We start from the raw sequence: 224,065 nt of genomic DNA, 5'->3' as shown, positions 1-224,065 counted from the left end.
GGCGAACTCGGACGTGTCGTCCCCGCTCCGCGGCTCGGTGCCGGTGGCGGTGGGGAAGCGCCGAAGGGCGTATCCGAAGGCGAACCCGGCGACCCAGGCCGCGATGAAGCCGCTGCCGTGGGTGATCACGGCCAGTTCGTAGGAGACCGCGGCGACGGCGAGGACCAGGATCTGCCGCCACTCCCGGGAGACCCAACCGCGGGCCCCGGCCGCCTGCAGCAGCCGGCCGCCACAGCCGCCGACCAGCAGGCCCAGCGCGGTGCTGAGCAGCAGGGCCCGCCAGAAGGTGCCCGCCACGCCCTCGTGCGCATAGGAGGTACCGGGGATGGCCGCGAGGAAGACGACGAAGAACGGCAGCACCATCCCGTCGTTGAGGCCACTCTCCACATTGAGACCTTCGCGGACCAGCGCCGGCACCCGGGGATCGGACATGGCGCTCTTGCCCAGAGCGGCGTCGGTGGGGGCGAGGATCGCGCCCACCAGGGCCAGCTCCCACGCGGTCAGCCCCGGCAACAGCGGCCAGGCCAGCAGCCAGCCCGCGGCGATGCTCAGCGGGAGGCCGATGCCCAGCAGCCGACCGGGCAGGAAGCCGCCCGTGGCCAGGTCGCGGCGCCGTACGGTCATGGCGTCGGTGAACAGCACCAGGGTCAGGGCGGCTTCCAGCAGGGCCGTCAGGGGCGCGGCGTCGTGTTCGATGCCGACGATGTCGAGGACGGCGGGACCGATGAGGATGCCGCATCCGGTGAACACGATCGCCGAGGAGACGGGCGTGGTCGACAGCCGGCGCGATCCGAGGGTGTAGGCGGCGGTGACGCCCGCCACCGCCACCACGGTCCAGGCGCCGCTGCTCATCGTGCCGTCCTCCTTCCGGCAGTCGCCCCGCGCCCGGCCGCTAGTCGCGCATGAAGGCGCCCGTGGCCTCCTTCTCCAGGTCGGCGAAGGGCTGACCGCTGACGTCGACCAGCACGCGGCGGATGGTGCCGCCCAGGAAGTGGAAGGGCGGGTCGTAGTCGGCGGAGACGGCCTGGCCGCTGTCGCGGCCCACGCACAGCCCCTCGCCGTCGCAGGCGAACATGCCGGGCTGGGTCCTGATCCGGATCGCCCCCACCTCACGGTCGTCGACGCGCAGGGTCAGGGTCCCGACCGTGAGGCCGTTGTCCTTGCGGTCGTCGGCGCGGAAGACGGCGGACAGGATGTGCTCGCCCACCGGCACCCGGCCGGGCGAGGCGACCTTCTGCTCCATCCGGCCCAGCCAGTTGTAGACGTAGTGCAGCCGTCCGTCGAGGAGGTAGAGGCTGTGTCCGCCGAACCGGCCGCCCTGCGCGAACAGCACACCGCGGGCCTCCGGGGTGTCGAGGCGGACGTCGGCGGCGAGAGCGTAGGACCGGCCGCGAATGTTGACCGCCACCGACTCGGGCACATCCGCGCAGTCGGGGTAGTACACGTACTGGTCGCGGGGCTTGGAGAGCTGGGGCCGCGGCGTGCTGAAGATCTCGATCGCCGTCCGGTCGTCGAGCGGCAGCCCGCCCAGGCGCTCGGCCTCCTCGGCCCACAGCCGCTTGAGTTCCTCCAGCCGCTGCGGGTGTTCGGCCGCCAGATCGCGGGCCTCGGCGCGGTCCTCCCGCAGGTGGTACAGCTCCCAGGTGTCGTCGTCGAAGCTGCTCCAGCCGGACGGCGCCGGCGGATGCAGCGCCGAGGCGTGCCAACCGTCGTGCCAGATGCCGCGGGTGCCCAGCATGACGTAGAACTGCGTGTCCCGGGGGTCGGGTGCCTCGGGGTTCTCCAGGACGTCGCGCAGACTCGCGCCCTGCAGCGGGGTCTGCCGGTAGCCCTTGACCGTCTCGGGCGGTTCGACACCGAGCAGGTCGTACAGGGTCGGCACGATGTCGACGGCATGCGTGTACTGATGCCTTATGCCGCCCGCGGCCCGGATACCGGCCGGCCAGGACAGGACCATCGGGTCCGCGACGCCGCCCTCGTAGGAGGCCCACCGCTTCCAGTACTTGAAGGGCGTGTCGAAGGCCCAGGCCCACCCGGTGGGGTAGTGGTTGTACGTCTTGGGGCTGCCCAGGTCGTCCAGGTGGCGCAGGTTGTCCGCCATGTCGTCGGGCACGCCGTTGAAGAAGTTGTTCTCGTTCAGGGAGCCGTTCGGGCCGCCCTCACCGCTTGCTCCGTTGTCGGACACCACCACCGTGATGGTGTTGTCGAGCTGCCCCGACTCCGCCAAGTAGTCCAGAACCCGGCCGAGTTGGTCGTCGGTGTAGGAGACGAACCCGGCGAAGACCTCCGCCATGCGGGCGAACAGGCGCTGCTCGTCCTCGTTCAGGGTCTGCCAGGGGCGGACGAACTCGCCGGCCGGCCACGGCGCCCCGCCGGGCCCGAGGGCATACGGCTCGCCGTGCGGATTGATCGGGGTGAGCTCGGTGCCCTCGGGCATGACTCCCAGCTCGATCTCCCGCCGCAGGGTCAGCTCGCGGTAGACCTCGTAGCCGTCGTCGAACACACCCCGGTACTTGTCGGCCCACTCGCGCGGGACGTGGTGCGGGGCGTGCCCGGCGCCGGGGCACAGGTAGGTGAACCACGGTTTGTCCGGCGCGATGACCTTGGCGTCGCGGATGAACTCGATCGCCCGGTCGGCCAGGTCCTTCGACAGGTGGTAGCCCTGGTCAGGGGTCTGATGCACCTCGTGGGGGTGGCTGTCGTAGACGAGGTCCGGGTAGTACTGGTCGGTCTCGCCGCCGAGGAAGCCGTAGAACCTCTCGAAGCCGCGGGAGAGCGGCCAGTGGCGCTTGGCGGAGGCCATGTTCGCCTCCTCCGAGGGGCACAGGTGCCACTTGCCGACGCAGTAGGTGTTCCAGCCGCGCTCGACCAGCACCTCGGCGATGTTGGCGTTCTCCATCGGGATGCGCCCGTTGCTGTTGGGGAACCCGTTGGTGATCTCGGTGACGCAGGCCATGCCGTTGCTGGTGGCGTTCCGGCCGGTCATCAGGCAGGACCGGGTGGGTGAGCACAGGGCTGTGGTGTGGAAGTTCGTGAAGCGCACCCCCGCGTCCGCGATACGGCGCATCGCCGGGGCCCTGACCAGGCCGCCGAAGAAGTCGAAGGTGCCGAAGCCGATGTCGTCCCAGACGATGTACAGGACGTTGGGCGCGCCGTCCGGTGCCTGCGGCTCCCGGTACGGCTCCCAGTCGGGCACCGAGTCGCGGATGTCCTGCGCGATCCTCCCTCGGAACTCAGCAGCCATCTCGGCCTCCTCGGGCTGGTGGGAGTGCACTCCCAGCACAGCAGGCGGGAGACCGGCGCGACCTCACCCTCTCCGGGTGATCACGGCGCGGCGCGCCGGGTGGAGGCTCGATGGTGAACGGCTGCGCGCAGCAGCCCCCGTGAGGAATGGAGGCCGGCCATGGCCAGCACCGTTACTCCTCGTCGCCATTCGGCGGGCACCATGGCCGCCGCTTCCGGCCTTACCGTGTTCGCCGCGGTGTTGCTGATGATCGCCGGTGTCCTCGACATCTTCCGCGGCATCATGGCGATCGCCAATGACGACGTCTTCGTCAACACCCCCAACTACGTCTTCAAGTTCGACCTGACCAGCTGGGGCTGGATCCACCTGGCCCTCGGTGTGGTCGGGGTGATCGTGAGCCTCGGCCTGTTCACGGCGGCCACCTGGGCCAGGGTCGGGGGTGTGGCCATAGCCTCGCTGCTGATCATCGCCAACTTCCTGTCCGTCCCGTACTACCCGATGTGGTCGCTGACGCTGATCGCGATGTACGGGTTCATCATCTGGGGGCTGTGCGTGGTGCGGCGCGACGACGTCACCGATCAGCGGATGTGAGAGGCCCTCACCCGGCGCGGGTGATCACGGGCCCGGCGGCCGTCCCACACTCGACGGCGGAGGCGACACCATGACCTCGACACCAACGCCCGCCCCCGCGGACGCCCAGGACGTCCTGGCGGACCTCGGTGACACATGGCTGTGGGCGCTCGGTTGGGCCCTGGCGACCCTGGTCCCGGGCGTCATCGTGCTCGTCTGGCCGCAGGAGACGCTGCATGTGCTGGCCGTCGTGATCGGCCTGCACTTCCTGCTCGGGGGCGTCTTCTCGTTCGTGTCCGCCTTCTCGCGTTCGTACCGCGACGGCGGCAGCCGGCTGATGCGGATCCTGCTGGCCTTCGGTTCCGTGCTGGTCGGAGTGGTGTGCCTGCGCCACCCGCTGCAGACCATCGCCGCACTGTCCCTCGTCGTAGGGGTGTTCTGGCTGCTGTCGGGGCTGGTGACGGTGTACATCGCGATCGCGGACCGGGGCCGGGCACACCGTGGCCTCACGTTCGGCGTCGGAACCCTCGGTGTCGTCGCCGGCATCGTCGTGCTCGGCTACCCGGCCGAGTCGGCCGTGGCTCTCGCCCGGCTGCTCGGCCTCTGGCTCGTGCTGCTCGGCGTCGCGGAGGTCGCCGTGGCGCTGGCGTTGCGCTCGGCCGGCCGACGCGCCCCGCACGCTCCGGACACGCCACCACCGTGAACGGTGCCACCGGCCCGCACACCACCGCCGTGAACGGCGCCACCGGCCCGCACACCACCCGCACGGCCCCGCCCGGAGTGCGGGATGCAGGCTGCGCAGCGGCAATGGAGAGGAGGGATAAGAACCCCGCTGGAGAGCTGGAGTCTGCATGAGCCCGCCGCCCGGGAGGATCGTCCGCGCGACGGCCTCTGCCGTACTGATCGTGCTGACCTGCATCCTCGTCCCCGTCGCGCTGCTCACCGTGTGGATCCGCGACATCGCCCTCGACACCGACCGGTACGTGGCCACGGTCGCCCCGCTGGCCACCGACCCGGCGATCCAGGACGCGGCCGTCAACCGGATCTCCAAGGCGGCGGACGTGCGTGTCGACGGTGCCCGGGCCGCCGCGGAACTCGCCGGCTGGCTGCACTCCCAGGGCCTGCCGCCACGGGCCACAGCCGCCGTACGTGGCCTTGGGCCGCAGATCGAATCCGCCACCGACAACGCGGTGAACAAGGTCGTGACCCGGGTGGTGCACGGCGACGCCTTCCCCACGGTGTGGAAGAACGCCAACCGGAGAGCCCACAACGCCGTGGTGCACGCGCTCACCGGGGAGGGCCGAGGCGCCGTGGGCGTCAGCGACGGCACGGTCACCCTGGATGTGGGCACCGTCGTCGACCAGGTCAAGGGGGAGTTGGTCGCCGCGGGTCTGTCCCCGGCCGAGAAGATCCCCGATGTGAACAAGCAGTTGGTGCTGTTCCAGTCCGACCAGCTCGGCAAGATCCGCAAGGGGGCCCATGCGCTGGACGTGATCGGCAACTGGTTCCCCGTCCTGGTCGTCCTCATCGGCGCCGGCGGGGTGCTGCTCGCCCGCCGCAAGCGGCGCGCACTCGCCCGTACCGCCCTGGGCGCGGCCTTCGCCTGCCTGGTGGTGGCCATCGGCCTGGTCGTCGCACGCCATTACTACCTGGACCACCTCCCGGCCCAGGTGCAGTCGGAGGCCGCAGCGGCAGCAGTCTTCGACACCTTGCTGCACTTCCTGCGCGTCAGCCTGCGTACGGCGATCGTGCTCGGCGTCGTGATCGCGCTCGGCGCCTACCTCATCGGCCCGGGACGGCTGCCGGTGGCGATCCGCGGCGCCTCCGAGCGCACCGCGGACTCTGCCGCCACCTGGGCCTACGCACATCAGGTCAGCGCCGGGAGGGCGGGCGTCTGGGCGCAGACCTATCGCCGCTGGATCGCCCTGACCGCCCTGCTGATCGTGGCCCTCGTCTTCGCACTGTGGAACCACCCCACCGCGCTGACGATCCTGCTGCTCTGTCTCGTCCTGCTCGGCGTCCTGGCACTCCTCGCCCTCCTCGCGGCCGGAGGACGGGCCACACTGGACGCTCAGCGGGCCACGGCGCGACAGCAGCCGCCCGACGCGTCGTGACCGTGTGCCGCCGCGCGCCGAGGCCGGGCCCACCCGTGCGGGGTGATGCCGTGCGGTGCGGCCCGGCGCAGCGTGGAGGGACCGGCCCCGGCAAGCGGAGGCGATCATGGACTACCCGCTGCTCGACGCGTTCCTGACCATGCTGTGGTTCTTCGTCTGGATCCTGTGGCTCATGCTGCTGTTCCGCGTGATCGGGGACGTCTTCAGCGACGACACGCTCAGCGGCTGGGGCAAGGCAGGCTGGACGCTGATGGTCTGCGCGCTGCCCTACCTGGGCGTCCTCGTCTACCTGATCGCCCGCGGGCGCGGGATGGGCGAGCGCGCGATGCGCCGGGCCCGTGGTCAGGAGCAGGCGTTCAGGACGTACGTCCAGCAGACCGCCGCCGTCGGGCCGAAGCCAGGCGCAAAGGCGGACGAGCTGGGCAAGCTGGCGGCACTGCACGACCAGGGAGCCATCACCGACGCCGAGTACGAACGGGCCAAGAGCAAGGTTCTCGCCGCCTGAGCCGACCCCGGCTGAGGAGGGCGTCGGCGCGGGCACGGTGACGGTGAGCCGCGAGCTGTGAACGGTGTCAATGTGCCGCCGTCGGCCGTGACGACGATGGCCGGGCCGCAGATCATGTCGGCGATCGCCCTCGTCACGACACGGCGGGCCGTCCGGGTGCCGCTCGCCTTCCTCGCCGGGTGCCGCCGTCACCGCGAGCGCCGGCGTCGCGATCACCTGGAGCCTGGCGGGCCTGTTCGACCTCGACTGCTCCTCATCCTGCTCGTGCCGTCGGACATCGCCGTCATGCCGGCCGATGTCCGCCACGTCACCCGCCGTGGGTGATGCCGCCGCCGGAGCCCGGTTCCAGCCTGGCGGCATGAGCACCGTGTGGTTGCCCGCTCCCACCGTGCGGCGCCCGGACCGGGCGGTGCGACGCCGGCCGTTCCATCTGCTGGCCAAGCCGGAGGGAGCCATCTGCAACCTGGACTGCACCTACTGCTTCTTCCTCTCCAAGGAACTGCTCTACGAGGGCAGCAGGTTCCGGATGGCCGACGAGCTACTGGCCGAGTACATACGCCAGTTGATCGAGGCGCACGGCCCGGCACCGGAGGTCACCGTGGCCTGGCAGGGCGGCGAACCCACGCTGATGGGCCTGGACTTCTTCCGCCGCTCACTGGCGTACGAACGCCGCTACGCCCGCCCGGGACAGCGAGTCGTCAACACCATCCAGACCAACGGCACACTGATCGACGCCGCATGGGCGCGCTTCTTCCGCGACAACGGCTTCCTCGTCGGCCTGTCCATAGACGGCCCCCGCGCGATGCACGACGCGTACCGGGTCGACAAGGGCGGCAAACCCACCTTCGACCGGGTCATGCGCGGCCTGGCCCGGCTGCGCGAGGCGGGCGTGGAGTGGAACGCGCTCACCACCCTCCACGACGCCAACGCGGCCCACGGCCGCGAGGTCTACGCCTTCCTGCGCGACGACTGCGGCGCCCGGCACCTGCAGTTCATCCCGATCGTGGAGCGCACCACCGCGCAGCACCTCCCGGCCGCCGACGCGGGCTGGGGCGCCCGGGCCAAGGACCGGCCGCTGTACCGGCAGGAGGGCGACCAGGTCACCCGGCGCTCGATCACCGGGGAGCAGTACGGCCGCTTCCTCGTCGATGTCTTCGAGGACTGGGTGCGACGCGACGTCGGCACCGTCTACGTCCAGATGTTCGACGTGGCTCTGGCCAACTGGTACGGCGCGCCCCCCTCGTTGTGCGTGCACTCCGAGACCTGCGGCCGCGCGCTCGCCCTGGAGCACAACGGCGACGTCTACTCCTGTGACCACTTCGTCGAACCGCGGTACCTGCTGGGCAACATCGGGCAGCGGCACCTGCTGGAGCTGGTGGACTCGCCCGAGCAGCAGGAGTTCGGGCAGCACAAGCGGGACGGCCTGCCGCGCTTCTGCCGCGAGTGCGACGTACGGTTCGCCTGTCACGGCGGCTGCCCCAAGGACCGCTTCGACGTGACGCCGGACGGCGAGCCGGGCCTCAACCATCTGTGCCCCGGCTTCAAGGAGTTCTTCCACCACGTCGACCTGCCGATGCGCACCATGGCAGCGCTCCTGCGCCAGAACCTGCCGCCCGCCCTGATCATGCGGGAGTACGCGGCCGCCGACGCCCGGCGGCCCCACAACGCCCCCTGCCCCTGCGGAGGCGGGCGCAAGTGGGCGCGCTGCCACGGGCGCCGGCCGCACCCCACCCGCACCGGGTGATGTGGCCCGCGTCCGGCGGGCGCAGCGTGGACCTGGTAAGGCCCTGGCGCCGCCGCGGCAGCACGGCGGCCGACACGTGGAGGCAAGCGTGGACTACACCCTGGCAAGCACGGACTACCCCCTCCTCAGTGCGTTCATGACCATGCTCTGGTTCTTCCTGTGGATCATGTGGTTCGTCCTGCTCTTCCGGGTCATCGGGGACATCTTCCGGGACGACCGCATGAGTGGGTGGGGCAAGGCGGGCTGGACGCTGTTCGTCTGCGTGCTGCCGTACTTGGGCGTCTTCGTCTATCTGATCGCCCGCGGGCGCGGCATGGGCGAACGCGACCGGCGCCAGATGCAGCAGCAGGAGCAGGCCTTCCGCTCCTACGTCCAGGAAGCCGCAGCCGAGGCCCCCGTCCCCGAGCGGACCAGTGCGGACGAACTGGCCAAGCTCGCCGGGCTGCACGACCACGGCGACATCACCGACACCGAGTACGCGCAGGCCAAGGCGAAGATCCTCGCCTCGCACTGACTGTGCACGGCACCGACCCGAGGAAGAACGGAGCCCGGCATGAGCATTCTCGGACCGATCGACCTGATCATTCTTTCGTTCCCGGCCGGTCAGCCTCCCGACTCCTTCCTGGCGGCGGTGCAGGAAGTCGAACGCCGCAATGACGTCCGCATCCTCGACGCGCTGGTGGTGACGAAGGGCCCGGACGGGCGCATCGGCAGGACCGAGCTGTCGGACATCGCGAACCTGGGCGACGTGGCTGCCGACATCGCCGCGCGCCGGACGCTCGGGATGGTCGGCCTCGACGACGTCAACGAGATCGCCATGGTGATGGACCCCGACACCACCGTGCTCGCCCTGCTGGTGGAGAACGTATGGGCCCGCGAGGCCGCCGAGGAGGTCCGTCGGCACAACGGCCGTCTGCTGGCCACGGTGCGCATCCCCCACGAGCAGATCGCCGAGGTGGAGGCCGAACTGAGCGGCACGGCCACGCCGCAGACACTGACGTGACGGATCCCTGCAGGCCGCAGTACAACCGCGGAACGGAAAGGACAGGATGATGCCTCTCGGACGACGCCGCCCCTTGCTGCGCGGCGCTCTGGTCGGCGGCACCGCATACGCCGCCGGCCGCCGGGCCGCCCAGGCCCAGCAGCACGAAGCGGACCAGCAGGCGGCCATCGACCAGCTCCAGGCCCAGCAGGCCGCCGCACCCGCACCGGCCGCGCCCGCTGCAGCCGCCCAGCCGTCCGCAGGCAGCGCCCTGCTCGACGAACTGAAGCGGCTCGGCGAACTGCGCGACCAAGGAGTGCTGACGGATGCGGAGTTCAGCGCCGCCAAGTCGCGGCTGCTGGGCACGTGACAGCCGACAGGGCCGGGCCCGCTGCACCTCCTCCGGAACGAGGACGTGCAGCGGGCCCGGCCCAGTCATGCGTACGGGACCTTGCATCTCACGCCGGGAGCCGACGCATCTCCACCACATGCAGACCGAGCGACTGCAGCCGCGCCAACAGGCCGTACAGATGGGCCTCGTCGATGACGTCGCCGCACAGCACGGTCTGGCGAGGTGCCAGGGTGCTGTCCAACTCGGGGAACGCCGCAGTCAGCGTGTCCGACATCTGCCCCTCGACGCGGATCTCATAGCGCATGAGCAGGCTTCTCTCGACGTCGTCGGTCCTTCGTGTCTCTGTGCTCCCATGCTGCGGCGGCGGGGGACCGGGTACATCACCCCGGGCAGGTGAACGGGCCGTATCCGTCCGTCCGTGCGGCTCAGGGTCACAGCAGACCCAGTTCCCGGGCCCGGCGGACGGCCTCGCCGCGCCGGCTCACGGCCAGTTTGCGGTAGATGCTCTTCAGATGCGTCTTGACGGTGTTGACCGACAGATGAAGATCGTCAGCGATCTCGTCGGTGGACATCAGCTGCGCCACCCGCCCCAGCACGTCCCGCTCCCGCTCGCTGAGGGCCTCACCGGAAGGGACCACGGACCCCTGCTTCGGGCGCGGGGCAGCAGAGCGCCCCTCCGGTGCGATGGCCAGCCAGTCATGTCCCTGTGTGAGCGCGGGCCGGCGGCTCAGCAGCGGCCCCAGCCACGGCCCGGCTTCGAGGAAGGGTCGCCGCAGCTGATGCGGCCGGGAGACCGCGAGGGCCCGTGCGACCAGGCTCTCCGCGGTGGCGGCATCGCCCAGTGCGTCGACGGCCTGGGCCCGGGCCAGCAGAGCCCACGCCGTGACGGCCGGTCCGCGGCGGGGGTCGTCGGAGAGTGCGTCGAGGATGTCCAGCGCCCGCTCGCCCGCACCGGCGGCCAGGTGCGCCCGGGCCTCGGCCACCAGGCCCTCCGGAGTGTGCGGCGGCTGGTCCTCGAAGACCTGCACCGCGGCCCGGGGGTCGTCCTCGGCCAGCTGAACGGCGGCCCGCGCCATCGCGATCCGGTCGTTCACCCACGGGGAAGGGTCCGCGGAAGCCAGCGGCTTCTTGGCCATGGCGTCGAGGTCTTGGAGCGCTCCCTGGGGGTCTCCCTTCGCAAGCCGCATCCGGGAGCGCAGCAGCGCCAGTTCGACGGCCACGATGGGATCGCGGGACGCGGCGGACGATGCGGCGGCCTGCTCGAGGTGGTCGCCCGCGGCCAAGAGGTCGCCCCGGTCGATGGCGACGGCGGCCAGGACGAGCTGGGCCACCCCCGTTCGCACGGAAACCGGCAGACCGGAGTGCTCGGCCTCGGAGATCGCCGCTCTGGCGTGCGACTCGGCCTGGCCGGGCCAGCCGTGCAGATAGTCGATCAGCGCCAGTCGGCCGAGGGCTTCATGCCGGGGGAAGGCCGTCGACGGCCCCTCGGCGGCCTGGACGGCGGCGGACAGCGTCGACCGAGCGGCATCGAAGCGGCCGGCCCACAGCTGGGCCGATCCGAGGTCGGTGAGCATGAGGGCCGTCAGCTCCGGGCGCTGCTCCAGTCGGTCGGCGGGCAGCGCACGCGCGGCCTCCGCCGCCGTCTCGGCCGCCGTCTCGGCCTCGTCCGCGGAGCCCGCCACCCGGGCGGCGAGCACCCGCAGCACGGCACAGCTGAATTGTGCGGCCGCGGCCTCGCGCGGGTCATCGGGCAGCTTCTTCTCCGCATCGTGCAGGTAGGCGACGCCCCGCTCCACGTCGTGACGGGTCAGTTCGCGCGCCGCCCTCACCAGATCGGTCGCGGGCCCGGATGCCTCCGTGGTCATCGGGGCGAAGAGACCGTCCAGGCGCTCGGCGTCAAGGCCGGTGAGCATCCGGCCGATCGCCAGATCGTCGATGAACTCGGCGGCGGCCAGATCCCAGTCGCCCGCGTCCGCCGCATGCGGCAGGGCCTCGCTGAGCAGGCCCGCCCCGCTCAGCCACTGGGCAGCCACCCGGTGCAACTCCGGCTCGAGGCCGGGGTGGCGGACGCGCAGATGGGCCCGCAGGATCTCGGCGAACAGCGGGTGCAGCCGGTACCAGGAATGCCCGATGGGCTCGACGAAGGCGTTCGCGCGTTGCAGCTCCGCCAGGATGGGCTCTGCGTCGTTCCGTCCGGTGAGGGCATTGGCCAGATCCGGATGGGTTTCCTCGACGATGCTGGTGCGCAGCAGCAGGTCCTGGGTCTCCTCCGGGTGGGTGCGGAGCACTTCGGCCAGCAGGAAGTCCGCGAGGGTGCTCTGACCGGCCTCGAAGTGCTTCAGGAAGCCCTCCGGGTCATCGGTGTGCTCGGCCGCCAGGGCGCACAGCCGCAGTCCGGCCGCCCAGCCACCCGTGCGCTCGGTCAGCGCATGGGCCGTCTCCGCCGACAGCGGCAGCCCGTGGCGATCGGCCAGGGCCGCCGTCTCCTCGGAACGGAACGCCAGGTCGGCGCTGCGGATGTCGACGAGTTCGTCGGCGGCCCGATAGCGGTGCAGGGGCAGCAGCGGCTCCGTACGGCAGATGATCACCAGGCGCAGGCCCTCGCCCGCGTGGCGGAGCACGAACTGCAGCTCATCGGCGACCTCTGCGGAATCGGGCGCCCCGTCGAAGTCGTCCAGGACGAGGATCACCGGCGTGTCACGGGCGTCCATCCAGGCCGCGAGACGGGTCAGCAGCGAGTGGTCCACCTTGCCGGACCGGGCCGGGCTGCCGATGCGGTCGGGCAGGGCGATCCCATGGTGCAGGAAGGCCTGCAGCACATACGTCCAGAAGACGCCGGGACCGCTGTCCTCGGGCTCCACCGTCAGCCAGGCCGCCGGCCCCGGCAGGCCCCCCGCCGTGACCCAGTCCGCGACCAGCAGGGTCTTGCCCGCGCCGGCAGGCCCGTCGACCAGGGTCAGGGGCCCCTGCACTCCTGCATCCAGCTGTTCTGTGAGCCGGGGCCTGCGCACGAACGTCTTCGGGACCACCGGCACGCTGAACCGTGCGGCAAGCACCGGGTCGCCGTCGGGGGTCAGCGCCCCCACGGTGGGATCCGGGCGACCGCCTTCACCAGAGTGTGATGCAGCACCCATCACATTCCTCAGTGGCAACGGAACGGCAAAACACCCGCTCTCCGATCGTCGTCCCGGGCGAGTGCCGCTGCAAGCGAGGACTCGGCCGCACAAGCCGATGACCTCAGCCCGCCACGGCGGAGACGGTGCCCTGTTCGGGAGCATCGAAGTGGTCCGTGTGCAGGTCGGGGAGGATGTCGAAGACGTCCCCCAGCAGGGCGATCCGCAGGATCCGCAGGAGGCGACCGCTGTCGGCCACCAGCCGTAGCCTGCCCTGCCGGGCCAGCACCCGGTTCCTTGCGCGGCACAGCAGGCGCAGGCCGCTGCCGTCGATGAAGGTCACGGGGCGCAGGTCGAGCACCAGGTCGGGGCACGGTCCGGCGGTCAGGCTGTCGAGGCGTGCCGACAGCGGCGTCGCCGTGAGTATGTCGACCTCGCCGTGCACCTCCACCACGGTCGTGCCGCCGACGACGCGTTCCGTGTGGCAGGGCGCGCGTCCGGCGTGGGTTTCGGCCATGGACAAAGCAAAGCCGGATGTCAGGTCCGGCGGTAGGGCCGAACGACCCTCGGGGAGGCACGGCGACGACCGGTCGGCCTCGTGCGACCACGGACAGCGGGTCAGGGGCCACTCTCCGGCACGGGCAGGACCGACGGCCCCACTTCCTGCCCGACCGACCGGCCGAGCATGAGAGGCGGGCTTCGCCATGCCCACCCGTATGGCGCCGGCCCCACGCAGGCTCAGAACGGGAGCACTGAAGGGAACAACGACATGACTGCCCTGTACGTCGTCGTCGGAGTCGACGGCACACTGACCGCCGTGCGGGCGCTGGACTGGGCGGCGCAGGAGGCCGTACGCCGCCGCGCCGCCCTGCGCATCGTCCATGCCGCCCGCGACCGGGACGAGGCCGGACCGGTCCTCGCGTCGGCGGCCGCACGCATCCGCGCACACCATCCCGGCCTGCAGGTCGAGACCGCGTCACCCGTGGGCGGCGCGGTGGAGGTCCTGATACGGGAGAGCGACGGCGCGGCCCTCACCGTCGTGGGCAACCGCGGGCTGGGTGGATTCACCGGACTGCTCTTCGGCTCGGTGAGCCTGCGCCTGGCCGCGCACATCAAGAGTCCGCTGCTGGTCGTACGTGGTGACCACCGGTGCGACGACGGCCGAGAGGTGCTGCTGGGCCTGGCGAGCGACGCCGACGCGGACGTGGCGGCCTACGCCTTCCAGGAGGCGGAGCGGCGAGGCACTCGGCTGCGCGTCCTGCACTCCTGGTCCCACCGGCACGTCACCCCCGAAATGCCGTCGCCGGTGCCCGCAACCAGCCCCGGACAGCGGGAACTTGGCCGGCGCGACGCCATCGAGGAGGCAGTGCCCCGCTTCACCCTCGCCGAACTGCGGGAGCAACACCCCGAGGTCGGCGTCCAGGCGCACACCGTCCCCACCGGGCCGGCGCACGCGCTGCTGGAAGCCACCCGCGAAGCAGGTGTCGTCGTCATCGGCGTCCACCACCACGCAGACCGGCCCGGGCCGCACCTCCGCCCCGTCGTACACACCCTGCTGCATCGTTCGCACTGCCCGGTGGCCCTCGTGCCCACCGGATGACCAGGGCTGCGGCGGGCAGCTGAACAGGCCCTCACAGCAAGGACGTTCGGCCCTGCAGCACGGGCCGCGCAGACCCTGCGGCGCCGGCTGCCGGAGCGGGACATTCAAAGCGCAACGAGAGTCGTCAACCCGCGCGTCACCCCCAGAGAGGGATGAGCACCATGGCAGTCCACGACCAACCGCACCGGCATGTGCGGTTCCACCTACCGTCCGTGCGCAGGCCGGCGACGGCTCAGCGGCCCGTCGACGAGACCGGCGCCGTCGCGCTCACGGCGACCAGCGCACACGTCCTCGCCGGGCTTCGCCTGCTGACCGGGTTCGTCTTCCTGTGGGCCTTCCTCGACAAGACGTTCGGCTTCGGCTACGCCACCCCGTCCGGCAAGGGCTGGATCGACGGCGGCTCGCCGACCAAGGGATTCCTCAGCTCCGTCGCCGCCGGCCCGATGAAATCCACCTTCCACGACTGGGCCGGCGCCGGCTGGGCGGACTGGCTGTTCATGCTCGGCCTCCTCGGTATCGGCCTCGCCCTGATCGCGGGCATCGGCCTGCGGCTCGCGGCGGTGGCCGGCACCGCGATGATGGCGCTGATGTGGATCGCGGAATGGCCGCCCGCCAAGCACCTGTCCGACGGGTCGCTGAGCATGTCGACCAACCCGTTCGCCGACTACCACGTGATCTACGCCGTCGTCATCATCGCCCTCGCGGCGGCCGGCGCCGGTGCCACCTGGGGCCTGGGCAGGGTCTGGGCACGACTGCCCTTCGTCAGCCGCAACCGCTGGCTGCTGTGACCCGCAGCATCCCCGAGGGGCACCGCCGCAACGATGCGGTGGTGCCCCTTCTCGCGTATACCCCTGTGGGTACCCGGGCGGGACCAACGACCCCTCACTGCGCCTCATCTCCCGTACGAGAGCGGGGGTATGGGCAAACACATCGTGATTCTCGGCAGCGGCACCGCCGGCACCCTGACGGCGAACCGGCGGCGCCGGACCTATGGCGAAGCCGAGTGCCGGATCACGGTCGTCGACCAGGACGACGACCACGTCTACCAGCCGGGGCTGCTGTTCGTCCCCTCCGGGCCGGCTCAGCCGCACGCACGCGTGCGGTCCCGGCCTTGCCGGCTGCACGACTGAGCACGCGGTCGGCGGCCGGATCATCCACACCTGACCGGCGCCGGCTCGCAAGCGGTCCCGTCCGGCCTGGCAGTGAGGGCCAACCGGCCCAAGTCCGCCCCACCGGATCCGGACATGCTGGATCTACAGGTCAATCCGGGCGCCGGGTGCGGCCCGGCCGGGCGAGAGGGAGTGAGAGGCCATGGCGGACAAGGCACCGTCTCGGGCGGCCGAGGAACACGCTCCGGGCGATCTCGGCCGTCGTCTCACCGCACGGCGCGTGGAACTCGGACTGAGCCGGACGGAGGTGGCCATCCGTGCCGGCATGGCGCCGGGCTACCTCCAATACCTCGAGGAGCACCCCGGCGCCGCACCGGGCCCCGGCGTCCTGCTCCGGCTGTCCCAGGTCGTCGAGACCACCGTGCGGGACCTCACCGGCGGCGACACAGAACTGCCGAGAGGCCGGGGGCACGCCTCCCGCAGTCCCGACTTCACGAAGCTGAGCGTCCCGGAGTGCCGGGCTCTCCTCTCCACGCACGGGGTGGGGCGGATCGCGGTGCCCACGGTCTCCGGGCCCGTCGTCGTGCCCGTGAACTACAGCGTCGTCGAGGGCGCGATCGTCTTCCGCACCGAACCCGGCAGCACACCGTCGCAGGCGTCCGGCTGCCAGGTCGCCTTCGAGGTCGACCGCATCGACGACGCGTTCAGCAGCGGCTGGAGCGTGCTGGCGCGGGGCCACGCCCGGACCGTGACGGACCCCGACGAGGTGCGCCGGATCGCCGAGGGCGCCCGCAGCGAGCCCTGGGCCGGCGGCCACCGCGACCAGTGGGTGCGGATCGATCCCCTCGCCATCACCGGGCGACGCATCACGGTGTGACGCGGGACGTTCTGCGGCCGGGCCGGGACCGATGGACCCTCACCCGCCGCCCCGACCCGACGGACGATGGACCGGACGCTCCAGCGTCGCATCCAGGTGAGAGACGGGCTGGCTCATGTATCCGAACGACGGTTTCCGCGAACTCGAACGGCAGGAGTGCCTGCGTCTCCTGGCGAAGGTGCCCGTCGGCCGCATCGTCCACACCCGGCAGGCGCTGCCCGCGGTGCTGCCCGTCAACTTCTCCCTCGACGGTGACGGCGCGGTGCTGCTGTGCACCTCGGCAGCCTCCGAACTGGCCCGCGCCGTCGACGGCACGGTGGTGGCCTTCGAGGTCGACGAGGTCGATGCGGTGACACACTCCGGCTGGAGCGTCGTCGTCACCGGGGCGGCCACGGTGGTGCGCGACCCCGACGAGCACGAGCGCCTGACCCGGACCGGCCCCCGCTCCTGGGCGCCCTCGCCCGAGGAGGTCTTCGTCCGCATCGAGCCCGAACTGGTCACCGGCCGCGAACTCGTGGGCGGACGCAGCCTGTACGGGTTCCATCTGTCGCCCTGAACGGCGCCGCGCATGACAGCGGGCCACCGGCACACCTCGTGCGGTCAGAGGGCCTGCGGCCCCGAGATGATCATCGGGGCCGCACCACCGCGAACGGAAGGAAAGGGCGGCCTGCTGCAGCCGTCGAGGAAGCACAACGACGCACCGCCGAAGGACGCGGCCGTCACCTGCCGGGCGTGGTTGGTGCCGGCGCTCGCCACCACGGGCTTCGCCGTCAACTTCTGGGCATGGGCGCTGCTCAGCCCGCTCGGCCCCCGGCTCAAGGACAGCCTGGCCCTGACCTCCTTCCAGCAGTCTCTGCTGGTGGCGGTGCCGTCGTCGCGGGCTCGTCACGGCTCGGCGTCCACGACGCGGAGGGCCAGGCGGGGGCAGGCGCCGACGGCACGGCGGGCGTGCGCGTGCAGCCGTTCGGGGACAGCCCGGTCCCTGACCACGGGGTAGCCCCACTCGTCGAGATCGATCAGTTCGGGCAGCAGTTCCGCGCACAGGCCCTGGCCCGTACACGAGATGCGGTCGATACGCAGGCTCCGGGTGCGGGTCATCGCCATCCCTCCGGGGCGGTGGCAGGCGGTACGGGTATCCGGGGCGGTCGACGGGCTGCATCGCAGGCGCCGTGGGTGAGGTGCCGCTCGACGTCCTCGGTGAAGGTGCGCAGCGCGGAGGCCGCGAGGCGGGCGGCGCCGTCCGGGTGTCGGCAGGCGCCCCGGTCCGGCAGCAGAGCGGTCCGGCGGTGCAGGCGGGCCAGCAGTTCCGCGTCGGCCCGTCCGGCGGCCAGGGCGGTGAAGTCCTCGGCCACGGCGGGCAGGCCGAAATGGCAGGGACCGCACTGTCGGGCGCCGTGGGCGGCCAGATAGGCGAGCATCCCTGCCGTTTCGCTCAGCCCGCAGGCCGAGTGCGCCAGCGCCACGAGCACGCCCGCACCGGGCGCGGCACCCAGCGGGGCCAGATCGCGGCGGGTGAGGGGCGTGTGCAGATGCTCCGCCGGGACCCAAGTGCCGGCGAAGCCCCCCAGCAGGACCGCCCGCACAGGTTCCGTCGGCCCTCCGGCACGGTCCAGGAGCACAGCGAGGGGCGTGCCGAGCGGGACTTCAAGGACGGCGGGGGCGGCGACGGCGCCGGAGACGGTGACGAGCGTGGTGCCGGGCTCGTCCGGGGCGCCGGTCTGCCGGAACCAGTGGGGCCCGCGGCGGGCGATGAGGGCGAGATGGGCGAGGGTCTCGGCGTTGTGCACGAGCGTGGGGCGACGGGCGACGCCCCGTTCGTGGGTGCGCGGGCCGCCCCGAGGACGGGCCGGCCCCCCGTTCAGCCAGCTGACCAGCGAGGTCGACTCGCTGGAGACGTAGGTGTGCGGAAGGGCGTGCAGGCGCAGCCGCACCCGGTCGAGGCGGGCGTGCCTGCGCTCGGCAAGCGCCGCCGCGAGCTGCCCGTACTGGGCCGTGCGGTCGCGGGGCAGGCACAGGTGGACGGTGTCGGCGTCGACCGCGGCGGCGGCCAGGACGGCACCGTCCAGGACAAGATGGGGTGCGACGGCGAGCAGGAACTGGTCCTTGCGGCTGGCCGGTTCGCTCTCCATGGCGTTGACGACGACCACCGAGCGGCCACGGTGCTCCGCGACGGCACGCAGTTTCCGGGCGGCGGGAAACCCGGCGCCACCGCGTCCGGTGAGTCCCGCCGCCTCGACGGCCTCCACCAGGGGCATCGACCTGCGGATCCCGGGAGGCGGGCCGTAGCGCCCCAGATGATCGGTGAGGGTGGCCGGTCGCCCGGTGGAGTACCACCCCGCGAGCAGACGGGCCCCGGCGGGATCGGCGGGCCCGGCCCAGGAGTGGTGCGGCGCGCAGGACGTCGCGGCTGTGGAGTTCATCGTCCACCTCCGAGCAGGACCGTCGCCGTGGCGGCACGCTGGGCCCAGCCGGCCTGCAGCGGCCCTGCGGCGAGGAACGCCGCCAGCACCACCGGTACGGCGGTCGCGGCCAGAGCGGCCACCAGACGCCCGGCGACCCGTCCGGGCCCCGCCTTCGCCAGGCGCCACCACACGGCACCGACCACCGAGGCCAGACACCCGGCGTACAGCCACAGCTGGAGGGGAAGCCGGGTGTCGGTGCCGGTGCCCACCCCGTGGAAGAGAGCGAACGGCCACGCCGCGTACGCCAGCCAGTGCACCGCCTTCCAGCGCCGCACACCCAGCCGCAGCCGCAGCGCGCTGGTCACCAGCACCGCCAGCAGCAGATCGAGTGCGGCCGTGCCCAGCCCGAGCCAGAGCGGACGGTAGGACGCCCCGAACGGCACCACGGCCACCGCCCACCCCAGGTGCACGAACGGATCGAGCACCGCGGTCACCACGTGCACGGCGAGGAACACCAGGGTGAGCAGGGACAGGTTGCGGTGCAGCAGCCCGATCTCGAACCGGCCGATCCGGCGCGGTGCGGAGCGTCCGCCGGAGGCGATCCCGAGCACCAGGGTGGCGGTGAGCAGGATCAGGGCGAGGGTGCCGCTCGCACGGCTGGCGTACCAGAGGGGGCTGCCGGTCAGAGCCAGGGTCGTCATCGCGAGCCTCCCTGAGCGGGAACGCGGGAGTCGGCCGGCCAGCCCCCGAGGCGTACGACATCGCCGTCGACGCCGACCAGCCGCACGGGCAGGGCGGTGCCGCGCAGCCAGTCCAGGGCCCGGTCGCCCAGCACGATCGCGGCGGTGCTGGCGGTGTTGGCGTCCACGCAGGTGGCGGCCGCGACGGTGACGGTCCGCCAGACGGGTGCGGCGGGCTCGCCGGTGGCCGGGTCGACGATGTGGTGCAGGGTGCGTCCGTCGCGCCGCCAGGTGCGCACCCGGATGCCGGAGGTCGCCAGCGCTCCCCCCGTCACGGCGACGGCGGGACCCGGCTCCGTGACGGGCCGTGCGTGGTCGTCGGCGAGCGCGATCCGCCAGCCGCCCTCCGGCGCGGGCCCGGCAGTGGCCAGATCGCCGCCGAGGCTGACGAGGACCCCGCTGCCGGTGACGGCAGCGGCTCTGCGGGCGGCGCGGTCCGCGGCGAGGGCCTTCGCGGTGGCGCCCAGGTCCAGGCGGGTGTGCGGAGGCAGCCGCAGCCGGCGGGTGCGCGGGTCGAAGACGATCCGCTGCCAACCCGCCGCGGGACGGGACACGGCCAGCGGACGGGCGTCGTCGGGCCGCAAGGAGGCGAAGGTGCGGTCGTAGCCGAGCGCGATCACCGCCCTGCCCACGGTCGGGTCCACGGCGCCGTCGGTGATCCGGGCGGCACGCAGCGCGACCCGGAGCGCATCGGCGAAGTATGCGCTGACCGTCATGGAGGTGCCCGCACCGAGGTTCACGCGGGTGAGTTCGGAGTCGGGCCGGAAGCGGCTGGACGTGAGGTCGACGGTGGCCAGCTCGGCGCGCAGGGCGGCTGTCGCGGCGGACAGGGCGCTCGGGTCGGTCACGAGCAGGGCGGCCGTGGTGCCCAGAGCAGGGAAGACGGTCTGGGCCGGTGCGGGGGCTCGCGTGGTCATGACGCCCCCGTCGTGGTGTGCGGCTGTGCCTGGGAGGCGGCCGGCGGCTGGGCGGGGGGCTGCGGTGTCGGCTGTGTGACCGGGCTCGCGCCCTCGTCGTCGTTCTCGCCCTGCTCGTGGTCGTCCCCTCTCGCCGTGGTGGTGACGGTGGAAGGGGCGGAGTGCTGCACGGGTGGGCCCGGCGGCGCGGGGGAGGACGAGGTGCCCGGCAGCAGATGGGTGTAGAGGCTGCCCAGGGCCGCGGCGCCGGCCACGGCGGTGACGGCGATCCAGCGGGTGATGCGGCGGCTGCGCCGTAGGCCGTGGTCGCGCGCGTGCGGGGAACCGGCCGGGGAGGGAGTCCGGTGGAAGTCGTCGGGTGAGGGTGCCATGGCAGCGCTCCTGGTGAATCGGCGGCCCGCGTCGGGTGCGTGCTTCTCCAGGCTGTGCCGACGGCACTCAGGAACTCGCTCACCTCTTCTTCAGAACCCGTAAAGATCTACCGGTTCCGATCCGCCGTCCGGCCCACCGGTGAGGATCTCGACGCGACCCCCCGCTCGTACCCACGCTCCGGCCACAGCGGCAGCTCCAGTACGACGGTCAGCCCGCCCCCCGGGGTGTCTTCGAGGTGTGCGGTACCGCCGTTGGCGGTTACCAGCCGGTGGACGATGGCCAGCCCCAGGCCGCTGCCCCTGGCCTCCGGGTTTCCGAACCGGCGGAATGCGACCGCCTTCGCCTCGTCCGTCATCCCCGGGCCGTCGTCCCGTACGAGCACCCGGGCCCGTTCGCCCGCCGCGCGGTGGTCGAGCGTGATGCTCCCGCCGGCGGGCACGGCCTCCACCGCGTTGGCGATCAGGTTGTCGAGGATCTGCTCCAGATGGCCCGCGCCCACCGCGACGGTCACCGCGGGTCCTGCGGACACTGCGCTGAGCCCCACCTCGCGCTCCTCCGCCACGGGAGACCAGGCGGCCACCCGCTCGGCCACCACCTCGTCGACGCGCACGGCGGTCGGGCGGGGTGTCGCCTGTTCGGCGCGTGCGACCGCCAGCAGCCCGTCGACCAGCCGGGACAGCCGGGCGATCTCCTCCTGGGCGGCGGCCAGTTCCGTCGCGGTGCCTTCTTCGGCGCCGGCGGCGAGAACATCGAGCCGCAGCCGCAGCGCGGTCAGCGGAGTGCGCAGTTGGTGGGACACATCGGCGAGCACGGCTCGGTGGCCGTGCACCAGGGCTTCCGTGCGGGCCGCCATGGTGTTGAAGGTGGCGGCCAGCCGGCGCACTTCCGGCGGTCCGCCGCCGAGGTCGGTCCGCTCGTCGAGGGCCCCCTCGCCCAGCCGCCGGGCGCTGGCGTCCAACGCCGAGAGGGGACGGCCGACCCAGCGGGCGAGGCGGACGGACAACAGCACGGAGGCGGCCAGTCCCGCGACGCCGATCGCGGCGGACCAGCCCCAGATCGTGGCGACACGGGCGTCGAGCGGGGCCGCGGAGCGGGCGAGCACTACGGCTCCGGCGGGCCGACGCACCTCACCGGCCGGTTCCGCCGTCAGCAGCCGGCCCTCGTTCTCCGGCGGCTCCGGCTCGTGCCCGGACAGTACCTTCCCCACCAGTTCCGCCGCCTCCTCGCCCTGCGCCGCCGTACAGGGCGTACTGGCCACCAGTTGCGCGGAGGCGTCGTACACCGCGGCGCAGTCCCCGGCCCGGGCCGCGTTGCCGAGTTCCTTGCGCATGGCGGTGGCCGGCTTGTGGTCCGAGAGATGTTCCTCGGCGGCCGCGGCGATCACGCGGGTGGCCGCCCGTTGGTTGTCGCGGTAGGAGACCCGCTCGCGCGCCGTCATCGACACCGCCAGCGGTACGACCGCCAGCACCAGCAGCACGGAGGTCAGAGCCAGCAACGTCCAGGCGATCCGGCGGGTCACGGCTGCTCCCGGGACTCCTGGACCACTCCGAGCCGGAAGCCGTGCCCGTACACCGTCTCGATCAGCCCCGGCACGCCGAGCTTGCGGCGCAGCGCCGCGACATGCACGTCGAGCACCTTGGTGGGCCCGTACCAATGCGCGTCCCACGCCCGTTCCAGGATCTGACGCCGGCTCACCACCCGGCCCGGGTCGGCGGCCAGGCACTCCAGTATGGAGAACTCCTTCGGCGTCAGGGCGACCGCACGGCCGTCGACAGAGACCTGCCGGGTGCGCAGGTCGAGCGCCAGCGGCCCGTGCCGCAGGATCTCCGGCTGCGCCGGGCGGCGACGGCGCAGCACCGCCCGTATCCGCGCGAGCAGTTCGGCCAGCCCGAACGGCTTGACCAGATAGTCGTCGGCTCCTTCGTCCAGGGCGACCACCCGGTCCGCCTCCTCACCCCGGGCGGTCACGGCGATGATCGCCGCGGTGGACCGGGCCCTCAGCCGCCGGCACACCTCGACCCCGTCGATGTCCGGCAGGCCCAGATCGAGCAGCACCACATCGGGGGAGGGCGCGGCCAGCGCGGCCCGCCCGGTCCGCACGTCCTCAACCGCATAACCGGCCTGCCGCAGACCACGCACCAGGGACTCCGCGATGCCACGGTCGTCTTCCACGACCAGGACCCGCGTCTCCTCGGTTGCGCCCGTGACCTGGGCGTTCATGCCGGCCGTCCGTCTCCCTGACGAGGGGATCGACTACGTCGTCTCGCCCACCAGCCTGCGTCCTTGCCCGGCCCCGGGGGCAGGGCCGTTCGTCCCGCATTTCGACACAATCGCCGGGACGGACCGGTCGTCAGGGCCCGCAACAAATACCCGGCAGGGTATATCGCTGCAACGGTCCGGACGAGGGCCGAACGGCCCCCGCCGCACCCCCTCGGCCCCTCGATCCACCGCGCCGTCCGAGGTCGACTGGAAGGTGGCAACCGTGTGGACCAGCGAGAAGGGCCAGGCCATGACCGGCAGCGCACCGCGGACCCTGAGCACGAACCAGCCGCACTGCGAGAACGCGGACGTGCACCGTGTCGAGGTCACCCACACCGACCACGACGTCTACAGCGTGGACGTCCGCGGGCACCGGCTTCAGGTCGACCAGCCCGTCGAGGCGGGCGGCACGGACACCGCACCCACCCCCACCGAACTCTTCGCGGCCTCCCTGGCCACCTGCGTCGCGTTCTACGCGGGCCGCTATCTCCACCGGCACGGCCTGCCCCGCACCGGACTGCGCGTCCGCACGGAGTTCACCATGGCCACCGACCGCCCGGCCCGGGTCGCGTCCCTGCACTTCGTGGTCGTGCCGCCGCCCGAGCTCTCCGATCACCGCAGGGCTGCTCTCCTGGCCGTGGCCTCGCACTGCACGGTGCACAACACCCTCCACGGGCCGCCCGAGATCGACATCGAGCCAGACATGACATCGGCCCCGAACGGGCCGACGGCCGACTTCGAGCGGATGTGCCTGTTCCCGCTGCCGTCCGTCTGCGTGGAACACGCCCGGCCCGTAAGCTCCCTCAACCACGAGTCAGCTCGTCGGCGATGCCGGACCCCCAGCCGTCGATGGCGTCCCAGTCGCGGTAGTCGCCGAACCGGCCGCCTACCAGGCGGAACCCGATGCGGCCGCTGAGCGGGAGCTGCTCTCGAGTGATGACGCCGGAGAAGAGCCGGTGATCCCGGTATGCCAGGTCGCGGGGCAGAGTCTCGAGGATCACCGGGATCTCCCTGGGCGCCAGGCGCCTCCAGGGCCCGCGCAGCGCGCCGGGCATCCCGACACTGAAGATCCACAGGGGGCGGGGCGCCAGCACGTCGAGGTTGTCCCGCACGAACTCCTTGGCCGCATCGAGCCAGGTCTGCCCGTGCACGGCGCTGCCCAGGACGAACGCCCGGTACGCGTCGGCGTCGTCCACCGTCTCCATCGCTCTGGCCTCGGCCTTCAGCCCCGCATCGGTCAATCGCGCGGCCAGCCGCTCGGCGATTCCTCGAGTCGAGCCGTGAGCGGTGGCGTAGCCCAGCAGAACGTCCATGACGTCACCTCGACGTTCCTCGGTCTCTTCGGCGGGCCTCGCGAGGCCATCGCCGCGGCGGTCCTCCCGGTCCCACGGTGCCCCGGACCTGGTGGACAAGGCGTGGGCCGAGTGGCTCCGAGCGGGTGCCGAACGGGCCCCTGTCGCGCTGAACGAGAGAGGCGTACGGCAATTGCTCGACGCTCACGCTGCGGCCGAGAGGGCCGCAGCCCGGTCACATCGTCCAGCCGGCCGCAGGACGCGTGCCGCGCCCGGCCGCGGAGGTGCCCATGCCCTCGATGTCGCGGCCGGCGGCATCCACCAACTGCCGGGCGAGGTCATGCAGGGCCCTGCCCGCAGCCAGTTCGTCGCCGATCTCCGGCACATCCATGTCCGCGGGGTTGCGATGCGCGACCCCGTGGCCGGTCAGGGACGCGGTCCCGGTGTCCAGCACCACGCGTGCCTTCGTCGTTCCTGCGTCCTCGAAGAGGTGGAGGGCGACCTTCCATTGCGCGGTGTGCGGCATCGCTTCCTCCTCGTCCGGGGTCGTTGTGTCCGGCTGGTGAACCCCAGGCCGAGCAGCGGCGCCGGAGCGCTCACCGCCCTCCCAGCTTCATACGAGAAGGTCGAGGCCGCCACGGGGCCGACATCACTCCGCCGTGAGGACGGCGCCGGCCGGTCGCCGCGGGATCGGGCGGCCGCGTGTGGCATGGCCGAGGCGCAGGATCATCTGCGGGAACTCGCCGCCGGCGAGCGTCGTGCGCACCTGGGCCCGCAGCCAGGGGATCTCGAGGGGCTGGGTGTGGAAGTCGGCCACGGCCCAGCGGGTGGTGGCGTGCAGCAGGACGCGCTGCAGGGCCTGTCCGGCATGCAGCCAGGCCTCCGGGGTGTCGTGCCGGGTCGTGAGGAGGACGAGTCCCGTCTCGGACGGCCAGACCGCGGGTGCGGTGGGCAAACCGGGGGCGAGCCCGAGGAAGTCCCGTCCGGCGAGGCCCGTGCGGTCCGGGTGGCGGGCGCAGGCCTCCAAGGGGACGCCGTCCGGGCGTCGGTCCCCGGCGGCCCGGGTCCAGCGGATGCGTTCGGCGATGTACGCGGGGTCGTTGCGGTGGACGGCTTCCGCGGTGCGGACCAGCTCGGCGAGGTGACGCCGTGCGAAACGGGGCCGCACCGTGTACAGCTCGGCACCCTCAGGCGTGAGCCTGCTCACGCAACTCCCCGATCAGCGGTTGCGGAAGCGGGGAGTACTGGAAGGAGCCGCGGTGCGTGTGCCGTTGCTGCAGGGCGCGGTACATCAGGTTCTCGTCGGTGCCGGGCCTGGCGTGGGCGCCCCAGCCGACGCGGGCGAGATGCGCCGGTGTGTACGCGTCGGGGAGCAGCTGCACGACGGGCCTGAAGCCCAGGTGCCGCATGGCGACACGGATGTTGAACAGGGCCGCGCCGCAGCTGAGGAGCTGCTCCCGCCCGTCCGGATCGGTGAGCGGGAGCCTGCGCGTGGGGTCCGCGTACAGGTCGAGTCCGCTGTCCGAGCTGACGAACAGCCAGGGCTGCGTGTTGTGCACCGAGGGCGCGGTGACGGCCGTACGGACCAGGTGGTTGGCCGCGTGGTCGACCTGAGTGGGCGCTGCGTCCAGGTCGGACATGGGAACCGCCGTTCGTCGCTGCCGTTGCTTCGCCGGGGGTCAGGCGTGCGCCACGACGGCGACGGGGCAGCGCGCGTGATGGATCACGGTGTGGGTGACCGGGCCGGTGTGCGGGCCGAGTCGGCTGTCGCGCACTCGGCGGCCGACGACGAGGAGGCCCGCGCCCGAGGCGGCGCGGACGAGATGGGTTGCGGCCCTGCCCTTGACGACCGTCTCGGCGACTTCGACGCCGGGGTATTTGTCGCGCCAGTTCTGCAGCACCGCGCTGAGGAATCCGCGCCACTCCTCCTCGTGCCGGGGCGCTTCGCCGATGCCGGGCTCGCCGGGACCGAGGCCGACGGCCGACGAGTTGTCCCAGGCGTGGACCGCATGGAGCGTCGCACCACGCAGCCGGGCCGCCTCGAAGGCGAACTCGATCACCTCGTCGCACGCGTTGCCCACATCGATGCCGAGGACGACGTCACGGTATGGCGTCCGCAGCGACGAGTTGCCGTCCTCGTCCGGCAGATGCTCGTCCTCGGACCGCTCTCCGGCCTCGACCAGGACGACCGGCCGCGTCGCCAGGGCCACCACGGCCTGGGCCACCGACCCGACGAGGAACCCGGTGAAACCGCTCAGCCCGCGCGAGCCCAGCACCAGCAACTCGGCGTTCTGCGCGGCATCCGACAGGGCTGCAGCCGCCGGTCCCTCGACGTGCTCTTCGGTGAGCCGCACCTCGGGGCAGGCCCGCCGGACGCGTTCCTCCGCCTTGTGCAGCACGCCCCGGCCGACGTGGCGGCGCACGGCGCTCGCCGCGGCGGAGGGCGGCTGCTCCGTGCTCCACTCGGAGGCGTGCACCAGGTGGAGGGGCAGTTCCCGGCGCACCGCCTCACGGGCCGCCCACTCGGCGGCAGCCAGGCTCTCGGGGGATCCGTCGACTCCGGCGACGACCGGTCGTGTCATGGCGGTGCACCTCCGTGGTTCACGCGTGGTCGGACCCTTTCCGGTCCTGTTCTCATCGTCCTGGCGGTCCGCTGCGCGCCCGAGAGGCCACTGGTCCCGCTGTTGGGCCTGTACGACCCCTGCGCGCGGCGCCCCGCCGCGGCTGACCGTGCGCCACGAAGACACCGGCTGCCGTGTTGACGCGTGAGGTGAACCGGCTTGAGGCGCACGGTCGTTGGCGCAGCCGACGGCTGCGCGCGGAGCAGGGGGCGTCGGACTTGGGGCGCTAAGGTCCTGGCGCGCGGGCTGCCTTGCGCACGTGGTGCATGCGACGGGACTGCCGGAGACGGACCTGTCGGCGCGCCGCCGAGCGAGGGGTCACTCCCGCTCATGAGCCCCCGTCGGCGAAGCCGAGAGTTGGGGGGCGCGGGACAGGTCCGCGGCGCTGAGCCGGTCCGCCGAACGGGCTCTACGGCTGTCCTATGCCCCGACGCCGGAAGCCGGCCAGGCCGGCTTCCGGCAGCGAGGCTGCGACCGTTGTGAGGGCCGGTGGAGTGGCGGCGGTCATGTGATGGGGCGGGCGCTGGGGGAGATGCTGGAACGGGGAGACGCCGAGGAGCCGGTTCGGGAGATCGAGCACGTCGTCCAGGACACCGATGACGAGGCACAGGCCGAACACCGCCCAGGCCGCGGTGGCGGCGCGCGGGGCGAGTCCGAACGGGGCGGTCGCAAGGTCCACCAGTACCCACAGGGCGGGGGCATAGAGGAGGGAGGCGCCGAGCAGGCGGGGATCTGGCCGGGGTCGTGGCTGACCAGGGCGTAGGTGAGGCCGGCCGTGGCGAGGAACTCCGCTGCGGTCTGCCTGATCGTGAGCATGGCTGTCCCTCCTCCACGCCGGGCGGGGCCGGACGGTGCGCACCCCTCGTCCGTACAAACTCCGCCCGTTCGTACGGCGTATGCGCTCTTGCCGGCCGCGGCTGACGAACCCGGCGCCGCCCCATGGGTGCCGAACGGCTCTCTTACAGGGCCCGTCCGGCCCCGCGCCCGCGAGGCCCGACGCGATGGATCCTCGACGGATGAACGCTGTGCATGCGTCGCCGCGGGCACCGCACGCGATCCCCGATTCCGCGATTGCGGCCCGGAATGACGGACTCCACGATGAGGACATGGCTGCTCGCCACGCCGACCACCGCGACGCCGTCCGGGCACGCCCCGCCGCAGCGTACGGGGCCATCACCCGGCACGTGGTCACGCCGTGACGGCGAGCGGTCCCGCGGTGCAGACCCTGGCCACCCGGGACGTCTTCGCCGCCCTGGACAGCTCACCCCGGGGGCTGGCACCGACCGACGTGACCTCACGGCGGGAGCGCCACGGCCCCAACGAGCTGCCCAGGGCCCGGCGCAGAGGCTGGTGGCGGGACCTCGCCGGCCAGTTCACGGACCTGTTCGCGGTCGTACTCCTCGTCGCGTCCGCGATCACCTTCCTGGCCTACGGTCTTCAGGACCCCCGGGACGTGGGGACCCTGCAGCTCGCCGTCGCGATCCTCTGCGTGGTGCTGCTGAACGCGGCCATCGGCTTCATCCAGGAGTACTCCGCCGAACGGACCGCCGAGTCGCTCCAGGCGATGGTGCCCCACACCTGCCGGGTGCTGCGCGGCGGGGAGCGGCAGGAACTGCCCGCGCGTGACCTGGTCCCCGGGGATGTCGTGGTCCTGGAGGCCGGCGATGCGGTCTCGGCGGACTGCCGTCTCGTGGAGGCGCACGAACTCGCGGTGAACAACGCGGCGCTGACGGGCGAGAGCGACCCCGTCGGCCGCACCCGCCAGCCGGTGGTGGCCGGGCCGGTGCTCGAGGCCCGCAACTGTGTGTTCATGGGGACCGACGTCGTGGCGGGGTCCGCGAAGGCCGTGGTGTTCGCGACGGGCGCGGCGACCGAGTTCGGGCGCATCTTCCGGCTCGCGTCCGCCGCACCGCGCCAGAAGACCCCCCTGCAGCGCCAAGTGGCCTCCATGGCCCGCAGGGTGGCGGGCGCGGCCCTGGCGATCGGAGCCCTCCTGTTCGCGGTGCGGCTGCCCGCCGGGCGGCCCCTCGTCGAGACCTTCGTCTTCGCCCTCGGCGTGATGGTCGCCCTGGTGCCCGAGGGCCTGCCCGCGACGCTGTCGGTGTCGCTGGCCATCGGCGTACGGCGCATGGCCCGCCGGCACGCCCTGGTCAAGAAGCTGCTGGCGGTCGAGGCGCTGGGCTCCACCACCGTCGTGTGCACGGACAAGACCGGCACCCTCACCCAGGCCGAGATGACCGTCGTCCAGGTGTGGGCGGGCGGTGTCCGCCACCCCGTCTCCGGCGTGGGATACGCGCCCGTCGGTGAGGTGACCGACCCCCAGCCGGTGCGCGAGCTGCTGCGTGCGGCGGCACTGTGCTGCGACGCCCGGATGGTCCCGCCCGCGGATCACGACGGCTGGCGCGTCCTCGGCGACACCACGGAGGGAGCCATCCTCGTCGCCGCTGCCAAGGCCGGCGTCGACCTGGCGGCCGAGGAGGCCGCGACGCCCCGCGTGACGGAGTTCCCCTTCGACTCGACCCGCAAGCTGATGAGCACTGTGCACCGCGAGCCGCACGGCGATCTCCGCGCCTGCGTCAAGGGCGCGCCGCAGGAACTGCTCGCCCGCTGCAGCGCCGTCCAATGGAAGGGCGAGCGGCAGCCGTTGACCGAGGACCTACGGGCGGCGGTGATCGGTGCCAATGACGAACTGGCCGCCCAGGGACTGCGGGTACTGGCGGTGGCGTCGCGGTCCCTGCCCGACGGCCGTCCCACCCAGGACGAGACCGAGTCGGACCTCGCCCTGCTGGGCCTGGTCGGCATGCAGGATCCGCCCCGGCCGGAGGTCAGTGACGCCGTCGACGCCTGCCGGCACGCAGGCATCCGCATCGTCATGGTCACGGGCGACCACCCGCTGACCGCGGAAGCAGTCGCCCGCCGCGTCGGCATCGTCCGCCGGCCCGATCCCACCGTCGTCACCGGCACCCGGCTGGACGCGCTCGACGACGAGGCTCTGGACACCCTGCTCGCCGACTCTGGCGAACTGCTGCTGTGCCGGGTCAGCCCCGAGCACAAGATGCGCGTGGTCGCCGCCCTGCAGCAGCGCGGCGAGACCGTCGCCGTCACCGGCGACGGCGCCAACGACGCACCGGCCCTCAAGCACGCGGACATCGGCATCGCCATGGGAGCCTCCGGCACCGACGTCGCCCGGGAGGCCGCCGTCATGGTGCTGCTGGACGACTCCTTCGCCTCCATCACCGCCGCGGTACGCCTGGGCCGTTCCGTCTACCAGAACATCCGCAAGTTCCTGATCTATCTCTTCAGCCACAACATCGCCGAGCTCACACCGATCCTCGCCGCCACCTTCGCGGGATTCCCCCTGGTGCCGATCACCGCCGTGCAGATCCTCGCGATCGACCTCGGCTCCGACGTCCTTCCCGCCCTGGCCCTGGGCGCCGAGCCGCCGGAGTCCGACGTCATGGACCGCCCGCCGCGCTCCCGGCGCGAACGGTTGTTCTCCACCGCCGTGATGGGGCGGATCCTGTTCCTCGGCGGCATCCAGTCCCTCGGCGTGTGTGCCGTGTTCTTCTGGCACATCCACGCCTCCGGCATCCCGTACGCCGACTTCACCAAGGACAACCCCGTCTACCGGGAGGCGATCACCATGGTCCAGGCGGGGATCGTGGTCAGCCAGTTCTTCAACGCACTCGCTGTGCGCACCGACCGGCAGAGTGTGTTCCGGATCGGTCTGCTGTCCAATCCCTGGCTGCTCGCGGCGGGCTGCTTCGGTATCGCGCTGATGGCGGCCATCAGCTACGCGCCGCCCCTGCAGGCCCTGTTCCACACCGCCCCGCTCGCCGCCGTCGACTGGGCCGTTCTCACCGGCTTCGGGGTGCTGCTGCTGGCAGCAGAGGAGGCCCGCAAGTGGTGGCTGCGACACCGTCGGCCCGCGGGCCGGAAGGAGGGAGTGCAATGAGGGTGATCATCGCGGGCTGCGGCCGGGTGGGGTCCGCACTCGCCGTCCAGCTCGTGGCAGAAGGCCACGACGTGGAGCTCATCGACCGCAGTGCCAGGACCCGCAGACTGCTGCCGGCCGGTTTCCCGGCCCGGTTCCACGAAGGCAACGCCTACAGCCGGTCCGTGCTCGAGGCCGCCGGGATCGAGCACGCCGACGCGTTCGTGGCCGCCACCTCGGGCGACAACAGCAACATCGTCAGCGCGCGCACCGCCAAGGAGACCTACCGGGTGCCCGTCGTCCTGGCCCGTATCTACGACCCACGGCGCGCCGACATCTACCGCGACCTCGGCATCCCCACCATCGCCAGCGTGCGCTGGACGGTGCACCAGATCCACCAGATGCTCCTGCACCGCCACCTCACACCGGAACTCACCTTCGGCAACGGGGAGACCCTGCTGCTCCGCTCCGAGCTGCCCTCCTACGTCAGCGGGCGCCGGCTGGCCGAGTTCGACGTGGACGGCGAGATCCGCGTCGTCGAGGTCACCCGTGGGGGCCGTTCGCTGGTGCCCGCCCACAGCACCCGCGCCGAACCCGGCGACCTGGTCACCTTCGCCGTCGCGGCGACCGCGCTCGGCCGCCTGCGCGGCTTTCTGGACAAGGAGCTGGGGACATGAAGGCTCTGATCGCCGGTGCGGGACGCCTGGGCACCCAGATCGCCCAGGTGCTCGCCGCGGCCCGCAGCGACGTCACACTCGTCGACATCGACGAGGACCGCGTCGCCGAACTCAAGGGCCACCTGCCCGTACGTCTCGTGGCCGGGGACGCCTGCGAACCCGCGATCCTGGAGCACTCGGGAGTGCTGACCGCAGACCTCGTCATCGCGGCCACCGGCGACGACGAGGACAACCTCGTCATCAGCCTGCTCGCCAAGCGGCAGTTCGAGGTGCCCCGGGTCGCGGCACGCGTCAACGACACCGAGAACGCCTGGCTGTTCGACCGGACCTGGGGTGTCGACACCGCAGTCCCCGCGGCCACTCCGCTGATCTCCCTCATCGAGGAGGCCACCGGCGCCACGGACACCGTCGCCTTGCTGCGCCTGAGCAAGGCGGGTGTCGACGTCATCGAAACCGCCATCACACCGCAGTCCCGCGCGGCGGGACGCACGCTCGCCGAGATCACCCTTCCGCCGGGCACCGTCGTCGCCACGGTCATCCGCGACGGACAACCCACCGTCCCCACACCCGGGATGCGGCTCCAGCCCGGCGACGAAATCCTGGTCGTCTCGCACGCCGCCACCGAACAGGAGATCCACGCCGCCTTCCAGTGACGGCAGTATCAGCGCGACGGATCGTCGGCCTGCCGCACCACGACGACCGGGCAGGCCGCGTGCTGGGCGCAGCGCTGGCTGACCGACCCCAGCATCGCCCGGGCGAACCCGCCGCGCCCCCGGCGGCCCACGACCAGCAGTTCCGCCTCCTCCGAGGCCCGGATCAGAACCTCGGAGGGATCACCCTCGACCAGACGTTCCTGCAGCCCGGGCGGGCGCTCGTCCGGGAAGACGGCGCGCAGCTCCGCCGCGAAGCGCTCCCGCGCCTGCGCGAGGTCGAAGTCGGGGTCGATCGCAGGGCCGCTCCAGCCCACCTCCGACGGTGTCTCCCACGCATGGACAGCCTCCACCACACCGCCGACGCTCTGTGCGTACCGTGCCGCCCAGCGCAGTGCCGCGTACGAGGAGGGAGAGCCGTCCACGCCGACGACGACCCGGTGCATCGGCTCGGCAGATTGCATGGTCACCTCACTCAGAGCCGCTCTCCTACGTACACGCTGCCCGGCCCGGCGCCACCACGCCAGCCGGGAGGCACCTCGCGGGTCGGGCGCCATGACGCGGGCCGGTCGGCCCAGCGGGCCTGCCTGATCGGCCCCTGCCGGCCACCCGCCATGACGTGGGACGTTTCAAGTGGAGGACGTCAGTGAGGACGTCGGCACACACAAAAAGAGGGGTGTCGACCGATGACGAAGACACACCGTGCGGGAGCGAAGAGGGTCTGGTTCTGGCGGTGGCGGCGCAATCCCCTGCGCCGCCGCAGCAACCGGCTGGAAGCGTGGATCCTGCTCGCCGCCTGCACACTCGCCCTGCTCGGCGGCCTGCTCGCCGCGCTGGCGACGTACGGGGCGGTGCAGGACGACCTCGCTGCACGACGCGCGGACGTGCACTCCGTCTCGGCGGTACTGACCCAGGACGCGCCACGGATCCCGGCGGTCTCCACGTCCGGGTACAGCGACGACAAGGTCTGGGCGAAGGTGCGCTGGGTCGCTGCCGACGGTTCGACGCACACCGGCACCACGAGGGTCGAGCCCGGCACCGCCGTCGGCACCCGGATCACCGCCTGGACCGATCACACGGGCAGGCTGGTCCTCGAACCCGCGAGCGCGACCGAGGCATGGCTGCAGACGGCGCTGTTCAGCGCCGCGGCCGCCATGGGAGCCGGGGCCGTGGTCCTGGCCGGCGAACGGCTCGCGCGCGGACGGCTGGACCGGTGGCGCCTTGCGGAGTGGGACGCGCAGTGGGCGCGGGTCGGCCCCCAGTGGAGGAAGCGGATGCTCGGCTGACGAAGGCCGCGCGGCCGGGCGCCCGGCGACGATGCTGGTAGCGGTAGCGGTACGACGGTCACGGTCCCGGTGCCGCCGACGAAGACAGGCACCTTGACCATCCCGGGGCGGCGCATCCGGGTGCCCCGGCGCGCCGCGCCGCACCACGTGTGCGCGACCGACCCGTCAGTCCCGGCCGCGCACACGCCCTCCACCGGCCGGGTCGCGCCTGGTCACCTGCGGTGCATCGTCTCCAGAGCCGCGGCCAGGACACGGGGATCGTGGTGCCCCTTGTAGACCGCGGGCGGCTGCCGGTCGAGATTCAGGAGCCGGGCCACCGCGGTCCACGCGGTGCGCACCGAGTACTCGACGGTGAAGACGACATCGTCCGGCACCTCCGCGAACTGCCCGATGAAGGCGAGGTTGACCGATCCCTCGGGCACGACATGGGGCCGGTCCTCGCGGCGGCGGACCAGGAACTGGCTGGTGATGTACGGCATCAGGCAGGGCACGACGGTGGAGGTCTCCAGGACCCGGGCCGCCTGCGGCTCGTCGAAGCGCAGATGGTGCAGCACCTCCTCGAGGATCTCCCGGCCGGAGCACATCGTCATCGGCTTGTGCGTGTGGTTGCCCGCGCGGCCGGGGAACAGCCCGTAGCCCCACCACACGGACACACCCTCGGGCTGGTCGCGGTAGACCGGCTGGCGGTTGGCGACGATCGTCAGCAGCCAGTTGGAGTCGGTGAAGGTCATCAGCCCGCCCCTGCCGGTCTCGCGGCCCGCGAACTCGGCCAGTGCGTCGAGGAAGACGGGATCCTTGGCGGTGACCGTGAACGACTCCCAGCGGGACTCCTTGACGTGCTTGTCGAAGACCGCCGGGTTGCCGAAGTCCTCGCGCCCGCGGGCGATGCGGTGCCACAGCAGCCACGCCTGCGAGCGGTGGCCGGGCGGGGGCGGCGCCGTGGTGTGCGAGCCGAGGCTGGAGGCGTCGGTCATGGAGCCGTTGGTGACCAGGACCAGGTCCTCGGGAGCCACGGCGATCTTCTCGTCGAGGCCACCCCGGGAGACGTAGAGGGTCTCGACCGTGGTGGCGTCGTGCCCCGGTGCGAAGCCGAGGTCGGTGACCCGGCTTGCGGTGTGCACGGTGACTCCGTGCTCCCGTAGCCAGGCCGCCAGGGGACGCACGATCGAGTCGTACTGGTTGTAGCGGGTCCGGTGGATGCCCGACATCGACGCGAACTCCGGGAAGAGATGGATGAACCGCCTCAGGTAGCGGCGGAACTCGATCGCGCTGTGCCAGGGCTGGAAGGCGAACGTAGTGCACCACATGAACCAGAACTTCGTGGTGAAGAAGTGCTCGCCGAAGCAGTCCGTGATGCGTTTGCCGTCCAGGTGTCCCTCGGGGCTCGCCAGGCACCGGACCAGATCCAGCCGGTCGCGCTCGGAGAACCCCATGGAGGCGGTGTCGACGATCTTTCCGTCCCCGTCGACGAGACGTGCCACGTCGTCCCAGGCGAACTCCTCGTGCCCCGCCAGGATCTCCTCTGTCACGGACACCGCGGGATCGTCGAGGGTGGGGATGGCGGACAGCAGGTCGTACGTGCAGCGGAACTCGGCCTCGAACATCCGCCCCCCGCGCATGCTGTAGCCGGCGTCCACGCTGCCGCCCGCGTCCAGGCTGCCCCCGAGGGTGTGTTGTTCCTCGAAGAGGTGGATGTCCGCCCCGTCGAATCCGCCGTCACGGATCAGGAACGTGGCCGCGGCGAGCGCCGCGATCCCGCTGCCCACCAGATACGCCTTCGCCATCACACAACTCCTCGTGCTCGCCTGCCGATCGGGAACCACGACGCCCACGTTTTCGTGCGCGCGTGGGCCAGGTCAGTGGGCCGTTGGTCACCTGTGCGGGCCGGTCGGCCCGCGTCCCGGCGGGGCAGCACAGGACAGCGGCCCGACCGGTGGACCGTCACCGATCGGGCCGTTCCCACGGAGGCCTTACGCCGACTGCTGACCGCCGCCGCGCCACGGCGGCGCCTCGGTCCGGTGGCCGGCGTGCCCGGCGTGGGCGGCCTTGTCGGTCTGGCGGCGGAGCCGGTCCTGGAGCAGGTCCACGACCTCCCGGCCGCTGGACTCCTCGGCGATTACCACCACCCGCCGACCGCCGACGTGCAAATCGGCCGTGGCCAGCCAGGGGCGGTCGGCATGGCGGATGGCTGCCCGCACGATCCTCACCTCACCGCTGATGGCGGGCAGGCCGGAGCGGCCGACGACGGCGTCGATCTTCGTACGGGCGTAGGCGAGGGTCTCCTGGTCCACCGGGCCGTCGAAACGCAGCCGCACCGCGGGTGCGGCCTGGGAGTTGTCGCTGGTCATCGTGGATCCTTTCCTTGAAGGTTGCAGTGCGGTTCAGGCCGCGCTGCCGGGCAGCCACAGGTCGGGGCCGAAGACCTCGTACCGGATGCGTCGTGCCGGAACCCCGGCGCGGAGCAGTTGGGCGCGGACGTCGCGCATGAAGGGCAGCGGGCCGCACAGGAACACCGTGGCGGCGTCGGGGAGTTCGAATCCGGAGAGGTCCATCAGGCCCTCGCGGGCGTCGGGCTCCTCGGCCCCGGGACGCTCGTACCAGAAGAGCGCACGGGCGTGCGGCAGTTGCCCGACGAGCTCGCGGGTCTCGGCGCGCAGGGCGTGGTCGGCGGGGGAGAGGTCGGCGTGCAGGACCAGCACGGGGCGGGTGGAGCCGCTCGCTTCGAGATGCGCCAGGATGCCCGTCATGGGGGTGCAGCCGATGCCCGCCGAGACCAGCACCAGCGGGTCGGTTCCGGCGGCCGGGCCGTCGAGGAACACATCCCCGAAGGGTGCGGAGAGGGTCAGTTCGGCTCCCTCACGGACCTGGTCGTGCAGCAGGTTGGAGACCTCGCCGTGTGGGTCGCCGGTGACCCGTTTGACGGTGATGCGCCGCAGCTCCCTTTCCGGGTCCGAGGACAGGCTGTATTGACGCAGCTGATGGACCCCGTCCGGCATGAGCACGCGCACGCTCACGTACTGGCCCGCCCGCGCCCGCGGCGCCGGCCGGCCGTCCGCCGGGCGGAGCAGGAAGGACACCACGTCGGGTGTTTCGGTGCGGCGCCCGATGACCGTCCACTGCCGCCAGATCCGGCCGGGCTCGACGCCCGCGTCCTGGTACAGGCGCGCCTCCCGGCCGATCAGGGCACCGGCCATCAGCCAGTACACCTCGTCCCAGGCGGCCGCCACCTCCGGGGTGACGGCGTCGCCAAGGGCCTCAGCCATGGCACCGAACAGGTACTTGTGCACGATCGTGTACTGGTCGTCGGTGACCCCGACAGCCGCGTGCTTGTGGGCGATCCGGGCCAGCAGGGCGTCGGGCCGGGCGTCCGGGTCGGCCAGCAGCGCGGTCGCGAACCCGGCTATGGAGCCGGCCAGTGCGCGCCGCTGGTCTCCACTGGCCTGGTTGCCGCGGTTGAACATCCCGTCGAGCAGTTCCGGCCGGTCCCGGAACATCGCCCCGTAGAAACGCGTCGTGATCTCGTCGAGCGCTCCGGCCACGGCGGGCAGGGTGGCACGCACCACGGCGGCGGATTCTGCGGACAGCATGGAGCCTCCCGGGCGGGGGAACGGGGTGCGAAGACCGCCGCGTCGAATGCGCGGCGACCTTCTGTTTAGCAGTCGTCCTGCCGTGTTTCGGTGCCGTTTCGGGGCGCTGGGCGGAAGAGGGGCCACCTGGCCCCAGGGGTTCGGGAATTCCGGCCCCAATGGCCCGCCCGGACCGTGGGGCCGTGCGGCGCCATGGACCTGTCTTCCGGCCCTGCCCACCGCCGGGCCGTGGGACGTGCCTGCGCGGCTGCGAATCGCGCGGGCACGCGGCCGACGACCCACGCGCGGCCACGACCCCTCGCAGGGCCGTCCCCTGGCGCGGACGCCGTTTCCGGCGGGGACGGGGGAACCCCTCGGATGCCGTGCCCGGCGTCCGCGCCCAACTCAATGATCACTCCGTGGCCATGCAGGGAAGAGAGGCGACCGGACCTGTCCGAGGGACGGTCGGGTCCTTGCCGCGCAGGGGTCTCCCTCCTCCGGAGTCAGCCGTGGCGACGTGCCCGGGGGTGTCGCCCGTCCGCGATCGCCCGCATCCTCTCCCGGTACACGGCCGCGTCGAGCCGGCCGCGCAGCCGCTGCCGCACCAGATGCCGCTCGGCCGCCTCGAGCGCGGCGCGACGGCGCCGAAGCCGGACGCACACCGGACGGCGGCCTCGGGGGCGACGCCTGCAGACGTGCAGTGTCGTACAACGCGCCCGCGAGAATGAGCAGTTGGAGCACAGCGGCTGCGGTGATCACGACATGGGCCCCGAGGAGACGGTTGCCGCCGGTACCGGCGGTCTCCGCCAGCGTTGCCCACACAGCCGGCGGGGGAGAGGGGCCGCTCGGGGCACCGTGGGGGCCGTGCGGCCGTGCCCGCTTCGATTCGCCGGCCGTTGGAACATGCCGTCGCTGCTCAGAGGCCGCCGGCGGACGGCAGTACCCCCTCATGGACGGGCAGATGCGGTGTCGTGCCAGCGGTTGGGTTCGCTGCTCGCCGGCAGCCAGAAGCACGGGCGACGGGCGGTCGGCTACTCGACCAGATGCCGGTGCGCCTTGCTCCAGTTGATTCTGTTGTCGAGTTCATTCAAGAGCCCATCGGCAGCCCACGTGGCCTGCGGCTCGTGGCCCTGCTCGGCCAGCCGGCGCACGAGGGCGGCATTGGCTTGCTGTCTGGCGATGACGGCGTCGACGATCCCCGCGGTGACGTCGATGCCGTACGCGCCGCAGAAGTCCTCGAGTCGCGAACGGCGGTCGGGTGGCGCCGGGTAGTGCAGCCTGCGCAGACACTCGGCGTCGTCGCGGAATGGAGCGACGTACTCCAGGGCGTAGGCCACGTCGTGCAGGCGTGGTGCCGGGCGGGCGAAATCCCAGTCGATGATGCCCACCCACCTTGGCTCAGCCCGACGGGCCGGATTCCCCCTCGATGTAGATCTTGGGGGGCCTTCTGATCACCGCGTTACGCCCACACGCTGTTGGTGACCGTGTACTGGCGCACGAACTTGACGCTGCGCCAGTTGGTCCGTGGTTCGGCACCTCGAAAACCATGGCTGCCCGCATCGTCGATCATCTCGGGCCGTGGCTCGCGCTCCGACCCCGCGGGCGGTTGTGCAAGGACACGGAGTGACACTCGTTCAGCCACGCTCGGCGCGACGGTGATCACAAGGGTATGCATCGTGATTCGCATGAACAGCACACAGACGGTTCACCTCAAGAGGGTCGTTTCACGAGTCGCGGTCGGCGCTGCCCTGGGTCTTGCTCTTGCGGCAGGGACGGCGACCGGCGCATTCGCCCTGGCCATGACGCCCGCCGCGCACGTCACCACAAAGGCCACGAGCGCCCAGCCGAGCCCTGACGGCGACACCGCCAACTGCGTGGCCATCTGGTTTCAAGTCTGCCTCACCCAAGGCTGAGGCCGTGAAGCCCACCGGTCCGCTCTCCAAACAGTGCCCGCGTCCGCCGTGACATCTGGAGACAGCATGCGCTGAAGAGCCAAGCCCCCTGGGCGTACTTGTGGCTGACACCGTAGGTCTGCGCCCATGCGGCAGCCTCCTCATGGCAGTTGGTCGGAGATCGCTACGTGGTGGTGTGGCGCTCACCTCCTCAGCAGCGGCACGCTGGTGATCTGATCGACAAGGACCTGACGGCCGCCCTGCTCGCCGAGGACCTCAAGGCCGACTTCCCGCTCATCCTGACCGACGTGCACGATGTCTACGCCGACTTCGGCACCCCGAAGCAGTGGCCCGTGCCCGATGCCACCCCCGCCGAGTTGCGCCGGGCCGGCTTCCCTGCCCGCTCGATGGGACCCGAGGCCGAGGCGGCCGCCCGGTTCGTCGAACGCACCGGGGGCCTGGCCGCGATCGGCGCGCTGGATGCGGCCTACGAGATCGTGCTCGGCCGCTCCGGCACGCCGGTCCGGCCCGCCCTGCCCGCAGCCTGAGAAGCGGCAGGACCTGAGCGGACGTCAGGCAACCCGCAGCGCGTGGGCCGACCGGTCCCCGGCAGGGACTTGAGGCCCCTGCTGCCGCACCCGCGCCGTACGGAGACTGGCAGAGCAACCCCGAAGGAGGTCCGCACATGCCCACCATCACCGTCGGCCTCGACGGCTCACCGCAGAGTCTCGCCGCCGCCGACTGGGCCGCCCGCGAAGCAGAGCAACGCGGGGCAGCGTTGTGCCTGCTGCACGCCTGGGAACAGCAGTCCCACCTGATCCCGGCCCTCGCCTCAGTTCCCGCCCCGGGCGCGATCGACACGCAGCACGCGTGGGGCAAGACCCTGCTGCACGACGCGCAGTCCCGGCTCGCACGCCGCCACCCCGGTCTGGACATCGGCACACAGCAGACCGGGGGCCGGCCGGTCGCTGCCCTCCTGGCCGCCGCGGAGGAGGCCGACCTGCTGGTCCTCGGATCCCGGGGGCTCGGCACGGTCGCCGGGTTCCTGGTCGGGTCCGTCTCCCTCGCCGTCGTGGCCCGTGCCGCGCGGCCCGTCGTTCTCGTCAGGGCCGGTGAGCGCGCCCAGGACGAGCACCTGCCGGACGCCTCGGGCGGCACGTCCACCACCACGCCGTACCGCGATGTACTGCTCGGGCTGGACCTGGACAACCCCGGCGACGCGCTGATCGGCTTCGCGTTCGACGCGGCCTTGCGCCGTGCAAGCGGCCTGCGGGTGATCCACGGCTGGAGCCTGCCGGCCTCCTACGGCTACGGCAGCGCCATGGACGTCGGGCTGAACGAGGAACTGGCCGAGCAGGTGCGGCACGCGTTGACCGATGTGCTGCGGCCGTGGCGGGACAAGTTCCCCGGAGTCGAGGTGCATGCACAGGCCGTGATCGGCAGCGCCGGCCGTCACCTCGTACAGGCCGCACGCGATGCGGCCCTGGTCGTCGTCGGCCGCAGCGAACGCCACACACCCGTCGGCGGCCACATCGGCTCTGTCGCCCACGCGGTGCTGCAGCATGCCGCCGCACCGGTCGCGGTGGTGCCGCACGACTGATCTCCCGCAGCGCTCGCCGGCGACGTCAGTACAGGGAGGGCCACATCAGTACACGGAGGCGGGCCACGAACAGGCCACAGCGGTGATCACGCCCACGTCCAGCAGCACACCGACGCTCAGCCACGGGTCGAACCAGACCGCCTTGAGCACCAGGCCGCTCGACGCGGCGACCAGGGCGGCCGTGGGCCACCAGCCGGCGCCCGCCAGCACTCCGGCGCCGGCGACGGCGTACACCACCGCCGTGTACCAGGCCAGCACGAGCGCCGCGGCCCAGGCCGGGGCCGGGCGGACGCCCACGGCCGCCAGCACCCACGAGTGCCCGGGAGTGAACGGAGCCGCCGTGCCGGGCTGTTGCGGCGCCGTCCACACGCCGGGGTGCAACAGCCCGTGCACGATCAGGAACGCCCCCACCAGCAGGGTGGTCACGACAGGTCCTCGTGCGCGATGGGTTCGTGGGGCTCGGTGCCGCCCATGTCGAGCCGGAAGGGCGGGTACGTGTCCGTCATCAGGGCGGCGTAGGCGGCCACCCGCAGCACCCACCGGTTGAGCCCGAGGATCAGGTCGAACAGGGCCCGCGGGTACTTCTCGGTGAAGGCCAGGGTCACGGCGGCGATCACCGCCAGCACGGCGACCAGTCCGCCGTCCCACCAGCCGAGGTGGTAGCCGCCGAGGAAGAACCCGATGACGATGTAGTGCGGGATGGCCAGCAGCCACCACTTCACCAGCACCAGTCCCCGGGAGAGCCGCTCGGGGTAGGCGATGTCCAGCCGCGCGGGGTAGTCGGGCTCCTCGCCCAGGCTGAACGGCGGGTACCGGTCGGTGCCCAGGGCGGCGTACGAGTAGTACGCCACCCGCCAGCTCCAGCGCAGCACACCCAGGTTGAAGTCGAACAGGGACCGTGGATAGCGCTCGGTGAACAGGATGCTGAAGAACGCGATCACGCTCACCAGGGTGAAGGCGATCCAGAGGAAGAACAGCACCACGTAGTGCGGAATGACCAGGATCCACTTCACCAGCCACAGCCACCGGGACAGCGGCGCGTCGAGCACGGCGTTCACCTGCACAGGACGGTCAGGTGTTCCCGCCAGGGTCGTCATGGCGATCAGCTCCTTCGGCCCGTGGCGCCGCCGCGGCGACCTGGGCCCAATTCCAGCGTGCACGCCGAAGCTCGGCCCGGGCGAGGGCCGTTGGGGTCGACCAGGGGGCCGTCGGTCCCGGTCACGGGGCCTGCCTCAGCCGCCGTCCGACCGGCCGGCCCAGGTGTCCGTGAGACGGATGCCGGTGACCAGGTCGGGCCGGATGCGGACCGCGTAGTCCATGGTCTGCTGCACCCATGGATGCAGCAGACGCTGATAGCGGGCCAGCTCCTCGGGGTCGGTCACCAGCTGGGCGTAGCCGGTGGCGACCACGCTCCAGCCGAGGTGCGTGGCCGGGTCGATGGTGTCGGCCTCGTAGGCCACGACCACGCCTGAGGGCGCGGACTCGCGCGCGCGGGAGGTCAGGGCCGCACCCTCATGGGTGCGGATGACGATGTCACCGTGGTCCAGGATGTGGTTGACCGGCCGGATGGTCGGCAGCGCATGCCGGGTGAAGACGATCCTCCCCACGGAGAGGCTGCCCAGCAGCTGCAGCGCTTCGCCGCTGTCGAGCTCGATGCTCAGGCGCGGCCCCACGGGAACCGGGTGGGAGTTGTCGAGGCGCATGGCGGGTTTCCGTACGGGTCGGCGGCTCATTCCTGACCGTCCATGGAACCGTCCTGCCGCACCAGGGGTAAGGGCCGTTCGGCCCTCTTCCGCGTCCGGTCGGCCCGGGGGCCTCGCGAGCGGGTCCGACGGTGGGCCGAACGGATACCGGGGGAAGGAGACCGGCACCGGGATCGGGGCCGACCGGCCCTGGTCCTTGGGGCGGTCAGGGGCGAACATCTCGGAAACCGGCGCAGTCATGCGACGCGAAGCGCAGGACAAGGAGCATTCGATGGCGGACGGCGAGCGGCCGGGCCCCGACAGCCCGATCCGGGTCTTCCTGCTGGACGACCACGAAGTGGTACGCCGTGGGGTGCGTGACCTCCTCGACGACGAGCCGGACATCACCGTGGTCGGTGAGGGCTCCACCGCGGAGCAGGCCATGGTCCGTGTTCCGGCGCTCGGCCCGCAGGTGGCGGTGCTGGACGTACGCCTGCCCGACGGCGACGGCGTGACCGTCTGCCGGGAGCTGCGCTCACGCCTGCCCGAGCTGGCCTGCCTCATGCTGACCTCGTTCGACGACGAGGAGGCCCTGCTCGACTCGATCATGGCGGGTGCGTCCGGGTACGTCCTCAAGCAGATCCAGGGCTCCGACCTGGTGTCCGCCGTGCGTACGGTCGCCGCCGGCCAGTCCCTGCTCGATCCGAGCGCCACCACCAGGCTGATGGCCCGACTGCGCGGCGGGCAGCAGCAGGAGGAGGAACCCGACCCGCTGCCGGGTCTGACCGACCGGGAGCGGGAGATCCTCTCCCTCATCGGCGAAGGCCTGACCAACCGGCAGATCGGCCGGCGGCTGTTCCTCGCCGAGAAGACGGTGAAGAACCACATCTCCCGCCTGCTGGCCAAGCTCGGCGTGGAACGGCGCATCCAGGCCGCCGTCATCGCCACCCAGGCTCAGGCCCAGGACCGGCTCCGGCAGCAAGGCCACTGACACCCAGGGCCGAACGTCCCCTGCTCGCCCCCGTCCGGCCCAAGCCCCGCCCGGCCCGCCGTCAGCAGGCTGACGGCAGACCCGGACACAGCCGGGCAACCATCGGGAGGGCGAAGGACATGAGCGTACGCGTGGGCATCAACGGCTTCGGCCGCATCGGACGCAACTACCTGCGGCTGGTGCTGGAGCGGACCGAGAGCGGCACCGGTACACCCGTCGAGGTCGTGGCGGTCAACGACATCACCTCGCCGGCGGCGCTGGCCCATCTGCTGGAGTACGACTCCACGTACGGCAGGCTGCACCGCACGGTCGAGCACGACGACAGCTCCCTGACGGTCGACGGGCACCGCATCGCCGTGACCGCCGAACGCGACCCGGCCGCCCTCGCCTGGGGCGAGCACGGCGTGGACGTCGTCATCGAGTCCACCGGCCGCTTCCGCACCCGCGAGCAGGCCGGAGCGCACCTGAGGGCGGGCGCCCGCAAGGTGCTGCTGTCCGTGCCGGGCAAGGACGTCGACGCCACCCTCGTGATGGGCGTCAACGAAGGCACCTACGACCCCGACAGCGACCACGTCGTCTCCAACGCCTCCTGCACCACCAACTGCGTGGCCCCCATGGTGAAGGTGCTCGACGAGCACTTCGGCATCGTCAAGGGCCTGATGACCACCATCCACGGCTACACCAACGACCAGGTGGTCCTGGACGGCCCGCACAAGGACCCGCGCCGCGGCCGCAGCGCCGCCGTCAACATCATCCCCACCAGCACCGGGGCCGCACGGGCCGTCGGCCTCGTCCTGCCGGAGCTGGCCGGCACCCTCGACGGCATCGCCGTACGCGTGCCCGTGGAGGACGGCTCCCTGACCGACCTGAGCGTGGTCCTCGAACGGCCGGTGACCGCGGACGAGATCAACGCCGCATACCGGGAGGCCGCGGACGGTCCGCTGAAGGGCGTCCTGCGGGTCTCCGACGCCCCGATCGTCTCCCGCGACGTCGTCGGCGACCCCGCCTCGTGCGTCCTGGACGCCCCGCTGACCCAGGCGAACGGCGAGCTGGTCAAGGTCTTCGGCTGGTACGACAACGAGTGGGGCTACACCAACCGGCTCCTCGACCTGACCGAGTACGTCGCCGCCCGCCTGCCGCGCTCCTGACCGGCGGCGGGGCCCCGCGAACCTCGACGGTTCCGTACCGTGTCCTGCCCTGGACCGTTACCGTGGCACATGACCGGGCGGTCGGCCCCCGGCGTGGCAAGGGGAGCTGGAGGATCTGCGGTGGGAAGCCCTGAGGAGTCCCAGGCGGCGCGGGTGCGGCTGCCGCAGCTGAGGCTGGACGAGCTCCTGGAGGAGTTGCAGGCCCGCCTGGACGCGGCGCGCGGGACCCGCGACCGGGTGCACAGCCTTCTGGAGGCCGTGCTCTCGGTGGGCCGGGAGCTCGACCTGGAGCAGGCACTGCGCAGCATCGTGGAGGCCGCGGCGACGCTGGTCGACGCGGAGTACGCCGCCCTCGGCGTGATCGGTCCGGACGGCAAGCGGCTGTCGGCCTTCCACACGGTCGGGGTCACCGAGGAGCAGATCGCCAGGATCGGGCCGTTCCCCGAGGGGCACGGCATCCTCGGGGAGCTCATCCGCCACCCCGAGCCGCTCAGGCTGGCCAAGATCTCCCAGCATCCCGAGTCCTACGGCTTCCCGGCCCACCACCCGCCGATGAACACCTTCGTCGGGGTTCCCATCCGGGTGCGCGAGCAGGTCTTCGGCAACCTGTACCTGACCGAGAAGCGCGGTGGGGTGCAGTTCGACGAGGAGGACGAGTCGGTCCTGGCGACGCTGGCCGTGGCGGCCGGTGTCGCCATCGACAACGCCCGCCTGTACGAGGAGTCCCGGCTGCGCGAGCGGTGGCTGCAGGCGAACGCGGAGATCACCCACGACCTGATGTCCGGCCGGGCGCGCACCGAGGTCCTGCGCCTCATCGCAGAGCGGGCCGGGGAGATCACCGGATCGGCCCTCGCGGCGGTCGCGCTGCCCATGGAGGACACCGCCTCGCTCGCCGTGGAGATCGCCGTCGGGATGGACGCCGAGGCGCACCGCGGCCTCGTGCTGCCCCTGGACCGGAGCCTCATGGGTCTGGCGTTCTCCGAGGCCGCCCCGGTGACCAGCGAGGATGCCGCTCACGACGAACGGATCTCGCGGGAGCCCGTGCGGTTCGAGGGACTGGGCCCCGCCGTGGCCGTGCCCATCGGCACAGGTGAGCCCGGCCCGCGCGGTGTGGTCCTGCTGGCGCGCAAGGCAGGCCGGCCGATGTACACGGAGACGGAGACCGTGCCCCTGCAGGCCTTCGCCGCGCAGGCCGCCATCGCGATGGAACTGGCCGAACGCCGTCAGGACGCCGAGCAGATCGCGGTGCTCAAGGACCGTGACCGGATCGCCCGGGACCTGCACGACCTGGCGATCCAGCGGTTGTTCGCCACCGGAATGACGCTGCAGAGCGCGGGCCGTTTCATCGAGCACCAGGAGGCCGCCGAACGCGTGGTGCGGGCTGTCGACGACCTGGACGAGACCATCAAGATCATCAGGTCGACCATCTTCGGGCTGCGGGCCCGTGAGGGCGGTGCCGGAACCGGGCTGCGGGCGCGGGTGGTGCGCGTGGTCGGCGAGGCGGCCCCGGTGCTGGGCTTCGCGCCCAGCCTACGGATGGAAGGCCTGCTGGACACCGACGTGCCGCAGGACGTCGCCGCCCATGTGGAGGCCGTCCTCTCCGAGGCCCTGACCAACATCGCCCGGCACGCCGGCGCCGACCGTGCCGACGTCGTCCTGGAGACCGACGGCCGCGAGGCCCGGCTGACGGTCACCGACAACGGCGTGGGCATCCCGCCCGGGGGCCGCCGCAGCGGCCTGCGGAACATGGCCGAACGCGCCGAGCAACTGGGCGGAGCGCTGGACCTCGGCACCGGGCCCGCGAGCGGCACCGTACTGGCCTGGCATGTACCGCTGCCCCGGGAATAGCGGGCCCGCGTCTCCTCGTGACGACAGCCTCCTGACGTGAGCCCAGCAGGCCCTGTCGCAGGGGCCTTTCGGCCTCTGCACCCCTGCCCGCCGCGCGGGTGAGGCTGGTGGGGCCGGACCGGGAGGACGGCATACAGGAGGTGGCATGGACGCTTCCACCGCGGCCTCGGCCCCCGCGCTGCGCGCCGCGCACGAGCGATTCGTCACCGCGCCCCAGGCGCCGCCGGGCGTGCGCGGTCTGGTGGCCGAGTCATGGCGGCGCTGCGCCGCCACCGACGTACGGGCCGACGGCGGCCGGCTGCCGTCCCTGCGCACCACATCCGAGGAACTGGCCGCCTACCGCCGCACCCACCCGCTGGCCGGCGTGCTGCCCCTGTTCCGGGAGCTGCTGGGGACCGGGGCCGCGGACGACGGGCACATCTTCGCGGTCGGGGACGCGGACGGGACCCTGCTGTGGGTCGAGGGCGACCGCGCGACGATCGGACGCGCCGAGACCATGCACTTCGCCGAGGGCGCCCTGTGGTCCGAGCGCCAGGCGGGGACGAACGCCCCGGGCACCGCGCTGGAGTTGGCGCGCCCCGTGCAGATCGTCACCGGCGAGCACTACAGCGCCGCCGCGCACGCCTGGTCGTGCGCCGCAGCGCCCGTCCGGGACCCCGCCACCGGTCGTGTCCTCGGCGTCGTCGACCTCACCGGCGGCGCGAGCATCGCCACTCCGCCCGCGTTCGCCGCAGTACGCGCGGCCGCGCTGGCGGCACAGGCGGAACTCGCGCACCGGCCGTCGGCGCTGCTCGGCACCGACGCACGGATGCCCGGGGCCCGCCTGAGAGCTCTCGGCCGGGACAGCGCCGTACTGGAAACCGACGGACGCGTGCTCCAGCTCAGCCCGCGACACAGCGAGATCGTTGTCGCGCTCGCCCTGGCGGGTCACGGCGTGAGCGGAGAACGGCTCGCCGTCGACCTGTCCGAGCACGAGGTGCCCGCCTCCACGCTGCGCGCCGAGATGACCCGGCTGCGCGCGGTCCTCGGCCCCGACCTGCTCGGCTCACGCCCGTACGCGCTCCTGTGCACCGCTCACACCGACTTCGGCGACGTCGCCGAGCTGCTCGCCGGGGGACAGGTGGCCGAGGCCCTGGCCCGCTACACCGGTCCGCTCCTGCCGCGTTCCGACGCACCCGTCGTGGTGGAGCAACGGCGGTGCCTGGAACAGCAGTTGCGTGGCGCCGTGCTGGCCGCGGGCGACACGGCGCTGCTGCGCCGCTGGGTGGGCGCCGAGTGGGGAGCCGCCGACGCCCGCGCATGGCTGACCCTCGCCCACCGGCTGCCGGGCGGCTCGGCGCAGCGGGCGGCCGCCGCGGCCCGCGCCCGTGCGCTGGACTCCCGCCTGGCCGTCCCGCCGCAGGTCGCGCCGCATGCAGCGTGGTTGCAGCGTTCCCGCTCCTAGCGTTCGAGCATGACCCGATCGTCGTGTCCGGAAAGGGGACGATCATGAAGTACGAGCCTCCCGGCAGGCCCGGCAGTCCCGTGGACGTCGCGCCCCGGTACGAGAACTTCATCGGCGGCAAGTGGCAGGCGCCCAGCACCGGCCAGTACTCCGTCAACCTGTGCCCCGCGACCGCGAAGCCGGTCTGCGAGGTCCCGAAGTCGGGCGCCGAGGACATCGAACTCGCCCTGGACGCGGCCCACGCCGCCAAGGACGCCTGGGGGGAGGCCTCCACGGCCCAGCGCGCGGCCGTCCTGAACAAGGTGGCCGACGCCATCGACGCCCACCGCGAGGAACTCGCCGTCGCCGAGAGCTGGGACAACGGCAAGCCGGTCCGCGAGACCCTGGCCGCCGACATCCCCCTCGCCGCCGACCACTTCCGCTACTTCGCGTCCGCTATCCGGGCCGAGGAGAGCGAGATCACCGAGATCGACAAGGACCTGATCGCCTACCACTTCCACGAGCCACTGGGCGTGGTCGGCCAGATCATCCCCTTCAACTTCCCGCTGCTGATGGCCGCGTGGAAGCTGGCCCCGGCGCTCGCCGCGGGCAACACCTCGGTGCTCAAGCCCGCCTCCCCGACGCCGTGGTCGATCCTGAAGCTGATGGAGGTCGTCGGCGACCTCCTGCCGCCCGGCGCGGTCAACGTCGTCAACGGGCCCGGCGCCGAGATCGGCAAGGCGCTCGCCACCAACAAGCGCATCGCCAAGGTCGCCTTCACCGGCGAGACCACCACGGGCCGGCTGATCATGCAGTACGCGGCCCAGAACATCATCCCGGTCACCCTGGAGCTGGGCGGCAAGTCGCCGAACATCTTCTTCAACGACGTGGCCGCGAAGGACGACGACTTCCTCAACAAGGCCGTCGAGGGACTCGTCCTGTACGCGTTCAACAAGGGCGAGGTGTGCACCTGCCCCTCCCGCGCACTCATCCAGGAGGACATCTACGAGGAGTTCATGGGCCGCTGCCTGGAGCGCATCCGCGCCATCAAGCAGGGCGACCCCCTCGACACCGCGACCATGATCGGCCCCCAGGTGTCGAAGCAGCAGATCGAGAAGATCGCCTCGTACGTCGAGATCGGGCTGAAGGAGGGGGCCGAACTGCTGGCCGGCGGCCACCGGCCCCACCTCGACGGCGAGTTCGCGGACGGCTACTTCTACGAGCCGACCGTCCTCAAGGGCCACAACAAGATGCGGGTCTTCCAGGAAGAGATCTTCGGACCCGTCCTCGCCGTCACCACCTTCAAGGACGAGGCCGAGGCACTGGAGATCGCCAACGACACGCTCTACGGCCTCGGAGCCGGCGTGTGGAGCCGCGACGGCGCCCTCGCCTACCGCATGGGCCGCGCGATCAAGGCGGGCCGGGTCTGGACGAACTGCTACCACCAGTACCCGGCGGGCGCGGCGTTCGGCGGCTACAAGGTCTCCGGCATCGGCCGCGAGACGCACAAGATGATGCTCGAGCACTACAGCCAGACCAAGAACCTCCTGGTCAGCTACGGCACCAAGCCGCTCGGGCTGTTCTAGGGGAGTGCGGCGACATGTCCGAGAAGGTCGAGTACGGCACCGTCGGGCGCGTCACCGCCACGCGGGCGGCACGCAGGGCCATCGCGGCCCTGTGCGCCGCCCAGGGCGGGCCGGTGATGTTCGTCCAGTCGGGCGGCTGCTGCGACGGCAGCGACCCGATGTGCTTCCAGAACGGCGAATTCGCCCTGGGAGACGGCGACATGCTCGTCGGCGTGGTGGACGGCTGCACCTTCCACATGGACGCCGACCAGTACGAGGCGTTCGGCCGCCCCTTCTATGTCCTGGACGTCGCAGAGGGCGCACCGGGCGGATTCTCCCTCGCAGCCGGGGACGGGCTGCACTTCGTGACCCGGGTCAAGGCGCCCCGGAACAAGACGAGTTGAGGAGCAGATCGATGAAGGCAGCAGTGGTCACCGACTTCGGGAAGCCCCTGGAGATCCAGGACCTGCCCGTCCCCGAGCCCGGCCCCGGCCAGGTGCTCGTCAAGATGGAGGCCTCCGGCCTCTGCCACACCGACATCCACGCCGCCCACGGCGACTGGCCCGTCAAGCCGCAGCCGCCGTTCGTCCCCGGCCACGAGGGCATCGGCCCCGTACAGGCCGTCGGCGCCGGCGTCCCGGCCGACCTTGTCGGCAAGCGGGTCGCCATACCGTGGCTCGGCTCGTCCTGCGGCACCTGCCGCTACTGCGTCTCGGGCTGGGAGACCCTGTGCGAGAGCCAGGTCAACTCCGGCTACTCCGTGGACGGTTGCTACGCCGAGTACGCCCTCGCGAACGCGGGCGCGGTCGTCCAGGTGCCCGAGGGTGTCAGCTCCTTCGATGCGGCACCGCTGACCTGCGCGGGCGTCACCACGTACAAGGCGATCAAGGTCGCGAAGGTGGTCCCGGCCGAACGGGTCGCGGTCTTCGGCATCGGCGGCCTCGGGCACCTGGCCCTGCAGTACGCGCGCCTCGTCGGCGGCCTGGTCACCGCCGTCGACGTGGAACCCGAGAAGCTGGGCCTGGCCCACCGGCTCGGCGCCGACCAGACCGTCAACGCCCGCACACACGACCCGGTCGAGGAGATCAAGAAGGCCGGCGGAGCGGACGTCGCGGTCGTACTCGCCGCCGCCCCCAAGGCGTTCGAGCAGGCCTACAAGTCACTCAACCGCGGCGGACGCCTGGTCATGGTCGCCCTGCCCGCCGACGACGCCGCGATCAACGTGCCGATCTTCGAGACCGTACTCGGCGGCATCTCCGTCATCGGCTCCATCGTCGGCACCCGCCAGGACCTCGCCGAGGTGTTCGCGCTGCACGCGGCCGGACGCACCCAGGTCATCGCCGAAACGCGCCGCCTGGACGAGGTCAACGACTCCTTCGACGAGGTCCTCGGCGGACGGGCCGAAGCCCGGCTCGTCTTCGAATTCTGAGGTCCGCGACCCAGCGGACCACAGGGAGAGGCAGCAGATCATGCCCACCGTCACCGTAGGCGCCGTACGGGAGCGGGCGCCCGGCGAACGCCGTGTCGCCCTCGTCCCCGAGGCGGTAACTCTCCTGATCCGGGCCGGACTTGACGTCCTGATCGAAACCGGGGCAGGCTCCGGGGCCTGGTTCACCGACGCCGACTACACCGCCGTCGGCGCGACCGTCGTGCTCCCGGAAGAGCTGTACGCACGCGCGGACGCCGTCCTGTGCGTCGGCCCGCCGGACCCGGAGACCGCCGAGTCGCTGCGTGCCGGGCAGACCCTCATCGGCCTGCTCGAACCGCTGCGCCACCCCGCCCTGGCCGAGGAACTGGCCGAGCGCGGAGTACGGACGGTGAGCCTCGACCTGCTGCCCCGCACTCTCAGTCGCGCCCAGTCCATGGACGCGCTGACCTCCCAGGCCAATGTCGCCGGCTACAAGGCTGCCGTGCTCGCGGCCGACTCCTACGACCGGTTCTTCCCGATGCTGACCACCGCGGCGGGCACCATGCGCCCCGCGCAGGTCCTCGTCCTCGGCGCCGGAGTGGCCGGACTGCAGGCGATCGCCACCGCCCGCCGCCTCGGCGCCGTGGTCACGGCCTACGACGTACGCCCCGCAGCACGAGAGGAGGTGGAGTCGCTCGGCGCCCGATTCCTCGACATCCAGCACCCGCCAGGCACCGGATCGGGCGCCGGACAGGGCGGCTACGCACGGGAGTTGACCGAGGCGGAGCAGCAGGCCCAGCGAGCGGCGCTGGACGCGCACATCGCCCGTACCGACATCGTGATCACCACGGCCCAGGTGCCGGGCCGCAAGCCGCCGTTGCTGGTCACCGCCGACGCCGTCGAGGCCATGAGGCCCGGTTCGGTGGTCGTCGACCTCGCCGCGAGCGAACTCGGCGGAAACGTCGAGGTCTCCGAACCCGACAAGACGCAGGTCCTGGCGGGCGGCGTCACCGTCATCGGCGCCGGACGCCTGCCGTCCGCGATGGCGACCGCCGCGTCCACGGCCTACGCCCGCAACCTGGTCGCGCTGCTGCGCCACCTCGTGCACGACGGCGAACTGCTCTTCGACCCGGCCGACGAGATCACGGCCGCGCTCACGGGAGGAGCCCTCTCATGAACAACCTCGATCTCCTCACCGCGATCACCGTCTTCGTGCTGAGCGTCCTGGTCGGCGTCGAGGTCATCAGCAAGGTCCCCGCGACCCTGCACACCCCCCTGATGTCCGGTTCCAACTCGGTGCACGGCATCGTCGTCATCGGCGCCATGCTGATCGCGGCCGAGTCGCACACCTGGCTCGGCTACGTCCTCGCCTTCGCGGCGATGGTGTTCGGAGCGATGAACGTCGTCGGCGGATATGTCGTCACCGACCGGATGCTGGAGATGTTCAAGGCCAAGCCCGCCCCTTCCGGCACTCGTGACAAGGCGGAGGTGTGAGCACCATGGACACCGTCTCCAACGCCGTCCATTACGTCTTCCTGGCCACGGCCGCCTGCTTCGTCCTCGGCCTGCACCTGATGAACCACCCGCGCACGGCCCGCCGCGGCAACGCCCTGTCCGCCGGGGCCATGGCCGTCGCGATCGCCGCCACGGTGTGGCTGGTGGCCCACGAAGGCGCCATCAGCACGACCGGCTGGCTGGTGCTGGCCTCCGGTGGACTCGTCGGCGCCGCGCTCGGTCTGTACGCGGCACGCGAGGTCAAGATGACCGCCATGCCCCAACTGGTCAGCCTCTTCAACGCGGTCGGCGGAGGGGCGGCCGCGCTCATCGCGGTCAACGACCTCCTCCAGGCCGACCACCCGGCCGCGCTCGGGGCACGGGTCTCCCTGCCGGGCGCGTTGGACATCGTCATCGGCGCGGTCACCTTCTCCGGATCGCTGATCGCAGCGGGCAAGCTCCAGGGCGTCGTCTCCGGGGCGCCGGTGGTCTTCCCGGGAGCACGGCTGCTGAACGTGGTGCTGCCGGCCTCCTTCGTCGTCGGCACGGTCTGGCTGGTGCTCTCACCGGACTCCCGAACCGCCCTTTACGGGCTGGTGGCTGTCGCCCTGCTGTTCGGCGTGACGATGGTGCTGCCCATCGGCGGCGCGGACATGCCCGTCGTCATCGCCCTGCTGAACGCCTTCACCGGATCCGCGGTCGCCATGGCGGGCTTCGTCCTGAACGAGACCGCGCTGATCATCGCGGGCATGCTGGTCAGCTCCTCGGGCGGCATCCTGACCAAGCTGATGGCCGACGCCATGAACCGGTCGATCGCGGGCATCATGGTCGGCGGCTTCGGGACCGGCGACAGCGCCCCGGTCGCTGTCGGTGGAGCCCCCGCCCAGGTGCGGTCGGTCTCCGCGGACGACGTGGCCATCCAGCTGGCGTACGCGACCAAGGTCATCTTCGTCCCCGGCTACGGCCTCGCCGCGGCCCAGGCCCAGCACGAACTCGGCGACCTGGCCAAGATGCTCACCGACCACGGCGTCGACGTCAGTTACGCCGTCCACCCGGTCGCGGGCCGCATGCCCGGACACATGAACGTGCTCCTGGCCGAGGCCAACGTCCCCTACACCCAGCTGAAGGAGATGGACGAGGTCAACCCCGAGTTCCCGCAGGCGGACGTCGCTCTTGTCATCGGCGCCAACGACGTGACCAACCCGATCGCCCGCCGTCCCGGCAACGCGATCTCGGGCATGCCGATCCTCGACGTCGACAGGGCCAAGAGCGTCGTCGTCATCAAACGCTCGATGGGCCACGGCTACGCCGGCATCGACAACGAGCTCTACACCGACCCGAAGACCGGGATGTTCTTCACCGACGCGAAGAAGGGACTGAACGAACTGAAGACGGCCGTGGGTGAGTTCGTCGGCTGATTGATGGTCTGCGCGCCGGGGCCGCTCTCCGGGCGGCCCCGGCGGCATGCCCGGTCACGGTGCCTGCAGCAGCGGGATCAGGTCGGCGATCCGCTCCATCTGGTCGCCCAGGGCGCGCAGGCCGACGGCGGCCGGACGGCACACCAAGTGCCGGGCACCCGCGGCCACGTAGCGTGCCAACCCCTCGCGCACCTGAGCGCCGGAGCCGGCGACGACGGCCTGGATCTGCTCCAGCTCCTCAAGTGGCAGGCCGTAGTTGGCCCGTGCGTAGGCATCCAGCGCCCGCCGGCCGCGCTCGGCGTCCTCGTCGACGCGCACCGTGACGAACAGTGCCGCGGTGACGTCCTCGGGCGCACGGCCCACGTCGGCCGCAGCCTTGCGGACGTCCAGGAGCCCGGCCGTGTAGTCGGCGGGGTCGGGTGGGTAGGGCAGCCAGCCGTCGTACATCCGGCCGGTGCGGGCCAGCGCCGCGGGGGTCGCGCCGCCCAGCCAGACGGGTGGGCCGCCGGGGCGGTACGGCCTGGTCGTCGGCGGGATGTCGACGTACCGGAGGATCTCGCCCTGGAAGGAGCGGGCGCCGGCCCAGAGGTCCCGCCACAGGGAGACCGTCTCGTCCAGCCGGTCGAAGCGCCGCTGCCACGGCACCTCGGACAGGATGTAGAAGGGCCGCCCGAACCGGCCGGGAAAGCCGGCGCCCACGGTCACGACGAGCCGGCCGCCGGAGAGCAGGTCGAGCGAGGCCAGCGACTGCGCGGCCTGGATCGGCCGACGCAGGAACGGCAGCAGCGCCGCGGTGCCCAAGGTCACGGCGCCGGTCACCGGGGCGAGGACAGCCAACATCGTCAGGGCCTCGATACGCGGGCTGATCAGGGAGTCGTTGACGAAGAGCGAGGAGAACCCCGAGCGTTCCGCGCGACGCGCGAAGTCGATCAGTTCGCGGGGGTCGTCGGACGCGTCCCACTGGGCGTTGCCGGTCGGAAGAAGGATGCCGATGTCCATGTCGGCGATCCTGGCCACGGGCCCGGGGAGCGACAATTCCCCGCAGGGAATGGCAGCGACGTCCCGCGGCCGTTACAACAGGCCCGTGGACTTCCCCAGCGCGCTGCGCGAACGCCGTACCCGCCGCCGTGTCAGCCAGCTCGAGCTGGCTCTGCGGGCGGGTACCACCCAACGGCACCTGAGCTTCATCGAATCCGGCCGGTCCGCCCCCGGCCGCGCCATGGTCGTGCGGCTGGCCGAGTCGCTCGAACTGTCCCTGCGCGAGCGCAACGAGCTGTTGCTGGCCGCAGGCTACGCGCCCGTCTACCCCGAGAGCTCCCTCGACGCCCCGGAACTGGCCCCCGTCCGCACGGCGATCGACCACATCCTGCATGGGCACCTGCCCTATCCGGCGGTGGTCGTGGACCGAGTGGGTGACCTGGTCGCTGCGAACAGCGCCTTCGGCCTGATCACCGAAGGCGCGTCGCCCGACCTGGTCGGTCCGGGCAAGAACGTCTACCGTCTCGCGCTGCACCCCGACGGTCTGGCGCCACGCATCCGCAACCTCGCCGAATGGGCACGGCACATCCTGGCCGCCCTCGGCCCCCTGCCCGAACTGCGCGCCGAACTCGCCTGCCACGTCCCCGACCTGCAACCCTCGGACGCACAGCTGGGCTTCGCGGTCCCGCTGCGCCTCGCGTCCTCGTACGGTGAGCTGCACCTGATGACGACCGTGACGACCTTCGCCACCGCCGTCGACGTCACACTCGCCGAGCTGAGACTGGAGGCGTTCCTGCCGGCCGATCCGGCGACCGCAGAGGCGCTCTCGGCGGCCGCCGGTGCTCAGACGGTGCCGTGACCGTCGCTCACGAGCCGGGGAACATGCAGTCCGCGGGCCTCCGGCACCCGACCCTGGAGGCCCGGGGGCACGACGCCATCGAGATCCGCGTGCCGCGCAGCTACGAGGAGTTCGGACACCGGCTCCGAGCCGAACGTGACCAGGTCGTCGAGGCGCACGGCGTCGGGCCGCGCGCGGAAGGTGATGCCCTGCTTCGCCACGATCTCCCGGATCTCCAGGGGTGGCTGGAGGACATGGGCGCCGTCCTCGGCCCACAGCCGCTCGATGGCCGTACGGCGTGCTGCGGCGTCCGCTTCCGTCCACTGGGCCGCGTAGCGGTGGGCCAGGTCGGGGTCGCTCCGGCCCCGATCCTCCGGCCCACGGACAAGGCCGACAATTCCCTCCGGGGAATGGGGGGTCGGGCGGGCCGGTTCACTCCTCCGGCACCATGTCGATCGCCCCGCACGGGCACTCGGCCGCGCACAGCCCGCACCCCTTGCAGTAGTCGAGGTCGATGGCGAACCCCTTGCCGGGACCCAGCTTGATGATCGCGTTGTCCGGGCAGACGCCGTAGCAGTTGTCGCACTCGAAGCAGTTGCCGCAGGACATGCAGCGCCGGGCCTCGAACAGGGCGGTGGACTCGTCGAGCCCCTGCACCACCTCGTCGAACGTCGAGACGCGGCGGGCGAGTTCGAGCGTCGGCCGTACGGAGGCCGGGGCGTCGGAGTAGTACCAGGTGTTGAGCCGGTCGGCCGACGCGAGGCCGTGCTTGGGGCCGGGGTCGTACGCCGTGCCGCGCAGATACGCGTCGATGTGGCGGGCCGCCTTCTTGCCGTGCCCCACGGCCACCGTGACCGTGCGCTCGGCGGGCACCATGTCGCCGCCCGCGAAGATGCCCTCCCGCCCGGTCATCAGCCCGTCGGCGACCTGCACCATGCCGTGGTCCACGGCCAGTTCCGGCACGTCCCGCAGCAGGGAGAGGTCCGAGTCCTGGCCGAGCGCCAGCACCACGCTGTCCGCCTCAAGCTCCTCGAACTCGCCGGTGGGCTGCGGGAATCCGGTCTCGTCGAGCTCCATCCGCTCGATGGTCAGCCGGCCCTCGTCGGCGTGCTTGATGGTGGAGAGCCACTTCATCCGCACGCCCTCCTCCAGTGCCTCCTCGACCTCGATGTCGTGCGCGGGCATGCGGTCCCGGGTGCGCCGGTAGACGACCACGGCCTCGGTTGCGCCGAGCCTGCGGGCGGTGCGGGCCGCGTCCATGGCCGTGTTGCCGCCGCCGTAGACCGCGACCCTGCGGCCCAGCAGCGGCCGGTCCTCGCCCTCCATGCTGCCCAGCAGCGTGACCGCGTCGAGGATGCGGGCGCTGTCACCGGCCGGGATGTAGGCACGCTTGCCGATGCCCGCGCCCACCGCCAGGAACACGGCGTCGAAGCCGCCGTCCCGTTGCGCGGCGAGCACGTCGTCGACCTTCGTGCCGAGCTCCAGCCCGACGCCCAGCGCCGTGATCCGGTCGATCTCGGCGTCCAGTACCTCGCGCGGCAGCCGGTAGCGCGGGATGCCGTAGCGCATCATCCCGCCGGGCTGCTCCTGTGCCTCGCGGATCGTCACCTCGTGGCCGAGCAGCCGCAGGTGGTACGCGGCCGACAGTCCGGCGGGGCCGGAGCCGACGACCAGGACGCGCTTGCCGGAGGTCGTCTCCGGCATGGGTACGGTCCAGCCCCGCCTGATCGCCTCGTCGCCCAAAAACCGCTCGATCGAGTTGATGCCGACCGCGTTGTCGACCTGGACCCGGTTGCAGGCGGTCTCGCACGGGTGATAGCAGACGCGGCCCATGACAGCGGGCAGGGGATTGTCCCGCATCAGCTGCCGCCACGCCGACTCGTAGTCTCCGCCCTCCGCGTGGAACAGCCACTGCTGGATGTTCTCCCCGGCCGGGCACGCCTGGTTGCACGGCGGCATCCGGTCGACGTAGACGGGACGTTCGGTGCGCCAGGCGCCGGTGTGGTTCGCCAGGCTGGAGCCGACGTTCAGAGTGATCGCGAACGGTTTGTCCTTCACGACGCCGCCTCCTCATGGGCGAGCAGCCCGAAGCGGGCGATGTTGCGTTCGGCGGTCCCCTGCAGACGGGCGATGACGTCCGTGCGCAGCGTCGGTTGGAAGAGGTGCGCGTACCGCTTCTGGGGGCGCAGGTACTCCTCGACCGGCAGGCGCCGCCGGATCGGTGTGACATCGGTGACCTCGCCGTCGAGGGCCTCGAACACCGGGAACAGCCCGGTCTGTTCGGCCAGCCGGGCGATGCGCACCGTGTCGTGGGACGCCGTGCCCCAGCCCAGCGGGCAGGGCACCAGCACATGCAGATAACGGGCGCCGCGCATCCCCATCGCCCGGTGCACCTTGGCCTCCAGGTCGCGCAGACCCGCGACGGTGGCCGTGGCGACGTACGGGATCTCGTGCGCCATCGCGATCAGCGGCAGGTTCTTGCCCTGCCCGAAGGGGGCGCCGGGCTCCTCGCCCACCGCCTGGGTGGTGGCGGTGCGGGCGGTCGGGGGAGTGGCACCGGAGCGCTGTACGCCGGTGTTCATGTAGGCCTCGTTGTCGTAACAGACGTACAGCACGTCGTCGTTGCGCTCGAACATGCCGGACAGACAGCCGAGGCCGATGTCGACGGTGCCGCCGTCGCCGCCCTGCCCGACCACGCGGACGTCGGTTCGGCCCTTGGCGCGCAGTGCGGCGGCGACGCCCGCGGCGACCGCGGGCGCGTTGCCGAACAGCGAGTGCAGCCAGGGCAGTTGCCACGAAGTCTCCGGATACGGCGTCGAGAACACCTCCAGGCAGCCCGTCGCGTTCACCGCGATCACCTTGCCGCCGGCCGCCCGCTGGGCCGCGTCCAGGATGTAACGGGCGCCGAGCGCCTCGCCGCAGCCCTGGCAGGCGCGGTGGCCGCAGGTCAGCGCGTTGGCGCGACCCGGATCGGCCTGGTCGGACTGCTGCTCGGGCCCCAGCAGCCGGTTCCCGGCCGCGAAGCTGCCCACCTGGTAGAACTTGACCTGCGGCGCGGCACTCATCGGTTGCTCCCCACATCGCGCAGGATGTTCTCCGCGGACGGACCGGACCGCCTGGTCTCAGCCATCCGCGCCAACTCCCGCTCCACCAGCTCTGTGTCGAGGTCCAGAAAAGTCAGCTCTCCGAGCCGGCCCGCGATCGCGTCGTCGAAGAGCCGGTGCAGGGACTCCTTGGTGATGGCCCGCCCGCCGAGCCCGGCGACCACCGTGTGCCCGTCGAGCAGGATCCCGGACAGCGCGGTGCGCACGTTCGCCGACACGATCCCGCCGACGCCGACCGCCAACGCCCGCTCCAGCACGAGCACTTGACGTGCCCTGCCGAGCACGGTCCGCACCGCGTTCAGGGGGAAGGGCCGGAACGACGTGATGGCCAGTGCCCCGATGCGGACCCCTTGCTCACGCATCTCGTCGACCACGTCGCACACCGTTCCGAACACCGAGCCCAGGGCCACGACGATCGTGTCGGCGTCCTCACAGGCGTACGGGTGGACCAGGCCACCGCTGGCTCGCCCGAAGACCGCCCGGAACTCGTCGGCCACCCGCGGAATCGTGTCCAGCGCCTGCATCTGTTTGGCGTGCGCCAGATAGCGCACCTCGGTGAAGGCGTCCGGGCCGACCATCGCACCGATCGACACCGGCTCGTCCGGGTCCAGGACCTGCCGGGGTTCGTACGGCGGCAGAAACGCGTCGACCTGCCCCTGCTCCGGTACCTCGATCCGTTCCCAGGCGTGGGTGAGCACGAAGCCGTCCATGCACACCATCACCGGCAGCGACAGCTCCTCGGCCAGCCGGAACGCCTGCGGATGCAGGTCGGCGGCCTCCTGGTTGTCGCGCGCGTACAGCTGGATCCAGCCGGAGTCGCGCTGCGACATGGTGTCGCTGTGGTCGTTCCAGATGTTGATGGGTGCGCCGATGGCCCGGTTGGCGACCGTCATCACGATCGGCAGACCCAGCCCGGAGGCGTTGTAGAGCGCCTCCACCATGTACAGCAGGCCCTGGCTCGCGGTCGCCGTGTAGGTACGGGCGCCCGCGGCCGAGGCCCCGATGCACATCGACATCGCGGCGAACTCCGACTCGACGTTGACGTACTCGCACGGCTTCAGCGCACCGGACTTCACCAGGCGGCTGAGCTCCTCGACGATGTGCGTCTGCGGCGAGATCGGATACGCGGCGATCACCTCGGGCCGGCAGCAGGCGACGGTTTCGGCGACCGCACGCGACCCCTCAGTCTGCTTGAGCATGCGCCCGCTCCTCCCGCTGGGCCTTGTGGACGTGGTCGTACGCTTCCCGGGCCGCGGCAGCGTTGGCCTGCCCCAGCTCCCCGGGGAAACGCTCCCGGACGGCGGCGGTGAGCGAGTCGATGCTCACGCAACCGGTGAGCGCGGCGAGTCCGCCGAGCAGGACCGCGTTCGGCACCGGCCGGCCGAAGTGGCGCACGGCGAGTGCGGTGGCCGGGACGGTGAGGGCATGGCCGGAAAGCTCGGCGAGGCCCAACTCGTGTACGGACAGCGGCGAGTTGATCAGCACGGCGCCGCCGGCCCGCAGCCCTTCGAAGACGTTCACCTGGTGCAGCAGCGTGGGGTCCTGGACCACCAGCGCATCGGGCCGCATGACGGGCTCGCGCACCCGGATCGGCCGGTCGTCGATCCGGCAGAACGCCACGACCGGCGCCCCCGTCCGCTCCGATCCGAAGCTCGGGAACGCCTGCGCATGGCGGTCCTCCATGAACGCCGCCACCGACAACAGCTCGGCGGCCGTGACGGCTCCCTGGCCGCCACGGCCGTGGATGCGAACCTGGAACACGGCACCTTCCCTTCCACGAGCCTTCTTGTCCTGGTGTCTTCGGGCGGGTCAGTCGTGCGGGACGATCACGACCGGGCACCGCACGTGGTGCATCACCGCGTGCGCGACCGGCCCGGTGTGCGCGCCCAGCCTGGCCGGACGGTTCCTGCGGCCCACGACCAGCAGCCCGGCGTCCTGTGCGGCGTGCAGCAACTGCTGGGCCGGGCGGCCGTTCTCCACCAGCGTCCGGACCTTCACCGTCGGGTACTTCTCCCGCCACGGCTGGAGCGCGGCGTCCAGTGCGGTTTCGGCGGTCTGCTGTGCGGCGGCACTCATCGTGGCCGCCGTGGAGGGCGGGGCGTACGGCACATGCCAGGTGTGCAGCACCTGCAGCTGTGCGGAACGCAGGGCCGCGCTCTCGAAGGCGAACGCGAGCAGTTCCTCGCACGGGTGCGCGATGTCCACACCGACCACGACGTCGCGATACGGCGTGCGCAGCGACGGCCGGCCCTCCGCGTCCGGCAGGTGGTCGTCCTCCGCGCTCCGGTCGGCCCGCACGAGCACCACGGGCCGCGCCACGCGGGCCACCGTCGCGAGAGCCACCGAACCGGCCATGAAGCCGCCGAACCCGCTGAACGCCCGGCTGCCCAGGACCAGCAGCTCGGCCTCGGCACCCGCCTCGACCAGTGCGTCCGCCGCGGGACGGGCGATCTGCTCGGCACTGAGATACACCTGCGGGTGACGCTCGCCCAGCTGATCCATGGCTCCGCGCAGAATCCGCCGAGCCCAGTAGCGCGGCGCATCGAGCTCGGGCAGCTGCGACGTGTCGGATTCCAGCCCCTCCCACGCGTGCACCAGACGCAGCGGCACGCCGCGCCGAAATGCCTCCCCGGCCGCCCACTCGGCGGCGGCAAGGCTCTCACGTGAACCGTCCAGACCTACGACAACGGGGCGAAGCACGGTCACCACCTCCCCGGCTCGTCGGCCGCCCGGCTCCGGGCGGCCCTCTGCACCACCAGCGTCCCGGCGGAGCCGCCCGCCCGGGCAGGGGCTGCGTGGCCTGTGGAACGGGCCGAACGGCCCTGGGATGTGCCGCAGGGGCCCGCAGCACAAGGAGAGCCCACCGGAACCCGGTACGGGGCCACTCGGCCCATGCCGAGGGCGGGCGGGTGCCCGACGCTGAAGGTGTCGTGCGACACGAGCACGTCGCGCGCCGCGAGCACAAGGGAGGACGTCATGCACGGCACTCCGCACATCGTCAGCGATGTGATGACCCGCACTGTCGTCGCCCTCGGACGCGGAGCGACGTTCAAGGAGATCGTGAAGACCATGCAGCAGTGGAAGGTCAGCGCCATGCCCGTGGTGGAGGGCGAGGGCCGGGTGGTCGGTGTCGTCTCCGAGGCCGATCTGCTGCCCAAGGAGGAGTTCCGCGACGGCGACCCGGACCGCTACACCCAACTGCGCAGGCTGTCCGACCTGGTCAAGGCCGGCGCCGTGACCGCCGAGGAACTGATGAGCGCACCGGCCGTCACCGTCCAGGCACACGCCTCGCTCGCACAGGCCGCCCGGATCATGGCGCTCCACAAGGTGAAACGGCTGCCGGTGGTCGACGACGAAGACGTGCTGCGGGGCATCGTCAGCAGGGCCGACCTGCTGAAGGTCTTCCTGCGCAGCGACCAGGACATCGCCGGGGAGGTGCGTCGCGACGTCGTCGACCACCTGTTCCCCGCCGAGGCCGAATCGATCCGGGTCGAGGTGCGCGAAGGCGTCGTGAAGCTCACCGGAAGGACCAGCGACACCGCCCTGGTGCCCATCGCCGCACGGCTGGTGCGGGCCGTCGAGGGCGTGGTGGACGTGGACTGCGCCCTCCTTGGCCCGCGCCGGCGTCCGGACCTCGACCCGGACCTGCCGGACACCGGGACGACCGCGCCGCCATCTGGAGTCGGTGGCGCGTCATGAGACGGCGCCCCAAGCGGCAGGTGCCGGGGGGACGTTGGGGCGCCAGGGCCGACCGGGCCCGGTCCGGGCCCGGTCGGCCCACGCGCGTCGAACCCCGGCGCGGGACGCTGGAAGTGGCGAAGAAATGGAGGAGGGAGACATGACTGGCATGATCGAACGGCTGCCGGGCTGGCCGACCCTGCCCGACCTGTTCGGCTGGGTCGAGACCGGTTTCCCCGGGGCGCACACGGTCCCCGGACTGCACGGCATCCGCATCGAAGAACACCTGGCGGACGAGAAGTACGTGCTGCGGGCCGAGCTCCCGGGCATCGACCCCGCGAAGGATGTCGAAATCACCGTCGCGGAAGGCGTTCTGACCCTGCGGGCCGAGCGCAGTGAGGAGACGACACAGAAGCACCGCACGGAGTTCCGCTACGGCACCTTCGCCCGCTCCGTCCGGCTGCCGGCCGGAGCCAAGGGCGACGAGGCCACTGCCGAGTACAAGGACGGCGTCCTGACCGTCACGATCCCGGTGCCCGAGACCAAGACGGGCACGAAGACCATCCCGGTACGGCAAGGCTGAGTGCCGTTGGCGCTCGACCACCCCGCGGTGCGCGGCCGGTACGCCGGCCGCGCACACGTCTGCCCGGGGCGGGACGGACGGCCGGGCCACGCGGCCGTTCCCGAGGCCTTTCGGCCCCTGACCGGAACATCTGGTTCCGGTCAGGCTGAAGGCACACGCAGTGGAGGGAGAGGAACCATGACTGTCTCCACCCGTATCGCGATCATCGCCATCGGCGATCCGGACCGGCACGACGACGGTGTGCCCCGAGCGGTGCTCTCCCGGCTGCGGGAGCGAGCCGGCGAAAGGCCACTGCCCCCGGGCACCCTGCTCGCCGCCTGCGACCTGGACCCGGCACGGCTGATCCGGCTGTGGGAGAACACGGAGCTGACCGTCGTGCTGGAGCCCGCCCATGCCCACCCGCGCCACCCCGGCCGCATCTACCGCCTCGAACTGGACACCGCGGCGCTGTGGCGGGCCGGCACGATGCGCCCCCACGGCCTGGGCGAAGCCGTCAACGTGGGCAGGGCGCTCGGGCGACTGCCCGGCCACCTGGTGGCGTACGCCGTTGACGGGGCGGACACCTCCCTCGGCCAGGGGCTTTCCGAACCCGTCGCCGCGACGGTCGGGCACCTCGCCACCTGCGTCGAGGCGGAGATCGCCCGCCATCGGGCCGGGGTCGCACAGGACCTGGTCGACCGGGCCCGGCCATGAAGGACGGGAAGGGCCCCATCCGCTTCTCGCGGATCCTGATTGCGCGGTGCGCGGCCGCCGGCCGCTTCCCCGCGTCTTCTCGGGGGCTCTTCCCGTCACCTCCACCACACCACGTGCACACCGGACACACCAGGGCCGATCGGCCCCGAATCCCGGCCCAGGCCGGTGAGGAGAAGGACGCCATGACCGCTGATGACCCGCGCCCGGCCGGCACCGCACCGGCCCACCCCCGGCCCGCACTGCTGACCTTCCTGGGCGGCGTGGGAACCGTCACCGGCAGCAAGTTCCTCATCGAGAGCGACCATGCCCGCGTCCTCGTCGACTGCGGGCTCTTCCAGGGCCTGGCCGACCTGCGTCGGCTCAACTGGCGCGGCCTTCCCTGCGACGCCGCCGACATCGAGGCGGTGGTCGTCACCCATGCGCACCTGGATCACTGCGGGTACCTGCCGCGGCTGTTGCGCCACGGGTTCCGGGGACGGATCGTGACGACCGAGTTCACCGCACGGCTCATGGAGATCGTGCTGCGGGACAGCGCAAAGCTCCAGATCGAGGCGGCACAGCACGCCAACGAGCACGGCTGGTCCAAACACCGGCCCGCGCAACCGCTGTACGACGACGCGGACGTCGACCGCACGCTCAAGCTCGTCGACACCGTGCCCGTGGGCACACCGGCCGACATCGCCACCGGTACCACCCTGACGCTGCACCCGGCCGGCCACATCCTGGGCTCGGCCTGGGCCCGGCTCACCCTGGAGGACGGGCACACCCTCGCCGTCAGCGGAGACCTGGGCCGGCCGGGACACCCGCTGCTTCGCTCCGCGGAGCCGTTCTCCGGGGCGGACGTCCTGCTGATGGAATCGACATACGGCAATCGGCGCCACGAGGAACAAGCGGGCCGGACCCACTTCGCGGACGTGCTGACCCGTACCCTCGCCCGCGGCGGCACCGTCGTCATCCCCGCGTTCGCCCTCGACCGCACCGAGGTCGTCCTGCACGAACTCGCGGAACTCCGCCGCCAGGGCCGCCTGCCCGCCGCGGTGCCGGTGTACGTCGACAGCCCGATGGCGCTGGCGGCCCTCGACGTCTACCGGGACGCCGTGCGCACCGGAGCTCCGGAGCTGCGCCCCGAGGTCACGGCCACGGGCACGGCCGCCCTGAGCCCCGAGCCGTTCCTGACGGCACGCTCCATCCAGGAGTCCGTCGAGATCGGCGCGTCCGGCGGCCCGGCCGTCATCGTCTCCGCCTCCGGCATGGCCACCGGCGGCCGCGTCCTGCACCACCTCAGGCGCCTGCTGCCCGATCCGCGCAACGCCGTGATCGTGGTCGGCTTCGCCGCCCGGGGCACGCGTGCCCGGGACCTCGTCGACGGCGCCAAGGCCCTGAAGATGTTCGGCGAATACGTCCCGGTGCGCGCCCAGGTCGCCGACGTGCCCCACTTCTCGGCACACGCCGATGCCGCCCAGATCATCGACTGGCTGCACGGTGCTCCCGCACCGCACACCACCTACCTGGTGCACGGCGAACCCGACGCGGCGGACGCTCTGCGCGACCGCATCGACCGCACCCTGGGCTGGACCGCCGTCGTGCCCCGCTCCGGGGAGCGCGTACTCGTCCGGTGACAGGCCGCAGAGACGTGTCGCACTGCCGCCGGCCCGGCCGGCTCGCGGGGCCGACCGGCCCATGCGGATCCCCTGGGTTTTGGCCAAGCTGGACCTACGGGGGTGTGCATCCGGCAATTCCGGGATTCCGTCCGTCAAGAGGGTGAGGTCGGACATGAAGGGCTACGTGTTCCACGGCCCAGGACAGTCGGCCTGGGAAGAGGTCGCAGACCCGGGTCTGGAGGAGGCCACCGACGCGATCGTGCGGGTCGACGCCGTCACCATCTGCGGCACGGACCTGCACATCCTCAACGGCGATGTGCCCGAGGTGCCCCCGGGCACGGTGCTGGGGCACGAGGCGGTCGGTGAGATCGTCGAGGTCGGCAGCGACGTGCGGACCGTACGGCCCGGCGACCGGGTCCTGATCTCCTGCATCAGCGCCTGCGGACGCTGCCGCTACTGCCGCGAGGCCGTGTACGGCCAGTGCCGGGGCGGTGGCGGCTGGATCCTCGGCCACCTGATCAACGGCACCCAGGCCGAGTACGTCCGGGTCCCCTACGCGGACCTCTCGGTCCATACGCTGCCGAGCGCGGTCGACAACGAGGACGCCGTGCTGCTGGCCGACATCTTCCCGACGGCCTACGAGGTGGGCGTTCTCAACGGGCAGGTACGTCCCGGAGACACCGTCGCCGTGGTCGGGGCGGGGCCCATCGGCCTGGCCGCGATCGCCACGGCCCGGCTGTTCGCCCCCGAGCGCATCCTCGCCGTGGACCTCGCCGCGCCCCGCCTGGAGGCGGCCAGGAAGCTCGGTGCCGAAGCGGTGGCCGACGCGACCGAAGCTCCGGAGCAGCTGATCGCCGACCTCACCGACGGGCTCGGTGCCGACGTGGTCATCGAGGCGGTCGGCGTGCCGGAGAGCTTCGAGCTGTGCACGCGCATGGTGCGCCCCGGCGGGCACGTGGCCAACGTCGGTGTGCACGGCAAGCCCGCGACCCTGCACCTGGAAGACCTGTGGATCAAGAACGTGACCATCACCACGGGGCTGGTCGACACACGCTCCACCCCCACGCTGCTGCGGATGGCGGCAGCCGGACGACTGCCCACCTCACAACTGGTCACACACGGCTTCCCGCTCGACCGCATGGAGGAGGCGTACGAGGTCTTCGCCCGCGCAGGCGAGACCGGCGCGCTCAAGGTGGTACTCGGCGGGCCGCAGCGCGAGGTCGTCCCCGTGTCGACGGCATGACGGAAGCCCCGGCAGTGTCCTTGTGGGGGCTCGGCCCAGTGGCCGTGCGGGCACGGGCCTGGGCCGAGCGGCCCCGAGCGGGGGCCGAACCACCCCTGCTGAGGCCGGGCTGCCGGTGCCACGGTGGGAGTGGAGCTCCGTGCCGAGCTCTGGCACAGACCGAAGAAAGGCGGTGGGGAAGATGGAGCTGCCCCTGGTCGTGGGCGTCGACGGATCCGACGGGAGCCTCGCCGCGGTCGACTGGGCCGTGGACGAAGCGGCCCGGCACGGACTGCCGTTGCGACTGGTGTACGCCTCGCTGTGGGAACGCTACGAGGGCACAGTGCCGTCCAACAGCCTTGAACGTCCGTCCGAGCAGGTGATGGCGGACCACATCGTCGCCTCCGCCGCGGAGCGCGCTTGGCGGCGCAACCCCGACGTGAAGGTCACCACCGAGGTGCTCCCCGATGAAGCGGTCTCCGCGCTCCTGCATGAGGGCAACAACGCCTCCGTACTGGTGACCGGCTCGCGCGGGCGCGGCGAGCTGGCGGGCCTGCTGCTCGGCTCGGTCGGGCTGGCCGTGGCCGCCCGCGCCCACGGCCCGGTGATCGTCGTCCGCGGCGACAAGGCCGGCCTCGCGGGCACCCACGAGCGGATCCTGCTCGGCGCGGGGGAGCCGGCGACCGGCGGCGAGGCCGTGCGGTTCGCCTTCCGCGAGGCCCAGGCACGCGGCTGCACCCTCGACGTCGTGCGCACCTGGCGCTGTCCCGCCCACGAGAGCGCCGACGACCCACGGCTGGCGGAGGACCCCGCACACCGCCACGAGGAGCAGGCGGCCGCGCTGCTCGACACCCTGCTCGCAGACGCGATCGCAGACCACCCGGGGGTCCTGGTGCGCCGCGTCATGGTCGAGGGGCCGGCCCGCAAGGTGCTGCTGCACCGCTCGGCGGCCGCGGACCTGGTGATCGTCGGGGCACAGCGCCGTACCGGCCACGGCGGCCTCCAACTCGGCCGGGTGGCACACACGTTGCTGCACCACGCCGACTGCCCGGTGGCAGTCGTGCCGCAACAGGTGTGACCGTGCGGCGCCCGCCCAGCGGCCTCGACTAAGTCCGCTCCGGTTCAACAGCGCCCCAAAGGGGCGCGGGAACAGCGCGATCAGAGGCGGCACCACCGGTCGTACGGGTTCGCGCTGCGCGCCACCACGAGCACTGGGGCGTACGGCTGAGGCTGGAGCGCGGTCTGACCGGGCGGTCTGCCTGCAGCCGGGGGAGACCGGCCGGCTGCTGCTCGGGGACTGACGGCGAACGCGCTCCGGGCTTGGGCCGGATGGCCCCGGGTCGACACCGGGCGGCCCATACCCGCTGGTCATGCGGGATGTGAGGGTGGCCGTGAGGAGCAGTCCGAGACAAAGGAAGCGGTCCGCGATGTACTGGAACGGTCACGACATGAACGGATGGGGCTGGTTCGCGATGTCGATCGGTACGGTCCTGCTGTGGGCTCTGCTCATCACCGTGGCCGTGCTGGTCTTCCGCACCCTGAACCGGGCCCCGGAGCCCCCGCACGCCCCGACCGCCGCCGCGCCCGAGCGGCTGCTCGCCGAGCGATTCGCCCGGGGGGAGATCGACGAGGAGCAGTACCGCCGGGGCCTGGCCGTGCTGCGCGGGGACGGCCCCACCCTCGCCGAACACTGACAGAACTGTCCGAGGGAGGTGCGCCCCATGTCGGCGCAACCGTTCGCCACGACGAACGTCACGGCTCTGGTGGCCGCCGCCACGGCCGCGCCCTCGCTGCACAACGCGCAGCCGTGGCGATTCCGCCATCACACCAAGGTCGGCACGCTCGAACTGCGTGCCGACTTCGAGCGCGCCATGCCGCACACCGACCCCGGCAACCGCGGCCTGCACATCGGCTGCGGCGCTGCGCTGTTCAACCTCCGTGTCGCCGCGGCCGACAGTGGCCTGCACGTCGACATCCATCTGCTGCCCGATCCCGCCGACCGGGAGCTGCTCGCCGTCGTGCATCTCGACGACACCCACCGGCCCGACCGCGACCTCGCGATGCTGTTCCCGGCGATCGCCCGCCGGCACACCAGCCGCCATCCGTTCCAGGACAAGCCGATCCCGAATGCAGTCCGGGACGCCCTGCGCGACGCCGCCCTCAGGGAAGGCGCTCAGCTGGCCTTCCCCGACGCCTGGCACGTGGAGTCGCTGCTGGAACACGTCCGCGACGTCGAGGGGCGCGACAGCCTGCACCCCGAGCGTCTCGAGGACGTCCAGCGGTGGACCCGCGTCGGTGCGGAGAGTGCCGGCACGGCCGTGGACGGCATTCCCGAGGAGGCCTTCGGGCCGCGCAAGCAGGGCGGCCGCGCTCCGGTCCGTGACTTCGCGGGCCGTCACGCCGTGCCCGGCCGTCCGGCGGCCGTCTTCGAGACCACCCCGCACCTGGCACTGCTGGGCACGCACAACGACCACCCCGACGACTGGCTGCGCGCGGGACAGGCACTCGAGCGGGTCCTCCTGCTGGCCACCCTCGACGGCCTGGCCACCTCCCTGACCTCCCACGCACTGGAGCAGGCGGACCTGCGGGAGCTGGCCCGCGACCCACGGTCGGCCATGGGCTTCGTGCACATGGTGCTGCGCCTCGGCTACGGGCCCGCGGGGACGGCGACACCACGCCGTCCCGTGCACGAGGTACTGGAGATCGGCTGAGCGCACGGCCGGGCCCACGAGAGGGCCGGTCGGCGCGTCCCCCGGGGCCCGTCGGCCCAATGTGGCCGAGGCCGGGCAGGCGAAGGCTGAGAACCGTGACAACCGCAGACGAGGGAGGGGCACCATGAACGGTCCGGTCGTGGTGGGAGTGGACGGTTCGCCGTCGGGTCTGGCGGCCGTGGAAGCGGCGGCGTGGGAGGCCGACCGGCGCGGAGTGGGCCTTGAACTGGCGCACGTCCTGACGTGGTCCGAGGAGTTGGTGCCGGTCGGTGTGGCGCCCTGGGATCCGGACGGCGGCGGGCTTGGGGACCGGGTGAACGAGGCACTCGCCGATGCCGAGTGGCGGGCCCGCCGGGTGGCGCCCGACTTGACGATCACGCGTGAAGTCCTCGTCGGCGAGCCGGTGACGGTGCTCGGGTCGGAGTCGCGCGCCGCGTCCCTCACCGTGGTGGGGAGCCGACCCGCGCACGGCAGGCGCGGCCGCCTGCACGGCTCGGTCGCCGGTCGTCTGACGGCCCAGGCGGGCTGCCCGGTGCTGGTGGTGTGCGGCAGGCAGAGCCGGACCGGTCCCGTCGTCCTGGCGCAGGAGGAGTCACCGGTGGCTCGCGAAGCCGCCGAGTTCGCCTTCGCGGAGGCATCGGAGCGCGGTGTGGAGCTGGTGGTCCTGCACCGGACAGCGGCCGTACGCGCCCTGAGCGGGCTGCGTGAGCGGTATCCGGATGTCGTCGTGCGCACCCGCCCCCTGCGGGGCCGCCGGCACCGCTCCCTGGTGGAGGCGAGCGTCGGCGCGCAACTCGTCGTGGTCGGTGTACGACGGCGGAACGGCAGTGCCGCCGCGCTGTCCGGCCCCGACGGCCGGACGATCCTGCGGCAGGCACACTGCCCTGTGGCTCTGGTCCCGTCCCCAAAGGGGTGATCAGTGCGTGGGTCGGTCGCCCGGCTGCGGCTGGTCCAGGTGCGTGGCGAGGACCGCGGCCTGCACGCGGCGCTGCACCCCGAGTTTGGCCAGCAGCCGGGAGATGTGGTTCTTGACGGTCTTCTCCGACAGGTAGAGCTGCTTGCCGATCTCACGGTTGGTCAGTCCGTCCCCGATCAGTGCGAGGATCTCCCGCTCGCGCGGGGACAGGCCCGCCAACTCGGGTGCCACGGCCGGGGTTTCGGCGGGTTCGGTGCGCAGGGAGCGCATGAGCCGGGCGGTGGTGGCCGGGTCGAGCATGGACTGGCCGGAGGCGACGGTGCGGACCGCCGAGATCAGGTCGGAGCCCTTGATCTGCTTGAGGACGTAGCCGGAGGCGCCGGCCATGATGGCGTCGAGGAGGGCGTCCTCGTCGTCGAACGAGGTGAGCATCAGCACGGCGAGTTCGGGCATACGGCTGCGCAGGTCCCGGCAGACGGAGATGCCGTCGCCGTCGGGCAGCCGGACGTCCAGGACGGCGACGTGAGGGCGCACGGCGGGTGCGCGGACGAGGGCGTGCGCGACGTTCTCGGCATCGCCGACGACGCTGATGTCGGGTTCGCCGTCCAGCAGGTCGGCCAGCCCGCGTCGGACGACCTCGTGGTCGTCGAGCAGGAAGACCCGGATGGGGTCCTCCGCCGTGAAGGTACGTGCCTCGGTCATGTCGGCCCCTCGTTCCCCGGATGTATGACGCACGGGCTGCGGGCCGCACGTCACGACGATCATCACCTGCGGGGGCCGGACGCACTAGGGCCGACCGGCCCCACTCGTCGCCACCGTACGCCGACCGGCCCGTGGCCCGAAGAGAGGCGGCCGCCTCTCCCGTGGACGGCAATCTGGTGAGACCTTTTAGGTGTGTCCGTCCTCATTGCACCCGTAAGGGGGTGTGGCCGATGCGAAAGGTCAGACACGCGAAGGTCCTGGTGTGGCGCTGGCGGAGCAACCCGCTGCGGCGGCGCAGCGATGTGGTGGAGGCGTGGATCGTGCTGGCCGTCTGGACGGCCGCGACGGCCGGAGCGGTTGCCGCGGGGACGGTCGGGGCGCAGGCCGCGCAGCGCGTGGTGAACGAGGACCGGGCGGCCCGTCGGCCGGTGTCCGCGGTGGTCGTGAAGACCGTGGCCGGAAGCGGGCGGGACGTCGTCACCGGGGTGCGCTACGACCGGGTGCTGGCGACGGTGCATTGGAGCGACGGGAAGGGCCCGGTCCGTACGGGCACGGTGGACGTGAAGTCCACGGCGAAGCCGGGCAGTGAGGTCCGGGCCTGGACGGACGGACGCGGTCGCCTGGTGTCGGCGCCCGTGAGTGCCGAGGAGGCGGCGACACGTGTCGTACTGGCCGGGACCGGAGTCGGGCTGGCGACGGGGCTGACGGTTCTCGGCGGCGGGCGGCTGGTGCGGCTGCGCGTCCAGCGGCGGGCCACCGAGCGGTGGGGAGCCGAATGGGAGCGGGTCGAACGGGAGTGGGGGCACAGGACTGGCTGAGACGACGGGCGGGCGGCCGGGCTGGTGGCGCCGATCAGATCGCCGGCCGGTCCCGTCCGTCGAGCCCGTCCGGTCCGTCGAGCGCGAATTCCACGTCCACGACCCCCTCGACCGCCCGGACCAGGCGCGCGGCCACCGGCACGAGGGAGGCGTCGCGGACCCGGCCGCCGAGCGTCACGACCCCGTCGCGGACCTCGACCCGTACCTCCGAGAGCGGTGTGGTGAACAGATACGAGACGATCTCCCGCCGAACCTCCTCGGCGATCTCCTCGTCGTCCCGCAGGAACACCTTGAGCAGGTCCGCCCGGCTGACGATGCCCTCCAGCCGCCCGCCGTCGTCGACCACCGGCAGACGCTTGACCCGGGCGCGGGCCATCTCCCGCGCCGCCTGCGCGAGCGTGGCGTCCGCCCGGATGGTGAGGGCGGGTGAGGTCATCAGCTCGCCGGCGGTGACCGAGCCAGCCTTCGCGAGGTCCGACAGCCGCCGCAGCTGCGTGTACCGGTCGGGATCGCTGTCGCGGAACTCCTCCTTGGGCAGCAGATCGGCCTCGGAGACCACCCCCACGACCCGGTTCCCGCCGTCCACCACGGGTACCGCACTGACCTTCCGGTCCTGCATGGTCCGCACGATGTCCTTGAAGGCGGCCGTGCGGCCGACTGCGGCGACGGTGCGGGTCATCACGTCACTCACGATGTGCGGGAACGCGTGCACAACGCCTCCTTGATCGCCTCGGTTCTCGCGGCCGCGGGCGGGTTTCACCGCCCGTCGCCGCTGCCGTACGGGGCGTACAGGTCGAGCAGCCGTACCCGGGCCGCCTGCAGCCGGTGGGCCACGACCTCGCCCACCCATCGGGCAATGGTCCGTCCGAACTCGGGATCCTCTTTGCAGATCGTCCGCACGGTCGTGGCGTCGAACTCGTACGCACGCAGCGGCGAAGCGGCCTCGGCGCCGAGGTGCCAGGTGTAGGGGGCGAACAGCCAGGACCAGCCGAGCAGTTCGTTGTGCCCCAGGGACTCGATGACGGCTGCCCGGCGGCCGGGCACCCGCATGTCGAGATCGACCGTGCCGGTGCGGATGATCCAGAACCGGTCGGCGTGACCGCCCTCCTCGAAGAGCCGGGTGCCCTCGGGGAACGACACCTCCCGGGCGATCCGCATCAGCCGCTGCCGGTGCTCGGCAGGCAGCGCCCGCGGCATGCTCGTGGTTGCGGGAGCGTTCATGGCGTGCCTCCACTCAGGCGTACGGGGCTACCACTCCAGGGTGTGCGCGCGTCCCCGAACGGGCCAGGGGCCACCCGGCCCCACGATCGGGCCGACCGGCGGTGCGCACCACCCCTGTGGCACCCTGTGCCGCCCGCCCGCCCGCAGTTCGATGGTGGTGAGAGAGCCACCCGACGAAGCGGAAAGGGGGCAACATCATGGGTACGAGCCTGACTCCGGAGTTCTGGCGGCAGTCCGCCGTTCTCCTGGTGATCGCCATGGCCGTCACCTTCGTGCTCAGCGCGGCACTCGACGCGCTGGTCCTGCGGGCGCAGCAGCGCCGTGCCGCACGGCGCCCGTCGGGCACGGGGACGACCGGAACGGCCCCGCGCCGGCCGGAGCGGACCGTCGTGCGCATGCCCGTGAAGAGCTGACACGGTCTAGCCTTTGCGGCCCCACTCCCGATAGGCGGCCACGGCGGTCGGCAGCGTCGGAAAGATCAGGTCCCTGCCCACCGCTTCGGCCAGCCCGTACGCCTCCAGGTCGTCCAGGAGGTCCTGCTTGACCCGCGCGAGGGCGAACACGACGCCGCGGCGGGTGAGTTCGCGGCGCACCTCGTCGACCGCGTCCAGGGCGGTGATGTCCACCTCCACGTTCGCCTCGGTGTTCAGGACGAACCAGCGGACCGGGGTGGTCTGTTCGTCCACCGCGGCCAGGGCCCGGCGGTGGAAGTCCTGCGCGTTGGCGAAGAAGAGCGGGGAGTCGTAGCGGTAGACGAGCAAGCCCGGGATGGTGCGGGCCTGCGGGTAGTCGTCCACGTCGTGCATGCCGGCCACACCGGGCACCAGCCCCTCGACGGCGTCGTGGGGACGCGCCACGCGGGTCAGCAGCTCCGCCACGGACAGGCCGACGGCGACGATCACGCCGTAGAGGATGTCCAGGGTCAGCACCCCGGCCAGGCAGCCGAGAGCCAGCAGCAGTTCGCGCCGCCGGAAGGAGGCCAGTCGGCGAAAGCCCGCGAGGTCGATCATGCGGACGGCGGCATACACCACGAGCGCACCCAGCACCGCCGACGGGGTGCGGGAAAGCAGCGGGCTGAGGAAGAGCAGGACGGCCAGCACTCCCGCGCCCGCGACCAGGGAGTACGCCTGGCTGCGGGCGCCGGCCGAGGAGGCGAGCGCGGTGCGGCTGGCGCTGCTGCTCACCGGGAAGCCGTGCAGGCATCCCGCTCCGAGATTGGCCGCGCCCAGCGCCAGGAACTCCTGGTTGGGATCGAGCGCCGGGCCTTCGTCGTCGCGGCCGGTGAAGGCCCGTGCCGTGAGGATGAAGTCGGTGTAGGCCACCAGGAGCACACCGAGGGCGGGCAGCACCAGGTGCGGCAGCTCGGTGAGGTCCGGCAGCGCGAGGCCGGGCAGCCCGGACGGGACCTCGCCGATCGTCTTGATGCCGTACCGCTCGTCGAGGTCGAAGGTGGCCACGGCCGCGGTGCCCAGCACCACCGCCAGCAGCGGACCGGGCACCGCACGGGCCAGCCGTACCACTGTGAAGAGGAAGGCGAGGGTGACGGCGGAGAAGAGCACCGTGGGCGCATGCGCCTGGCCCAAGTGACGTACGAACGACCACAGTTGGGGGAAGAAGGCCGAGCCCGTCGTGGACACTCCGGTCAGCTTGGGGAGCTGGTCCACGATCATGATCAGGGCCACGCCCGCCAGATAGCCGATCAGTACGGGACGGGACAGCAAGTCGGCGACGAAGCCGAGGCGCAGTGCCCTTGCCGCCAGGCACAGCAGTCCCACGGTGACGGCGAGGGCGGCGGCCAGCGAGGCGTAGCGGCCGGGATCCGAGCCTGCGAGCGGGCCCACCACGGTCGCCGTCATCAGCGCCGTGGTCGACTCGGGGCCCACGGAGAGCAGCCGCGACGAGCCCAGGAGGGCGTAGAGGGCGAGGGCGGGCAGGATCGCCCACAGCCCGGCGACCGGCGGCAGACCGGCCACGCCCGCGTACGCCATCACCTGCGGCACGAGATAGGCGGCCACCGTCACCCCCGCCAGCAGGTCCCCGCGCAGCCACGCCCGCCGGTAGCCGAGCAGCGCGGCGAGGCCCGGCAGCACCCGGGGCCAGGCCCAGGGGCGACCGAGGAGCGTGCCGATCCCGGGCACGGCCCGCCACCCTGCGGATCTTCGGACCATGGCCCGCCTTTCGCCGTCTGACCTCAGGATCCCCCAGCCGGACACACCCCGGCAGCACTCTCCCGGACATGGGGCCGGTCGGCCCCGGCTCAGGACCAGCGGCCCCTGCACACCGACCCCTCATGGAGCCGACGCTGGAAACGGATCAGACCTGGAGGTGGAGATCATGATGCCCCGTACCGTGACCGTGGGTCTCGACGGTTCCCCCGAGAGCCGGGCCGCCGCCGAATGGGCGGCCCGCGAAGCGACTCTGCGTGGCCTCACACTCAAACTGGCGCATGTCTGGGAGGCCGTGCCGGACCCCATCGCGCAGGCGCCGCTGCTCGGTGCCGAGACGCTCCAGCACTGGACCGAGCGTGTTCCCCGTGAAGCCGCCGAAGGACTGCGGCTGCGTCACCCCGGCCTCGAGGTGACCACCGAGCAGTTCACCGGACGGCCCGCCGAGGTCCTGGCCCGCGAGGCGAAGGAAGCCGAGCTGCTCGTCCTCGGTTCCCGGGCCATGAGCGGGATCGGCGGCTTCCTGGTCGGCTCGGTCGGCTATGAGGTCGTGGCCCACGCGAACCGTCCGGTGGTCCTGGTGCGCGCCGGGGAACAGGCCTTGGACGAGCACGGGAAGGACCCGGCGGGCATCCCGTCCACCGCGGCCCCCTACCTGCCCGTGGTCCTCGGCCTGGACACCGACTCGCCCGACGAGGCACTGATCGGCTTCGCCTTCGACGCGGCCGTCCGCAGGGCCACGTCCCTGCGGGTCGTACACGGCTGGAACCCGTCGCCGTACATCGCCTACGGCGTCCCCGCGGACATGGAGGGCCACCGGAAGCTGGCTCAGCAGGAGGCTGCCGCCCTCACCGAGGTCATGCGTCCGTGGCGGCAGAAGTTCCCGGACCTCTCCATCACCGAGGAGTCCCACTACGGCAGCCCCGCGAGCTACCTCGTCGATGCCTCCGCCGACGCCTCCCTGGTCGTCGTCGGCCGGCGCCACCAGCGTGCGCCGCTGCGGCCGCACATCGGCCCCATCACGCACGCCGTCCTGCACCACGCCACCGCCCCGGTCGCCGTCGTGGCCCACGACTGACGCACACCCCTCTGACAGGAGCTGAACGACCATGAAGGCAGCAGTCGTACGAGCCCTCGGCGCCCCCCTGGTCATCGAGGACCGGCCCGACCCCGAGCCGGGCCCCGGCCAGGTCAGGGTCCGCGTCGAGGCGTCCGGGCTGTGCCACACCGACATCCACGCCGCGCACGGCGACTGGCCCGTCAGGCCGAACCCCCCGTTCGTGCCCGGCCACGAGGGTGTCGGCCTCGTCGAGAAGCTCGGCGAGGGTGTCACCCACCTGTCCGTCGGGCAGCGCGTCGCGGTGCCCTGGCTGGGCGGCGCCTGCGGGCGGTGCGAGCACTGCCTGTCCGGCTGGGAGACGCTGTGCGAGCAGCAGGTCAACACCGGGTACGGCTGCGACGGCGGGTACGCCGAGAAGATGCTCGCCCGGGCCGACTTCGCCCAGCCGGTGCCGGACGGCGTCAGCCCCTTCGAGGCCGCCCCGCTGACCTGCGCCGGCGTCACCACGTACAAGGCCCTCAAGGTCGCCGGCGTACGGCCCGCCCAGCTGGTGGCGATCTCCGGCGTCGGCGGGCTCGGACACCTCGCCGTGCAGTACGCGAAGATCGCCGGTGCGCGGGTCGCCGCGATCGATGTCACCGACGAGAAGCTCGCACTCGCCGCCGAACTCGGCGCCGACATCGTGATCGACGCCCGCAAGGACGACGTCGCGAAGGTCCTCAAGGCGCACGGGGGAGCGCACGCGGCCATCGCGCTGGCCGTGCACCCGGCCGCCTTCGAGGCCGTCAACTCCGGCCTGCGGCGCGGCGGCAAGCTCGTCATGGTCGCGCTGCCGGCGCACGGGACCATCCAGGTCCCGATCTTCGACACCGTCCTCAACGGCACCTCGGTGATCGGTTCGATCGTGGGTACCCGGCAGGACCTCGCCGAGGTCTTCCAACTGCACGCGGCGGGCCGCACGAAGGTGGAGTACGAGACCCGCCCGCTGTCCGCCGTCAACGAATCCATCGACGAGGTGCTGCGCGGCCAGGTCAAGGCCCGCATCGTGTTCGACCTCGGTACGGAAGGGTGAAAAAGATGGAACTCCCGCTGGTCGTGGGCGTGGACGGCTCCGAGCCGAGCCTGCGTGCCGTCGACTGGGCGGCCGACGAGGCCGTGCTGCGCGGGGTGGAGCTGCGGGTCGTGTACGCCTCGCTGTGGGAGCGCTACGAGGGCAGTACCCTCGCCACGGACCTCGGGAAGCCGTCCGAGGCGGTGCTCGCCCAGGACGTCGTCGACCACGCGGCCCGGCGGGCGCACGAGCGCCATCCGGATCTGAAGGTGGCACCGGTGGCGGTGGCGGAGGAGCCCGAGTACGCCCTGGTGCACGAGGGGCGCCAGGCCTCCGCGCTGGTGGTCGGCAGCCGTGGCCGCAGCGGCATCGCGGAGTTCCTGCTCGGCTCCGTCAGCCTGTCCGTGGCCGCGCACGCCGACTGCCCGGTGATCGTGCTGCGCGGCAGCCACGACAATCAGGCGGTGCCCGGCACCCACGGACGTGTCCTCCTGGGCGTCGGCGAGGACGGTGCCGAGTCCTCGGCCGTGCGCTTCGCCGTCGACGAGGCGCGCCGTCGCGGGGCGCGTCTGGAGGCCGTACGCGCGTGGCGGTGCCCCGCGCACGAGAGCACCGACCACCCGCTCATGGCCGGGGAGCCTGCCCGCCTGCACGAGGAGCGGGCCGTGGCAGCGTTGGAGGGAGCGCTGCACGACGTGCCGGCGGACGCCGACGTGCACCGCCGCACCGTCGAGGGCCACGCCCGCAGGGTCCTGGCGGACCTCTCGCACGACGCCGACCTGCTGGTCGTGGGTGCCAGGCGGCGCGAGGGGCGCTTCGGGCTCCAGCTCGGCCGCGTCGCCCACGCGGTACTGCACCACTCCGCCTGCCCGGTCGCCGTCGTACCGCAGCGGGCGTGAGCGCCGTGCCGGGCTTACAGGTTCGCCGCGTGATCGGGGACGTACGTCTGCAGGTCACGCGGCGAGCGCTGGTAGCCGGTCGACTTCGGCCGGTCCGGCAGCTCCAGCACAGGCGGCGGCACGTCGTGATACGGCAGGGAATCCAGCAGATGGGCGATCATGTTCAGCCGTGCCCGGCGCTTGTCGTCGCTCTCCACGACGAACCACGGTGCCTCGGTGATGTCGGTGTGCACCATCATCTCGTCCTTGGCCCGGGAATACGCCTCCCAGCGGGTGATCGACTCCAGGTCCATCGGCGACAGCTTCCAGCGCCGCAGCGGGTCCTCGAGCCGCCGCCGGAAGCGCTCCTGCTGCTCGGTGTCGCTCACCGAGAACCAGTACTTGCGCAGCACGATCCCGGCCTCCACCAGCATCCGCTCGAAGATCGGGCACTGCCGCAGGAAGAGCTGGTGCTCCTCCTTGGTGCAGAAACCCATCACATGCTCGACCCCGGCCCGGTTGTACCAGGACCGGTCGAACAGCACGATCTCCCCGGCGGCCGGCAGATGCTCGATGTACCGCTGGAAGTACCACTGGGTGCGCTCGCGCTCGGTCGGCTTGGGGAGGGCCGCGATCCGGGCGACACGGGGGTTGAGGTGTTCGGCGACCCGCTTGATGGTGCCGCCCTTGCCGGCCGCGTCCCGGCCCTCGAAGACGACGACGAGGCGGGCGCCCTCCGCACGCACCCACTCCTGCAGCTTCGCCAACTCCGTCTGCAGGCGCAGCAGTTCCTTCTCATACGTCTTGAGCGGCACCTTCGCCGCCTTCTTGTCGGCCATGCCGCCTCCACCGCCCCGTTGCCCCACGCCGATGACTTCCGGAGTCCCTGATGCCCAAGGTCGAACACCAGAACAGCAGCACCGTACTGACCGACGACGAACTGCGCACCCTGGACGCGCACTGGCGTGCCGCCAACTACCTGTCCGCCGGACAGATCTACCTCATGGCCAACCCGCTGCTGCGTGAACCGCTGCTGCCGGAGCACATCAAGCCGCGGCTGCTCGGCCACTGGGGCACCTCGCCCGGTCTGAACCTCGTCCACACCCACCTCAACCGCGTCATCAAGGCCCGAGGCATCGATGCCCTGGCCATCTGGGGCCCGGGTCACGGCGGACCGTCCGTGCTGGCCAACTCCTGGCTGGAGGGCAGCTACAGCGAGACGTATCCGAACGTCGGCCGGGACGGCGCCGGAATGGAGCGTCTGTTCCGCCAGTTCTCCTTCCCCGGCGGTGTGCCGAGCCATGTGGCGCCGGAGACCCCCGGCTCGATCCACGAGGGCGGTGAACTGGGCTACTCGCTCTCGCATGCCTACGGGGCGGCCCTGGACAACCCGAATCTGCTGGTCGCCTGTGTGATCGGCGACGGTGAGGCGGAGACCGGACCGCTGGCCGCCTCCTGGCACTCCAACAAGTTCCTCGACCCGGTCCACGACGGCGCCGTGCTGCCGATCCTCCACCTCAACGGCTACAAGATCGCCAACCCGACGGTGCTGTCCCGGCTGCCCGAGCACGAGCTCGACGAGCTGCTGCGCGGCTACGGCCATTCGCCGATCCACGTCGGCGGCGACGACCCTGCCACCGTCCACCGCGCGATGGCGCGGGCGATGGACGACGCACTGGACCGCATCGCCGCGCTGCAGCAGTCGGCCCGCGAGGACGGCGTGGCGGAGCGCTCGCACTGGCCGGTCATCGTGCTGCGCACCCCCAAGGGCTGGACCGGGCCCGCCGAGGTCGACGGCGTGCCGGTCGAGGGCACCTGGCGTGCCCACCAGGTCCCGCTGGCCGGCGTCCGCGAGAACCCGGAGCACCTGCGGCAGCTGGAGGCGTGGCTGCGCTCGTACCGCCCCGAGGAACTGTTCGACGTCGACGGCCGGCCGGTCGCCGATGCCCTCGCCTGCGTCCCCGAGGGGAGCCGGCGGCTGGGCGCCACCCCGCACGCCAACGGCGGTCTGCTCGTCCGCGACCTGCCCGTCCCGTCCCTCGACCGGTTCGCCGTACCCGTCGACAAGCCGGGCGCCACCCTCCACGAGCCGACCCGGGTCCTCGGTGACCTCCTGGCAAAGGTCATGGAGGACACCTCGGCCCGCCGCGACTTCCGGGTCGTCGGCCCGGACGAGACCGCCTCCAACCGGCTGCAGGCCGTCTTCGACGCCAGTGGCAAGGCCTGGCAGGCTGAGCACCTCCCGGTCGACGAGCACCTGGACCGGAACGGCCGTGTGATGGAGATCCTCTCCGAACACACCTGCCAGGGCTGGCTGGAGGGGTATCTCCTCACCGGTAGGCACGGGCTGTTCTCCTGCTACGAGGCCTTCGTGCACATCGTCGACTCGATGGTCAACCAGCACATCAAGTGGCTGAAGACGTCAAGGCGGTTGCCGTGGCGCGCCCCGATCGCCTCCCTCAACTACCTGCTGACCTCACACGTGTGGCGCCAGGACCACAACGGCTTCTCCCATCAGGACCCCGGCTTCGTCGACCACGTCCTCAACAAGAGCCCCGAGGTCGTACGGGTCTACCTGCCGCCGGACGCCAACACGCTGCTGTCCGTCGCGGACCACGCACTGCACAGCCGGGACTACGTGAACGTGATCGTCGCCGGCAAGCAGCCCTGCTTCGACTGGCTGTCCATGGACCAGGCCCGCGCCCACTGCGCCCGCGGAGCCGGCATCTGGGACTGGGCGGGCACGGAGAACGGCGGCGAACCGGACGTCGTCCTCGCCTGCGCCGGAGACGTACCCACCCAGGAGGTGCTGGCCGCCGCCCAGCTGCTCCGCCACCACCTGCCCGACCTCGCGGTCCGCGTGGTGAACGTCGTGGACATGGCCCGCCTGATGCCCCGCGAGGAGCACCCGCACGGCATGAGCGACTTCGAGTACGACGGCCTGTTCACCAAGGACAAGCCGGTGATCTTCGCCTACCACGGCTACCCGTGGCTGATCCACCGCCTCGCCTACCGCCGCACCGGCCACAAGAACCTCCATGTGCGCGGCTACAAGGAGTCCGGCACCACGACCACACCGTTCGACATGGTCGTCCGCAACGACCTGGACCGCTACCGGCTGGTCATGGACGTCATCGACCGCGTGCCCGGGCTGGCCGTACGAGCAGCGGCCGTGCGCCAGCGCATGGAGGACACACGTCTGCGCCATCACGACTGGATCCGCATCCACGGCACCGACCTGCCGGAGGTCGCGGACTGGACCTGGAACGGCTGAGCGTGGACTTCACGACGGGGGCCGATCGGCCCATGCGTTTCCGGCTGCCATGACCGAGCCTGGGAGAAGGCCACGTCCCTCCGGTAGATCTTCGAGCCGAGAGACAAGGGGGTGTCGGGCCATGGCACGGACGCGTCCCACCCGGGTGAAGAAGGTGCGGTTCTGGCGGTGGCGGCGCAATCCCCTGCGCCGGCACAGCGACTCCGTCGAGGCCTGGATGGTTCTGGCCACCTGGATCGTCGCCCTGGTGGGCGGCCTGCTCGCGGGCTTTGCGGCGGATGCGGCCATGCTGGACAGCCTCGCCGCACGACGCGCCGTCGTGCACGCCGTGCCGGCCGAGCTCACCGATAACGCGGACAGGTCCGGGGCCGTGTCGACGGACGGCGGTGCCACGGTGTGGGCAAAGGCGCGCTGGACGGCCGCCGACGGATCCACGCACACGGGCCTGACTCGGGTCGACCCGAGCAGCACCGCCGGTACGTCGGTCACCGTCTGGATCGACAGCCGTGGCGAGTTGACCACCCGGCCTTCCACTGTGGCGGAAGCGCGTGTGGAGTCGGCTCTGACGGGCGCGCTGGCCGCGGCGGCGGCCGGCGGCGTGGCCCTGGGCTGCGGACGGGTGACACGGCAACGGCTCGACCGACGGCGCATGCGCGCCTGGGAGGCCGAGTGGGAGCTCGTCGGCCCCCAGTGGCGGAAGAAGATGACCGGATGACAGGCCCGACCCGGTCTCTCATGGGGCCGGGGCGGACAGCGAGGGCTGGTGGAGCCGCCGCCCGGGTGCTCGGGCGGTAGCCCGCCTTATGCCTTTGGGCCTTTACGGCGCGACGGACATGAGTGCTCCGCCGCGTCGGTCAGCGCTGTCCGGCCAGAGCATGGACGAGTTTCGTGACGTCCACCAGGCCGGTGTTCGGGTGGCCGTAGAGGTGGTAAAGGAGGCGGTCTACCTGGCGCAGACGGTGGCCGGCGAGCTGGTCGGTGAGGGCTACGACGGCGGCGAAGAGGGGAGACGACTCGTTGGTGCCGTTGCCGCCTGCCGTCCAGCCGGTACGGGTCGGGTCGTAGGACGAGTAGAGCCACAGGGCGCCAGCCGGGGATGCCGCCATGCTGATGTCCGGCGTGCCGCGGTGTCGGCCCACGACCGAGGCGACCGGGTTCTGGCAGGAGCGGGCGAAGACCTTGGAGTAGTCGCCGCCGCTTCCCGACCAGGCTTCGTCCGACTACACGCGGTTGCCCGTGTCGTCCAGGTAGAGCTCGGTGCCGCCGATGGCGGTGACGAAGGGGTCGCCGGCAGGCCAGGCCGCGTCCGCCCGGTTGGCGTGGCCGCCGCCGTCGCCGGAGCCGGCGGTGAGGGTGAGACCGTGCCGGGCGGCCTCGTGGAAGCCGTAGCGCAGGGTCGTGAGGCTGGTGCAGTCGCCGAGGTCGAAGCCGGGGAAGCAGGCCTCGCTGGTGGCCCGGCTCATGGAGACGACGTCGCCCCTGGCGTTCTTCGCCAGGTCGTTGATGGCACTCTGCATCTCGGGAATGCCCACCGGGCCCTCGGTCTCCGAGACGCCGGTCTCGACGAGGACGATGAGCGCGCGTCCGGGTCGGTGGGGTCGTAGGCCGGGACGTCGCCCCACTTCACCACGTCGACCTGGGTGTCGGGCAGCCCCCACTGCTTGTCGAAGACCTCCAGGTCGTGCTGGATGGTGGGGGAGCCGAAGGAGTAGTAGGCGGCGAGCAGCGGTACGGCGGAGTCGCCGACCATGATGTGCGCCTCGGCGGTCTCCATGCCCCACTTGGTGAGGGTGCCGCCCTGCTGGTAGCCGTCGATGACGGACTACGCCATGGCGGAGGCGGCCGGCGGGTCGAGCAGTGCGGTGAGCTGGGCCTGGGAGTGGTAGCTGTCCCAGGTGGAGAAGTCGGCGTACCTCGCCGAGTGACCGCTGCCGACCGTGTGCAGGGCGTTGTCGAAGCCCCGGTACGAGCCGTCGGCGCCGTACGGCACGGCCGATCCAGAGTCGGAAGCCCGTTCGCGGATCCGGGGTACGACGTCGACACCATGGAGCCCCGACGGCGCTGTCGACCGTCCGGTGCGCCTTGGCGTCGCGGCATCGGTCGGCGGGTTTCGTACCCTGGCGCCATGCGCATGCGCCCCACCCTGAGCTGGACCCCCACCGAGGACCCGCCGCCGAGCACGACGGACCTGCAGCCGGTCGTCGACGCGCTGGCGGCCGGGCGGGTACTGGTGCTCAGCGGTGCGGGCATCTCCACCGAGTCGGGCATCCCCGACTACCGAGGTGAGGGCGGCAGCCTGAGCCGGCACACCCCGATGCTCTACCAGGACTTCACCGACAGCGCGCACGCGCGGCGGCGGTACTGGGCACGCAGTCACCTCGGCTGGCGGGCCTTCGGCAAGGCGCGGCCGAACGCCGGGCACCGGGCGGTGGCCGCGTTCGGGCGGCAGGGGCTGATCTCCGGGGTGATCACCCAGAACGTGGACGGGCTCCACCAGGCCGCCGGCAGCGAGGGCGTCGTCGAACTCCACGGCAGCCTCGACCGGGTGGTCTGTCTCGGCTGCGGCGTCCTCCTCGCGCGCAGGGAACTCGCCCGACGACTGGAGGAGGCCAATCCCGCTTTCGCGCCGGTCGCCGCCGGTATGAATCCTGATGGTGACGCCGATCTCACCGACGACCAGGTCGGAGACTTCCAGGTCGTGCCCTGCACCCTCTGTGGCGGGATCCTCAAGCCGGACGTGGTGTTCTTCGGCGAGGCGGTCTCGCGCCACCGGGTCGAACAGTGCCGCGCCCTCGTCCACGCGGCGGACTCACTGCTCGTCCTCGGATCCTCGCTGACGGTGATGTCCGGACTGCGATTCGTCCGCCAGGCCGCGCAGGCGGGGAAACCGGTGCTCATCATCAACCGGGACGTGACCCGCGGCGACCGGCACGCCGTCACCCGGGTCGACCTACCGCTCGGAGCGGCCCTCACCACGGTGGCAGGCCGACTGGGCGTTCCCGTCGACGACGAGGAGGCGGTCGGGGCCTGAGTCTGCGGCGAGACGACTGATCGGCACCTGTCACCCGGCCGAGCAGCGTGCATCGAGGGGAGGACGCGGCGAGTCTCCCGCTGGTGGGCATGGACGGGCCCGAACGCAGCCCGGAGCGGCGCTGCGCGGATTCCCCCGCGTCTCGTGCATGCGTCTCCGCCGCTTGCGGGCGATGGGGTCCGGCTGTGGAGACACCGCGTACTGGGTGCCAAAGTGGTGCCGCCGAGGCGATGGGCTTCGACGCACCGGCCGGTCAATGAGATGCCGAATTTGCGTTCGCGGCCGCCTAGGCGCCCGGGGCGCCTCTGCCGACCGTACAAGCGTGGGCCCTTTGCAGCCGAGGCCGTTTCCCCGCGGACGCTGTTCGTGACCGGAGGGCAGCGCCACCTCGGCGGACCGGGAGGCCCGACAGCTTCTCAGACGCCCTGCGCCCAGGGCAGGATGAGTATCCGCCGACTCACGCGCGACCGAGGGCCAACTGGGGCCGGTCGCGCGCGCCTTGCTGCACCGCAGCCGTCTCCGGTGGCGATCGCCCCGCGCACCGACCGACCGGGCAGCGGCTCAGCCGAAGAACACCTGGAACTCGTCGTACAGCGACGGATCCACCAGCTTGGTGTGCGCGGTGGCCTCGGCGAGGGGAATGCGGATGATCTCGGTGCCACGCAGAGCCACCATCATGCCGAAGTCGCCGTCGTTGACCGCATCGATGGCATGCAGCCCGAAGCGCGTGGCCAGCCAGCGGTCGAAGGCGCTCGGGGTGCCGCCGCGCTGGATGTGACCAAGGACCGTGGTACGGGCATCCGTGCCCGTGCGCTGCTCGATCTCCTGGGCCAGCCACTCGCCGATGCCCGACAGCCGCACATGGCCGAACTCGTCGAGTGTCCGGTCCTTGAGGATCATCTGTCCCTCTTTGGGGACCGCCCCCTCGGCCGCCACGACGATCGGCGCGTAATTGATCTTGAACCGGCTCTTCACCCACGCACAGACCTGGTCGATGTCGAAGGGCCGCTCCGGAACGAGGATCACGTTGGCCCCGCCCGCGACACCGGCCCGCAGTGCGATCCACCCGGAATGCCGACCCATCACCTCCACCACCAGCGTTCGCATGTGCGACTCGGCAGTGGTGTGCAGACGGTCGATCGCCTCCGTCGCGATCCCCACGGCCGTGTCGAAGCCGAAAGTGCAGTCGGTGCCGGACACGTCGTTGTCGATGGTCTTCGGCACGCCCACCAGATCGATCCCTTGTCGGCTGAGCTCGGTGGCCACGCCCAGCGTGTCCTCGCCGCCGATCACGACGAGCGCGTCCACCTCGTGCGCGGCGAGCGTGTCCCGGATGCGCTTCACCCCGTCCTCGTGCTTGAACGGGTTGGTGCGGGAGGAGCCGAGGATGGTTCCGCCGCGGGGAAGGATCCCCCGCACTTCCTGGATACCCAGTGGCACCACGTGGCTCCGCAGCGCACCGAGCCAGCCGTCGCGCAGACCGACGAAGTCGAAGCCGTACTCCTGGACGCCCTTGCGGACCACGCTGCGGATCACGGCATTGAGACCGGGACAGTCGCCGCCGCCGGTCAGCACTCCCACCTTCATGGCTTCGCTCACCTCCGCGGACGTGAACTCCAAGCGCCGTTCGGCTCCCTTTCCATCATGAGCGACGGCGGTCCGTCGACGCACCTGCAGGCGGGCCCACCAGCACCATCCAGGCCCCGGGCAGCCCGGCCATCACCGAGAGTCCCCTGGCGCCAGGGAGTCGGATGAGTAACTCTCGAAGTGTGAGCGAACGTGCCACGCTCGGGCCGGCTGCCGTCGCTTCCGTCGCGGTCGCCTTGGTGCTGCACGGCCTGATCCTGCGGCCGAGGATGCTGACCTGGGGCGCGACTCGCGACGAGGCTGCACGTGCCTATCCCGGGGACGAGCTCATCCCCGGTGCCGGCAGTGGCTCGACCATGGCCACGACCCTGCCCGCGCCGCCGTCGAAGGTCTGGCCATGGCTGGCCCAGATGGGCTGCGACCGCGGCGGCTGGTACAGCTGGGACCGGCTGGACAACGGTGGGCGACCGAGCGCGGATCACATCGTTCCCCAGTGGCAGAGCCTGGAGCGAGGACAGCGGCTTGCCTCGGTGCCCGGCGGCCGCGCCTGGTTCACCGTCGCGATGCTGGTACCAGAACGGACCCTGGTGCTGCGGGACGACACGCGACTTCCTTCAGGCCGCCCGTTCGACCCATCCCATGGACCCGCGCCCCGCGCGTTCGTCAGCTCGGTCTGGGGCTTCCACCTCGAACCGGTTGGCGCGGGCACCCGCCTTGTCGTCCGCACCCTCGGTCGAAGCCGCCCGCGCGTGCTCACCGGTCCGATGGATCTGATGTTTTGGGAACCCGCTCACTTCATCATGCAGACCCGCCAGTTCCACAACCTCCGGGCGCGGCAACGGCGGACCACGTGACCGCACACCCCGGGAGGCCGTGATGAGCGCCGACTCGACCTTCGAGCCCGCTGGAGGCCCGCTGCTCCTGGACGGCGTGCTGCCGGCGTTCAGGTTCTCCCGACTCGAATGTGTGGCGATCGCCGCGGCGCCGTCCGTCGCCCACGAGGCAGCGCGCGGGCTGGACCTGCTCACGATCCACTCCCCGCTCCTTGACGCGGCCATGCGCGTGCGCGGGTTGCCCGACCGGCTGCGCCGCCGGCCCATGACGACCCCGCCCTCCATGCGGGTGGCCGACCTGTTCGACACCGTCGGAGAAGCGTGGGAGGGCCAGCCCTGGGTGGCACTGGGTGAGCGTCCGGGCCGTGAACTCGTCTTCGGGGCCGTCGGGAAGCCGTGGCAGCCCTCGATCGAGTGGCGGCGGGTCGAACCGGAGCACTTCACGTCATTCGGCGAGGCCGGCTGGGCGAAGATGGCGGCCGCTTTCGTGGTCCATCCGTACGGCGCCCAGCGGTCCCTGCTCACCTACGAGGCGCGCACCGCCTGCACCGACCCGGAATCCACCGCCCGCTTCGCCCGCTACTGGATGCTCGTCTCCGCAGGGGTCGGCGTCGTTCTGCGCGGGACGCTCCGCGCTGTCAAGGCGGCTGCGGAACAGGGATCTCGGCCCGCAGGGGCCCGGGACGGTGACGCGTGACGGCAGACCGCTGCCCGAGCTACTGCTCCGGGAGGTGGCGACCGAAACCGACAGCAAGGAGCCGTTCGATGCGCAAGCACGGCATGACACCGGACCGCATGCGCCAGCCAACTCCCCCCGCTGCTGCGGACCGGTCACGCGGGGTCGACGTCCGGCCCTTCCCGCCGAGTCGGCGGCTGGTGATCGCGGCCGTGCGGGCCGGGCGACACATGGCGGCCATGCACAGCCTCGTCGATCTGGACGTCACGACGGCGCGGAACCTGCTCACGCGGTCCACGGAACCGGTGTCGTTCACCGCATTCATCGTGGCGTCCGTCGCACGCGCAGCAGCGGCACACCCGCAGGTGCATGCCTACCGGAACTGGCGCGGCCGACTGGTCCGGCACCGCCATGTCGACGTGAACACGCTCGTGGAGGTCACGACACCGCAAGGCCTCTTCACTCTCCCGCATGTACTGCACGACGCCGACATCCGCGATGTGGAGCACCTCACGGCAGAACTGCGGGCCGCCAAGCGCGACTACGCCACGACGGACACAGGGCGTCTCCTTGACCGCTTCGGCACCACCATGACCCGCCTTCCCGGCATCGTGCCGACGATGTACGCAGTGCTGGCCAGGTCCGTCCGGCTTCGTCGGCTGACCGGGACAGTCGCGGTCACAGCAGTGGGAATGTTCGGCGCCGGCGGCGGGTTCGGCATTGCCCCGCCGAGTCTGATGCCCCTCCAGGTAGTCATCGGCGGTGCGATCCAGCGCCCCCGTGTCGTGGACCAACGGATCGAGGTCCGTGACGTGCTCGACCTGACGATCACTTTCGACCACAACGTGATCGACGGCGCACCCGCCGCCCGGTTCGTCGCGGAGCTGCGCCACATCATCGAGAACGCCGAGGTGATACGCGCACCCGCCGTCGGCACGAGTGATGGACACACGACTGGTACGGCTGAATAGGATCAAACAGAGCCCCAGGACCACACGAGGCCCCGAATCGTGCGTGATTGCTGCAATGCCGGCTGCTTCGTCAGGTTCTGGTTCTGCTTGCGGTGAGGGGGCGGCCGCAGGTGGTGCAGGTGCCGTCCCAGCACCGCAGCAGGTCCTGCAGCGCGTCGAGGACTTGGTAGAGGCTCAGGCTGTCGTACTGGCTTTTGGGTCGTGACGCCGCACGGTGAGGAAGGCCTGTGCGGCGGTGACGAGGGTGACGTGGTGGTGCCGGCCGCGCCAGGTACGGCCCTCGAAGTGGTCCAGGCCCGGGCCGTGCTTGAGCTCGCGGCTTCCTTGCCCGAGGACCGCACCTGGGGCACCGCAAAGCGCGAGGCCATAGGCCCTTTGCTGCCTTCGCGCCAGGTGGAACGGCTGGCTGCCCCAGCGCAGCCAGCGGTGTTGCAGGAGCCGGCTGGTGTGGGGGGCCAGCCGAACTGGTTCTGGCAGCAGCGCCACACGTGCCCGACCACGAACACGGCGAGGCAGATGTACGGAAGGCGACCCACGGCAGCAGGTCGGCGCCGCTTGCGGGGGCGGCGGCCAGGGAGGCGAATGCGGCGTTCGTCGCGCGTCCTCCGAACGGGCGGCCGCGCCGGAGGGCACGCGGGTCGGCGGGGCGGGCAGCGGCGGCACGAAGGTCTGCGGCGGGGCGAACTCCCCGTCGCCGTAGGCCCCGTAGGGGTCGAGTCCGACGTCCTTGGTCGGCGGGCCATGGGCGGCGAGTTTGCGCAGGGGTGCCTCACCGGAGCCGGGCCCGGTGAGTGCCGCGAACTCCAGGACCACCGGCAGATGGTCGGGCAGTTCGCCGCCGTCAATGTCCCAGCCGGTGGCCCTGCTGGCGCTGGGCGAGCGCCAGCAGGGCCATGCCCCGGCGACGGGTGTCCCCGTGCAGGCCCGGCGGCCGTACGGATGCCGGTCGTGGACGCCGGTGCCGACGCCGCGAGGGCCGGCTGTACGCCGCCCAGCGCGACACGGCGCAGGGCGCGAGGTGCCATCATGTCGTTCCCCTCTCCTCCAGCAGTGCAAGCCAGTTCGTCCACTCCAGTACAGCGCTCAGCAGTTGCCGCCCTCGCGGGCCGACCGGCCCGATGCGACGGGTTGGTCGGTCACATTCCGGCACCAGCGGTCAGCCGGTGCCGCAGGGCCAGTGACGCGCAGCTGAGGAGCACCACGGCGAAGCCCGCGAGGACGGCCAGGTCCCGCATGATCGCCGAGAGGTCCCCGTTCCGGGACAGCAGCGTCGTCCACGCGTCGACGGCCCAGGCCTGCGGTACCGAATGCCCCGCGGCCCGCAACCAGCCGGGCACCAGCGCCAGCGGCCACATGCAGCCGCCCAGCATGCCCATCCCGATGCCGAGGGCCGGTCCGATCGCGTGCACCTGTTCCGGCGTACGGAACACGGCCCCGGCCAGCACCCCGGCGCCGGTGCCGACCAGCGCCCACAGGGCGATCAGGGCCCCGGCGGCGAGCGGATCGCCCCAGGCGACGTCGAAGGCCAGCGCGCCGATGCCGACGATCAGCAGGGACTGCAGGAGGGCCAGCAGCAGGTAGGCGACCGTCTCCCCGAACACCAGGGTGCGGGCGGCGACCGGCGCCGCGAGTGCCCGCGCGTACACGCCGGTCCGGCGGGTCTGCACGATGGCCGCGCCGCCCGCCAGAGCGTTGATGAACACGAACAGCACCAGCATGGTCGGCGTGCTGTAGCTGTAGCCGAGCGGCAGGTAGTCGCTCTGGCCGTTGACGGTCTCGGTGCGTACGGCGATGGGGGACGAGGCCCGTTCCGCGTCGTGGGCGCGTGCGAGGGCGCCGTCGAAGGAGCTACCGGTCTCGTTCCTCGCGAAACCGGCGGCCTGCAGACGCGCCGCATGCGCGGCCACCACCGCCGACACCGAGGTCACGGCCGAGTGCCCGGCACTGCCCGAGGGCTCCACCAGGACCGGGACCGTGACGGAGTGCCCGGCCCGTACCTGCGAGTCGAGGCCGGACGGCACCACGACGACCGCGTCCAGCTCGGCCCGGCGCAGCGCTGTACGCGCGTCGGCCGCGGTGTCGTAGGTGCGGGTGCGCAGTCCGGGCGCGTCCCGCAGGTCCGCCGCCAACTCCTGCGCCACCGGGCCCGCTTGAGGGGCGGAGACGAGTCCGATCCGGAACTTGTCGAAGCCGCTGACGGTGACACCGATGACGACGATGATCGCGACCGGGAGCAGCACCATGAAGAACAGCGCCGTGCGGTCGCGCAGCACCCGCGTGAGGGTGGCCCGGGTCACGGCGAGCGCGGTCATGACGTCCTCCTCAGCCGAAGAAGCAGTACCGTCAGCGCGGTCACGGCCGCCGAGAACACGGCGATGCCGAGCAGCGGGGCGCCGACCGCGTCCCAGCCGCGCACGCCGGTGCCCAGGTCGGTGAACCCGCGCAGGGCCCATCCGTTGGGCGTGAACAGGGCGAGGCGGCGGATCAGCGGCGTCGTCCCGGAGGCGAAGACGAAGTTGCCGCCGAGCAGGACGAGCGCGAAGACCAGGATCGAGGCGAGCCCCTGGGCCTGCTGCTCGGTGCGCACGAGCGCGATGACCAGCGCCGTCAGACACACCACGGACACCGCCATGGCCACGCTGAGCGCCGCGACCCCCAGCGGATCGGCCCACTGGGCGTCGAAGGCGAGCCACGACACCAGTGTCACGGTGGCGAGACCGGCCAGGCTGTAGACGAACGTCGAGACCGACTTGCCGATCAGCAGCGCACCCCGCCCCACGGGCGCCGCGGCGATCCGGTCGAGGGTGCCCTGCTGCTGCTCGACGAAGTAGCCGCGCGCCGCGAAACCCACCGTGAACAGTACGAAGAACATGCCCATGCTCGGCCCGAAGTAGCTGATCACCTTCAGCGGGTCGTCGGGCAGCCCCTGTACCCGTATCCGCTCCGGCAGCCTCAGCAGGGCCGCCTTCGCGGCCAGGCGGGGGATGTCGCGCTGCGGGGCGCCCGCGGCGACGGCCGTGGCGACCGACAGCCGGTCGGCGTTGACCTGGGCGACGTACGACTCGGTGACCGCCCGGGCGAGCTGCGCCTGAAGACCGTAGTCGACGCTGTCCAGGACCCGCACCGGCGCGGCGCCGCCGCCGTGCAGCGACGCGGTGAACCCCTGCGGCACCACGATCGCGGCGTGCACGTCGCCCGCGTCCACCGCCCGCCGGGCAGCGGCCTCGGCGCCGTAGGAGCGCACATGGACCGTGCCGCGAAGCTCCGGGCTCTTCAGCACCTCGGTGAGCCCGGCGGCGGCCGGACCACGGTCCAGGTCCACGACGCCGAGGTTCGCGCGGAACGTGTCGTTGTTGTTGAACGCCAGGGCCATCAGCGCGGAGATCAGCACCGGCGCCAGGAACACGATCACCCAGGCCGACCGGTCGCGCAGCCGCTGCCGCAGGTCCTTGGCGGCGATGGCGAGCACTACACGCACGACGCCTCACTCCCTCAGCGCGGTGCCGGTCAGATGCAGGAACACCGCCTCCAGGTCGGGCTCGTCGATCTCCACACTGCGGATGCCGACGGCCTGCTGGTGGGCGAGATCGAGGAGGTCCGGCAGGAGGCTCCGCGCATCCTTGACGACCAGCTCGACCACGTCGCCGCGATCGCCGCCGCGCGCCACGCCCTCGACCCGGGGCAGCCGGCGGCAGGCCTCCGTGTACGCCGACAGGCCCCCGACGGCGGTCAGCCGGACCCGGTCGCGCTCGGCCACCAGCTGCACCAGCTCGCGCGGGCTGCCCTCGGCGATCAGACGGCCGCGGTCGATGATGCCGACCCGGTCGCACAGCCGCTCGGCCTCCTCCATGTAGTGCGTGGTGTAGAGGACGGCCATGCCTTCCTCGCCGAAGCGGGTGACGCTCTCCAGGATCGCGTGCCGGCTCTGCGGGTCGACGCCCACGGTGGGCTCGTCGAGTACCAGCAGGGTCGGCGAATGCACCAGCCCCGCGCCGATGTTGAGGCGTCGGCGCATGCCGCCCGACAACGACTCGACGCGGTCGCCCGCCCGCGAGCCCAGGTCGACGAGGTCCAGCACCTCGTCGACGCGCCGTTCCAGCCCCCGGCGCGGCAACCGGTAGAGCCGGCCGAAGAAGCGGAGGTTCTCGCGCACGCTGAGGTCGGGGTAGAGCGCCACGTCCTGCGGGACGAAGCCGATCAGCTGCTTGGCGGGCCCGGCCGCGGTGCTCACCGGACGGCCGGCCACGTGCACGGTCCCGGCGTCGGGGCGCAGCAGCCCGCAGACCATCCGGATCGTCGTCGTCTTGCCCGCGCCGTTGGGGCCGAGCAGCCCGTACGTCTCTCCGGGCGCGATGCGCAGGCTCACGTCGTCCACGGCCGTGCGGTCGCCGAACCGCCGTATGAGATGGGCGCAGTCGAGGACCGGCCGCGCGGGGTCCGGGTTTCGCGGGGGATCGGTCATGTCGTCTCCTCGAAGAGCGTGGCCCGCAAGGGGCTCTCAGGGGGCGAGGGAGAAGTAGCTCTCCTCCTCCTGCGTGAAGTGCAGGCGCAACACGGTGTGCAGGCCGTAGAGGCAGGCCCGCAGGTCGTCGAGCTGCTCCGGTGACAGGGAACCGTCGCGGCGGGCCAGCGCCAGGTGGGTGGCGATGCGGCGGGCGAGTCGCGCGATCTCCGCGTGCGCACGGCTCATGGTGACGGTCGCCTCGGGCCCGCCGAGGGTCGGCGCGAGCGCGGGATACAGCTGGTGCTCCTCGGCGTCCTCGTGCGGCAGCAGGCGCTCGGTGAGCAGCCGGTGCACTTCGCCCACTGCGGCGAGGGACTGCGGGCCCGCCCCGTCCGACAGCCGGTCCGCGGCGTCACGTACGGCGTCCAGGACGTCCTGGAGGTCGTCGTGTTCCGCGGCGAACCGGTGGATGAGGGCCTCGGCCGAGGGCGTGAGCTGCGGCCGGCCCCGCCGGTCGTCGCGCAGCACACGCAGAGCGTTGAGGATCACCGCGACATCGATGCCCTCCTGCAGCAGGGCGCCCACGGCCGGAGCCAGCAGGCCGAAGGCGGCCGCGACCATGGCGGCAAGCGACAGCAGCATGCCGCCGAGCGCGCTCTGCACGGCGATGCGCCGGGCCCGTACGGCGATGGCGACGGCGTCGGCCAGGCGGTCCACCCGGTCGGTGGTCAGTACGATGTCGGCGGCCTCGGAGGATGCCGTGGAGCCCCGGGCGCCCATCGCGACGCCGACGTCGGCGGCCGCGAGGCCAGGGGCGTCGTTGACTCCGTCGCCGACCATCACGGTGACGGCACGCTCGTGCTCGGCGCGCACCGCGGCGACCTTGTCGGCGGGCGCGAGATCGGCCCGTACGTCGTCGAGACCGAGGACGGCGCCCACCTCGCGCGCGGGCTCGGCACGGTCGCCGGTGAGCATCACGAGCCGCTCGATGCCCGCCGCGCGCAGGCGGCGCAGGGTGCGCGGGGCGTCCGGGCGCAGCGGATCGCGCAGGAGCACCGCGCCGACGGGGCTGCCGTCCACACAGAGCCAGGCCACGGCCGCCTCGTCCAGGACCGCCCGGTTGTCCACCGCCCTTGCCCAGGCGGGCAGTTCGGAGGTCTGGGCGGCGCGGCGCCCGATCGTCATCCGCCGCCCTGCCACGGTGCCGGTCGCACCCCGGCCGGGTTCCTCCGACACGTCCTCGGGCACGGACAGCCGCAACCCCCGTTCACGGGCCGCGTCGACCACCGACTGGGCCAGCACGTGCGGGGAGTACTGGTCGAGGGAGGCCGCAAGCCGCAGCACCTGGGCCGGCTGCCAGCGCGGTGCGGCGACCACGTCGAGAACGCGGGGGCGGCCGGCCGTGAGGGTGCCCGTCTTGTCGAGCAGCAGCGTCCGGGCCCGGCCCAGGTTCTCCAACGCGCCTCCGTCGCGGATCACCACGCCGAGACGGGAGGCCCGGGACAGACCGGAGACGACGGCCACCGGTGCCGCCAGCAGCAACGGACACGGTGTCGCCACCACCAGCACCGCCACCGCCCGCACGGCGGAGCCGCTCAGCAGCCAGGCCAGGCCGGCGACCATCAGGGACAGCGGCAGGAACCAGGCGGCATAGCGGTCGGCCAGCCGCACCACCGGAGCAGACTCCGCGCCCGCCTGCCGGGCCAGCCGCACGATCCCCGCGTAGGTGCTGTCCTGCTCGGTCGCGGTGGCGCGCAGCTCGAAGGCGCCGCCCGCGTCGACCACCCCGCTGCGCACCGCCTCGCCCTGCACGCGCCGCACGGTGAGCGGCTCGCCGGTCAGCGCGGACTCGTCCAGCACGGCCTCCGCCCCGGCCACCCGGCCGTCGACGGGCACCACCTCGCCGGGCCCCACGACCAGCAGGTCACCGACGGCGACCTGCGCCGACGGGACCGTGCTCACCCCGTCGTCGGTGAGCAGCCGAGCGGTGCGCGGGGCACGTTCCAGCAGGGCCCGCAGATCATGCGAGGCGCGCCGCTGCGCCGCCGCCTCAAGGGTGCGGCCGGTGGCGAGCATCAGCGCGATCAGCGCTCCGGCCAGGTACTCGTGCACCAGCAGGGTGCCGCCGAGCGCCAGCACGGCGATCACGTCGACACCGGCGTGGCCGCGCCGGAGGGCGGCCAGCACCCAGCCGAGCGCCGGGCCCACGGCGGCGACGGTTCCCACGGCCCAGCACACGTCGGCGAGACCGGAGGCGCCGGCGAGTCGGGCGACGCCGCCCGCGACGAGTGCGGCCGCCGTCACGGTCAGCAGGACGGGTTCGAGCCTGGGCGCGCCGAACAGGCGGCGCTGCTGCTGTTTCCCCATGATGCTTCCGTCCATGACAGGCCTCGATCGGGCGGCCGTTGCGGGTCAGTCGTGCGGTACCACGGCGACTGGGCACGGCAGGTGGTGCAGGGCCGCGTGCGCGACGGGGCCGAGCTTCCAGGTGAGCGGCGAGGGATGGCGCCGACGACCCACCACGGTGAGCCTGCTGCGCGTGGACGCCGCGAGTAGAACCTGTGACGCGGAACCCCGGGCGACGTGGTCGACGACCTCGACGCCGGGGAACTTCTCCTGCCATGGCGCGAGGTCGGCGGCGAGCCGCGCGCGTTCGTCCGCCTCGTAGCTCTCCCCGGCCCGGGACGCGTGCGGATGCGTCACCAGCGACGACGGCGGCAGCGCCCGGACCGCGCGCACCCTGGCTCCGTGCAACTCGGCTGCGGTGAAGGCGAACTCCAGCAGCGGATCGGCGACCGGTGGAGGTTCCTGGACACCGACGACGACCTCCTGCCGGCCGATCGCCGCCGGGCGGCCCCAGCCGTCCTCCACGGCGGGATCGCCGGCCCGCACGGTCACGGCGGGGCACTGGGCCAGACCCAGGACGTGCAGGCTGACGGAGCCGAGCAGGAAGCCGGCCACGGAGCCGTGGCCGCGCGAGCCCAGCACCAGGAGCGTCGCCCTCTCGCCCGCGTCCACGAGAGCCTTCGAGGCGGACTCCGACACCAGTTCGGTGACCAGGGAGAGGCCGGTGTGCCGGTGCAGCAGCTCGGCCTCCATCCGCTGCAGCACCCGCGCTCCGTAGCGCTGCTTGTCGAGGGCTTCCTGCGCGACGGGCACGTCGAGCGGCTGAGTGGTCCAGGAGTGCAGCAGCAGCATGGGCAGGTGCCGGTCCACGGCCTCGCCTGCCGCCCACCACGCGGCTGTCACGCTCGCGGGAGAGCCGTCGACTCCGACGACGACGGGTCCGGCCATGGCGCACCTCCGGTGTCGGCGCGGCGGATGCCGCGCATATGCCTCCCACCCTCCAGGCTGGCTGCCGCTCGACCGGCGAGGGAGGGCCGGACGGTGCGCCCCTCGGGCCCGTATGGCCCTGCGACACGATGCCGTGCCACGGACGCCGGCTTTCGAAGGCGAGGTGGGGGCCGCCCGGCCGACGGCGCCGGACCATGCACCGTCTCCGGGACCGAGGGCCGACCGGCCCCCTCATCACCGCCGGTCAGCCCCTGGGACCCCGCCCCGTTCCGCTGGACGCTCGAGGTGGAGAGAAACCTGGAGGAGACCGCGATGACGGACCACACGACCAGCGCGCCCCCGGTCCACGCCCTGCTCGCGGACGGCACCACGGTGTGCATCCGTCCCGTGGCGGCAGCCGACCACGAGCAACTGCAGGGGCTGTACGAGGAGATGTCCCCGGAGAATCTGCGGCTGAGGTTCTTCGGTGTCAGCCGGCGTTCCGCCGAGATGGCCGCCGACCGCGCCTGCGCCGCACCGCACCCTGGATACCGCGCGCTGTTGGCCGAGCGGGCGGGCCAGGTGATCGGTCTCGCCGAGTACGACACCGGCGGCCTCGGCACCGAGGCCGACATGTCCATCGCGGTCGCCGACGGACTGCACCACCGCGGCGTCGGCACCCTCCTGGTGGAACACCTCGTCTCCGCCGCACGCGCGGAGGGCATCACGACGTTCACCGCCGACGCGCTCAGCGAGAACCGAGAGGTGCTCCGGCTCTTCGCCGACCTCGGCCTGCACGTAGGCCGGCGCTTCGAAGGCCCCGAGGTGCGCTGCACCATCGCCCTCGACGAGGACGAGAGCTACTTCTCGGCGGTCGAGGAGCGCGGCCGGGCCGCCGACGTGCTCAGCCTGCGCCCCCTGCTGCGGCCGCAGGCGATCGCCGTCATCGGGGCCGGGCGCAAACCGGGCTCCGTGGGCCGGGCGATCCTGCACCATCTGAAGGCCGGCGGCTACACCCGCCGCATGTTCGCGGTGAACCCCGCCGCGACCTCGCTCCTCGGCGTGCCCTGCCACCCCTCGGTCAGCGCCCTGCCCCTGACCCCCGACCTCGCCGTCGTCGCCGTACCCGCCGCCGCGGTGCCCGCCACCGCCGAGGAGTGCGGCAAGGCGGGAGTGCGGGCCCTGCTCGTGGTCACCGCCGGGCTCGACGCCGACCAGGCGCAGGCGCTGCTGGCGGCCTGCCGCACCTACGGCATGCGGCTGGTCGGCCCCAACTGCCTGGGCCTGTCCAACACCGACCCGGAGCTGAGCCTGGACGCGACCTTCGCCGCGAACCACCCGCGCCCCGGTACGGCCGGCGTCGCCGTGCAGTCCGGCGGCGTAGGCATTGCCCTCCTGGACGGGCTGTCCCGGCTGGGCATCGGTGTGTCGTCCTTCGCGTCGCTCGGCGACAAGTACGACGTCAGCGGCAACGACATGCTCCAGTGGTGGGAGAGCGACGGCCGCACCCGCCTGGCGCTGCTGCACCTGGAGTCGTTCGGCAACCCGCGGGCCTTCTCCCACACCGCCCGCCGCGTCGCGCGCCGTATGCCCGTGCTCACCGTCGACGCAGGCCGCACCGACGCGGGCCGACGCGCCGCCGCCTCGCACACCGCCGCGGCCGCCACCCGCACCATGACCCGCGCGGCGCTCTTCACCCAGGCCGGCATCACCGCCACCCGCTCGGTCGGCGAACTCCTGGACGCAGCGGCCCTGCTGCACTCCCAGCCGCTGCCCGCCGGACCCCGGATCGCGATCGTCACCAACGCGGGCGGAGCCGGAGTCCTCGCCGCGGACGCCTGCGCCGAGGCCGGACTCGCGGTGCCCGCGCCCACCCCGCACCTGATCGACGACCTGCTCGCCCTGCTGCCCGACGGCGCCGCCGCCGGCAACCCCGTCGACGCCACCGCGGCCGTCACGGAGGACCAGCTCGCGCAGTGCGTCGACCGCCTCATGCGGCACGGCGACGCCGACGCCGTCCTGGTCGCCCTGGTGCCCACGGCAGTGGCCGCGGCCACCGGCGACGACCTCGTACGGGCCGTGACGCGGCTGTCCGGCCCCCGGCCGAAGCCGGTGGTCGCCATCCGCCTCGAACAGGCGCTGCCCGTGGAGCTGCTGCCCGCAACCGACGGCAGCACCGTGCCCTCGTACGCCGAACCCCAGGCGGCGGCACGAGCGCTGGCCCATGCCGTGCGCCGCACGGAATGGCTCGCCCGCCCCGCCGGGACGGTCCCCGACCTCGACGGCGTCGACACGGCGCGTGCCCGTTCCGTCGCCGAGACCTACCTCGACGGCCACCCGGACGGCGGCTGGCTCGGCCCGCGGGAGTGCGCCGCACTCCTCGACTGCTACGGCATACCCCAGTTGCCGTGGTCCTGGGCCGAGACCGAGGACGACGCGGTCCTCGCCGCCGACCGGCTGCGCGGGGCCGACGGCCGGGTGGTCATGAAGGGCCACTGGCCGGGTCTGCTGCACAAGACCGCCGAACACGCCGTCCATCTCGACCTGCGCGGCGACTCCCAGGTGCGCGCCGCCTTCCGGGACTTGGAGACCCGCTTCGCCGGCCTGCTGACGGGTGTGGTGCTGCAGCCGCTCGCCGACCGCGGCACCGAACTGTTCGCGGGCGTCGTCCAGGACGAGGTCTTCGGCCCGCTCGTGCTGTTCGGCCTCGGCGGCACCGCCACCGAGGTGCTCGCCGACCATGCCGCGCGCCTGGCACCGCTCACCGACCACGACGTGCACGACCTGATCACGGCGCCGCGCTGTGCTCCGCTCCTGTTCGGCGCGAACGGTGCGCGGCCCGTCGACCTCGAAGGACTCGAACAGCTGCTGCTGCGCCTGTCCCGGATGGCGAGCGACCTGCCGCAGCTTGCCGAGGCCGACTTCAACCCCGTACTCGCGACACCGGGCGGAGTGACCGTGCTCGATGCACGGGTGCGCCTGCTGCCGCGCAGGCCCCACGACCCGTATCTGCGCCGCCTGCGCTGAGGAGGAACGTCATGAAGCACAACAAGGTCGGCTCCGTGATGACAACGGAGGTCGTCCGCGCCGAGTACGGCACCCCGTTCAAGGAGGTCGCACGGCTGCTCGGCGAACACCGCATCAGCGGACTGCCGGTGGTCGACGAGGACGAGAAGGTCATCGGTGTCATCTCCGAGACGGATCTCATGGTGCGGCAGGCCGAGACGCCGGACCCGTACGAGCCGAAGAAGCGCCACTGGCCGGCCTCCGCGACCCGTGCGTCCCGGCAGCGGGCCGCGAAGGTCAGGGCCCGCACGGCCGGTCAGCTGATGACCCAGCCGCCCCTCACGGTGCACGCCGACAACACCATCGTCGAGGCGGCCCGCACCATGGCGCAGCACCACATCGAACGGCTGCCCGTCCTCGACGAGGAGCACCGGCTGGTCGGCATCGTCACCCGCCGCGACCTGCTCCAGGTCTTCCTGCGGCCCGACGCGGACATCCGCAACGAGGTCGTCGAACAGGTGCTGGTGCGTGCCCTGTGGCTGCCGCCACGCAGCATCGACGTCCAGGTGGTGGAGGGTGTCGTCACGCTCTCCGGTCACATGGAACGCAAGAGCGAGACGGAGATCGCCGTCTCCATGACCCGTCAGATCGACGGAGTCGTCGCCGTCGTCGACAAGCTCACCTACCGGCTGGACGACGCCAGGATCCAGCCCCAGGAGCAGGCCCTGCACGGCGTGGCCGACGACTGGCTGCGCAAGCTGTGAGAGGAGGCGGACCGTCATGTCAGGCAACGTGCTGGTCGCCTACGGGACGACGAACGGATCGACCGCGCAGATCGCCGAGACCGTGGCCGAGGTCCTGCGCAAGGAGGGGCTCAAGGCCGCCGCACTGCCGGCCGGGGCCGTGGTCGACCTGACGGGATACGACGCCGTGGTGGTCGGCGGCGGGCTGTACGCCGGACGTTGGCACAAGGACGCCCGCCGGTTCGTGCGCCGGCACCGCCGCGCACTGGCCGAACGTCCCCTGTGGTTCTTCAGCAGCGGCCCGCTCGACGCCTCGGCCTCGGAGCGGGACATCCCGCCCGTGCCGGGCGTGCGCCGCGCGATGACCCGGCTCGACGCCAGGGGGCACGTCACCTTCGGAGGCTGTCTGCAGGAGGGTGCCAAGGGCCGCATCGCCAAGATGATCGTGCGCAACGGAAAGGGCGGGGATTACCGCAACTTCCCCGAGATCGAGGCATGGTCGGCACGTGTCGCCGGTGAACTGGTGGCGGAACGGGCGACGAACTGAACAGCGGGAGAAGCACGGAACGCGGTGCGGGCGGTTGAGGGGCACGGCCTCGTGGCGCGTGGCCGACGGAGGCTACGCGCCATCAGGTCAAGCGTCCCGGACCCTTGACTCGGAAGGTGCCCGCACCCATCCTCGTCCCATATCTTGCGCTGGTCATGACAACCTCATGGGTTGGTCAACCGCGCGATCCCGCCGACCGAGGGACGTGGGCCGTGACGCCGACTCGACGCTCGTACCGCAGCCGCAAGAACGTCACCATGGTGTCGCTGTTTCTCCTTCTCCTGACCCTGGTCCTCGGGCCCGTGCCGAGTTCGGCGGCCGGCAACGACTGGTGGGTCCCGACCTCGCGCCCGGCCCCGGACGCCCAGATCAACGTCACCGGCGAACCCTTCACCGGCACCGATTCCGCGGGCGAGGTACGCGGATTCGTCGACGCGCACAACCACCTCTTCTCCAACGAGGCCTTCGGGGGTCGGCTGATCTGCGGCAAGGTGTTCTCCGAGGCGGGTGTCGCGGACGCGCTCAAGGACTGTCCCGAGCACTACCCCGACGGCACCCTCGCGGTCTTCGACTACATCACCCACGGCGGCGACGGCAGGCACGACCCGGTCGGCTGGCCGACCTTCAAGGACTGGCCGGCGTACGACTCGATGACCCATCAGGCGAACTACTACGCCTGGCTGGAGCGGGCCTGGCGCGGCGGGCAGCGGGTGCTGGTCGACGACCTCGTCACCAACGGCATGATCTGCTCGGTCTACCCCTTCAAGGACCGCGGCTGTGACGAGATGACCTCCATCAGGCTGCAGGCGAAGCTGACCTACCAACTGCAGGACTACATCGACAAGATGTACGGCGGCCCCGGCAAGGGCTGGTTCCGGATCGTCACCGACAGCGCACAGGCCCGTGAGGTGATCAAGCAGGGCAAGCTGGCGGTGGTCCTGGGCGTGGAGACCTCCGAGCCGTTCGGCTGCAAGCAGATCCTCGACATCCCGCAGTGCAGCAAGGCCGACATCGACAAGGGCCTCGACGAGCTGTACGGGCTCGGCGTGCGCTCGATGTTCCTGTGCCACAAGTTCGACAACGCGCTGTGCGGCGTCCGCTTCGACTCGGGAGGCCTCGGAACGGCCATCAACGTAGGGCAGTTCCTCTCCACCGGCACCTTCTGGCAGACCGAGAAGTGCACCGGCCCCCAGCACGACAACCCCATCGGCACCGCCTCCTCCGCCGCGGAGAAGGACCTGCCTGCGGGCGTGGACGTCCCCTCGTACGACTCCGACGCCCAGTGCAACAAACGCGGCCTCACCGACCTCGGCGCATACGCCGTGCGCGGCATGATGAAACGCAAGATGATGCTGGAGATCGACCACATGGGCGTCAAGGCCGTCGGCCAGGCGCTGGACATCCTGGAGTCCGACTCCTACCCCGGAGTGATCTCCTCGCACAGCTGGATGGACCTGAACTGGACCGAGCGGGTCTACTCCCTCGGCGGCTTCGTCGCCCAGTACATGCACGGCTCCCAGGGTTTCGTCGCGGAGGCCGCCCGCACCAAGGCGCTGCGCGACAAGTACCACGTGGGCTACGGCTACGGCACCGACTTCAACGGCATCGGCGACCACCCGGCCCCGCGCGGAGCCGATGCTCCCAACAAGGTCACCTACCCCTTCAGGAGCGCCGACGGCGGCTCGGTCATCGACCGGCAGACCACCGGTGAGCGCACCTTCGACTTCAACACCGACGGCGCAGCCCACGTCGGCATGATCCCCGACTGGATCGAGGACATCCGGCTCAACGGCGGCCAGGGCGTGGTGAACGACCTGATGCGGGGTGCCGAGTCCTACCTCGACACCTGGGGTGCGACCGAGCAGCACCAGGCAGCGGTCAACCTGGCCAAGAGCGCGAGCGCCAGCGCCAGTTCCTCCGAGTGGAACCCGTTCACCAGCTACCAGCCGGGCCGGGCAGTCGACGGCGACGACGGCACCCGCTGGGCCAGCGACTGGAGCGACGACCAGTGGTGGCAGGTCGATCTGGGCGCCACCCATCGGGTCAGCCGGGTCACACTGGCCTGGGAGCGCGCCTACGGCAAGGCGTACCGCATCGAACTGTCCACCGACGGCACCGACTGGCAGACCGTCTGGTCCACCACGTCCGGCGACGGCGGCCTGGACACCGCCCGCTTCACCGGCACACCGGCCCGCTACGTCCGCGTCCACGGCCTGCAGCGCGGCACCGACTGGGGATACTCCCTGTACGAAGTGGGCGTCCACAGCGCCTGAGGTCCCTCACCACCCCCGAGGACGCACATGGCACGCATGCCGTCGGCCGAGCGGCGCAGACAGCTGACGGAAGCGGCGATCAGGGCGATGGCCCGGGACGGCGTCGCCAGGACGACGACCCGGTCCATCGCCGCCGAGGCGGGCGTGTCCCTGAGCGTCTTCCACTACTGCTTCGACTCCAAGCAGGCCCTGGTCGAGGCCGTCATCACCACCCTCACCGACCACTCGGTGAGGGTGGTGAAGCAGGCCCTGCGGCCCAGGGCCACGCTCGTGGAGACCGTCCGGGCCGGCTTCCAGGCGTACTGGGACCACGTCCGCGCCCACCCCGACGAGCACATGCTCACCTACGAACTCACCCAGTACGCCTTGCGCGAGCCGGGTTTCGAGCACCTGGCGCGACGTCAGTACGAGCTGTACGGCGCCGCGTACACCGAGCTCATCGACGGGCTGCGCCGCACCATGGATCTTCAACTCGCCGTCCCGGCAGGCGTGCTGGCCCGCTACCTGGCCGCCATGACCGACGGGCTGACCCTCAACTACCTCGTCCTGGGCGACGAATCAGCCTGGACCGACATCCTCGACACGGTCACCACCCACATCGCAGGACTGGTCCACGGCGACGTTCGCCGGGCCTAGCCGCAGATGATCCGGCGTCAGCAGATACGGGGGAGCTGCTCGCCCAGTGGCATCTCCACGATGCGCCGCGCACCGACCAGCGTCCGCAGGGTGACCCGCCCGCGAGGTCCCTCCTGCAGCACCTCGCCGATCCGCACCGCCTGCGCCCCCTCCGGCAGCGACCTGAGGGCGGCCAGCGCCCGTTCGGCCGCGCCGGCGTCGACGAAGGCGACCAGGCAGCCCTCGTTGGCGACGACCAGCGGGTCCAGGCCGAGCAGGTCGCAGGCGGAGGCCACCGCCTCCGGCACCGGGACGGCGCTCTCCTCGATCTCCACGGCGACGGACGAGTCCCGGGCGATCTCGTTGAGCGCGGCGGCCAGCCCGCCCCGGGTCGGGTCGCGCAGCACATGGACCGCGGCGCCCAGCGGCGCCAGGGCGCGCACCAGCCGGTGCAGCGGCCGTGTGTCGGAGGCGATGTCGCTCTCGAAGCCGAGCCCTTCACGGGTGCTCAGCACGGTCGTGCCGTGCAGTCCGACCGGCCCGGACAGCAGCACCACATCGCCCGGGCGGGCCGACGCGGCCGACGGGCACAGCAGTTCGTGCCGCTGTCCGACACCGGTGGTGTTGATGAACAGCCGGTCGGCCGCACCGCGGCCCACCACCTTGGTGTCCCCGGTGATCACGGGCACGCCCACGTCCTGCGCCGCCTTGCCCAACGAGGCCATGACGGAGCGCAGTTCGGCCAGCGGCAGGCCCTCCTCGACGATGAGGGACACGGACAGGGCGAGCGGCCAGGCGCCCCGCATGGCGAGGTCGTTGACCGTGCCGTGCACGGCGAGGGATCCGATGTCCCCGCCGGGAAAGGACAGCGGGCTGACGACGAAGCTGTCGGTGCTCATCACCAGGCCGGGATGGCCGGGCAGCAGCGCCGCATCCTCCAGCGGGCCCGTGCCGTCGCCCACGGCGGGCAGGACGAGCTGGTCCAGCAGCTCCGCCGTCAGGCGTCCGCCGGCGCCGTGGCCCAGCAGGACGACCTCGTCCTCGTGGTTCGGGGTGGGGCATTGGATGCTCATGCGGTGCTCCTCGTCGGAGTGCGTCCGGCCGCGTGGAAGGCGGCGCACGTTCCCTCGGACGACACCATCGGCGCGCCCAGGGGGTGGCGGGGGGTGCAGCGGGTGCCGTACGCGGTGCAGTCGGTCGGCAGCCTGGCCCCGGTGAGGATGGCGCCCGCGATGCACTCCGCGTCCTCGACGGGGCACAGTCCGCCCACGTCGAAGCGGCGGGCGGCGTCGAACTGCCTGTACCGCTCGGCGAGTTCGAGACCGCTGTCGGGGAGTGCCCCGATGCCCCGCCAGGCCCGGTCGGTGACCCGGAAGACCGCCCGGACGGCGTCCTGCGCGTCGGTGTTGCCGGACCGGCGCACGGCGCGCACGTACTGGTTCTCCACCTCCGCCCGGCCGTCCTCCAACTGCCGTACGGCCATCAGGATGCCCTCCAGCAGGTCCAGCGGCTCGAAGCCGGTGACCACGATCGGGACCCGGTAACGGGCGGCGATCGGCTCGTACTCGGTCCAGCCCATCACCGCGCACACATGCCCGGCCGCCAGGAACGCCTGCACCTCGCAGTCGGGGTCGTCGAGCAGCGCCGTCATGGCGGGCGGCACGAGGACATGGCTGACCAGCATGGAGAAGTTCTTGAGGCCGAGGCGGGCCGCGTGCAGCACCGCCATCGCGTTGGCCGGCGCGGTCGTCTCGAAGCCCACCGCGAGGAAGACCACCTCCCGCTCGGGGTGGTCGGCGGCCAGGCGCACGGCGTCCATCGGGGCGTAGACCACGCGTACGTCCGCGCCGCGCGCCCGCAGCGACAGCAGGTCGGTGTCCGTGCCGGGCACGCGCAGCATGTCTCCGAAGCTGGTGAGGATCACACCGGGCCGGGCGGCGATCGCCATGGCCCGGTCCAGGGTCTCCAGCGGGGTCACACAGACCGGACAGCCGGGGCCGTGGATCATCCGCATCCCGGCAGGCAGCAACTCGTCGATGCCCTGGCGGACCAGCGTGTGGGTCTGCCCGCCGCACACCTCCATGATCCGCCAGGGCCGGGTGGCGGTCTGCCGCAATTCGTCCAGCAGCCGCCGGGCGAGGACGGGATCGCGGTATTCGTCGAGGTACTTCATCGGCCCTCCGCGTGCGTCATCGATGCGTGAGATCGAGCCGGATGTCCACGACCCCCTCCACCGCCCGCACCGCCCGTGCCACCACGGGCACCAGCATCCGGTCGGGCAGGGAGCCGCCCAGCGTCACGACGCCCTCCTTCACGCTCACGGTCAGGGGAGTGGTGACCGGGAGCTGGCCCAGCACGCTGTGCCGGATCTCCTGGGCGATCTCCTCGTCGTCACGGAGGAAGACCTTCAGCAGATCACTGCGGCTGACCACACCCTGCAGCAGGCCGACCCCGTCCACGACGGGCAGCCGCTTGACGTGTCGGCGGGCCATGATGCGGGCGGCCTCGGCCAGCGAGGCGTCGGCGTGCACGGTCACGGCCGGGGCGCTCATCAGCTCGCCCGCGGTGATCGCGCCGGCCTTCCTCCGGTCGGCCGGGTCACCCTCCTCGGTGTCCCGGAACTCCTCCTTGGCCATCAGATCGGCCTCGGAGACCACCCCCACGACCCGGCCCTCGCCCGCCAGGACCGGCAGGGCGCTGACCTTCCACTGGTCGAGCAGTTCGACGATCTCCTTGAAAGGCGCCTCACTGCCGACGGCGACGACGGTGTGCGTCATCACATCGCTCACGGTGTACGGAGATTCAGGCATCGCAGCCTCCCGAAAAGTCGTGCGAGGTGTCCGATGAGGTACGGACGACCGTCAGGTCGAGGAAGTGGGTGGAGCACGAGATGCACGGGTCGTGGTTGCGGATCGCCCGCTCGCACAAGGCCGTCAACTCGGCATCGTCCGGGTCGCGTTCGCCGATCGCACGCTGGGTCAGCCGACGCAGGTCGTCCTCGATCGCACCCTGGTTCTGTGCCGTGGGCGGTACCAGCAGCGCGCTGGTCACGAGACCGTCTGCGTCGAGTTCGTAGCGGTGATAGAGCAGTCCGCGGGGCGCCTCGGTGGCGCCGTGGCCGACGCCCGCGACCGGGGGGACCTCGGTGTAGGGGCGCGCGGGCGGCTCGTAGGCCTCGATGATCCGCAGTGCCTCCGCCACGGCGTACACGCTCTCCACCGCCCGCACCAGGATCGACCGGAACGGATTGCGGCACACCGCGCCCTCGCGCGGATCGCCGAGCCCCGCCTCGACGGCCGCCTCCAGCGCGACCGGCGACAGCCGTGCACCCCCGATCGCGAACCTGGCGAGGGAGCCGGTGAGATGCAGCCGTCCGTCCAGCCGCGAGTGCAGCGCCGTGGAGTGCTCCACATGGGTCTCGGCGACATGCTCGGTGAACTCCCGCACGGGGAAGGAAGCGGTGGAGCCGTCCGTGCGCAGCACCGTCGGGGTGCCGCTCTCGATGGCGTACGTGTCCGGGGCGGCCAGCGCCAGCAGGTCGGCCTCGACCTCGGCATCCGGGAACTCGAATCCGGCCACCCAGCGCACGGTCTCCCACGCATCGTCCAGCGCCTGCTTCAACTGCTCGGCGAGCGGCCGCAGTTCGGCACGCGTCGGCACCCGGTGGAAGCCGCCCAGCCGGACGTTGACGGGGTGCACGGCCCGCCCGCCGATCAGCTCCATCAGGGAGTTGCCCGCCTTCTTGAGCCGTAGCCCGCGCTCGACCTCCGCCCGATGGGTGCGGGCCAGCTCGATCGCGCTCGCACGGCCCAGGAAGTCCGGGGCGTGCAGCAGATAGATGTGCAGGACCTGGCTCTCGATCCACTCCCCGCAGTACAGCAGCCGGCGCAGGTCCCGGATCACCGGGTCGACCGTCGCCCCGCAAGCGTCCTCGATCGCCGCACACGCGCTCATCTGGTACGCCACCGGGCAGATCCCGCACACCCGCGCGGTGATGTCCGGCGGCTCGGTGTACGAACGCCCGCGCAGGAACGCCTCGAAGAACCGCGGCGGTTCGTAGATCTCCAGCCGTGCGTCGGTGACCGTGCCGTCGTGCACCTTCAGACGCAGGGCGCCCTCGCCCTCGACCCGGGACAGCGAGCCGACGTGCAGGACACGGGATCCACGGTGCGTCACTTGCCCAACTCCTCTTCGAAAGCGGCCGTGTTGAAGGTGTGCAGGAACCGCTCCACGTCGTCCTCGTCGAGGCCGTCGCGGCGCAGCAGCGGGATCAGCGCGGGCAGGTTCACCGACCCGGACGGGCCGAAGCAGCCGAAGCAGCCGCGGTGGTAGGCCGGGCACAGCGCCCCGCATCCGGCGTGCGTGACCGGGCCGAGGCACGGCGTGCCGTGGGCGACCGTCACACAGACCGTGCCGCGCCGCTTGCACTCGAAGCACACGCTGTGGTCCGGCACGTCCGGCTTGCGGCCGGTGAGGAATGCCGTGATCACCTCGATGAGCTGCCTGCGGTCGATCGGGCAGCCGCGCAGCTCGAAGTCGACGTCCACATGGGCCGAGACGGGAGTGGAGGTGGCGAGGGTGGAGATGTACTCGGGGTGGGCGTAGACCGTGCGCCGAAACTCGTCGACGTCCGCGAAGTTCCTCAGGGCCTGGATACCGCCGGCCGTGGCGCACGCCCCGATGGTCACCAGGTGGCGCGAGGCGGCGCGGATGGCCCGGATCCGCTCGGCGTCCTCGGCCGTGGTGATCGAACCCTCGACGAGGGAGAGGTCGTAGGGGCCCGCTTCCACCGCGCTGGAGGCCTCCAGGAAGTGCGAGATGTCCACCTCGCCCGCCAGCGCGAGCAGTTCGTCCTCGCAGTCCAGCAGGGTGAGCTGACAGCCGTCGCAGGAGGCCAGCTTGAACACCGCGAGCCGGGGCCTGGTCTTCGTGTGCGTCGCGGTCATCTCACAACTCCCTTACGGAGAGCAGGGGTTCCGCGCATTCCCAGTCCACGACGGGGCCGGCCCGGCACACCAGCAGGGGGCCGAGCTGGCAGTGCCCGCAGTGCCCGGTGGCGCAGCGCATGTTCCGCTCCAGCGACACCTGGATGCGGTCGCGGGGCACCCCGCGGTGGGCGAGTTCGCGGGACGTGGCCCGGATCATCGGCTCGGGACCGCACACATACGCCGTCGTCTCCTCCGGCTCGAACTGCGCCCGCCCGAGCAGCTGGGTGACCACGCCGACATCGCCGCGCCAGTCGACCTCGGGCTGGTCCACCGTCACGCCGGTGTAGGCGGTGGCCCAACTCGCCACCTCGGCCCGGGCGATCAGATCGCTCGGGGTGCGCGCGCCGATCAGGACGTTCACGCGCCCGTACGTGGCCGGCTCGGCCAGCACCGCCAGGATCAGCGGCCGCAGCGGGGCGAAACCGATGCCGCCCGCCACGATCACCACGTCACGGCCGCGCGCCCGCCCCGACTCCCAGCAGGTGCCGTACGGGCCGCGGATGCCGACGACGTCTCCGACCCGGGCCGCGCACAGCCCGTCGGAGACCGCGCCCACGGAGCGAACCGTGTGCGCGAGACCGCCGGTGGCCTGCACGGAGCTGACGGACACCGGAATCTCGCCACGCCCGAAGGAGTGCACCATCGCGAACTGCCCCGGCAGGAAGTCGGGGAGTGCGGGGCCCACGGGTTCGAACCGGAGCGTGACCGTGTCGGCGGTCTCCGTCCGGCGGCCGACCACCCGGTGCGGCACCGGCAGCGCGGTCATCGCTCGTCCTTCGTGTCGTAGATGCCGTACAGGTCGACCAGCCGGGCGCGGGCCGCATTCAGCCGGTGGGCCAGCACCCGGCCGACCCAGTGCTCCACGGCACGGCCGAACTCGGGGTCGTCCAGGCACATCAGCCGGACGGCGACGGCGTCGAACTCGTAGGCCTGCAAGGGCGTCACCGCCGCCGCGCCGAGCTGCCAGACGAACGGCTCGTACAGCCAGGACCAGCCGAGGAGATCGCCGACGCCGAGCGTCTCGACGACCGGCGGTCGGCGGCCGGGGACGTGCATGTCGAGGGCGGCCGTCCCACTGCGGATGATCCAGAACCGGTTCGCGTGCCCGCCCTCCTCGAACAGGCGTCTGCCCTGCGGGAAGGCGGCCTCGCGGCCGACCCGCAGCAGCCGCTCGCGGTGTTCGACGGGCAGCGCGTGGTTCATGCGCAAGGCGATCGAGGGGGGCATCAGTGCGACTCCGTTCCGCGTTCGGCCTGCAGTGCGGCCACTTCCTCCGTGATGTCGATGCCTGCCGGGCACCAGGCGATGCAGCGCCCGCAGCCCACGCATCCGGTGGTGTCGAACTGGTCGTGCCAGGTCGAGAGCTTGTGGGTGAGCCACTGCCGGTAGCGGCTGCGGGGCGAGTGGCGCACCGAGCCGCCGTGCAGATACGAGAAGTCCAGGTCGAAACAGGAGTCCCAGCGCTGCCAGCGCTCGGTGTGGTCACCGGTCAGGTCGGTGACCTCCTCCGTGGTGGTGCAGAAGCAGGTCGGGCAGACCATGGTGCAGTTGCCGCAGGTCAGACAGCGCTCGGCGACGTCGTTCCAGCGTTCGGCGTCGAGGCTCGCGCCCATCAGGGAGCGCAGGTCGACCGGGGGCAGCGAGCGGCCCATCCGGTCGCGGGCCCCGTCCACCGAGGCGCGGGCGATGGCCTCCGTGGCCAGGTCCGCGCCGTGGTGCGGGACCTGCTCCAGCAGCCGAGCGCCTTCCTCGCTGCCCACGCGCACCAGGAAGCGGTGCCCGTCCTCGTCGACCACCTCGGTGAGGGCGAGGTCGTAGCCGGGGTCGGCGGCGGGTCCGCCGCCGGTGGAGACGCAGAAGCAGGTCGCGCCGGGCTCGGTGCACTCGGCGGCGACCAGCAGGGCGCCGGACCGGCGCCTGCCGTAACCGGTGTCCTCGTACCGGCCGCCGGTCAGCACGCGGTCCTGGATGGCGATGGCCCGCAGGTCACAGGGCCGCACACCGAGGAAGGCGTACGCCGGGGCCGCGGGCTCGTGCGCGGTGAACGTCACCTCGCCCTCCGCCGTCCGGTCGGCACTCCACAGCCGCTCCCTGGACGGGTGCAGGAAGTTCTTCCAGGACTGGGGGCCCGCGCTGTGCGCGAAGGCGGCGCCGTCCTCGCGTGGCACCAGCCGGTACCGCCCGGCCTCCAGCTCGACACCCCAGCCATAAGGCAGGGCATCCGCCGAGGTCAGTTCGGACAACACGATCGCACCGTCGCGCACGGTCGGCCCGATGACGGTCCGTCCGTCCGCCACCAGCACCGCGACCAGGGCACTGAGCCCGTCCCGATCGAGGACGGCCGGGGCAGCGCTCATGTCGCTCCTCCTCCTTGTCGCCGGCTCCACTCTCAGCTTCCGACGGCGCCCGCCACCTGAGGCAGGGGCCAACTGGCCCAGCCGCACAAGCCGACCGGACCTGCAACGCCGCCAACATGCGGCCTGCGGCCCATCGCTCTGTCGGCCGAGCACTAGGGAAGGGCCTCGCCCAGTTCCCCCTCGACAGCCCCCGCCATGGCCCGCAACACGTCAAGCGTCCGCCGCGCCTCAACCTCATCGACCAAGGTGATCGCGAACCCGACATGCACGATCACGTACGACCCCACATCCGCCTCGGGCGTACAGCTCAGACAGACCTCGCGCCGTATCCCGCCGAAATCCACCGTGGCCATCCGCAGCCCCGCATCGTCGTGGATCTCCACAACCCGTCCCGGGATGCCCAGGCACATGTGCGCTCACCTCTCCCCGGACAGGCGTGCCGCAGCCACCGCCGCCTGCCCGTAACTGATGCCGCCGTCCCCGACCGGAACCTGACCGCCGACCAGCACCCGCAGCCCCTGCGCGTGCAGCCGCCGCCTCACCTCCGTCAGCAGACGGCGGTTGACGAAGCAGCCACCGCCGAGACACACCGTGCGCGGCGCGCCCTCGGCCACGGCCCTCGCGACGAGTTCCGCGGTGACGATCCCGAGGGTCAGATGGAAGGCCGCGGCCAGCCGGGCCACCGGCTCGCCGCCCAGCCGCCGCTCCAGCAGATCGGTCAGCGTCGGCGCGGAGTCGTACACCCACAGGCCCTGCGCCCGTACCACCCGATGGGTCAGGGCCGCGGCGTGCTCGGCGCCCGCGGCCGCTTCGAGCAGGACGGCCGCCTCGCCCTCGTAACTCGCCCGGTCGCACAGCCCCAGCAGCGCGGCGACCGTGTCGAAGAGCCGTCCGGTGCTGGATGCGCGCGGGCAGTTCACACCTCGCGAGATCATCGTGCGCACGGCGGCGACCTCGCCGGGATCGAACCGCTCGGTGAAGAACCGGGTGAGCCAGGGATACGGGCGCGGGGAGCCCAGCGTCTCGGCGCCGAACAGATGACCCAGCGCCGTACGGGAAGGATGGCGTACCGCCGCGTCGCCGCCGGGCAGGGGCGCGGTCGCGAACCTGCCCACGCGGCGGTAGCCGCTCAGATCGGCGACGAGGATCTCGCCGCCCCACAGGGTGCCGTCGTCGCCCAGGCCCAGACCGTCGTAGGCGACACCTAGGAAGCGCCCCTGCACGCCGTGCTCGGCGGCGCACGCGGCCACATGCGCGTGATGGTGCTGCACCGCGATCCGGCGCAGCGGCTGCGCCTCGGCCCACTGCGTGGACAGATAACCGGGGTGCAGGTCGTGGGCGAGGACCGCCGGTTCGACGCCGGTGAGCCGCTTGAGGCGCGCGTACGACGTCAGGAACGCGTCGTGGGCCGCCGGGTCGGCCAGGTCTCCGGTGTGCGGGCCGAGATGGGCCCGACCGTCGGCGGCCAGGGTGAAGGTGTGCTTGAGCTGGGCACCGGCCCCGGCGACCGGCTCACGCACGGACAGCGGCAAAGGGGCGGGGGCCAGGCCGCGGGCCCGGCGGACCGTGATCCGGGTCCGTCCGGCGAACTGCACCACCGAGTCGTCGTAGCGGGAGCGGATCGGCCGGTCGTGGGTGAGGAAGCCGTCCGCGACACCGGTCAGCGTGCGCCGGGCCTCGGCGTCGTCGACCGCGATCGGCTCGTCGCTGAGGTTGCCGCTGGTGACGACGAGAGGGCGGGCCAGTTCGTCGAGGAGGAGGTGGTGCAGGCCGGTGGTGGGCAGGAACAGACCGACGCGGGTCAAGCCGGGGTGCACCTCGTGGGCCAGCGGGGCGGCGCCGTGCCACCGACGCCGGGCGAGCAGCACCACCGGGCGCTCCGGGGACGTCAGGGCCTGCTCCTCCGTGGCGCCGATCTGCGCCAGCCGGGCAGCCGTGTCGAGGTCGCGGACCATGACGGCGAACGGCTTCGCAGGACGGTGTTTGCGGCGCCGCAGCTCCGACACGGCCGCCGGATCGCCCGCGTCGCACACGAGCTGATAGCCGCCGAGGCCTTTCAGCGCGACGATCCCGCCCGCCTCGACAGCCTTCACCGCTGCTCGCAGCGCCTCTTCTCCCCGCAGGTCCTCCCAGGCCAGCCGGGGACCGCAGGCGGGGCAGGCGACGGGCTCGGCGTGGAAGCGCCGGTCGCCCGGATCGGCGTACTCGGCGGCGCACCGGGCGCACAGCGGGAAGCGGCGCATGGTGGTGCGGATCCGGTCGTAGGGCAGATCCTCGATGATCGTGGCGCGGGGGCCGCAGTCCGTGCAGTTGATGAACGGGTAGCGGTGGCGGCGGTCGCGGGGGTCGTGCAACTCGGCCAGGCAGGCTTCGCAGATCGCCGCGTCGGGCGGGATCTCGCGCGGCGCGCTGTCGTCACCGGCGGGCGCGCTGTGCCGTACCTGGAAACCCTGGGCATAAGCCTGATGGGGCGTGCCGCCGGTCAGCCGGACGCGGCGCACCCGGGCGAGGGTCGGGGCGTCGGTGCGCAGCCGGGCCGCGAACTCGTCGATGCTGCCCGGCGGCCCAACGACCTCGCCCTCCACGTGCCCGTTGACGTTGGCCACCCAGCCGTCCAGGCCGAGCGCGGAGGCCGTGCGGTACACGAACGGGCGGAAGCCGACGCCCTGGACGATCCCTTCCACGTGGAAGCGCCGCACGGTCATGCCGGCCTCCCGGCCGCGGTCTCCCGGTGCCGGGCGAGCTCGGACTCGACGGCTCGGACGAGCGGTTCCACTGCCGTCTCGACGGCGGGGGAGAGGCCGGTGCCCAGCGCGCTCTCGGCGCCCTCGACCGCGTAGACGACGAGGTGGTCGGGCAACACGCCCAGAACTCGGGCGAGTTCGACGGCTTCGCCGAGGCCGAGGCCGTGCGAGCTGGTCGTCTGCGGCTGCGCCATCAGGCCGCCCGCGAGTTCGAGGCGGTGCACGCGGCCGGGCACCCCCGGGTGCGCATGGGCGGCGTCCACGACCACCGCGAGATCCGCGCCCTCCCACAGCCCGATCAGCCGCCCGGGGTCACCGTCGCAGGTGGCGAGCACGGTGCCCGGCGGCAACGGCTGCCGAGCGGCCCGCTCCCGCAGCCGGGCGAGAACGGCCCAACCCACGCCGTCGTCGCGCCGGAACTCGTTGCCGACGCCGATGACGGCGATCCGAGTACGCGTCCTCATGGTCCTCACCCTGCGCCGACGCCGTCCGGCCCCACAGGGGCCGAACGACCCAACCTCCGGGGCCGACCCTCCCCTGATCATGCGGGGACGACGGCCACCGGGCAACGGGAGCGCTCCAGCAGCTCCCGTAGGGTGGCACCCGGGGTGGAACGCCGCCCGACCACGACCAGTTCGGCACCTTCCGAGGCGTGGACCAGGGCCTCCACCGGGGGAAACAGCATGACGTCCTCCAGGACGTCGACGTCGGGGTACTTCCTGCGCCACGGCCGCAGCACGTCGGACAGCAGTTGCACCTCGTGGTCCTCCCAGGTGGCGCGGTCCTCCTCCAGGACGGGGAACGGCGAAGCGGCGGCGGACGCGGGCAGCTTCCAGGCGTGGACCGCATGCAGCCGTGCACCGCGCAGCCGGGCCGCCTCGAAGGCGAAGTCGAGCGCATCGCCGACCGGGTCCCGGACATCGACGCCGAGGGTCACACCGGCGGACGGGCGCGGCGGACCCTGGCCGACGAGCGGGCCGGGGACCAGGACCACCGGCCCGGGGGACCTCTCCGCCAGGGCCGCAGCAGTGGTGCCCACCGTGATCCCCGCGCGGCCGCCCTCGCCGCGCAGGCCGAGCACGACCAGCTCCGCCTCCTCGCCCACGGCCCGCAGCACCGGGGCCGGCATCCCGGTGTGGCTCTCGCCGCGCACCCGCAACGCCGGGTGTCGTTCGACGAGTTCGGCCACCACGTGGTCCGCCACGGCCGCCGGACGGTACGGCCACTGCTCCACCGGGTCCAAGGGTTCCGGCGGCACCACGTGCACCACCCGCAGGGGCAGTCCGCGCAGCAGCGCCTCGCGTGTGGCCCAGTCGGCCGCGGCACGGCTGCGTGCCGACCGGTCGACACCGGCGATGATCACTCGTTGCATGGCGTGCCGCCTTCCGGACCGGGGTCCTTCCACCCTCGCCGCCCGCCCCCGGCGTGCGCAGGGGCCGAACGGACCCGCTTGGAGACCTGGCGGCCCATACCCGCCGGTAGGCCGCGGGACGAAGCTGGTGATGAGGAGCAGACCGAGCGCAGGAGGTGCGCACCATGCTTCCGCCCGTCATCGCCGGAGTCGACGGATCCGCCGAGAGTCTCGCAGCCGCAGAGTGGGCCGCCCGCGAGGCGGTACGCCGCGACCGGCCGCTACGGCTTGTGCACGCCTGGAACTGGCACCCCCGTCAGGAGGACGGCGAGATCGCCACGGCCGCCCAGCGCCACCTCGCCCAGCGGTCGCTGCGCCAGGCGGAGGACCGCATCCGGCGCACCTGCCCCGCCGTAAAGCTCGACCAGGAGCAGGTCGAGGGCCCCGCGACCGCCGCCCTGCTGAAGGCGGCCGAGCAGGCCGACCTGCTGGTGGTGGGTTCGCGCGGTCTCAGCGGCTTCACCGGGTTCCTGGTCGGTTCGGTCGCCCTGGGCGTGGTGGCGGGCGCAGCCCGGCCGGTCGTCCTCGTCCGCTCGGGTGAGAAGGCCGTCGACGAGCATCTGCTTGACGACGACGGCGCCGAGTCCACCCGCACCGGGTACCGGGACGTCGTGCTCGGCATCGACCTCGCCGACCCCTGCGACGAGGTGATCGAGTTCGCCTTCGAGGAGGCGCGGCTGCGGCGCTCGCGGCTGAAGGCCGTGCACGCCTGGCACCAGCCCTCACCGATCGGGCTCGGCTCCGGGGACATCGGCCTGGTGAACGGTCCGGACCGGGCCGAGGAGTGGCTCGGCTTCCTGACCGCCGTCCTGCAGGTGTGGCGCGAGAAGTACCCCGAGGTCCGGGTCGTCGAGACCGTGACCGAGGGCCGCGCGACCTCCGTGCTGGTCCGGGCCGCGTCCGGCGCGAGCCTGCTCGTCGTGGGCCGCCGCAGGACCGGGCGGCCCACCGTCCCCCGTACCGGCCCGGTAGCCCACGCCGCCATCCACCACGTCGGCTGCCCCGTGGCCGTCGTACCCCATGACTGAGAGGCCGCGATGACCAAGCCGACGAAGTACGTGTACGGATTCGCCGAGGGCGGCCGCGACATGGCCGCGCTGCTCGGCGGGAAGGGCGCCGGACTCGCCGAGATGACCCGGATCGGTCTGCCCGTGCCGCCCGGCTTCACCGTCACCACCGACGCCTGCAAGGTCTACCTGGCCACGGGTGAGGTGCCGCCCGAACTCGGCGTCGAGGCGGCCCAGGCCCTGGCCGGCCTGGAGCGGGCCATGGGACGGACCCTCGGCGGCGCCGACGACCCCCTGCTGGTGTCCGTGCGCTCGGGCGCCCGCTTCTCCATGCCCGGCATGATGGACACCATCCTCGACATCGGGCTCAACGACCAGTCGGTCAACGGGCTCGCCAAGGCATCCGGGCAGGAGCGCTTCGCCTGGGACTCCTACCGGCGCCTCATCCAGATGTTCGGTCACACGGTGATGGGCGTGGACGGCGACCTGTTCGAGCAGGCCATCGCCGCGCACAAGGCGGACGACCACGACCTCGACGTCGGCGAACTCGCCAGGCTCACCAAGGAGTTCAAGGCCATCATCCGCGAGGAGACCGGTGAGGACTTCCCGCAGGACCCGGCCGATCAGCTCGCTCGCGCCGTCCGTGCGGTCCTCGACTCCTGGAACACCGAACGCGCCCACGTCTACCGCCACCGCGAACACATCCCGGAGGACCTCGGCACCGCCGTCAACGTGCAGGCCATGGTCTTCGGCAACCTGGGCGACGACTCCGGCACCGGCGTCGCCTTCACCCGCGACCCCGCCACCGGAGAACGCGGCATGTACGGCGACTATCTGCCCGACGCGCAGGGCGAGGACGTCGTCGCCGGTGTGCGCGACGCACTGCCCCTGAGCGAGCTCAAGAGGCTCGACCCACGCGCCTACGTCGAGCTGGGCGACCACCTGCGCACCCTGGAGAAGCACTACCGCGACCTGTGCGACGTCGAGTTCACCGTCGAACGCGGCAAGCTGTGGATCCTGCAGACCAGGGTGGGCAAGCGCACCGCCGAGGCCGCCTTCCGCATCGCCCACGACTTGCGCGAGGAAGGGACGATCAGTGCCGACGAGGCGCTGGTCCGTGTGAACGGCGCAGAGCTGACCCGGCTGATGTTTCCCCGCTTCGACGTGAAGACCACCGACGTGCCCCTCGCCCACGGCGTGCCCGCCTCGCCGGGCGCCGCGGTGGGCGCCGTCGTCTTCGACTCCACCGAGGCGGTACGGCGGGCCGCGGCCGGCGAGCAGGTGGTCCTCGTCCGCCGCGAGACCACCCCCGACGACCTGCCCGGCATGATCGCCGCACAGGCCGTCCTGACCAGTCGGGGCGGCAAGACCAGCCACGCCGCCGTCGTCGCGCGCGGCATGGGCAAGGTGTGCGTGTGCGGCGCGGAGGAGCTGGCCGTGGACCCGCTCGCGCGGCAGTTCACCGCTCCGTCCGGAGCCGTGGTCCGTGAGGGCGACGTCGTCTCCGTCGACGGCACCGCCGGCACCGTGCACCTCGGCGCCCTGCCGCTCACCGCCTCCCACGTCGGACGCGCGCTGGAGAGCGGAACCGCCACGGACACGCTCACCGAGGCCGTGCTCGGCGCTCTCGCCCGCGCCGACTCGGCGCGCCGCCTGGAGGTGCGGGCCAACGCCGACACACCCGAGGACGCCGTCCGCGCCCGCGCGCTGGGGGCGCAGGGGATCGGTCTGTGCCGCACCGAGCACATGTTCCTCGGTGAGCGCAGGGAACTGGTCGAGGCGATGATCCTGGCCCGTGACGACGCCGCACGCGAACGGGCCCTGGACGCCCTGCTGCCGCTGCAGCGGGCCGACTTCACCGCCATCCTCGAGGCGATGGACGGGCTGCCGGTGACGATCCGGCTGATCGATCCGCCGCTGCACGAGTTCCTGCCCGACCGCACCGAACTGGCCGTCCGCCTGGCCCGCACCGAGCACCCCGACCCGCACGAGAGGGAACTGCTCGCCGCCGTGGAGCGGATGCACGAGCAGAACCCGATGCTGGGCCTGCGCGGGGTGCGTCTGGGCCTGGCCGTGCCGGGACTGATGGCCATGCAGGTGCAGGCGATCGCCGAGGCCGTGGTCGAGCGGCTGCGCGACGGCGGCACCCCGCGCGCCGAGATCATGATCCCGCTCGTCGGCACGGTCGAGGAACTGAGGCTGGCCCGCTCCGAGGCGGAACTGGTGCTCGGCGAAGTGGAGACCGAGACCGGTCTGACCCTCGACTGCCCGATCGGCACGATGATCGAGCTCCCGCGCGCCGCGCTCACCGCCGGACGCATCGCCGAGGCGGCCGACTTCTTCTCCTTCGGCACCAACGACCTCACCCAGACCACCTGGGGCCTGTCCCGCGACGACGCGGAGGCGTCCTTCTTCCCGCTCTACATCGACAAGGGCGTCTTCTCCGTGTCGCCCTTCGAGACGATCGATCAGGAGGGCGTCGGTCGGCTGGTGGAACTGGGCGTGGAGGCGGGCCGTGCCGTCAACCCCCGCCTGGAGACCGGGGTCTGCGGAGAGCACGGTGGCGACCCCGACTCCATCCACTTCTTCCACCGCGTGGGACTGGACTACGTCTCCTGCTCACCCTTCCGGATCCCCGCGGCCCGCCTCGAGGCGGGCCGGGCGTCCCTGCTGGACACCACCGGTATCAGCGACAGCCGGTGACGCATTCGCTGGGGCTCTCGTGGGCGGTGACCGACGTCGCCGCGGAACTCATGACGCATGCCGACACCGCCCACTCTCGCGCGCCGGAACCCTCCTGCTTGCATGCTGCCTGCCGGACGGCCATGCCGGATCACTCGCGTGAGGTGACCGGACGACCTCTCGGCGGGCACGGACTCAAGGCTCGGCCGATGCGCGGCCAACCGGTCGACCTCCGTGGCGGGTCAACGGCCGATCGCCACGGCCGTTGAGACGATACGCGCATGGCACCACGGGAAAGCGACCCTGAGAGTTCGGCAGCCACACGGCTCGTCCTGATGACACTCGCGTCCGGCCAGTTCCTGATGGCCCTGGACAGCTCCGTCATGAACGTCTCGATCGCTACGGTGGCCGACGACGTGGGCACGACGGTGACCGGGGTCCAGGGCGCGATCACCGCCTACACCCTTGTGATGGCGATGTTCATGATTCCCGGCGGCAAGGTCGGCACGCTGATCGGTCACAAACGCGCGTTCATGATCGGCTGTGCCGTCTACGGGTGCGGATCCCTGACCACGGCGCTGGCCCCGAACCTGCCGGTGCTCCTGGTCGGCTGGTCGCTCCTGGAGGGCCTCGGGGCGGCGCTCATCCTGCCCGCGATCGTGGCGCTCGTCGCCGCCAACTTCGCCGTCGAACGCCGACCTGCCGCCTACGGACTCGTCACGGCCGCAGGAGCCGTGGCGATCGCCCTCGGCCCGCTGGTCGGAGGTGTCGCGACCACATACTTCTCCTGGCGCTGGGTGTTCGCCGGTGAAGTCGTGATCGTGCTCGCCATCCTGGCCCTCGGCCGCCGTATCGCCGACGCACCGGTCGAAAGCCGCTCCCGCATCGATCTCGTCGGCACTGCGCTGTCCGCCGCCGGGCTCGGGGCCTTCGTCTACGGCGTACTCCGCTCGGACGAATGGGGCTGGTTCCAGCCGAAGCCCGACGCGCCCACCTGGCTCGGGATCTCACTGGTCGTCTGGCTGATGCTGGCGGGACTGCTCCTGATCTGGCTGTTCCTCCGCTGGGAGGCACGCCTCGTGGAGCGGCGCAGGGAACCACTCGTGGACCCGGCGCTCCTTCAGAACCGGCAACTCACCGGCGGGCTGACGATGTTCTTCTTCCAGTACCTCGTGCAGATGGGGGTCTTCTTTGTCGTACCCCTCTACCTGTCCGTCGCCCTCGGCCTGTCCGCGCTCAAGACCGGCGCCCGCATCCTGCCGCTCTCTCTGACGCTGCTGGCCGCCGCGATCCTCATCCCGCGTTTCCTCCCGGATGTCTCGCCGCGGCGGGTGGTGCGGCTCGGGATCCTCTCGCTGTTCGCGGGAGCAGTGGTCCTGATGGCCGCGCTCGACGCCGACGCCGGTGCGGAAGTCGTCACCGTTCCCCTCCTGCTGATCGGGCTGGGCATGGGCGCGCTGGCGTCCCAGCTCGGCTCGGTCACCGTGTCCGCGGTGCCGGACGAGCGGAGCGCGGAAGTGGGCGGCGTCCAGAACGCGGTCACCAACCTGGGCTCCTCGATCGGTACGGCACTGGCCGGATCGGTCCTGATCGCCGCGCTGACCAGTTCGTTCCTCGCCAACGTCGAGCAGAACCCCGAGATCCCGGCCCGTGTCAAGAGCGAGGCGAGCGTCGAACTCGAAAGTGGCGTGCCCTTCCTGTCGGACGCTCAGCTCAAGGCGGCTCTCGACGAGGCGGGCACGAGCACGAACGTGACCCAGGCCGCGCTCGACGCGAACGCCGACGCACGGCTGGACGGCCTGCGCGCCGCACTCGCGATCCTCGCCCTCACCTCGCTCCTCGCGATGTTCTTCACCCACCGGATCCCGACGACTCAGCCCCGCTCGACGTAGCCCCCAGCGGGCGGACGTTCACCGAGTCCGCCACCCCTGGAGTGTCTTCAGTCGACGCAGGCCAGGTGACTACGCGGCCATGGGCCGTAGACGGCGCCTGCGACTGCACGGGGCCTGACGGGCAGATGGCCCCGACGCGTCGCCATCACAACTCGACCTCGGCCGCCTCGAGCCGTTTCTGGTCCCCAGTAGCGTGGCGACGGGCAATGGACAACCGGCTGGATAAAATTGGCCCGTTATGGGTTGAATCACCTGTCGTGTCCTGACCTCGGGAGGACCCCATTACCGGGACGAGATCGGGAGCGGCCGTGTCCGCGCAGGCGAATCAGCCCCCTGAGGCCGACCAGCTGCAGAAGATGTTGCGCCGCCCCGAATACCGCAAGGCGCTGGTGTTCTGCGGGCTGATCGGCGTTCCGGTGGCGCTGCTCGCCTTCTGGTTCCTCGTCGCGCTCCACCAGTTGGAGCAGCTGATCTGGACAGACTGGCCCAAGCACCTGGGCTGGAAGCAGGCTCCCTGGTGGTGGGCGCTGCCCCTGATGGCGGTGGCCGGGTTGACCGTAGGTCTGGTGGTCGCCCGGCTTCCCGGGCGGGGCGGGCACATCCCGGCGGGCGGTCTGCATGCCGGCGGGGTCACCAAGGAAGCGCTGCCCGGTGTCCTCGTCGCCGCTCTGGTCGGTCTGCCGCTCGGGGTCGTACTGGGTCCCGAGGCGCCGCTGATCGCCCTGGGCGGCGGTCTTGCGCTGCTCTTCGCGAGCCTGGTCCGGGCGCCCCGGACCGAGGCGAGCACGGCGTTGCTCGGCGCGGCGGGGGCCGCGGCTGCCATCTCGGCGCTCTTCGGGAACCCGGTGGTGGGAGCCGTGCTCCTGATGGAGGTGGCCGGGATGGGCGGGCCGCAGCTGTTCGCGGTGATGCTGCCGGCCCTGCTGGCCAGCGGAGTCGGGGACCTGATTTTCACCGGGTTCGTGCACTGGACCGGCCTGGAGACCGGGAGCCTGGACATCGGGCTGCCGAAGCCGCCGCCGCTCGACTGGGCAGACGTCCTGTGGGTCCTGCTGATCGCGCCGGCCCTCGCCCTCCTCATCCACTGGGTCTTCGTGGGCGGCAGGTTCGTGGCCGGCTTCGTGACGACCCGGACGGTACGGAACACCATTCTGTGCGCGCTGGGGGCGGCGGGCTCCATCACCCTCTACGCGGTCGCCACCGGCCATTCGCCGGCCGATGCCGCCATGTCGGGGGAGGACGCCCTGGCCGGCCTGGCGCAGCACCCGCACGCCTGGTCGGTGGGTGCCCTCGTCGCGGTGCTGGTGTTCAAGGCCCTCGCGTACACCTTCTGTCTGGGCAGCCTGCGCGGTGGCCCCGTCTTCCCCGCCCTGTTCCTGGGCGGGGCGGCCGGTGTCCTGCTGGCGCCGCTGCCCGGTCTGGGGCTGGTGCCGGCGATGGCGGTCGGGATGGCGGCGTCGGTGACCGCGGCCCTGCGGGTGCCCGTGAGCAGCGTGGTCCTGGTCGTGCTCCTGCTGGGCAACGTGGACACGGTGGCGCTGGTGGTGCTGGCCGCAGTGGTGTCCTTCGTCGTGGTTCAGCTGCTTCCGCAGGGGCCGAGCATCCCCGCGTTCGGCGAGCCGCCGGCCGGTCGAGCGCCTCGTCCAGGCGCGTCGCAGCCATCATGAGCGAAACTGGGTGAAGGTTTGCGGGAAATGGCCCGGAGCCCGGTCGGCCCGCGCGACGGCGTCGACGCGAACGAGCGTGCAGAGGCTGAACGCACCGTCCGAGCCCCGCAGCCCGTCGGTAGAGGCCGCCGGGTCGCAGCGGTGAGCGAGGGCCGCCACCTTCCGAGGTGAGGCGCACAGCACCCGCGGCGGAAGGTGCCGCCGTCGTACACGGGAAGCCGCGTGTCGAGCACGTCGTGGGCACCTTCCGCCGCGGGTCGGCTCCCGGTCGCTCCTCTCGTGCGCAGCACGTTGCACGGGTGCCCCGCGCCCAGGTCGGAGACAGCTACCGCTGATCGTCCCTCGGCCTGCCCCTCTGGTTGGGGGGTGCCGTGCGGTGGTCGGCCGAAGGGGTTGCGCGGAGGTCGCGGGTGACACCGGGGAGCCGGTGTGGCGGCCGTGCTGCTCGGGACGCAGCGAGCTCGGGGCGCCCCGACGTCGGCTCGCGCTCGTCTGCACATGCTCCAGGCCGACCAACAGCAGCGCGGTGATCGGGAGCGGGTCGCCGTACGAGTGCTGGTATAAGAGAGGCGCCCTGGACCTCCTTGGCGGTCAGGAACCATGCGCGGCTCTCAAGCCCGCCGGTCGGCAGGTGGGCGTAGTCGGGCAGCGGCAGTGCGGGGGCGGGTCGGTCTTGACTCTCGCGTCCTCCCGGCGTCGCCCGCGGAGGTGTTCGGCGTCAGCGGCTTCCCGGCCCGCCACTGCCGAACGCCCCGCTGCTGCCCCCGCTCCAGCGCTTTCGCTGCTGCGACGCACTGGTCCTGCTTGGCGAGTTGCCGTGTCCGGGCAGCTCGTGCGGGGTCAGCCGGTGCTCGCTGCGGGGTATCTCGGCGGGCTCACGGTTCTCCCGTACCTCGCGGACCGGGCCGTCGTCCGGCAGTTGCGGCTGATCCTCCGGCCGAGGCGGAGCGGGTTCGCGGCGACGGATGCGGGCGCCCAGCAAGAAGGCACCGATCAGCAGGGCCACGACCGCCACCCCCACGACGACCAGGCCGATCCCGAGTGCGCCGCGGCCTGCGGCGATGTCCATCCAAGAGGTGCTCATGGGCTCGCGGGTACCCATGGGACCCGGCGCGAACCTGCTCGCTGCGTCCCCTGTCGGCCAGACTGCGGGCGGCGGTGTTTGAGGCCATCGACGACGGCAACCCGCCAGGTGTGACTTCGACGACCCAGCAGGAGCTCTTCCGGTTCCTGGAGGACCGCTTCGCCTGCGCGCAGGCGTGCACCGAGTGCGCACGCGCGTGTGCGCTGCGCGCCAGCCTCGTGGATCCGGACGGCACGCAGGAGCAGGAACTCGTACGACGCAAGGGCATCATGTGCGCGGAGGTGTGCGACGCGACGTGCCGTGTGCTGTCCGAGCAGAACCGCCTGGACGAGGCCGCCATCCGCATCCAGGTGGAGTGGTGCCGCACGGTGTGCCTTGAGTGCGCACATGCCTTCGACCGGCTGCCGGGCGCCGAGGACGGCGCGAAGGCGGGCCGGGACTGCGCACAGGCGTGCACGGACTTCCTCGCCACGCTGAACTGAGGCTCACAGCGGCGCGCGGAGCGGCTGCCCGAGCCGCACGTTCCACCGCCCCGACCTGCCGCTGAGCTCGACGGAGGTCAGCGGCGGGACATCCGTACGCCAGAATGCCGACTCCGGCGCCCCGAGCGCCCGGACCACCGCGGCCCGTACGGCCTCGGGCTCGACCACGGCGACGGTCCGGCCAGGCGTCTGCGCGACCGTCTCCAGCCAGCCCGCCACCCGGCCGCACAGCGCCGCCACCGACTCCCCGCCGTGCGGCGCGGCCCCGGGGTCCGACAGCCAGCGGGCCAGCGCCTCCGGCTCGCTCTCACTCACCTCCGCGAGCGTCGCACCGCGCCAGCGGCCCGCATCCAGCGCTGCCAACTCCGGGGCCTCCACGGCGTCGAGACCGAGAGCCTCGGCCGTCTCGCGGCAGCGCACGGTGGGGGAGACCCAGACCCGTTCCGCCGCCGGGAGTGCGCCGGCGGCCGCCCGTGCCTGCCGCAACCCGGAGGCGTCGAGCGGGCAGCCGTCGTCGAAGCGGGCCTCCCGGAGGGCCGCGGTGATCGCAGGTGAGATCAAGATCACTCGGCTCGTCATATGTCCGTCCCCGCCCTCGACATTCCCTCAAATCCCTTGATCCGACGGCTGAAACGGCTCACCAGGGGCGCTCGCCGCCGTCCCGTGCGCCCTTGGCCCCACCTCTGCTTCGCGGTACCGTCTCGTGGATATTGACGACGGCACAGCGGAAGCCGGTGGAAGTCCGGCACGGTCGCGCCACTGTAAGTCCGGTGCGCACCCTGGGTGCGCACCGGGTGAGTCAGACCCGCCCCGTCGTCGCGTGCACCACCGAGACGGGACGCGAGTTCCCCAGGAGGGCCTGCCATGGCGCAGTCTGTCGCTCAGCCGACCACCACCCCCACCGCCGTACCGGCAAAGCTGCCGATCGGCGCGATCGTCCCCTGGGCGGTCTTCTTCGGCATCCTGATGCTGGTCCTGCTCTACTTCGTCGGCGCCGAGCAGGGCGCCACTTCCGTGATGAACGGATCCGACGTGCACGAGTGGGTGCACGACGCCCGCCACCTGCTCGGCTTCCCCTGCCACTGAGGGCGGCGAGAAAGCACAGCCGCCCATGAACTCGGCAACCGTCCGCAACCTCCTGGTGCGTGGCATGCTCGCGGGACTCGCCGCGGGCCTGCTCGCCCTGGTCGTCGCCTACTTCCTCGGTGAACCGCGCGTGGATGCGGCCATCGCCTACGAGGAGGCGCACTCGCACGAGCACGGCATGGAAGTCGTCAGCCGCACGATGCAGTCCACCGCGGGCCTGTCCACCGGTGTCCTGGTCTACGGCGTCGCGTTCGGCGGCATCGCCGCCCTCGCGTACTGCTTCGCGCTCGGCCGCATCGGCCGCTTCGGGCCGCGCGCGAGTGCGCTGCTCCTCGCGGCCGCGGGTCTGATCGCCGTGTACGTCGTGCCGTTCCTGAAGTACCCGGCCAACCCGCCGTCCGTCGGCGACCCCGGCACCATCGGCAAGCGCACCACGCTGTACTTCCTGATGATGGTGCTCAGCGTGCTGCTGGCCGTCGCCACCGTCATGCTGGGCAAGCGCCTCGCGCCACGCCTGGGCAACTGGAACGCGACGCTCGCCGCGGGCGCGTTCTTCCTCCTCACCGTCGGGCTCGCGTACGCGTTCCTGCCGGCCGTCAACGAGGTCCCCAAGACCTTCTCCGCCACCCTGCTCTGGCAGTTCCGCCTGGCGGCCCTGGCGATCCAGCTGACCCTGTGGACCTCCTTCGGGCTGGTCTTCGGGGTGCTGGCGGAACGGGTGCTCGTCCCGAAACAGGTCCGGGCACCCGGCGCCGCACGGCCGACTCCCGTCGCCCACTGACCGGTTCGGACAGCTCACCCGGCAAAGGGCCCCCGGACAATCGGGGGCCCTTTCCGTATGCCGCGCCATTCCCAATTTCTGGAACACGTTCTACGGTGTGCGCCGTCAGGACCGGCCTGGGAAGCCTGGAGGCGCCGTGCACCTCGAATACACGCCCGAGCAGCAGCGGCTGCGCACCGAACTGCGCTCGTACTTCGCCGAGTTGGTGCCGGACAACGCCTACGCCCGGCACGGCGACCCGGCCGCCCAGAAACGCTTCTACCGCGACACCGTCCGGCGCTTGGGTACGGACGGCTGGCTCGGCGTGGGCTGGCCGAAGGAGTACGGCGGGCGCGGGCTGACCGCGATGGAGCAGTTCATCTTCTTCGACGAGGCCGCCCAGGCCGGCGTACCGCTGCCGCTGATGGCGCTGAACACGGTCGGCCCGACGATCATGCAGTTCGGCACGGACGAGCAGAAGGCGTACTTCCTGCCGAAGATCCTCGCCGGCGAGATCGACTTCGCGATCGGCTACAGCGAGCCCGACGCGGGCACGGATCTGGCGTCCCTGAAGACCCGTGCGGTACGGGACGGCGACGAGTACGTCGTCAACGGGCAGAAGATCTGGACGACCAACGGAGACACCGCGGACTGGGTGTGGCTGGCCACCCGAACCGACCCCGACGCCCCGCCCCACAAGGGCATCACCATGCTCCTCGTCCCCACCACCGACCCCGGCTACTCCTGCACCGTCATCAACACCCTCGCCTCGCATGACACCACGGCCAGCTACTACGAGAACATCCGCGTCCCCGTCAACCGCCGCGTCGGCGCCGAGAACCAGGGCTGGCGGCTCATCACCAACCAGCTCAACCACGAGCGCGTCACCCTCGCCGCGCACGGCACCATGGCCATCCGCGCCCTCCAGGACGTGCAGCGCTGGGCCACGGAGACCAAGCTCGCCGACGGCCGCCGCGTGATCGACCTGCCCTGGGTGCGCCGCCGCCTCGCCCAGACCCACACCAGACTCGACGCGATGAAGCTCCTCAACTGGCGGATGGTGCACGCCGTCCAGAACGGCACGCTCACCCCGCAGGACGCCTCCGCGGTCAAGGTCTACGGCTCCGAGGCGCGCCGGGACGCCTACGCCTGGCTGATGGAGATCGTCGGCGCGGTGGGCGCGCTGAAGGAGGGCTCCGCGGGCGCGGTGCTCCACGGCGAACTGGAGCGCGGCTACCGCTCGGCGGTCATCTTCACCTTCGGTGGCGGCAACAACGAGATCCAGCGGGAGATCATCTCGTGGATCGGTCTGGGGATGCCGAGGGTGCGGCGTTAGCCTGCAGAGGTGACGGACATCCAAGCAGGTGACCCCGGGCTGTTCGGACCGTCCTCGGTGACCTGGCAGATGCACGGCGACCCGATGATGTGGGTCGCCGGGGTCCGTGCGCTCTACCTCCAGGCGCTGCACCCGCGGGCCGTGCGCGGAGTCATGCAGAACTCCGACTTCCGGCGCGATGCCTGGGGCCGCCTCATGCGCACCGCCAATTTCGTCGGCACCATCAGCTACGGCACCACCGAAGCCGCCGAGCGGGCCGGCGCCCGCGTCCGGAAGATCCACAGCATGCTGTCGGCGACCGACCCGGACACGGGGGAGCGGTACGGCGTCGACGAACCCGAGCTGCTGCTGTGGGTGCACTGCGCCGAGATCGACTCCTACCTCCAGGTCGCGCGTCGCTCCGGCTTCGTACTCACCGACGCGCAGGCCGACCACTACATCGGCGAACAGCGCGTGAGCGCCCGCCTGGTGGGCCTCGACCCCGACGCCGTACCGGCCGATCAGGAGGAGATGGCCGCCTACTTCGAGAAGGTGCGGCCCGAACTCGCCGTCGGACCCGAGGCACGCGCAGTGGACGACTTCCTGCTTCGCCCGCCGACGCACCCCCTCCTCGTCCCCGCGCGCGAGGCGCTGTGGCGGCGCGTGGCCCGACTGGCGTACGCCGCCCTGCCGCCGTACGCCCACGAGCTGTACGGCAGACCCGCCCCGAAACCCGACACCGTCACCCTGCAACTGCGTGCCACGGGCAACCTGCTTCGCTGCATTCCCGCACGTCTGCGCTGGCAACTCCCGCCCAAACACATCCTGCGCGCCATGTCACGGCTCGGCCCCGGCTCCCGCCCGGCACCGTACAAACTCGGACGATAGCTCGCCATACTGGACGAGTCAGGGGTGGGCGGGACGAATAGTTACGGGGGCGATCGCAGCAGATGGGGGACAGCAGGCTGATCCAGGGCCGGTACCGGCTGCTCGATCTGATCGGGCGGGGCGGCATGGGCGAGGTGTGGCGATCGCGCGACGAGTCGCTCGGCCGTCATGTCGCCGTGAAGTGCCTCAAGCCCCTCGGCCCGCACCACGACCAGTCCTTCACCCGGGTCCTCAGGGAACGCTTTCGCCGCGAGGCGCGCGTGGCCGCTGCCCTCCAGCACCGCGGGATCACCGTCGTGCACGACTTCGGCGAGTCCGACGGCATCCTCTACCTGGTGATGGAACTCCTGGAGGGCCGCAACCTCTCCCAGCTCCTGGAGGACAACAAGCATCACCCGCTGCCGGTCGGCGACGTCGTCGAGATCGCCGACCAGGTCGCCTCCGCCCTCGCCTACACCCACCAACAGGGCATCGTGCACCGGGACCTGAAACCCGCCAACATCATGCGGCTCACCGACGGCACGGTGAAGATCTGCGACTTCGGCATCGCCCGTCTCGGGCACGACATCGGCTTCACCTCGCGGCTGACCGGTACCGGCATCGCCATGGGCACCCCGCACTACATGTCCCCGGAACAGATCGGCGGCTCCGAGGTCGACCAGCGCAGCGACCTCTACTCGCTGGGCTGCGTGCTGTACGAGATCGCCACCGGCGTGCCGCCGTTCGACCTCGACGACGCCTGGGCGATCCTCGTCGGCCACCGTGACACCCCGCCCCGGCCGCCGCGCAGCCGCCGGGCCGAACTCCCCGAGTACCTCGAGAAGATCATCCTGGACCTGCTGGCCAAGCTCCCCGAGCAACGCCCGCACGATGCCCGCGAGTTGGGTCGGCGTATCGGCCTGGGCCGGGCCACACCGACATACGTACCGACCGTCGTGACCCCGCAGCCGGTGCTCCGGCCGCCCGAGCAGGTGCCTTCCCGCGAGGCCCGGCTGCCCTCGTGGACCCGCGGCATGACCACCGGCCACAAGGCCACCGGCGCCGGTCTCAGCTCCACGCCTCCGGACGCCTCGGCGGGCCTCACGGGCGAATGGATTCCGCGGCCCGCGAACGGCCGGAGCGACGACCCCGTCCCCGACCGGCTCCCCGCCCCCTCCCCGCAGACCCTCACCGCCCTCGCCGGACGGCACAACGCCGGCCTCAGTCTGGGACGCCTCGGCCGCTGGGCGGAGGCCGGCGAGGTGCACCGCGCGGTCGCCGCCGAACGCGCCCACCTGCTCGGCCCCGAGCACCCCGACACCCTCGCCAGCCGCTACGAGGTCGCCTTCACCCTCAGCCGCACCGGCCGCGCCGCCGACGCCCTGCAGGAGTACAAGTTCGTGGCCGCCGCGAGAACCCGCGCCCTTGGCGCCGACCACCCCGACACCCTCGCCGCCCGCCAGGAAATGGCGTATGTACTGGGCCAGTTGGGCCGCCACTTCGACGCCCACCAGGTGTACACCTCCGTGCTCGCGGCCCGGGAGCGCGGCATGGGCCCCGACCACCCCGACACCTTGCGCTGCCGCCACAACCTCGCCTTCAACCTCAGCAGACTCGGCCGTCTGGAGGACTCCTACCGCATGGCCTGCGACGTGGCCGCAGCACGCGCCCGCGTGCTGGGCCCCGATCACCCCGACACCCTCGTCACCCGCTACGAAGTCGCTTACGCCCTAGGCCAGTTGGGCCGCTGGCCGGAGGCCCTGCAGACCTACCGCGAGGTCGCCGAGGCCCGCGCCCAGGCCCTCGGCCCCGATCACCCCGACACCCTCGCCGCCCGCTACGAGGTAGGCATCAGCCTCGGCCGCCTGGGCCGCAGCGCCGAGGCCCTCACCCTCTACCGCGACCTCATCGACGATCGCACCCGCGTCCAGGGCCCCACCCACCCCGAGACCCTCCGTGCCCGCCACGGCCTCGGCGTCAACCTCGGCCGCCTGGGCCGCTGGGAGGAGGCCCTCGCCGAGTCCCGCGACGTCTGCGCCATCCGCGAGCGCGTCCTCGGCCCCGACCACCCCGACACCCTGGTCAGCCGCCGCGAGGTCGCCGTCGGCCTCGGCTGGCTGGGCCGCTGGTCCGACGCCCTCACCGAGTACCGCCGCGTGGCCGCCGCCCGGGAACGCGTCCTGGGCCCCGACCACGCCGACACCCTCGCCAGTCGCAACGACGAGGCCCATTGCCTGGAACAGCTCGGCCGGGGCGCCGAGGCGGTTGAGGTGTACCGCCGGGTGGCGGTGTTGCGGCAGCAGCGTGCGTCGGGCGGGCGCTGACCCCGTCGCCGTAACCCCCTGGCCGCTGACGATCATCGCGTGTTACCAAGAACCATGGCTGCACACGAGGGACACCGGACATACGACGCCGTGATCGTCGGCGGAGGCCACAATGGCCTGGTCGCCGCCGCCTACCTGGCCCGGGCCGGACGGTCCGTACTGGTCCTGGAGCGGCTGGACCACACCGGGGGCGCCGCGGTCTCCACCCGCCCCTTCGCCGGCGTGGACGCACGGCTGTCGCGCTACTCCTATCTGGTCAGCCTGCTGCCGAAGAAGATCGTGCGCGACCTCGGCCTCGACTTCCGCGTCCGGGCCCGCACCATCTCCTCGTACACCCCCGTGGAACGGGACGGCCGGCCCACCGGACTCCTGGTCGGTGGCGGCGAGAGGCGCACCCGGGAGGCCTTCGCCCGGCTCACCGGCTCCGACCGCGAGTACGAGGCCTGGCAGCGCTTCTACGGCATGACCGGCCGCGTCGCCGAGCGGGTCTTCCCGACCCTCACCGAACCGCTGCCCACCCGCGAGGAACTGCGCCGCCGCATCGACGACGACGAGGCCTGGCGGACGCTGTTCGAGGAGCCCATCGGCGCCGCGATCGAGGACCGCTTCGCCGACGACCTCGTGCGGGGCGTCGTCCTCACCGACGCCCTGATCGGCACGTTCGCCGACGCCCACGACCCCTCACTGGCCCAGAACCGCTGCTTCCTCTACCACGTGATCGGTGGCGGCACCGGCGCCTGGGACGTCCCCGTCGGCGGCATGGGTGCCCTGACCGACGCCCTGGCCGGCGCGGCCCGGGACGCGGGCGCCGTCATCGCCACCGGGCACGAGGCCCTCCGTATCGACACCGACGGGCGGGCCGCGGAGATCACCTACCGCACGGCGGACGGAGAGGGCGTCGCAGCCGCCCGCCACGTTCTCGTGGGCGCCTCCCCGCAGGCCCTCGCCGAACTGACCGGCGACACGCCCCCGGCCCCCGCAGAGGGTGCCCAGCTCAAGGTGAACATGCTCCTCAAGCGGCTGCCGAGGCTGCGCGACAGCTCCGTCGACCCGCACGAGGCGTTCTCCGGCACCTTCCACATCGCCGAGGGCTACCAGCAACTCGCCGCCGCCCACGCCCAGGCCGCCTCCGGCCGACTCCCCACCGCGCCGCCCTCGGAGATCTACTGCCACTCCCTCACCGACCCGACGATCCTCGGCGGCGACCTCGTCGACCAGGGCTACCAGACCCTGACGCTCTTCGGCCTGCACACACCCGCCCGGCTCTTCGAACGGGACAACGACTCCGTACGTGAAGAGCTCCTGAAGTCCACCCTCGCCGGGCTCGACGCCCACCTCGCCGAACCCCTTGCCGACTGTCTGGCGACCGACGCGGACGGGCGCCCCTGCATCGAGGCGAAGACGCCGCTCGACCTGGAGCGCGACCTGCGCCTGCCCGGCGGCAACATCTTCCACCGCGAACTGACCTGGCCCTACGCCCAGGACGGCACCGGCCGGTGGGGCGTGGAGACCCGGCACGCGAACGTACTGCTGTGCGGGGCGGGCGCGGTGCGGGGTGGGGGAGTGAGCGGGGTGCCGGGGCACAACGCGGCCATGGCGGTGCTGGAGGCGACGGGCGAGTGAACGGTTCAGCGCGGGACTTCTACGACTCGCTCGCCGCCGACTACCACCGCATCTTCCCGGACTGGGAGGCGAGCATGGCCCGCCAGGCCGCGGCCCTGGACACCCTCGTCGGCCGCGAACTCGGCACCGGGCCGCGCAAGTTGCTCGACTGCGCCTGCGGGATCGGCACCCAGGCGATCGGGCTCGCACGTGCCGGCCACCAGGTCGTCGGCAGCGACCTGAGCCCCGTTGCCGCCGCGCGGGCCGCGGTCGAGGCCGCGGCCCGCGGCGTCGCCCTGCCCACCCTGGCGGCGGACATGCGCCACCTCCCCTTCGCGCCGGGCGTCTTCGACGTGGTCGTGTGCGCCGACAACTCGCTCGCCCACCTGCTGTCCGCGCCGGATGTGGCGGCTGCCCTGCGCGAGATGCGACGGGTGCTGACGGACGACGGCCTGCTCCTGCTCACACTCCGGGACTACGACGACCTCCGCCGAACCCGCCCCGCCTCCACACCGCCCCAGGTCTCGCACGGCACGGACGGCCGTTCGATCACCTTCCAGCTGTGGCACTGGCACGACGACGGCGAACGCTACGACCAGGAGTACTTCCAGCTCGTGCCCGAAGGAGAAGGCTGGGGGGTGCGGGTCCGCCGCGCCACCTCCTGGGCGCTCAGCCGGGAAGAGGTGACGGATGCCGCCACCGCAGCCGGCTTCACCGAGCTCGCGTGGCGCATGCCGGACATCAGCGGTTTCTACCAACCTGTCCTGGCTGCGCGGGCGTAGGCCCCCGGATACTTCATCCCCGGCCAGGCCCAAGACCCCCGTACTCACGCCAAGGGACGGCCGAGTGCGGTCGTTTCCTGGGAGCTCTGACGGCGCTCTCAGCGGCTCGGCGCCGGTCGCCGCCGCGGGGGCCGCGGTCGAGGCCGCCGCCCGCGGCGTCGCCCGGGCCGGATGGGGCGGCCGATCGGGACGGCCGGCACACGATCCGTGGCCCGCACGCGCATGGAGCACCGGCCGCAGACTCTGCGCGGCGGCTCACAAGGGCCTTCCCGGGCCTGATGAAGGCCGAACGGCTCTTTCGTGGCACAGGCACAGGGGAGTTGGCTGTCGCCTGGACCCACAGTCCGTCGGCCCGGGTTTCCTCGCGGTTCGCGCAGGCCTGCGGGGGCCCGGCCCGGGCGGAGCCGTCTTCTCCTCCGCCCGGGCCGTCGAAACCGGAGCAGTGGCGTGCCGATGGTCGCGCCCGGATGCAGAGACGCTCAACGGCCGGTCGCGTCCCCAGGGCGGGGCAGCGTCGCGTCGGCGAGTCTCATGCCCGTGATCAGGCCGGGACGGATCCGTACGACGTGGTCCATGGGGTGATCGAGCCAAGGCTGGACCAGGGCCTGGCAGCGGGCCACCTCCGCCGGGTCCGTGACCAGGTGGCAGTAGCCGGTGACGACGACGCTCCAGCCGAGACGGGTGACCACGTCGATGTCGTCGCCCCGTAGGCGACCACCACCCCGTGCGGCCGGCTTTGCCGGGCGCGCGAGGAGCGCGGTGTCCTCATGGGTGCGGATGACGATGTCCCCGCGGTCGATCACATGGTTGACGGGGCGGGTGGTGGGCAGCGCCTGCCTGGTGAAGACGAGCCGTCCGAGGGGCACCGTGCCGAGCAGCCGGAGGGCCTCCTCGGGGGGAGAGGCCGACCAGGCGGCGCGGGCCGGCAGCGACGGTCGCGATGGCCCCGTGCGTCCTGACGAGGCGAGCGCCGCGTCGAGGCGCAGCCCGGGACCGCCGACAGGTCTGACGACCTCCATGGAAAGGGCTTCGGACACCCTGTGCCAGGGCCATTGGACCCTAGTCATCGGCCGGGCCTGCTGACTTGACTGGTCCCGCGGTCCCGCCCGTGGCGCTTGGATCCCGCCTTCGGACTCGGTACGGCGGTCGCGTCCGCAGGCGGTGGCACATCCCCGGCCGGTCCCTCCGCTCGCGCCGAGTCGGCAGTGGCGGATCAGCCGAGCCCGGGCAGGGCGGGGCCGCGCAAGCGGGAACGAGCACGAGAAGCGCGGTACGGCCGGAAGGGGCACAGGATGATCGCGGCGGTGGGGTACGCGGAGCTGACCCCCGACATGCTGACGGTGGTGGAGGCCGACCTGCGTGCGGTACTGGAGCGCCTGCCCGAAGGCGTGCCGGGGCTGGTACGCGCGGGAGCGGGGGTGCCGGTGGCCTTCGCCCGCGCCGTGCGGGCATCGGGGCGGGAGCTGATCGTGGTCGCCCCGACGCAGGGGATGGTGCCGGCACTGCTGCCGCGGCGTGACCGGATGGCCGTCGGCGAGCTGCTGGCCCTCGCCCAGCAGGTGCGCCTGCTGGAGTTCGACCCCGGCGACCGGGACGCCTGCATCGGAGCCGACGAACGCATGATTCTGGGATGCCGTCAGGTGCTGGCCGTATGGGACGGATCACCCTCCAACGGCCGCGACGCCACCGCGCACCTGGTGGCCTACGCCCGCGCCCGCGGCATTCCGCTGACCGCGGTGCCGCCGCCCGATGCCGGCCCGGGGGGCGGACCCGGCCCCGAGCGTCCGGGTCACGACCGCCGACCGCACAGTGGCGAAGACCGTAGGACCATCGCGAGCGCCCGGCCCATCCACACGACCCACGAGGCGGCAACACCCCGATGACAGGGACGATCACGACCACGACCGCGCACCACCGCACCGAAGACCTGGAAGGCAGACGGCCAGGACAGAACGCACCCGAGGGCTCGACAGGGGCCTCGCGAGCCTTCGCCTGGCTGCTGATCGTGTCGGGAGCGCTGGGAGTCCTCGCTTCCTACGTCATCACCGTCGACAAGTTCCAGCTCCTGCAGGACCCCTCCTTCTCGCCGTCGTGCAACCTGAGCCCGGTGCTGTCGTGCTCGAACGTGATGCGCAGCGGTCAGGCGTCCGTGTTCGGCTTCCCCAACCCGCTGCTGGGGCTGGCCACTTACCCGGTGGTTGCCTTCGTCGGCTTCGCGGTACTGGCCGGGGCGCGCCTGCGCCGCTGGTTCTGGCTCGGACTGAATCTCGGCACGCTGTTCGGGGCGGGGTTCTGCATGTGGCTGATGACGCAGGCGCTGTACGAGATCGGCGCGCTGTGCCTGTGGTGCTGCCTGGCCTGGGCGGCCACCATCGCCATGTTCTGGTACACCACCGTGCACAACCTCCGCCACGGCGTCATCCGCGCTCCCCGCGTGCTGGTGGCCGGGGTGCGGGAGTTCCACTGGGCGGTGCCGGTCACCTGGTACCTGAGCATCGTCATGCTGATCGGCACGCGCTTCTGGGACTACTGGCAGACGCTGCTGTGAGCCGTCGGCCGTGCGAGGAAGGCCTGGAGGGCCGCACCGGTGCGGGTGCACAGGGGAGTCGGATGGCGGATCAGCTCGCCCAGTAGGCCGCGCCCGCAGGCGGCCTGACCGATCCGGGCCGCGAGGTCGTCGGCCATGCCCACCGGCAGCAACTGCGACAGCCGGTGCCCGTCGCCGATCACGCCGAGGGCGCCGTACTGGGCGTCGGTGAGGGCGACCGCCGCCGCCACGATGCTCTGAAGCACCTGGGCGAGTTCGAGACCGCGCCCGATGTTCGTGACGGCGTCGAGAAGGCTGTGCATACGTTCCGGCACGTCGAGCCGAAGACGCGACGGTGCCACAGCCGGGCGTGGTGATTCGGACATTCCCGACGCTCCTGACCGGTCGTCGCGCCGTAGCCCACGACACCGGAAGGGGCTCCTCTCCCTTGTGCGGGCGCAACGGGACTCAAGAGGGGCCGTTGGCCCCTACGTTCCCCTCGCACAGGAGCCGTTGGACCCTATCGGGACCCCGCACCCCACGGACGATCATGTGGCGGCGGCCGGGAAGTGCCGCGCTCTCCCCCGTGGGTGCGGCCCTTCCCGGTTCGTCGACGACATGAGCAGACCGGGAGGACATCGTCCGGTGGACGAGGCACAGATCGAACAGGTGACGAACGCTCCGAAGACGCGGATACGCTCCGCGGGCCGGGAGGCGGTGGTCCCGGCAGCCGGGCCGACAGCCCGGCCGGCGTGGACGGAGTGGCTGACGACCACCGACCACAAGAAGATCGGGACGATGTACCTGGTCACCGCGTTCGCGTTCTTCATCGTGGGCGGTGTGATGGCGCTGCTGATGCGCGCCGAACTGGCCCGTCCGGGCCTGCAGATCATGTCGGCCGAGCAGTTCAACCAGGCGTTCACGATGCACGGCTCGATCATGCTGCTGATGTTCGCCATGCCGCTGTTCACCGGCTTCGCCAACTGGATCATGCCGCTGCAGATCGGCGCCCCCGACGTGGCCTTCCCGCGGCTGAACATGCTGGCCTACTGGCTGTTCCTGTTCGGCTCGTCGATCGCCGCGTTCGGCTTCCTCACCCCGGGCGGTGCCGCCGACTTCGGCTGGTTCCTGTACGCGCCGCTGTCCGACGCCGTGCACTCACCGGGCCTCGGCGCCGACCTGTGGATCATGGGCGTGGCACTGTCCGGCTTCGGCTCCATCCTCGGCGCGGTCAACTTCATCACCACCATCGTCTGCATGCGCGCACCCGGCATGACCATGTTCCGGATGCCGATCTTCACCTGGAACGTGCTGCTGACCGGCGTCCTGGTCCTGATCATCTTCCCGGTGCTGGCGGCCGCGCTGTTCGCGCTGGAATGCGACCGGAAGTTCGGCAGCCACGTCTTCGACGCGGCCAGCGGCGGCGCACTGCTGTGGCAGCACCTGTTCTGGTTCTTCGGCCATCCCGAGGTGTACGTCCTCGCCCTGCCGTTCTTCGGCATCGTGTCCGAGGTGATCCCGGTGTTCAGCCGCAAGCCGATGTTCGGCTACATGGGTCTGATCGGTGCGACGATCGCCATCGCGGGCCTGTCCGTGACCGTGTGGGCGCACCACATGTACGTCACCGGCGGCGTGCTCCTGCCGTTCTTCTCCTTCATGACCTTCCTGATCGCGGTCCCGACCGGCGTGAAGTTCTTCAACTGGATCGGCACCATGTGGAAGGGCTCCCTGTCCTTCGAGACGCCGATGCTGTGGGCCACCGGATTCCTGATCACCTTCGTCTTCGGCGGTCTGACGGGCGTGATCCTGGCTTCGCCGCCGATGGACTTCCATCTGTCCGACTCGTACTTCGTGGTCGCGCACTTCCACTACACGGTCTTCGGCACCGTCGTGTACGCGATGTTCGCCGGATTCCACTTCTGGTGGCCGAAGATGACCGGCAAGATGCTCGACGAGCGCCTCGGCAAGATCACGTTCTGGACGCTCACGGTCGGCTTCCACACCACCTTCCTGGTCCAGCACTGGCTCGGCGTGGCGGGCATGCCCCGCCGCTACGCCGACTACCTGGCCGCCGACGGCTTCACCGCCCTCAACACCCTGTCCACCATCGGCTCGTTCCTGCTCGGCCTGTCGCTCCTGCCGTTCTTCTACAACGTCTGGAAGACCGCCAAGTACGCAGAGCCGGTCGGCGTCGACGACGCGTGGGGTTACGGTCGCTCGCTGGAGTGGGCGACGTCCTGCCCGCCGCCGCGCCACAACTTCCTTTCCCTGCCGCGGATCCGCTCCGAGTCCCCGGCGTTCGACCTGCACCACCCGGAGATCGCGGCACTCGACGAGGTGGGCTGAGCCGTGGCTCATGGCGTCCTGGCCCTGGGGGCCGGGCTGGTGACGGCCGCGGGCTGCGTCTGGTACCTGCCGGCCCTCGCCGAACTGCGCGCCGGAGCCGACCGACCGGACTCCCGCCGCACCGCGGCCGCGGCCTGTCTCACCGGCTGGACGACGCTCGCGGCCGTCGCCGTACTGCTCCTCGCCGATGTGGCGTGGCAGGCGGTCTGCGCCATCGCGGTGGCGGGTGCGGCCGGCGCGGCTGCTCTGCGGATCCGTGCTGCCGCACAACACCGCCACGAGGTACGGGAGATCGCCCGGCACTGGGCGGCACTGGACCTTGGCCTGCCCCAGCACGGCCGAAGCCAGGACTTGTCGCGGTACGTCTTCGCCGCCCTCCTCGCCTGTGGTCTGGTCGCCGCCGTGGTCACGTGGCCGTCGCCCTGACCGTCGGGCCGAAAGACCGGCGCTGCCACCACCGCGCGCGGGCCGAGTTCAACGCCCGCCGGGGCCATCGGCGCGCAGGAGCCGGGCGACTGCCTGACGCGGATCCACATCCTGGACCCGGTCACCGGCGCCCCGTCGCGCCGGGTGGGTCGAAGGTCCCGGCAGGCCGGTGCCGGACGGGACCGGCCGGTGCCCTGTACGGCACTGCTCGCGATCAGCCCGGACGACGAACATCGATGGCGAGATACAGGTACAGGAGAGGATCTGCGATGACCGCGACCGTGACAGGCGGCCCCCGGACCGACGCATGGCGGGAGTTCGCCGGGACGGGGTGGCGTGAGCGCATCGACGTGCGTGACTTCATCCAGGCCAACTACACGCCCTACGAGGGTGACGCGGCCTTTCTGGCCGGCCCCACCGAGCGCACCCGGACCGTCTGGGAGAAGGTCAGCGCACTGTTCCCCGAGGAGCGGACGCGCGGCATCCTCGACGTGGACACCGCGACCCCGTCGACGATCACCTCGCACGCCCCCGGCTACATCGACCGCGAACGGGAACTCGTCGTCGGCCTGCAGACCGACGCCCCGCTCAAGCGCGCCATCATGCCGGGCGGCGGTCTGCGGATGGTGGAGAACGGGCTCAAGGCGTACGGCTACGAGCCCGACCCGTTCGTGACGAAGGTCTTCGGCACTTACCGCAAGACGCACAACGACGGCGTGTTCGACGCCTACACCCCGCAGATGCGCGCCGCCCGCAGGGCCGGCATCATCACCGGCCTGCCCGACGCCTACGGCCGCGGCCGGATCATCGGCGACTACCGGCGCGTCGCCCTGTACGGCACCGACCGCCTCACCGAGGCCAAGCGCGCCGAACGCGCCCGGCTCGACACCCGGCCCTCCTCCTCGGACGTCATCCGCGACCGCGAGGAACTCGCCGAGCAGATCAAGGCGTTGGGTGAGCTCACCCGCATGGCGGCGGCCTACGGCTGCGACGTCTCCCGGCCCGCCGCCACCGCGCACGAGGCCGTGCAGTGGCTGTACCTCGGCTTCCTCGCGGCCGTGAAGGAACAGAACGGCGCCGCCATGTCGCTGGGCCGCACCTCCACCTTCCTGGACGTCTACCTCCAGCGCGACCTGGCAGCAGGCGTCATCGACGAGACCCGTGCCCAGGAGCTGATCGACGACTTCGTCATCAAGCTGCGGCTCGTACGGTTCCTGCGCACGCCCGAGTACGACACCCTCTTCTCCGGCGACCCGACCTGGGTGACGGAGTCGATCGGCGGCATCGGCACGGACGGCCGCCCGCTGGTGACCCGCACCTCCTTCCGCTTCCTGCAGACCCTGTACAACCTCGGCCCCGCCCCCGAACCGAACATGACCGTGCTGTGGTCCCCCCGACTGCCCGCGGGATTCAAGGAGTTCTGCGCCCAGGCGTCCATCGACACCAGCGCCGTCCAGTACGAGTCGGACGACCTTATCCGCCCGCGCACCGGCGACGACACCGCGATCGCCTGCTGCGTCTCGGCGATGGCGGTGGGCAAGCAGATGCAGTTCTTCGGCGCCCGCGTCAATCTCGCCAAGGCCCTGCTCTACGCCGTCAACGGCGGCCGCGACGAGATGACCGGCGACCTGATCACCCCCGAGATGCCCCCGCTGACCGGCGAGTACCTGGACTACGACGAGCTGTCGGCGGCGTACGACCGGGTGCTGGACTGGCTGGCGCAGACCTACGTCAACGCGCTCAACGTCATCCACTACATGCACGACAAGTACGCCTACGAACGCATCGAGATGGCCCTGCACGACCACCCCGTGCACCGCTTCATGGCATGCGGCATCGCCGGCCTCTCGGTGGCGGCCGACAGCCTCTCGGCCGTCAAGTACGCGCGCGTGAAAGTCATCCGGGACGCGACCGGACTGGCCGTCGACTTCGAGACCGAGGGCGAGTTCCCCGCGTACGGCAACAACGACGACCGCGCCGACGCCCTCGCCGTCGCCCTGGTGGAGTCGTTCATGGCGAAGGTGCGCAAGCACCCCACCTACCGGGACGCCGAGCACACCCAGTCGGTGCTGACGATCACCTCCAACGTCGTCTACGGCAAGCACACCGGCAACACACCCGACGGGCGCCGCGCCGGACAGCCCTTCGCGCCGGGCGCCAACCCCATGAACGGCCGCGACCGGCACGGCGTCGCCGCCTCCGCGCTGTCGGTGGCGAAACTGCCGTACGAGCAGGCCCGCGACGGCATCTCGCTGACCACCACCATCACCCCGGAGGGACTCGGTCACGTCCCCGAGGAGCGCGCGGGCCACCTCGTCGGCATCCTCGACGCCTACATGGCATCCGGTGGATTCCACATGAACGTCAACGTCCTGAACCGGGCGGTCCTCAAGGACGCCATGGAACACCCGGAGAAGTACCCGGAGTTGACCATCCGGGTCTCCGGCTACGCCGTCAACTTCGTCCGCCTGACCCGCGAGCAGCAGCTCGACGTGATCAGCCGCACCTTCCACGGATCGCTGTGAGCACCGCGACCGACCGGACGACTGTGCCGGGACTCCACCCCGAAACCGGACTCGCCCGGACAACGGGCCGGATCCACTCCTGGGACCTGTCCACCGGCGTGGACGGTCCCGGAACCCGGTTCGTGCTCTTCGTCAGCGGCTGCCCGCTGCGCTGTCTGTACTGCGCCAATCCCGACACCTGGCACATGCGCGACGGACGGGAGGTCACGGTCGACGAGGTGATGGCGGAGATCGACAAGTACCGGGCGTTCATCACCACGGCCGGGGGAGGGGTGACCATCACCGGTGGTGAGGCGCTGCTCCAGCCCGCCTTCACGGCCGACGTGCTGCGCCGCTGCAAGGAGGCCGGACTGCACACCGCCCTGGACACCTCCGGCTTCCTGGGCGCCCGCGCCGGCGACGCACTCCTCGCCGACACCGACCTGGTCCTGCTGGACATCAAGTCCTTCGACGTCCTCACCTACCGGGAGCTGACCGGAGGCGAACTCACCCCCACCCTGGAGTTCGCCCGGCGCCTGGACCGGCTCGGCAACCGGATGTGGATCCGGTACGTACTGGTGCCCGGCTGGACCGACTCTCCGGACGCCGTGTACGGCCTCGCCCGCTTCCTCTCCGGCCTCGGCAACGTCGACCGTGTCGACGTCCTGCCCTTCCACAAACTCGGCGCCGCGAAGTACGACGCCCTCGGCATCCCCTTCCGCCTGCGCCATACGCCCACCCCGGGCCCTGACCTGGTCGGGCGGGTCCGCGACCAGTTCCGCGAGCTTGGCCTGGACGCGTACTGACCGCTCGGGCCCCGCCCTCGACAACGGCGCCAGAACCGGCCCTGGCCCCCAACAGCCTTCAGAAACGGGGATGTTGGGGGCCAGGGCCGGTGTCACGCCACCGGTTGCCGTCCGGTGCACCTACGCCGGCCGGTCTTCCCCACCGCCGTAGTACGCCGTGCGCATGAGCCTCTGCATGTCGACGCCCGGTCTCCTCCACCGCGAGCCGGGCCAGCGCCGTGTGCTGGTCCAGGGCGGCGACGGACGCTTTCTTCACGATGTGGTCGACCTGCTCCTGGCCGAGGGCCTCGTAGTCGGCCAGTGCCTTGAGCCCGTTGGTGACCAGGCGGTCCACGGCGATGGCCGTGTCCGACGGTGCGCCGGCAGGGTCTGTTGCCTCGGTCCGGGGTCGGTCGTCGTGGCGGGTCATGGGAGGACTGCCTCCGTCTCAGAGAGGGGGCCGCCGGTTCGGCGGCACAGGACGGGAGCGGCACCGCGAGGGATCGGTACCGCTCCCACCAGCACCCTCTATGAGCTGCGCCTGATCACCCAGGTCCCGATGGTCCCCTGGAGGGACTGATGGGCCCCGAAGCTGCGGACCGGTCGGCCCGCGTGCGGCCGGTCATCCGTACAGGACGCCGGGGAAGGGCGGCCTCCCGGGCGGCCGGGTGTCGTCGATGCGGAAGGTCAGGCTGTCGACGACACCGACCACTCCGTCCACCCGATACGTCAGCCGAACCACGAGGGGGATGTCGGTGCGGTGCTCCAGCTGTCCCTTCAGGGTGACCATGCCGTCCCGGACCGAGGCGATCACGGTGTGGGGCGGCAGACACATGGCGCGGGTCAGCACGTCGTCGGTCACCTCCCGGCGGATCTCCTCGTCGGTGCGCAGGAAGACGCGCAGCAGGTCGCGGCGGGTGGCGATGCCGATCAGCCGGTCCTCCTCGTCCACGACCGGCAGGCGCTGGATGCCGTGGCGTTCCATCACCCGGGCCGCGTCCGCCACCCGCTGTTCGGGATGCACGGTCACCGCGGGCGACGACATCAGATCCCCCGCCGTGCCCGGGCGGACGACGGCGGCCCTGCGACGGCCGAAGCGGCCGAGCGCGGGCACCCGGAACCGCCGGGCCCGGCCGGAGACGGAATGCGCCGCCTGGCAGCGGATCAGATCGGACTCGGAGATCACTCCCACGACCTTGTCGTCGTGGTCGACCACGGGCAGCCCGCTGATCCGGTGTTCGTCCAGCAGCCGTGCCACGTCCTTGAACGGTGTCTCACGGCGGGCCTCGACGACCTCCCGGGTCATCACCTCGCCGACGATGCGGGCCATGACGCTCGCTCCCTTCCTGCGCTGTGCCGACTCGACCGGCCGATGGCTTTGGACGCAGCGGACGCGAAGGCCTCCGGGGCAGGACCACGGGCTCCGGCGATCGCCGCGACCGGCGCCGGCCCCCGGGCGCATCCGAGCGCCGGCCTGGACACTCCTCCAGCCTCCCTGCCGGACGCCCGCCGGAGCAGGGGCCGAGGGTCCTGCGACCGAGGACGAACCGCCCCACTCCTGGTGGACGCATGGCCGGGAGCCGACCGCGAGGGTCGCGGTCGCTCTCCGCCGCATTCAGTGTTCGGAAGCCGCGAGCCGGGATGGAGCGGGCCTCAGGCCAGCGTGGCCTTGAGCACGTCGAAGGCGGTCCTCGGGTCGGCCAGGGCGTGATGGATGCCGGGGATCTCGCGGTCGTCGAGGCCGAGGAGGCCGTACACGGCATGCATCGCGCCGCGCACGGAGTACTCGACGGTGAAGACGACGTCCTCCGGGATCTCCGTGAACTGGCCCAGGAACGCGAAGTTCGCCGCACCGCGCGGAATGACCAGCGGCCGGTCGTGGCCGGTGCGCGGGGCGAACTGACTGGTGATGTACGGCATCATCACCGGTATCACCGTCGTGGTGGCCGCGATCTGCTCCTCGATGTCCGACAGACCGAGGTGGCCGAGGAGCTCGGTGAGGATCTCCCGCCCGGTCGCGCGCGCCATCGGCTTGCCGACGAAGTCGCCGTCACGGTCGACGAACAGGCCGTAGCCCCACAGCGTGTACACGTCCTCCGGCTGCCCCTCGAAGTGCGGGGCGTGCGGCACCACGATCGACATCAGCCAGCCGGAGTCCTTGAACGTCATGAGCGCACCGGTGCCGGGCAGGTTGCCGGACAGCTCCTCGATCCGGTGCAGCAGGAGCGGGCTGCGCATGGTCAGGGTGAAGGACTCCCACTTCGCCTCGTCGACATTGCCGTTGAAGGCGGTGGGCCGGCCGAAGTCGTCGGCCTTGGCGGCGAGGGTCTCCCACAGCCGCCATCCGCCGTCGCGCTTGTCGCGGATCAGCTCCGGCGCGGCGTCGTCGTTGCCGTAGGCGGCATCGGCGGTCATCGAGCCCAGCGTGATGAACGCGAGGTCGTCGTCGGTGAGTTCGTACGTGTCCGGCCGGCCGTCTCGTTCGACGTGCAGGCGGCGTATGCGCCGGGCGCCCCGCTCGTCGGTGGCGAAGTCGGCGTCGGTGACCCGCACGCCGTACTCGAAGCGCACGCCGTGGGCCTCCAGCCAGGTCCGCAGCGGCCGGATGATCGAGTCGTACTGGTTGAGGCGGGTGCGACGTACACCTGCCAGGGTGTGCATGCGCGGAAACTCCTGCAGGAAGCGCAGCAGATAACGCTTGAGCTCGATGGCGCTGTGCCAGTTCTGGAAGGCGAAGGTCGTGCGCCACATCGCCCAGAAGTGGGTCGCGAAGAAGTGCGGCGAGAAGAAGTCCTCGATCCGGCGGGCGCCGATGACCGCCTCGGGCAGCACCAGCAGCCGGGTCAGCTCCAGTCGGTCGCGGGCGTCGAGGCCGTAGTCGGCGGCGTCCAGGATCGTGGTGCCGTCGCCGATCAGGCGGGCCTTGGCGTCGGTGGGCCACTTGGCGTTGAACTCGGTGATCTCCTGGCGCACCGACACCGACGCGTCGGTGAGGGTGGGGATCGTCTCCAGGAGGTTCCACAGGCACGTGTACGCCTCCTCCTCCAGCATCCGGCCGCCACGGGTGACATATCCGGCGCTCCCGCCGCTGCCGTCCATGGAGCCGCCGGCGACGGGGAGTTCCTCCAGGATGTGGATGTGCTCGCCGGGGAAGCCGCCGTCGCGGACGAGGAAGGCGGCGGCCGCCAGGGAGGCGATGCCGCCACCGGCGAGGTAGGCGTGGGACGAGTGCGGGGCGTCGGTCATGACGCGCCTCCGTTCTGCCGCCCGGATCTCCCGGGCGGCCGGCAGTGTTCAGGATCCTGCGGGCCGGAGACCGCCGTGATCCGGCGGCGCGGCGTGCGGGAGCGGCGCCGACGACACCTGGCCCGGTGCGGCGCTCGCGGTACTCAGTCAACTCCCGGGGCGGTGGCGCAGGCCGGGGCCGGATGTCCCTGCCTGTCTGCCGAGCGGCCCTGGCCCACGACTACCGGGAGACCATCTCCCCCTGCCGTATGACCGGCACCAGGGTCCACCTCAGTCCTAAGGGACTGTTAGGACTTCGTTCCCGATGTTGAGTGGCCCTGCGCCGGCGTCGACTCTGTGAACTCCCGGGCCGCAGACAAGGGAGTTCCGATGGCCACACAGAGCATGACCGGGCGCGCGCACAAGCCGCGTCGTGACGAACGCAGGGTCGTCAGCAACATCCTGCGCGGATCGATCGGCAACCTGATCGAGTGGTACGACTGGTACGCCTACACCGCGTTCAGCGTCTACTTCGCCGCCGTCTTCTTCCCCTCCGGCGACCAGACCGCCCAACTGCTGAACACCGCCGCGGTGTTCGCCGTCGGCTTCCTGATGCGGCCCATCGGCGGCTGGGTGCTCGGCCGCTACGCCGACCGCCATGGCCGGCGTGCGGCCCTGACCTTGTCGGTGACCCTCATGGCCGCCGGTTCGCTGATCGTCGCACTGACCCCGTCGTACGGCTCGATCGGGGCCCTCGCGCCGGTGTTGCTGGTGACCGCGCGGCTGCTGCAGGGCCTCTCGGTCGGCGGTGAGTACTCGACCTCGGCCACCTACATGTCGGAGGTGGCCTCGCCCGGCCGCCGCGGCTACTACTCCAGCTTCCAGTACGTCACCCTCATCGCCGGCCAGCTGACGGCCCTCGGCCTGCAGATCATCCTGCAGCAGGTGCTCAGCACCGCCCAACTGGAAGCCTGGGGCTGGCGGATCGCGTTCGTCGTCGGCGCCGCGGGAGCGGTCGTGGTGCTCTGGCTGCGGCGCGGCATGGACGAGTCGGAGAGCTTCGAGCGTGCCGCCGCCGGGGGCGAGGAGAAGGAGGACGGTGGCCCGGCGCGGGGCAGCGTGCGGCTGCTGCTGTCCTACCCGCGGCAGTGCCTGACCGTCGCCGGGCTGACCATGGGCGGCACGCTGTTCTTCTACACGTACACCACGTATCTGCAGAAGTTCATGGTCAACACCAGCGGTATCGCCAAGCCGACGGCGGCCTGGATCAACTTCTTCGCGCTGCTCGTGTTCGTCGTGCTCCAGCCGGCCGTCGGTCTGCTGTCCGACCGGCTGGGGCGCCGCCCGATGCTGATCGCCTTCGGGGTGCTGGGCGCCGCCGTGGTGGTGCCCTCCCTCACCCTCCTTTCCCACACCAGCGATCCCGTGTACGCGTTCGTGCTCATGGTCGTGCCGCTGGCCGTCAGCTCGCTGTACACCTCGATCAGCGCGGTGGTGAAGGCCGAGCTGTTCCCGACCTCGATCCGGGCGCTCGGCGTCGGCCTGCCCTACGCGCTGACCGTGGCCGTGTTCGGCGGGAGCGCCGAGTACGTCGCCCTGTGGTTCAAGAACGCCGGGCACGAGAGCTGGTACTTCTACTACGTCACCGCCTGCGTGCTGATCTCGCTGCTCGTCTACATTCGGATGCGCGAGACGTCGGACGGATCGCCGCTGGACGAGGAAGTCTCCCGGTCGTAGGGCCGACGGGACGAAAGGAGGTGACCGTGCGCGTGCTCCTGGCCGAGGACGACGACGGAGTGGCCGGTGCGCTGACCGAGGTCCTGTACGAGCACGGTCACCTGCCCACCCGGGTGCGGCGCGGCGAGGAGGTCCTGGTCCGACACCGCCAGGCCGACCTGCTGCTGCTCGACCTCGGCCTGCCCGATCTCGACGGCCTGGAGGTGCTGCGCAAGCTGCGCACCGTGAGCGGCCTTCCGGTCGTGGTCCTCACCGCGCGCGGCGACGAGCGGTCGGTGGTGCGCGGTCTGCGGCTGGGCGCCGACGACTACCTGGTCAAGCCGGTACGGCTGGCCGAACTGCTGGCCCGTATCGAGGCCGTCACCCGCCGCGCCACGACGCCGGCCGCTCCTGCGCCGCGCACGGTCCGCGCCGCCGACGTCGAGGTCGACCTCGACGCACGCCGGGTGACCGTCGGCGGCGCCGAGGTGCGGCTGACCACCAAGGAGTTCGCGGTCCTCGCCGCGCTGGCGGCCCGGCCCGGTACCGCGGTCAGCCGTCAGCAGCTGATGGACGAGGTGTGGGGCGACGCCTACCTCGCCGTGTCCCGCTCGCTCGACGTCCACCTCACCCAACTGCGGGCCAAACTCGGCCGCCCCGAGGTGCTGACCACCATCCGGGGCTTCGGCTACCGGTTCGGCGGTTGAGCCGGCCGGGCCCCGCCATGCGTACCCGGGTACTGACCGTCGTGCTGGCCTTCGCCGTGCTCGCGGTGGCCGGCTTCGCCCTACCGCTGCTGGGCGTGACGGCGTCCCAGCGCACCCAGCAGCTCCTCGCTGCGCGCACCGCCGATCTCGACCGCTTCGCCTCGCTGGCCGAACAGGCCGCCGAGGGCGGCGACACCGGCGCGCTGACCGCCGAGGTGACCCGCTACACGCAGCTGTACGGCGAGGCGGTGGTGGTCGTCGACGCCCGCCGCGCCCCGGTGGTGCAGACGGGCGGCATGCGTGCGGCCGACCCCGCCGTCGCCCGCCTGGTCGACGCGGTGCTGCGCAACCAGCGCGTCTCGCCCGGGGGCACGCTGCGCCCCTGGTCCCATGGCGCGCAGATGCTGGCTCGCCCGGTCGGCACCGGCACCCGGGTGTCCGGGGCCGTCGTCCTGCGCGCCTCGGTCCGGGCCGCCGCCGCCGACATCGCCCTGCGCTGGGCGCTGGTCCTCGCGGGCGCGGGTCTGTTCGCCGTGGCCTGCATGCTGCTCGCCCGCGCCGCCACGCGGTGGGTCGTACGCCCCCTGCACCGCCTCGACCGTGCGGTCGGCGCGCTGGCGGCCGGGCTGCCCGCCGAGCACGCACGCACCGGCGGACCACCGGAACTGCGCCAACTGGCCACCGGCTTCCACCGCATGGCCGACGCGGTGACCACGGCACTGGAACAGCAGCGCCGCCTGGTGGCCGACACCTCGCACCAGCTGCGCAATCCGCTCGCCGCACTGCGCCTGCGCATCGACTCGCTCCAGTCCCGCCTGCCCGCCTCCGCCACCCGCACCTACAGCGGGGTCACGGCCGAACTCGAACGCATGGAGGATCTCCTCGACGACCTGCTGACGCTCGCGAACGCCGAACACCGCGCAGGCGAACTCTCCGTCACGGACGGGCGGGGAACCCGCTGCGACGCGACAGCGGTCGCTGCGGCCCAGGCCCGGCTGTGGCAACCGGTGGCCCAACAGGGCGGGGTCCGCCTGGAGTTCGCCTCCGGCCCGCCCGTCCTCATGACCTGCACGGAGGGCGAACTGGCCCAGGTGGCCGACATCCTCCTCGACAACGCGATCAAGTACGCCGGCGAAGGCGCCCGAGTCGAGACGCGCTGCTTCACCCAGGGCGCGGACGCGGTGTTCGAGGTACGCGACAACGGGCCGGGCCTGGCCGACGGGGAATTCGTCCGGGCGGGCACCCGCTTCTGGCGCTCGGAGCGCCACCGTGAGGTACGCGGCAGCGGCCTCGGCCTGGCGATCGCCGGGCAACTGGTCCACGGTCGCGGCGGGCGCGTCGAGTTCGCGGCGGCCGAACCGCACGGCCTGCTGGTCCGAGTCGTGCTCCCCAAGGAGCAGAACGGGGCCACGACATGACCGCAGAGCAAGCGAACGGCATACCCGGCACGCAGGCACACGGCCGCACCGCCCGCCGCACCGCTCTGCGGGCCGCGCTCGGCACGGCATGCACCGGACTGCTGGCAGGCGCCGCGGCAGCCGACGCACGGCACGCCGACCGTGGCGCGGAAGGCGTGGTGCGCATCGCGACCGGCGAGGCGGACGGGTTCTACGCGGCCTTCGGCCGACTGCTCGGCGAGCAGGTCACGGCGGTCCGTCCCCGGCTGTCCTGCCAGGTGATCCAGAGCGAGGGAAGTGTCGCCAACGTACGGCTGCTTGAGGCACGGCGGACCGAGGTGGCGCTGGCCCTGGCCGACATCGCGTGGGCCGCGTACGGCGGCTCCGCACCGTTCGGCCGCCGTGTCCCGCTGCGCGCGATCGGCCGGGTCTACGAGAACTACATCCAGCTGGCCGTGCGCGCCGACGCGAGCGTCCGCAGCGTCGCCGAGCTGGCGGGGCGCACCGTCTCACTGGGCGCGCCCGCATCCGGCGGAGCGGTGCTCGGCGACCGGCTGCTGCGCGCGGCGGGCCTCGTCCCGGGCACCGACGTACAGGTCCGCCACCTGCTGATGCCGCAGGCGGCACGCGCGATGCGGGACGGCGACGTCGACGCCCTGTTGGTCGCAGGCGGCGTCCCACTGCCCGTGCTCTCACGCCTCGACACGCGCCCCGGCATCCGCCTCCTGCCGCTGGCCGACCTGCTGCCCCGGCTGCGCACCGGTCCGGGCCGGGCCGGCTCGGGGCTGGAAGCGGTGACGGTGCCGGCGGGGGCGTACCGGGGAACGCCCGAGGTGGCCACCATCGGCGTGGCCAACCTGCTCCTGTGCCGCCCCGACCTGCCCGGGCCCATCGCCGCCGCCCTCACCCACGTACTGGTCCAGCGGGCCACGCGCCTCGTTCCCGCCACGGCGCTCGGCACCCAGTTCCTCGACGTCCGCAGCCTGATCTCCACCGGCGTGGTTCCCCTGCACCCCGGGGCCGTCGCCGCCTATCGGGAACTGCACGGCTAGCGCGTCGCGACGGGCAGCGGGGGTCGGCCCCGAGGGGCTGTTGATCATGAGCGTGTGAGTGAGATCTCGTTGTCCGTGGACAACGGATCTGCCTAGTCTCCGGGGGTCCGTCCCGGGCGGCCTTCGCCGCCGGAACGCCGAGTCCTGCGAAACACGTCAGCGGTCCGACCAGGACAGCTCACCTCGCAGGCGCCGTCGAGGAAGCCCCCACCATGCGCCACTCCCTGTCTCCTGCCCGCCTGGGCACCGCCGGAGCAGCAGCCGCGCTGTTGCTCCTGCCGTTGGCCCCCCAGGCCTTCGCGGCCCCCTCCGTCACTCAGGACAGCGTGACGCCGACCACCATGACCGCGGGTGTCGCCGCGTCGGCCAAGCTGACCGTGCACTCCTCCAGCTGCTTCACGGCCAAGACCCTCGGTGTCGGCGTCCGGGACGCGGCCGGAAAGAACCTGGACTTCCCGGGGAACGCCTCAAATGTCCGAATATGCCCGAGCGGTGTGAAGTTCACCAGTGGCTCGCGCACGCTGTCTGCCGGCACCTACACGATCTTCGGCTTCTGGCAGGAGTCCGGCGGGGCCTGGCACAACCTGCCCTCGCACAAGCTGACCGTCAACAAGGCCTCGACCGCGACATCGTCCGGCAGTGGCGGCTCGCCGGTCGCCGGCCAGTCCGTGGTCTGGTCCGACGACTTCTCGGGCGGCATCGCCTGGGGCTCGAAGTGGGTCGGCGACAGCAGCTCGTCCTACGCCTACGGCGACCACAACCCGGACGACAACAAGCTGGACTGGCTGGACCAGAGCAAGGTCACCACCTCCGGCGGCGTCGCGACCTTCACCGCCCAGCCCTCCTCGCACACCCTGGAGAACGGCAAGCAGGCCTGGAACACGGGCCTGCTCACCACCGAGGGCTCCAGCGGCGGCTTCCAGGTGAAGACCGGTGACTACGCCGAGACCCGGGTCAAGATGCCCTCCGGCTCCGGCGCCTGGCCGGCTCTGTGGACCTGGAAGGACGGCAACGGCGAGATCGACTCCTTCGAGTACCACCCGGACAACCCGAACCTGCTGGAGCTGACCAACCACGTCACCTCCGGCTCCAACTACTACACCGACTCCGCGGCGGTCGCGCCCGGCCAGTGGGTCACCATCGGCACCCACTACGGCGCGAGCTCCGTGGACTGGTACGTCAACGGCAAGAAGGTCTACTCCGACGGCCACGGCGTGGGCAGCGACTTCTCCGCGTATCTGATCCTCAACCTGTCGGTGAGCGCCGGCGCGTACCACCCCGCGCCCTCCGGCTCGACGCCGCTGACCATGCAGGCGGACTACGTGAGGGTCTACCGCTGATCAGCGGTCGACGGACAGGGTGAACCCCGTACGGTCGTTGCGCGGATCGCGGTCGTCGACGCTCACCACCTGGAGGTGCCCCTCGGCCTTGGTGCCGGGGGGCACCTGCGCGTCCACCCGCACCGGAACCAGCGCGGTGGCCGTGCGCAGCCGTGCCAGACCCGGCCCGAAGGAGCAACGCACCAGGCGGCCGCCGGCCTCGGCGCGGCAGCCCTCGGGGAAGTACGGCCCCTCGGCGGTGAAGCCCGACGGCAGCCTTACCACCACGGTGAACGGCGACGCGGTCTGCTCCGGCCCCCTGTTGGCCACGAAGGCGTGCACCACGGTACGGCCGCCGTGCGGCGCGGCCGCCGGGTCGAGCCGGACCACCTCCAGGTCGGAGTCCGAGGGCGCGGCCGCCACACCGGCCACGCACATCACCGCCACGCCCACCGCGAGGGCGGTCGTCACCCCTCTGGCCATCCGGCGCCTCCCACGTTCCGTGCGCTGATCAACACTCACGGTAGCGGGGTGGCGGAGGAATCCCCGTGAGCACGCTGTGGCGATGCGTGTGGTGCGAGGGGCGCCGTCAGTCGGCCGACTGAACCCATCCCGTCGCGACGATCCGCGCCGAGTCCGCCGGACGCGCATCTTCGAACAGGACGGCGTCCGGCGTCTCGACCCGGATTCCGTCGACGTATGCACCGCGGCCGACGTAGAGCTTGTCGGTGGTGTATCGCCAGCGCAGGGTCAGCCGCGGGTGCGCCGGGAGATCGGCTGCCATCCGGTGCCAGACGCGGCCCGACCAGCCGGTGACCGAGCCCGACGGGTGCTCCTGCGGCTCCTCGCCGTGGCGCCCGGTCGTGAACGGGAGCGGCAGCCAGGTCGCGCCGCCGTCCGTCGTGGCCTCCAGGACGAGGACGTCCGACGCGGGTTCGGTGTCCCACCACAGGGCGGAGGTCAGACGTGCCGTGCCGTCCGTGGTGTCGAGCGGGGGCAGTGCGAGCGTGGCGGTCGTGGCGTTCGCCATGCCCGCGAACCATGCCGTACGTCCGCGAGCCGGCCGTACGGGTACGGCGCGTGCCAGGTTGTTTCCGGCGGCGACCCGGGGAGCGGAGCCCGAGCGCCAACTGCGCACCGGGTGGACCGAGTTGCCGAGCACGACGAGGAAGGAGCCGGTGGTCGGGTCGAGCACCAGGGAGGTGCCCGTGAAACCGGTGTGCCCGGCGGTGCGCGGGGTGGCCATGGCGCCCATGTACCAGTGCTGGTAGAGCTCGAACCCGAGGCCGTGCTCGTGGCCGGGGAACGCGGTGTTGAAGTCGGTGAACATCAGCTCCACCGACTCCGGCCGCAGGATGCGCGCCCGGCCGTAGCAGCCGCCGTTGAGCAGGGTCCGGCCGAGCACGGCCAGGTCCCAGGCGCAGGAGAACACCCCGGCGTGTCCGGCGACCCCGCCGAGGCTGTAGGCGTTCTCGTCGTGCACCTCGCCCCACACGAGCCCCCGCTCCAGGCCGGACCAGGGCGCGCGCTCGTCCTCCGTGGCGGCGATCTTCGGCTTCCAGGAGGCGGGCGGGTTGTAGCGGGTGCGGTCGAGGCCGAGCGGTCCTGTGATCCCGTCGTGCAGGAGGGTGTCGAGCGTGCGGCCGGTGATCCTCTCCAGGACCAGCTGGAGCGAGATCAGATTCAGGTCGGAGTAGAGGTACTTGGTGCCGGGCGGATTGATCGGGGCCTCGTCGAGGACGAGTTGGAGTCTCGCCTCGTGGGTCGGCGCCTTGTACAGCGGGATCCAGTCACGGAATCCCGAGGTGTGGGTGAGGAGCTGACGGATCGTGATGTCCTGCTTGCCCGCCGCGCCGAACTCCGGGAGGTACGAGGCGACCGTCCCCTCCAGCTCCAGTGCGCCCTGTTCCAGCTGCTGCACGACCAGCAGTGAGGTGAACAGCTTGGACACCGAGGCCAGGTCGAAGACGGTGTCTTCGGCCATGGGGATCTGCCGGTCGGGCGGGAACTCGACACCCCTGTCGGTCTTCTCGTCGTACGCCGCATAGCGCACCGCCATCCCGATGGGCCGGTGCAGCGCCACGGTGCCGCCCCGCCCGGCGAGCAGCACGGCGCCCGCGTACCAGGGATGCTTGGGGGAGGGGCCGAGGAACGCCTCGGCGTCCACGACCAGTTGGCGCAGAGGAGCGGGAAGCAGGCCGGCGCTCTCCGGGGTGCCGTGGCGCAGTGTGGGGTGGCCGGAGCTCCTGGCCGCCGCGGCCGGTCCTGCCGGGAAGGGGGCGATGGCCAGGGCACCACCCAGAGCGAGGGCGGCTCTTCCGATCTGGCGCCGCGTCGGCATCCGGCGGTCGCTCGCATCTCTTTCCGCTGCGTCGTCGGTCACCCGAGAAACCCTCGTGTCGGTGGTGAAGCATGTCAACAAGGCCTGCCGTCCAATAAATCTGACGGTGTATCAGAAAAGCTCTTCCGTCGGCCGGAGGACTGCGGCATCCTGCGCCCATGCAGACGGAGCTGAGCAAGAAACTGGGAGTCGAGCACGCCATTTTCGGCTTCACGCCGTTCCCCGCCGTCGCCGCGGCCATCAGCCGGGCCGGTGGTTTCGGAGTGCTCGGCGCGGTCCGCTACACCGCCCCCGACGAACTCAAGCGCGACCTCGACTGGGTGGAGGCCCACGTCGACGGCAGGCCGTACGGCCTCGATGTCGTCATGCCCGCCAAGAAGGTCGAGGGCGTGACCGAGGCCGACGTCGAAGCGATGATCCCCGAGGGGCACCGGCAGTTCGTCAAGGACACCCTCGCCAAGTACGGCGTCCCGGAGCTGGCCGACGGCGAGGCCTCCGGCTGGCGCATCACCGGATGGATGGAGCAGGTCGCCCGCAGCCAGCTCGACGTCGCCTTCGACTACCCGATCCGGCTGCTCGCCAACGCCCTCGGCTCCCCACCCGCCGACGTGGTCGCCCGCGCCCACGAGCACAACGTGCTCGTCGCGGCCCTCGCGGGCAGCGCCCGGCACGCCGTCAAGCACCAGGAAGCCGGCATCGACATCGTCGTCGCGCAGGGGTACGAAGCCGGCGGGCACACCGGCGAGATCGCCTCCATGGTGCTCACCCCGGAGGTCGTCGACGCCGTCGATCCACTGCCCGTCCTCGCGGCCGGCGGTATCGGCAGCGGACAGCAGGTGGCTGCCGCGCTCGCCCTCGGTGCCCAGGGCGTGTGGCTGGGTTCCCTGTGGCTGGCCTGCACAGAGGCCGACCTCTCCTCGCCCGCGGTGACGCGGAAACTGCTCGCCGCAGGCTCCGGCGACACCGTCCGCTCCCGCGCGCTGACCGGGAAACCCGCACGTCAGCTCCGTACCGAATGGACCGACGCATGGGACGACCCGGCCGGACCCGGCACCCTCCCCATGCCCCTGCAGGGCCTGCTGGTCGCCGAGGCCCTCACCCGCATCCAGAAGTACGAGGTCGAGCCACTGCTCGGCACCCCCGTGGGCCAGATCGTCGGCCGCATGAACAGCGAACGCAGCGTCCAGGCCGTCTTCGACGATCTCACCCGCGGCTTCGAGAGCGCCGTCGACCGCATGATTCGTATCGCCGGAAGGAGCGGCAAGTGACGAGTACGCCCCCCGCCGGATTCTGGGCCCAGGCCACCACCGATCCCGACCGCACGGTCCTCGTCGCACCCGACGGCGAGCAGTGGACCGCCGGACGGCTGCACGCCGCCGCCAACCGCCTGGTGCACGGCCTGCGCGCCGCCGGACTGGAACGCGGCGACGCCTTCGCGGTCGTCCTGCCCAACGGCATCGAGTTCCTCACCGCGTATCTGGCCGCCAGCCAGGCCGGTTTCTATCTCGTCCCGGTCAACCACCACTTCGTCGGCCCGGAGATCGGCTGGATCGTCGCCGACTCCGGAGCCAAAGTGCTGATCTCCCACGAACGGTTCGCCGGCCCCGCCCGTCACGCCGCCGACGAGGCCGGCCTGCCGGGCACCCACCGGTATGCGGTCGGTGCGGTCGAGGGCTTCCGTCCGTACGCCGAACTCCTCGACGGGCAACCGGAGTCGGCGCCCTCGGACCGTGAACTCGGCTGGGTCATGAACTACACCTCGGGCACCACTGGCCGCCCCCGCGGCATCCGCCGCCCGCTGCCCGGCAAGGCTCCCGAGGAGGCCTATCTCGGCGGCTTCCTCGGCATCTTCGGCATCAAGCCGTTCGACGGCAACGTCCACCTCGTCTGCTCCCCGCTCTACCACACCGCCGTGCTCCAGTTCGCGGGCGCGTCCCTGCACATCGGCCACCGTCTCGTCCTGATGGACAAGTGGACGCCCGAGGAGATGCTCCGGCTGATCGACCGTGATAAGTGCACGCACACCCACATGGTCCCGACCCAGTTCCACCGCCTGCTCGCACTGCCGGAGGACGTGCGCCGCTCGTACGACGTCTCGTCCATGCGGCACGCCATCCACGGTGCCGCCCCCTGCCCCGACCATGTGAAGCGGGCGATGATCGACTGGTGGGGCCACAGCGTGGAGGAGTACTACGCGGCCAGCGAGGGCGGCGGCGCCTTCGCCACCGCCGAGGACTGGCTGAAGAAGCCCGGCACCGTCGGCAAGGCCTGGCCCATCAGCGAACTCGCGGTCTTCGACGACGACGGCAACCGGCTGCCGCCCGGTGAACTCGGCACCGTCTACATGAAGATGAACACCGGCGGCTTCGCCTACCACAAGGACGAGGCCAAGACGAAGAAGAACCGCATCGGCGACTACTTCACCGTCGGCGACCTCGGCTACCTCGACGAGGACGGCTATCTCTTCCTCCGCGACCGCAAGATCGACATGATCATCTCGGGTGGGGTCAACATCTACCCGGCCGAGATCGAGTCGGCCCTGCTCGCCCACCCCGCCGTGGCTGATGCCGCCGTCTTCGGCATTCCGCACGACGACTGGGGAGAGGAGGTCAAGGCGGTCGTCGAACCGGCCCCGGGACATGAGCCGGGCCCCGCCCTGGCCGCCTCGGTCCTCGACCACTGTGCCGAGCAACTCGCCGGCTACAAGCGGCCCAAGAGCGTCGACTTCATCGCCGAGATGCCCCGCGACCCCAACGGGAAGCTGTACAAGCGGCGGCTGCGGGACCCGTACTGGGAGGGGCGCACCCGTCCCGTGTGACCCCGGGAACGACCGGCGGCGGACGGATCCGAACGCGACGCGGTGTCGACGCGTCACAGGAGCGGCACCGCGCTCGTCACCGTCAGCCCTGGGGGAACCATGCGCAGGCACACCGCACGCGCCGTCAAACTGCTGTCCGCACTGGCCCTGTTCACCGTGGCAGGCGGTGCCGCCGTCGGCTGCGGCAGCGAGAGGGCCGTCGGCCACGGCGGCTCGTCGGCCCGGGCGCGTGCGGTCGCCGACGCCTGGCACGGTTCCAAGGCCGCGGAGGTGTGGGCGAGGGGCTACTACCCCGTGGGCGATGCGATCCAGCTGCCCGACGGCGCCTTCCACACCGAGGCGGACAAACGCGCGTACACGACCCAGAACTTCGTGCTGCGCACCACCCTCCCCGACACCCCGGACCGCAACGGCGTGGTGACGTGGGACGACGGCCGCTCGCTCACTCTGCCGCTGATGAGCGCACGCAAGGCCTACGACAGCCTGGCCCGCGGCGCCGACGGCGGTCCGCATCTCACCGTGACCGGCGCCAGGCCGGGCGAGACGACCGTGGCCACCAGCCGCGGCCCGGCGACCGTCCCGGCCTGGCTGTTCACGCTCGACGGCTATGACACTCCGCTGAAGCGGGTGGCCCTCGGCCCGTCGAAGCAGCCCGAGCCACCGATCGCACCGGCGGCTCGGTCTCCCAGCGACGAACTGTGGCCGGTCCAGAGGCTCGTGAGGGTGGGCGACGACGGCCGGACCGTCACCGTGCTCGCGTCGCACGGAGCCTGCGACGACGGTCCAGCGGTGGACGTCCTGGAGACGCACGACAGCGTCGTGCTGTCCGCGTCGATCGTCGGGACCGAGGACGGCCCCTGCACGGCCCAGCTGCTGGGCGCGGAGAAGACGGTGAAACTGCGCCGGCCGCTGGGCGGGCGGATCCTCCTGGACGCGTTCACGGGTGGGCCGCTGCCGTCCGGGGGCGTGAGGCGGGGGTGAACCCTGTCCCACGCGGGATGCGCGGGACAGGGCTGCGCGATCAGCGGTGCTCGCCGACCCGGATCACCCGCAGCGCGGGCGACGACATGATGTCCTTCGCGCAGAAGCGGGCCGTGACCCACCGCTCACCCTGCAGCAACCGGGTCTGGTCGCTGTAGTGCGGCGAGTTCGGGTTCGACGACTGGGAGTACGTCAGCAGGGTGCGGGCCACCGGGCAGCCGCTGCCGTCCCAGCCGACGGCCTGCAGGTGGCTCGATCCGAACGGCACCTGCGTGTACGCCCCGCTAGCCGCGTCCCACGTCGGCTCGACCACGTTCCATACGCCGAGCCTGTTCGAGCCGCCCGGTATCGCGATGCGCTCGCCGCTTCGCACGACGTACTGATGGTCACCGAGCCGTGCGTCCAGCGGGGTTCCCGAGCCGCGCAGTTCCGCCACCGTGTCGGCGAGGGCCTTGGCGAAGCCGGGCGCGGTGGTGTCGAGGGTGTTCGGCGTGTGGACCGGGTCCGCGGCCGAGAACGGCACCTTCCACAGCCGGCCGACCGGCACCGCGGCGGTCAGCTTCCGCCAGAAGCGGTCGAAGAACAGGGCACCCCGGCTGTCGACGTCCATGGTCCGGTCCCAGCCCGCGAGCACTTTGCAGGCTTCCGTGACATCCACCGACTTCCCGTCGCTCGCGGTCGCCGTGCCGCCGGGCAGCGCCGCACACGCTTCCGCCGCGTCGGCCGCGGCCAGCGTGCCGACGGGCGCCCGGTTCGCGAACTGCTGCTTCTGCAGGTCGCGGACGGTCAGCCCGCCGCGCTCGGCCATCGCCGCCACGTCCTCGATCGCGCCCCTCGTCCGCAGTGAGCGCGGTGTCCCGACGTCGCCGAAGATCCGCTCGTAGCCGGTGAGCGGCCGGTCCGCGTTGGCCAGCCAAGCGCTGTCGTTGGAGTTCTCCGCGTACGGGGCGTCCTTGAGCGTGGGCATCCGGCCGGGCCCGAAGATGCCGGGCTGCAGGGCATCGGCGTCACTGCCGATCGCGCAGTCGCCGCGCGAGCCGTCGAGGACCGCGAGACCCGCCTGCGGGTAGGTGAGTCTGCCGAGGTCGGTGGAGCAGCGGGCCGCCAGGTCGTCGGTGATCCGGGGCAGCACCTGCGACTGGGTGTAGAGGGAGTGCCCGGCGGAGTCCGCGGCGATGGTGTTCACCCACGGCAGGCCCTGATGCCGGTCGAGGGAGGTCATGACGTCCGCCGTGGAGCGCGCCTTGGCGAAGCCGAGCGAGGTGTCGGCGAAGCGGAAGTTGGCGGCGTTCGGATCATTGAGCGCGTACGCCGTCGTGGCCGTCCACGGCAGCGGCGGATCACCGCCGGGGTCGGCCACCACCGGGCCGTAGCGCGTCCACCACTGGGTACGTGTCACCGGCGCACCGTCCTGCACCGCCACGCTCACGGTCCGCTTCGTCATCCGCTCCGGCTTGCCGTCCACCAGATAGACGGTGGGGTCGGCGGGGTCGAGGGTCAGCCGGGTCAGGCTGAACGGGACGCCGGTCGCGACGGTGTGGCTCCATGCCACACGGGAGTTGTAGCCGATCGAGACGGCCGGCGAACCGAGGAGCGAGCCGCCCGCGACGTCCAGCTCGCCCGGAATGGTCTGCTGCGACTGCCAGAAGCGGCGCCCGCCCTGCCACGGGTAGTGCGGGTTGCCCAGCAGCAGACCGCGGCCGTTCGCCGTCGTGGCGCCGCTGAAGGCGACCGCGTTCGAGCCCATGTCCGCGCTCGCGGACCGCTCCCGCACCGCCCTGATCAGGGCCTTGGCGTCGACCTCTTTGCGGGGTGCGGTGGAGGCGGTGGGCGGCTGGGCCCCGGTGATCTCGTCCACGGAGCCGCCCTGGCCGCCGAGAATCACGATGGCGTAGAAACGGGCGGCCACGTCCGTCGCCGAGACCGGCCGCACCCACGCCTTGCCCTGGCACGCCGGGTCGGTGATCCGGTTCTGCGCCAGCCAGGCGTCGTACCCGGCGGCGAATCCCCGCAGCATGTCCTTGACCTGGCGGCTCGGGCCCCGCGGCGCCGGTTCGGCGAGGAGCTTCTCCACCGTCCGGGTCTGCCGTACGCCGCGGAAGTACAGGTCGCTGGAGAGATTGTCGGAGGCCGACGACAGCGAGCGGTCGGTCGCCGCGTCGGGGCCGAAGAAGGCAGAGCGCTCGCCGCGCACGGTCACGAAACCGTCGGCGAGCAGACACACCTGGTCGGCGGCCTGCGCCCAGCCGGTGCCGAAGCCGAGGTCCGCGTAGTTCCGCGCGACGATGTGCGGGATTCCGTACTCGGTGTAGCGGATGACGGCGGACAGCCCGCCGCGCGAGGGATGGTCCTGGCGGCTCGGGCGCTCGGCCGCGCCGGCCTGCAGCGCGGACGAGGCGGCGAGTAACGCGACGGCCGCGACGACCAGTCGTCTGACACGGGTGCGCAAAGGTGCCTCCCAAGGCGTGTGGGGAAAGGAGCGGTTGCGTGTGCCGACGGGCGTGTCTGCGAGTCTCCCGGGTGCTTGACCTGCCCCGGCCACGCACCGAGGATCATCAGTCATGACGCAGGGACACGGCAGCACGGTTGACGGGGTGCTGCGGCGCAGCGCCCGACGCACCCCCGCGCGCCTGGCGGTGGAGTACGGCGACCGCAGGTGGACGTACGAGGAACTGGACGAGGCCGTCTCCCGCGCGGCGAGCGTCCTGCTGGAGCAGGGACTCGCTCCCGGCGACCGGGTCGGCGCCTACGGCCACAACTCGGACGCCTATCTGATCGGCTTCCTCGCCTGCGCCCGCGCGGGCCTGGTCCATGTGCCGGTGAACCAGAACCTCACCGGCGACGACCTCGCCTACATCGTCGGCCAGTCCGGCAGCTCGCTGGTCCTCACCGACCCCGATCTTGCTGGTCAACTCGCCGAAGACGTACGGACGTTGTCCCTGCGTGACACCGACGATTCACTGCTGGCGCGGCTGACTGCGGCCCCCGCGTACGACGGGCCCGAGCCCCGCACCGAGGACCTCGTGCAGCTGCTGTACACGTCGGGCACGACGGCCCTGCCCAAGGGCGCGATGATGACGCACCGCGCCCTGGTGCACGAGTACCTGAGCGCGATCACCGCCCTCGACCTCAGCGCCGGCGACCGCCCCGTGCACTCCCTCCCGCTCTACCACTCCGCACAGATGCACGTGTTCCTGCTGCCGTACCTCGCGGTCGGCGCCACGAACATCATCCTCGACGCCCCCGACGGCGACCGGCTCTTCGACCTCATCGAAAACGGCCGCGCGGACAGCCTGTTCGCCCCGCCCACGGTCTGGATCGGCCTGTCCAACCGCCCCGACTTCACCACCCGCGACCTCGGCGGACTCCGCAAGGCGTACTACGGCGCCTCGATCATGCCGGTGCCCGTGCTGGAGCGGCTGCGCGCACGACTCCCCGAGCTCGCCTTCTACAACTGCTTCGGTCAGAGCGAGATCGGCCCCCTGGCCACCGTCCTGGCACCCGACGAACACAAGGGCCGCATGGACTCCTGCGGCCGCCCCGTCCTCTTCGTCGACGCCCGCGTGGTCGACGAGGACGGCAAGGACGTCCCCGATGGAACTCCCGGCGAAATCGTCTACCGCTCCCCGCAGTTGTGCGAGGGCTACTGGGACAAACCCGAGGAGACCGCCGACGCCTTCCGCGACGGCTGGTTCCACTCCGGTGACCTGGCGGTCCGGGACGCCCACGGCTACTACACGATCGTCGACCGGGTGAAGGACGTCATCAACTCCGGTGGCGTACTGGTCGCTTCACGTCAGGTGGAGGACGCCCTCTACACCCACGAGTCCGTCGCCGAGGTCGCCGTGATCGGCCTGCCCGACGCCCACTGGATCGAGGCGGTCACCGCGGTCGTCGTCCCGCGCGGCGAGGTGACCGAGGAGCAACTGATCGCCCACGCCCGCGAGAAGCTCCCCCACTTCAAGGCACCGAAGCGGGTGGTGTTCGTGGACGAGCTGCCGCGCAACGCCAGCGGAAAGATCCTCAAGAGGGAACTACGGGACCGGTTCGCCGACCAGTAGGACCCCGCGCCCCAAAGGGGCGCGGGGAACTGCGCGACCAGCCACAACGGTGCCGCAGTCCACCGACGACCTACCGCGGCACAACCAGCGGAGCGCTACCGCAGGTCCACGATCCGCCGGATCTTCCCCACTGACCGCTCCAGCGACTCCGGCTCGACGATCTCCACCGCCACCGAGACGCCGATGCCGTCCTTCACGGCCGCCGCGATCGACCGCGCTGCGGCCTCCCGCGCCTCGGGTGCGGCATCGGGACGGGCCTCGGCCCGCACGGTGAGGGCGTCCAGGCGCCCCTCGCGGGTCAGGCGCAGCTGGAAGTGCGGTGCGACCCCGGGCGTGCGCAGCACGATCTCCTCGATCTGCGTCGGGAAGAGATTGACCCCCCGCAGGATCACCATGTCGTCACTGCGCCCGGTGACCTTCTCCATCCGCCGGAACACGCGTGCCGTGCCCGGCAGCAGCCGCGTCAGGTCACGCGTCCGGTACCGCACGACCGGCATCGCCTCCTTGGTGAGCGAGGTGAACACAAGCTCGCCCTCCTCGCCGTCGGGCAGCACCTCACCGGTGATCGGATCGACGATCTCCGGGTAGAAGTGGTCCTCCCAGATGTGCAGCCCGTCCTTGGTCTCCACGCACTCCTGCGCCACCCCCGGGCCGATCACCTCGGACAGCCCGTATATGTCCACCGCGTCGATCGCGAACCGCTCCTCGATCTCCCGCCGCATCTGCTCGGTCCACGGCTCGGCACCGAAGATCCCCACCCGCAGGGAGGTGCCGCGCGGATCGACGCCCTGGCGCTCGAACTCGTCGAGGAGCGTGAGCATGTACGACGGCGTCACCATGATGATCTGCGGCTCCAGGTCCTGGATCAGCTGGACCTGGCGGGCCGTCATACCGCCGGAGGCGGGGATGACCGTACAGCCGAGCCGTTCCGCCCCGTAGTGTGCGCCGAGGCCGCCGGTGAACAGGCCGTAGCCGTACGCCACATGCACCTTGTCGCCGGGCCGGCCGCCCGCCGCGCGGATCGAACGGGCCACCATGTCGGCCCACAGGGCGAGGTCGTTGTCCGTGTAGCCGACGACCGTGGGGCGCCCGGTGGTGCCGCTGGAGGCGTGGATCCGGCGGATGTGGTCCTGCGGCACGGCGAACATGCCGTACGGGTAGTTCTCGCGCAGGTCCGCCTTGGTGGTGAACGGGAAACGGGCCAGGTCGGCCAGGGAGCGGCAGTCGTCCGGGTGGACGGCGGCCTTGTCGAAGGACTCCCGGTAGAAGGGGACGTGCTCGTACGCGTGCCGCAGCGAGGCCCGCAGCCGCTCCAGTTGCAGCGCCCGCAGCGCACCGGCGTCGAGCCGCTCCCCCGGGTCCAGCAGCTCCGTCGCATCCACCATGGGGACGTCTCCTTCGCCAACCGCATCAATACGGGCGACCGATCATTCGGTCGAGCTGTTCGGGATCAGTAATTCAGGCCATGTCGGGGCAGGCAAGAGGGCGGCCCGCATTTTCTGCAGCGCCCCCACAACTGCGTTGCGGCGCCGGGCCACGGGATAGGAAGATCGGCGCATGCCGATCTTCACCGCAGCCGACGGGACCCAGCTCGCCTACCACCTCCGGGGTGAAGGCGAGCCGCTCGTCGTCCTGCCGGGAGGCCCGATGCAGGCCTCCTCCTACCTCGGAGACCTGGGCGGGCTCGCGGCGCACCGCCGGCTGGTCCTGCTCGACCTGCGCGGCACCGGCGACTCCGCGGTACCGGCGGATCCGGCCACCTACCGGTGCGACCGGCTCGTGGACGACGTGGAGGCGCTGCGCGCCCACCTGGGGCTGGAGCAGATGGACCTGCTCGCCCATTCGGCCGGTGGCAGTCTGGCGATGCTGTACGCCGCCAGGCACCCAGAGCGGGTGGCGCGGCTCGTCCTGGTCACCTGCACCCCGTGGGCGCTGGGAAGGCAGCCCAGCGCCGAGGACCGGCTGGCTGCGGCACGGCTGAGGAGCGGCGAGCCGTGGTTCGAGGACCTGTTCCCGGCTTTCGAGGCGTGGCTGGCGGGGAAGGCCGACTTCGACCCGGCGTTCGCGCCCTTCTTCTACGGCCGCTGGGACGACACGGCGGCGGAGCACGACGCCCGCGCCGAGTTCAACGACGATGCCGCCGACGTCTACGGCTCCGAGGGCGCCTACGACCCGCCGGCGACCGGCGCCGCACTCGCCCGGATGGCCGCACCGGTCCTGGTCCTGGCCGGCGAGCTCGACGGTGGCCCGCGCCCCGAGCTGGCGCGCACCGCGGCCGAGGCCTTCCCGAACGCCGAATTCACCGTCCAGCCAGGTGCGGGGCACTATCCGTGGGTGGACGACCCCGAGTGGTTCGTACGCCGGATCGCCGGGTTTCTGGACCGGGACGGGGCCGTTTTGCCGTCGGTGCAGTAGAAGCCCGGCCCAGGGGTCGCCCGGCTCGAGTTGCGGGATGCGCCGGCTGCCGTGACATTTGAGGTGGAGTGAAGAGTGCGAGGGGCCCTGTCCTCCCCCGAGAGGACAGGGCCCCACGCGCGTCCGCTTCGATCAGCGGTGCGAGCTGGGCAGGTGCTCGTAGCAGCCGGAGCGCCAGCCTCCGTCGCCCTGGAGGTTGTCCAGGAGGCTGTCCCCGGTGTTCTTGCCGACGACCCCGTCGACGTGCAGGCCGGACTTCTGCTGGAAGAGCCGGACCGCGCTGTAGGTGTCGGAGCCGAACTTCCGGTCCTCGCCGATCGTGTGGTGATGGGTCCGCTTGGCCCAGTCGTTGTACCCGTGCTGGACGCACAGCACGGGCACGCCCCTGTCGCCACGGCTGATGTTCGGCACGTCGGGCCGCGCGGAGGCGCTGCCGACCGAGCCCAGCACCAGGCCGGCGCCGAGCGCTCCGGTGATCGTCGCGAGTGCGAGGGTCCTGCGCATGGTCATGGCCGATTCCTTTCCGGTGAGTTGAGGGGCCGTATCGCTTCCGGTGGAATGCGAGGGCACGGGAGGAGGCTCCGGGCCGTGCCCCTCGGTGGCACCACCGACGTTGCCCGGCCGGATCCGGTACCGGCCAGGGGAAGCGGCAGGCCCGGTGGCACGCGGCACGGCCCACGCGCTGACCTGCTGGGACGTCGCGTCCCCTGACAAAATCGTGGGACGGTGGGCTAGGTCGGGAAGCGGTCACAGTGGTCGGGATCCGCAACCGCAGCCCCGGAGCAACCGCGTCCTCCTCCACGACGGCGACTGGGCACGCGTACGGGGAAGTGACATGACGCGCTGGAAGGAACTGCCCGCCGGGCTGGACGACGCGGAGCGGCAACTCGTCGCACAGCTGCGGCGGTTGAAGGACCGCGCGGGCTTGAGCCTGGCCGTGCTCGCGGCCAAGACGTCGTACAGCTCCTCGTCCTGGGAGCGCTATCTCAACGGGAAGAAGCTGGTGCCGCGCGCCGCGGCGGAGGAACTCGCCGAAGTCTGCGGGGCGCCGGCGGAATGGCTGCTGGTGCTGCACGAGGTCGCCGAGACGGCGCGGGCCCAGCGAGCGGCGGCCCTCGACGACGAGCCCGGGCCGCCACGCCGTACGCCCCGACCACGGCGGATCGCCCACACGCCGGCGGCCGTCGCCGTCGCAGCCGTCCTGGTGGCGTTCGGCGCCGGATTCCTGAGCGGAGCCGCCTGGCACCGAGAGGACGGCAGCGGGGCGAAGCGGAATCCCGCGCCCGCCGCCTCCGCCTTCCCCAGCGGTCACACCTATGGCTGCGACCGGGTCCGGCGCGAGCACGGCACCGTCACCGCGGGCTACTCCACCAGCCGTGAGGTGCTCCTGGACCGCGGCAGCACAGGCTGGGACGTGGTGGAGGCGCAGTGCCTGCTGCGACGGCACGGGTACGACGGCGGAAGGGTCGACGGGGTGTACGGCGAGAAGACCGGGCGTGCCGCGCGCGCCTTCCAGAAACGGTACGGACTCGCGCCGGACGGCATCGTCGGCCCCGACACCTGGAAGAAGCTGCGCACATGAGCCCGGAGACGGCGCAGCTGGCCGGGAGCATGCGCGAGGTGCGCGCCGCGGCGGGACTGAGCCTGGCCCAGCTGGCCCGGCGCACGCCGTACAGCAAGTCCTCCTGGGCGCGCTATCTCGCGGGTACGCAGCCGGTGCCCCGCCGCGCGGTGGTGGCGCTGTGCGAGGTGGCGGGCGTACGCCCCGAACGGCTGCTGGCGTTGTGGGAGCTGGCCGACGCCCGCTGGAGCGGACGGGCCCGGGCGGCGCCCGAGCCGCCTCCCGAGCGCCGGAACGTCCGCGGGGCCCCGTACGTGTGGGGCGCGGCGGCCGGGCTGGCGGCAGCCACGGTGGCAGCCGTCGCCGTGCTGCTGTCCGGGACGTACGGGTCGTCATCGGCGACCACCGGCACCGCGCCGGCGACGTTCACACCCGGCCCCGGCTGCTCGGGCCGTACCTGCGAAGGGAAGAACCCGCTCGACATGGGATGCGGCGGGCAGCAGATGGTCAGGACCCTGGCGACACGTACCGCCGCCGACGGACGCAGCGTGCAGCTTCGCAACGGCACGGCCTGCCACGCCGTCTGGGCCCGCGCCACCCGTCTCCACCTCGGCGACCGGGTCGAACTCACCCTGCCGGGCGCACCTCGCAAGGAGATCCACGTCGACACCGAGAAGGAGCGCAGCGCCTACCTGGCGACCCCGATGACGGCCCTGACACCACCGCACGAACCGGGCGACGCCCGCGTCTGCCTGATCCCGGCCGACGGCCGGCGCGTGTGTTTCACCGGCGGATCAGAGCGCAGGTGAGCAGGGGGCGGCCCGGGTCACGGCTTTCGCGGCCCGACCCCGGCAGGGCTTCGGCGTCGGCGCAGCAGAGACGGCGTCCCGCCTCGGCGCGTCGTGCTGAGCCGTCCGAAGGACCCAGGCCGATCAACTCACCCGCCGTGCGGCCCGTACGCCGTCATGAACCGGTCCCGGAACTTGTTCATGGTCCACTCCGGGGCGTTGTCCGCAGGCTTGATCCCGTCCGTCCAGCCCCAGTTCGAGACGCGGTCCAGGACCTTCGGGTCGCGGGCGACGATGGTGACCGGCACGTCCCGGTTGCTGGTGCCCCCGGTGACTGTCGGGACGGGCTGGTGGTCGCCGAGGAAGACGAGGACGGTCTTGTCGTCGCCGTAGCGCTGCATCCACTCGGTGAGGCTGTCCAGGGAGTACTGGATGGCCTTGCGGTACTCGGTGCGTACACGCGAGGCGCTCTTCCAGACCTCCGTGGGGTTCGTGCCCTCCTTCTTGATCTTGTAGAAGACCTTTCCGTCCCCGAGGTCCTTCCAGTCGATCATGTGGGCGATGGGCGACCAGGGGTTGTGGCTGGAGGCCAGGATGATCTCCGCCATGATCGGGTCGCGGTTCTTCCTGCTGTGCTCCAGCTTCTGGAAGGCCTCCAGGCTGAACTGGTCCGGGACCGGCGTCCAGCTGAAGTACGGGCCCTGGTAGCCGAGGTGCGTGGAGTCGTAGATGTGGTCGAGACCGAAGTACTTGCCCTCGGGCCAGGCCTTGCGCACGCCCGGGACGATGCCGACCGTGCGCCAGGCGCCGGTCTTCTGGAAGTAGCTGGTGAGGGTCGCGCGGTCGCTGGTGGTCAGGGTCCGGTACCGCTGCTGGTTCTTGATCCACAGGCCCGACAGGAACGTCGAGTGGGCCAGCCAGCTGCCGGCGCCCGTCACCGGTGACCTGAGCCAGCCGCTGCGCGCCGCGAAACCGGCCGCCTTGAGCCTGGCGTCGCCCGCCTTGAGCGTCGCGTCGACCTCCGGTCCCATCGTCGGATCGTCGATCGCCACCCGACCGTAGCTCTCGATGAAGGTGAACATGACGTCCTTGCCGCGCAGCCCGGTCAGCAGCTGGTCGGGCGGTGTCTTGGCGTAGGCGTCGACGGCCATCTGCTTCTTGAAGACGTCGGCGTCACCGAGGCCGTCGCGGACGTACTGCACACGGTTGGCGAGGTATTCGGCGTAGCCCTTGGTGGCGACGGTGACACCGCCGAACTGCACGCCCAGCGTGAAGCAGATGATCCACACGACGCCGAGGACGAGCGTGGAGCGTACGGCGACGGGCCGGTGCCGGGCCAGCATATTGGCAAGACGCACCATGGCCAGCGCGCTCAACGTGAGCACGGCTATGACCAGGACGATCACCCCGACCACCGCGAGCACCTCGCCCGAGCGCCCGAAGGAGTCCTTCACCCAGTCCGCGCCGTCGCTCAGCAGAACCCAGTCGAAGACCAGGTCGAACGGCCGGGCCAGGGTCTGACGGAACCCCATGTCGAGGCACTTCAGAACGCCGGACAGTCCGACGAACGCCCCCAGCACGACGGCCGTGATCCGCCGTCCTCTCGCCGGCAGCGCGAGCAGCGCGGCCGCGAGGAAGATCGCCTCGACGGGGAGACGGAAGAACGACTGGACAGTGATCCAGTCGAGGCGGTTGGGCACGAGGAGCACGACGAACACCAGCGCGGCGGCCAGGACGGTCGTGCCCACGTGGACGGCAACCGCCGTACGGGGGTAGCGACGGCGCCAGCCGAACCAGCCTGGGCGGGCGGGAGAGGGGGCGGCGCCCGTCGGGGCCGCTTCGTCGCCGGATGTGGGCGCCTTCCCGTCCTCCGCGCGGTCGGCCGTCTCCACTGCCGCAGAGTCGCCGCCCGGCTCGTCCGCTTCCTTCGCCGCCGGCTTCGTCGTCTGCCCGGGCGCCTCGTCCGCCGCGTCGGTCGCCACCACCTCGGCCGGTTCCCCGTCCGCCGAGGTGCCCGGCTCCGGGTCGGTCGCCGCGGGAGCGGTCGAGGCCTCCTCGGCTCTGGCCCTGTCCGGCGCGTCCGCGTCCGTCTCCGGCAGTCGACGAGGGGGCGTGAGGTGCGACACCCGTGGGTCCTTCCGTGCGAAACCGCTGATGGCACGGCGGACCGGGCCCGCAGGACCGAGCCGCCAACCTCGCGTACGGCCCTACGTCACCCTCCGTTCAAACACCCGGGTCAACCGCGCGCAAAAGACTACGCCCGCCGCCCCGGCCGGCTCACCCGCGGCCCCGGCCCTCCGCCTACCGGTCCGCCGAGACCGCCACCTCCCGGGCCCACCGGTAGTCGGCCTTGCCGCTCGGCGACCGCCGTATCGCCTCGGTGATCACCAGCTGCCGCGGGATCTTGTAACCGGCGAGATGGGTGCGGCAGTAGGACTGCACGTCCTCCAGCGAAGGCCGGGGCGCGCCCTCGCGCAGTTGCACCACCGCCGCCACGTGATTGCCCCACTTCGCGTCCGGCACCCCGGCCACCAGGGCGTCGTACACATCGGGATGGGACTTCAGGGCCTGCTCGACCTCCTCCGGATACACCTTCTCGCCCCCGGTGTTGATGCACTGCGAGCCACGGCCGAGGACCGTGACCACGCCCTCCTCGTCCACCGTCCCCATGTCGCCGAGCAGCACCCACCGCTCGCCGTCCTTCTCGAAGAAGGTCTCGGCGGTCTTCTTCGGGTCGTTGTAGTAGCCGAGCGGCACATGGCCGCACTGTGCGACCCGGCCCACCTCGCCCACCGCGACCGGCTCGTGGGTGGCCGGATCGACCACCTGCGTACGGGAGTTCACGCGGATCCGGAAGCTCTGTCCGGCCCCGGAGTCGGCGGTGGCTGTGCCGTTGAAGCCGGACTCGGAGGAGCCGTAGTTGTTGAGCAGCAGCGCGTTCGGGAGCAGCTGCTGGAACTGCCGGCGTACGGTCTCGGAGAGCACCGCGCCGGACGAGGACACGCTGAACACCGACGAGCAGTCCGTGCCCTTCATGGGCCCGGCCAGCGCGTCGATCAGCGGTCGCAGCATCGCGTCGCCGACCAGCGAGATGCTGGTGACCTTCTCCTTCTCGATCGTCCGCAGCACTTCCTCGGGCACGAACTTACGGTGGATCACGACCCGTTGCCCGAAGTTGAAGCCGATGAACGAGGTGAGGGTGGAGGTGCCGTGCATCAGCGGGGGAGTGGGGAAGAAGGTGATCCCGGAGCCCCCGGCCGCAACCCGTTCGGCGAGCTCCTGCGGCTTCTTGACCGGCTCACCGGTGGGCGCACCCCCGCCCAGACCCGAGAAGAACAGGTCCTCCTGACGCCACATCACACCCTTGGGCATCCCGGTGGTGCCCCCGGTGTAGATGATGAACTGGTCGTCGCCCGAGCGTGCCGGGAAGCCGCGCTCCGGCGACCCGCCCGCCTCGGCCTCGGCGAACGACACGGCAGCGACCCCGTCCTGCGTCCCGCCCACCCGCACCAGATGCCGCAGCTTCGGACACTGCGGCAGCGCCGCCGCCACCCGCCCGTCGAACTCCGCGTCGAAGGCCAGCGCCACCAGATCGGCGTCCCGGTACAGGTATACCAACTCGTCCTCAACGTAACGGTAGTTGACGTTGACCGGGACGATCCGCGCCTTCAGGCACCCGAACACCGTCTGCAGATACTCGATGCCGTTGTAGAGGTGCAGCCCGAGGTGTTCACCGGGGCGGATCCCTGCGTCGATCAGATGGTGGCCGATGCGGTTCGCCGCCGTGTCCAGCTCCTCGTACGTCAGACGCCTCTCCGCGCCCGTGCCCGGGTGGTCGACGTAGACCAGGGACTCTCGCTCCGGCACCACGTCGACGACCGACTCGAACAGGTCGGCAAGGTTGTACTCCACCGCTCCTCCTGACCCCGGCAGCCATGACGAAGAAAGGCGCACATGTGAACGTCGCATCCATCGGTTCGCCGGTCATCAGAGCAAAGGGGGCGGCAACTGTGAAGGGTCCGCGCGAAGAAATCTGACTGCCTGTCAGAAAACCCTTGAAGTGGCTCCCCGCCTACTGCAACCTGTTCTCGTTCTTTGAGAGGGGAGATGGGTGATGGGTGGGACCGAACACCTCACCGTGCAGCGCGAAGGCGCCACACTGGTGCTCACGCTCAACAGGCCGGACGCCAAGAACGCGCTCTCGTTGTCCATGCTCGTCGGTCTGTACGACGGCTGGATCGAGGCCGACGAGGACGACGCCGTCCGCTCGATCGTGCTGACCGGTGCGGGCGGCGCGTTCTGCGCCGGCATGGACCTCAAGGCCCTCGCGGGCAGGGGCATGGAGGGAGAGCAGTACCGGGACCGCCTCAAGGTCGACCCGGACCTGCACTGGAAGGCGATGCTGCGCCACCACCGCCCTCGCAAGCCGGTGATCGCCGCCGTCGAGGGCTACTGCGTGGCGGGCGGCACGGAGATCCTCCAGGGCACCGACATCCGTGTCGCGGGGGAGTCGGCGACGTTCGGGCTCTTCGAGGTCAAGCGGGGGCTGTTCCCCATCGGCGGCTCGACGGTGCGGCTGCAGCGCCAGATCCCGCGCACCCATGCGCTGGAGATGCTGCTCACGGGGCGCCCCTACACCGCCCGCGAGGCCGCCGACGTAGGCCTGATCGGCCATGTCGTCCCCGACGGCACCGCCCTCGCCAAGGCGCTGGAGATCGCCGAACAGATCAACACCTGCGGGCCACTCGCCGTGGAGGCTGTCAAGGCGTCCGTCTACGAGACCGCCGAGATGACCGAGACGGACGGGCTCGCGTCCGAACTCAAGCGGGGGTGGCCGATCTTCGATACGGCCGATGCCAAGGAGGGGGCGCGTGCCTTTGCCGAGAAGCGGCCGCCTGTCTACAAGCGGGCGTAGGGCTGCGCTGCCCCTGCCGGTTTGGAAGGTGCGGGTCGTTTGTGGCTGGTCGCTCCCCCGCTCTCGACTTCGCTTCAGCGGGGGGCCCCCATCGCGGCGGAGCCGCACATGTCACAGTCCCGCGCCCCTTACGGGGCGCTCCTGACCGTCGTTCTCTCAAGGAGGTAGCCCCGGTGGCCGAAGTCCTCAAGGCTCCCCTCGCCGTTGAATTTCCCTTCACTCGATCCCTCGGGCCTGTGCAGAGTGCCTTTCTGACCGGCCTGCGCGAGCGCGTCGTTCTCGGGGTGAGGACCGGTGACGGCCGGGTCCTCGTCCCGCCCGTCGAGTACGACCCCGTCACCGCCGAGGAGATCCGCGACCAGGTCGAGGTCGGAGCCACCGGCACGGTCACCACCTGGGCCTGGAACCACGAGCCACGCCGCGGCCAACCCCTCACCACACCTTTCGCCTGGGTCCTGGTCCGGCTCGACGGCGCCGACACCGCTCTGCTGCACGCCCTCGACGCCCCCGGTCCCGACGCGGTGCACACGGGCATGCGGGTCCGGATCCGCTGGGCCGAAGAGCGATCCGGCGCCATCACCGACATCGCCTGCTTCGAGCCGTACGACGGTGACGACACCGTACTCACCGTTCCTGCGGGGGAGTTCGAAGAACCGATCACCGGCATCGTCGCACCCGCCCGTCTCGACTACACCTACTCGCCGGGCCGAGCCCAGACCGCCTACATCCACGCCCTCTCCGAGCGGCGGACGGTCGGCGAACGCTGCCCCTCCTGCCGGAAGGTGTACGTGCCGCCGAGGGGCGCCTGCCCCACCTGCGGCGTCGCCACTTCGGAACAGGTCGAGGTGGGACCGCGCGGCACGGTCACCACCTTCTGCATCGTCAACATCAAGGCGAAGAACCTGGACATCGAAGTCCCGTACGTCTACGCCCACATCGCCCTCGACGGCGCCGGGCTCGCGCTGCACGGCCGTATCGGCGGCATTCCCTACGACCAGGTGCGCATGGGGCTGCGCGTCGAACCGGTGTGGACCGAAGGGGCCCGCTACCCCGACCACTACCGGCCCACCGGCGAACCCGACGCGGAGTACGAGACGTACAAGGAGCTGCTGTGATGCGTGACATAGCACTGGTGGCCTTCGCTCAGACCGACCACCGGCGCACCAGCGAGGAGCTCTCCGAGGTGGAGATGCTCATGCCGGTGCTGCACGGCGTTCTCGCCCAGACCGGGCTGAAGACCGCCGACATCGGCTTCACCTGCTCCGGCTCCAGCGACTACCTGGCCGGCCGCGCGTTCTCCTTCACCCTCGCCCTCGACGGCGTCGGCGCCTGGCCGCCGATCTCCGAGTCGCACGTGGAGATGGACGGCGCCTGGGCCCTGTACGAGGCATGGACGAAACTCCTCACCGGGGACGCCGACACCGCCCTCGTCTACTCGTACGGCAAGTCCTCGCCCGGCTCCGTGCGCGACGTCCTGACCCGGCAGCTCGACCCGTACTACGTGGCACCTCTGTGGCCCGACTCCGTCGCCCTGGCCGCGCTGCAGGCGCAGGCCCTGATCGACGCGGGCGACACCGACGAACCCGCGCTCGCCGCCGTCGCCGCCCGCAGCCGTGCGGACGCCGCCGCCAACTCCCATGCCCAGCTGAGGGGTTCGGTACCGCAGGGGGAGTACCTCGTACGGCCCCTCCGTACCGGCGACTGCCCGCCCATCGGCGACGGCGCGGCCGCCGTGATCCTCGCGGCGGGGGAGCGGGCCCGGGAACTGTGCGAACGGCCCGCCTGGATCCGTGGCATCGACCACCGCATCGAAGCCCACGGCCTCGGTGTCCGCGACCTGACCGACTCGCCCTCCACCCGTCTGGCCGCCGAGAAGGCCGGCGCCTTCGAACGGCCCGTCGACACCGCCGAGTTGCACGCACCCTTCACCTCGCAGGAGGTCGTGCTGCGCAAGGCACTGCGGCTCGGCGACGACGTGCGGGTCAACCCGTCCGGCGGGGCACTCTCCGCCAACCCGATCATGGCCGCCGGGCTCATCCGTCTCGGTGAGGCCGCCGCGGGCATCCACCGCGGCGAGTCCGACCGTGCGCTCGCCCACGCCACCTCCGGGCCCTGTCTGCAACAGAACCTGGTGGCCGTACTCGAAGGGGATCCCCGATGAGCAAGGAGCCCGTGGCCGTCGTAGGCATCGGCCAGACCAAGCATGTGGCGGCCCGGCGGGACGTGTCGATCGCGGGACTCGTGCGTGAGGCGGCCGGGCGCGCTCTTGACGACGCGGAGTTGGCCTGGGCAGACATCGACGCCGTCGTCATCGGCAAGGCGCCCGACTTCTTCGAGGGCGTGATGATGCCCGAGCTGTACCTCGCCGACGCGCTCGGCGCGGTGGGCAAGCCGATGCTGCGGGTGCACACCGCCGGATCCGTCGGCGGGTCGACCGCGCTCGTCGCCGCCAATCTGGTCGCGGCCCGCGTCCACGGCACCGTGCTGACGCTGGCCTTCGAGAAGCAGTCCGAGTCCAACGCCATGTGGGGCCTGTCCCTGCCGATCCCCTTCCAGCAGCCGCTGCTCGCCGGGGCGGGCGGGTTCTTCGCCCCGCATGTGCGCGCGTACATGCGGCGCACCGGCGCGCCCGACACGGTCGGCTCGCTGGTGGCCTACAAGGACCGGCGCAACGCCCTGAAGAACCCCTACGCCCACCTCCACGAGCACGACATCACCCTGGAGAAGGTCCAGGCCTCGCCCATGCTGTGGGACCCGATCCGCTACTCCGAGACCTGCCCGTCCTCCGACGGCGCCTGCGCCATGGTGCTGACGGACCGGGCCGGCGCGGCACGCGCTCCCCGGCCGCCCGCGTGGATGCTGGGCGGCGCCATGCGCAGCGAGCCCACCCTCTTCGCGGGCAAGGACGCCGTGTCGCCGCAGGCCGGCAAGGACTGTGCCGCCGATGTGTACCGGCAGGCGGGGATCGCGGACCCGCGCCGCGACATCGACGCCGTCGAGATGTATGTGCCGTTCTCCTGGTACGAGCCCATGTGGCTGGAGAACCTCGGCTTCGCCGAGGAGGGCGAGGGCTGGAAACTCACCGAGGCCGGGGTGACCGAACTGGACGGGGACCTGCCCGTCAACATGTCGGGCGGCGTCCTGTCGACCAATCCCATCGGCGCCTCCGGCATGATCCGCTTTGCCGAGGCGGCGCTCCAGGTGCGCGGCCAGGCCGGAGAACACCAGGTGGAGGGGGCCCGGCGGGTCCTCGGGCACGCCTACGGGGGCGGATCGCAGTTCTTCTCGATGTGGCTCGTGGGGAGCGAACCTCCGGACTCGTAGAAGACTCCGGAAAGGTCCCCCTCACGTGGCCTGTCGGCATCAGAAACCGATCGCTAGGCTGGCCGCGGACGACGAATCGGGAGGAGCACGGACGTGGCCGAGACCACCATCCAGCAGCACCCGCTTGCGGGCTGGGACAAGCCTGACCTGGACCTCAGCACCGCCGACTGGCACTCGAGCAGCCGTGGCCTGGGGGATGTCCAGATCGCCTTTGTCGAGGGATTCATCGCGATGCGCAACAGCGGCCGCCCGGAAAGCCCTTCCTTGATCTTCACGCCCGCGGAATGGGGCGCGTTCGTGTCAGGGGCGCGGGAAGGAGAGTTCGACCTGACCTGACCCGGTAGCCCTGCGGCGGAGCCGACGGGCCGATCCGGGGGTGTTCCACCCGTCTTTGCGGACACGCGACCTTGAGCGCCCTTCCCGGGCCGATGCCTGAGCGAGGCTGGCTCCGGGAAGGGAAGGTCGTCTCCCCGAGATGAGGAACGCATGAGCAGCACCCAGCCGGTCATCGCGGCGGTCGACGGTTCGGACGACAGCCTGCGCGCGCTGGACTGGGCCCTCCTCGACGCCCGCAGGCGCGGGGTGTCGCTGCGGGTGGTCCATGTGCGGCAGTACGCCGCCTGGGCCCAGCCCGACATCCTTGCGGCCGGGCCGCCGGAGCCGGGCGACGATCCGGTGCTCGGCCAGGTGCGCACGTATGTGAAGGGGCGGGGGGACCTGCCGGCCGTCGAGTACCACGGCCTGGAGGGGGTGCCGGGCGCCATCCTGCCCGAACTCGGTTCCAGCGCCCAGCTGTTGGTGCTCGGCTCCCGAGGGCGCGGCGGCTTCGCCAGTCTGCTGCTCGGCTCCAACGGCATGGCCGCCGCACGCGACGCCGAGTGCCCCGTCGTCGTGGTGCCCCGGCCCGGCCGTGAGGTGCACGGAGACGTACCGGTCGAGCCCGGCCCGCGCGTGGTCGTCGGCCTGCAGGTGGACAGCCCCGACGAGGCGACCCTCGCCTTCGCCTTCACCGAGGCCGCACTGCGCGGCGCCCGCCTCCATGTGGTCGCCGCCTACATGTGGCCCGCGCAGACCTGGACCACCCCCGGCGAACTCGTCCCGCCGATGGTCGACCAGAACGCCGTCGAGAACCAGACCTGGACCCTCGCCGAGGGCTTCCTCACCCCGCACCGCTCAAGACACCCCGACGTCCCCGTCGACACCTACGCGATGCCGGGCGACGCGGCAGGCCAGCTGGTCGCGGCCTCCAAGGACGCCGACCTGGTCGTCGTGGGCCGCCACCGCCGCCGCCTGCTGGCCCCCGCCCGCATGATGGGCTCGGTCGCCCAGGCGGTCCTGCTGCACGCGGCGGCCCCGGTGGCGGTGGTACCGCCGGCCATGGGGGAGGAGTGAGGCCTCACCGTGCGCGGCTGCGGCTGCAACGGCGGGTACGTGGGGGCTTGCGGCGCTGTTCCCCGCGCCCGTTGAGGCCGCTTCTGTGAGCATCGTGGCCGCGATCTTCGGCCGCTCCGACGCCCTGCTGCCCGGCTGTGGCAACCGGGGCACGCCGGCCGCGAGCGTCGCCGGGGTTCACGGCCAGAGCAGTTGGCGGTGCCAGTCGGTGTCGTCTTGCAGGTAGGCGAGCCGAGTGTGTGGACTTTCGCGGTCGCCCTGCCGGAACTCGATGGACTCGGGCTGCACGGTGTGCGGCGTTCAGCCCGGGGTGACCGGGTTCGGTTGCGTCTTCAGCTGGGCCAGTGTCTCTTTCACCGCCCTGTCGCGTTCGGCGAGGTCGGTGAGCGGCCGTGACTGGCGTCTCAGCAGCGCTTCCGCACGGGCCCCCGCGTCCCGGGCGAGGAAGTCGGCCGCACTGTCCTAGGGGCTCGCGGCCACGACGGTTGTGCGGACCCGTACCCGGACCCGGACCTGACGGGCCTGCTGCGGCCAGTAGAAGGTGAGGGCCGCGAAGGGCCGCACGGCGAGGTCGCGTGCCTTGACGCTGCCGCTGTCCGACGCGAACTGCCAGCCCTCAGGACCCGCCCTTGAGGATCAGCGTCCGAGCCGTCGGATTCCCGTCCTCGCCGGCCGTCGAGACGGTCATCGCATGCGGCTCGCGCACCCCCGGCCTCCACCGCCATGAGCAGCCACTCGCTGAACAACTCGGACGGCGTGCCCGGCGCCGCGCCCGGATCGAACTCCGGCAGCTCGCCCGCGAACACCTCCAGCCCGCGCAGCAGCCCACGCAGATCCGCCATGAACCCTCCCCCTCGGCTACTAATGGATACCGGCGGACCTATCGTTAGCCACATGCAGGAATCGCTCGCGAGGGACACCCGTCTCGCTCTCGACCTCGCCCTCACCGTCCGCCACGACGGACACGGCGGCGTCGCCGACGACCTGGCGGACGTCGCGGGGTTCACGACCTGGGTGCGCGCCCACCCCGACACCGTGCCGGACGCTGCCGCCTTCGTCGCCGACCAGGCAGGTCTCACCGCCGTACGAGACCTCCGCGCGGCCGTCCGTGCCCTCTTCGCCCACGCCGTACGCCCCGCCGAACCCAGCCGCGCCGACGCGACGCGCCTGCTGCCCCTACCCGAAGCCGTCGCACGCCTCAACGCCGCTGCTGCCCGCACCCCGACCGTCCCCGTGCTGCACTGGCCCGAGGGTGCCGAACCCGCCGTACACAGAAGGGCGGCCGACGGCGCGCACGAGCTCACCGCGACCCTCGCGCAGGCCGCGATCGCCTTTCTCGCCGGCCCCGACCGGCAGCGGCTGCGCGCCTGTCACGCGCCACGCTGCGTGCGCTACTTCCTCAAGGAGCACCCGCGCCAGGAGTGGTGCAAGCCCTCCTGCGGCAACCGCGCACGCGTCGCCCGCCACCACGACCGGCACAAGACCGTCCAGGGGGCGTGACGGCTCAGCCGACCTGGATGTGCGTGTTCATCCCGAGCTGCTTGTGACCCGGGACCGGGCAGTACAGGTCGTACGAACCCTTCTTGAAGGTCACCGTCAGGTTCGCCTCCTGGCCGCCCTGGATGTTCTTGGTCCTGGCGTCCTCCACGCCGGGGCCGTCGATGGACAGGGCGTGCGTGATCTTTCCCTTGTTGTCGGCGACGAAGGTGTAGGTGCCCGGTGTGAACGACGACCGGGACAGCTTCAGCCCGTACTCGGTCTCGGTGACCGTCACCCGGGTCCCCGAGGCCTTGCTCGCGCCGGTGGAGGCCGAGCCGCCTCCACCGCCCCCGCCACCGCTGGAGCAGGCGGCCAGGACGAGAGCGGCGGCGAAGACCGACGCCGTCGCCGTGACCCGAAGTGCCGTACCCGTCGTACGGGCCTTGCGTGCCATGAGTGCCATGTCGCTCATCCCCTTCGGGGCCTGCCCACAACCCGCCGGGCTTGTCCGCGTCTGCCATGGGAGACCCTCTATGGGGGATACGGACTGAGATGCACCGGTGTTCAGGGCGGCCTCCACGACGGTGGCAGACAGGCTCTGAAACAGGTCGGTCAGTAACGGACAGACCGGGTCGCGCGACCCTCGCGAGGCGTACGCTGAGGTGCCTGTAGGTCACGGAGCGCGCCCGCTCCCCGCGCGGGCGCACCACCGTGGCAGGGGGTACGCCATGGGGCAGCGCAGCGTGCGGAGCAGCCGCACCATCTTCGAACGCGAGAGTGAACTCGCCGCAGTGGACGAGGCGTTGGGAGAGCTCACCGGGCTGCGCAGGGACGGCGCCGAGCCGTCCGAGCGCCCCCGCGGCGCGCTCCTCGCCTTCGCCGGGCGCGCCGGCATCGGCAAGACCACCCTCCTCGCCGAGGTCCGCCGGCGCGCCGCCACCCGGGGCTGCACCGTGCTGTCCGCCCGCGGTGGCGACCAGGAACAGCGCGTCGCCTTCCATGTCGCCCGCCAGCTGCTGCAGCCCCAACTGGCCGGGGCCGCGGAGACCGATCTGCGGGCGTCGCTGGGCAGTTGGTACGACATCGTCGGACCCGCCCTCGGCCTGTGCGCCCCCACCGACGGCGCCCCGCCCGACCAGCAGGGCCTGCGCGACGGCCTCGACTGGGTGCTCACCCATCTCGCCGTGCTGCGCGCCCCGATGGTCCTCGTCCTCGACGACGCCCACTGGGCCGACCCCGAATCCCTGCGCTGGCTCGCCGCGTTCGCGCCCCGCGCCGAACAGCTCCCGCTGCTGGTCGTCGTCGCCTACCGGCCCGACGAACTCCCCGACCACGCCGAGTCGTTCAAGGGGTTGCCGGGGCGCGCGGGCGGCCGCCCCCTCGACCTGGAACCGCTGAGCGCCGCCGCCGTCGCCCGCCTCGTACGGGAGACGCTCGGTGCGCACGCCGACGACGCGTTCTGCCGGGAGTGCTGGGCCGTCACCGCCGGCAGCCCGTTCGAGACGGTCGAACTCGTCGCCAAGGTGCGCGACCGCGGCCTCACCCCGACCGAGACCGGCGCCCATCTGCTGCGCGATCTTGCCGCCGCCGTCAAGGGCAGTGGCCTCATCGCCCGCCTCGAACGCCTGGGCACCTCCACCGTGCGCTTCGCCTGGGCCTGCGCCGTCCTCGGCACCGAGATCCACCCCCAGCTCGCCGCGGCCGTCGCGGGGCTCGGCCACGAGGAGGCCGCCGACGCCGCCGACGCCCTGCGCGGCGCCCGCATCCTGACCGGCGTCGAGACCCTCGAGTTCGTCCACCCCCTGATCGCCACCGCCGTCTACCGGGCCATCCCGCCCGGCATCCGCGTCGCCCTGCACGGCCAGGCCGCCTGGTGCGTGATCAACGACGGGCAGGGCCCCTCCGCCGCGGGCCGCCACCTCCTGGAGACCCACCCCGACGGCGACAACTGGGTCGTGCAGCAACTGCGCGCCGCAGCCGAGGAGACCCTCCGCGCCGGCGCACCGGACGCCGCCCGCAGCTACCTCGCCCGTGCCCTGCGCGAACCCCCGCCCTACGAGGACCGCGCCGCCGTCCTGTACGAACTGGGCTCCGCCTCCCTGCTCACCGAACCCGCCACCACCGTCAACCATCTGCGCGCCGCCCTCGAAGAACCCATCGCCGACGCCCACCTGCGCCAGCACATCGTCTACCGGCTCTCCCAGGTCCTCGCCCACAGCGATCGCCTCGCCGAGGCCTCCGACACCCTCGCCCGCGAGATCCGCACCACCGACGACGCCCGTGTCAAGCTGCGCATGGTCGCCGAACAGTTCATGTGGGACGCCTTCCGCGCCGACGAACCCGACCACCCCTCCCGCTCCCGCCGCCTGACCAGACTCGCCGACCGCCTCAGCGGCCGCGACCTCACCGAGCGCTACATCATCGGCCTGCGTACCTGGGACGCGGTCCTGCGCGGCGAGCCCGCCCACGTCGCCCTCCACCACGCCGAACGCGCCCTGGCCGGCGGCCTCGGCTGGGCCGAACCCGACCGTGGCTTCGAGGTGCCCGTCCTGGTCGCGCTCGCGTTCATGTACGCCGACCGGCCCGGGCGGACGGAAGAGCTGTTCGCGAGCGGCATCGCCGACTTCGAGCGCCAGGGCTGGCGCGGCGCCCACCTCTCCTTCGCCTACACGCTCCTCGCCTACGTCCGCTACCGTCGCGGCCGGCTCTCCGAGGCTCAGGACTTCGTGATGGCGGGCCTGAGGCTCGCCGAGCGCGTCGGCCCCGGCACGCCCGCCCACTGGTACGCCGTGGGCATCCTCATCGAGGTCCTCCTCGCCCGGGGCCGCATCACCGAGGCCGCGCAGGTCGCCGAGGACTACTCCTTCGGGGCGCCCTTCCCGGCCGCCGTCGTCTTCCCCGACGCCCAGACCGTGTACGGCGAACTCCTGCTCGCCCGCGGCCGCACCAAGGAAGCGGCTCAGGAGCTGGCCGCCGCCGGCCGACGCCTGGAGCCGCGCGGCATGCGCAACCCCGCCTGGTGCCCCTGGCAGCTCCACCTCGCCCGTGCCGAGAGCCACGACACGCCCGAAAGGGCCGTCGACACCGCCCTCGAAGCGCTCGCCCGTGCCCGCCAGTTCGGCACCCCGTCCGCCATCGGCCAGGCCCTGCGGACGGCGGCTGAGGTCTCCTCGGGCTCGGCCCGCATGAAATACCTGGAGGAGTCCGTCATCCACCTGGAGCGCTCCCCGGCGGCCTACGAACTCGCCTGCGCACTCGTAGCCCTGGGCACCGAACTCCGCCGCACCGGCCGTCCCCGAGACGCCGCCGAACACCTCTACCGAGGCCTCGACGCCGCAGTCCAGTGCAACGCCGACGGCCTCGCCGAAACAGCCCGAGACGAACTGGCCGCCTCCGGCCTCCGCCCCCACCGCCTCCACAGCACCGAGACGGACACTCTGACCTCCCGGGAGCGGGTCGTCGCGAACCTGGCAGCTCAGGGCTGCACCGAGCCGGAGATCGCACAGGAACTGCACCTGGACGAGCCGACGGTCGTGCGCCTGCTGTCCGCGGTCTACCGAAAGATGGGTACGGAGATCACCGGATTGGCGGCAACATTGAAGCCAACGTGAGACCCACCCCCTAGGGGCGCGGGGCCGTATCGATTTCCGGCTCCGCCGCGTGGGCGCGATCAACCCCCACAACCCGCACCCGAACGACGACCCACCCGGCCCACCAACCGGCAGGGTCCACGTACCATTGGCGACATGTCGTTCCTCCGCCGCCGCAGCGCCACCCCCGCCGGGCCCGACTTCGACGTCCTGGCCATGGACCCGGGCGACTGGCCCGGCAATCTGGGCGCCGGCCTGCTGCCCGCCCCCGACGGCACCTGTCAGGGCGTCTTCCTGCGCTACGACCTGTTCGGCGGCCGCGGCCCCGCGATGATCATCGGCAATCTGCCCGAGGGCTCCCCGGCCCGCGAGACCGCCGAGGACGAGATCCCCTTCGAGGTGGCCCAGCTGCTGATCGCGCTGGAGAACGAGGAGGAGGTGAGCGTCGTCGGCGTCGAGGACATGCCGGTCATGCAGGGCGACAACCTCCTGATCGTGCGCCGTCTCAAGCTCTCCGAGAGCCGCATCTCCTGTGTGCAGTTCGACCGCAGTGACAACGTCCTGGTGACCATCGCCGCCTGGGACCGCCCCATCACCGACGACCTGTACGCCCTGCTGAAGCCGCTCCCGGCGGAGTTGTTCCAGCAGGGCTGACACCGGCTAGCGGCGGGACCGCACCACCTTCACGTCCGCCGCGCGTACGAACGCCACCCGGTGTCCGAACTGGATCTCGTAGTACAGGTCCTTGCCGACCACGACCCGGTGCGAGTCGGTGGTGAAGGTGACCGCGTAGTAGTACTCGCCCGGCACCTTGTCGCCGACCACGTACTTCTGCCCCTTCGGCAGTGTGTACGGCAGCGGCGAGACCGCCTGCGCGGGCACCTCGGCCGGGTAGGCCGAGGCCTCCGGGTAGGCCCGTCCGTAGACCGGGACGCTGTCCAGACCCGGCTTCGGGGTGACCACGTAACCCGACGCGTCCACCGCTGTCCGGTGCCTCTTGGGGTTCTTGAACCATGCCTTCTGGCCCAGGTACCAGATCGCCGTCCAGTCGCGGTAGTGGCCGGCCACCGCGAACTGCTGGCCGGTGGACGCCCGGGAGCCCACGTCATTGACGTCGATCGTCGAGTCGGCGTTCTTGTGCAGTCCCACGTCCTTGATCAGGGCGGAGTCCGCGTCGTGGTCGGAGTACAGGCGCACCTCGCTGGAGCCGTGCGCCGCGCAGGGCTCGTCCTTGGTGACGCAGCCCGTGTACTCCGGCTGGTTGGCCTGGTAGTCGGGACGGATCGTCACCAGCCCGCCGCTCTTGGCTGCGGTCTTCCGGAAGGGGTGGCCCAGCAGTTCGAAGTAGTGCCGCCAGTCCCAGAACGGGCCGGGGTCGGTGTGCATGCCCGGGATGGTCGACGTCGTGGGGCCCGGCACATTGTCGTGGCCGAGGATGTGCTGGCGGTTCAGCGGGATGCGGTACTTCGCCGCGAGATACCGCACCAGGCGCGCCGAGGCGCGGTACATCGCCTCCGTGTACCAGGCGTCGGGCGCGGCGAGGAAGCCCTCGTGCTCCAGGCCGATCGACTTGGCGTTGATGTACCAGTTGCCCGCGTGCCAGGCCACGTCCTTCGCCTTGACGTGCTGGGCGATGAGGCCGTCCGTGGAGCGCAGGGTGTAGTTCCACGACACATAGGTGGGGTCCTGCACCAGCTTCAGGACCCCGTCCCAGGTGCCTTCCGTGTCATGGATGACGATGTATCTGATGCTCTGCGAGGCCGGGCGGTCGCCCACGTCGTGGTTGCCGTAGTCGTTGTTCCCGAACTCCTCGTACGGCGCCGGGATCCACTGGCACGACACCGACTTCGGGCATTCCGTGCCGTCGGCGGAGAGGGTGCGCAGGCCGGACTTCTCCAGTTGTGCGGTGTCGGGGGTGAGGTCCGGCTGGGCGGTCAGGACGACGCGCTGTCCGGCGTCCGTGGTGCGCTGCTCGCCGGTGCGCATCACCTCGTACACGTCGTCGGCGTAGGCCGCCGCCGTCGCGGTGTCGTCCGCAGCAGAGAAACGGGCCACCGCCCCGTACCACTCAGCCGGGTCCGCGCTGAGCGGCTCGCCCAGCTCCTTCTGCTCGGAGGCCAGCAGCGCGGCACCGCCCGCCACATTGGCGGCCGGGTCGGTACGGAGCCGCTCGGCGCTCAGCCCGGTCAGGGCGGCCGCCTTCGGCAACGTCTTGAGCCGGGGCGGGAGTTCGGAGTTCTCCGGCACTTTGGTGTCCGGGTGCAGGGCGCCGCGGGCCGTGTCCCCGCGGGCGTCCCCCGTGCCGTCGCTGTGGCGCGCGGTGCGGGCGATCGCGGTGTGGGCGTCGGTGAGGTGCATCGGGCCGTAACCGCCCGACACGCTCGGCGCGCCTCCGTGCGTGTCCCACCGGGACTGCAGATACGAGACGCCGAGCAGCACGCTCTGCGGCACGTGGTACTCGGCGGACGCCGAGGCGAACGCCTGTTGGAGCCGGTCCTCGGCGGGCCGGGCGTCGGACGGGGCCGCGCCCAGCAGCGGCAGCAGCAGGGCCGCCGCGGCGAGGGCGCCGGCGGTTCTGCGGGTGCGTCTGTGGCCGGGTGCGGACGTGGGGTCGGTGGCAGATCCTCGCAATGCAGCCTCCTGGGACGAACGAGCGTGGCGGGGCGTGCAGGGCCGAGCGGTGGGTCAGTGGTACCCGCTGGCCGACGATCCGTCAATCATGCCCAGAGGCAGGAGATTTCCCATGTCAACACGAGGGTGGAGGAGTTTCCGGGCGGCGGTGTGCGGGCCTGCGAGGCATCAGTGGCGTACACCAATGGCCCCTGCCGAAGGCTTTTCGGAAAGGTCTGCCGCGCAGGTCCGGACATACGAAGGTCCGCGGTACGCCGCTGTCCTGGGCGCACCGCGGACCTTCGTCCCCGTCAGCGAGTGCCGACCGCCGCTCGTACGGCCCGTCGGGCCAGCTGGCAGTCGTCGTGCAGCCGCCTCAGCAGCAGCCGCTGTTCCTCGCCGGACGGCGCAGCGCCCGGGTGGGCCACTCCCGGTGCCGCCGGGGTCGTGTCGTGCATCGAACGCTGCACGGCTGTTTCGTAGGTACGGATCTCACGGGTCAGTACGAGCATCAGGTTCACCAGGAACGCGTCCCGCGAGGCCGGGCCCGCCGACTGCGCGATCTGGCTGATCTGGCGGCGCGCCACCGGCGCGTCGCCGAGCACCGACCACAGCGTCGCCAGGTCGTAGCCCGGCAGGTACCAGCCCGCGTGCTCCCAGTCCACCAGCACTGGACCGGCCGGTGAGAGCAGGATGTTCGAGAGCAGTGCGTCGCCGTGGCAGAACTGTCCCATGCCCTGCCGGCCCGCCGAGTGCGCGATGCCGTGCAGCAGCTTCTGCAGGTCGCCCATGTCGCGGTCGGTGAGCAGCCCCAGTTCGTGGTAGCGGGAGATACGGGCCGCGTAGTCGAGCGGGGCGTCGAAGGTGCCCGCCGGCGGCCGCCAGGCGTTCAGCCGGCAGATCGCACCGAGGGCCGCCCTGATGTCGGCGCGCGGCGGGGCCTCGGCCGGGTGCCGCTGCAGGGCCGCGACCCGTCCCGGCATCCGCTCGATGACCAGTGTGCAGTTGTCCGGGTCCGCCGCGATCAGTCTCGGCACCCGCACCGGCGGGCGGTGCCGGACGAACGAGCGGTATGCCGCTATTTCATGGCGGATCCGCTCGGCCCAGGCTGGGGAGTGGTCCAGTAAACACTTGGCGACGGCCGTGCTGCGCCCGGTGGTACCGACCAGGAGCACGGACCGTCCGCTGCGGCGCAGCACCTGCACCGGAGCGAACTCGGGACAGATCCGGTGCACCGACGCGATCGCCGTCCGCAGCTGGGCGCCCTGGGGGCCGGACAAGTCGAGTCTCCCGCTGAGCGGTTGGGTGCCGAGCCCGGCGGCGCGGCGCGGCCGGCCCGCGCCCAGCACGGGGGCCGCGGGACGCGCCGCGGGATCGAGGTAGGGGCCGCTGCCCGCCGGGCGGGAATGCAGCGACCGGGGCGGGGCGGACACGGAGGACGATGCTGCGTACATGGGAGAAACAGATCCCTTCGTGTGCCTGCGACGACAATGCGCTCCCCGGCCCGGCCCCTCGGGTGCACCCTGGGGAATGCATCCCTTGTTCAAGAAGGCGACCGGGTCGGGGTGGCGCTTTCCTACCTGACACCCGATGCCCAGTGGCACACCATCTGGCGAACCCTGGCGAACCCTGGCGAATAGTCGCCCGGCAACTTGCACCGGGCTACTGTCAACTCAGCCGAGAACCTGGGGGCTTGACGTGAGCGGACAACCCAACACCCGCCTTGCGGACCTGTTCGGCCTGGCCGGCTGGTCCAAGGGTGAACTCGCGAGGCTGGTCAACCGGCAGGCGGCGGCCATGGGCCACCCCCAGCTGTCGACCGACACCTCCCGGGTGCGGCGTTGGATCGACATGGGAGAGATCCCGCGCGATCCGGTGCCGCGGGTGCTGGCGGCTCTGTTCACCGAGCGTCTCGGCCGTGTCGTGACCATCGAGGACCTCGGTCTGGTCCGGCACGGGCGTGCGGGGAAACGGCAGGACGCCGGGAGTGTGGAACATCCCGACGGTGTGCCGTGGGCGCCCGAGCGGACTGCGGCGGTCCTCACCGAATTCACGGGAATGGACCTCATGCTCAACCGACGCGGCTTGGTGGGCGCGGGTGTCGCGCTCACCGCAGGATCCGCACTCAGCAGCGCCATGTACGACTGGCTGCAAACCGATCCGACCCTCTCCGCCGACGCTCCCGACTTCGACAATCCCCTGCACGCCGATCCCGCCGGGTTCGACCGCTACGAGGCCGCCCCCATCGGGTCGCAGGAGATCGAGGAACTGGAGCGCTCGGTCGAGGTGTTCCGGGCCTGGGACGCTGCCCGCGGCGGCGGCCTGCAGCGCAAGGCAGTCGTGGGCCAGCTCAACGAGGTGGGCGGCATGCTCGCCTACCGTCACCCCGACCATCTCCAGCGGCGCCTGTGGGGCGTCGCCGCCAATCTCGCCGTCCTCGCGGGCTGGATGTCGCACGATGTCGGCCTGGAGCCCACGGCCCAGAAGTACTTCGTCATCGCCGCCCATGCCGCGAGAGAGGGAGGCGACCGGCCCCGCGCCGGAGAGGCACTCTCCCGTGCGGCGCGCCAGATGGTGCACCTGGGCCGGCCCGACGACGCCCTGGACCTGATGAAGCTCGCCCAGTCCGGCTCCGGCGACGAGGTGCTGCCGCGCACCAAGGCGATGCTCTACACCATCGAGGCCTGGGCGCAGGCCTCGATGGGCAAGGGCCAGGCGATGCGCCGCACCCTCGGCCGGGCGGAGGACCTCTTCGTCTCCGACCGGGGCGATGTGCCGCCGCCGAGCTGGATGCAGATGTTCAAGGAGGAGGACCTGTATGGCATGCAGGCCCTTGCCTACCGCACCCTGGCCGAGCACGAACCGGGAGCGGCCGTGCACGCCCAGCACTACGCGGAGAAGGCACTGGCCCTCAGGGTCGACGGACGGCAACGGTCGAAGATCTTCGACTTCCTGTCCATGGCCTCGGCCTGCTTCATCGCCGACGACCCCGAACAGGCCGACCGCTATGCACGCCTCGCCCTGATGTCGATGGGATCCAACTCCTCCCACCGCACCTGGGACCGGCTGCGCCAGATGTACCGGCTCACCGCGGAGTACTCCAGCTACCCGAAGATCCACGAGCTGCGGGAGGAGATCAAACTCGCCTTGCCCAGGACGGCGAAGGGCGGCAACAGCGCACGGGCATAGGGGGTCCGTGCAGCTGTCGCTGCTTCACTTCACCGGGGCACCTCGGCGGTTCACTTCACCTTGGCGACGAGCAGGCACGCGTCGTTCTCGCGGTCGGCCTCGCCGTACTCCTCCACGACCATCCGTACGCAGTCCTGCGCGCTCGCTGACTCGCCGAAGCGAGGGGCCAGGCCGAGGAGTTGGTCCACGGTCGCGGTCACCGTCTCCGTACTCCCGCGCCCGGGCACCAGCCCGTCGGTGTGCAACAGGAGCACGTCGCCCGGCTCGAGGGTCTCTTCCGCCTGCTGGTAGGAGGCCTGCGAGGTCGCACCGAGCAGGACGCCGTTCGGTGCGTGCAGCCTGCGCCCCGTCCCGTTGCGGAACAGCAGCGGGGCGGGGTGTGCTGCCTGTGCCCAGGTCAGCGTGCGGGTCTCGGGGCGGTAGCGGCAGCAGACGGCGGTGCCGAGGGCGGGTTGCACGGTGGCGTCGAGTAACTGGTTCAGCCAGCACATCAGTTGACCGGGCTCGGTGCCGGCCATCGCCATGCCGCGCACGGCGCCCAGCAGCGTCGCCATGCCCGAGGCGACGGCCATGCCGTGTCCGGTGAGGTCGCCGACACTGAGCAGGGTCTGGCCGTCGGGCAGTTCGAGCGCGTCGTACCAGTCGTCGCCGATCAGCGCACTGCTCGACGACGGCAGATGGTGCGCGGCGAGATCCAGTGTCTCGGGCCGTTGCTGCGGGAGCCGCAGGGAGCCACGCCACGGCGGCAGCACGGCCTCCTGCAGCTCGACCGCGAGCCGGTGTTCGGTCTGTGCGCGGTGCTGGTGGCGTTGCAGCGAGTCACGGGTCTCGCTCACCACCTTCTGGCTGCGGCGCAGTTCGCTGACGTCCCGCAGTACGGCCCACATCGAGGCGGTGCTGCCGTCAGTGTCGAGCACGGGCTCGCCCATCATGTGCACCGTGCGCACCTCGTCGTCCGGGCGCACGATGCGGAACTCGCCGTCGATGGGCTTGGCGTCGACGAGGCAGTCCGTGACCATCGCCGTCAGCTTCGCGCGGTCCTCGTCCAGGACCAGGGAGGGCAGTTCGTCGAGGGTGAGAGCGGGAGTGGCGGGGTCGCGGCCCAGGATCTGGTAGAGCTCGCCGGACCAGGTCGCCTCGTCCGTCAGCAAATTCCACTCGGCGCTGCCGACCCGGCTGAGCAGCGAGTCACGTGGGGGAGCGGAGGGCAGGGCGTGGGCGAGGTGCGCCGCGTCCGTGGCCGGGGGCACGGGCGGCGGGCCGTCCCGCAGTTGCCCCAAGTGGGTGTCGAGGTCGCTGAGTTGGTGCAGTGCCAGATCGCACAGCGCGCGCTGCCAGCGCTCCTGCGGGTCCGAACCGTCGCCGCGGGCGTCCCGCCGTACGGCGTCCACTTCGCCCTTGAGCCGCCGCGTCTGCGATATCAGCGCCTCGACCGAGCCGCGTCCTGGCGGCTGGGCGGCTGGGTGATCCGCAGAGAGGTGGGACGGCATGACGCACTCCGATGCGGGGACGGTACGACCGGGTCCGGTGGCCTTTAAGGGCCGTTACGACTGTTGCACAGCCCGCGACGCCCTGTAAGGGATTTGGCAACACACGATACGGTGGTGCTTCTGGCATATGCCACAGTCTTCACGGAGTGGTCATGCGGTGCGAATGGCGTACGTCGCAGGCCGGTCAAGTCGTAGGCAGCGTACGCGATTTGAAGGGTTGTTGAGAATTTCCGGTGCGCGTTCAGTCGCACGTTCGACGGCTACTTGTTCTATGGCTCATCGAGTGACGCAGGTCACACGAAATCGCAAGCGCTTCCACGTAATGCAAACGGCTCCTGCGGGGTCGTACAAGCACACCGGAAATCCGGCCGACCTCCGACCGCAGTGGAGACCGACCATGGACCTGACCCTCGAGCAGCCCGCCCGCGGCCGTCTGATCACCGCCGACGAGCGGGAGCTCCCGGTTCCCGCCACGCTGCGCTATGCCGCCACGGACCCGCTCGCCGTGCACCTCGACTTTCCGCCCGAGGTCTCCCTGGACGGCACAGGGGTCACCTGGACCTTCGGCCGCGCCCTGCTGGAAGAGGGGCTGCGCGGTCCCGCCGGCAGCGGTGACGTGCACATCTGGCCGTGCGGACAGGCCCGTACCGTCATGGAGCTGCACTCTCCCTACGGCCTGGCCCTGCTCCAGTTCGACACCGCCGCCCTGCGCCGGTTCCTGCTGCGCACCTACGCCGTGGTGGCGGCCGGGCAGGAGGACATCGGTGCGGCCGTCGAGGAGGGGCTGAACTCGCTGTTCGGCAATGTCTGAGGGCCGGTCCGCGGGGCGTCAGCGCAGTGCGGCCTCGCCCGTGCGGACGGCGCGCAGGGCGCGCTCGACGCTCTGCTGGTTCTCGCCGACCGGGGCCACGTAGTCGAGGACGTCACGTGCGGCGTCCTCACCGAGCGTTCGGGTGATGACCCAGGTGGCGAGATACTGCGAGGCCAGACAGCCGCCTGCGGTGGCGATGTTCCCCTCGGCATGGAACGGCGCGTCGAGCACGGTGACTCCGCAGGCTTCGACGAAGGGCCGGCTCTTCCGGTCCGTGCAGGCAGGCATGGAACGCAGCAGCCCGAGCCGGGCGAGTACGAGCGCGCCCGAACACTGCGCACCGATGAGCTGACGGGCGGGGTCGAGCGGCAGCCGGGAGATCATCCGGTCGTCGGCGACCACGTCCCGTGTCTTCACCCCGCTGCCGATCAGCACGACATCGGCTTCGGTCACGAACTCCATGGGGCGCTGCCCGGTCACCTCGACCCCGTTCATGGAGGTGATCACCGGCGTCGGCGTCGTGATGAACGCCTCCAGGCCGTCCTTCCGGCACCGGTTGATCAGCGCCGAGGCGATGAAGCTGTCGAGCTCGTTGAATCCGTCAAAGGTGACCACGGCGACCTGCATGGCATCTCCTCGAAGCACGGCACCAGGGGTGGCAGTTTCCCAGCGGTGCCGTGCCCGGGTCGCGGGCCAATCGGCGAGCGGTGGCCCGCATAGAGGTGCACGAGGTCAGTAGCGCAGGACTCCCGCGATCCCGTGAGCGTCGCCCAGCATCCCGTCCGGAACGAAGCGGACGTCCGCGCCCGTCTCCAGGCACTGTTCGACGATCTCGTCCACGATGTCCTCGCGGGAGTCCAGGTCGCCGTTCTCGGCCGGGATCAGGTGACCGCCGAGGACGTCGCGCACGGTCACGCGGTAGTTCTCCTCGACCGCGAGCAGCCGTACGCGGCCCTCGCGGGCGTTCTGCCAGACCTCGTCGACACCGGCGGCGAACGCCTTGCGGCCACGGGCCGTTTCGAGCTCCCGGGCCACGGCATCGGTGCTTCTGCGGGCCTCGGCGGCGACCTTCGGCCGTACCGCCTGCCACACGGCGTCGGGAGTGCCGTGCGCGAGACCGCCGTGCGGCACGTGCACCGCCTCCTTGGTGACGCTGCCGACCTCGTCCATGGCGGACAGGGCCGCCTGCTCGCCCGTGACGTACAGCGGCCGCGGCTGCTCGCGCAGGACCATGCCCATCGCGGCGTCGGCCTCCCGCAGGAAGTGGCGGGTGTCCTCGTCGCGGAAGGTGCTCGGCAGGTCGCCGATCCGCTCCTGCCGCTCGGCGTCGAAGTTCACCGGGCGCCTGGTCATGGGGAATCCGCCGGCCCGGTCCTCCGTGACGCGGTCGGTGCCGCCGCTCCACAGGGTGACCCGGTCGGAGGAGACCGACAGCACCCAGAACGGCTGTTCGGCTGCGTGTGCGGAGACAAGGTTGCGGGTCAGGAAGGTGTCCGAGAGCACCACCCGCTCCGGCACCGTGCGGGCGAGCGACCACACCTGGTGCTCGCCCGGGGCGGCGAAGATCACCAGGCCGTCCTCGGCATGCGCCAGATCCACCTCCTGGAGGGCCTGGTCGAGCTGACGGACCACGTCGGAGCGCCGTTCGCGGGTCACCGCGGGATCGGACTCCAGTTGCTTCTTGGCCTCGGCCACCACATTGCGCAGCCGGACCGGATCCTGGGCGTTTTCGGGCTCCCGGCGGTGTGTGGGCGTCAGCACCGACACGGCCGGATAGGCGCGCGGGCGCCGGAGCTCGGACAGGGTTGAGGGACTCAGGTCGTGCTCCATACCAAGCACCATAGGGCCGTTTCCCTCAAAGGGCATTAGGGGCAGCCGTACTGGGCAATCAGGACAATTTCGGCTCCCGGTCTATCGCTGCTCGCCGTTCGGTTCGATCACCGCGATGTTGCCCTGGGCCACGGCGCACAGAGTCCGCGCCCCGGCGGCGTCGATCGTGATCAGGTCGCAGCGGGTGACGACACGGGTGCGGCCGGCCCGGACCACCTGGGCGTGCGCGCGCAGGATCTCGCCCGTGGCTGGGCGCAGATAGTCGATGGTGAATCCGGACGTGATCAGCCCTGCCCCCACCACGGTCGCGGCGGCGAGCGTCAGTGTGTTGTCCGCCGCGTAGGAGAGCACCCCGCCGTGCACGAAGCCGTACTGCTGGAGCAGCTCCTCGCGGATGTCGAGCTCGAGGGTCGCCTCGCCGTCCCCGAACGCCGTCACCCGGGCGCCCAGCAGCCTGCTGAAGGGCTGCTCGGCGAGGCCCTGGCGGGCCAGATCCAGATCCATCGTCCTGCTCGTCTCCTCAGCTCACTTCACCAGTGAAGTGAGAGTGGCGCGGACTCGTGCAGTCTGTCAACATCGGCCCATGTCCGAGCCTGATCAGCGTCTTTACTTCCTGCTGCAGCGGGCGGCGCACCAGCTGCGCACGACGGTCGACCGCCGCTGCCTGGCGGCTGCCGGCGTCAGCACCGCCCAGCTCGGCGCGCTGTTCGCCGTGCAGGACCAGCCCGGGCTCACCCAGCAGGAGTTGGCCCGCATCCTCGGGCTGCGGGAATCCGCGGTCACGGCACTCGTCGGACGGCTCACCGCGGCGGGTCTCCTGCTCAAGCAGGCGCATCCGCGGGAACACCGGGCCGTGAGGCTGGAGTTGACCGAGGCCGGCGCCGCCGCCCTGCGCGCCGGACAGCCGGAGGTCGACCGCCTGAACGCGGAACTGCGCGCGCTGCTCGGGGACGACGGCTTCGTACGGACGGCGGGGGCGCTGCGGCAGCTCGCCTCCTGGGAGGCCTGACACCTCAGGTGGTCGGGGTCTCGTCGCCCTCCGGACCGCACGAGCTGCCGGTCGGGGGCAGGGTGCCGTAGAGCAGGAAGTCGTCGACCTTGCCGTGCACACACTTGGAGGACGCGTAACCGGTGTGGCCCTCGCCCTTGTTGTCGAGCACCACGGCCGAGGACCCCAGCCGCTTCGCCGTCTCTTCGGTCCAGCGGTACGGCGTCGCCGGATCGCCGCGGGTGCCGACGAGCAGCATCTTCGAGGTGTGCAGGTCGCGCACCCGGTCGCGGATGAAGTCGGTGCCCTTGGGGCGGCCGTAGCACATCAGCAGCTCGGTGAGGCGGTAGCGGCCGAAGACCGGGGAGGCCTGCTCGTACTCTGCGCGCAGCCGGCCGAGCTCCTTCACGATCCGGTCGGCGCCGGGGCGATCGGGATCGTCCGCGCAGTTGATCGCCATCAGCGCCGCCGGAAGGTTGTCCAGCGGGACGTCGTTCTCGTCGACCAGGCCGCCCCCGGCGTGCTGCCGGAAGGGAAGCGCGGCCCCGCCGGACGAGAAGCCCAGCACACCGCGGGCGTCGCCGTCCTCGACCAGCTCGGCGATCGCGCGCTCCAGCGACGGCCACAGATCCTTGCTGTAGAGCGCCTGGCCGATCGCCCCCACGAGATCCTGCCCGGTGAACTCCTGGCCGAAGTCCGTCGGCAACGGGTCCTTGTCGAGGGAGCCGACGAGATGGACGACCTGATCACGGGCGTCGCGCGGGTCCTGGCCGAAGGGGCAGGCGATGTCCTTGGTGCACCAGCTGATGAAGTCGTCCAGGGCCGTCTGCTGGCCCTCGGCTCCCGCCACTCCCTGCTCGGACATCGGTTCGGTCAGCGTGTCCACTCCGTCGAGGACCAACCGCCCGACCTTCTTGGGGAATTGGGCGGCGTAGACGGCGCCGAGCCGGGTTCCGTAGGAGAAGCCGAGATAGTTGAGCTTCTTGTCACCGAGTACCGCGCGCATCACGTCCATGTCGCGTGCGGCGTTGACCGTGCCGATGTGGGGGAGTACCGGCCCCGAGTGCTTTGCGCACTGGGTGGCCGCCTTCTGCAACTGCCGCAGCACGGCCCGCGGATCGTTGCTCTCCGCGATCTCGTCGGCCGCGGCGGCGGCCTCGTCGGAGCCGTCTCCGCAGCTGACCGGTGAGGACCTGCCGACGCCGCGCGGGTCGAAGGTCACCACGTCGTAGCCGTTCGTGAGCCTCATGAAGTCGTCGCCGCCGGACGCGAGTTCGCTGACTCCTCCGGCGCCGGGGCCGCCGAAGTTCAGCAGCACGGAACCCCGCTTTTCGCCCGTCGCCCGGTAGCGGGCGAGGGCCAGGTCGAGCGTGCCCGCCCTGGGTCTGGCGTAGTCGAGGGGGACGGTGACCTTGGCGCACTGGAGGTCCTTGGGCATGTCGTCGCCCTGGCATCCGGACCAGGTGATCTTCTGCCCGTAGAACCGCGACAGATCGGGCCCGGTACCGTCCGAGGCCGTCGTGGGCGGCCCTGCGGCCAGCAGGGCCAGGCCTACGGCTCCGGTGACGGCGAAGCGTCGGGCAGCGGGCCGCGTTGACAGCTTGACCAGCATCAATGCCTCCCGGGGCGCCCGCCGGGGACCGGGAGAACGGCGCCCTCGATCACGATAAGCGGATGCCGCAGGGCGCGCCTCCGGGCGAGCGGGAGCACACGGGATGCCCTACCCTCCTCTCCTTCGCCTCGGGTACGGCGGTCCTGCTGCCGGGTGGACAGCGGCGCCACTCGATGGGGTGAAAGGTGAATAAGCCATAACTCGGACGGTTCTTGGGCGTTTTATCCGGTGCGGGCGAGTGCCCGCTTCACCGGCGCGGGTATGTGCCCGCGGCCATGTCTGGAAGGCAGGGAACCTATGAGAAGGGTTGCCCGAAACGGTGTGATCGCCGTCGCCGCTGCCTCGGGAGCGATGGCTTTGACGGTTCCGGCGTACGCCGCAGCCGCGGCGGACGGCGCGACCGCCGGCTCGGCCGGTACGGCCTCCGGCAACACCGCCCAGCTCCCGGTCCACGCCCCGGCGAACGTGTGCGGGAACACCGCGAACGCGACGGGAGTCCTCAACCCGGCCGCCGGCAGCAGCTGCAGCAACAAGGGCGCGGTCAGCAAGCGTGCTGCCGACGGCAGCGCAGCACACGGCAGTGGTGAGGACTCGCCGGGCGTGGCCTCCGGCGACACCCTCCAGCTCCCCGTCCACGTCCCGGTCAATGCCGACGGGAACACGGGGAACGTGGTCGCCGCCGACGACGAGGCCACCGACGACGAGGCCACGAACGACTCCGGCGCCTGCTCCTGCAGCAAGCCGGAGCCGAAGCCGAGCGTCCCGGCGAAGGTGCAACCGAAGCCTGTGAAGGTCCCGGTGAAGGTGCCTCCGAAGCCTGCGGCGGTCCCGCCCAAGGCGCATCCGCGGTCGGTGCCCGTTCTGCACGCCGTCCCACGCAAGGCGCCGGCCTCCCTGGCCCACACCGGCACCGACCAGACACTGCCCGCCGCAGTGGCGAGCGTCGCGCTGGTGCTCGGCGGAGTCGCCATCCGTCGGCGCTTCCGCCCAGGGCCGGTGCGCTGAGCTCGCTCGGCAACGGCTCAAACCCACCGTGACGCGCCCCGCAAGATCCGCAAGGATGCTGCGGGGCGTGGTCGATCACCGCGCCCCCTCGTCCGCCGTCACACCACGGAATGGAGCGCACGTATGACCTCCGCTGCACTCGAACACCTCGTCGTCACCCAGGCCGGACCCGACGACTGGCCGGTGATCAGCGGATGGGCCGCGGACGAGGGATGGAACCCGGGAGCGGCCGACGAAGCGGCGTTCTTCGCGCAGGACCCCGACGGCTTCTTCCTCGGCCGCATCGACGGCGAACCGGTGTCCGCGATCTCCGTCGTCAACTACGGCCCCGACTACGCCTTCCTCGGCTGCTACCTCGTCCGGCCCGACCTGCGCGGCCGCGGCCACGGCCTGACCACCTGGAAGACCGCGCTGTCGCATGCGGGCAGCCGCACCATCGGTCTCGACGGGGTGGTGGCCCAGCAGGACAACTACCGCCGCTCCGGCTTCGAACTCGCCCACCGCACCGTCCGGTTCACCGGCACCGCGCCGGCGGCCGAGACCCCGGCCGGCGTGCACCATGTGCAGGAGACCGACGTCCCCGACCTCACCGCCTACGACAGCGCCTGCTACCCGGCCGACCGCCCCCGCTTCCTGGCCCACTGGCTCACCGGCACCGGACACCGCGCCCTCCTCCGCCGCACCGGCGACCGGATCACCGGCTACGGTGTGATCCGTCCCGCCCACGACTCGCTCCGCATCGGCCCGCTCTTCGCCGACACCCCCGAGGACGCACAGGCCCTGTTCACCGCTCTGACCGCCGAGGCGGCCGGCAGCGAGGTCGCCGTGGATGTTCCCGAGACGAACGCGCCGGGCATCGCCCTGGCCGAACGGGCGGGCTTCACCCCCTCCTTCGAGACGGCCCGCATGTACACGGGCCCGGTCCGCCCCTACGCCCAGGATCGCGTCTTCGGCGTCACGACTCTGGAACTGGGCTAACGCGCCACCGCCGTGAGCAGCACCATCCCCGAGTCCCCGTAGTCCGGCAGGGTGGGGTCGGCGTCGATGTGGTGGACTGACAGGTCACGGGTCATGGGGGTGAACACCCTGGTGACGATTTCCGGGTCCACCGGGCAGCCCGGCCAGCGGGACACGGGCCCGATGCGGTAGGTGGGCATGTTCTCCATGAAGGCCGCCACCAGGTGCCCGCCGGGGACCACGCAGCGGACGAAGGCACGGCAGAAGTCCGTGAACTCCGCGTAGTCCTCGGTGGCGCCCTCGGCGACGAAGTGCATGGATGCCAGCTCGTACCCGGCGGGCTCCAGCTCCCTGACGTCCGCGTGGACGACGTTGACGTGCGCGAGCGCCGCGGCCAGCGTCGCCGGCAGGTCCGGGTTGAGGCGTCGGCACAGCGCGTGGAACGGCAGCCAGCTGGCATCCGGGCCGCACTGGATCTGGCGCTCCAGGTAGGCGATGTTGCCCGCGCCCGCGTCGACGGCCTCGATCCGGCGGCTCGCCGCGGCCGCGAGGATCAGGGGATACAGATTGGGTCCGGCCCCGAACTCCACCGAGCGCCCGACGGAGCCGGGCGCGAAGCGGCGGTAGAACGCCGAGTGGTGGGTGATGACCGCCGCGTCGGAGGGGTGTAGGTCGCGGTAGTTCTCCGCGAGGTAGTCCGCGACCGGCCAACGGTCCCAGTCGACGTCGTCGTTGTGCGTCTTCATGGCCGTCTCAGACCTTCGCCCTCAGCGGGAACCGCGCGGCCAGCCGGGTCAGGGTGCCGTTCAGTCGCTCGATGTCGTCGTCCGAGTTCAGTGCCGTGATCTGGATCCGGAAGCCCACCCGGTCCCGCGGCACCAGCGGATAGGCCGCCAGCGTCACATAGATGCCCTCCTCCCACAGGAACGCCCCGACCGCGTCGAGGTCGTCCGCGTTCGCCAGCGGGATCTCGATGATCGGCAGACGGTCCCCGTTCAGCGTCCTGACGTCCAGCCCGTCCAGATGATCCAGCACCCGCGTGGTCCTGCGGTACAGCTCGGCGCGCAGCACGTCCCCACGGCGCTCGTTGACCTCCAGCCCGGCCAGCGCCGTGGCCAGGGAGGCCGTCGGGGAGGGACCCGAGTACAGATAGGGCCCCGCGGCCGTCTTGAGCCGGTTCTTCAGCTCGGTGGGCAGCGCGAGGAAGGCGAGCAGCGACGAGTACGCCTTCGAGAAACCGGCGGCCAGGACGATCCCGTCGTACGACTCGCCGGTGTGCCGCACCACGCCGTTGCCACGCGAGCCGTAGGGACAGAGCTCGTCGGGTCCGCGCTCCCCGATCACCCCGAAGCCGTGCGCGTCGTCCACATAGAGCGTCGCGCCCGCGGCGCGGCAGACCGCGGCCAGCGTGGGCAGGTCGGGGATGTTGCCGGTCATGCTGTTCACGCCGTCCAGGCACACCAGCCGCGGCAGGCCCGCGGGCACCGAGGCCAGCAGGGTCTCCAGTTCGTCGGGGCGACCGGCGTGGAAGCGGTGCAGGGTGGCGCCCTGGCCGCGGGCCACCACGCAGCCGTCGTACACCGTCCTGTGCGCCGTCGCCTCCACGAACACATGGCCGCCCTCGGCCAGCACCGGGATCGCCGAGGCGTGGATCAGTGTCAGTGTGGGCAGCAGCAGCGTGTCCGACGCGCCCAGCAGATCCGCGAGCCGAGTCTCGATCTCCGGGTACAGACGGGGGCTGCCCAGCAGCCGCGACCAGCTGGGGTGGGTGCCCCAGCGCCGCAGGAGGGGCTCCACGGACTCGATGATCTCCGGGTCCCAGTCGAAGCCGAGGTAGTTGCAGGAGGCGAAGTCGACCAGCCAGTGGCCGCGGCTGCGGATGTGCCGGCCCCTCACCTCGTCCAGCACCGCGTCGCTCATCGGGCTGGTCCGCCGCAGGTGCTCGAGGTCCGCCCACAGCGCCGCCCGCCGCTCCCGGGGCGCGGGTCGCGCCGCCGGTACGGCCACCGCCTTGGGGGCGCTGTTGCCCGGCACGTAGCAGCGTCCCTCGCTCTCCCGCAGCACGCGCTCGCTCTGCTCCACCGTCATCGGCTTGGCGAACAGATAGCCCTGCCCGAACCGGCACCCCATACCGGCCAGCAGGTCGCGCTGCGCCGCGTCCTCGATTCCCTCGGCGATCACCTGCAGGCCCAGGGTGTCGGCGATCCGCACGATGCCCTCGACGAGCGCGACCTGCTGCGCGTCGCGCGCGATGTCGTCGATGAACGTCTTGTCGATCTTCAGCGCGTCGATGGGGAAGTCCCGCAGATAGCGCAGCGAGGAGAAGCCCGTCCCGAAGTCGTCGACCGCGATGTGCACGCCCAGTTCCTTCAGGGAGCGCAGTATCGACTGGATCTGGGTGTCGCGGCGCAGCAGCACCGTCTCAGTCAGCTCCAGTTGCAGCGAACCGGGCGCGAGGCCGGGCGTTTGCAGCGCCTGGCCGACCTGCTCCAGGAACCCCACGTCGCGGAACTGGCGGGCGGACACGTTCACACTGACGTACGGCGGGCTCACGGGGCCGGGCAGTTGCTGCAGTCCCACGATGTCGCTGACGGCGTTCTCCAGGACCCACGCCCCCAGCACGCCGATGTGCCCGGTCTCCTCGGCCAGCGAGATGAACTGCTCCGGTGTGACGGGCTGGTGCGGTGCCTTCGGCCAGCGCACCAGCGCCTCGAAGCCGACGACCTCGCCCGCGGAGATGTCCACGACCGGCTGGTACCGCAGGGCGAACTCGTGTCCGGCGACCGCCTGGGCGAGTCGGCTCTGCAGGTCGTGCCGTTCGACCATGCGGGTGTGCAGCAGCGGCTGGAAGCGCCGCCACTGCCGCTTGCCGGCCGACTTCGCCGCATACAGTGCGAGGTCGGCGTGGCTGAGCAGCTCCTCCGCGTCCGTGCTGTCGCGGGCCGTGGCCACCCCCACGCTGGCGGAGACCGTCACCGACTCGTCAGCGAGGGTGAACGGCCTGGTCAGCGTCTGGATCACCTGGGCCGCCAGCAGCTCCGCGTCCAGCGGTGCACGGGCGTCCTCCATCAGGACGGCGAACTCGTCGCCGCCCAGCCGGGCCGCGGTGTCGGTGCGGCGCAGCGTCTTGGACAGGCGGTCGCCGACGGCGATCAGCAGATGGTCGCCCGCCGAGTGCCCGAGCGTGTCGTTGACCAGCTTGAAGTCGTCCAGGTCGATGAAGAGCAGACAGGTCATCGACGACTCTCGGCGGCCGCGCAGCAGCGCGCGTTCGATCCGCTCGAGCAGCAGGGTGCGGTTGGGCAGGCCGGTCAGCGAGTCGTGGAAGGCCCGCTGGGTCAGCTCGTGCGCCAGCCGGCGCTGCTCGGTCACATCGCGCAGGGTGACGACGAGTCCGGCCACGGTCCGCTCGTCCCGGAAGTCGCTGCACCGCACCTCCACCTCGACGCGCCCGGCCCGGTGGCGCACCCACCAGTGGTCGTGGGTGGCCCGCGGCCCGGTGTCCCGGACGGCTGTGAGTTCCCGCGCCGCACGGTGCCGGTCCCGTGGGTCGACCAGATCCGGCAGCGATTCGCCGACCACGTCGTTGGTGCCGAAGACGGTCGCCGCCGAGGGGCTGGCGTACCGGATGGTGTTGTCGTCCTCGACGATGAGGATGACGTCCGAGGTGTTGCGCACCAGTGTGCGGAAGTACGCCTCGCTCTCCCGGCGGATGATCTCCTGGCGCAGGGCGATGCGCTCCATGGCCAGCCCCGCGTGCGAGGCCAGGATCTCCATCGACCCCCGCGTCTCGGCGAGCGCCTCGGCCGGCCCGGCGACCAGCAGGACGCCCGGGACGTCTCCGTACGGGCGGTCGGGCGGGATCATCAGGCACACCAGGACGGTCGCCGCGCCGTCCAGCTCGGCGCCGGTGTCCGCACCCAGTTCGTGGGCGTGCACGATCTGCGCGTGATACGCGGCCAGATCCGGCGCGCGTTCGGCGGGCAGCAGCAGGGTCCGGTGGCCGACCATGGTGCCCAGGAGCCGGTCGACGGCGGATTCGCAGGACCGCGCGACCTCCTGCTGCCGGACCGCCGAGACCAGCGAGGCGGCCGCCTTGCGCAACGCCAGTTCCCGCGTCACCGCCTTGCGGTGGGCCACCACCATCCCCGCCAGCCGCAGGATCACCAGCAGGAAGAGGAAGCCGGAGAACGCGGCGATCACGGCCGCGTCGTGCGCCGAGCGCGTCAGCCCCTCGTACAGCAGGATTCCCGGCGCGATGAGCGTGACCAGGGCCAGCATCACCAGCCGCCGCGGCGGCGGCAGCAGGGAGCCCTGCTGGGGCAGGGCGGCGGTGAGCTGCACCATGTCCGGGTGCAGCGCGGCCTGGCCCCAGGCGGTGTAGAAGACGATCCAGCCGGAATCCAGCACGGTGCCCGCCTGCCAGCTCTCGTTGAGCTGCAGGATCCCGTAGAGGATGTCGAAGCCGAGCAGCGTCACCGTGCCGACGACCAGGTACTGCACCGACCGGTTGTGCCGGTCGACCGGATTCGGTGCCAACAGCCGTGCCAGCAGGGCCAGGACCAGGACGTCGCCGAGGGGGTAGGCAATGCTGATGGCCCGCTGCTGCCACGTCAGCCCCTGCACCATGGTCAGCGGCTGCACCAGGTACACCCACACGGGCAGCGCCAGACCCGCGGTGATGATCAGCGCGTCGAGCAGGCTCGGCAGGTCGTGGCCCGCCCACCGGTACCGGACCAGACCGGACAGTCCGACGGCGAAGAGCGGATACGTGCTCAGGTACAAGGCGTCGGAGGGGGAGGGGAACGGGTTGGAGGCGTGGAAGTACTCCTCCACGACGTTGTAGTAGGTGTCGCCCGCGATGAAGGTGAGCAGCGCGGCGGCGAGCACCCACCAGGGCCAGCGGTGGGCGGGCCGGTTGACCTGGCTGCCGATGAGCACGGCGGCGGTGCCGGAGAGGCCGATGACGGCCCACACCGGGGCGCGCGCGGCGGGCACCGTCAGGTACACGGCCGTGGCGGCGGCCACAAGCGCTATATGTGCGGCCATCAGCCGCTTTGCCGGCAGCAAGGCAAGCGCCTCCCCCCGTTGGAGGAGACCGGGCCGTCCACCTGGTCTGGTCGTCCTGGCCTTCTAGATCGTAGGCACTGCGGCCGGACCACTGCATCTCGGGAGGGGGCCGCGACCGTCAGGGGCTGCGGCCGTGGAAGCGGCGGTGCAGCGCCCGCACCACGAGGAGCAGGACCTCCTCAGCCCGGACCGCGCCGAGAACGGCTACCGCGACTACGGCGAGCCCGCGGTCCAGGACGTCCAGCAGATCCGCGGGCTGCTGGACTCCGGCCTGACCACGGAGATGATCCGGGCGATCCTGCCCTACCTGTCGGGCCCGGACGAGGTCCTGCTGTCCGCCGACCGCCTGACCCCCGAGACAGCCGCGCTCCTGCACGCCCACCTCGACCGCATCCAGGCCCGTATCGACTGCCTGGCCCGCACCCGCGACCGACTGAGCGCGTATCTGGCGGCGGTACGGCCGGAGGGCCGCCCGTAAAGGTGTTGCCCGGGCCGTCCCCGGATGCTGGAGTGAGCACATGGATCATGCCGGGGTGCTCGCCCTCTACGACCGTGACATGCGCGAAGGCGCCCAGCCCGACGGCCCCGACGCCCGCGTCGAGCGGGTCGGCAGCGTCGTCCGCCATGTCTCCTCGGCCCGCGGCTGGAACGGCGTCGTCTGGTCGGACCTGGACGAGACGGACGCCGCCGAGGCGATCGCCGAGCAGATCGCTTACTTCTCCGGGCTCGGCCGTGAGTTCGAGTGGAAGCTGTACGGGCACGACCGGCCGGTGGATCTGGGACAGCGGCTCGCGGCCGCCGGATTCGAGCCCGAGCCCGAGGAGACACTGATGATCGCAGAGGTGGCCGACCTCGACCTCGACGCCGAGCCGCCGGAGGGCATCCGTCTGCTGCCGGTCACCGACGCGGCGGGCGTCGACCACTTGGCGGACGTGCACGAGAAGGCCTTCGGCACCGACGGCTCCCGCCTACGCCACCAACTGCTGGCCCGGCTGTCCGGGGACCCGGACACGGTCGTCGCCACCGTCGCCCTCGCCGGCGACGAGCCGGTGAGCGCGGCCCGCATGGAGCTGGTGCCCGGCACCCGGTTCGCCGGACTGTGGGGCGGCGGCACCGTCGAGGCCTGGCGCGGCCGCGGCATCTACCGCGCCCTGGTCGCCCACCGGGCCCGCGCCGCCGCGCAGCGCGGCTACCGCTACCTCCAGGTGGACGCCTCCAGCCAGAGCCGCCCCATCCTCGAACGACTGGGATTCGAGCCCCTCACCACCACGACGCCGTACACCTTCGTGCCGTAGCCGCAACGCCCGGCAGCGATCTGCGCGGCCGCACCCGCGCCGGGATGTCACATCCGCGGCCCTCCGAACCGTCGCACGGTCATGACGACGAACCAGAAGAACCAGAGCATCCTTCTCGCCGGAGCCAGCGGCATCCTCGGCGGTCACATCACCCGCGCCCTGACCGAGGCCGGCCACAAGGTCACCGGACTCGGCCGGGGACCTGCGAACGGCGTCCGGGCCGACCTCATGGACCGCGACGCGCTGCTGCGCGCCGTCGAGGGACGGCACTTCGACACCGTCATCCACGCCGCGACGGCCCTGCGCAAGGCGCCTATGCGTCACCGCGACATGCATGCCACCGACGCGCTGCGCATCGCCGGCACCGCCCACCTCGTCGAGGCAGCGCAGGCCACCGGCGCCGAGCGCTTCGTGAGCGAGTCGATGGTCTTCGGCTACGGCTACGGGGACTTCGGCGAGCACGTGATCACCGAGGACGACCCGTTCGGCCCGCGCGGCACCTCGGCGGAGCTGGAACGGCACGTCGAGGGCATGCGCATCAAGGAACAGCTCACCTTCGAGGCAACCGGGCTGGCGGGCATCTCGCTCCGCTTCGGCCTGTTCTACGGCCCTGGCGGCACCGACGCCATCCTGCCCATGCTGCGCAAGCGGCAGCTGCCCGCCCCCGACGACCACGGCCGGGTTCTGCCGTGGGTCGAGCTCACCGACGCGGCGCGCGCGGTGGCCGCCGCCGTCGAACACGGCAGGCCCGGCCAGGCCTACAACATCGCGGACCGCACCCCGCTCGGGTTCCGGGCCCATGTCCTGTGCGTGGCCGAGCAGTTCGGCCTGCCCAAGCCGATGACGGTGCCGCGGTGGTTCACGAAGCCGATGCCGTACGCGCACACGATCTTCCTCACCAGCATGCGCGTGTCGTCGGCGAAGGCGGAGCAGGAACTGGGCTGGACGCCCCGTTACCCGTCCAGCCGCGAAGGGCTCGCCGCATTGGCGGCTCGACGTTGAATTTCCAACTGGGGCCGTTCGGACCGTTGTCCAGGGCCGAACGGCCCTGCCTCACGGGCTGCTCCGGCTGGAAACCTCGTGAGAGGAAACAGCCGCCCCGGGGACAGCCTCCCGATGTGCCCGACTCTCCCGCTGAGGGTGCTCGGTCGAGGCGGCAGGCCCGCCGGCTGCCGAGGGGAGCCGCGTCGGCGGGCCTGACTCCGGGCCTCCCGCTGCCCGGCACGCTACTCGGCCGGGAGGGGATGCGGAACGCACGATTCGGCTGCTTTCCGCGAGCAGCCGAGCAGCCGAGCAGCCGAGCAGCCGAGCCGCCGAGCAGCACCGACCGCACCCGGGCGAGGCGCGCGCGACCCCGCCCGGGCTCGAAACGGTCGATGTGTCACCGCGGTTGTCGTGTCAGCGGCGCGCCCTCGACCGATCCAGAGCGGCGACGCCGAGCGCGGCGAGGCCGATCTGGATGAGCCACTCGATCCAGTCGACGCCCTTGGTGTCGGCCACGTCGAAGGCATTGGCGATCGCCGATCCGATCAGCGCGGCGACGATGCCGACGAGGATCGTCAGCACGATGCCGATGTGCTGCCGCCCCGGGACGACCAGCCGGCCGAGCACACCGATGATGATGCCGATCACGATGGCACTGATGATGCCTGAGATCTCCATCTCCGCCCCTCTTTGTCAAGGCCCCCGCACTATCCGGATGCCCCCTGCCGCGGGGGACAGTCCGTTCCGTTTCAACCACGGGTCAACGCCGGGTCAATCTCCGGTGCGAGGGATCGGGTGACGCCTGTTCAGCACCCCTGTTGCCATGTACGGTTCAACCGATCGGCCGCGCGCCAGTCGTACGGCCACATGTCTACGCGCGCAGATGTCCCAGTGTCTACGCGCGTAGGTCCGGCCCCGCACCGACCGCTCTTCCCCAACCCCACACGGAGGTACGCCGGATGCTCGCAATCACCAGACCCCGCCGAAGACTTGCCACCGCCCTGGCCGCGTTCGGCCTGCTCACCGCGGCCGCGGCCGCCCAGGCCACCGTCATCGCCACGCCCGCCCACGCCGCCACCACGCACCGCATCCTGTTCGACGACGGCCACGCCGAGGAGGCCGGCAACGCCGACTGGATCATCTCCACCAGCAAGCCCGACCCGCTGAGCGAGGACTCCTCCCCGTCCGCCGAGACCGACTGGACGGGCGCGCTGTCGTCGTGGGGTGTCGCCCTGCAGAAGACCGGCAGCTACAGCCTCAAGACCGCCACCGGTGCCCTCACCTACGGCGGCTCGTCCTCCACCGACCTGTCGAACTTCGACACGCTCGTGCTGCCGGAGCCCAACACCCTCTTCACCACCGCCGAAAAGACGGCGATCATGAACTTCGTCAAGAACGGCGGCGGACTGTTCATGATCTCCGACCACACCGGAGCGGACCGCAACAACGACGGTGAGGACGCGGTCGAGATCCTCAACGACCTGATGACCAACAACAGCGTCGACTCGACCGACCCGTTCGGCTTCTCCATCGACTCGCTGAACATCAGCTCCGATCACCCCGCCGCCATCAGCGACAGCAGCAACCCGGTGCTGCACGGCTCCTTCGGCACCGTCACCAAGAGCCTCATCGCCAACGGCACCACCGCCACCCTCAAGCCCTCGGACAACTCCTCCGTCAAGGGCCTGCTCTACCGCACGGGTTACTCCGGCAATACCGGCGCGTTCTTCCTCACCAGCACCTTTGGCAGCGGACGGGTCGCCTTCTGGGGCGACAGCTCGCCGATCGACGACGGCACCGGCCAGTCGGGCAACACTCTCTACGACGGCTGGAACGACACCAGCGCCACCGACGCAGCCCTCGCCCTCAACGCCACCGCCTGGCTCGCCGGGGACGGCGGCAGCAGCGGGGGCGGCGGCGGTTCGGGCACCTGCACCGCCGCCCAGCTCCTCGGCAACAACGGCTTCGAGTCGGGCAACACCACCTGGAGCGCCTCCAGCGGTGTCATCACCAACTCCAGCAGCGAGTCGGCCCGTACGGGCTCGTACTACGCCTGGCTGGACGGCTACGGCACCGCCACCACCGACACGCTCTCCCAGTCGGTGACCATCCCGTCCGGCTGCACCACCGCCGCGTTGAGCTTCTACCTGCACGTCGACACGGCGGAGACCAGTACCAGCACGGCGTACGACACGCTCAAGGTCCAGGTGCTGGGCAGCTCCGGGACCGTGCTCGGCACCCTGGCGACCTACTCGAACCTGAACGCCGCCAGCGGCTACACCCAGCGCAGCTTCAGCCTGGCGAGCTATGCGGGCCAGACCGTCACCCTCAAGTTCACCGGCACCGAGGGCTCCACGCTGCAGACGTCCTTCGTGATCGACGACACGGCGCTCAACGTCAGCTGACGCCCGGGGGGCCCGGCTTCCCGGCCGGGCCCCGCACGGTCATCCGGCCGGGACCGTCCGCTCCGGCGTGTTCCACCCGGAGACCCGCACCCGCGGCACCGAACCGTGCAGATCCGCCGTCCGGTAGGTGGCGGTCAACGTGACCGTCTCGCCCGGCCAGAGCCCGACCTCGTTGTCGGACCACTCGACGGGCAGCACCGGATTTCCCTGCGCGTCGACGAGATGGACGTCGGTGAACAGGGCCGGCGTCTTCCCACTGCCGGTGTTGCGCAGGGTCACGGTCGTGGTCGCTGTTTCGCCCGACGCATCCGTCGAGGCCGTCGCCGACACCGGCACCTGCGCCATGGCACTGAGACCCTTGAGGTCGGCGTAGCTCGTCGTCGGCGTGTAGTACCAGTCGGTGTGGGCCCAGTCGAGGGTGTCGGGCCTGGCGGACAGCCAGTACACGTTCCTGCTGACCTCCTTGCCCGAGGAGTCGCTCAACGTCAGACGCACCAGATATGTGGCCGCGAGCCCGGTAACCGACGCGGGCAGGGTGAGTGCCGTGCTGTGCGCGCCGTCCCCGCTGACCTTCACGCCGGTGACGGTGCTGTCGTACTTCTGCGTCCCGTCGGGGTTGAACAGCGTGGCCCGGACGGTGAGCCCGGAGGCGGCCGAGTGCCGGTTGTCGACGACGACCACCGAGCGGTCGTCGTAGGAGTACTGGACGTGCAGTGGCTCGTTCGCCTTCTTCGCTCCGAAGTAGGCGCCGCCCTGGTCGAGGTAACGGTCCATCAGCTGCCAGTGCAGCGAGGTCCAGCCGCTGTTGAACATCCAGTACACGACCCCGGTCGACGGCTTCGAGGAGTCGGTGGCGTTGCGCTCGTAAGCCTCGAACTGGGCGCGTACGTTCTCGTACTGGGCGAGCTGCGCCTTGCGGACGTAGTCGGCCAGGCTCGTCGGGGCGCCGTAACGGCCGGTGAGGGCGTTGTCGTAGAGCTTGAGGGTGCCGAAGGTCGACGACGGGGACCGGTGGTACTGCTTGGCGTTCGGGTCCTTCCAGAGGGTGTCGAGTTCGGCCGGGGTCATCATGCGTCGCAGGGTGTCGAGGGTGGGGATGTCGGGGCCCGCGCTGGTCTCGGAGTTGAAGCCGGTGGCGCCGCCCTCGCGTTTGGCGTACCAGTAGTTCGGCGGGATCCAGTCGTAGGGGCCGGTCATCTTCATGCCCGAACTGCCCAGCTGGGGCGAGGAGTTGGCGGAGGCCGCGGCGACCACCGGGACCGGCCAGTCGGCGGCCTTCAGGGCGTCGAGGTAGTTCTTCTCGATCGTCGCGTCCGGTGCGAAGTCGCTGCCGATGAGGAAGGAGATCACGCTCGGGTGGTCGCGCAGCCGGGCGGCCTCGGCGGCCATCGACGCCTTGGCGACCGGGTAGTCCGCGGCGGTCCACTTGTCGCCGGACTCGCCGCCGTTGACCTGGCCCTCCCACTTGTCGCAGCACTCCCAGCCGGGCAGCGTGAGGATGCCGTAGTGGTCGGCGAGGTCGAAGAACTCGTCCGGTTCCAGGTGCCCTTCGAGTCGGATGGCGTTCAGGCCGAGGTCGAGGGCGTACTTCAGCCGGTCCTCGACGTATGTCCGGTCCCAGCGCAGGAACTCGTCCGGCGACCAGCCGCCCCCCTTGATCAGCAGCCTGCGGCCGTTGACACGGTACCGGCGGGCGCCGTCGGAGTTCAGCGGTGCCTGCACGTCGCGAATGCCGAAGGTCTGCTGCGTGGTGTCCGAGACGGTGCCGGAGACGGACGCGGTGAGCCTCAGGTCGTACAGGGGTTGTCCGCCCATGCCGGCCGGCCACCACACTCTCGGTGAGGTCAGGTGGAGGCCGGGTACGTCGGACGGGGCGAAGCTGACGGTCCTCGTCTCGTGCGCGGCCAGCGTGAGGGTCTTCTCGAAGGTCGTGGTGCCGATGCTGCCGGAGACCGTGGTGGTCGCCGGTGCGCCGGAGTCGTTGCGGGCCTGCGCCTTCACCGTCAGATCGGCCGAGGCGAGCGAGGGCACGTCCAGCCTGGTGACCACGTGCGCGTCCCGCAGGGCGATCGGGCCGCCGCGGCGGACGAGGACGTCGCGCACGATGCCCATGTTCTCGTCGGGCGGCGGCTGGAGCCAGTCGATCCAGCCCATGGTCAGGTTCTTGTCCGGGTCGTTGGGCTGGATGCGGAACGCGACGGTGTTCGTGCCGGAGCCGACGAGCGAGGTGACGTCGAGTTCGTGGTGGGTGTAGGCGCCGGTGACGTCCTTCGCGGTGGCGACCTGGTGGCCGTTGACGTAGACGTCGGCCGCCGAGATCACCCCGCTGAAATCGAGGTAGGTGCGCTCGGAGGTGTCGGCGACTGTGAAGTCCGAGCGGTACCACCAGGGGACCTGGAAGTCGGACTTGGGGATCTTCTGCTGGTTCGTCGAGTGGAACGGGTCCGCGTACACGCCGTTCGCGAGCAGTCCGGCCAGGACCGTGGAGCGGGAGCCCGTCGGGTACCAGCCGCTTGCCGGGTAGCCGGGGGAGGAGATCTCGGCCGCCGGGTCGGAGACCTCGGCCGTCGACTGGATCCTGTAGCCCGTCAACGCGGTCGTGCTGCCCGGCGCGGACGACACGCGGGTGAGCCTGTCCGGCGGGGCGGCCCGCCGGGCGGGGGATCCGGCCCAGGCGCTGGTCGTCAGGGAACCCAACAGACCCAGGACCACGGCGGCCGTGGAGAGACGGTGTCTGTTCACGGAGTCTCCAGCCCCTTCGTAAAGTTAGGAAACTTTACTAACTGCGGTCACGCTAGGGGCGCCGAGTGGACCCTGTCAATCACCGTGGCCCGTATCGGAGTTGGTCAGGTCCCCGCCGTCCGGCGCTCGAACACCACGTCCCGCGCCGTTCCGAGTGCTGTGGCCACCGCGCCCAGCAGCACCGCGTCCTCGCCGAGCCGGCTGGGCACGACCTTCGGCCGCAGCGGGGTGAGCGACCGGAGGTGCTCGCGCACGGGGCGCAGCAGCAGGTCCACGCTGTGGCCCAGCCCGCCGCCCAGGACCACGAGATCCGGGTCGAGCACGGCCGCGGCCGCCGCCACGGTGTGCGCGATTCGTTCGCCCTCCAGCTGAACCGCCTTGACCGCGGCGTCGTTTCCCTGCCGGGCCGCGTCGAACACGGCCTTCGCGGTGAACTGCCCGCTCATCCCGAACCGGCGCGCCGCCTCCACCACGGCCACCCCCGACACCGCGTCCTCCAGCCGCTCCGGCTTCTGCCGCCCCGGCCAGGGCAGGAACCCGATCTCCCCGGCCAGTCCGTGCGCCCCCGTGAACAGCCGCCCCTCGCTGACCACGCCCATCCCGAGGCCGGTGCCGATCAGGATGTACGCGAACAGCCGGCTGCCCGCGCCGACGCCGTAGGTGTACTCGCCGAGCGCCGCCAGATTGGCGTCGTTGTGCACCTCCAGCGGAACGCCCAACTCCTCGCGCATCCGGTCGAAGAGCCCGGCGCGCCCCCAGCCCGGCAGGTGCATCGCATAGCGCACCCGGCGCTGCTGCTCGTCGTACACGCCCGGCGTGCCCACCACCGCGTGCACCACCTGGTCCGCTGCCACTCCCGAGCCGCCGACCACCTGACGGGCCGTCGCCACCACCAGGTCGGCCATCGTGCCCGAGCTGCGGGCCCGGTTGCGTACGTCCGAGCGGGCGACGACGGTGCCGTCGAGGTCGGCGACGGCGACCCGCAGCCAGCTGCGGCCGACGTCGATGCCGAGGGCGTAACCCGCCGCCGGGTCCGGCGCGTACAGCACGGCGGTGCGGCCGCGCTCCGGAGCCAGGGTGCCGACCTCGTGGACCAGTCCGGCCGTCTCCAGTGCGGCGAGCGCGCTGGAGACGGTCGGCTTGGACAGGCCCGTCTCCCGGGCCAGTTGGGCGCGCGAGGCGGCACCTTCGCTGCGCAGCCGGTCGAGCAGCAAGCGCTCGTTGGTGCTGCGCAGCCGCCGGCGGTTCCAGGGCTGTTCCTGCTGGTCTACGGCGTCACTGGCGGGCATCGCACCATTCTCACGTATCCGAGGGCCGTCCGATGGGGCCTCTTGACGCATCAAGTAAGGCTCCTTAACTTTATCGGCCAACAGCCTCGCCCGGCGCGCCAAGGCCGGCCAAGGTCAGCCATGGACAGCCCAGCGCCCGGTGCCTCAGGAGTCCTCATGTCCGGTAGTCCGCCACCCAGCGGTGGTTTCGTCCGTCGCGTCGGCCTGTTCCAGGCCACCGCCATCAACATGAGCCAGATGTGCGGCATCGGCCCGTTCGTCACGATCCCGCTCATGGTCGCCGCGTTCGGCGGCCCGCAGGCCGTGATCGGCTTCATCGCCGGGGCGCTGCTCGCGCTCGCCGACGGACTGGTGTGGGCCGAGCTGGGCGCGGCCATGCCCGGATCCGGCGGGAGTTACGTCTATCTGCGCCAGGCCTTCCAGTACCGGACGGGCCGGCTCATGCCGTTCCTGTTCGTCTGGACGGCGATGCTGTTCATCCCGCTGATCATGTCTACCGGCGTGGTCGGCTTCATCCAGTACCTCGGGTATCTCGCCCCCGACCTGGGGCAGACCTCCGGCGACCTGATCGGCCTCGGCATCATCGCCCTGGTCGTGATCCTGCTGTGGCGGGGCATCGAGCACATCGCCCGGATCACCGCCGTGATGTGGGCCGTCATGATCACCTCGGTGGTGCTGGTCATCCTGGCCGCCGCCACGGACTTCAGCACGCACCTCGCCTTCACCTACCCCGCGCACGCCTTCGACCTGGGCAGCAACCACTTCTGGCTCGGCTTCGCCGGCGGCCTGACCATCGGCATCTACGACTACCTCGGCTACAACACCACGGCCTACATGGGCGCCGAGATCAAGGACCCCGGACGCACCCTGCCGCGCTCGATCATCTTCTCCATCCTCGGCATCATGGCGATCTACCTGCTGCTGCAGATCGGCACGCTGGGCGTGATCGACTGGCATCGCATGACGAACCCGGACGACATCGCGTCCACGTCGGTGGCCTCGGCGGTCCTGGAGAAGACCTGGGGCAAGGGCGCGGCGGACACGGTCACCGTGCTCATCCTGATCACGGCCTTCGCCTCGGTCTTCACCGGCCTGCTGGGCGGCTCGCGGGTGCCGTACGACGCGGCCCGCGAGCGCGTCTTCTTCCGCCCCTACGCCAAGCTGCACCCCAAGCATCGCTTCCCGACGCTGGGCCTGGCGACCATGGGCGTGATCACGGCCGTGGGCTTCCTGATCGGCCGGCACACGGACCTGGCGACACTGATCCAGCTGCTGACGACGGTGATGGTGATCGTCCAGGCGCTGGCCCAGATCGTCGCCCTGAGCGTGCTGCGCAGGCGGCAGCCGGCCCTGCACCGGCCGTACCGCATGTGGCTGTACCCGGTGCCGAGCATCGTCGCCTTCGCCGGCTGGTGTGTGATCTACGGTTACGCGGACAAGAACTCGCCGGGCCGCCATCCCATCGAGTGGTCGCTGGCCTGGCTGGCGCTCGGCTGCATCGCGTACGTGCTCTGGGCGCGCTTCGAGAAGGTGTGGCCGTTCGGCCCGAAGGAGATCGCGGAGGAGTACCTGGCGGCCTCGGCGGTGTCGGATGCGGAGCCCGCGGGCGCGTGATGTCGGCCGCCGCAGCGAGACCGCGGGCCGGTGGGCGCTGGTCGCGCAGTTCACCGCGCCCCTTGAGGGGCCGTGGGGACCCGCGGTTCAGCCGTTGGCGCCAAGCGCTTGATCATGGCAGCCGGCAGCCGACTGCCGGCTGCGGGTCTCGGCGTTCGGGCGGGGCTGGACCTGGAGCCGCTCGCTCGGCTCGAACTCCTCGGCGGTGAGCGGGTTTTCGGGCTGGCGGATGCGGGTGAGCTTCTTCGCTATGTCGGGGACGGGACGCCCTTGTCCTTACAGTGCGACGGCGAAGGCTCAGCGGCGTCGCGCGCGGTGGTCTTCCCGCCCCGGGGGCGGCAGGCGCTGCCTCTCAGTTCACAGACGAACATTCGTGAGGACGACCGTGTGTGACGCACAGTCGGCTGCGGAGAGGTCCTCCACAGTTTCTTCGCGGTGGTGAGGGTCCGCCTGCGATGGCGGCTGTGAAAATCGCTGTCCGATGTCGGAACGCAGTGATAGAGATTCAGGGTGACACAGATACTTGAGTTCCCCGTGCTGCTGCGACTGATCGACGAACGGTCGACTGCCTTCCGCGCCGCGGTCGCCTCCGCGCCCAGCCTCGACGTACAGGTGCCGACCTGCCCCGAGTGGACGCTGTTCGATCTGGCGCAACACATCGGCGGGGGGCGCCGCGACTGGGCCGCCACCGTCGCCGCGGGGCCCGCTCCGGCCAAGTCCGCAGCGGAGGGCGCCCCGGCTGCGCCTCGGGAGCGCGAGGCCCTGCTGGCCTGGTTGGCGGAGTCCACGGACCAACTGCTGGACGCACTGCGGAAGGCCGGCCCGGATCGCGGTTGCTGGGCGTGGTGGGAGACGTTGCAGTCACCGCACACCGCTGGTGCCGTAGCTCGGCACCAGCTCCAGCAGATGGCGGTGCACACGTACGACGCGCAGATCACCGTAGGTGCCCCGCAGCCGCTGCCGGACGACGTGGCGCTCGACGGTGTCGAGGAGTTCCTGTCCACCTGCGTCGCAACGACAAGTCCCTGGCCGCACAAGCCCGCTGCCATCGACTTCCACGCCTCCGAGGGCCGCTCCTGGCGCCTCTCGCTCTCCGCCGACGGCGCACGAACCGTCCGCCTCCCCGGGCCCGGCACCATGCCGTCCACCTCAGCTGGTCAGGACCCGGACGCGGCCACCTTCTTCTCCGCTCGGGGCACGGCCAACGAGCTGGTCCTCAGCCTGTACGACCGTATCCCGGTCGACTCCCTGAAGACCGACGGCGACCGACTTGTCTTCGAGCAGCTCAGCGCCTGGGACCCGAGTGAGTAGTCCCTGACCATGCGTCACCTCGTACGCCCCGAGGCATGCCGCCCGCCAACGGCTACAACCACGCCGTGGTGGCCTCGGGGCCGCGGGGGAAGCAGACCGTCACAGCTGCGAAGCGGCTGACCAAGGCGGCGGCTCACAAGCTGATCGGTGTGCCTGGTCGGTACCTGAGGCCCTCGGTGTACTCCTCGACGCAGGAGACGTCCTCGATCTCCAACTTGCGCGGCCAGGTGCTCGACCACCGGCCACGACGCCGCCAGAGGGCCCGCCGGGAACAACCCCATGTCTGGGAACAACCCCATGTCTGGGAACAACCCCATGTCTGGGAACAACCCCATGTCTGGGTCTTGCAGCGCCCGCCCGTGTGCGTGTCTTCCCTCATCCTTGACATGCAGGTAATTGCCTGCATAACGTTGAGTGTGCGATCAGAGAGTGACTCCGGGATGAACAAGGTCTTCAAGGCGCTGGCCGACGAGACCCGCAGGCGGCTGCTGGACCGGCTGCACGAGCAGAACGGTCAGACGCTGGGCGAGCTGTGCGAGCGCATCTCGATGACGCGCCAGTCGGTGACCCAGCATCTGGGTGTCCTGGAGGACGCCAACCTGGTCAGCACGGTGCGGCGGGGGAGGGAAAAGCTGCACTACCTCAACCCGGTTCCGCTCCACGAGATCCAGGAGCGGTGGATCGACAAGTTCGAGCGCCCACGCCTGAGCGCGCTGAGCGCCGTGAAACGACACGCCGAGGAAGCCACCATGACCGACAAGCCCACGTACGTCTATGTCACCTACATCCGCAGCACGCCCGAGAAGGTCTGGGAGGCGCTCACCGACGCGGACCTGACCGCCGCCTACTGGGGCCACCGCAACGAATCGGACTGGCGGCAGGGCTCCCGCTGGGAACACGTCCGCACGGACGGCTCCGGCATCGCCGACGCCGTCGGCACCGTCGTGGAGAGCGAACATCCGACCCGCCTGGTCGCCACCTGGGTCGACCCTCAGAACGAGGGGCAGGAGGACAAGTACTCACGGGTGACCTTCGACATCACGCCGCACGAGGACATCGTCCGCCTCACCGTCACCCACGAGGACCTCTGGGACGAGGGTGCGCTGTCCGACGTCTCCCGCGGCTGGCCGGCGGTGCTGTCGAACCTCAAGTCACTGCTGGAGACCGGCAGTCCGCTGCCGCAGCAGCCGTGGTCGGTGCCCGGCCACTGAGCGGTGACGGGACAGGGGTCGGCCGGTCCTCGCCGAGCGGGGACCGGCCGTCATGCCGTCCTTTCCTGGTCTGTTCCTACGGCCTGGGGGCGCTCCTCGCGGCCGTACCGGCGCACATCAGCCCCAGGATCACGGCGAGCGCGCCGATGATGATGTTGTTGAGGGCGACGCCGGTGTCCGGGCTGGTACCGACGACCCAGGGTGCGATGATCATCCAGATGCCCACCGCGCAGAACGCCCAGCTGAGGCCGTACATGCGCTCGGGGGCCCGGGTGAAGCCGAGGGCCAGCAGGCCGATCGCGATGCCGACGACAAGGTTGTGCGTCACCAGCGGGGGTTGGCTCGTCGTGTAGTGGAGTATCCATGGGGATACGGCGCAGTACAGACCGAGCAGGAACACCGGTCCGTCCAAGAGCGTCACATCGCGACCGCCAAGCATGCGGGCGTAGCGATCCCGCATTTCGGAAACATCAGGGTGGGTGGTGATGTCCCCCCTGCTGGTGGGCGAGACGTTGGCCATGACTCGTCTCCTTTGACTCGCAGGCCTGACCGCGTCTGGTGCGGTATGCGGGTAAGCGCCGCGTAAAGTCCATTCTGCTCTTATTTCATCTTTATGTGTAGTGGTCGGCGGGTTGCTTGGGCCCGGAGGGCGCCCGTGGGACACGCCTCCAGCTCCCGCACATGTCTGCGCAGATCGCGGGCATGCGGACGGAGAGGGGTTTTGACCGCATGTCGCAAGTGGAGGTGGCTGCCGCTATGGGCGCGAAGGTGTTGGAGCGGTTTCCTGCGGGAGCTCCGCGCGGATCGTGGCCGGCGGAGGAGTACGCGGCGCGGTGCCGAGCCGAGGGCCGGCCCGCGACGGTGATCATGGATCTCAAGTCGGACGCGTTCCTCGTGGTGGTGCCGACCGACGAGGACTGACCCGGCGCGCGGTCATGTCAGTGAGCCGCCCAACTCGCGTGCCCTGCGCACGAACACCTCGTAGAGGTCCTGGGCCGCCCGGGGCGCGGAAACGGCGCGGCGGCGCTGCAGCATCAGGAGAACCTCGGTGGAGTCGTCGGAGATCGGACGGTAGGTGATCGAGCCCCGTCGCTCCAGTGGGTCGCCGATGACACTGAAGTCCGGCAGGAGTGTGGCACCCAGGCCTTCGGCCACCATCAGCTTGCCCATCTCGGCGCCGTCGGTGGAGAAGGAGAAGTCGGGGGAGCGGCCCCGGAGCAACCGGTGGGCGTAACGGTGCATGACATAGCCGGAGCGCATGGCGATCACCGGCTCCGGACCGCCCAGGACATCGTCCACCGTGACGGCGGACAGCGTGGCGAGCGGACTGTCCGGGCGCAGACACAACACCGGGCGTCCGCGCAGCAGTTCGGTGCTGTCGAAGTCGGCAGGCAGATCGTCGCCGTCCAGGTGGTTCACCAGACCGAGGTCGAAACCGCCCTCCAGCAGGGCTCGGTGGATCTCGGACTGCTGCGCGCCCACCACCTCCACCTGCGTCATCGGATGGGCGGCGCGGAACGCCTGCACGGCCGGTATGAGCAGCGGGACCGTGGCGGCGTTCACCGTGCCGACCCTGACCATACGGCTGATCCTGTGCTGCTCTCCCGCCGCACTGCGCAACCGGTCCACCGCGTCCAGCACATCGATGATGTGCGGCAGCAGTTCCCGGCCCTCCGCGCTCATCGTCGCCCCGGACCGCTTGCGCTCCAGCAGGTCGACTCCCAGCTCGCGTTCCAGATTGCGCACCGTCTCGCTCAATGCGGGCTGGGAAAGGCGCAGTTCCTCCGCGGCCCGCCGCAGTGAACCGAGCCGGGTCACGGCCGCTATGTATTCCAGTTGTTCCGTCCGCACGCCCAGCAGAATGCATACCGTTTCACGATGTGTTCAAGGGTTTCCCTGTCACACGTTCGTGAAATTCAATGGTCCGGGATGCGAGACCGGTCGGGTTTTCCTTGACGGCCCGCGGCGCCGACTGCCACGATCGACGGCATGAAGATGCGACTGGACCTCACGCGGCGACGCCATGTCGACCTCGCGCGCGTCTCCAGCGCCTCCTGTTGCGCCGCGGCCTGATCAGCCTCACTGGATCCGCCGCCCTTTCCCCCTTCTCCGCCTGAATTCGCCGTGCCCACGCACCTCTTGAATTCGGCGTGCCCGGAAACATTCCGCAACAGGAGTCACGCATGCCTGCCGCGCCCGTGAAATTCGCCTACTGGGTCCCCAACGTCAGCGGGGGACTTGTCACCAGCAAGATCGAGCAGCGCACCGACTGGGGATACGAGTACAACCGCGAACTCGCCGTCCTTGCCGAGAACAACGGCTTCGACTATGCGCTCAGCCAGGTCCGCTACATGGCCAGCTACGGCGCCGAGTACCAGCACGAGTCGACCAGCTTCAGCCTCGCCCTGCTCCTCGCCACCCAGCGTCTGAAGGTCATCGCCGCCGTCCATCCAGGACTGTGGCACCCCGGCGTCCTCGCCAAGCTCGGCGCCACCGCCGACCACCTCTCGAACGGCCGCTTCGCCGTCAACGTCGTATCGGGCTGGTTCAAGGGCGAGTTCACCGCCCTCGGTGAGCCGTGGCTGGAGCACGACGAGCGCTACCGCCGCTCCGAGGAGTTCATCCGCGCCCTGCGTCAGATCTGGACCGAGGACCACACCGAACTCTCCGGTGACTTCTACCGGTTGCGTGACTTCTCCCTCAAGCCCAAGCCCCTCAACACCGCCGAGCGGCCGCACCCGGAGATCTTCCAGGGCGGCAACTCCACCGCGGCCCGTGCGATGGCGGGTCGGGTCTCCGACTGGTACTTCTCCAACGGCAAGGACTTCGACGGGGTCACCGAGCAGATCAACGACGTAAGGAAGGCGGCTGCCGAAGTCGACCGCAAGGCGCCGAAGTTCGGCCTCAACGGCTTCCTCATCGCCCGTGACACCGAGGCCGAGGCCCGTGACACGCTCCGTGAGATCGTCGCCCAGGCGGACACCGAGGCCGTCGAGGGCTTCGGCGCCGCGGTGAAGCAGGCGGGACAGTCCACCGCGGACAAGAAGGGCATGTGGCAGGACTCCTCCTTCGAGGACCTGGTGCAGTACAACGACGGCTTCCGTACGGGGCTCATCGGCACCCCCGAGCAGATCGCGGAGCGCATCGTCGCCTACAAAAAGCTCGGCGTCGACCTTCTGCTCCTCGGTTTCCTGCACTACCACGAGGAGGTCGAGTACTTCGGCAAGCGGGTGCTGCCGCTGGTGCGTGAACTCGAGGCCCAACTCCCCGACGTGGAGCCCGAGTCCGTCCACGTTCACGCCTGACCGGTCCCACCGCGAGAGAGGTCATCATCATGAGCACCGTCACGCCCACCGACTGGTCCACCCTCCCCGCCCCGCGGACCGCCCAGGACTGGATCTCCCGCGCCACCGAGGTCGCCGCTGTCCTCGCCACCGACGCCGCCGAGCGCGACCGCGCCGGAGCCACCCCGTACGCCGAGGTCCAGCTGCTGAAGGACGCCGGCCTGGTCACTCTGCTCGGCCCCACCGAGCACGGCGGCGCAGGCCAGGACTGGCCCACCGCCTACCGCGTCGTCCGCGAGGTCGCCAAGGCCGACGGGTCCATCGGCCAGCTCCTCGGCTACCACTACCTGTGGTTCTGGGCCGCGCGTTTGGTCGGCACCCGTGAGCAGTGGGAGCAGGTGGAGGCCGAGGCGAGCCGGAACCGGTGGTTCTTCGGCGGGGCCGTCAACCCTCGCGACAAGGACGTGATCGTCACCGAGGACGGCGACGACCTCGTCTTCACCGGCCGCAAGTCCTTCTCCACCGGCAGCAAGGTCTCCGACGTCACCGTCCTCGAAGGCGTCCTGGAGGGGACGGACAACCACGTCTTCGCCATCGTGCCCTCCGACAGCGAGGGACTGACCTTCCACGACGACTGGGACAACATCGGCCAGCGCCTCACCGAGAGCGGCGGCGTCACCCTCGACGGGGTGCGCACCCCGTGGGCCTCGGCGGCCGGCTACGTCGACAAACAGTTCCAGCCGCGCACGTACAACACGCTCAACGTCCCCACCATCCAACTGGTCTTCGTCAACTTCTACCTGGGCATCGCGGGCGGCGCGCTGGAGACGGCGGCCACCTACACCCGCACCAAGTCCCGCTCCTGGCTGCACGGCGGCCACGAACGTGCTGTCGACGAGCCCTACGTGATCGACATCTACGGCGACCTCACCGCGAAGCTGTGGGCCGTCGAGGCGCTCGCCGACACCGTCGCCGCCGAGGGGCAGAAGCTGCACGACGACCCGGACGCCGTCACGGAGCAGACCCGTGGCGACTTCGAGGTGCGGGTGGCCGCCGTCAAGGCACGCGCCACCGACGTCGCCCTGGAGATCGCGAACCGCATCTTCGAGGTCACCGGGGCCCGCTCCACCGCCACCTCCGAAGGCCTCGACCGGTTCTGGCGCAACATCCGCACCCATACGCTCCACGACCCCGTCGCCTACAAGCGACGCGAGGTCGGCCGCTGGGTCCTCGAGGGCGAACTGCCCGAACCCACCTGGTACTCCTGACCGCTTCCCCGGGGCGCCCGCCGCGCGGGCGCCCCGCCTCCTCGCAAGAGGACGCATCCCCGAAAGAGGACCCATGGCCACCGTCCTGTCCGTCTCCGGCAGCCCCTCCGCCTCCTCCCGCACCAACCGCCTGCTGCGTCACCTGGACAAGAGGCTGATCTCCCAGGGGCACGAGGTGATCCCGCTCGATGTGCGCACCATCCCCGCCGAGGCCCTGCTCGGCGCGGACTTCAAGCACCCCGCCATCGTCCAGGCCACCGAACTGTTCGCGCGGGCCGACGGCGTCGTCGTCGGCACCCCCGTCTACAAGGCGTCGTACTCCGGAGTCCTCAAGGCACTTCTCGACCTGCTCCCGCAGTACGCGCTGACCGGCAAGACCGTGCTGCCGCTGGCCACCGGCGGCTCCACCGCCCACGTCCTGGCCATCGACTACGCGCTGCGCCCGGTCCTGTCCTCCATGGGCGCCGGCCACATCGTGCAGGGCTGGTTCACCCTCGACAAGGACATCACCGTGAAGGAGGACGGCTCGCTCACCGTCGCGCCTGCCGCCACCGAGGCCCTCGCCCAGGTCGTCGACCAGTTCTCGACGGCGCTGGGCCGCACCCGGCACCTGGCCGCGGCGAGCTGAGCGCCGTGTCCGCCCATGTCATCGCCGACGACGCGGAGGCCCTCGCCGTCGCGGCCGCCCTGGCCGAGGAGTTCCGCCTCGGCGCCTCCACCCGGGACGCCGAACGCAGGCTGCCGCGCGCGGAGTTGGACCGGATGTCCGCCTCCGGGCTGCTCGCGGTCACCGTCCCCGCCGAGCACGGCGGCGCGGACGTCACCGCGCCGACCCTCGTCGAGATCTTCCGGTTGCTCGCCTCGGCCGACGCCAGCCTCGCCCAGATCCCGCAGAGCCACTTCGCCTACGTCAATGTGATTCGCCGTCAGGGCACCGAGGAACAGCGGAAGTTCTTCTTCGCCGAGCTGCTCGCGGGCCGCCGTTTCGGCAACGCCCAGTCCGAGGCGGGCACCAAGCACGTCCAGGACATCCGCACCCGGCTGCAACCGCAGCCGGACGGCTCCTACCTCCTCACCGGCGTCAAGCACTACTCCACCGGGGCCCTCTTCGCCGACTGGATCCCGGTGCTGGCCCGCGCCGAGGACGACAAGCTGCACGTCGCCTACGTGCCCGCGGACGCCCCCGGCCTCACCGTCATCGACGACTGGGACGGCCTGGGACAGCGCACCACCGCCAGCGGCACGGTCCGTCTCGAACGCGTCCCGGTACCGGGTGACCGCGTCCTGCCCCACCACCTCACCTTCGAGGGACCCCAACTCCACGGAGCCGTCGCCCAGTTGTTGCACGCCGCGATCGACGCGGGCATCGCGTCGGGGGCCCTCGCCGAAGCCGTCGAGTTCGTACGGACGAAGAGCCGTCCGTGGTTCGAGAGCGGTGTCGACACCGCCGCCGAGGACCCGCTGCTGATCCAGCGCTTCGGCGAACTCGCCTTGCAGGTACGGGCGTCCGAGGCCCTCCTCCGTGAGGCCGCCCGTGCGGTCGACGCGGCACGCGCCGACCTCACCGACGACACGGCGGCCGAGGCGTCCATCGCGGTCGCCGCGGCGAAGGTGCAGGCCGCGCAGACGGCGGTCGAGGTGGCGAGCGCCCTGTTCGAGGTGGCCGGCACCCGCTCCGCGCTCAACTCCCTCAACCTGCACCGGCACTGGCGCGACGCCCGCACCCACACCCTGCACGACCCGGCCCGCTGGAAGATCCAGCACATCGGCCGGTACGTGCTGAACGGCACCCGGCCGCCGCGCCACGGACTCCTCTAGCGCGATCCGCGACACCAGCGACACCTCTGATCGGAGACCCCACGTGTCCCTCACCTTCCACTGGTTCCTGCCCACCAACGGCGACAGCCGGCACGTCGTCGGCGGCGGCCACGGCACCCCCGCCACCGTTTCCGGCCGGGACCGGCCGCCGACGGTGGCGTACCTGAGCCAGATCGCCAAGGCCGCGGAGGACCTGGGCTTCGTCGGCGCGCTCACCCCCACGGGCGCCTGGTGCGAGGACGCGTGGCTGACCACCGCCATGGTCAGCCAGCACACCGAACGCCTGAAGTTCCTGGTCGCCTTCCGCCCCGGCTTCGTCTCGCCGACGCTGGCCGCACAGATGGCGTCCACCTTCCAGCGGCAGAGCGGCGGACGGCTGCTCCTCAACGTCGTCACGGGCGGCGAGAGCCACGAGCAGCGGGCCTACGGCGACTTCCTGGACAAGGACGCCCGCTACCGCCGTACCGGCGAATTCCTGGAGATCGTACGGGGATTGTGGGAGGGCAAGACCGTCGACCTGCACGGTGAGCACCTCCAGGTCGCGGACGCCAAGCTCGCCCGCGTCCCCGACCCCGTCCCCGAGGTGTACTTCGGCGGGTCCTCGCCCATCGCCGGAGAGGTCGCCGCCAAGTACGTCGACACCTATCTCACCTGGGGCGAGCCGCCCGCCCAGGTGGCCGAGAAGATCGCCTGGATCCGGGGGCTCGCCGCCAAGGAGGGCCGCACCCTGCGCTTCGGTATCCGGCTGCACGTCATCACCCGCGACACCGCCGAGCAGGCGTGGGCGGAGGCGAACCGGCTCCTAGACGGCTTCGACCCGCAGACCGTGCAGTCCGTCCAGGCGGGCCTCGCCCGTAGTGAGTCCGAGGGCCAGCAGCGGATGCTCGCCCTGCACGGCGGCGGCAGCCGCGACGGCCTGGAGATCCACCCCAACCTGTGGGCCGGCATCGGCCTGGTGCGCGGCGGCGCGGGCACCGCCCTGGTCGGCAGCCATGAGGAGGTCGCCGAGCGGATCAAGGAGTACGCGGCGCTGGGAATCGAGGAGTTCGTGCTGTCCGGATATCCGCATCTGGAGGAGGCGTACTGGTTCGGCGAGGGCGTGCTGCCGCGACTTGCCGCGCAGGGACTCTGGCAGCACCCGTCCGGCACCCTGGCCGTACCTTCGGCGCAGGTGCCGTTCGCGAGCTAGGAGCCAAGGGCGTCGAGGTGCGCCCGCCGCACCATCGACGTCTGCCCCTGCACCAGCAGGAACATCCCCTCGCGGGCCAACCGCTGGGCAGGATGGCGTACGTCCATGGTGCGGCCGCCCCCGGCCACGACCGCCGCGGTCGTGGCCGCACGCATGAGGTCGTAGGACCGCGTCTTGAGCGCCAGCCGTTCCGCGACGCGCTCGTGCGGGACCGGGTGATCGGCCAGGTCGTACGCCTGCCGCCGCACCTCGTCGAGGCGGCCGCGCAGTCCCCTTGCGGTCTCGGCCTCTCCGGCGTCCTCCAGAACGCGCAGGGCGGCGTACGCCACCCCGAAGACGGCCGGGGACGTGTTCGTGCTCCGAGGCAGATCGACGAGGGCGAACTTGTCCTGCGGCGTGCGCAGCACCACGCTCTCCTCGGGCAGCCGCAGGCCGTCCAGCTCCAGCGAGACCGTACGGGCGGCGGTCAGTGCTGCCAGCTGCATCGGTTCCGAGGCGCGCAGCCCCGGCTGGTCGCGGGCGTCGGCGAACGCGAACACGATCTCGTCCGAGTCGGTCACGCCCGCGAGCAGCATCACGTCGTTCAGACCCCAGCCGGTGTACCAGGGGACAGTGCCGTCGAACCGCCAGCCGTCCCGCTCCGCCGTGGCCCGTACGGGGACGCGAGGGAAGGCACGGACATGGGCGTAGGCGATCCCGGCGAGCAGCTCACCGGACGCCAGCGGGCCCAACAGCCGCTCCCGCACCGGGAGTTCGGACTTCGCCAGCAGGCGCACCGGCGTGTGGTGCTGGGTCTGCACGAACCAGGTCGAGCAGCACGCGCCGGCCAGGATCTCCTGGACCTCCCGCGCCACCGTGTCGGGGGCGCCCGCCCCGCCGTACTCCCGCGGCGCGCTCACCCCGAGCAGCCCCGACCGCCGGACGGCCTCGATGTGGCTCGCGGGCACCCCCTCCTGGTCGACACGCGCCGCGTTCGGGGCGAGAAGGTCGTCGGCGAGGGACTGGGCGGCGGAGACGAGGGGGTGCGGTGCGGCGGTCATGGAGCAGATTCTCCCGATGTCGTCGTGCGCGGTGTCGATCCGGGGGTGTGCCGTTCGTGTAGGAGGTGAGAGAACGACACGATGCCAAGGAGGACCTCATGCAGTACTACCTGCTCAGCGTGATCACACCGACCGACGGAACGCCGCCCGGGCCCGAGGCCATGGCGGAGATCGTCCGCAACCTCGACACCTTCCACGCCGAACTGCGCGAGGCCGGCGCCTGGGTGTTCGCCGGCGGGCTGCACGGCCCCGAGACGGCAACCGTGCTGCGGCCCCGCGACGGCGACGTCCTGATCACCGACGGGCCCTACGCCGAGGGCAAGGAGTATCTGGGAGGCATCTGCCTGATCAAGGCCCCCGACCTGGACGCGGCCCTGGAATGGGGCAGGAAGGCGACCTGGGCGACCACCCTGCCCATCGAGGTGCGGCCCTTCATGCACCAGGCCGAGGAGTGATGTCCTCTCCTGTCGACGTCGAAGCCGTCTTCCGCGCGGAGTACGGCCGCGCCGTCGCCGTCCTCGTCCGCTTCCTCGGCGACATCGACCTCGCCGAGGAAGCGGTGCAGGACGCCTTCACGACGGCCGTGCAGCGCTGGCCGGAGACCGGTGTGCCGCCGAGCCCGGCCGGCTGGATCATCACCACCGCGCGCAACCGAGCGATCGACCGGCTGCGCCGCGAGTCCTCCCGCGAGGCCCGCCACGCCGAGGCGGCCCTGCTGCGCACCCCCGACGCACCGGCCGAGGAGGGCCCCGTGCGCGACGACCGGCTCCGCCTGATCTTCACCTGCTGCCACCCGGCGCTCGCCCCCCAGGCGCAGGTCGCCCTGACCCTGCGCCTGCTCGGCGGCCTCACCACGCCTCAGATCGCGCGCGCTTTCCTGGTGCCCGAGCCGACGATGGCCCAGCGCCTCGTCCGCGCCAAGGCCAAGATCCGCGACGCCCGGATCCCCTACCGCGTGCCCCGCGACGCCGACCTCCCGGACCGCCTGAAGGGCGTCCTGGCCGTGGTCTACCTGATCTTCAACGAGGGCTATGGCGGCAGCCCCGACCTGTGTGCGGAGGCCGTACGCCTCGGCCGCCTCCTGTCCGAGCTGATGCCGGACGAGCCCGAGGTGACCGGCCTGCTCGCGCTGATGCTTCTCGTCGACTCCCGACGGCCCGCACGGCTGGACGAGGACGGCGCACTGGTACCGCTGCCGGAGCAGCACCGCAGCCGCTGGGACCGGGAGCTGATCGCCGAGGGGCAGTCACTGGTCCGCCGCTGCCTGCGCCGCAATCAGCCCGGGCCGTACCAGATCCAGGCCGCCATCCAGGCCGTCCACAGCGACGCACCCACCGCGTCCGCCACCGACTGGGGTCAGATCCGGCAGCTCTACGACCAGCTCATGGCCCTCACGCCGAGCCCGGTCGTGGCCCTGAACCGGGCGGTCGCCATGGCCGAGACCGAGGGGCCGCGACAGGCGCTGGACCTCGTCGACGCGCTGGACCTCGACGGCTACCACGTCTTCCACGCCGTACGCGCCGACCTGCTGCGTCGCTTGGGTCGCGACACCGAGGCGGTACGGGCGTACGAGGCGGCCATCGCGCGCACGGAGAGCACGGCCGAACGGGCCTTCCTGGAGCGACGCAGGCAGGAACTCGTCCGCACGTGACGGGCTGACGGCGGAAAGTAGTGGCCGCGGCGCCGGAATTTATTTTGGTGTATGAAAGGTTGGCATATACACCCGACCGTCGGGACCCAGACCTGACTTGCGCGCCGCAAGGCCGCACACCAGCAGCGAGGCATCGTGAACCACTCCACCCCCGAGCAGCCCGCCGACGTCGTGGCCCGGCTGCGCGCCACCTTCCGCACCGGCCGCACCAAGCCCGTCGAGTGGCGCACCGCCCAGCTGCGCCGGCTGCGCGAACTGCTCACGGACAACGGCCCCGACCTGGCCGCCGCCCTCCACGCCGACCTCGGCAAGAGCTCCGCGGAGGCACACCGGACCGAGATCGACTTCACGATCCGCGAGATCGACCACACCCTCGACCACCTCGCCGACTGGCTGCGCCCCGAACCCGCCCCGGTCCCGGCCCACCTCGGCGCGGACGCGAGTGCCTGGACGCAGTACGACCCGCTCGGCGTCGTCCTCGTCATCGCCCCCTGGAACTACCCCGCCCAGCTCCTGCTCGCCCCGCTGGTCGGCGCCCTCGCCGCGGGCAACGCGGTGGTCATCAAGCCGAGCGAACTGGCCCCCGCCACCTCCGCCGCGCTCGCCCGCCTGCTGCCCGCCTACCTCGACACCGACGCGGTCGCCGTCGTCGAGGGCGGGATCCCGGAGACCACGGCCCTGCTGGCCGAGCGCTTCGACCACATCTTCTACACCGGCAACGGCGCCGTCGGCCGCATCGTCATGCGCGCCGCCGCCGAGCACCTCACCCCGGTCACCCTCGAACTCGGCGGCAAGTCTCCGGCGTTCGTCGACCGCGACACCGACCTCGACGTCGTCGCGGACCGGCTGGCCCGCGGCAAGTTCCTCAACGCCGGGCAGACCTGTGTCGCCCCCGACTACGTCCTGACCGACCCGGCCACGGCCGCCGCCCTGGAGCCCGCGTTCACCCGCGCCGTCGAGGCGCTGTACGGCAGTGACCCGTCGGCCTCCGCCGAATACGGCCGGATCATCAACGAACGGCACTTCGACCGGCTCGCCGGCCTGCTCGACTCGGGCCGCGTCGTGGTCGGCGGCGGCAGCGACCGTACGACGAAGTACATCGCACCGACCGTCCTGGCCGATGTAGACCCCAAGTCGCCCGTCATGCAGGAGGAGATCTTCGGCCCGATCCTGCCGATCGTCACCGTGCCGGACCTGGACGCGGCGATCGACTTCATCAACGACCGCGACAAGCCCCTCGCCCTGTACGTGTTCTCCGAGTCCGAGGGAACCCGCGACCGGTTCGCCGCCGAGACGTCCTCCGGTGGTCTCGGCCACGGCCTGCCGCTGGCCCACCTCACCGTCTCCGACCTGCCGTTCGGCGGAGTGGGCGAGAGCGGCATGGGCAGCTACCACGGCCGCTACTCGATCGAGACGTTCAGTCACCGCAAGGCGGTGCTGCAGAAGCCGCTGAGCTGAATCGGCGAGGGGAACGCCCGGCCGCGCGAAGCGGCCGGGCGTTTTTCCAGCCGCAATATCTGTCGCTGCTTATATAAGTGCTGGCTGATATAGTCCGCGTATGCACGCCTTCGATGTGCTCGGGGACCCGGTGCGCCGACGGATCCTGGAGCTGCTGGCCGGTGGGGAGATGACCTCGGGTGCGCTCTGCGAGGTCATCGGGGAGGAGTTCGGGATCTCGCAGCCCGGAGTGTCACAGCATCTGAAGGTGCTGCGGGAGCACGGGTTCGCGACCGTCCGCCCCGAAGGAACCCGGCGGCTGTACGCGGTCAATGCCGAGCCCTTGCAGGACATAGACG

General features: G+C 71.6%; 209 protein-coding genes, 7 pseudogenes and 1 riboswitch (2 of these 217 only partly in view). Of the genes and pseudogenes, 123 read left to right on the top strand and 93 right to left on the bottom strand.

Annotated features, from left to right (window positions below; genetic code table 11):
• Both ACWDAG_RS05305 and ACWDAG_RS05300 read right to left on the bottom strand, forming a co-directional pair.
• Positions 1-852, bottom strand: partial view of a cation:proton antiporter gene (locus ACWDAG_RS05305; protein ID WP_450694243.1) — the 5' portion only. The gene continues 462 nt to the left of window position 1, outside the view; the window shows 852 of its 1,314 coding nt (coding positions 1-852); the start codon lies at positions 850-852; the stop codon falls past the left edge of the window.
• A gap of 40 nt (positions 853-892) precedes the next feature.
• Entirely contained in the window at positions 893-3,244 is a 2,352-nt protein-coding gene (locus ACWDAG_RS05300) for an arylsulfatase (RefSeq protein WP_450694242.1), read from the bottom strand.
• 159 nt (positions 3,245-3,403) lie between these two features.
• On the opposite strand from ACWDAG_RS05300, the gene ACWDAG_RS05295 reads away from it, so the two are divergent.
• The 9 genes from ACWDAG_RS05295 (at position 3,404) to ACWDAG_RS05255 (ending at position 9,529) form a co-directional block, all read left to right on the top strand.
• The gene (locus ACWDAG_RS05295; protein ID WP_450694241.1) at positions 3,404-3,835 is read left to right on the top strand and encodes a DUF7144 family membrane protein; all 432 of its coding nucleotides are present in this window, start codon (positions 3,404-3,406) and stop codon (positions 3,833-3,835) included.
• A gap of 70 nt (positions 3,836-3,905) precedes the next feature.
• A complete protein-coding gene (locus ACWDAG_RS05290) occupies positions 3,906-4,517 on the top strand; it encodes an HdeD family acid-resistance protein (RefSeq protein ID WP_450694240.1) in 612 nt (203 codons plus the stop codon).
• Between the two features lie 148 nt (positions 4,518-4,665).
• A complete protein-coding gene (locus ACWDAG_RS05285; RefSeq protein WP_450694239.1) occupies positions 4,666-5,928 on the top strand; it encodes a hypothetical protein in 1,263 nt (420 codons plus the stop codon).
• A 106-nt stretch (positions 5,929-6,034) separates the two neighbouring features.
• Complete coding sequence (locus tag ACWDAG_RS05280) at positions 6,035-6,433, top strand: SHOCT domain-containing protein (RefSeq protein WP_450694238.1); 399 nt, start codon at positions 6,035-6,037, stop codon at positions 6,431-6,433.
• Positions 6,434-6,490: 57 nt separating this feature from the next.
• Positions 6,491-6,757: a hypothetical protein gene (locus tag ACWDAG_RS05275; RefSeq protein WP_450694237.1), complete on the top strand. Its 267-nt coding sequence runs from the start codon at positions 6,491-6,493 to the stop codon at positions 6,755-6,757.
• Between the two features lie 34 nt (positions 6,758-6,791).
• Complete coding sequence (locus tag ACWDAG_RS05270) at positions 6,792-8,177, top strand: anaerobic sulfatase maturase (protein ID WP_450694236.1); 1,386 nt, start codon at positions 6,792-6,794, stop codon at positions 8,175-8,177.
• Positions 8,178-8,313: 136 nt separating this feature from the next.
• Positions 8,314-8,691, top strand: coding sequence for an SHOCT domain-containing protein (locus tag ACWDAG_RS05265; protein ID WP_450694394.1), 378 nt, complete (start codon positions 8,314-8,316; stop codon positions 8,689-8,691).
• Between the two features lie 39 nt (positions 8,692-8,730).
• A complete protein-coding gene (locus ACWDAG_RS05260) occupies positions 8,731-9,180 on the top strand; it encodes a DUF6325 family protein (protein WP_450694235.1) in 450 nt (149 codons plus the stop codon).
• A 49-nt stretch (positions 9,181-9,229) separates the two neighbouring features.
• Entirely contained in the window at positions 9,230-9,529 is a 300-nt protein-coding gene (locus ACWDAG_RS05255; RefSeq protein ID WP_450694234.1) for an SHOCT domain-containing protein, read from the top strand.
• A gap of 88 nt (positions 9,530-9,617) precedes the next feature.
• On the opposite strand, the gene ACWDAG_RS05250 is transcribed toward ACWDAG_RS05255, so the two are convergent.
• From ACWDAG_RS05250 to ACWDAG_RS05240, 3 genes are all read right to left on the bottom strand, one after another.
• Positions 9,618-9,815, bottom strand: a complete 198-nt coding sequence (locus ACWDAG_RS05250) for a hypothetical protein (protein WP_450694233.1) — start codon at positions 9,813-9,815, stop codon at positions 9,618-9,620.
• Between the two features lie 127 nt (positions 9,816-9,942).
• Entirely contained in the window at positions 9,943-12,597 is a 2,655-nt protein-coding gene (locus ACWDAG_RS05245; RefSeq protein WP_450694232.1) for a LuxR C-terminal-related transcriptional regulator, read from the bottom strand.
• A gap of 151 nt (positions 12,598-12,748) precedes the next feature.
• Positions 12,749-13,141: an STAS domain-containing protein gene (locus ACWDAG_RS05240; RefSeq protein WP_450694231.1), complete on the bottom strand. Its 393-nt coding sequence runs from the start codon at positions 13,139-13,141 to the stop codon at positions 12,749-12,751.
• Positions 13,142-13,393: 252 nt separating this feature from the next.
• On the opposite strand from ACWDAG_RS05240, the gene ACWDAG_RS05235 reads away from it, so the two are divergent.
• The 6 genes and pseudogenes from ACWDAG_RS05235 to ACWDAG_RS05210 form a co-directional block, all read left to right on the top strand.
• Positions 13,394-14,224 (top strand): universal stress protein, encoded by an 831-nt coding sequence (locus ACWDAG_RS05235; protein WP_450694230.1) that lies wholly within the window; start codon positions 13,394-13,396, stop codon positions 14,222-14,224.
• A 161-nt stretch (positions 14,225-14,385) separates the two neighbouring features.
• Positions 14,386-15,012, top strand: coding sequence for a hypothetical protein (locus tag ACWDAG_RS05230; protein WP_450694229.1), 627 nt, complete (start codon positions 14,386-14,388; stop codon positions 15,010-15,012).
• 129 nt (positions 15,013-15,141) lie between these two features.
• A complete protein-coding gene (locus ACWDAG_RS05225; protein ID WP_450694228.1) occupies positions 15,142-15,354 on the top strand; it encodes a hypothetical protein in 213 nt (70 codons plus the stop codon).
• Positions 15,355-15,535: 181 nt separating this feature from the next.
• Complete coding sequence (locus ACWDAG_RS05220; protein ID WP_450694227.1) at positions 15,536-16,210, top strand: pyridoxamine 5'-phosphate oxidase family protein; 675 nt, start codon at positions 15,536-15,538, stop codon at positions 16,208-16,210.
• 115 nt (positions 16,211-16,325) lie between these two features.
• Positions 16,326-16,766 (top strand): pyridoxamine 5'-phosphate oxidase family protein, encoded by a 441-nt coding sequence (locus ACWDAG_RS05215; RefSeq protein WP_450694226.1) that lies wholly within the window; start codon positions 16,326-16,328, stop codon positions 16,764-16,766.
• Positions 16,767-16,877: 111 nt separating this feature from the next.
• Positions 16,878-17,081 (top strand): annotated as a pseudogene (locus ACWDAG_RS05210) (MFS transporter); the annotation flags it as partial.
• Positions 17,082-17,095: 14 nt separating this feature from the next.
• Here ACWDAG_RS05210 and ACWDAG_RS05205 read toward each other — a convergent pair.
• From ACWDAG_RS05205 to ACWDAG_RS05175, 7 genes are all read right to left on the bottom strand, one after another.
• Positions 17,096-17,308: a ferredoxin gene (locus tag ACWDAG_RS05205; RefSeq protein WP_450694225.1), complete on the bottom strand. Its 213-nt coding sequence runs from the start codon at positions 17,306-17,308 to the stop codon at positions 17,096-17,098.
• Positions 17,305-18,630 carry an NADH-ubiquinone oxidoreductase-F iron-sulfur binding region domain-containing protein gene (locus ACWDAG_RS05200; protein ID WP_450694224.1) on the bottom strand — a complete coding sequence of 442 codons (1,326 nt, stop codon included), beginning with the start codon at positions 18,628-18,630 and terminating at the stop codon, positions 17,305-17,307. Before ACWDAG_RS05200 ends, ACWDAG_RS05205 begins: the two co-directional genes overlap by 4 nt.
• On the bottom strand, positions 18,627-19,313 hold the full coding sequence (locus ACWDAG_RS05195; RefSeq protein WP_450694223.1) for a ferric reductase-like transmembrane domain-containing protein: 687 nt from the start codon (positions 19,311-19,313) through the stop codon (positions 18,627-18,629). Before ACWDAG_RS05195 ends, ACWDAG_RS05200 begins: the two co-directional genes overlap by 4 nt.
• Complete coding sequence (locus tag ACWDAG_RS05190) at positions 19,310-20,269, bottom strand: FAD:protein FMN transferase (RefSeq protein WP_450694222.1); 960 nt, start codon at positions 20,267-20,269, stop codon at positions 19,310-19,312. The genes ACWDAG_RS05195 and ACWDAG_RS05190 overlap by 4 nt, the downstream gene beginning before the upstream one ends.
• On the bottom strand, positions 20,266-20,640 hold the full coding sequence (locus tag ACWDAG_RS05185) for a hypothetical protein (RefSeq protein WP_450694221.1): 375 nt from the start codon (positions 20,638-20,640) through the stop codon (positions 20,266-20,268). Before ACWDAG_RS05185 ends, ACWDAG_RS05190 begins: the two co-directional genes overlap by 4 nt.
• A gap of 107 nt (positions 20,641-20,747) precedes the next feature.
• Positions 20,748-22,160 carry a sensor histidine kinase gene (locus ACWDAG_RS05180; RefSeq protein ID WP_450694220.1) on the bottom strand — a complete coding sequence of 471 codons (1,413 nt, stop codon included), beginning with the start codon at positions 22,158-22,160 and terminating at the stop codon, positions 20,748-20,750.
• The gene (locus ACWDAG_RS05175; protein WP_450694219.1) at positions 22,157-22,861 is read right to left on the bottom strand and encodes a response regulator transcription factor; all 705 of its coding nucleotides are present in this window, start codon (positions 22,859-22,861) and stop codon (positions 22,157-22,159) included. Before ACWDAG_RS05175 ends, ACWDAG_RS05180 begins: the two co-directional genes overlap by 4 nt.
• Positions 22,862-23,123: 262 nt before the next feature.
• Between ACWDAG_RS05175 and ACWDAG_RS05170 the strand changes: the two genes are divergently transcribed.
• Entirely contained in the window at positions 23,124-23,816 is a 693-nt protein-coding gene (locus tag ACWDAG_RS05170) for an OsmC family protein (RefSeq protein WP_450694218.1), read from the top strand.
• On the opposite strand, the gene ACWDAG_RS05165 is transcribed toward ACWDAG_RS05170, so the two are convergent.
• The 6 genes from ACWDAG_RS05165 to ACWDAG_RS05140 form a co-directional block, all read right to left on the bottom strand.
• Entirely contained in the window at positions 23,704-24,213 is a 510-nt protein-coding gene (locus tag ACWDAG_RS05165) for a flavodoxin domain-containing protein (RefSeq protein ID WP_450694217.1), read from the bottom strand. The two genes, ACWDAG_RS05170 and ACWDAG_RS05165, sit on opposite strands and share 113 nt — an antisense overlap.
• A gap of 214 nt (positions 24,214-24,427) precedes the next feature.
• The gene (locus tag ACWDAG_RS05160) at positions 24,428-24,718 is read right to left on the bottom strand and encodes a DUF1876 domain-containing protein (protein WP_450694216.1); all 291 of its coding nucleotides are present in this window, start codon (positions 24,716-24,718) and stop codon (positions 24,428-24,430) included.
• Positions 24,719-24,841: 123 nt separating this feature from the next.
• A complete protein-coding gene (locus ACWDAG_RS05155; protein ID WP_450694215.1) occupies positions 24,842-25,399 on the bottom strand; it encodes a hypothetical protein in 558 nt (185 codons plus the stop codon).
• Entirely contained in the window at positions 25,380-25,832 is a 453-nt protein-coding gene (locus ACWDAG_RS05150) for a hypothetical protein (RefSeq protein WP_450694214.1), read from the bottom strand. The genes ACWDAG_RS05155 and ACWDAG_RS05150 overlap by 20 nt, the downstream gene beginning before the upstream one ends.
• A 39-nt stretch (positions 25,833-25,871) precedes the next feature.
• On the bottom strand, positions 25,872-26,774 hold the full coding sequence (locus ACWDAG_RS05145) for a universal stress protein (RefSeq protein ID WP_450694213.1): 903 nt from the start codon (positions 26,772-26,774) through the stop codon (positions 25,872-25,874).
• Between the two features lie 448 nt (positions 26,775-27,222).
• On the bottom strand, positions 27,223-27,492 hold the full coding sequence (locus tag ACWDAG_RS05140) for a hypothetical protein (protein ID WP_450694212.1): 270 nt from the start codon (positions 27,490-27,492) through the stop codon (positions 27,223-27,225).
• Positions 27,493-28,008: 516 nt separating this feature from the next.
• Between ACWDAG_RS05140 and ACWDAG_RS05135 the strand changes: the two genes are divergently transcribed.
• The 3 genes from ACWDAG_RS05135 to ACWDAG_RS05125 are packed head-to-tail and all read left to right on the top strand — an operon-like array spanning position 28,009 to position 32,077.
• Entirely contained in the window at positions 28,009-30,768 is a 2,760-nt protein-coding gene (locus tag ACWDAG_RS05135) for a cation-translocating P-type ATPase (RefSeq protein ID WP_450694211.1), read from the top strand.
• Complete coding sequence (locus tag ACWDAG_RS05130) at positions 30,765-31,424, top strand: potassium channel family protein (protein WP_450694210.1); 660 nt, start codon at positions 30,765-30,767, stop codon at positions 31,422-31,424. The genes ACWDAG_RS05135 and ACWDAG_RS05130 overlap by 4 nt, the downstream gene beginning before the upstream one ends.
• Complete coding sequence (locus ACWDAG_RS05125) at positions 31,421-32,077, top strand: potassium channel family protein (protein ID WP_450694209.1); 657 nt, start codon at positions 31,421-31,423, stop codon at positions 32,075-32,077. The genes ACWDAG_RS05130 and ACWDAG_RS05125 overlap by 4 nt, the downstream gene beginning before the upstream one ends.
• Positions 32,078-32,085: 8 nt before the next feature.
• Here ACWDAG_RS05125 and ACWDAG_RS05120 read toward each other — a convergent pair whose 3' ends face one another.
• Positions 32,086-32,538: a universal stress protein gene (locus tag ACWDAG_RS05120; protein ID WP_450694208.1), complete on the bottom strand. Its 453-nt coding sequence runs from the start codon at positions 32,536-32,538 to the stop codon at positions 32,086-32,088.
• Positions 32,539-32,760: 222 nt separating this feature from the next.
• On the opposite strand from ACWDAG_RS05120, the gene ACWDAG_RS05115 reads away from it, so the two are divergent.
• Complete coding sequence (locus ACWDAG_RS05115) at positions 32,761-33,360, top strand: Rv1733c family protein (RefSeq protein WP_450694207.1); 600 nt, start codon at positions 32,761-32,763, stop codon at positions 33,358-33,360.
• Between the two features lie 212 nt (positions 33,361-33,572).
• Here the strand turns inward: ACWDAG_RS05115 and ACWDAG_RS05110 are convergent, their stop codons facing one another.
• From ACWDAG_RS05110 to ACWDAG_RS05095, 4 genes are all read right to left on the bottom strand, one after another.
• Entirely contained in the window at positions 33,573-35,147 is a 1,575-nt protein-coding gene (locus ACWDAG_RS05110; RefSeq protein WP_450694206.1) for an oleate hydratase, read from the bottom strand.
• A gap of 183 nt (positions 35,148-35,330) precedes the next feature.
• On the bottom strand, positions 35,331-35,708 hold the full coding sequence (locus tag ACWDAG_RS05105; protein WP_450694205.1) for a hypothetical protein: 378 nt from the start codon (positions 35,706-35,708) through the stop codon (positions 35,331-35,333).
• A 33-nt stretch (positions 35,709-35,741) separates the two neighbouring features.
• The gene (locus ACWDAG_RS05100) at positions 35,742-36,947 is read right to left on the bottom strand and encodes a globin domain-containing protein (protein WP_450694204.1); all 1,206 of its coding nucleotides are present in this window, start codon (positions 36,945-36,947) and stop codon (positions 35,742-35,744) included.
• A gap of 1,010 nt (positions 36,948-37,957) precedes the next feature.
• The gene (locus ACWDAG_RS05095; RefSeq protein WP_450694203.1) at positions 37,958-38,314 is read right to left on the bottom strand and encodes a hypothetical protein; all 357 of its coding nucleotides are present in this window, start codon (positions 38,312-38,314) and stop codon (positions 37,958-37,960) included.
• A gap of 81 nt (positions 38,315-38,395) precedes the next feature.
• Here ACWDAG_RS05095 and ACWDAG_RS05090 point away from each other — a divergent pair.
• The 4 genes and pseudogenes from ACWDAG_RS05090 to ACWDAG_RS05075 form a co-directional block, all read left to right on the top strand.
• Positions 38,396-38,547: pseudogene (locus ACWDAG_RS05090) on the top strand (transposase family protein); the annotation flags it as partial.
• Between the two features lie 64 nt (positions 38,548-38,611).
• Positions 38,612-38,839 (top strand): hypothetical protein, encoded by a 228-nt coding sequence (locus ACWDAG_RS05085; RefSeq protein ID WP_450694202.1) that lies wholly within the window; start codon positions 38,612-38,614, stop codon positions 38,837-38,839.
• A 212-nt stretch (positions 38,840-39,051) separates the two neighbouring features.
• A pseudogene (locus ACWDAG_RS05080) lies at positions 39,052-39,366 on the top strand (amino acid kinase family protein); the annotation flags it as partial.
• 137 nt (positions 39,367-39,503) lie between these two features.
• Positions 39,504-40,418, top strand: a complete 915-nt coding sequence (locus ACWDAG_RS05075; RefSeq protein WP_450694201.1) for a universal stress protein — start codon at positions 39,504-39,506, stop codon at positions 40,416-40,418.
• A 45-nt stretch (positions 40,419-40,463) separates the two neighbouring features.
• On the opposite strand, the gene ACWDAG_RS05070 is transcribed toward ACWDAG_RS05075, so the two are convergent.
• The 3 genes from ACWDAG_RS05070 to ACWDAG_RS05060 form a co-directional block, all read right to left on the bottom strand.
• Entirely contained in the window at positions 40,464-40,844 is a 381-nt protein-coding gene (locus ACWDAG_RS05070; protein WP_450694200.1) for a hypothetical protein, read from the bottom strand.
• Positions 40,841-41,515, bottom strand: a complete 675-nt coding sequence (locus ACWDAG_RS05065; RefSeq protein ID WP_450694199.1) for a DUF4389 domain-containing protein — start codon at positions 41,513-41,515, stop codon at positions 40,841-40,843. The genes ACWDAG_RS05070 and ACWDAG_RS05065 overlap by 4 nt, the downstream gene beginning before the upstream one ends.
• 135 nt (positions 41,516-41,650) lie before the next feature.
• Entirely contained in the window at positions 41,651-42,151 is a 501-nt protein-coding gene (locus ACWDAG_RS05060) for a pyridoxamine 5'-phosphate oxidase family protein (RefSeq protein WP_450694198.1), read from the bottom strand.
• Positions 42,152-42,392: 241 nt separating this feature from the next.
• On the opposite strand from ACWDAG_RS05060, the gene ACWDAG_RS05055 reads away from it, so the two are divergent.
• The 10 genes from ACWDAG_RS05055 (at position 42,393) to ACWDAG_RS05010 (ending at position 53,395) form a co-directional block, all read left to right on the top strand.
• The gene (locus tag ACWDAG_RS05055) at positions 42,393-43,091 is read left to right on the top strand and encodes a response regulator (RefSeq protein WP_450694197.1); all 699 of its coding nucleotides are present in this window, start codon (positions 42,393-42,395) and stop codon (positions 43,089-43,091) included.
• Positions 43,092-43,210: 119 nt separating this feature from the next.
• On the top strand, positions 43,211-44,239 hold the full coding sequence (gene gap, locus ACWDAG_RS05050; protein ID WP_450694196.1) for a type I glyceraldehyde-3-phosphate dehydrogenase: 1,029 nt from the start codon (positions 43,211-43,213) through the stop codon (positions 44,237-44,239).
• A gap of 120 nt (positions 44,240-44,359) precedes the next feature.
• A complete protein-coding gene (locus ACWDAG_RS05045) occupies positions 44,360-46,087 on the top strand; it encodes a GAF domain-containing protein (RefSeq protein ID WP_450694195.1) in 1,728 nt (575 codons plus the stop codon).
• A gap of 145 nt (positions 46,088-46,232) precedes the next feature.
• The gene (locus ACWDAG_RS05040) at positions 46,233-47,531 is read left to right on the top strand and encodes a GAF domain-containing protein (RefSeq protein ID WP_450694194.1); all 1,299 of its coding nucleotides are present in this window, start codon (positions 46,233-46,235) and stop codon (positions 47,529-47,531) included.
• Positions 47,532-47,572: 41 nt separating this feature from the next.
• The gene (locus ACWDAG_RS05035) at positions 47,573-49,096 is read left to right on the top strand and encodes an aldehyde dehydrogenase family protein (RefSeq protein ID WP_450694393.1); all 1,524 of its coding nucleotides are present in this window, start codon (positions 47,573-47,575) and stop codon (positions 49,094-49,096) included.
• Between the two features lie 14 nt (positions 49,097-49,110).
• The gene (locus ACWDAG_RS05030) at positions 49,111-49,479 is read left to right on the top strand and encodes a DUF779 domain-containing protein (RefSeq protein WP_450694193.1); all 369 of its coding nucleotides are present in this window, start codon (positions 49,111-49,113) and stop codon (positions 49,477-49,479) included.
• Between the two features lie 11 nt (positions 49,480-49,490).
• Positions 49,491-50,504 carry a zinc-dependent alcohol dehydrogenase gene (locus ACWDAG_RS05025; RefSeq protein ID WP_450694192.1) on the top strand — a complete coding sequence of 338 codons (1,014 nt, stop codon included), beginning with the start codon at positions 49,491-49,493 and terminating at the stop codon, positions 50,502-50,504.
• Between the two features lie 40 nt (positions 50,505-50,544).
• The gene (locus tag ACWDAG_RS05020) at positions 50,545-51,660 is read left to right on the top strand and encodes an NAD(P) transhydrogenase subunit alpha (RefSeq protein ID WP_450694191.1); all 1,116 of its coding nucleotides are present in this window, start codon (positions 50,545-50,547) and stop codon (positions 51,658-51,660) included.
• Complete coding sequence (locus ACWDAG_RS05015; RefSeq protein ID WP_450694190.1) at positions 51,657-51,977, top strand: NAD(P) transhydrogenase subunit alpha; 321 nt, start codon at positions 51,657-51,659, stop codon at positions 51,975-51,977. Before ACWDAG_RS05020 ends, ACWDAG_RS05015 begins: the two co-directional genes overlap by 4 nt.
• Before the next feature lie 5 nt (positions 51,978-51,982).
• Positions 51,983-53,395, top strand: a complete 1,413-nt coding sequence (locus ACWDAG_RS05010; RefSeq protein ID WP_450694392.1) for an NAD(P)(+) transhydrogenase (Re/Si-specific) subunit beta — start codon at positions 51,983-51,985, stop codon at positions 53,393-53,395.
• A 54-nt stretch (positions 53,396-53,449) separates the two neighbouring features.
• Here ACWDAG_RS05010 and ACWDAG_RS05005 read toward each other — a convergent pair whose 3' ends face one another.
• Positions 53,450-54,394, bottom strand: coding sequence for an LLM class flavin-dependent oxidoreductase (locus ACWDAG_RS05005; RefSeq protein WP_450694189.1), 945 nt, complete (start codon positions 54,392-54,394; stop codon positions 53,450-53,452).
• Positions 54,395-54,479: 85 nt separating this feature from the next.
• Here ACWDAG_RS05005 and ACWDAG_RS05000 point away from each other — a divergent pair, with 85 nt between their 5' ends.
• Positions 54,480-55,232, top strand: coding sequence for a helix-turn-helix domain-containing protein (locus tag ACWDAG_RS05000; protein WP_450694188.1), 753 nt, complete (start codon positions 54,480-54,482; stop codon positions 55,230-55,232).
• On the opposite strand, the gene ACWDAG_RS04995 is transcribed toward ACWDAG_RS05000, so the two are convergent.
• From ACWDAG_RS04995 to ACWDAG_RS04970, 6 genes are all read right to left on the bottom strand, one after another.
• Positions 55,217-55,432 carry a hypothetical protein gene (locus ACWDAG_RS04995; protein WP_450694187.1) on the bottom strand — a complete coding sequence of 72 codons (216 nt, stop codon included), beginning with the start codon at positions 55,430-55,432 and terminating at the stop codon, positions 55,217-55,219. The genes ACWDAG_RS05000 and ACWDAG_RS04995 overlap by 16 nt on opposite strands.
• 211 nt (positions 55,433-55,643) lie before the next feature.
• Complete coding sequence (locus ACWDAG_RS04990; RefSeq protein WP_450694186.1) at positions 55,644-57,269, bottom strand: NAD(P)-binding protein; 1,626 nt, start codon at positions 57,267-57,269, stop codon at positions 55,644-55,646.
• Positions 57,266-58,276, bottom strand: coding sequence for a thiamine pyrophosphate-dependent enzyme (locus ACWDAG_RS04985; RefSeq protein ID WP_450694185.1), 1,011 nt, complete (start codon positions 58,274-58,276; stop codon positions 57,266-57,268). Before ACWDAG_RS04985 ends, ACWDAG_RS04990 begins: the two co-directional genes overlap by 4 nt.
• On the bottom strand, positions 58,273-59,514 hold the full coding sequence (gene porA / locus ACWDAG_RS04980) for a pyruvate ferredoxin oxidoreductase (RefSeq protein WP_450694184.1): 1,242 nt from the start codon (positions 59,512-59,514) through the stop codon (positions 58,273-58,275). The genes ACWDAG_RS04985 and porA overlap by 4 nt, the downstream gene beginning before the upstream one ends.
• Positions 59,498-60,076, bottom strand: coding sequence for a 2-oxoacid:acceptor oxidoreductase family protein (locus ACWDAG_RS04975; protein ID WP_450694183.1), 579 nt, complete (start codon positions 60,074-60,076; stop codon positions 59,498-59,500). Before ACWDAG_RS04975 ends, porA begins: the two co-directional genes overlap by 17 nt.
• A 48-nt stretch (positions 60,077-60,124) precedes the next feature.
• Entirely contained in the window at positions 60,125-61,015 is an 891-nt protein-coding gene (locus tag ACWDAG_RS04970; RefSeq protein WP_450694182.1) for a universal stress protein, read from the bottom strand.
• A gap of 276 nt (positions 61,016-61,291) precedes the next feature.
• Here ACWDAG_RS04970 and ACWDAG_RS04965 point away from each other — a divergent pair, with 276 nt between their 5' ends.
• The 9 genes from ACWDAG_RS04965 to ACWDAG_RS04925 all read left to right on the top strand — a co-directional run bounded on the left by ACWDAG_RS04965 (position 61,292) and on the right by ACWDAG_RS04925 (position 69,719).
• The gene (locus ACWDAG_RS04965; protein ID WP_450694181.1) at positions 61,292-62,014 is read left to right on the top strand and encodes a CBS domain-containing protein; all 723 of its coding nucleotides are present in this window, start codon (positions 61,292-61,294) and stop codon (positions 62,012-62,014) included.
• Between the two features lie 139 nt (positions 62,015-62,153).
• Positions 62,154-62,576, top strand: a complete 423-nt coding sequence (locus ACWDAG_RS04960) for an Hsp20/alpha crystallin family protein (protein WP_450694180.1) — start codon at positions 62,154-62,156, stop codon at positions 62,574-62,576.
• A 177-nt stretch (positions 62,577-62,753) separates the two neighbouring features.
• Positions 62,754-63,269 carry a hydrogenase maturation protease gene (locus ACWDAG_RS04955; RefSeq protein ID WP_450694179.1) on the top strand — a complete coding sequence of 172 codons (516 nt, stop codon included), beginning with the start codon at positions 62,754-62,756 and terminating at the stop codon, positions 63,267-63,269.
• 182 nt (positions 63,270-63,451) lie between these two features.
• Complete coding sequence (locus ACWDAG_RS04950; protein ID WP_450694178.1) at positions 63,452-64,888, top strand: MBL fold metallo-hydrolase RNA specificity domain-containing protein; 1,437 nt, start codon at positions 63,452-63,454, stop codon at positions 64,886-64,888.
• Between the two features lie 154 nt (positions 64,889-65,042).
• Complete coding sequence (locus tag ACWDAG_RS04945; RefSeq protein WP_450694177.1) at positions 65,043-66,113, top strand: zinc-dependent alcohol dehydrogenase family protein; 1,071 nt, start codon at positions 65,043-65,045, stop codon at positions 66,111-66,113.
• A gap of 181 nt (positions 66,114-66,294) precedes the next feature.
• Positions 66,295-67,170 (top strand): universal stress protein, encoded by an 876-nt coding sequence (locus ACWDAG_RS04940; RefSeq protein ID WP_450694176.1) that lies wholly within the window; start codon positions 66,295-66,297, stop codon positions 67,168-67,170.
• A gap of 349 nt (positions 67,171-67,519) precedes the next feature.
• On the top strand, positions 67,520-67,786 hold the full coding sequence (locus ACWDAG_RS04935) for an SHOCT domain-containing protein (protein WP_450694175.1): 267 nt from the start codon (positions 67,520-67,522) through the stop codon (positions 67,784-67,786).
• 27 nt (positions 67,787-67,813) lie between these two features.
• Positions 67,814-68,803: an Acg family FMN-binding oxidoreductase gene (locus tag ACWDAG_RS04930; protein WP_450694174.1), complete on the top strand. Its 990-nt coding sequence runs from the start codon at positions 67,814-67,816 to the stop codon at positions 68,801-68,803.
• A gap of 124 nt (positions 68,804-68,927) precedes the next feature.
• Positions 68,928-69,719 carry a universal stress protein gene (locus tag ACWDAG_RS04925; protein ID WP_450694173.1) on the top strand — a complete coding sequence of 264 codons (792 nt, stop codon included), beginning with the start codon at positions 68,928-68,930 and terminating at the stop codon, positions 69,717-69,719.
• Here the strand turns inward: ACWDAG_RS04925 and ACWDAG_RS04920 are convergent, their stop codons facing one another.
• Positions 69,720-70,421 (bottom strand): response regulator, encoded by a 702-nt coding sequence (locus ACWDAG_RS04920; RefSeq protein ID WP_450694172.1) that lies wholly within the window; start codon positions 70,419-70,421, stop codon positions 69,720-69,722.
• A gap of 230 nt (positions 70,422-70,651) precedes the next feature.
• On the opposite strand from ACWDAG_RS04920, the gene ACWDAG_RS04915 reads away from it, so the two are divergent.
• Positions 70,652-71,239, top strand: coding sequence for an Rv1733c family protein (locus tag ACWDAG_RS04915; protein ID WP_450694171.1), 588 nt, complete (start codon positions 70,652-70,654; stop codon positions 71,237-71,239).
• Positions 71,240-71,273: 34 nt separating this feature from the next.
• Here ACWDAG_RS04915 and ACWDAG_RS04910 read toward each other — a convergent pair whose 3' ends face one another.
• Together ACWDAG_RS04910 and ACWDAG_RS04905 are read right to left on the bottom strand one after the other, a co-directional pair.
• A complete protein-coding gene (locus ACWDAG_RS04910) occupies positions 71,274-71,951 on the bottom strand; it encodes a CBS domain-containing protein (RefSeq protein WP_450694170.1) in 678 nt (225 codons plus the stop codon).
• 44 nt (positions 71,952-71,995) lie between these two features.
• A complete protein-coding gene (locus ACWDAG_RS04905; protein WP_450694169.1) occupies positions 71,996-72,460 on the bottom strand; it encodes a cyclic nucleotide-binding domain-containing protein in 465 nt (154 codons plus the stop codon).
• 197 nt (positions 72,461-72,657) lie between these two features.
• Here ACWDAG_RS04905 and ACWDAG_RS04900 point away from each other — a divergent pair, with 197 nt between their 5' ends.
• On the top strand, positions 72,658-72,873 hold the full coding sequence (locus tag ACWDAG_RS04900) for a hypothetical protein (RefSeq protein WP_450694168.1): 216 nt from the start codon (positions 72,658-72,660) through the stop codon (positions 72,871-72,873).
• A 6-nt stretch (positions 72,874-72,879) separates the two neighbouring features.
• Here ACWDAG_RS04900 and ACWDAG_RS04895 read toward each other — a convergent pair whose 3' ends face one another.
• A complete protein-coding gene (locus tag ACWDAG_RS04895) occupies positions 72,880-74,598 on the bottom strand; it encodes a SulP family inorganic anion transporter (RefSeq protein WP_450694167.1) in 1,719 nt (572 codons plus the stop codon).
• Positions 74,599-74,797: 199 nt separating this feature from the next.
• Between ACWDAG_RS04895 and ACWDAG_RS04890 the strand changes: the two genes are divergently transcribed.
• The 3 genes from ACWDAG_RS04890 to ACWDAG_RS04880 are packed head-to-tail and all read left to right on the top strand — an operon-like array spanning position 74,798 to position 77,635.
• Positions 74,798-75,703, top strand: coding sequence for a universal stress protein (locus ACWDAG_RS04890; RefSeq protein WP_450694391.1), 906 nt, complete (start codon positions 74,798-74,800; stop codon positions 75,701-75,703).
• 31 nt (positions 75,704-75,734) lie between these two features.
• Entirely contained in the window at positions 75,735-76,757 is a 1,023-nt protein-coding gene (gene adhP / locus ACWDAG_RS04885) for an alcohol dehydrogenase AdhP (RefSeq protein WP_450694166.1), read from the top strand.
• A 5-nt stretch (positions 76,758-76,762) separates the two neighbouring features.
• Positions 76,763-77,635, top strand: coding sequence for a universal stress protein (locus tag ACWDAG_RS04880; protein ID WP_450694165.1), 873 nt, complete (start codon positions 76,763-76,765; stop codon positions 77,633-77,635).
• Between the two features lie 14 nt (positions 77,636-77,649).
• On the opposite strand, the gene ppk2 is transcribed toward ACWDAG_RS04880, so the two are convergent.
• Positions 77,650-78,453: a polyphosphate kinase 2 gene (ppk2, locus tag ACWDAG_RS04875; protein ID WP_450694164.1), complete on the bottom strand. Its 804-nt coding sequence runs from the start codon at positions 78,451-78,453 to the stop codon at positions 77,650-77,652.
• A 50-nt stretch (positions 78,454-78,503) separates the two neighbouring features.
• Between ppk2 and ACWDAG_RS04870 the strand changes: the two genes are divergently transcribed.
• The gene (locus tag ACWDAG_RS04870; protein ID WP_450694163.1) at positions 78,504-80,888 is read left to right on the top strand and encodes a phosphoketolase family protein; all 2,385 of its coding nucleotides are present in this window, start codon (positions 78,504-78,506) and stop codon (positions 80,886-80,888) included.
• A 121-nt stretch (positions 80,889-81,009) separates the two neighbouring features.
• Positions 81,010-81,603 carry an Rv1733c family protein gene (locus ACWDAG_RS04865; RefSeq protein ID WP_450694162.1) on the top strand — a complete coding sequence of 198 codons (594 nt, stop codon included), beginning with the start codon at positions 81,010-81,012 and terminating at the stop codon, positions 81,601-81,603.
• A gap of 139 nt (positions 81,604-81,742) precedes the next feature.
• On the opposite strand, the gene ACWDAG_RS04860 is transcribed toward ACWDAG_RS04865, so the two are convergent.
• The 4 genes from ACWDAG_RS04860 to ACWDAG_RS04845 form a co-directional block, all read right to left on the bottom strand.
• Complete coding sequence (locus ACWDAG_RS04860; RefSeq protein WP_450694161.1) at positions 81,743-81,994, bottom strand: hypothetical protein; 252 nt, start codon at positions 81,992-81,994, stop codon at positions 81,743-81,745.
• Between the two features lie 114 nt (positions 81,995-82,108).
• Positions 82,109-82,351: a hypothetical protein gene (locus tag ACWDAG_RS04855; protein ID WP_450694160.1), complete on the bottom strand. Its 243-nt coding sequence runs from the start codon at positions 82,349-82,351 to the stop codon at positions 82,109-82,111.
• Positions 82,348-82,662, bottom strand: a complete 315-nt coding sequence (locus ACWDAG_RS04850) for a hypothetical protein (protein WP_450694159.1) — start codon at positions 82,660-82,662, stop codon at positions 82,348-82,350. Before ACWDAG_RS04850 ends, ACWDAG_RS04855 begins: the two co-directional genes overlap by 4 nt.
• A gap of 48 nt (positions 82,663-82,710) precedes the next feature.
• On the bottom strand, positions 82,711-82,878 hold the full coding sequence (locus tag ACWDAG_RS04845) for a glycoside hydrolase domain-containing protein (RefSeq protein ID WP_450694158.1): 168 nt from the start codon (positions 82,876-82,878) through the stop codon (positions 82,711-82,713).
• A 135-nt stretch (positions 82,879-83,013) separates the two neighbouring features.
• Between ACWDAG_RS04845 and ACWDAG_RS04840 the strand changes: the two genes are divergently transcribed.
• Entirely contained in the window at positions 83,014-83,919 is a 906-nt protein-coding gene (locus ACWDAG_RS04840; protein WP_450694157.1) for an NAD-dependent protein deacetylase, read from the top strand.
• 561 nt (positions 83,920-84,480) lie between these two features.
• Here ACWDAG_RS04840 and ACWDAG_RS04835 read toward each other — a convergent pair.
• On the bottom strand, positions 84,481-85,506 hold the full coding sequence (locus ACWDAG_RS04835) for a 6-phosphofructokinase (protein WP_450694390.1): 1,026 nt from the start codon (positions 85,504-85,506) through the stop codon (positions 84,481-84,483).
• Positions 85,507-85,688: 182 nt separating this feature from the next.
• Between ACWDAG_RS04835 and ACWDAG_RS04830 the strand changes: the two genes are divergently transcribed.
• From ACWDAG_RS04830 to ACWDAG_RS04820, 3 genes are all read left to right on the top strand, one after another.
• Complete coding sequence (locus ACWDAG_RS04830) at positions 85,689-86,360, top strand: hypothetical protein (protein WP_450694156.1); 672 nt, start codon at positions 85,689-85,691, stop codon at positions 86,358-86,360.
• Between the two features lie 22 nt (positions 86,361-86,382).
• Positions 86,383-87,036 (top strand): hypothetical protein, encoded by a 654-nt coding sequence (locus tag ACWDAG_RS04825; RefSeq protein ID WP_450694155.1) that lies wholly within the window; start codon positions 86,383-86,385, stop codon positions 87,034-87,036.
• 68 nt (positions 87,037-87,104) lie between these two features.
• Complete coding sequence (locus ACWDAG_RS04820) at positions 87,105-87,986, top strand: 2-oxo acid dehydrogenase subunit E2 (RefSeq protein WP_450694154.1); 882 nt, start codon at positions 87,105-87,107, stop codon at positions 87,984-87,986.
• A 174-nt stretch (positions 87,987-88,160) separates the two neighbouring features.
• On the opposite strand, the pseudogene ACWDAG_RS04815 reads toward ACWDAG_RS04820, so the two are convergent.
• From ACWDAG_RS04815 to ACWDAG_RS04785, 7 genes and pseudogenes are all read right to left on the bottom strand, one after another.
• A pseudogene (locus ACWDAG_RS04815) lies at positions 88,161-88,304 on the bottom strand (IS701 family transposase); the annotation flags it as partial.
• A 309-nt stretch (positions 88,305-88,613) separates the two neighbouring features.
• Positions 88,614-88,908: pseudogene (locus ACWDAG_RS04810) on the bottom strand (nitrate reductase molybdenum cofactor assembly chaperone); the annotation flags it as partial.
• Between the two features lie 214 nt (positions 88,909-89,122).
• Positions 89,123-90,298 (bottom strand): ABC transporter permease, encoded by a 1,176-nt coding sequence (locus tag ACWDAG_RS04805; protein WP_450694153.1) that lies wholly within the window; start codon positions 90,296-90,298, stop codon positions 89,123-89,125.
• Positions 90,295-91,464 carry an ABC transporter permease gene (locus ACWDAG_RS04800; RefSeq protein ID WP_450694152.1) on the bottom strand — a complete coding sequence of 390 codons (1,170 nt, stop codon included), beginning with the start codon at positions 91,462-91,464 and terminating at the stop codon, positions 90,295-90,297. Before ACWDAG_RS04800 ends, ACWDAG_RS04805 begins: the two co-directional genes overlap by 4 nt.
• A gap of 6 nt (positions 91,465-91,470) precedes the next feature.
• On the bottom strand, positions 91,471-92,448 hold the full coding sequence (locus tag ACWDAG_RS04795; RefSeq protein ID WP_450694151.1) for an ABC transporter ATP-binding protein: 978 nt from the start codon (positions 92,446-92,448) through the stop codon (positions 91,471-91,473).
• Between the two features lie 36 nt (positions 92,449-92,484).
• Positions 92,485-94,812 carry a heavy metal translocating P-type ATPase gene (locus ACWDAG_RS04790; protein WP_450694150.1) on the bottom strand — a complete coding sequence of 776 codons (2,328 nt, stop codon included), beginning with the start codon at positions 94,810-94,812 and terminating at the stop codon, positions 92,485-92,487.
• 30 nt (positions 94,813-94,842) lie between these two features.
• A complete protein-coding gene (locus ACWDAG_RS04785; RefSeq protein ID WP_450694149.1) occupies positions 94,843-95,724 on the bottom strand; it encodes a universal stress protein in 882 nt (293 codons plus the stop codon).
• A 312-nt stretch (positions 95,725-96,036) separates the two neighbouring features.
• Between ACWDAG_RS04785 and ACWDAG_RS04780 the strand changes: the two genes are divergently transcribed.
• The 5 genes from ACWDAG_RS04780 (at position 96,037) to ACWDAG_RS04760 (ending at position 102,908) form a co-directional block, all read left to right on the top strand.
• Positions 96,037-98,730, top strand: a complete 2,694-nt coding sequence (locus tag ACWDAG_RS04780; RefSeq protein ID WP_450694148.1) for a bifunctional acetate--CoA ligase family protein/GNAT family N-acetyltransferase — start codon at positions 96,037-96,039, stop codon at positions 98,728-98,730.
• Between the two features lie 11 nt (positions 98,731-98,741).
• Positions 98,742-99,473, top strand: coding sequence for a CBS domain-containing protein (locus ACWDAG_RS04775; RefSeq protein WP_450694147.1), 732 nt, complete (start codon positions 98,742-98,744; stop codon positions 99,471-99,473).
• A gap of 16 nt (positions 99,474-99,489) precedes the next feature.
• Positions 99,490-99,999 (top strand): flavodoxin domain-containing protein, encoded by a 510-nt coding sequence (locus ACWDAG_RS04770; RefSeq protein WP_450694146.1) that lies wholly within the window; start codon positions 99,490-99,492, stop codon positions 99,997-99,999.
• 257 nt (positions 100,000-100,256) lie between these two features.
• On the top strand, positions 100,257-102,272 hold the full coding sequence (locus ACWDAG_RS04765; RefSeq protein ID WP_450694389.1) for a galactose-binding domain-containing protein: 2,016 nt from the start codon (positions 100,257-100,259) through the stop codon (positions 102,270-102,272).
• A 27-nt stretch (positions 102,273-102,299) separates the two neighbouring features.
• Positions 102,300-102,908, top strand: coding sequence for a TetR/AcrR family transcriptional regulator (locus tag ACWDAG_RS04760; protein ID WP_450694145.1), 609 nt, complete (start codon positions 102,300-102,302; stop codon positions 102,906-102,908).
• Positions 102,909-102,925: 17 nt separating this feature from the next.
• Here the strand turns inward: ACWDAG_RS04760 and hypE are convergent, their stop codons facing one another.
• From hypE to ACWDAG_RS04700, 12 genes are all read right to left on the bottom strand, one after another.
• The gene (gene hypE / locus ACWDAG_RS04755) at positions 102,926-103,960 is read right to left on the bottom strand and encodes a hydrogenase expression/formation protein HypE (RefSeq protein ID WP_450694144.1); all 1,035 of its coding nucleotides are present in this window, start codon (positions 103,958-103,960) and stop codon (positions 102,926-102,928) included.
• Positions 103,957-105,060: a hydrogenase formation protein HypD gene (gene hypD / locus ACWDAG_RS04750; RefSeq protein ID WP_450694143.1), complete on the bottom strand. Its 1,104-nt coding sequence runs from the start codon at positions 105,058-105,060 to the stop codon at positions 103,957-103,959. Before hypD ends, hypE begins: the two co-directional genes overlap by 4 nt.
• Positions 105,061-105,076: 16 nt before the next feature.
• Complete coding sequence (locus ACWDAG_RS04745; protein ID WP_232651837.1) at positions 105,077-105,697, bottom strand: CBS domain-containing protein; 621 nt, start codon at positions 105,695-105,697, stop codon at positions 105,077-105,079.
• Positions 105,690-107,063: a Ni/Fe hydrogenase subunit alpha gene (locus tag ACWDAG_RS04740; protein ID WP_450694142.1), complete on the bottom strand. Its 1,374-nt coding sequence runs from the start codon at positions 107,061-107,063 to the stop codon at positions 105,690-105,692. Before ACWDAG_RS04740 ends, ACWDAG_RS04745 begins: the two co-directional genes overlap by 8 nt.
• Positions 107,060-107,833, bottom strand: coding sequence for an NADH-quinone oxidoreductase subunit B family protein (locus tag ACWDAG_RS04735; RefSeq protein ID WP_450694141.1), 774 nt, complete (start codon positions 107,831-107,833; stop codon positions 107,060-107,062). The genes ACWDAG_RS04740 and ACWDAG_RS04735 overlap by 4 nt, the downstream gene beginning before the upstream one ends.
• Before the next feature lies 1 nt (position 107,834).
• Entirely contained in the window at positions 107,835-108,641 is an 807-nt protein-coding gene (locus tag ACWDAG_RS04730; protein ID WP_450694140.1) for an FAD/NAD(P)-binding protein, read from the bottom strand.
• On the bottom strand, positions 108,638-109,102 hold the full coding sequence (locus ACWDAG_RS04725) for a Crp/Fnr family transcriptional regulator (protein ID WP_450694139.1): 465 nt from the start codon (positions 109,100-109,102) through the stop codon (positions 108,638-108,640). The genes ACWDAG_RS04730 and ACWDAG_RS04725 overlap by 4 nt, the downstream gene beginning before the upstream one ends.
• Entirely contained in the window at positions 109,102-110,232 is a 1,131-nt protein-coding gene (locus tag ACWDAG_RS04720; protein WP_450694138.1) for a 4Fe-4S dicluster domain-containing protein, read from the bottom strand. The genes ACWDAG_RS04725 and ACWDAG_RS04720 overlap by 1 nt, the downstream gene beginning before the upstream one ends.
• Positions 110,233-110,384: 152 nt before the next feature.
• Entirely contained in the window at positions 110,385-110,642 is a 258-nt protein-coding gene (locus ACWDAG_RS04715; protein ID WP_450694137.1) for a HypC/HybG/HupF family hydrogenase formation chaperone, read from the bottom strand.
• Between the two features lie 6 nt (positions 110,643-110,648).
• Positions 110,649-112,937: a carbamoyltransferase HypF gene (gene hypF, locus ACWDAG_RS04710; RefSeq protein ID WP_450694136.1), complete on the bottom strand. Its 2,289-nt coding sequence runs from the start codon at positions 112,935-112,937 to the stop codon at positions 110,649-110,651.
• Positions 112,934-113,440: a hydrogenase maturation protease gene (locus ACWDAG_RS04705; protein ID WP_450694135.1), complete on the bottom strand. Its 507-nt coding sequence runs from the start codon at positions 113,438-113,440 to the stop codon at positions 112,934-112,936. Before ACWDAG_RS04705 ends, hypF begins: the two co-directional genes overlap by 4 nt.
• 77 nt (positions 113,441-113,517) lie before the next feature.
• Positions 113,518-114,348 carry a universal stress protein gene (locus tag ACWDAG_RS04700; RefSeq protein WP_450694134.1) on the bottom strand — a complete coding sequence of 277 codons (831 nt, stop codon included), beginning with the start codon at positions 114,346-114,348 and terminating at the stop codon, positions 113,518-113,520.
• A gap of 164 nt (positions 114,349-114,512) precedes the next feature.
• On the opposite strand from ACWDAG_RS04700, the gene ACWDAG_RS04695 reads away from it, so the two are divergent.
• From ACWDAG_RS04695 to ACWDAG_RS04680, 4 genes are all read left to right on the top strand, one after another.
• Positions 114,513-115,415 (top strand): universal stress protein, encoded by a 903-nt coding sequence (locus tag ACWDAG_RS04695; protein ID WP_450694133.1) that lies wholly within the window; start codon positions 114,513-114,515, stop codon positions 115,413-115,415.
• Positions 115,416-115,424: 9 nt separating this feature from the next.
• Positions 115,425-118,097 carry a pyruvate, phosphate dikinase gene (gene ppdK / locus ACWDAG_RS04690; protein ID WP_450694132.1) on the top strand — a complete coding sequence of 891 codons (2,673 nt, stop codon included), beginning with the start codon at positions 115,425-115,427 and terminating at the stop codon, positions 118,095-118,097.
• Between the two features lie 260 nt (positions 118,098-118,357).
• The gene (locus ACWDAG_RS04685; protein ID WP_450694131.1) at positions 118,358-119,968 is read left to right on the top strand and encodes an MFS transporter; all 1,611 of its coding nucleotides are present in this window, start codon (positions 118,358-118,360) and stop codon (positions 119,966-119,968) included.
• Positions 119,969-120,324: 356 nt separating this feature from the next.
• Entirely contained in the window at positions 120,325-121,635 is a 1,311-nt protein-coding gene (locus ACWDAG_RS04680) for a chloride channel protein (protein WP_450694388.1), read from the top strand.
• Positions 121,636-122,353: 718 nt separating this feature from the next.
• On the opposite strand, the gene ACWDAG_RS04675 is transcribed toward ACWDAG_RS04680, so the two are convergent.
• The gene (locus ACWDAG_RS04675) at positions 122,354-122,719 is read right to left on the bottom strand and encodes a DUF6479 family protein (protein ID WP_450694130.1); all 366 of its coding nucleotides are present in this window, start codon (positions 122,717-122,719) and stop codon (positions 122,354-122,356) included.
• Positions 122,720-122,829: 110 nt separating this feature from the next.
• Between ACWDAG_RS04675 and ACWDAG_RS04670 the strand changes: the two genes are divergently transcribed.
• On the top strand, positions 122,830-123,201 hold the full coding sequence (locus ACWDAG_RS04670; protein ID WP_450694129.1) for a ferredoxin: 372 nt from the start codon (positions 122,830-122,832) through the stop codon (positions 123,199-123,201).
• 3 nt (positions 123,202-123,204) lie between these two features.
• Here the strand turns inward: ACWDAG_RS04670 and ACWDAG_RS04665 are convergent, their stop codons facing one another.
• Positions 123,205-123,780: a histidine phosphatase family protein gene (locus tag ACWDAG_RS04665; protein ID WP_450694128.1), complete on the bottom strand. Its 576-nt coding sequence runs from the start codon at positions 123,778-123,780 to the stop codon at positions 123,205-123,207.
• A gap of 95 nt (positions 123,781-123,875) precedes the next feature.
• A riboswitch (cobalamin riboswitch) is annotated at positions 123,876-124,028 on the top strand.
• A 37-nt stretch (positions 124,029-124,065) separates the two neighbouring features.
• On the opposite strand from ACWDAG_RS04665, the gene ACWDAG_RS04660 reads away from it, so the two are divergent.
• From ACWDAG_RS04660 to ACWDAG_RS04630, 7 genes are all read left to right on the top strand, one after another.
• The gene (locus tag ACWDAG_RS04660) at positions 124,066-124,287 is read left to right on the top strand and encodes a CbtB domain-containing protein (RefSeq protein ID WP_115912179.1); all 222 of its coding nucleotides are present in this window, start codon (positions 124,066-124,068) and stop codon (positions 124,285-124,287) included.
• 25 nt (positions 124,288-124,312) lie between these two features.
• Positions 124,313-125,068 (top strand): CbtA family protein, encoded by a 756-nt coding sequence (locus tag ACWDAG_RS04655; protein WP_450694127.1) that lies wholly within the window; start codon positions 124,313-124,315, stop codon positions 125,066-125,068.
• A 136-nt stretch (positions 125,069-125,204) separates the two neighbouring features.
• Positions 125,205-126,383: an acyl-CoA dehydrogenase family protein gene (locus tag ACWDAG_RS04650; protein WP_450694126.1), complete on the top strand. Its 1,179-nt coding sequence runs from the start codon at positions 125,205-125,207 to the stop codon at positions 126,381-126,383.
• Positions 126,384-126,452: 69 nt separating this feature from the next.
• Positions 126,453-127,250, top strand: a complete 798-nt coding sequence (locus ACWDAG_RS04645; RefSeq protein WP_450694387.1) for an oxygenase MpaB family protein — start codon at positions 126,453-126,455, stop codon at positions 127,248-127,250.
• A gap of 62 nt (positions 127,251-127,312) precedes the next feature.
• On the top strand, positions 127,313-129,553 hold the full coding sequence (locus ACWDAG_RS04640) for a tetratricopeptide repeat protein (protein WP_450694125.1): 2,241 nt from the start codon (positions 127,313-127,315) through the stop codon (positions 129,551-129,553).
• A 54-nt stretch (positions 129,554-129,607) separates the two neighbouring features.
• The gene (locus tag ACWDAG_RS04635; protein ID WP_450694124.1) at positions 129,608-131,176 is read left to right on the top strand and encodes a phytoene desaturase family protein; all 1,569 of its coding nucleotides are present in this window, start codon (positions 129,608-129,610) and stop codon (positions 131,174-131,176) included.
• Positions 131,173-131,937: a class I SAM-dependent methyltransferase gene (locus tag ACWDAG_RS04630; protein WP_450694123.1), complete on the top strand. Its 765-nt coding sequence runs from the start codon at positions 131,173-131,175 to the stop codon at positions 131,935-131,937. Before ACWDAG_RS04635 ends, ACWDAG_RS04630 begins: the two co-directional genes overlap by 4 nt.
• Before the next feature lie 479 nt (positions 131,938-132,416).
• Here ACWDAG_RS04630 and ACWDAG_RS04625 read toward each other — a convergent pair whose 3' ends face one another.
• Positions 132,417-132,956: a pyridoxamine 5'-phosphate oxidase family protein gene (locus tag ACWDAG_RS04625; protein WP_450694122.1), complete on the bottom strand. Its 540-nt coding sequence runs from the start codon at positions 132,954-132,956 to the stop codon at positions 132,417-132,419.
• Between the two features lie 273 nt (positions 132,957-133,229).
• Here ACWDAG_RS04625 and ACWDAG_RS04620 point away from each other — a divergent pair, with 273 nt between their 5' ends.
• Complete coding sequence (locus tag ACWDAG_RS04620; RefSeq protein ID WP_450694121.1) at positions 133,230-133,820, top strand: hypothetical protein; 591 nt, start codon at positions 133,230-133,232, stop codon at positions 133,818-133,820.
• Entirely contained in the window at positions 133,817-134,485 is a 669-nt protein-coding gene (locus ACWDAG_RS04615) for a vitamin K epoxide reductase family protein (RefSeq protein ID WP_450694120.1), read from the top strand. The genes ACWDAG_RS04620 and ACWDAG_RS04615 overlap by 4 nt, the downstream gene beginning before the upstream one ends.
• 50 nt (positions 134,486-134,535) lie before the next feature.
• Here the strand turns inward: ACWDAG_RS04615 and ACWDAG_RS04610 are convergent.
• Positions 134,536-134,787, bottom strand: a pseudogene (locus tag ACWDAG_RS04610) (histidine kinase); the annotation flags it as partial.
• 322 nt (positions 134,788-135,109) lie between these two features.
• On the opposite strand from ACWDAG_RS04610, the gene ctaD reads away from it, so the two are divergent.
• The 4 genes from ctaD to pflA all read left to right on the top strand — a co-directional run bounded on the left by ctaD (position 135,110) and on the right by pflA (position 140,546).
• On the top strand, positions 135,110-136,810 hold the full coding sequence (gene ctaD / locus ACWDAG_RS04605) for an aa3-type cytochrome oxidase subunit I (RefSeq protein ID WP_450694119.1): 1,701 nt from the start codon (positions 135,110-135,112) through the stop codon (positions 136,808-136,810).
• Between the two features lie 3 nt (positions 136,811-136,813).
• Positions 136,814-137,236: a hypothetical protein gene (locus ACWDAG_RS04600; protein ID WP_450694118.1), complete on the top strand. Its 423-nt coding sequence runs from the start codon at positions 136,814-136,816 to the stop codon at positions 137,234-137,236.
• Positions 137,237-137,505: 269 nt separating this feature from the next.
• A complete protein-coding gene (pflB, locus tag ACWDAG_RS04595) occupies positions 137,506-139,761 on the top strand; it encodes a formate C-acetyltransferase (RefSeq protein ID WP_450694117.1) in 2,256 nt (751 codons plus the stop codon).
• 23 nt (positions 139,762-139,784) lie between these two features.
• A complete protein-coding gene (pflA, locus tag ACWDAG_RS04590) occupies positions 139,785-140,546 on the top strand; it encodes a pyruvate formate-lyase-activating protein (protein WP_450694386.1) in 762 nt (253 codons plus the stop codon).
• A 181-nt stretch (positions 140,547-140,727) separates the two neighbouring features.
• Here the strand turns inward: pflA and ACWDAG_RS04585 are convergent.
• The 3 genes and pseudogenes from ACWDAG_RS04585 to ACWDAG_RS04575 all read right to left on the bottom strand — a co-directional run.
• Positions 140,728-140,955: pseudogene (locus tag ACWDAG_RS04585) on the bottom strand (hypothetical protein); the annotation flags it as partial.
• Between the two features lie 192 nt (positions 140,956-141,147).
• Positions 141,148-141,855, bottom strand: a complete 708-nt coding sequence (locus ACWDAG_RS04580) for a CBS domain-containing protein (protein ID WP_450694116.1) — start codon at positions 141,853-141,855, stop codon at positions 141,148-141,150.
• Between the two features lie 323 nt (positions 141,856-142,178).
• Entirely contained in the window at positions 142,179-143,771 is a 1,593-nt protein-coding gene (locus ACWDAG_RS04575) for an oleate hydratase (protein WP_450694115.1), read from the bottom strand.
• A 369-nt stretch (positions 143,772-144,140) separates the two neighbouring features.
• Between ACWDAG_RS04575 and ACWDAG_RS04570 the strand changes: the two genes are divergently transcribed.
• The 5 genes from ACWDAG_RS04570 (at position 144,141) to ACWDAG_RS04550 (ending at position 149,962) form a co-directional block, all read left to right on the top strand.
• The gene (locus ACWDAG_RS04570; RefSeq protein WP_450694114.1) at positions 144,141-145,487 is read left to right on the top strand and encodes an MFS transporter; all 1,347 of its coding nucleotides are present in this window, start codon (positions 144,141-144,143) and stop codon (positions 145,485-145,487) included.
• Positions 145,488-145,513: 26 nt separating this feature from the next.
• Entirely contained in the window at positions 145,514-146,173 is a 660-nt protein-coding gene (locus ACWDAG_RS04565; RefSeq protein ID WP_450694113.1) for a response regulator transcription factor, read from the top strand.
• A gap of 17 nt (positions 146,174-146,190) precedes the next feature.
• Positions 146,191-147,591 carry an ATP-binding protein gene (locus ACWDAG_RS04560; protein ID WP_450694112.1) on the top strand — a complete coding sequence of 467 codons (1,401 nt, stop codon included), beginning with the start codon at positions 146,191-146,193 and terminating at the stop codon, positions 147,589-147,591.
• Entirely contained in the window at positions 147,588-148,622 is a 1,035-nt protein-coding gene (locus ACWDAG_RS04555) for a TAXI family TRAP transporter solute-binding subunit (RefSeq protein WP_450694111.1), read from the top strand. Before ACWDAG_RS04560 ends, ACWDAG_RS04555 begins: the two co-directional genes overlap by 4 nt.
• Positions 148,623-148,834: 212 nt before the next feature.
• Positions 148,835-149,962, top strand: coding sequence for a glycoside hydrolase family 16 protein (locus tag ACWDAG_RS04550; RefSeq protein ID WP_450694110.1), 1,128 nt, complete (start codon positions 148,835-148,837; stop codon positions 149,960-149,962).
• Here ACWDAG_RS04550 and ACWDAG_RS04545 read toward each other — a convergent pair whose 3' ends face one another.
• The gene (locus ACWDAG_RS04545) at positions 149,963-150,424 is read right to left on the bottom strand and encodes a hypothetical protein (RefSeq protein ID WP_450694109.1); all 462 of its coding nucleotides are present in this window, start codon (positions 150,422-150,424) and stop codon (positions 149,963-149,965) included.
• 106 nt (positions 150,425-150,530) lie between these two features.
• On the bottom strand, positions 150,531-152,282 hold the full coding sequence (locus tag ACWDAG_RS04540) for a serine hydrolase (protein ID WP_450694385.1): 1,752 nt from the start codon (positions 152,280-152,282) through the stop codon (positions 150,531-150,533).
• A 158-nt stretch (positions 152,283-152,440) separates the two neighbouring features.
• Here ACWDAG_RS04540 and ACWDAG_RS04535 point away from each other — a divergent pair, with 158 nt between their 5' ends.
• From ACWDAG_RS04535 to ACWDAG_RS04525, 3 genes are all read left to right on the top strand, one after another.
• On the top strand, positions 152,441-153,550 hold the full coding sequence (locus tag ACWDAG_RS04535) for an NAD(P)H-dependent flavin oxidoreductase (RefSeq protein ID WP_450694108.1): 1,110 nt from the start codon (positions 152,441-152,443) through the stop codon (positions 153,548-153,550).
• Positions 153,547-155,100 carry an acyl-CoA synthetase gene (locus ACWDAG_RS04530; RefSeq protein WP_450694107.1) on the top strand — a complete coding sequence of 518 codons (1,554 nt, stop codon included), beginning with the start codon at positions 153,547-153,549 and terminating at the stop codon, positions 155,098-155,100. The genes ACWDAG_RS04535 and ACWDAG_RS04530 overlap by 4 nt, the downstream gene beginning before the upstream one ends.
• A 99-nt stretch (positions 155,101-155,199) precedes the next feature.
• Complete coding sequence (locus ACWDAG_RS04525) at positions 155,200-156,081, top strand: hypothetical protein (protein WP_450694106.1); 882 nt, start codon at positions 155,200-155,202, stop codon at positions 156,079-156,081.
• Positions 156,082-156,121: 40 nt separating this feature from the next.
• Here the strand turns inward: ACWDAG_RS04525 and ACWDAG_RS04520 are convergent, their stop codons facing one another.
• A complete protein-coding gene (locus ACWDAG_RS04520; protein WP_450694105.1) occupies positions 156,122-158,530 on the bottom strand; it encodes a penicillin acylase family protein in 2,409 nt (802 codons plus the stop codon).
• A gap of 112 nt (positions 158,531-158,642) precedes the next feature.
• Here ACWDAG_RS04520 and ACWDAG_RS04515 point away from each other — a divergent pair, with 112 nt between their 5' ends.
• Positions 158,643-160,142 carry an acyl-CoA synthetase gene (locus tag ACWDAG_RS04515; protein WP_450694104.1) on the top strand — a complete coding sequence of 500 codons (1,500 nt, stop codon included), beginning with the start codon at positions 158,643-158,645 and terminating at the stop codon, positions 160,140-160,142.
• A gap of 95 nt (positions 160,143-160,237) precedes the next feature.
• Here the strand turns inward: ACWDAG_RS04515 and paaK are convergent, their stop codons facing one another.
• Entirely contained in the window at positions 160,238-161,527 is a 1,290-nt protein-coding gene (gene paaK, locus ACWDAG_RS04510; RefSeq protein WP_450694103.1) for a phenylacetate--CoA ligase PaaK, read from the bottom strand.
• A 172-nt stretch (positions 161,528-161,699) separates the two neighbouring features.
• Here paaK and ACWDAG_RS04505 point away from each other — a divergent pair, with 172 nt between their 5' ends.
• Positions 161,700-162,557 carry an alpha/beta fold hydrolase gene (locus ACWDAG_RS04505; RefSeq protein ID WP_450694102.1) on the top strand — a complete coding sequence of 286 codons (858 nt, stop codon included), beginning with the start codon at positions 161,700-161,702 and terminating at the stop codon, positions 162,555-162,557.
• 132 nt (positions 162,558-162,689) lie between these two features.
• On the opposite strand, the gene ACWDAG_RS04500 is transcribed toward ACWDAG_RS04505, so the two are convergent.
• Positions 162,690-163,067, bottom strand: coding sequence for a peptidoglycan-binding domain-containing protein (locus tag ACWDAG_RS04500; RefSeq protein ID WP_450694101.1), 378 nt, complete (start codon positions 163,065-163,067; stop codon positions 162,690-162,692).
• Between the two features lie 325 nt (positions 163,068-163,392).
• On the opposite strand from ACWDAG_RS04500, the gene ACWDAG_RS04495 reads away from it, so the two are divergent.
• Both ACWDAG_RS04495 and ACWDAG_RS04490 read left to right on the top strand, forming a co-directional pair.
• Positions 163,393-164,139, top strand: a complete 747-nt coding sequence (locus tag ACWDAG_RS04495) for a peptidoglycan-binding protein (protein WP_450694100.1) — start codon at positions 163,393-163,395, stop codon at positions 164,137-164,139.
• Positions 164,136-164,927 carry a helix-turn-helix domain-containing protein gene (locus ACWDAG_RS04490; protein ID WP_450694099.1) on the top strand — a complete coding sequence of 264 codons (792 nt, stop codon included), beginning with the start codon at positions 164,136-164,138 and terminating at the stop codon, positions 164,925-164,927. The genes ACWDAG_RS04495 and ACWDAG_RS04490 overlap by 4 nt, the downstream gene beginning before the upstream one ends.
• A 128-nt stretch (positions 164,928-165,055) precedes the next feature.
• Here ACWDAG_RS04490 and ACWDAG_RS04485 read toward each other — a convergent pair whose 3' ends face one another.
• Together ACWDAG_RS04485 and ACWDAG_RS04480 are read right to left on the bottom strand one after the other, a co-directional pair.
• Positions 165,056-167,032, bottom strand: a complete 1,977-nt coding sequence (locus ACWDAG_RS04485) for a sulfatase (RefSeq protein ID WP_450694098.1) — start codon at positions 167,030-167,032, stop codon at positions 165,056-165,058.
• 175 nt (positions 167,033-167,207) lie between these two features.
• Entirely contained in the window at positions 167,208-168,818 is a 1,611-nt protein-coding gene (locus tag ACWDAG_RS04480; RefSeq protein ID WP_450694097.1) for an acyl-CoA synthetase, read from the bottom strand.
• Positions 168,819-169,020: 202 nt separating this feature from the next.
• Here ACWDAG_RS04480 and ACWDAG_RS04475 point away from each other — a divergent pair, with 202 nt between their 5' ends.
• The 6 genes from ACWDAG_RS04475 to ACWDAG_RS04450 all read left to right on the top strand — a co-directional run bounded on the left by ACWDAG_RS04475 (position 169,021) and on the right by ACWDAG_RS04450 (position 174,537).
• Positions 169,021-169,821 (top strand): crotonase/enoyl-CoA hydratase family protein, encoded by an 801-nt coding sequence (locus ACWDAG_RS04475; protein WP_450694096.1) that lies wholly within the window; start codon positions 169,021-169,023, stop codon positions 169,819-169,821.
• A gap of 173 nt (positions 169,822-169,994) precedes the next feature.
• Positions 169,995-170,936: a Zn-ribbon domain-containing OB-fold protein gene (locus tag ACWDAG_RS04470; protein ID WP_450694095.1), complete on the top strand. Its 942-nt coding sequence runs from the start codon at positions 169,995-169,997 to the stop codon at positions 170,934-170,936.
• A complete protein-coding gene (locus ACWDAG_RS04465; protein WP_450694094.1) occupies positions 170,936-171,982 on the top strand; it encodes a thiolase domain-containing protein in 1,047 nt (348 codons plus the stop codon). Before ACWDAG_RS04470 ends, ACWDAG_RS04465 begins: the two co-directional genes overlap by 1 nt.
• Positions 171,979-173,145, top strand: a complete 1,167-nt coding sequence (locus ACWDAG_RS04460; protein WP_450694093.1) for a thiolase domain-containing protein — start codon at positions 171,979-171,981, stop codon at positions 173,143-173,145. Before ACWDAG_RS04465 ends, ACWDAG_RS04460 begins: the two co-directional genes overlap by 4 nt.
• Positions 173,146-173,238: 93 nt before the next feature.
• The gene (locus ACWDAG_RS04455) at positions 173,239-173,481 is read left to right on the top strand and encodes a DUF397 domain-containing protein (protein ID WP_450694092.1); all 243 of its coding nucleotides are present in this window, start codon (positions 173,239-173,241) and stop codon (positions 173,479-173,481) included.
• A gap of 150 nt (positions 173,482-173,631) precedes the next feature.
• Entirely contained in the window at positions 173,632-174,537 is a 906-nt protein-coding gene (locus ACWDAG_RS04450) for a universal stress protein (protein WP_450694091.1), read from the top strand.
• 177 nt (positions 174,538-174,714) lie between these two features.
• On the opposite strand, the gene ACWDAG_RS04445 is transcribed toward ACWDAG_RS04450, so the two are convergent.
• Entirely contained in the window at positions 174,715-174,825 is a 111-nt protein-coding gene (locus ACWDAG_RS04445) for a pyridoxine 5'-phosphate oxidase C-terminal domain-containing protein (RefSeq protein ID WP_450694090.1), read from the bottom strand.
• Positions 174,826-175,166: 341 nt separating this feature from the next.
• Here ACWDAG_RS04445 and ACWDAG_RS04440 point away from each other — a divergent pair, with 341 nt between their 5' ends.
• Together ACWDAG_RS04440 and ACWDAG_RS04435 are read left to right on the top strand one after the other, a co-directional pair.
• On the top strand, positions 175,167-175,427 hold the full coding sequence (locus ACWDAG_RS04440) for a hypothetical protein (protein WP_450694089.1): 261 nt from the start codon (positions 175,167-175,169) through the stop codon (positions 175,425-175,427).
• 4 nt (positions 175,428-175,431) lie between these two features.
• Positions 175,432-176,037 carry a CGNR zinc finger domain-containing protein gene (locus tag ACWDAG_RS04435; protein WP_450694088.1) on the top strand — a complete coding sequence of 202 codons (606 nt, stop codon included), beginning with the start codon at positions 175,432-175,434 and terminating at the stop codon, positions 176,035-176,037.
• 4 nt (positions 176,038-176,041) lie between these two features.
• Here the strand turns inward: ACWDAG_RS04435 and ACWDAG_RS04430 are convergent, their stop codons facing one another.
• On the bottom strand, positions 176,042-176,479 hold the full coding sequence (locus ACWDAG_RS04430) for a plastocyanin/azurin family copper-binding protein (RefSeq protein ID WP_450694087.1): 438 nt from the start codon (positions 176,477-176,479) through the stop codon (positions 176,042-176,044).
• 265 nt (positions 176,480-176,744) lie between these two features.
• On the opposite strand from ACWDAG_RS04430, the gene ACWDAG_RS04425 reads away from it, so the two are divergent.
• Together ACWDAG_RS04425 and ACWDAG_RS04420 are read left to right on the top strand one after the other, a co-directional pair.
• Entirely contained in the window at positions 176,745-179,627 is a 2,883-nt protein-coding gene (locus ACWDAG_RS04425; protein ID WP_450694086.1) for an ATP-binding protein, read from the top strand.
• A gap of 135 nt (positions 179,628-179,762) precedes the next feature.
• Complete coding sequence (locus ACWDAG_RS04420) at positions 179,763-180,260, top strand: hypothetical protein (RefSeq protein ID WP_351476669.1); 498 nt, start codon at positions 179,763-179,765, stop codon at positions 180,258-180,260.
• Between the two features lie 6 nt (positions 180,261-180,266).
• Here ACWDAG_RS04420 and ACWDAG_RS04415 read toward each other — a convergent pair whose 3' ends face one another.
• Together ACWDAG_RS04415 and ACWDAG_RS04410 are read right to left on the bottom strand one after the other, a co-directional pair.
• Positions 180,267-182,237: an N-acetylmuramoyl-L-alanine amidase gene (locus tag ACWDAG_RS04415; RefSeq protein WP_450694085.1), complete on the bottom strand. Its 1,971-nt coding sequence runs from the start codon at positions 182,235-182,237 to the stop codon at positions 180,267-180,269.
• Between the two features lie 290 nt (positions 182,238-182,527).
• Positions 182,528-183,670 carry an aminoglycoside phosphotransferase family protein gene (locus ACWDAG_RS04410; RefSeq protein ID WP_450694084.1) on the bottom strand — a complete coding sequence of 381 codons (1,143 nt, stop codon included), beginning with the start codon at positions 183,668-183,670 and terminating at the stop codon, positions 182,528-182,530.
• 244 nt (positions 183,671-183,914) lie between these two features.
• Between ACWDAG_RS04410 and ACWDAG_RS04405 the strand changes: the two genes are divergently transcribed.
• The gene (locus ACWDAG_RS04405) at positions 183,915-185,405 is read left to right on the top strand and encodes a DNA-binding protein NsdB (protein WP_450694083.1); all 1,491 of its coding nucleotides are present in this window, start codon (positions 183,915-183,917) and stop codon (positions 185,403-185,405) included.
• 50 nt (positions 185,406-185,455) lie between these two features.
• Here the strand turns inward: ACWDAG_RS04405 and ACWDAG_RS04400 are convergent, their stop codons facing one another.
• On the bottom strand, positions 185,456-186,895 hold the full coding sequence (locus ACWDAG_RS04400; RefSeq protein WP_450694082.1) for a PP2C family protein-serine/threonine phosphatase: 1,440 nt from the start codon (positions 186,893-186,895) through the stop codon (positions 185,456-185,458).
• Positions 186,896-187,292: 397 nt separating this feature from the next.
• Here ACWDAG_RS04400 and ACWDAG_RS04395 point away from each other — a divergent pair, with 397 nt between their 5' ends.
• Positions 187,293-187,706, top strand: a complete 414-nt coding sequence (locus ACWDAG_RS04395; protein ID WP_450694081.1) for an SsgA family sporulation/cell division regulator — start codon at positions 187,293-187,295, stop codon at positions 187,704-187,706.
• Between the two features lie 18 nt (positions 187,707-187,724).
• On the opposite strand, the gene ACWDAG_RS04390 is transcribed toward ACWDAG_RS04395, so the two are convergent.
• From ACWDAG_RS04390 to ACWDAG_RS04380, 3 genes are all read right to left on the bottom strand, one after another.
• Positions 187,725-188,333 carry a DJ-1/PfpI family protein gene (locus ACWDAG_RS04390; RefSeq protein WP_450694080.1) on the bottom strand — a complete coding sequence of 203 codons (609 nt, stop codon included), beginning with the start codon at positions 188,331-188,333 and terminating at the stop codon, positions 187,725-187,727.
• 105 nt (positions 188,334-188,438) lie between these two features.
• Positions 188,439-189,536 (bottom strand): baeRF3 domain-containing protein, encoded by a 1,098-nt coding sequence (locus ACWDAG_RS04385; protein WP_450694079.1) that lies wholly within the window; start codon positions 189,534-189,536, stop codon positions 188,439-188,441.
• A gap of 81 nt (positions 189,537-189,617) precedes the next feature.
• Entirely contained in the window at positions 189,618-190,040 is a 423-nt protein-coding gene (locus tag ACWDAG_RS04380) for a PaaI family thioesterase (protein WP_450694078.1), read from the bottom strand.
• 79 nt (positions 190,041-190,119) lie between these two features.
• Between ACWDAG_RS04380 and ACWDAG_RS04375 the strand changes: the two genes are divergently transcribed.
• Positions 190,120-190,545 (top strand): MarR family winged helix-turn-helix transcriptional regulator, encoded by a 426-nt coding sequence (locus ACWDAG_RS04375; RefSeq protein ID WP_450694077.1) that lies wholly within the window; start codon positions 190,120-190,122, stop codon positions 190,543-190,545.
• Positions 190,546-190,549: 4 nt separating this feature from the next.
• On the opposite strand, the gene ACWDAG_RS04370 is transcribed toward ACWDAG_RS04375, so the two are convergent.
• The gene (locus tag ACWDAG_RS04370) at positions 190,550-192,136 is read right to left on the bottom strand and encodes an alpha/beta hydrolase (protein ID WP_450694076.1); all 1,587 of its coding nucleotides are present in this window, start codon (positions 192,134-192,136) and stop codon (positions 190,550-190,552) included.
• Between the two features lie 351 nt (positions 192,137-192,487).
• Between ACWDAG_RS04370 and ACWDAG_RS04365 the strand changes: the two genes are divergently transcribed.
• Both ACWDAG_RS04365 and ACWDAG_RS04360 read left to right on the top strand, forming a co-directional pair.
• On the top strand, positions 192,488-193,141 hold the full coding sequence (locus tag ACWDAG_RS04365) for a chaplin (protein ID WP_450694075.1): 654 nt from the start codon (positions 192,488-192,490) through the stop codon (positions 193,139-193,141).
• A gap of 123 nt (positions 193,142-193,264) precedes the next feature.
• Entirely contained in the window at positions 193,265-194,119 is an 855-nt protein-coding gene (locus ACWDAG_RS04360; protein ID WP_450694074.1) for a GNAT family N-acetyltransferase, read from the top strand.
• Here ACWDAG_RS04360 and ACWDAG_RS04355 read toward each other — a convergent pair.
• Together ACWDAG_RS04355 and ACWDAG_RS04350 are read right to left on the bottom strand one after the other, a co-directional pair.
• Positions 194,116-194,844, bottom strand: coding sequence for a class I SAM-dependent methyltransferase (locus tag ACWDAG_RS04355; RefSeq protein ID WP_450694073.1), 729 nt, complete (start codon positions 194,842-194,844; stop codon positions 194,116-194,118). The two genes, ACWDAG_RS04360 and ACWDAG_RS04355, sit on opposite strands and share 4 nt — an antisense overlap.
• A gap of 7 nt (positions 194,845-194,851) precedes the next feature.
• Positions 194,852-199,147 carry an aminotransferase class I/II-fold pyridoxal phosphate-dependent enzyme gene (locus ACWDAG_RS04350; RefSeq protein ID WP_450694384.1) on the bottom strand — a complete coding sequence of 1,432 codons (4,296 nt, stop codon included), beginning with the start codon at positions 199,145-199,147 and terminating at the stop codon, positions 194,852-194,854.
• A 154-nt stretch (positions 199,148-199,301) separates the two neighbouring features.
• On the opposite strand from ACWDAG_RS04350, the gene ACWDAG_RS04345 reads away from it, so the two are divergent.
• The 3 genes from ACWDAG_RS04345 to ACWDAG_RS04335 all read left to right on the top strand — a co-directional run bounded on the left by ACWDAG_RS04345 (position 199,302) and on the right by ACWDAG_RS04335 (position 201,465).
• Positions 199,302-199,646 (top strand): MerR family transcriptional regulator, encoded by a 345-nt coding sequence (locus ACWDAG_RS04345; RefSeq protein WP_450694072.1) that lies wholly within the window; start codon positions 199,302-199,304, stop codon positions 199,644-199,646.
• A gap of 40 nt (positions 199,647-199,686) precedes the next feature.
• A complete protein-coding gene (locus ACWDAG_RS04340; protein ID WP_450694071.1) occupies positions 199,687-200,463 on the top strand; it encodes a GNAT family N-acetyltransferase in 777 nt (258 codons plus the stop codon).
• Between the two features lie 81 nt (positions 200,464-200,544).
• On the top strand, positions 200,545-201,465 hold the full coding sequence (locus ACWDAG_RS04335) for an NAD-dependent epimerase/dehydratase family protein (protein ID WP_450694070.1): 921 nt from the start codon (positions 200,545-200,547) through the stop codon (positions 201,463-201,465).
• 396 nt (positions 201,466-201,861) lie between these two features.
• Here ACWDAG_RS04335 and ACWDAG_RS04330 read toward each other — a convergent pair whose 3' ends face one another.
• Complete coding sequence (locus tag ACWDAG_RS04330; protein WP_450694069.1) at positions 201,862-202,125, bottom strand: GlsB/YeaQ/YmgE family stress response membrane protein; 264 nt, start codon at positions 202,123-202,125, stop codon at positions 201,862-201,864.
• A gap of 281 nt (positions 202,126-202,406) precedes the next feature.
• Between ACWDAG_RS04330 and ACWDAG_RS04325 the strand changes: the two genes are divergently transcribed.
• Positions 202,407-203,852, top strand: coding sequence for a hydrolase (locus tag ACWDAG_RS04325; protein ID WP_450694068.1), 1,446 nt, complete (start codon positions 202,407-202,409; stop codon positions 203,850-203,852).
• Positions 203,853-203,891: 39 nt separating this feature from the next.
• Here ACWDAG_RS04325 and ACWDAG_RS04320 read toward each other — a convergent pair whose 3' ends face one another.
• Together ACWDAG_RS04320 and ACWDAG_RS04315 are read right to left on the bottom strand one after the other, a co-directional pair.
• Positions 203,892-206,594 (bottom strand): glycosyl hydrolase 2 galactose-binding domain-containing protein, encoded by a 2,703-nt coding sequence (locus ACWDAG_RS04320; RefSeq protein ID WP_450694067.1) that lies wholly within the window; start codon positions 206,592-206,594, stop codon positions 203,892-203,894.
• A 104-nt stretch (positions 206,595-206,698) separates the two neighbouring features.
• Positions 206,699-207,883, bottom strand: coding sequence for an ROK family protein (locus ACWDAG_RS04315; protein ID WP_450694066.1), 1,185 nt, complete (start codon positions 207,881-207,883; stop codon positions 206,699-206,701).
• Between the two features lie 156 nt (positions 207,884-208,039).
• Here ACWDAG_RS04315 and ACWDAG_RS04310 point away from each other — a divergent pair, with 156 nt between their 5' ends.
• The 3 genes from ACWDAG_RS04310 to ACWDAG_RS04300 all read left to right on the top strand — a co-directional run bounded on the left by ACWDAG_RS04310 (position 208,040) and on the right by ACWDAG_RS04300 (position 212,019).
• Entirely contained in the window at positions 208,040-209,497 is a 1,458-nt protein-coding gene (locus tag ACWDAG_RS04310) for an APC family permease (RefSeq protein ID WP_450694065.1), read from the top strand.
• A gap of 510 nt (positions 209,498-210,007) precedes the next feature.
• A complete protein-coding gene (locus ACWDAG_RS04305; protein WP_450694064.1) occupies positions 210,008-210,808 on the top strand; it encodes a maleylpyruvate isomerase family mycothiol-dependent enzyme in 801 nt (266 codons plus the stop codon).
• 440 nt (positions 210,809-211,248) lie between these two features.
• Positions 211,249-212,019 (top strand): ArsR/SmtB family transcription factor, encoded by a 771-nt coding sequence (locus ACWDAG_RS04300; RefSeq protein ID WP_450694063.1) that lies wholly within the window; start codon positions 211,249-211,251, stop codon positions 212,017-212,019.
• A 76-nt stretch (positions 212,020-212,095) separates the two neighbouring features.
• Here the strand turns inward: ACWDAG_RS04300 and ACWDAG_RS04295 are convergent, their stop codons facing one another.
• The gene (locus ACWDAG_RS04295) at positions 212,096-212,539 is read right to left on the bottom strand and encodes an SPW repeat protein (protein ID WP_030927266.1); all 444 of its coding nucleotides are present in this window, start codon (positions 212,537-212,539) and stop codon (positions 212,096-212,098) included.
• 209 nt (positions 212,540-212,748) lie between these two features.
• On the opposite strand from ACWDAG_RS04295, the gene ACWDAG_RS04290 reads away from it, so the two are divergent.
• Positions 212,749-212,940, top strand: a complete 192-nt coding sequence (locus ACWDAG_RS04290; RefSeq protein ID WP_450694062.1) for a hypothetical protein — start codon at positions 212,749-212,751, stop codon at positions 212,938-212,940.
• 12 nt (positions 212,941-212,952) lie between these two features.
• Here the strand turns inward: ACWDAG_RS04290 and ACWDAG_RS04285 are convergent, their stop codons facing one another.
• Complete coding sequence (locus ACWDAG_RS04285) at positions 212,953-213,870, bottom strand: LysR family transcriptional regulator (protein WP_450694061.1); 918 nt, start codon at positions 213,868-213,870, stop codon at positions 212,953-212,955.
• Positions 213,871-214,008: 138 nt separating this feature from the next.
• Between ACWDAG_RS04285 and ACWDAG_RS04280 the strand changes: the two genes are divergently transcribed.
• The 6 genes from ACWDAG_RS04280 (at position 214,009) to ACWDAG_RS04255 (ending at position 219,578) form a co-directional block, all read left to right on the top strand.
• Complete coding sequence (locus ACWDAG_RS04280; RefSeq protein ID WP_350760414.1) at positions 214,009-214,092, top strand: putative leader peptide; 84 nt, start codon at positions 214,009-214,011, stop codon at positions 214,090-214,092.
• Positions 214,093-214,202: 110 nt separating this feature from the next.
• Positions 214,203-215,324, top strand: coding sequence for a dimethylsulfone monooxygenase SfnG (gene sfnG / locus ACWDAG_RS04275; protein ID WP_450694060.1), 1,122 nt, complete (start codon positions 214,203-214,205; stop codon positions 215,322-215,324).
• Positions 215,325-215,353: 29 nt separating this feature from the next.
• Positions 215,354-216,571: an acyl-CoA dehydrogenase family protein gene (locus ACWDAG_RS04270; protein ID WP_450694059.1), complete on the top strand. Its 1,218-nt coding sequence runs from the start codon at positions 215,354-215,356 to the stop codon at positions 216,569-216,571.
• Positions 216,572-216,644: 73 nt separating this feature from the next.
• Complete coding sequence (ssuE, locus tag ACWDAG_RS04265; RefSeq protein WP_450694058.1) at positions 216,645-217,199, top strand: NADPH-dependent FMN reductase; 555 nt, start codon at positions 216,645-216,647, stop codon at positions 217,197-217,199.
• A gap of 5 nt (positions 217,200-217,204) precedes the next feature.
• A complete protein-coding gene (locus ACWDAG_RS04260; RefSeq protein ID WP_450694057.1) occupies positions 217,205-218,389 on the top strand; it encodes an SfnB family sulfur acquisition oxidoreductase in 1,185 nt (394 codons plus the stop codon).
• Positions 218,390-218,432: 43 nt separating this feature from the next.
• A complete protein-coding gene (locus ACWDAG_RS04255) occupies positions 218,433-219,578 on the top strand; it encodes an LLM class flavin-dependent oxidoreductase (protein ID WP_450694056.1) in 1,146 nt (381 codons plus the stop codon).
• Here the strand turns inward: ACWDAG_RS04255 and ACWDAG_RS04250 are convergent.
• Positions 219,575-220,618, bottom strand: coding sequence for an acyl-CoA dehydrogenase family protein (locus ACWDAG_RS04250; protein WP_450694055.1), 1,044 nt, complete (start codon positions 220,616-220,618; stop codon positions 219,575-219,577). The genes ACWDAG_RS04255 and ACWDAG_RS04250 overlap by 4 nt on opposite strands.
• Positions 220,619-220,716: 98 nt before the next feature.
• On the opposite strand from ACWDAG_RS04250, the gene ACWDAG_RS04245 reads away from it, so the two are divergent.
• The 4 genes from ACWDAG_RS04245 to ACWDAG_RS04230 all read left to right on the top strand — a co-directional run.
• On the top strand, positions 220,717-221,073 hold the full coding sequence (locus tag ACWDAG_RS04245; protein ID WP_390699467.1) for a YciI family protein: 357 nt from the start codon (positions 220,717-220,719) through the stop codon (positions 221,071-221,073).
• Positions 221,073-222,269, top strand: coding sequence for an RNA polymerase sigma factor (locus tag ACWDAG_RS04240; protein ID WP_450694054.1), 1,197 nt, complete (start codon positions 221,073-221,075; stop codon positions 222,267-222,269). Before ACWDAG_RS04245 ends, ACWDAG_RS04240 begins: the two co-directional genes overlap by 1 nt.
• A 135-nt stretch (positions 222,270-222,404) precedes the next feature.
• A complete protein-coding gene (locus ACWDAG_RS04235) occupies positions 222,405-223,727 on the top strand; it encodes an aldehyde dehydrogenase family protein (RefSeq protein WP_450694053.1) in 1,323 nt (440 codons plus the stop codon).
• Positions 223,728-223,827: 100 nt separating this feature from the next.
• Positions 223,828-224,065, top strand: partial view of an ArsR/SmtB family transcription factor gene (locus ACWDAG_RS04230; RefSeq protein ID WP_450694052.1) — the 5' portion only. Its footprint extends 140 nt past the window's final position; 238 of the gene's 378 nt are visible here — the first part of the coding sequence; its start codon is at positions 223,828-223,830; its stop codon lies off the right edge, out of view.

It is taken from the genome of Streptomyces sp. NPDC001157 (assembly GCF_053598255.1).
Note: the sequence above shows the minus strand (reverse complement) of the source record. Positions and strands in the feature narration are given on the sequence as shown.

Bases quoted from the DNA above. Each gene is read 5' to 3' on its own strand.
- ACWDAG_RS05300 (WP_450694242.1), bottom strand. From the start codon at position 3,244: ATGGCTGCTGAGTTCCGAGGGAGGATCGCGCAGGACATCCGCGACTCG.
- ACWDAG_RS05295 (WP_450694241.1), top strand. From the start codon at position 3,404: ATGGCCAGCACCGTTACTCCTCGTCGCCATTCGGCGGGCACCATGGCC.
- ACWDAG_RS05290 (WP_450694240.1), top strand. From the start codon at position 3,906: ATGACCTCGACACCAACGCCCGCCCCCGCGGACGCCCAGGACGTCCTG.
- ACWDAG_RS05285 (WP_450694239.1), top strand. From the start codon at position 4,666: ATGAGCCCGCCGCCCGGGAGGATCGTCCGCGCGACGGCCTCTGCCGTA.
- ACWDAG_RS05280 (WP_450694238.1), top strand. From the start codon at position 6,035: ATGGACTACCCGCTGCTCGACGCGTTCCTGACCATGCTGTGGTTCTTC.
- ACWDAG_RS05270 (WP_450694236.1), top strand. From the start codon at position 6,792: ATGAGCACCGTGTGGTTGCCCGCTCCCACCGTGCGGCGCCCGGACCGG.
- ACWDAG_RS05265 (WP_450694394.1), top strand. From the start codon at position 8,314: ATGACCATGCTCTGGTTCTTCCTGTGGATCATGTGGTTCGTCCTGCTC.
- ACWDAG_RS05260 (WP_450694235.1), top strand. From the start codon at position 8,731: ATGAGCATTCTCGGACCGATCGACCTGATCATTCTTTCGTTCCCGGCC.
- ACWDAG_RS05255 (WP_450694234.1), top strand. From the start codon at position 9,230: ATGCCTCTCGGACGACGCCGCCCCTTGCTGCGCGGCGCTCTGGTCGGC.
- ACWDAG_RS05250 (WP_450694233.1), bottom strand. From the start codon at position 9,815: ATGCGCTATGAGATCCGCGTCGAGGGGCAGATGTCGGACACGCTGACT.
- ACWDAG_RS05240 (WP_450694231.1), bottom strand. From the start codon at position 13,141: ATGGCCGAAACCCACGCCGGACGCGCGCCCTGCCACACGGAACGCGTC.
- ACWDAG_RS05235 (WP_450694230.1), top strand. From the start codon at position 13,394: ATGACTGCCCTGTACGTCGTCGTCGGAGTCGACGGCACACTGACCGCC.
- ACWDAG_RS05230 (WP_450694229.1), top strand. From the start codon at position 14,386: ATGGCAGTCCACGACCAACCGCACCGGCATGTGCGGTTCCACCTACCG.
- ACWDAG_RS05225 (WP_450694228.1), top strand. From the start codon at position 15,142: ATGGGCAAACACATCGTGATTCTCGGCAGCGGCACCGCCGGCACCCTG.
- ACWDAG_RS05220 (WP_450694227.1), top strand. From the start codon at position 15,536: ATGGCGGACAAGGCACCGTCTCGGGCGGCCGAGGAACACGCTCCGGGC.
- ACWDAG_RS05215 (WP_450694226.1), top strand. From the start codon at position 16,326: ATGTATCCGAACGACGGTTTCCGCGAACTCGAACGGCAGGAGTGCCTG.
- ACWDAG_RS05205 (WP_450694225.1), bottom strand. From the start codon at position 17,308: ATGACCCGCACCCGGAGCCTGCGTATCGACCGCATCTCGTGTACGGGC.
- ACWDAG_RS05200 (WP_450694224.1), bottom strand. From the start codon at position 18,630: ATGAACTCCACAGCCGCGACGTCCTGCGCGCCGCACCACTCCTGGGCC.
- ACWDAG_RS05195 (WP_450694223.1), bottom strand. From the start codon at position 19,313: ATGACGACCCTGGCTCTGACCGGCAGCCCCCTCTGGTACGCCAGCCGT.
- ACWDAG_RS05190 (WP_450694222.1), bottom strand. From the start codon at position 20,269: ATGACCACGCGAGCCCCCGCACCGGCCCAGACCGTCTTCCCTGCTCTG.
- ACWDAG_RS05185 (WP_450694221.1), bottom strand. From the start codon at position 20,640: ATGGCACCCTCACCCGACGACTTCCACCGGACTCCCTCCCCGGCCGGT.
- ACWDAG_RS05175 (WP_450694219.1), bottom strand. From the start codon at position 22,861: ATGAACGCCCAGGTCACGGGCGCAACCGAGGAGACGCGGGTCCTGGTC.
- ACWDAG_RS05165 (WP_450694217.1), bottom strand. From the start codon at position 24,213: ATGGACGTTCTGCTGGGCTACGCCACCGCTCACGGCTCGACTCGAGGA.
- ACWDAG_RS05160 (WP_450694216.1), bottom strand. From the start codon at position 24,718: ATGCCGCACACCGCGCAATGGAAGGTCGCCCTCCACCTCTTCGAGGAC.
- ACWDAG_RS05150 (WP_450694214.1), bottom strand. From the start codon at position 25,832: ATGTCCGACCTGGACGCAGCGCCCACTCAGGTCGACCACGCGGCCAAC.
- ACWDAG_RS05145 (WP_450694213.1), bottom strand. From the start codon at position 26,774: ATGACACGACCGGTCGTCGCCGGAGTCGACGGATCCCCCGAGAGCCTG.
- ACWDAG_RS05130 (WP_450694210.1), top strand. From the start codon at position 30,765: ATGAGGGTGATCATCGCGGGCTGCGGCCGGGTGGGGTCCGCACTCGCC.
- ACWDAG_RS05125 (WP_450694209.1), top strand. From the start codon at position 31,421: ATGAAGGCTCTGATCGCCGGTGCGGGACGCCTGGGCACCCAGATCGCC.
- ACWDAG_RS05120 (WP_450694208.1), bottom strand. From the start codon at position 32,538: ATGCAATCTGCCGAGCCGATGCACCGGGTCGTCGTCGGCGTGGACGGC.
- ACWDAG_RS05115 (WP_450694207.1), top strand. From the start codon at position 32,761: ATGACGAAGACACACCGTGCGGGAGCGAAGAGGGTCTGGTTCTGGCGG.
- ACWDAG_RS05105 (WP_450694205.1), bottom strand. From the start codon at position 35,708: ATGACCAGCGACAACTCCCAGGCCGCACCCGCGGTGCGGCTGCGTTTC.
- ACWDAG_RS05100 (WP_450694204.1), bottom strand. From the start codon at position 36,947: ATGCTGTCCGCAGAATCCGCCGCCGTGGTGCGTGCCACCCTGCCCGCC.
- ACWDAG_RS05085 (WP_450694202.1), top strand. From the start codon at position 38,612: ATGAACAGCACACAGACGGTTCACCTCAAGAGGGTCGTTTCACGAGTC.
- ACWDAG_RS05075 (WP_450694201.1), top strand. From the start codon at position 39,504: ATGCCCACCATCACCGTCGGCCTCGACGGCTCACCGCAGAGTCTCGCC.
- ACWDAG_RS05065 (WP_450694199.1), bottom strand. From the start codon at position 41,515: ATGACGACCCTGGCGGGAACACCTGACCGTCCTGTGCAGGTGAACGCC.
- ACWDAG_RS05060 (WP_450694198.1), bottom strand. From the start codon at position 42,151: ATGAGCCGCCGACCCGTACGGAAACCCGCCATGCGCCTCGACAACTCC.
- ACWDAG_RS05055 (WP_450694197.1), top strand. From the start codon at position 42,393: ATGGCGGACGGCGAGCGGCCGGGCCCCGACAGCCCGATCCGGGTCTTC.
- gap (WP_450694196.1), top strand. From the start codon at position 43,211: ATGAGCGTACGCGTGGGCATCAACGGCTTCGGCCGCATCGGACGCAAC.
- ACWDAG_RS05040 (WP_450694194.1), top strand. From the start codon at position 46,233: ATGGACGCTTCCACCGCGGCCTCGGCCCCCGCGCTGCGCGCCGCGCAC.
- ACWDAG_RS05030 (WP_450694193.1), top strand. From the start codon at position 49,111: ATGTCCGAGAAGGTCGAGTACGGCACCGTCGGGCGCGTCACCGCCACG.
- ACWDAG_RS05025 (WP_450694192.1), top strand. From the start codon at position 49,491: ATGAAGGCAGCAGTGGTCACCGACTTCGGGAAGCCCCTGGAGATCCAG.
- ACWDAG_RS05020 (WP_450694191.1), top strand. From the start codon at position 50,545: ATGCCCACCGTCACCGTAGGCGCCGTACGGGAGCGGGCGCCCGGCGAA.
- ACWDAG_RS05015 (WP_450694190.1), top strand. From the start codon at position 51,657: ATGAACAACCTCGATCTCCTCACCGCGATCACCGTCTTCGTGCTGAGC.
- ACWDAG_RS05010 (WP_450694392.1), top strand. From the start codon at position 51,983: ATGGACACCGTCTCCAACGCCGTCCATTACGTCTTCCTGGCCACGGCC.
- ACWDAG_RS05005 (WP_450694189.1), bottom strand. From the start codon at position 54,394: ATGGACATCGGCATCCTTCTTCCGACCGGCAACGCCCAGTGGGACGCG.
- ACWDAG_RS04985 (WP_450694185.1), bottom strand. From the start codon at position 58,276: ATGAGTGCCGCGCCGCAGGTCAAGTTCTACCAGGTGGGCAGCTTCGCG.
- porA (WP_450694184.1), bottom strand. From the start codon at position 59,514: ATGCTCAAGCAGACTGAGGGGTCGCGTGCGGTCGCCGAAACCGTCGCC.
- ACWDAG_RS04965 (WP_450694181.1), top strand. From the start codon at position 61,292: ATGCACGGCACTCCGCACATCGTCAGCGATGTGATGACCCGCACTGTC.
- ACWDAG_RS04960 (WP_450694180.1), top strand. From the start codon at position 62,154: ATGACTGGCATGATCGAACGGCTGCCGGGCTGGCCGACCCTGCCCGAC.
- ACWDAG_RS04955 (WP_450694179.1), top strand. From the start codon at position 62,754: ATGACTGTCTCCACCCGTATCGCGATCATCGCCATCGGCGATCCGGAC.
- ACWDAG_RS04950 (WP_450694178.1), top strand. From the start codon at position 63,452: ATGACCGCTGATGACCCGCGCCCGGCCGGCACCGCACCGGCCCACCCC.
- ACWDAG_RS04945 (WP_450694177.1), top strand. From the start codon at position 65,043: ATGAAGGGCTACGTGTTCCACGGCCCAGGACAGTCGGCCTGGGAAGAG.
- ACWDAG_RS04940 (WP_450694176.1), top strand. From the start codon at position 66,295: ATGGAGCTGCCCCTGGTCGTGGGCGTCGACGGATCCGACGGGAGCCTC.
- ACWDAG_RS04935 (WP_450694175.1), top strand. From the start codon at position 67,520: ATGTACTGGAACGGTCACGACATGAACGGATGGGGCTGGTTCGCGATG.
- ACWDAG_RS04930 (WP_450694174.1), top strand. From the start codon at position 67,814: ATGTCGGCGCAACCGTTCGCCACGACGAACGTCACGGCTCTGGTGGCC.
- ACWDAG_RS04925 (WP_450694173.1), top strand. From the start codon at position 68,928: ATGAACGGTCCGGTCGTGGTGGGAGTGGACGGTTCGCCGTCGGGTCTG.
- ACWDAG_RS04920 (WP_450694172.1), bottom strand. From the start codon at position 70,421: ATGACCGAGGCACGTACCTTCACGGCGGAGGACCCCATCCGGGTCTTC.
- ACWDAG_RS04915 (WP_450694171.1), top strand. From the start codon at position 70,652: ATGCGAAAGGTCAGACACGCGAAGGTCCTGGTGTGGCGCTGGCGGAGC.
- ACWDAG_RS04905 (WP_450694169.1), bottom strand. From the start codon at position 72,460: ATGAACGCTCCCGCAACCACGAGCATGCCGCGGGCGCTGCCTGCCGAG.
- ACWDAG_RS04900 (WP_450694168.1), top strand. From the start codon at position 72,658: ATGGGTACGAGCCTGACTCCGGAGTTCTGGCGGCAGTCCGCCGTTCTC.
- ACWDAG_RS04890 (WP_450694391.1), top strand. From the start codon at position 74,798: ATGCCCCGTACCGTGACCGTGGGTCTCGACGGTTCCCCCGAGAGCCGG.
- adhP (WP_450694166.1), top strand. From the start codon at position 75,735: ATGAAGGCAGCAGTCGTACGAGCCCTCGGCGCCCCCCTGGTCATCGAG.
- ACWDAG_RS04880 (WP_450694165.1), top strand. From the start codon at position 76,763: ATGGAACTCCCGCTGGTCGTGGGCGTGGACGGCTCCGAGCCGAGCCTG.
- ppk2 (WP_450694164.1), bottom strand. From the start codon at position 78,453: ATGGCCGACAAGAAGGCGGCGAAGGTGCCGCTCAAGACGTATGAGAAG.
- ACWDAG_RS04870 (WP_450694163.1), top strand. From the start codon at position 78,504: ATGCCCAAGGTCGAACACCAGAACAGCAGCACCGTACTGACCGACGAC.
- ACWDAG_RS04865 (WP_450694162.1), top strand. From the start codon at position 81,010: ATGGCACGGACGCGTCCCACCCGGGTGAAGAAGGTGCGGTTCTGGCGG.
- ACWDAG_RS04860 (WP_450694161.1), bottom strand. From the start codon at position 81,994: ATGGCGGCATCCCCGGCTGGCGCCCTGTGGCTCTACTCGTCCTACGAC.
- ACWDAG_RS04855 (WP_450694160.1), bottom strand. From the start codon at position 82,351: ATGAGCCGGGCCACCAGCGAGGCCTGCTTCCCCGGCTTCGACCTCGGC.
- ACWDAG_RS04850 (WP_450694159.1), bottom strand. From the start codon at position 82,662: ATGGAGACCGCCGAGGCGCACATCATGGTCGGCGACTCCGCCGTACCG.
- ACWDAG_RS04840 (WP_450694157.1), top strand. From the start codon at position 83,014: ATGCGCATGCGCCCCACCCTGAGCTGGACCCCCACCGAGGACCCGCCG.
- ACWDAG_RS04835 (WP_450694390.1), bottom strand. From the start codon at position 85,506: ATGAAGGTGGGAGTGCTGACCGGCGGCGGCGACTGTCCCGGTCTCAAT.
- ACWDAG_RS04825 (WP_450694155.1), top strand. From the start codon at position 86,383: ATGAGCGCCGACTCGACCTTCGAGCCCGCTGGAGGCCCGCTGCTCCTG.
- ACWDAG_RS04820 (WP_450694154.1), top strand. From the start codon at position 87,105: ATGCGCAAGCACGGCATGACACCGGACCGCATGCGCCAGCCAACTCCC.
- ACWDAG_RS04805 (WP_450694153.1), bottom strand. From the start codon at position 90,298: ATGACCGCGCTCGCCGTGACCCGGGCCACCCTCACGCGGGTGCTGCGC.
- ACWDAG_RS04795 (WP_450694151.1), bottom strand. From the start codon at position 92,448: ATGACCGATCCCCCGCGAAACCCGGACCCCGCGCGGCCGGTCCTCGAC.
- ACWDAG_RS04790 (WP_450694150.1), bottom strand. From the start codon at position 94,812: ATGGACGGAAGCATCATGGGGAAACAGCAGCAGCGCCGCCTGTTCGGC.
- ACWDAG_RS04785 (WP_450694149.1), bottom strand. From the start codon at position 95,724: ATGGCCGGACCCGTCGTCGTCGGAGTCGACGGCTCTCCCGCGAGCGTG.
- ACWDAG_RS04780 (WP_450694148.1), top strand. From the start codon at position 96,037: ATGACGGACCACACGACCAGCGCGCCCCCGGTCCACGCCCTGCTCGCG.
- ACWDAG_RS04775 (WP_450694147.1), top strand. From the start codon at position 98,742: ATGAAGCACAACAAGGTCGGCTCCGTGATGACAACGGAGGTCGTCCGC.
- ACWDAG_RS04770 (WP_450694146.1), top strand. From the start codon at position 99,490: ATGTCAGGCAACGTGCTGGTCGCCTACGGGACGACGAACGGATCGACC.
- ACWDAG_RS04765 (WP_450694389.1), top strand. From the start codon at position 100,257: ATGGTGTCGCTGTTTCTCCTTCTCCTGACCCTGGTCCTCGGGCCCGTG.
- ACWDAG_RS04760 (WP_450694145.1), top strand. From the start codon at position 102,300: ATGGCACGCATGCCGTCGGCCGAGCGGCGCAGACAGCTGACGGAAGCG.
- hypE (WP_450694144.1), bottom strand. From the start codon at position 103,960: ATGAGCATCCAATGCCCCACCCCGAACCACGAGGACGAGGTCGTCCTG.
- hypD (WP_450694143.1), bottom strand. From the start codon at position 105,060: ATGAAGTACCTCGACGAATACCGCGATCCCGTCCTCGCCCGGCGGCTG.
- ACWDAG_RS04745 (WP_232651837.1), bottom strand. From the start codon at position 105,697: ATGCCTGAATCTCCGTACACCGTGAGCGATGTGATGACGCACACCGTC.
- ACWDAG_RS04735 (WP_450694141.1), bottom strand. From the start codon at position 107,833: ATGACCGCGACGCACACGAAGACCAGGCCCCGGCTCGCGGTGTTCAAG.
- ACWDAG_RS04730 (WP_450694140.1), bottom strand. From the start codon at position 108,641: ATGACCGCGCTGCCGGTGCCGCACCGGGTGGTCGGCCGCCGGACGGAG.
- ACWDAG_RS04725 (WP_450694139.1), bottom strand. From the start codon at position 109,102: ATGCCCCCCTCGATCGCCTTGCGCATGAACCACGCGCTGCCCGTCGAA.
- ACWDAG_RS04720 (WP_450694138.1), bottom strand. From the start codon at position 110,232: ATGAGCGCTGCCCCGGCCGTCCTCGATCGGGACGGGCTCAGTGCCCTG.
- ACWDAG_RS04715 (WP_450694137.1), bottom strand. From the start codon at position 110,642: ATGTGCCTGGGCATCCCGGGACGGGTTGTGGAGATCCACGACGATGCG.
- hypF (WP_450694136.1), bottom strand. From the start codon at position 112,937: ATGACCGTGCGGCGCTTCCACGTGGAAGGGATCGTCCAGGGCGTCGGC.
- ACWDAG_RS04705 (WP_450694135.1), bottom strand. From the start codon at position 113,440: ATGAGGACGCGTACTCGGATCGCCGTCATCGGCGTCGGCAACGAGTTC.
- ACWDAG_RS04700 (WP_450694134.1), bottom strand. From the start codon at position 114,348: ATGCAACGAGTGATCATCGCCGGTGTCGACCGGTCGGCACGCAGCCGT.
- ACWDAG_RS04695 (WP_450694133.1), top strand. From the start codon at position 114,513: ATGCTTCCGCCCGTCATCGCCGGAGTCGACGGATCCGCCGAGAGTCTC.
- ppdK (WP_450694132.1), top strand. From the start codon at position 115,425: ATGACCAAGCCGACGAAGTACGTGTACGGATTCGCCGAGGGCGGCCGC.
- ACWDAG_RS04685 (WP_450694131.1), top strand. From the start codon at position 118,358: ATGGCACCACGGGAAAGCGACCCTGAGAGTTCGGCAGCCACACGGCTC.
- ACWDAG_RS04680 (WP_450694388.1), top strand. From the start codon at position 120,325: ATGTTGCGCCGCCCCGAATACCGCAAGGCGCTGGTGTTCTGCGGGCTG.
- ACWDAG_RS04675 (WP_450694130.1), bottom strand. From the start codon at position 122,719: ATGAGCACCTCTTGGATGGACATCGCCGCAGGCCGCGGCGCACTCGGG.
- ACWDAG_RS04665 (WP_450694128.1), bottom strand. From the start codon at position 123,780: ATGACGAGCCGAGTGATCTTGATCTCACCTGCGATCACCGCGGCCCTC.
- ACWDAG_RS04660 (WP_115912179.1), top strand. From the start codon at position 124,066: ATGGCGCAGTCTGTCGCTCAGCCGACCACCACCCCCACCGCCGTACCG.
- ACWDAG_RS04655 (WP_450694127.1), top strand. From the start codon at position 124,313: ATGAACTCGGCAACCGTCCGCAACCTCCTGGTGCGTGGCATGCTCGCG.
- ACWDAG_RS04645 (WP_450694387.1), top strand. From the start codon at position 126,453: ATGCACGGCGACCCGATGATGTGGGTCGCCGGGGTCCGTGCGCTCTAC.
- ACWDAG_RS04640 (WP_450694125.1), top strand. From the start codon at position 127,313: ATGGGGGACAGCAGGCTGATCCAGGGCCGGTACCGGCTGCTCGATCTG.
- ACWDAG_RS04635 (WP_450694124.1), top strand. From the start codon at position 129,608: ATGGCTGCACACGAGGGACACCGGACATACGACGCCGTGATCGTCGGC.
- ACWDAG_RS04625 (WP_450694122.1), bottom strand. From the start codon at position 132,956: ATGGAGGTCGTCAGACCTGTCGGCGGTCCCGGGCTGCGCCTCGACGCG.
- ACWDAG_RS04620 (WP_450694121.1), top strand. From the start codon at position 133,230: ATGATCGCGGCGGTGGGGTACGCGGAGCTGACCCCCGACATGCTGACG.
- ACWDAG_RS04615 (WP_450694120.1), top strand. From the start codon at position 133,817: ATGACAGGGACGATCACGACCACGACCGCGCACCACCGCACCGAAGAC.
- pflB (WP_450694117.1), top strand. From the start codon at position 137,506: ATGACCGCGACCGTGACAGGCGGCCCCCGGACCGACGCATGGCGGGAG.
- ACWDAG_RS04580 (WP_450694116.1), bottom strand. From the start codon at position 141,855: ATGGCCCGCATCGTCGGCGAGGTGATGACCCGGGAGGTCGTCGAGGCC.
- ACWDAG_RS04575 (WP_450694115.1), bottom strand. From the start codon at position 143,771: ATGACCGACGCCCCGCACTCGTCCCACGCCTACCTCGCCGGTGGCGGC.
- ACWDAG_RS04570 (WP_450694114.1), top strand. From the start codon at position 144,141: ATGGCCACACAGAGCATGACCGGGCGCGCGCACAAGCCGCGTCGTGAC.
- ACWDAG_RS04560 (WP_450694112.1), top strand. From the start codon at position 146,191: ATGCGTACCCGGGTACTGACCGTCGTGCTGGCCTTCGCCGTGCTCGCG.
- ACWDAG_RS04555 (WP_450694111.1), top strand. From the start codon at position 147,588: ATGACCGCAGAGCAAGCGAACGGCATACCCGGCACGCAGGCACACGGC.
- ACWDAG_RS04550 (WP_450694110.1), top strand. From the start codon at position 148,835: ATGCGCCACTCCCTGTCTCCTGCCCGCCTGGGCACCGCCGGAGCAGCA.
- ACWDAG_RS04545 (WP_450694109.1), bottom strand. From the start codon at position 150,424: ATGGCCAGAGGGGTGACGACCGCCCTCGCGGTGGGCGTGGCGGTGATG.
- ACWDAG_RS04540 (WP_450694385.1), bottom strand. From the start codon at position 152,282: ATGCCGACGCGGCGCCAGATCGGAAGAGCCGCCCTCGCTCTGGGTGGT.
- ACWDAG_RS04535 (WP_450694108.1), top strand. From the start codon at position 152,441: ATGCAGACGGAGCTGAGCAAGAAACTGGGAGTCGAGCACGCCATTTTC.
- ACWDAG_RS04525 (WP_450694106.1), top strand. From the start codon at position 155,200: ATGCGCAGGCACACCGCACGCGCCGTCAAACTGCTGTCCGCACTGGCC.
- ACWDAG_RS04515 (WP_450694104.1), top strand. From the start codon at position 158,643: ATGACGCAGGGACACGGCAGCACGGTTGACGGGGTGCTGCGGCGCAGC.
- paaK (WP_450694103.1), bottom strand. From the start codon at position 161,527: ATGGTGGATGCGACGGAGCTGCTGGACCCGGGGGAGCGGCTCGACGCC.
- ACWDAG_RS04505 (WP_450694102.1), top strand. From the start codon at position 161,700: ATGCCGATCTTCACCGCAGCCGACGGGACCCAGCTCGCCTACCACCTC.
- ACWDAG_RS04500 (WP_450694101.1), bottom strand. From the start codon at position 163,067: ATGACCATGCGCAGGACCCTCGCACTCGCGACGATCACCGGAGCGCTC.
- ACWDAG_RS04495 (WP_450694100.1), top strand. From the start codon at position 163,393: ATGACGCGCTGGAAGGAACTGCCCGCCGGGCTGGACGACGCGGAGCGG.
- ACWDAG_RS04490 (WP_450694099.1), top strand. From the start codon at position 164,136: ATGAGCCCGGAGACGGCGCAGCTGGCCGGGAGCATGCGCGAGGTGCGC.
- ACWDAG_RS04475 (WP_450694096.1), top strand. From the start codon at position 169,021: ATGGGTGGGACCGAACACCTCACCGTGCAGCGCGAAGGCGCCACACTG.
- ACWDAG_RS04465 (WP_450694094.1), top strand. From the start codon at position 170,936: ATGCGTGACATAGCACTGGTGGCCTTCGCTCAGACCGACCACCGGCGC.
- ACWDAG_RS04460 (WP_450694093.1), top strand. From the start codon at position 171,979: ATGAGCAAGGAGCCCGTGGCCGTCGTAGGCATCGGCCAGACCAAGCAT.
- ACWDAG_RS04450 (WP_450694091.1), top strand. From the start codon at position 173,632: ATGAGCAGCACCCAGCCGGTCATCGCGGCGGTCGACGGTTCGGACGAC.
- ACWDAG_RS04435 (WP_450694088.1), top strand. From the start codon at position 175,432: ATGCAGGAATCGCTCGCGAGGGACACCCGTCTCGCTCTCGACCTCGCC.
- ACWDAG_RS04430 (WP_450694087.1), bottom strand. From the start codon at position 176,479: ATGGCACTCATGGCACGCAAGGCCCGTACGACGGGTACGGCACTTCGG.
- ACWDAG_RS04425 (WP_450694086.1), top strand. From the start codon at position 176,745: ATGGGGCAGCGCAGCGTGCGGAGCAGCCGCACCATCTTCGAACGCGAG.
- ACWDAG_RS04420 (WP_351476669.1), top strand. From the start codon at position 179,763: ATGTCGTTCCTCCGCCGCCGCAGCGCCACCCCCGCCGGGCCCGACTTC.
- ACWDAG_RS04410 (WP_450694084.1), bottom strand. From the start codon at position 183,670: ATGTACGCAGCATCGTCCTCCGTGTCCGCCCCGCCCCGGTCGCTGCAT.
- ACWDAG_RS04400 (WP_450694082.1), bottom strand. From the start codon at position 186,895: ATGCCGTCCCACCTCTCTGCGGATCACCCAGCCGCCCAGCCGCCAGGA.
- ACWDAG_RS04395 (WP_450694081.1), top strand. From the start codon at position 187,293: ATGGACCTGACCCTCGAGCAGCCCGCCCGCGGCCGTCTGATCACCGCC.
- ACWDAG_RS04390 (WP_450694080.1), bottom strand. From the start codon at position 188,333: ATGCAGGTCGCCGTGGTCACCTTTGACGGATTCAACGAGCTCGACAGC.
- ACWDAG_RS04385 (WP_450694079.1), bottom strand. From the start codon at position 189,536: ATGGAGCACGACCTGAGTCCCTCAACCCTGTCCGAGCTCCGGCGCCCG.
- ACWDAG_RS04380 (WP_450694078.1), bottom strand. From the start codon at position 190,040: ATGGATCTGGATCTGGCCCGCCAGGGCCTCGCCGAGCAGCCCTTCAGC.
- ACWDAG_RS04375 (WP_450694077.1), top strand. From the start codon at position 190,120: ATGTCCGAGCCTGATCAGCGTCTTTACTTCCTGCTGCAGCGGGCGGCG.
- ACWDAG_RS04370 (WP_450694076.1), bottom strand. From the start codon at position 192,136: ATGCTGGTCAAGCTGTCAACGCGGCCCGCTGCCCGACGCTTCGCCGTC.
- ACWDAG_RS04365 (WP_450694075.1), top strand. From the start codon at position 192,488: ATGGCTTTGACGGTTCCGGCGTACGCCGCAGCCGCGGCGGACGGCGCG.
- ACWDAG_RS04360 (WP_450694074.1), top strand. From the start codon at position 193,265: ATGACCTCCGCTGCACTCGAACACCTCGTCGTCACCCAGGCCGGACCC.
- ACWDAG_RS04355 (WP_450694073.1), bottom strand. From the start codon at position 194,844: ATGAAGACGCACAACGACGACGTCGACTGGGACCGTTGGCCGGTCGCG.
- ACWDAG_RS04350 (WP_450694384.1), bottom strand. From the start codon at position 199,147: ATGGCCGCACATATAGCGCTTGTGGCCGCCGCCACGGCCGTGTACCTG.
- ACWDAG_RS04340 (WP_450694071.1), top strand. From the start codon at position 199,687: ATGGATCATGCCGGGGTGCTCGCCCTCTACGACCGTGACATGCGCGAA.
- ACWDAG_RS04335 (WP_450694070.1), top strand. From the start codon at position 200,545: ATGACGACGAACCAGAAGAACCAGAGCATCCTTCTCGCCGGAGCCAGC.
- ACWDAG_RS04330 (WP_450694069.1), bottom strand. From the start codon at position 202,125: ATGGAGATCTCAGGCATCATCAGTGCCATCGTGATCGGCATCATCATC.
- ACWDAG_RS04325 (WP_450694068.1), top strand. From the start codon at position 202,407: ATGCTCGCAATCACCAGACCCCGCCGAAGACTTGCCACCGCCCTGGCC.
- ACWDAG_RS04315 (WP_450694066.1), bottom strand. From the start codon at position 207,883: ATGCCCGCCAGTGACGCCGTAGACCAGCAGGAACAGCCCTGGAACCGC.
- ACWDAG_RS04310 (WP_450694065.1), top strand. From the start codon at position 208,040: ATGTCCGGTAGTCCGCCACCCAGCGGTGGTTTCGTCCGTCGCGTCGGC.
- ACWDAG_RS04300 (WP_450694063.1), top strand. From the start codon at position 211,249: ATGAACAAGGTCTTCAAGGCGCTGGCCGACGAGACCCGCAGGCGGCTG.
- ACWDAG_RS04295 (WP_030927266.1), bottom strand. From the start codon at position 212,539: ATGGCCAACGTCTCGCCCACCAGCAGGGGGGACATCACCACCCACCCT.
- ACWDAG_RS04290 (WP_450694062.1), top strand. From the start codon at position 212,749: ATGTCGCAAGTGGAGGTGGCTGCCGCTATGGGCGCGAAGGTGTTGGAG.
- ACWDAG_RS04280 (WP_350760414.1), top strand. From the start codon at position 214,009: ATGAAGATGCGACTGGACCTCACGCGGCGACGCCATGTCGACCTCGCG.
- sfnG (WP_450694060.1), top strand. From the start codon at position 214,203: ATGCCTGCCGCGCCCGTGAAATTCGCCTACTGGGTCCCCAACGTCAGC.
- ACWDAG_RS04270 (WP_450694059.1), top strand. From the start codon at position 215,354: ATGAGCACCGTCACGCCCACCGACTGGTCCACCCTCCCCGCCCCGCGG.
- ssuE (WP_450694058.1), top strand. From the start codon at position 216,645: ATGGCCACCGTCCTGTCCGTCTCCGGCAGCCCCTCCGCCTCCTCCCGC.
- ACWDAG_RS04250 (WP_450694055.1), bottom strand. From the start codon at position 220,618: ATGACCGCCGCACCGCACCCCCTCGTCTCCGCCGCCCAGTCCCTCGCC.
- ACWDAG_RS04245 (WP_390699467.1), top strand. From the start codon at position 220,717: ATGCAGTACTACCTGCTCAGCGTGATCACACCGACCGACGGAACGCCG.
- ACWDAG_RS04240 (WP_450694054.1), top strand. From the start codon at position 221,073: ATGTCCTCTCCTGTCGACGTCGAAGCCGTCTTCCGCGCGGAGTACGGC.